The organism is Thiomonas sp. X19, assembly GCF_900089495.1.
Lineage (GTDB): Bacteria > Pseudomonadota > Gammaproteobacteria > Burkholderiales > Burkholderiaceae_C > Thiomonas_A.
Genome location: NZ_LT605203.1, coordinates 1104602 through 1332842, shown reverse-complemented (window position 1 = coordinate 1332842; position 228241 = coordinate 1104602). Strand labels below are relative to the sequence as shown.

At 65.6% G+C, this 228241-nt stretch carries 219 protein-coding genes, 1 tRNA gene and 4 pseudogenes (2 of these 224 cut by a window edge); 107 read left to right on the top strand and 117 right to left on the bottom strand.

Features of this window, described 5'->3' with window-relative positions:
- From THIX_RS06255 to THIX_RS06200, 12 genes are all read right to left on the bottom strand, one after another.
- A protein-coding gene (locus THIX_RS06255) for a FimV/HubP family polar landmark protein (protein ID WP_112485533.1) crosses the window boundary here: on the bottom strand, positions 1–727 show its 5' end (the start). 1796 nt of this gene lie to the left of the window's left edge; 727 of the gene's 2523 nt are visible here — the first part of the coding sequence; it begins with the start codon at positions 725–727; its stop codon lies beyond the left edge, outside the window.
- Between the two features lie 197 nt (positions 728–924).
- The gene (gene asd / locus THIX_RS06250; protein WP_112485532.1) at positions 925–2049 is read right to left on the bottom strand and encodes an aspartate-semialdehyde dehydrogenase; all 1125 of its coding nucleotides are present in this window, start codon (positions 2047–2049) and stop codon (positions 925–927) included.
- Positions 2050–2098: 49 nt separating this feature from the next.
- Positions 2099–3202 carry a 3-isopropylmalate dehydrogenase gene (gene leuB / locus THIX_RS06245; RefSeq protein WP_112485531.1) on the bottom strand — a complete coding sequence of 368 codons (1104 nt, stop codon included), beginning with the start codon at positions 3200–3202 and terminating at the stop codon, positions 2099–2101.
- Between the two features lie 20 nt (positions 3203–3222).
- Complete coding sequence (gene leuD / locus THIX_RS06240; RefSeq protein WP_112485530.1) at positions 3223–3870, bottom strand: 3-isopropylmalate dehydratase small subunit; 648 nt, start codon at positions 3868–3870, stop codon at positions 3223–3225.
- A gap of 15 nt (positions 3871–3885) precedes the next feature.
- A complete protein-coding gene (gene leuC, locus THIX_RS06235; RefSeq protein WP_112485529.1) occupies positions 3886–5286 on the bottom strand; it encodes a 3-isopropylmalate dehydratase large subunit in 1401 nt (466 codons plus the stop codon).
- Between the two features lie 261 nt (positions 5287–5547).
- Positions 5548–6861: a citrate synthase gene (gene gltA / locus THIX_RS06230; RefSeq protein ID WP_112485528.1), complete on the bottom strand. Its 1314-nt coding sequence runs from the start codon at positions 6859–6861 to the stop codon at positions 5548–5550.
- An 88-nt stretch (positions 6862–6949) separates the two neighbouring features.
- A complete protein-coding gene (locus THIX_RS06225) occupies positions 6950–7207 on the bottom strand; it encodes a succinate dehydrogenase assembly factor 2 (RefSeq protein ID WP_233224426.1) in 258 nt (85 codons plus the stop codon).
- Between the two features lie 32 nt (positions 7208–7239).
- Entirely contained in the window at positions 7240–7950 is a 711-nt protein-coding gene (locus THIX_RS06220) for a succinate dehydrogenase iron-sulfur subunit (protein ID WP_112485526.1), read from the bottom strand.
- A gap of 20 nt (positions 7951–7970) precedes the next feature.
- Positions 7971–9734, bottom strand: coding sequence for a succinate dehydrogenase flavoprotein subunit (gene sdhA / locus THIX_RS06215; protein WP_112485525.1), 1764 nt, complete (start codon positions 9732–9734; stop codon positions 7971–7973).
- A gap of 2 nt (positions 9735–9736) precedes the next feature.
- Entirely contained in the window at positions 9737–10102 is a 366-nt protein-coding gene (gene sdhD / locus THIX_RS06210) for a succinate dehydrogenase, hydrophobic membrane anchor protein (RefSeq protein WP_112485524.1), read from the bottom strand.
- A gap of 78 nt (positions 10103–10180) precedes the next feature.
- Positions 10181–10591, bottom strand: coding sequence for a succinate dehydrogenase, cytochrome b556 subunit (gene sdhC, locus THIX_RS06205; RefSeq protein WP_112485523.1), 411 nt, complete (start codon positions 10589–10591; stop codon positions 10181–10183).
- Positions 10592–10669: 78 nt separating this feature from the next.
- Positions 10670–11449: a GntR family transcriptional regulator gene (locus THIX_RS06200; RefSeq protein ID WP_199195242.1), complete on the bottom strand. Its 780-nt coding sequence runs from the start codon at positions 11447–11449 to the stop codon at positions 10670–10672.
- A 235-nt stretch (positions 11450–11684) separates the two neighbouring features.
- On the opposite strand from THIX_RS06200, the gene THIX_RS06195 reads away from it, so the two are divergent.
- The 6 genes from THIX_RS06195 (at position 11685) to THIX_RS06170 (ending at position 20000) form a co-directional block, all read left to right on the top strand.
- Positions 11685–12671 (top strand): malate dehydrogenase, encoded by a 987-nt coding sequence (locus THIX_RS06195; protein WP_112485521.1) that lies wholly within the window; start codon positions 11685–11687, stop codon positions 12669–12671.
- Positions 12672–12701: 30 nt separating this feature from the next.
- Positions 12702–13610, top strand: a complete 909-nt coding sequence (gene prpB / locus THIX_RS06190; protein ID WP_112485520.1) for a methylisocitrate lyase — start codon at positions 12702–12704, stop codon at positions 13608–13610.
- A 78-nt stretch (positions 13611–13688) separates the two neighbouring features.
- Positions 13689–14861: a 2-methylcitrate synthase gene (gene prpC / locus THIX_RS06185; protein WP_112485519.1), complete on the top strand. Its 1173-nt coding sequence runs from the start codon at positions 13689–13691 to the stop codon at positions 14859–14861.
- Positions 14862–14902: 41 nt separating this feature from the next.
- Positions 14903–15499: a hypothetical protein gene (locus tag THIX_RS06180; RefSeq protein WP_112485518.1), complete on the top strand. Its 597-nt coding sequence runs from the start codon at positions 14903–14905 to the stop codon at positions 15497–15499.
- Between the two features lie 24 nt (positions 15500–15523).
- Complete coding sequence (locus THIX_RS06175; protein ID WP_112485517.1) at positions 15524–16978, top strand: bifunctional 2-methylcitrate dehydratase/aconitate hydratase; 1455 nt, start codon at positions 15524–15526, stop codon at positions 16976–16978.
- Between the two features lie 124 nt (positions 16979–17102).
- Positions 17103–20000: an aconitate hydratase gene (locus THIX_RS06170; protein WP_112485516.1), complete on the top strand. Its 2898-nt coding sequence runs from the start codon at positions 17103–17105 to the stop codon at positions 19998–20000.
- A gap of 1043 nt (positions 20001–21043) precedes the next feature.
- On the opposite strand, the gene THIX_RS06160 is transcribed toward THIX_RS06170, so the two are convergent.
- Both THIX_RS06160 and THIX_RS06155 read right to left on the bottom strand, forming a co-directional pair.
- On the bottom strand, positions 21044–22399 hold the full coding sequence (locus THIX_RS06160; protein ID WP_112484377.1) for an IS1182-like element ISThsp16 family transposase: 1356 nt from the start codon (positions 22397–22399) through the stop codon (positions 21044–21046).
- A 203-nt stretch (positions 22400–22602) separates the two neighbouring features.
- Positions 22603–23535 (bottom strand): NAD(P)-dependent oxidoreductase, encoded by a 933-nt coding sequence (locus THIX_RS06155; RefSeq protein WP_112485514.1) that lies wholly within the window; start codon positions 23533–23535, stop codon positions 22603–22605.
- 171 nt (positions 23536–23706) lie between these two features.
- Between THIX_RS06155 and THIX_RS06150 the strand changes: the two are divergent.
- The 4 genes and pseudogenes from THIX_RS06150 to THIX_RS24775 form a co-directional block, all read left to right on the top strand.
- A pseudogene (locus THIX_RS06150) lies at positions 23707–24520 on the top strand (heterodisulfide reductase-related iron-sulfur binding cluster); the annotation flags it as partial.
- A 214-nt stretch (positions 24521–24734) separates the two neighbouring features.
- Positions 24735–25523 carry a peroxide stress protein YaaA gene (gene yaaA / locus THIX_RS06140; RefSeq protein ID WP_112485511.1) on the top strand — a complete coding sequence of 263 codons (789 nt, stop codon included), beginning with the start codon at positions 24735–24737 and terminating at the stop codon, positions 25521–25523.
- Between the two features lie 13 nt (positions 25524–25536).
- Positions 25537–25612: transfer RNA gene (locus THIX_RS06135), tRNA-Ala, on the top strand.
- Positions 25613–25755: 143 nt separating this feature from the next.
- A complete protein-coding gene (locus THIX_RS24775; RefSeq protein WP_112485510.1) occupies positions 25756–27042 on the top strand; it encodes a site-specific integrase in 1287 nt (428 codons plus the stop codon).
- A 195-nt stretch (positions 27043–27237) separates the two neighbouring features.
- Here THIX_RS24775 and THIX_RS24770 read toward each other — a convergent pair.
- A pseudogene (locus tag THIX_RS24770) lies at positions 27238–28113 on the bottom strand (tyrosine-type recombinase/integrase); the annotation flags it as partial.
- A gap of 753 nt (positions 28114–28866) precedes the next feature.
- Here THIX_RS24770 and THIX_RS06120 point away from each other — a divergent pair.
- Positions 28867–29130: a DUF6471 domain-containing protein gene (locus tag THIX_RS06120; RefSeq protein WP_112485509.1), complete on the top strand. Its 264-nt coding sequence runs from the start codon at positions 28867–28869 to the stop codon at positions 29128–29130.
- Positions 29131–29222: 92 nt separating this feature from the next.
- Here THIX_RS06120 and THIX_RS06115 read toward each other — a convergent pair whose 3' ends face one another.
- Positions 29223–29837: a urocanate hydratase gene (locus THIX_RS06115; protein WP_233224425.1), complete on the bottom strand. Its 615-nt coding sequence runs from the start codon at positions 29835–29837 to the stop codon at positions 29223–29225.
- A gap of 161 nt (positions 29838–29998) precedes the next feature.
- A complete protein-coding gene (locus THIX_RS06110; protein WP_112488204.1) occupies positions 29999–30592 on the bottom strand; it encodes a hypothetical protein in 594 nt (197 codons plus the stop codon).
- A 230-nt stretch (positions 30593–30822) separates the two neighbouring features.
- Here THIX_RS06110 and THIX_RS06105 point away from each other — a divergent pair, with 230 nt between their 5' ends.
- Complete coding sequence (locus tag THIX_RS06105; RefSeq protein WP_199195241.1) at positions 30823–31482, top strand: DNA-binding protein; 660 nt, start codon at positions 30823–30825, stop codon at positions 31480–31482.
- Between the two features lie 327 nt (positions 31483–31809).
- Here the strand turns inward: THIX_RS06105 and THIX_RS06100 are convergent, their stop codons facing one another.
- The 3 genes from THIX_RS06100 to THIX_RS06090 all read right to left on the bottom strand — a co-directional run bounded on the left by THIX_RS06100 (position 31810) and on the right by THIX_RS06090 (position 33279).
- A complete protein-coding gene (locus tag THIX_RS06100; protein ID WP_112485507.1) occupies positions 31810–32445 on the bottom strand; it encodes a hypothetical protein in 636 nt (211 codons plus the stop codon).
- A 230-nt stretch (positions 32446–32675) separates the two neighbouring features.
- Positions 32676–33041, bottom strand: a complete 366-nt coding sequence (locus THIX_RS06095; protein ID WP_233224424.1) for a type II toxin-antitoxin system RelE/ParE family toxin — start codon at positions 33039–33041, stop codon at positions 32676–32678.
- Positions 33028–33279, bottom strand: coding sequence for a type II toxin-antitoxin system Phd/YefM family antitoxin (locus THIX_RS06090; RefSeq protein ID WP_094161857.1), 252 nt, complete (start codon positions 33277–33279; stop codon positions 33028–33030). Before THIX_RS06090 ends, THIX_RS06095 begins: the two co-directional genes overlap by 14 nt.
- A 365-nt stretch (positions 33280–33644) precedes the next feature.
- Here THIX_RS06090 and THIX_RS23990 point away from each other — a divergent pair, with 365 nt between their 5' ends.
- On the top strand, positions 33645–33854 hold the full coding sequence (locus THIX_RS23990) for a hypothetical protein (RefSeq protein WP_112485506.1): 210 nt from the start codon (positions 33645–33647) through the stop codon (positions 33852–33854).
- A 228-nt stretch (positions 33855–34082) separates the two neighbouring features.
- Here THIX_RS23990 and THIX_RS24765 read toward each other — a convergent pair whose 3' ends face one another.
- The 6 genes and pseudogenes from THIX_RS24765 to THIX_RS06060 all read right to left on the bottom strand — a co-directional run bounded on the left by THIX_RS24765 (position 34083) and on the right by THIX_RS06060 (position 40035).
- Complete coding sequence (locus tag THIX_RS24765; protein ID WP_371412879.1) at positions 34083–34310, bottom strand: hypothetical protein; 228 nt, start codon at positions 34308–34310, stop codon at positions 34083–34085.
- A 21-nt stretch (positions 34311–34331) separates the two neighbouring features.
- Positions 34332–34493: pseudogene (locus THIX_RS24760) on the bottom strand (SAM-dependent methyltransferase); the annotation flags it as partial.
- 665 nt (positions 34494–35158) lie between these two features.
- Positions 35159–35806 carry a hypothetical protein gene (locus tag THIX_RS06075; RefSeq protein ID WP_146748463.1) on the bottom strand — a complete coding sequence of 216 codons (648 nt, stop codon included), beginning with the start codon at positions 35804–35806 and terminating at the stop codon, positions 35159–35161.
- A gap of 5 nt (positions 35807–35811) precedes the next feature.
- Positions 35812–38160, bottom strand: coding sequence for a tetratricopeptide repeat protein (locus THIX_RS06070; RefSeq protein ID WP_158540818.1), 2349 nt, complete (start codon positions 38158–38160; stop codon positions 35812–35814).
- Between the two features lie 73 nt (positions 38161–38233).
- Positions 38234–38863, bottom strand: coding sequence for a hypothetical protein (locus THIX_RS06065; RefSeq protein WP_233224423.1), 630 nt, complete (start codon positions 38861–38863; stop codon positions 38234–38236).
- 107 nt (positions 38864–38970) lie between these two features.
- Positions 38971–40035, bottom strand: a complete 1065-nt coding sequence (locus THIX_RS06060) for an SPFH domain-containing protein (protein ID WP_112485502.1) — start codon at positions 40033–40035, stop codon at positions 38971–38973.
- A 222-nt stretch (positions 40036–40257) separates the two neighbouring features.
- On the opposite strand from THIX_RS06060, the gene THIX_RS06055 reads away from it, so the two are divergent.
- A complete protein-coding gene (locus THIX_RS06055) occupies positions 40258–41220 on the top strand; it encodes an IS1595 family transposase (protein WP_112488203.1) in 963 nt (320 codons plus the stop codon).
- A 1032-nt stretch (positions 41221–42252) separates the two neighbouring features.
- Here THIX_RS06055 and THIX_RS06040 read toward each other — a convergent pair.
- Together THIX_RS06040 and THIX_RS06030 are read right to left on the bottom strand one after the other, a co-directional pair.
- The gene (locus tag THIX_RS06040) at positions 42253–42846 is read right to left on the bottom strand and encodes a thioredoxin fold domain-containing protein (protein ID WP_112485500.1); all 594 of its coding nucleotides are present in this window, start codon (positions 42844–42846) and stop codon (positions 42253–42255) included.
- A 488-nt stretch (positions 42847–43334) separates the two neighbouring features.
- Positions 43335–46973 carry a hypothetical protein gene (locus tag THIX_RS06030; RefSeq protein WP_146748460.1) on the bottom strand — a complete coding sequence of 1213 codons (3639 nt, stop codon included), beginning with the start codon at positions 46971–46973 and terminating at the stop codon, positions 43335–43337.
- 349 nt (positions 46974–47322) lie between these two features.
- Here THIX_RS06030 and THIX_RS06025 point away from each other — a divergent pair, with 349 nt between their 5' ends.
- Positions 47323–47532, top strand: a complete 210-nt coding sequence (locus tag THIX_RS06025) for a hypothetical protein (RefSeq protein ID WP_146748459.1) — start codon at positions 47323–47325, stop codon at positions 47530–47532.
- A gap of 155 nt (positions 47533–47687) precedes the next feature.
- Here the strand turns inward: THIX_RS06025 and THIX_RS06020 are convergent, their stop codons facing one another.
- Positions 47688–48290, bottom strand: a complete 603-nt coding sequence (locus THIX_RS06020) for a hypothetical protein (protein ID WP_233224717.1) — start codon at positions 48288–48290, stop codon at positions 47688–47690.
- Positions 48291–49276: 986 nt separating this feature from the next.
- Here THIX_RS06020 and THIX_RS23330 point away from each other — a divergent pair.
- The 19 genes from THIX_RS23330 (at position 49277) to THIX_RS05935 (ending at position 70217) form a co-directional block, all read left to right on the top strand.
- Positions 49277–49420, top strand: coding sequence for a hypothetical protein (locus THIX_RS23330; RefSeq protein WP_158540817.1), 144 nt, complete (start codon positions 49277–49279; stop codon positions 49418–49420).
- A gap of 160 nt (positions 49421–49580) precedes the next feature.
- Entirely contained in the window at positions 49581–50753 is a 1173-nt protein-coding gene (locus tag THIX_RS06015; protein WP_233224422.1) for a replication-relaxation family protein, read from the top strand.
- 56 nt (positions 50754–50809) lie between these two features.
- Positions 50810–51154, top strand: a complete 345-nt coding sequence (locus THIX_RS06010; protein ID WP_112485496.1) for a single-stranded DNA-binding protein — start codon at positions 50810–50812, stop codon at positions 51152–51154.
- Positions 51155–51405: 251 nt separating this feature from the next.
- Positions 51406–51615 carry an AlpA family transcriptional regulator gene (locus THIX_RS06005; RefSeq protein WP_112485495.1) on the top strand — a complete coding sequence of 70 codons (210 nt, stop codon included), beginning with the start codon at positions 51406–51408 and terminating at the stop codon, positions 51613–51615.
- A complete protein-coding gene (locus THIX_RS06000; protein ID WP_112485494.1) occupies positions 51608–52597 on the top strand; it encodes a helicase RepA family protein in 990 nt (329 codons plus the stop codon). The genes THIX_RS06005 and THIX_RS06000 overlap by 8 nt, the downstream gene beginning before the upstream one ends.
- Positions 52594–53697, top strand: a complete 1104-nt coding sequence (gene repC / locus THIX_RS05995; protein WP_112485493.1) for a replication protein C, IncQ-type — start codon at positions 52594–52596, stop codon at positions 53695–53697. The genes THIX_RS06000 and repC overlap by 4 nt, the downstream gene beginning before the upstream one ends.
- 297 nt (positions 53698–53994) lie before the next feature.
- A complete protein-coding gene (locus tag THIX_RS05990; protein ID WP_112485492.1) occupies positions 53995–55251 on the top strand; it encodes a DNA repair exonuclease in 1257 nt (418 codons plus the stop codon).
- A 5-nt stretch (positions 55252–55256) separates the two neighbouring features.
- Positions 55257–58712, top strand: coding sequence for a YhaN family protein (locus THIX_RS05985; protein WP_158540816.1), 3456 nt, complete (start codon positions 55257–55259; stop codon positions 58710–58712).
- Between the two features lie 413 nt (positions 58713–59125).
- Positions 59126–59578 (top strand): PH domain-containing protein, encoded by a 453-nt coding sequence (locus tag THIX_RS05980; protein WP_112488201.1) that lies wholly within the window; start codon positions 59126–59128, stop codon positions 59576–59578.
- Between the two features lie 108 nt (positions 59579–59686).
- Complete coding sequence (locus THIX_RS22915) at positions 59687–61093, top strand: hypothetical protein (RefSeq protein ID WP_146748458.1); 1407 nt, start codon at positions 59687–59689, stop codon at positions 61091–61093.
- Between the two features lie 59 nt (positions 61094–61152).
- Positions 61153–62718: a class I SAM-dependent DNA methyltransferase gene (locus THIX_RS05975; protein ID WP_112485490.1), complete on the top strand. Its 1566-nt coding sequence runs from the start codon at positions 61153–61155 to the stop codon at positions 62716–62718.
- Positions 62719–63130: 412 nt separating this feature from the next.
- Complete coding sequence (locus THIX_RS23745) at positions 63131–64072, top strand: restriction endonuclease subunit S (protein WP_199195239.1); 942 nt, start codon at positions 63131–63133, stop codon at positions 64070–64072.
- Positions 64069–64683, top strand: a complete 615-nt coding sequence (locus THIX_RS05965; RefSeq protein WP_112485489.1) for a hypothetical protein — start codon at positions 64069–64071, stop codon at positions 64681–64683. The genes THIX_RS23745 and THIX_RS05965 overlap by 4 nt, the downstream gene beginning before the upstream one ends.
- A gap of 149 nt (positions 64684–64832) precedes the next feature.
- Positions 64833–65093 carry a type II toxin-antitoxin system ParD family antitoxin gene (locus THIX_RS05960; protein ID WP_371412878.1) on the top strand — a complete coding sequence of 87 codons (261 nt, stop codon included), beginning with the start codon at positions 64833–64835 and terminating at the stop codon, positions 65091–65093.
- A gap of 2 nt (positions 65094–65095) precedes the next feature.
- Complete coding sequence (locus THIX_RS05955) at positions 65096–65428, top strand: type II toxin-antitoxin system RelE/ParE family toxin (RefSeq protein ID WP_112485487.1); 333 nt, start codon at positions 65096–65098, stop codon at positions 65426–65428.
- A gap of 33 nt (positions 65429–65461) precedes the next feature.
- Positions 65462–68668, top strand: a complete 3207-nt coding sequence (locus THIX_RS05950; RefSeq protein ID WP_112485486.1) for a type I restriction endonuclease subunit R — start codon at positions 65462–65464, stop codon at positions 68666–68668.
- A 38-nt stretch (positions 68669–68706) separates the two neighbouring features.
- Positions 68707–68880 (top strand): hypothetical protein, encoded by a 174-nt coding sequence (locus THIX_RS23325; RefSeq protein ID WP_158540815.1) that lies wholly within the window; start codon positions 68707–68709, stop codon positions 68878–68880.
- Between the two features lie 77 nt (positions 68881–68957).
- A complete protein-coding gene (locus THIX_RS05940; protein WP_112485484.1) occupies positions 68958–69200 on the top strand; it encodes a type II toxin-antitoxin system ParD family antitoxin in 243 nt (80 codons plus the stop codon).
- A 246-nt stretch (positions 69201–69446) separates the two neighbouring features.
- The gene (locus THIX_RS05935; RefSeq protein WP_146748457.1) at positions 69447–70217 is read left to right on the top strand and encodes a hypothetical protein; all 771 of its coding nucleotides are present in this window, start codon (positions 69447–69449) and stop codon (positions 70215–70217) included.
- Between the two features lie 380 nt (positions 70218–70597).
- Here THIX_RS05935 and THIX_RS05930 read toward each other — a convergent pair whose 3' ends face one another.
- The 5 genes from THIX_RS05930 to THIX_RS05910 form a co-directional block, all read right to left on the bottom strand.
- A complete protein-coding gene (locus THIX_RS05930; protein ID WP_112485482.1) occupies positions 70598–71197 on the bottom strand; it encodes a hypothetical protein in 600 nt (199 codons plus the stop codon).
- Positions 71198–71351: 154 nt separating this feature from the next.
- Complete coding sequence (locus THIX_RS05925) at positions 71352–71906, bottom strand: hypothetical protein (protein WP_158540814.1); 555 nt, start codon at positions 71904–71906, stop codon at positions 71352–71354.
- A gap of 212 nt (positions 71907–72118) precedes the next feature.
- Entirely contained in the window at positions 72119–72715 is a 597-nt protein-coding gene (locus tag THIX_RS05920) for a hypothetical protein (protein ID WP_112485480.1), read from the bottom strand.
- 3 nt (positions 72716–72718) lie between these two features.
- Positions 72719–73363 (bottom strand): hypothetical protein, encoded by a 645-nt coding sequence (locus THIX_RS05915; RefSeq protein ID WP_146748456.1) that lies wholly within the window; start codon positions 73361–73363, stop codon positions 72719–72721.
- Between the two features lie 842 nt (positions 73364–74205).
- Positions 74206–74490: an OB-fold nucleic acid binding domain-containing protein gene (locus THIX_RS05910; protein WP_371412877.1), complete on the bottom strand. Its 285-nt coding sequence runs from the start codon at positions 74488–74490 to the stop codon at positions 74206–74208.
- Between THIX_RS05910 and THIX_RS05905 the strand changes: the two genes are divergently transcribed.
- The 4 genes from THIX_RS05905 (at position 74446) to THIX_RS24565 (ending at position 76787) form a co-directional block, all read left to right on the top strand.
- Positions 74446–75105 carry a DUF6161 domain-containing protein gene (locus THIX_RS05905; RefSeq protein WP_371412876.1) on the top strand — a complete coding sequence of 220 codons (660 nt, stop codon included), beginning with the start codon at positions 74446–74448 and terminating at the stop codon, positions 75103–75105. The genes THIX_RS05910 and THIX_RS05905 overlap by 45 nt on opposite strands.
- Before the next feature lie 345 nt (positions 75106–75450).
- Complete coding sequence (locus THIX_RS05900; RefSeq protein ID WP_233224420.1) at positions 75451–76446, top strand: hypothetical protein; 996 nt, start codon at positions 75451–75453, stop codon at positions 76444–76446.
- A gap of 35 nt (positions 76447–76481) precedes the next feature.
- Entirely contained in the window at positions 76482–76643 is a 162-nt protein-coding gene (locus THIX_RS23320; RefSeq protein WP_158540813.1) for a hypothetical protein, read from the top strand.
- A 21-nt stretch (positions 76644–76664) separates the two neighbouring features.
- The gene (locus THIX_RS24565) at positions 76665–76787 is read left to right on the top strand and encodes a hypothetical protein (RefSeq protein ID WP_256359966.1); all 123 of its coding nucleotides are present in this window, start codon (positions 76665–76667) and stop codon (positions 76785–76787) included.
- 552 nt (positions 76788–77339) lie between these two features.
- On the opposite strand, the gene THIX_RS05895 is transcribed toward THIX_RS24565, so the two are convergent.
- Positions 77340–78695, bottom strand: coding sequence for an IS1182-like element ISThsp16 family transposase (locus tag THIX_RS05895; protein WP_112484377.1), 1356 nt, complete (start codon positions 78693–78695; stop codon positions 77340–77342).
- Between the two features lie 111 nt (positions 78696–78806).
- Between THIX_RS05895 and THIX_RS05890 the strand changes: the two genes are divergently transcribed.
- From THIX_RS05890 to THIX_RS05880, 3 genes are all read left to right on the top strand, one after another.
- Positions 78807–80030 carry an integrase arm-type DNA-binding domain-containing protein gene (locus tag THIX_RS05890; RefSeq protein WP_112485476.1) on the top strand — a complete coding sequence of 408 codons (1224 nt, stop codon included), beginning with the start codon at positions 78807–78809 and terminating at the stop codon, positions 80028–80030.
- Between the two features lie 82 nt (positions 80031–80112).
- A complete protein-coding gene (locus THIX_RS05885; protein WP_112485475.1) occupies positions 80113–80439 on the top strand; it encodes a type II toxin-antitoxin system RelE/ParE family toxin in 327 nt (108 codons plus the stop codon).
- A complete protein-coding gene (locus THIX_RS05880) occupies positions 80436–80747 on the top strand; it encodes an addiction module antidote protein (RefSeq protein ID WP_112485474.1) in 312 nt (103 codons plus the stop codon). Before THIX_RS05885 ends, THIX_RS05880 begins: the two co-directional genes overlap by 4 nt.
- Before the next feature lie 185 nt (positions 80748–80932).
- Here THIX_RS05880 and THIX_RS05875 read toward each other — a convergent pair whose 3' ends face one another.
- A complete protein-coding gene (locus THIX_RS05875) occupies positions 80933–82288 on the bottom strand; it encodes an IS1182-like element ISThsp16 family transposase (protein ID WP_112484377.1) in 1356 nt (451 codons plus the stop codon).
- Between the two features lie 169 nt (positions 82289–82457).
- Here THIX_RS05875 and THIX_RS05870 point away from each other — a divergent pair, with 169 nt between their 5' ends.
- The 17 genes from THIX_RS05870 to THIX_RS05805 all read left to right on the top strand — a co-directional run bounded on the left by THIX_RS05870 (position 82458) and on the right by THIX_RS05805 (position 95556).
- Complete coding sequence (locus THIX_RS05870; protein WP_112485473.1) at positions 82458–83084, top strand: hypothetical protein; 627 nt, start codon at positions 82458–82460, stop codon at positions 83082–83084.
- A gap of 73 nt (positions 83085–83157) precedes the next feature.
- Complete coding sequence (locus tag THIX_RS05865) at positions 83158–83406, top strand: AlpA family transcriptional regulator (RefSeq protein WP_112485472.1); 249 nt, start codon at positions 83158–83160, stop codon at positions 83404–83406.
- 79 nt (positions 83407–83485) lie between these two features.
- Positions 83486–84445, top strand: a complete 960-nt coding sequence (locus THIX_RS05860) for a toprim domain-containing protein (protein WP_112485471.1) — start codon at positions 83486–83488, stop codon at positions 84443–84445.
- Positions 84438–86282 (top strand): DUF927 domain-containing protein, encoded by a 1845-nt coding sequence (locus tag THIX_RS05855; RefSeq protein ID WP_112485470.1) that lies wholly within the window; start codon positions 84438–84440, stop codon positions 86280–86282. The genes THIX_RS05860 and THIX_RS05855 overlap by 8 nt, the downstream gene beginning before the upstream one ends.
- Positions 86272–86697 carry a hypothetical protein gene (locus THIX_RS22910; RefSeq protein WP_146748455.1) on the top strand — a complete coding sequence of 142 codons (426 nt, stop codon included), beginning with the start codon at positions 86272–86274 and terminating at the stop codon, positions 86695–86697. The genes THIX_RS05855 and THIX_RS22910 overlap by 11 nt, the downstream gene beginning before the upstream one ends.
- Positions 86694–87158 carry a hypothetical protein gene (locus THIX_RS05850; protein ID WP_112485469.1) on the top strand — a complete coding sequence of 155 codons (465 nt, stop codon included), beginning with the start codon at positions 86694–86696 and terminating at the stop codon, positions 87156–87158. The genes THIX_RS22910 and THIX_RS05850 overlap by 4 nt, the downstream gene beginning before the upstream one ends.
- Positions 87155–87439, top strand: a complete 285-nt coding sequence (locus tag THIX_RS22905) for a hypothetical protein (RefSeq protein WP_146748454.1) — start codon at positions 87155–87157, stop codon at positions 87437–87439. Before THIX_RS05850 ends, THIX_RS22905 begins: the two co-directional genes overlap by 4 nt.
- Complete coding sequence (locus THIX_RS05845; protein ID WP_112485468.1) at positions 87436–87963, top strand: hypothetical protein; 528 nt, start codon at positions 87436–87438, stop codon at positions 87961–87963. Before THIX_RS22905 ends, THIX_RS05845 begins: the two co-directional genes overlap by 4 nt.
- Before the next feature lie 46 nt (positions 87964–88009).
- Positions 88010–88315 carry a hypothetical protein gene (locus THIX_RS23985; RefSeq protein ID WP_233224419.1) on the top strand — a complete coding sequence of 102 codons (306 nt, stop codon included), beginning with the start codon at positions 88010–88012 and terminating at the stop codon, positions 88313–88315.
- Positions 88316–88508: 193 nt separating this feature from the next.
- Positions 88509–89006 carry a thiol peroxidase gene (gene tpx, locus THIX_RS05840; RefSeq protein WP_112485467.1) on the top strand — a complete coding sequence of 166 codons (498 nt, stop codon included), beginning with the start codon at positions 88509–88511 and terminating at the stop codon, positions 89004–89006.
- A gap of 312 nt (positions 89007–89318) precedes the next feature.
- The gene (locus THIX_RS05835) at positions 89319–89969 is read left to right on the top strand and encodes an HAD family phosphatase (protein WP_158540812.1); all 651 of its coding nucleotides are present in this window, start codon (positions 89319–89321) and stop codon (positions 89967–89969) included.
- On the top strand, positions 89969–90991 hold the full coding sequence (locus THIX_RS05830) for a LacI family DNA-binding transcriptional regulator (RefSeq protein WP_112485465.1): 1023 nt from the start codon (positions 89969–89971) through the stop codon (positions 90989–90991). Before THIX_RS05835 ends, THIX_RS05830 begins: the two co-directional genes overlap by 1 nt.
- Positions 90988–92004, top strand: a complete 1017-nt coding sequence (locus tag THIX_RS05825; RefSeq protein ID WP_112485464.1) for an ABC transporter substrate-binding protein — start codon at positions 90988–90990, stop codon at positions 92002–92004. The genes THIX_RS05830 and THIX_RS05825 overlap by 4 nt, the downstream gene beginning before the upstream one ends.
- A 33-nt stretch (positions 92005–92037) precedes the next feature.
- On the top strand, positions 92038–92859 hold the full coding sequence (locus tag THIX_RS05820) for an iron ABC transporter permease (RefSeq protein WP_112485463.1): 822 nt from the start codon (positions 92038–92040) through the stop codon (positions 92857–92859).
- Complete coding sequence (locus tag THIX_RS05815; protein ID WP_371412875.1) at positions 92856–93677, top strand: ABC transporter permease; 822 nt, start codon at positions 92856–92858, stop codon at positions 93675–93677. The genes THIX_RS05820 and THIX_RS05815 overlap by 4 nt, the downstream gene beginning before the upstream one ends.
- Complete coding sequence (locus THIX_RS05810) at positions 93674–94732, top strand: ABC transporter ATP-binding protein (RefSeq protein ID WP_112485461.1); 1059 nt, start codon at positions 93674–93676, stop codon at positions 94730–94732. The genes THIX_RS05815 and THIX_RS05810 overlap by 4 nt, the downstream gene beginning before the upstream one ends.
- Positions 94729–95556 (top strand): phosphodiesterase, encoded by an 828-nt coding sequence (locus tag THIX_RS05805; RefSeq protein WP_112485460.1) that lies wholly within the window; start codon positions 94729–94731, stop codon positions 95554–95556. Before THIX_RS05810 ends, THIX_RS05805 begins: the two co-directional genes overlap by 4 nt.
- Positions 95557–95559: 3 nt before the next feature.
- On the opposite strand, the gene glpK is transcribed toward THIX_RS05805, so the two are convergent.
- Positions 95560–97089: a glycerol kinase GlpK gene (glpK, locus tag THIX_RS05800; RefSeq protein WP_112485459.1), complete on the bottom strand. Its 1530-nt coding sequence runs from the start codon at positions 97087–97089 to the stop codon at positions 95560–95562.
- Between the two features lie 194 nt (positions 97090–97283).
- Between glpK and THIX_RS05795 the strand changes: the two genes are divergently transcribed.
- From THIX_RS05795 to THIX_RS05770, 5 genes are all read left to right on the top strand, one after another.
- Positions 97284–98222: a carbohydrate kinase family protein gene (locus THIX_RS05795; RefSeq protein ID WP_112485458.1), complete on the top strand. Its 939-nt coding sequence runs from the start codon at positions 97284–97286 to the stop codon at positions 98220–98222.
- Positions 98223–98379: 157 nt separating this feature from the next.
- Positions 98380–99374, top strand: a protein-coding gene (locus THIX_RS05790; protein WP_112485457.1) for an IS630 family transposase whose coding sequence is annotated in 2 segments (ribosomal slippage) — positions 98380–98845 and positions 98845–99374 — 996 coding nt in all. Because the reading frame shifts where the segments join, the coding sequence is not laid out codon by codon here.
- A gap of 58 nt (positions 99375–99432) precedes the next feature.
- Complete coding sequence (locus tag THIX_RS22900; protein WP_146748453.1) at positions 99433–99615, top strand: hypothetical protein; 183 nt, start codon at positions 99433–99435, stop codon at positions 99613–99615.
- 183 nt (positions 99616–99798) lie between these two features.
- A complete protein-coding gene (locus THIX_RS05775; protein ID WP_112485454.1) occupies positions 99799–101040 on the top strand; it encodes an MFS transporter in 1242 nt (413 codons plus the stop codon).
- Positions 101041–101052: 12 nt separating this feature from the next.
- Entirely contained in the window at positions 101053–102222 is a 1170-nt protein-coding gene (locus tag THIX_RS05770) for an FAD-binding oxidoreductase (protein WP_112485453.1), read from the top strand.
- Positions 102223–102279: 57 nt separating this feature from the next.
- Here the strand turns inward: THIX_RS05770 and THIX_RS05765 are convergent, their stop codons facing one another.
- The 9 genes from THIX_RS05765 to THIX_RS05730 all read right to left on the bottom strand — a co-directional run bounded on the left by THIX_RS05765 (position 102280) and on the right by THIX_RS05730 (position 109930).
- A complete protein-coding gene (locus tag THIX_RS05765; protein ID WP_112485452.1) occupies positions 102280–103044 on the bottom strand; it encodes an ABC transporter ATP-binding protein in 765 nt (254 codons plus the stop codon).
- Positions 103037–104239, bottom strand: coding sequence for an ABC transporter permease (locus THIX_RS05760; RefSeq protein WP_112488200.1), 1203 nt, complete (start codon positions 104237–104239; stop codon positions 103037–103039). The genes THIX_RS05765 and THIX_RS05760 overlap by 8 nt, the downstream gene beginning before the upstream one ends.
- A gap of 34 nt (positions 104240–104273) precedes the next feature.
- The gene (locus tag THIX_RS05755; protein ID WP_112485451.1) at positions 104274–105494 is read right to left on the bottom strand and encodes an efflux RND transporter periplasmic adaptor subunit; all 1221 of its coding nucleotides are present in this window, start codon (positions 105492–105494) and stop codon (positions 104274–104276) included.
- 182 nt (positions 105495–105676) lie between these two features.
- On the bottom strand, positions 105677–107002 hold the full coding sequence (locus THIX_RS05750; protein WP_086558138.1) for an IS110-like element ISCARN20 family transposase: 1326 nt from the start codon (positions 107000–107002) through the stop codon (positions 105677–105679).
- A 350-nt stretch (positions 107003–107352) separates the two neighbouring features.
- Complete coding sequence (locus THIX_RS05745) at positions 107353–108192, bottom strand: class II glutamine amidotransferase (RefSeq protein ID WP_112485450.1); 840 nt, start codon at positions 108190–108192, stop codon at positions 107353–107355.
- Positions 108193–108248: 56 nt separating this feature from the next.
- Positions 108249–109025: an SIMPL domain-containing protein gene (locus tag THIX_RS05740; RefSeq protein ID WP_158540811.1), complete on the bottom strand. Its 777-nt coding sequence runs from the start codon at positions 109023–109025 to the stop codon at positions 108249–108251.
- Positions 109026–109107: 82 nt separating this feature from the next.
- Positions 109108–109317, bottom strand: a complete 210-nt coding sequence (locus THIX_RS05735; protein WP_146748452.1) for a hypothetical protein — start codon at positions 109315–109317, stop codon at positions 109108–109110.
- A 17-nt stretch (positions 109318–109334) separates the two neighbouring features.
- Entirely contained in the window at positions 109335–109589 is a 255-nt protein-coding gene (locus tag THIX_RS22895) for a hypothetical protein (protein WP_146748451.1), read from the bottom strand.
- Positions 109586–109930, bottom strand: a complete 345-nt coding sequence (locus THIX_RS05730) for a hypothetical protein (RefSeq protein WP_233224417.1) — start codon at positions 109928–109930, stop codon at positions 109586–109588. Before THIX_RS05730 ends, THIX_RS22895 begins: the two co-directional genes overlap by 4 nt.
- A 320-nt stretch (positions 109931–110250) precedes the next feature.
- On the opposite strand from THIX_RS05730, the gene THIX_RS05725 reads away from it, so the two are divergent.
- The 4 genes from THIX_RS05725 to THIX_RS05710 all read left to right on the top strand — a co-directional run bounded on the left by THIX_RS05725 (position 110251) and on the right by THIX_RS05710 (position 114814).
- Entirely contained in the window at positions 110251–111732 is a 1482-nt protein-coding gene (locus THIX_RS05725) for a Do family serine endopeptidase (RefSeq protein WP_112485447.1), read from the top strand.
- A 393-nt stretch (positions 111733–112125) separates the two neighbouring features.
- Positions 112126–112413, top strand: coding sequence for a hypothetical protein (locus THIX_RS05720; protein ID WP_112485446.1), 288 nt, complete (start codon positions 112126–112128; stop codon positions 112411–112413).
- A gap of 211 nt (positions 112414–112624) precedes the next feature.
- Complete coding sequence (ettA, locus tag THIX_RS05715; RefSeq protein WP_112485445.1) at positions 112625–114289, top strand: energy-dependent translational throttle protein EttA; 1665 nt, start codon at positions 112625–112627, stop codon at positions 114287–114289.
- Between the two features lie 171 nt (positions 114290–114460).
- On the top strand, positions 114461–114814 hold the full coding sequence (locus THIX_RS05710; RefSeq protein ID WP_112485444.1) for a thioredoxin domain-containing protein: 354 nt from the start codon (positions 114461–114463) through the stop codon (positions 114812–114814).
- 69 nt (positions 114815–114883) lie between these two features.
- Here the strand turns inward: THIX_RS05710 and THIX_RS05705 are convergent, their stop codons facing one another.
- The gene (locus THIX_RS05705) at positions 114884–115489 is read right to left on the bottom strand and encodes a DUF3617 domain-containing protein (protein WP_112485443.1); all 606 of its coding nucleotides are present in this window, start codon (positions 115487–115489) and stop codon (positions 114884–114886) included.
- Positions 115490–115537: 48 nt separating this feature from the next.
- Positions 115538–116269 (bottom strand): YggS family pyridoxal phosphate-dependent enzyme, encoded by a 732-nt coding sequence (locus THIX_RS05700; RefSeq protein WP_112485442.1) that lies wholly within the window; start codon positions 116267–116269, stop codon positions 115538–115540.
- Positions 116270–116399: 130 nt separating this feature from the next.
- Between THIX_RS05700 and THIX_RS05695 the strand changes: the two genes are divergently transcribed.
- The 5 genes from THIX_RS05695 to THIX_RS05675 all read left to right on the top strand — a co-directional run bounded on the left by THIX_RS05695 (position 116400) and on the right by THIX_RS05675 (position 121182).
- Positions 116400–117446 (top strand): type IV pilus twitching motility protein PilT, encoded by a 1047-nt coding sequence (locus tag THIX_RS05695; RefSeq protein ID WP_112485441.1) that lies wholly within the window; start codon positions 116400–116402, stop codon positions 117444–117446.
- Positions 117447–117536: 90 nt separating this feature from the next.
- Entirely contained in the window at positions 117537–118166 is a 630-nt protein-coding gene (locus tag THIX_RS05690; protein WP_112485440.1) for a cyclic nucleotide-binding domain-containing protein, read from the top strand.
- Positions 118167–118221: 55 nt separating this feature from the next.
- Entirely contained in the window at positions 118222–119355 is a 1134-nt protein-coding gene (locus THIX_RS05685) for a PilT/PilU family type 4a pilus ATPase (protein ID WP_112485439.1), read from the top strand.
- 125 nt (positions 119356–119480) lie between these two features.
- Complete coding sequence (locus THIX_RS05680; protein ID WP_112485438.1) at positions 119481–120611, top strand: ABC transporter substrate-binding protein; 1131 nt, start codon at positions 119481–119483, stop codon at positions 120609–120611.
- Between the two features lie 31 nt (positions 120612–120642).
- Positions 120643–121182, top strand: coding sequence for a hypothetical protein (locus THIX_RS05675; RefSeq protein ID WP_112485437.1), 540 nt, complete (start codon positions 120643–120645; stop codon positions 121180–121182).
- Between the two features lie 16 nt (positions 121183–121198).
- On the opposite strand, the gene THIX_RS05670 is transcribed toward THIX_RS05675, so the two are convergent.
- On the bottom strand, positions 121199–122434 hold the full coding sequence (locus tag THIX_RS05670) for a nucleoside recognition domain-containing protein (protein WP_112485436.1): 1236 nt from the start codon (positions 122432–122434) through the stop codon (positions 121199–121201).
- 131 nt (positions 122435–122565) lie between these two features.
- Here THIX_RS05670 and THIX_RS05665 point away from each other — a divergent pair, with 131 nt between their 5' ends.
- Together THIX_RS05665 and THIX_RS05660 are read left to right on the top strand one after the other, a co-directional pair.
- Positions 122566–123417 carry an alpha/beta fold hydrolase gene (locus tag THIX_RS05665; RefSeq protein ID WP_112485435.1) on the top strand — a complete coding sequence of 284 codons (852 nt, stop codon included), beginning with the start codon at positions 122566–122568 and terminating at the stop codon, positions 123415–123417.
- A 109-nt stretch (positions 123418–123526) separates the two neighbouring features.
- Positions 123527–123811, top strand: a complete 285-nt coding sequence (locus THIX_RS05660) for a DUF427 domain-containing protein (RefSeq protein ID WP_112485434.1) — start codon at positions 123527–123529, stop codon at positions 123809–123811.
- Between the two features lie 168 nt (positions 123812–123979).
- Here THIX_RS05660 and THIX_RS05655 read toward each other — a convergent pair whose 3' ends face one another.
- Positions 123980–126025, bottom strand: a complete 2046-nt coding sequence (locus THIX_RS05655) for a DEAD/DEAH box helicase (protein WP_112485433.1) — start codon at positions 126023–126025, stop codon at positions 123980–123982.
- Positions 126026–126363: 338 nt separating this feature from the next.
- Here THIX_RS05655 and THIX_RS05650 point away from each other — a divergent pair, with 338 nt between their 5' ends.
- Positions 126364–127704: an NAD(P)/FAD-dependent oxidoreductase gene (locus tag THIX_RS05650; protein WP_112488198.1), complete on the top strand. Its 1341-nt coding sequence runs from the start codon at positions 126364–126366 to the stop codon at positions 127702–127704.
- A gap of 298 nt (positions 127705–128002) precedes the next feature.
- The gene (locus THIX_RS05645; RefSeq protein WP_158540810.1) at positions 128003–130264 is read left to right on the top strand and encodes a sensor domain-containing diguanylate cyclase; all 2262 of its coding nucleotides are present in this window, start codon (positions 128003–128005) and stop codon (positions 130262–130264) included.
- Between the two features lie 153 nt (positions 130265–130417).
- On the opposite strand, the gene THIX_RS05640 is transcribed toward THIX_RS05645, so the two are convergent.
- The 8 genes from THIX_RS05640 to THIX_RS05600 form a co-directional block, all read right to left on the bottom strand.
- Positions 130418–130657 (bottom strand): hypothetical protein, encoded by a 240-nt coding sequence (locus tag THIX_RS05640; RefSeq protein WP_112485431.1) that lies wholly within the window; start codon positions 130655–130657, stop codon positions 130418–130420.
- Between the two features lie 297 nt (positions 130658–130954).
- Positions 130955–132304 (bottom strand): sigma 54-interacting transcriptional regulator, encoded by a 1350-nt coding sequence (locus tag THIX_RS05635; RefSeq protein ID WP_112485430.1) that lies wholly within the window; start codon positions 132302–132304, stop codon positions 130955–130957.
- On the bottom strand, positions 132301–132984 hold the full coding sequence (locus tag THIX_RS05630; RefSeq protein ID WP_112485429.1) for a hypothetical protein: 684 nt from the start codon (positions 132982–132984) through the stop codon (positions 132301–132303). Before THIX_RS05630 ends, THIX_RS05635 begins: the two co-directional genes overlap by 4 nt.
- Complete coding sequence (locus THIX_RS05625; protein WP_158540809.1) at positions 132981–134618, bottom strand: HAMP domain-containing sensor histidine kinase; 1638 nt, start codon at positions 134616–134618, stop codon at positions 132981–132983. The genes THIX_RS05630 and THIX_RS05625 overlap by 4 nt, the downstream gene beginning before the upstream one ends.
- Before the next feature lie 311 nt (positions 134619–134929).
- Entirely contained in the window at positions 134930–135772 is an 843-nt protein-coding gene (locus tag THIX_RS05615; protein ID WP_112485426.1) for a 23S rRNA (adenine(2030)-N(6))-methyltransferase RlmJ, read from the bottom strand.
- Between the two features lie 89 nt (positions 135773–135861).
- Positions 135862–136044, bottom strand: coding sequence for a hypothetical protein (locus THIX_RS05610; RefSeq protein ID WP_112485425.1), 183 nt, complete (start codon positions 136042–136044; stop codon positions 135862–135864).
- A 12-nt stretch (positions 136045–136056) separates the two neighbouring features.
- Positions 136057–137223, bottom strand: coding sequence for a YeeE/YedE family protein (locus THIX_RS05605; protein ID WP_371412992.1), 1167 nt, complete (start codon positions 137221–137223; stop codon positions 136057–136059).
- A gap of 89 nt (positions 137224–137312) precedes the next feature.
- Positions 137313–138374, bottom strand: a complete 1062-nt coding sequence (locus THIX_RS05600) for a sulfurtransferase (protein ID WP_112485423.1) — start codon at positions 138372–138374, stop codon at positions 137313–137315.
- A gap of 284 nt (positions 138375–138658) precedes the next feature.
- Here THIX_RS05600 and THIX_RS22890 point away from each other — a divergent pair, with 284 nt between their 5' ends.
- A complete protein-coding gene (locus THIX_RS22890) occupies positions 138659–138853 on the top strand; it encodes a sigma factor-like helix-turn-helix DNA-binding protein (protein WP_146748450.1) in 195 nt (64 codons plus the stop codon).
- Between the two features lie 216 nt (positions 138854–139069).
- Here THIX_RS22890 and clsB read toward each other — a convergent pair whose 3' ends face one another.
- The 12 genes from clsB to THIX_RS05535 form a co-directional block, all read right to left on the bottom strand.
- Positions 139070–140566, bottom strand: coding sequence for a cardiolipin synthase ClsB (gene clsB, locus THIX_RS05590; RefSeq protein WP_233224415.1), 1497 nt, complete (start codon positions 140564–140566; stop codon positions 139070–139072).
- A gap of 65 nt (positions 140567–140631) precedes the next feature.
- Positions 140632–141690, bottom strand: coding sequence for an endonuclease/exonuclease/phosphatase family protein (locus tag THIX_RS05585; protein WP_233224414.1), 1059 nt, complete (start codon positions 141688–141690; stop codon positions 140632–140634).
- Positions 141687–142202: a dihydroneopterin triphosphate diphosphatase gene (gene nudB, locus THIX_RS05580; protein WP_112485420.1), complete on the bottom strand. Its 516-nt coding sequence runs from the start codon at positions 142200–142202 to the stop codon at positions 141687–141689. The genes THIX_RS05585 and nudB overlap by 4 nt, the downstream gene beginning before the upstream one ends.
- 220 nt (positions 142203–142422) lie before the next feature.
- Positions 142423–143898 carry a sodium:solute symporter gene (locus THIX_RS05575; protein WP_112485419.1) on the bottom strand — a complete coding sequence of 492 codons (1476 nt, stop codon included), beginning with the start codon at positions 143896–143898 and terminating at the stop codon, positions 142423–142425.
- A complete protein-coding gene (locus tag THIX_RS05570) occupies positions 143895–144107 on the bottom strand; it encodes a DUF3311 domain-containing protein (protein WP_112485418.1) in 213 nt (70 codons plus the stop codon). The genes THIX_RS05575 and THIX_RS05570 overlap by 4 nt, the downstream gene beginning before the upstream one ends.
- Positions 144108–144408: 301 nt before the next feature.
- Positions 144409–146208, bottom strand: a complete 1800-nt coding sequence (gene aspS / locus THIX_RS05565) for an aspartate--tRNA ligase (protein ID WP_112485417.1) — start codon at positions 146206–146208, stop codon at positions 144409–144411.
- A gap of 96 nt (positions 146209–146304) precedes the next feature.
- The gene (locus THIX_RS05560; RefSeq protein WP_112485416.1) at positions 146305–146988 is read right to left on the bottom strand and encodes a DUF502 domain-containing protein; all 684 of its coding nucleotides are present in this window, start codon (positions 146986–146988) and stop codon (positions 146305–146307) included.
- Positions 146989–147093: 105 nt separating this feature from the next.
- Positions 147094–147396, bottom strand: coding sequence for an FmdB family zinc ribbon protein (locus tag THIX_RS05555; protein WP_112485415.1), 303 nt, complete (start codon positions 147394–147396; stop codon positions 147094–147096).
- Positions 147397–147586: 190 nt separating this feature from the next.
- Entirely contained in the window at positions 147587–148288 is a 702-nt protein-coding gene (locus THIX_RS05550) for a hypothetical protein (RefSeq protein WP_233224413.1), read from the bottom strand.
- Positions 148289–148435: 147 nt separating this feature from the next.
- On the bottom strand, positions 148436–149377 hold the full coding sequence (gene ttcA, locus THIX_RS05545; RefSeq protein ID WP_112485414.1) for a tRNA 2-thiocytidine(32) synthetase TtcA: 942 nt from the start codon (positions 149375–149377) through the stop codon (positions 148436–148438).
- Positions 149374–149775, bottom strand: coding sequence for a dihydroneopterin aldolase (locus THIX_RS05540; RefSeq protein ID WP_112485413.1), 402 nt, complete (start codon positions 149773–149775; stop codon positions 149374–149376). The genes ttcA and THIX_RS05540 overlap by 4 nt, the downstream gene beginning before the upstream one ends.
- Positions 149776–149810: 35 nt before the next feature.
- Positions 149811–150623: an SDR family oxidoreductase gene (locus THIX_RS05535; protein WP_112485412.1), complete on the bottom strand. Its 813-nt coding sequence runs from the start codon at positions 150621–150623 to the stop codon at positions 149811–149813.
- Positions 150624–150716: 93 nt separating this feature from the next.
- Between THIX_RS05535 and THIX_RS05530 the strand changes: the two genes are divergently transcribed.
- The 4 genes from THIX_RS05530 to THIX_RS05520 are packed head-to-tail and all read left to right on the top strand — an operon-like array spanning position 150717 to position 152754.
- Positions 150717–152036, top strand: a complete 1320-nt coding sequence (locus tag THIX_RS05530) for a class I SAM-dependent methyltransferase (RefSeq protein WP_112488195.1) — start codon at positions 150717–150719, stop codon at positions 152034–152036.
- On the top strand, positions 152036–152227 hold the full coding sequence (locus tag THIX_RS05525; protein ID WP_199195360.1) for a DUF2905 domain-containing protein: 192 nt from the start codon (positions 152036–152038) through the stop codon (positions 152225–152227). The genes THIX_RS05530 and THIX_RS05525 overlap by 1 nt, the downstream gene beginning before the upstream one ends.
- A 5-nt stretch (positions 152228–152232) precedes the next feature.
- Positions 152233–152361 (top strand): hypothetical protein, encoded by a 129-nt coding sequence (locus THIX_RS24560; RefSeq protein WP_256359964.1) that lies wholly within the window; start codon positions 152233–152235, stop codon positions 152359–152361.
- Between the two features lie 39 nt (positions 152362–152400).
- Positions 152401–152754, top strand: a complete 354-nt coding sequence (locus THIX_RS05520; RefSeq protein WP_112485410.1) for a DUF488 domain-containing protein — start codon at positions 152401–152403, stop codon at positions 152752–152754.
- A gap of 61 nt (positions 152755–152815) precedes the next feature.
- Here THIX_RS05520 and THIX_RS05515 read toward each other — a convergent pair whose 3' ends face one another.
- Genes THIX_RS05515 through THIX_RS05480 form a run of 8 tightly spaced genes read right to left on the bottom strand, consistent with a single transcriptional unit; the run spans position 152816 to position 161555 of the window.
- Complete coding sequence (locus THIX_RS05515) at positions 152816–153940, bottom strand: NAD(P)/FAD-dependent oxidoreductase (protein WP_199195238.1); 1125 nt, start codon at positions 153938–153940, stop codon at positions 152816–152818.
- Positions 153941–153944: 4 nt separating this feature from the next.
- A complete protein-coding gene (locus THIX_RS05510) occupies positions 153945–154883 on the bottom strand; it encodes an SAM-dependent methyltransferase (RefSeq protein ID WP_112485409.1) in 939 nt (312 codons plus the stop codon).
- A gap of 34 nt (positions 154884–154917) precedes the next feature.
- Positions 154918–156321, bottom strand: a complete 1404-nt coding sequence (locus tag THIX_RS05505; RefSeq protein WP_112485408.1) for a sulfate adenylyltransferase subunit 1 — start codon at positions 156319–156321, stop codon at positions 154918–154920.
- Positions 156321–157280, bottom strand: a complete 960-nt coding sequence (gene cysD / locus THIX_RS05500) for a sulfate adenylyltransferase subunit CysD (protein WP_112485407.1) — start codon at positions 157278–157280, stop codon at positions 156321–156323. Before cysD ends, THIX_RS05505 begins: the two co-directional genes overlap by 1 nt.
- Entirely contained in the window at positions 157277–158137 is an 861-nt protein-coding gene (locus tag THIX_RS05495) for a phosphoadenylyl-sulfate reductase (RefSeq protein WP_112485406.1), read from the bottom strand. The genes cysD and THIX_RS05495 overlap by 4 nt, the downstream gene beginning before the upstream one ends.
- On the bottom strand, positions 158134–158901 hold the full coding sequence (locus THIX_RS05490; RefSeq protein WP_112485405.1) for a DUF934 domain-containing protein: 768 nt from the start codon (positions 158899–158901) through the stop codon (positions 158134–158136). Before THIX_RS05490 ends, THIX_RS05495 begins: the two co-directional genes overlap by 4 nt.
- A gap of 12 nt (positions 158902–158913) precedes the next feature.
- Positions 158914–160782, bottom strand: coding sequence for a nitrite/sulfite reductase (locus THIX_RS05485; protein WP_112485404.1), 1869 nt, complete (start codon positions 160780–160782; stop codon positions 158914–158916).
- A 5-nt stretch (positions 160783–160787) separates the two neighbouring features.
- Complete coding sequence (locus tag THIX_RS05480; RefSeq protein ID WP_112485403.1) at positions 160788–161555, bottom strand: sulfite exporter TauE/SafE family protein; 768 nt, start codon at positions 161553–161555, stop codon at positions 160788–160790.
- 196 nt (positions 161556–161751) lie between these two features.
- Between THIX_RS05480 and THIX_RS05475 the strand changes: the two genes are divergently transcribed.
- Positions 161752–163017 (top strand): NAD(P)/FAD-dependent oxidoreductase, encoded by a 1266-nt coding sequence (locus THIX_RS05475; protein ID WP_112485402.1) that lies wholly within the window; start codon positions 161752–161754, stop codon positions 163015–163017.
- A gap of 40 nt (positions 163018–163057) precedes the next feature.
- Here THIX_RS05475 and THIX_RS05470 read toward each other — a convergent pair whose 3' ends face one another.
- Positions 163058–164434 carry an MFS transporter gene (locus tag THIX_RS05470; protein WP_233224412.1) on the bottom strand — a complete coding sequence of 459 codons (1377 nt, stop codon included), beginning with the start codon at positions 164432–164434 and terminating at the stop codon, positions 163058–163060.
- Between the two features lie 90 nt (positions 164435–164524).
- Here THIX_RS05470 and THIX_RS05465 point away from each other — a divergent pair, with 90 nt between their 5' ends.
- Positions 164525–165445: a LysR family transcriptional regulator gene (locus THIX_RS05465; protein ID WP_112485401.1), complete on the top strand. Its 921-nt coding sequence runs from the start codon at positions 164525–164527 to the stop codon at positions 165443–165445.
- 138 nt (positions 165446–165583) lie between these two features.
- Here THIX_RS05465 and THIX_RS05460 read toward each other — a convergent pair whose 3' ends face one another.
- Positions 165584–166858 carry a multifunctional CCA addition/repair protein gene (locus THIX_RS05460; protein WP_112485400.1) on the bottom strand — a complete coding sequence of 425 codons (1275 nt, stop codon included), beginning with the start codon at positions 166856–166858 and terminating at the stop codon, positions 165584–165586.
- Positions 166859–166951: 93 nt separating this feature from the next.
- Here THIX_RS05460 and THIX_RS05455 point away from each other — a divergent pair, with 93 nt between their 5' ends.
- A complete protein-coding gene (locus THIX_RS05455) occupies positions 166952–169594 on the top strand; it encodes an EAL domain-containing protein (protein WP_112485399.1) in 2643 nt (880 codons plus the stop codon).
- Positions 169595–169664: 70 nt separating this feature from the next.
- Here the strand turns inward: THIX_RS05455 and THIX_RS05450 are convergent, their stop codons facing one another.
- Positions 169665–171398, bottom strand: coding sequence for a long-chain-fatty-acid--CoA ligase (locus tag THIX_RS05450; protein WP_199195237.1), 1734 nt, complete (start codon positions 171396–171398; stop codon positions 169665–169667).
- A 214-nt stretch (positions 171399–171612) separates the two neighbouring features.
- A complete protein-coding gene (gene apbC, locus THIX_RS05445; protein WP_112485397.1) occupies positions 171613–172698 on the bottom strand; it encodes an iron-sulfur cluster carrier protein ApbC in 1086 nt (361 codons plus the stop codon).
- A 196-nt stretch (positions 172699–172894) separates the two neighbouring features.
- On the opposite strand from apbC, the gene metG reads away from it, so the two are divergent.
- The 3 genes from metG to waaC are packed head-to-tail and all read left to right on the top strand — an operon-like array spanning position 172895 to position 176989.
- A complete protein-coding gene (gene metG / locus THIX_RS05440; protein ID WP_112485396.1) occupies positions 172895–175042 on the top strand; it encodes a methionine--tRNA ligase in 2148 nt (715 codons plus the stop codon).
- A gap of 31 nt (positions 175043–175073) precedes the next feature.
- On the top strand, positions 175074–175970 hold the full coding sequence (locus THIX_RS05435) for a Kdo hydroxylase family protein (RefSeq protein ID WP_112485395.1): 897 nt from the start codon (positions 175074–175076) through the stop codon (positions 175968–175970).
- On the top strand, positions 175967–176989 hold the full coding sequence (gene waaC, locus THIX_RS05430; protein ID WP_112485394.1) for a lipopolysaccharide heptosyltransferase I: 1023 nt from the start codon (positions 175967–175969) through the stop codon (positions 176987–176989). The genes THIX_RS05435 and waaC overlap by 4 nt, the downstream gene beginning before the upstream one ends.
- A gap of 36 nt (positions 176990–177025) precedes the next feature.
- Here waaC and THIX_RS22885 read toward each other — a convergent pair whose 3' ends face one another.
- Positions 177026–177604, bottom strand: a complete 579-nt coding sequence (locus tag THIX_RS22885) for a hypothetical protein (RefSeq protein WP_158540808.1) — start codon at positions 177602–177604, stop codon at positions 177026–177028.
- 42 nt (positions 177605–177646) lie between these two features.
- On the opposite strand from THIX_RS22885, the gene THIX_RS05415 reads away from it, so the two are divergent.
- The 4 genes from THIX_RS05415 (at position 177647) to panC (ending at position 180653) form a co-directional block, all read left to right on the top strand.
- Positions 177647–177844 (top strand): DUF3460 family protein, encoded by a 198-nt coding sequence (locus THIX_RS05415; protein WP_112485391.1) that lies wholly within the window; start codon positions 177647–177649, stop codon positions 177842–177844.
- Positions 177845–177903: 59 nt separating this feature from the next.
- Entirely contained in the window at positions 177904–178749 is an 846-nt protein-coding gene (locus THIX_RS05410) for a ScpA family protein (protein WP_112485390.1), read from the top strand.
- A gap of 136 nt (positions 178750–178885) precedes the next feature.
- A complete protein-coding gene (panB, locus tag THIX_RS05405; protein ID WP_112485389.1) occupies positions 178886–179737 on the top strand; it encodes a 3-methyl-2-oxobutanoate hydroxymethyltransferase in 852 nt (283 codons plus the stop codon).
- 70 nt (positions 179738–179807) lie between these two features.
- Positions 179808–180653 (top strand): pantoate--beta-alanine ligase, encoded by an 846-nt coding sequence (gene panC, locus THIX_RS05400; RefSeq protein WP_112485388.1) that lies wholly within the window; start codon positions 179808–179810, stop codon positions 180651–180653.
- A 28-nt stretch (positions 180654–180681) separates the two neighbouring features.
- Here the strand turns inward: panC and THIX_RS05395 are convergent, their stop codons facing one another.
- Positions 180682–181461: a class II aldolase/adducin family protein gene (locus tag THIX_RS05395; protein ID WP_112488192.1), complete on the bottom strand. Its 780-nt coding sequence runs from the start codon at positions 181459–181461 to the stop codon at positions 180682–180684.
- Between the two features lie 210 nt (positions 181462–181671).
- Between THIX_RS05395 and nadB the strand changes: the two genes are divergently transcribed.
- Positions 181672–183237, top strand: a complete 1566-nt coding sequence (gene nadB / locus THIX_RS05390) for an L-aspartate oxidase (RefSeq protein ID WP_112485387.1) — start codon at positions 181672–181674, stop codon at positions 183235–183237.
- Between the two features lie 326 nt (positions 183238–183563).
- Here the strand turns inward: nadB and THIX_RS05385 are convergent.
- A pseudogene (locus THIX_RS05385) lies at positions 183564–183683 on the bottom strand (type II toxin-antitoxin system mRNA interferase toxin, RelE/StbE family); the annotation flags it as partial.
- A gap of 423 nt (positions 183684–184106) precedes the next feature.
- Here THIX_RS05385 and THIX_RS05380 point away from each other — a divergent pair.
- Positions 184107–184934, top strand: coding sequence for an inositol monophosphatase family protein (locus THIX_RS05380; protein WP_112485385.1), 828 nt, complete (start codon positions 184107–184109; stop codon positions 184932–184934).
- A gap of 109 nt (positions 184935–185043) precedes the next feature.
- Here THIX_RS05380 and THIX_RS05375 read toward each other — a convergent pair whose 3' ends face one another.
- The 3 genes from THIX_RS05375 to nadC form a co-directional block, all read right to left on the bottom strand.
- Positions 185044–185787: a metallophosphoesterase gene (locus tag THIX_RS05375; protein WP_112485384.1), complete on the bottom strand. Its 744-nt coding sequence runs from the start codon at positions 185785–185787 to the stop codon at positions 185044–185046.
- 59 nt (positions 185788–185846) lie between these two features.
- Positions 185847–186947 (bottom strand): quinolinate synthase NadA, encoded by a 1101-nt coding sequence (gene nadA, locus THIX_RS05370; protein WP_112488191.1) that lies wholly within the window; start codon positions 186945–186947, stop codon positions 185847–185849.
- Between the two features lie 96 nt (positions 186948–187043).
- The gene (nadC, locus tag THIX_RS05365; RefSeq protein ID WP_199195236.1) at positions 187044–187904 is read right to left on the bottom strand and encodes a carboxylating nicotinate-nucleotide diphosphorylase; all 861 of its coding nucleotides are present in this window, start codon (positions 187902–187904) and stop codon (positions 187044–187046) included.
- Between the two features lie 288 nt (positions 187905–188192).
- On the opposite strand from nadC, the gene THIX_RS05360 reads away from it, so the two are divergent.
- On the top strand, positions 188193–188993 hold the full coding sequence (locus THIX_RS05360) for a Crp/Fnr family transcriptional regulator (protein ID WP_112485382.1): 801 nt from the start codon (positions 188193–188195) through the stop codon (positions 188991–188993).
- Between the two features lie 18 nt (positions 188994–189011).
- Here the strand turns inward: THIX_RS05360 and THIX_RS05355 are convergent, their stop codons facing one another.
- Both THIX_RS05355 and THIX_RS05350 read right to left on the bottom strand, forming a co-directional pair.
- Complete coding sequence (locus THIX_RS05355) at positions 189012–189632, bottom strand: ParA family protein (protein ID WP_112485381.1); 621 nt, start codon at positions 189630–189632, stop codon at positions 189012–189014.
- A gap of 193 nt (positions 189633–189825) precedes the next feature.
- Positions 189826–190416 (bottom strand): malonic semialdehyde reductase, encoded by a 591-nt coding sequence (locus THIX_RS05350; protein ID WP_112485380.1) that lies wholly within the window; start codon positions 190414–190416, stop codon positions 189826–189828.
- A gap of 86 nt (positions 190417–190502) precedes the next feature.
- Here THIX_RS05350 and THIX_RS05345 point away from each other — a divergent pair, with 86 nt between their 5' ends.
- A complete protein-coding gene (locus THIX_RS05345; RefSeq protein ID WP_112488190.1) occupies positions 190503–190931 on the top strand; it encodes a DUF1841 family protein in 429 nt (142 codons plus the stop codon).
- Between the two features lie 37 nt (positions 190932–190968).
- On the opposite strand, the gene THIX_RS05340 is transcribed toward THIX_RS05345, so the two are convergent.
- A complete protein-coding gene (locus THIX_RS05340) occupies positions 190969–192030 on the bottom strand; it encodes a BMP family ABC transporter substrate-binding protein (RefSeq protein ID WP_112485379.1) in 1062 nt (353 codons plus the stop codon).
- Between the two features lie 305 nt (positions 192031–192335).
- Positions 192336–192665, bottom strand: coding sequence for a multidrug efflux SMR transporter (locus THIX_RS05335; protein WP_112485378.1), 330 nt, complete (start codon positions 192663–192665; stop codon positions 192336–192338).
- A 233-nt stretch (positions 192666–192898) separates the two neighbouring features.
- On the opposite strand from THIX_RS05335, the gene THIX_RS05330 reads away from it, so the two are divergent.
- From THIX_RS05330 to THIX_RS05320, 3 genes are all read left to right on the top strand, one after another.
- Positions 192899–193372, top strand: a complete 474-nt coding sequence (locus THIX_RS05330; protein WP_233224411.1) for a MarR family winged helix-turn-helix transcriptional regulator — start codon at positions 192899–192901, stop codon at positions 193370–193372.
- A 35-nt stretch (positions 193373–193407) separates the two neighbouring features.
- Complete coding sequence (locus THIX_RS05325) at positions 193408–193764, top strand: hypothetical protein (protein WP_233224410.1); 357 nt, start codon at positions 193408–193410, stop codon at positions 193762–193764.
- An 81-nt stretch (positions 193765–193845) separates the two neighbouring features.
- A complete protein-coding gene (locus THIX_RS05320) occupies positions 193846–194529 on the top strand; it encodes a hypothetical protein (RefSeq protein WP_146748447.1) in 684 nt (227 codons plus the stop codon).
- Positions 194530–194698: 169 nt separating this feature from the next.
- Here THIX_RS05320 and THIX_RS05315 read toward each other — a convergent pair whose 3' ends face one another.
- The 7 genes from THIX_RS05315 to THIX_RS05285 form a co-directional block, all read right to left on the bottom strand.
- Entirely contained in the window at positions 194699–195742 is a 1044-nt protein-coding gene (locus THIX_RS05315) for an adenosine deaminase (protein ID WP_233224715.1), read from the bottom strand.
- A 64-nt stretch (positions 195743–195806) separates the two neighbouring features.
- Positions 195807–196895 carry a BMP family ABC transporter substrate-binding protein gene (locus THIX_RS05310; RefSeq protein ID WP_112485375.1) on the bottom strand — a complete coding sequence of 363 codons (1089 nt, stop codon included), beginning with the start codon at positions 196893–196895 and terminating at the stop codon, positions 195807–195809.
- A gap of 95 nt (positions 196896–196990) precedes the next feature.
- The gene (locus THIX_RS05305) at positions 196991–197911 is read right to left on the bottom strand and encodes an ABC transporter permease (RefSeq protein WP_112485374.1); all 921 of its coding nucleotides are present in this window, start codon (positions 197909–197911) and stop codon (positions 196991–196993) included.
- A complete protein-coding gene (locus tag THIX_RS05300) occupies positions 197904–198977 on the bottom strand; it encodes an ABC transporter permease (protein ID WP_112485373.1) in 1074 nt (357 codons plus the stop codon). The genes THIX_RS05305 and THIX_RS05300 overlap by 8 nt, the downstream gene beginning before the upstream one ends.
- Positions 198964–200661 carry an ABC transporter ATP-binding protein gene (locus THIX_RS05295; RefSeq protein ID WP_112485372.1) on the bottom strand — a complete coding sequence of 566 codons (1698 nt, stop codon included), beginning with the start codon at positions 200659–200661 and terminating at the stop codon, positions 198964–198966. The genes THIX_RS05300 and THIX_RS05295 overlap by 14 nt, the downstream gene beginning before the upstream one ends.
- A gap of 14 nt (positions 200662–200675) precedes the next feature.
- On the bottom strand, positions 200676–202088 hold the full coding sequence (guaD, locus tag THIX_RS05290) for a guanine deaminase (protein WP_112485371.1): 1413 nt from the start codon (positions 202086–202088) through the stop codon (positions 200676–200678).
- 145 nt (positions 202089–202233) lie between these two features.
- Positions 202234–203166, bottom strand: coding sequence for a LysR family transcriptional regulator (locus tag THIX_RS05285; RefSeq protein ID WP_112485370.1), 933 nt, complete (start codon positions 203164–203166; stop codon positions 202234–202236).
- A gap of 138 nt (positions 203167–203304) precedes the next feature.
- On the opposite strand from THIX_RS05285, the gene xdhA reads away from it, so the two are divergent.
- The 3 genes from xdhA to xdhC are packed head-to-tail and all read left to right on the top strand — an operon-like array spanning position 203305 to position 208495.
- Positions 203305–205035 (top strand): xanthine dehydrogenase small subunit, encoded by a 1731-nt coding sequence (gene xdhA, locus THIX_RS05280; RefSeq protein WP_112485369.1) that lies wholly within the window; start codon positions 203305–203307, stop codon positions 205033–205035.
- A gap of 9 nt (positions 205036–205044) precedes the next feature.
- Positions 205045–207597, top strand: a complete 2553-nt coding sequence (gene xdhB / locus THIX_RS05275; RefSeq protein ID WP_112485368.1) for a xanthine dehydrogenase molybdopterin binding subunit — start codon at positions 205045–205047, stop codon at positions 207595–207597.
- 16 nt (positions 207598–207613) lie between these two features.
- Entirely contained in the window at positions 207614–208495 is an 882-nt protein-coding gene (xdhC, locus tag THIX_RS05270; RefSeq protein WP_112485367.1) for a xanthine dehydrogenase accessory protein XdhC, read from the top strand.
- Here the strand turns inward: xdhC and THIX_RS05265 are convergent.
- Together THIX_RS05265 and THIX_RS05260 are read right to left on the bottom strand one after the other, a co-directional pair.
- Positions 208492–209487: a diguanylate cyclase gene (locus tag THIX_RS05265; RefSeq protein ID WP_158540807.1), complete on the bottom strand. Its 996-nt coding sequence runs from the start codon at positions 209485–209487 to the stop codon at positions 208492–208494. The two genes, xdhC and THIX_RS05265, sit on opposite strands and share 4 nt — an antisense overlap.
- Positions 209488–209625: 138 nt before the next feature.
- Complete coding sequence (locus THIX_RS05260) at positions 209626–210477, bottom strand: PA4780 family RIO1-like protein kinase (RefSeq protein ID WP_112485365.1); 852 nt, start codon at positions 210475–210477, stop codon at positions 209626–209628.
- 105 nt (positions 210478–210582) lie between these two features.
- Between THIX_RS05260 and THIX_RS23740 the strand changes: the two genes are divergently transcribed.
- Positions 210583–210720 (top strand): hypothetical protein, encoded by a 138-nt coding sequence (locus THIX_RS23740; protein ID WP_199195235.1) that lies wholly within the window; start codon positions 210583–210585, stop codon positions 210718–210720.
- Between the two features lie 34 nt (positions 210721–210754).
- On the opposite strand, the gene purT is transcribed toward THIX_RS23740, so the two are convergent.
- Together purT and THIX_RS05250 are read right to left on the bottom strand one after the other, a co-directional pair.
- Positions 210755–211981 (bottom strand): formate-dependent phosphoribosylglycinamide formyltransferase, encoded by a 1227-nt coding sequence (gene purT, locus THIX_RS05255; protein ID WP_112488188.1) that lies wholly within the window; start codon positions 211979–211981, stop codon positions 210755–210757.
- A 124-nt stretch (positions 211982–212105) separates the two neighbouring features.
- Entirely contained in the window at positions 212106–212309 is a 204-nt protein-coding gene (locus THIX_RS05250; protein ID WP_112485364.1) for an MOFRL family protein, read from the bottom strand.
- 221 nt (positions 212310–212530) lie between these two features.
- Here THIX_RS05250 and dapA point away from each other — a divergent pair, with 221 nt between their 5' ends.
- Positions 212531–213430: a 4-hydroxy-tetrahydrodipicolinate synthase gene (gene dapA, locus THIX_RS05245; RefSeq protein ID WP_112485363.1), complete on the top strand. Its 900-nt coding sequence runs from the start codon at positions 212531–212533 to the stop codon at positions 213428–213430.
- Positions 213431–213559: 129 nt separating this feature from the next.
- Here the strand turns inward: dapA and THIX_RS05240 are convergent, their stop codons facing one another.
- Entirely contained in the window at positions 213560–214027 is a 468-nt protein-coding gene (locus THIX_RS05240; RefSeq protein WP_112485362.1) for a nuclear transport factor 2 family protein, read from the bottom strand.
- Between the two features lie 92 nt (positions 214028–214119).
- Here THIX_RS05240 and THIX_RS05235 point away from each other — a divergent pair, with 92 nt between their 5' ends.
- Both THIX_RS05235 and THIX_RS05230 read left to right on the top strand, forming a co-directional pair.
- A complete protein-coding gene (locus tag THIX_RS05235) occupies positions 214120–214689 on the top strand; it encodes a TetR/AcrR family transcriptional regulator (RefSeq protein WP_112485361.1) in 570 nt (189 codons plus the stop codon).
- A 157-nt stretch (positions 214690–214846) separates the two neighbouring features.
- Positions 214847–216070 carry an ISAzo13-like element ISCARN37 family transposase gene (locus tag THIX_RS05230; RefSeq protein ID WP_112484360.1) on the top strand — a complete coding sequence of 408 codons (1224 nt, stop codon included), beginning with the start codon at positions 214847–214849 and terminating at the stop codon, positions 216068–216070.
- A 77-nt stretch (positions 216071–216147) separates the two neighbouring features.
- Here the strand turns inward: THIX_RS05230 and THIX_RS05225 are convergent, their stop codons facing one another.
- From THIX_RS05225 to THIX_RS05205, 5 genes are all read right to left on the bottom strand, one after another.
- Positions 216148–217455 carry a glycerate kinase gene (locus THIX_RS05225; protein ID WP_112485360.1) on the bottom strand — a complete coding sequence of 436 codons (1308 nt, stop codon included), beginning with the start codon at positions 217453–217455 and terminating at the stop codon, positions 216148–216150.
- A 12-nt stretch (positions 217456–217467) separates the two neighbouring features.
- Positions 217468–218358, bottom strand: coding sequence for a 2-hydroxy-3-oxopropionate reductase (gene glxR, locus THIX_RS05220; protein WP_112485359.1), 891 nt, complete (start codon positions 218356–218358; stop codon positions 217468–217470).
- 111 nt (positions 218359–218469) lie between these two features.
- Positions 218470–219243, bottom strand: a complete 774-nt coding sequence (gene hyi / locus THIX_RS05215; RefSeq protein ID WP_112485358.1) for a hydroxypyruvate isomerase — start codon at positions 219241–219243, stop codon at positions 218470–218472.
- Between the two features lie 4 nt (positions 219244–219247).
- Positions 219248–221002 carry a glyoxylate carboligase gene (gene gcl / locus THIX_RS05210; protein WP_112485357.1) on the bottom strand — a complete coding sequence of 585 codons (1755 nt, stop codon included), beginning with the start codon at positions 221000–221002 and terminating at the stop codon, positions 219248–219250.
- Positions 221003–221436: 434 nt separating this feature from the next.
- Positions 221437–221622, bottom strand: coding sequence for a 4-oxalocrotonate tautomerase (locus THIX_RS05205; RefSeq protein WP_112485356.1), 186 nt, complete (start codon positions 221620–221622; stop codon positions 221437–221439).
- A gap of 241 nt (positions 221623–221863) precedes the next feature.
- Between THIX_RS05205 and hflX the strand changes: the two genes are divergently transcribed.
- Positions 221864–223222 (top strand): GTPase HflX, encoded by a 1359-nt coding sequence (gene hflX / locus THIX_RS05200; protein ID WP_112485355.1) that lies wholly within the window; start codon positions 221864–221866, stop codon positions 223220–223222.
- Positions 223223–223499: 277 nt separating this feature from the next.
- On the opposite strand, the gene THIX_RS05195 is transcribed toward hflX, so the two are convergent.
- From THIX_RS05195 to THIX_RS05170, 6 genes are all read right to left on the bottom strand, one after another.
- Positions 223500–223787, bottom strand: coding sequence for an addiction module antidote protein (locus tag THIX_RS05195; protein ID WP_112485354.1), 288 nt, complete (start codon positions 223785–223787; stop codon positions 223500–223502).
- A 3-nt stretch (positions 223788–223790) separates the two neighbouring features.
- On the bottom strand, positions 223791–224090 hold the full coding sequence (locus tag THIX_RS05190; RefSeq protein ID WP_112485353.1) for a type II toxin-antitoxin system RelE/ParE family toxin: 300 nt from the start codon (positions 224088–224090) through the stop codon (positions 223791–223793).
- Positions 224091–224177: 87 nt separating this feature from the next.
- The gene (locus tag THIX_RS05185) at positions 224178–224846 is read right to left on the bottom strand and encodes a transglycosylase domain-containing protein (protein ID WP_158540806.1); all 669 of its coding nucleotides are present in this window, start codon (positions 224844–224846) and stop codon (positions 224178–224180) included.
- Complete coding sequence (locus THIX_RS05180) at positions 224831–225325, bottom strand: hypothetical protein (RefSeq protein WP_112485351.1); 495 nt, start codon at positions 225323–225325, stop codon at positions 224831–224833. Before THIX_RS05180 ends, THIX_RS05185 begins: the two co-directional genes overlap by 16 nt.
- Before the next feature lie 270 nt (positions 225326–225595).
- The gene (locus THIX_RS05175; RefSeq protein WP_112485350.1) at positions 225596–225913 is read right to left on the bottom strand and encodes a DNA-binding transcriptional regulator; all 318 of its coding nucleotides are present in this window, start codon (positions 225911–225913) and stop codon (positions 225596–225598) included.
- A 12-nt stretch (positions 225914–225925) separates the two neighbouring features.
- The gene (locus THIX_RS05170) at positions 225926–226207 is read right to left on the bottom strand and encodes a hypothetical protein (RefSeq protein WP_233224409.1); all 282 of its coding nucleotides are present in this window, start codon (positions 226205–226207) and stop codon (positions 225926–225928) included.
- Between the two features lie 64 nt (positions 226208–226271).
- Between THIX_RS05170 and THIX_RS23315 the strand changes: the two genes are divergently transcribed.
- The gene (locus tag THIX_RS23315) at positions 226272–226436 is read left to right on the top strand and encodes a hypothetical protein (RefSeq protein ID WP_158540805.1); all 165 of its coding nucleotides are present in this window, start codon (positions 226272–226274) and stop codon (positions 226434–226436) included.
- 2 nt (positions 226437–226438) lie between these two features.
- Here the strand turns inward: THIX_RS23315 and THIX_RS05165 are convergent, their stop codons facing one another.
- Together THIX_RS05165 and THIX_RS05160 are read right to left on the bottom strand one after the other, a co-directional pair.
- Positions 226439–227848, bottom strand: coding sequence for a nucleobase:cation symporter-2 family protein (locus THIX_RS05165; RefSeq protein WP_112485349.1), 1410 nt, complete (start codon positions 227846–227848; stop codon positions 226439–226441).
- A 51-nt stretch (positions 227849–227899) separates the two neighbouring features.
- On the bottom strand, positions 227900–228241 hold the 3' end of the coding sequence (locus tag THIX_RS05160; RefSeq protein ID WP_112485348.1) for a urate hydroxylase PuuD. It continues 864 nt past the right edge of the window; 342 of the gene's 1206 nt are visible here — the last part of the coding sequence; its start codon lies beyond the right edge, outside the window; the stop codon is at positions 227900–227902.

Here is a 228241-nt window from a genome sequence, read left to right as displayed (position 1 = left end):
CGATGAAGGCGCCGCTATTGGCACGGTAGAGCGCCGTGAGCATCTGGTCCAGCGAAACGGTTTCCACGCCAACCTGCCGGGCAATGCTGGAGAGCGTGTCGCCCTTGCGCACGGTGTAGGTCTGAGCCTGTGCCGTTGAGGTCGGGGCGGGGGCCGCAACGGGCTGCCGCTGCGTTGCGACAGGCTTGGCAGGGGTGGAGGAGCCATTGCCAACCGGGTTGGTCGGGGCCTGCTGTGCCATGGGTGGCTGCATGGCCATGGCTGGTGGCGCCATCTGCTGGCTGGCCTGCGGCGCAATCTGGGTCGCAGCCCGGGGCTCCTGGAAATTGGGTGGGTCGAACAACAGGGTGTAGTCGCGCGTCAGCTCGCCATTCCCCCAGTAGGCGCGAAGCAGCACATCGACAAAAGGCTCTTGCACCGGGCGGGAACTGCTCAGGCGCAAATAGGACCGCCCATCGGGACGGTGCTCCAGCGTGATGGTGACTTCCGGCAGGATGCTGCTGTAGTTCAACTTGCGCGACTGGAAGGCCGAGGCTGGCGCCACCGCCACCTTGAGCGAGGAGGCTTCGTCAGGGGTGATCTGGGTGATGTCGATGTCGGCGCGCAGGGGCTGGCCCAGCGCGGATTTGACCGTCGCATGGCCGAGGCCGAATGCATAGGCCTGCGAAATTGCGCCTGGCAATGCCGCCAGACACACCAAGCCGATTGCTTGACGCCATTTGGCCACGTTGCACCCCCTAGTTTGATTGGCTTGTTTCACAGCGCGCCGCTATTGAATGATTATCGAATCAACATAGCATCCGATAGTTAGCCTGACAAGCTCGGCCAATAGGTGAAGATGCCGCGGGCCCTGAACTGTCGCGCGCAGGCCATATTCGGGGCATCCACAGGGGTCTGCAGATGCCGCGCGCGTCCGGTTGCGTTTCAGGCGTCCAGCACGATGCGCAGCATGCGCCGCAGGGGTTCGGCCGCACCCCACAGCAGTTGGTCGCCGACCGTGAAGGCACTCAGATACTTGGGCCCCATGGCCAGCTTGCGCAGCCGGCCAACGGGAATGCCAAGCGTTCCGGTGACGGCTACGGGCGTCAGGTCGCGCATGCTGGCGTCGCGCGTATTCGGCACGACCTTCACCCAGGCGTTGTCGGCGGCGATCATGGCCTCGATCTCGGCCAACGGTACATCGCGCTTGAGTTTGAGTGTGAGGGCCTGGCTGTGGCAGCGCATGGCGCCGATGCGCACGCACAGACCGTCCACTGGAATGGCTTGACCCTCGGCGAGGCCGAGAATCTTGTTGGTCTCGGCGCCGCCTTTCCATTCCTCGCGCGACATGCCGTTGCCCAGATCCTTGTCGATCCAGGGAATGAGGCTACCGCCGAGCGGCACCTCGAAATGGCGGGTTTGCTCGGAACTCAGCGCACGCTGCTGGGCGATGACGCCACGGTCGATGTCGAGAATGGCCGAGGCCGGGTCGTCGAGCAGCGGCCGGGCCGCGGCGTTGAGCGTGCCGAACTGGGTCAGCAGCTCGCGCATATGCTGCGCGCCGCCGCCCGATGCGGCCTGGTAGGTCATGCTGGTCATCCACTCCACCAGACCCGCCTTGAACAAGGCGCCCACACCCATGAGCATGCAGCTCACGGTGCAGTTGCCGCCGATCCAGTTCCTGCCGCCGCGCTCGAGCGCGGTGTCGATCACCGTGCGATTGACCGGGTCGAGGATGATGACGCAGTCGTCGCGCATGCGCAGGGTGGAGGCAGCGTCGATCCAGTGCCCGGCCCAGCCGCTGGCACGCAATTTGTCGAACATCGCGCTGGTGTAGTCGCCGCCCTGGGCGGTGAGGATGATGTCGCAGGCGCGCAGCGCGTCCAGGTCGTGCGCGTCCAGCAGCGGGGTGCTGGTTTTCGCCCAGCCTGGCGCCTTGCCGCCGACATTGCTGGTGGAAAAGAACACCGGATCGATGTGTTCGAAATCGCCCTCGTCGCGCATGCGCTGCATCAGCACCGAACCCACCATGCCGCGCCAGCCGACCAAACCTACACGCTTGTTCGCCATCTTGAACCGCACTTTCTGATTGTGATTGCTGCCGAAAACGGCGATGGGCTCAGTCGAGTGCCGCCACCACCGCGTCGCCCATTGTCGCCGTATCCACGGTCTGCGCGCCTGGCTCGGCGATGTCCGCCGTGCGCAGGCCCTGGCGCAACACGGCCTGCACGGCATGCTCGATGCGGACCGCGGCTTCGGGTTGGCGCAGCGAGTAGCGCAGCATCATGGCCGCGCTCAGGATGGTGGCCAGCGGGTTGGCCACGCCTTTGCCGGCAATGTCGGGCGCGGAGCCGTGCGAGGGCTCGTACAGCCCCTTGCCGTTGGCGTCGAGCGAAGCCGAGGGCAGCATGCCGATGGAGCCGGTGAGCATGGCGGCTTCGTCGCTCAGAATGTCGCCAAACATATTGCCGGTGACGATGACGTCGAACTTCTTCGGCGCCTTCACCAGTTGCATCGCGGCGTTGTCCACATACATGTGTTCGAGCGCAATGTCGGGATACTGCGCGTGCACCTCGATCACCACGTCTTTCCAGAACTGGAAGGTTTCCAGCACATTGGCCTTGTCCACGCTCGTCACCTTGCCCGCATGGCCGGCCGCCTTGCGCGTGCGCGCCGCCTGGAACGCGACATGGGCGATGCGCTCGATTTCCGGGCGGCTGTAGCGCATGGTGTCGAACGCTTCCGGCGCGCCGGCAAAAACGCCGTCCGGGCTCGGGCGGCGGCCACGCGGCTGGCCGAAATAAATGTCGCCCGTGAGTTCGCGCACGATGAGAATGTCCAGCCCCGCCACCACTTCAGGCTTCAGGCTGGACGCCGCCGCGAGCTCGCCATACAGCATGGCCGGACGCAGATTGGCGAACAGGCCGAGGTTCTTGCGCAGGCCGAGAATGGCCTGCTCGGGGCGCAGATGGCGCTCCAGGGCATCGAAACGCGGGTCGCCCACGGCGCCGAACAGCACGGCGTCGGCCTGCTTCGCCAGCGCCAGCGTGGCTTCGGGCAGGGGATGGCCGTGGCTGGTGTAGGCGGTGCCGCCGACATCGGCAAACTCCAGCTCGAAACGCAAGCCAGCGGCCTGATCGGCCTCCATGCGCTGGAGAACCTTCACCGCTTCGGCGACGATTTCCGGGCCGATGCCGTCACCCGGCAGAACTGCAATCTTCATGCGTGTGTCTTGGTTTGATGTCAGAGAACGCGATGCGCCAGCCAGGGCATGCGCGCGATGCGCTCGGCCTCGAAGGCACGAATCTTGTCGGTTTTTTGCAGGGTCAGGCCGATTTCGTCCAGCCCGCCGACCAGGCAATGCTTGCGAAAGGGCGTGATGTCGAAAGGCAGCTCGGTGCCATCGGGTTTGATCACGCGCTGGCGCGGCAAATCCACGGTGAGTTGGTAGCCGACGAAGGCATAAACCTCGTCGAACAGCTTGGCCACTTCATGCTCGGGCAAGACGATGGGCAGCAGCCCGGTCTTGAAGCTGTTGTTGAAAAAAATATCGGCAAAGCTCGGGGCGATGACGACGCGCACGCCATATTGCTCGATGGCCCAGGGCGCGTGCTCGCGCGAAGAACCGCAACCGAAGTTCTGCCGCGCCAGCATGAAGCTGGCCCCCTTGTAACGCGGCTGGTTGAGGACGAAGTCCGGGTTGGGCTTGCGCGTGGCGGGGTCTTGCCCGGGTTCGCCGTGGTCGAGATAGCGCCATTCGTCGAACAGGTTGGGGCCGAAGCCGGTGCGGCGAATGGACTTGAGGAATTGCTTCGGAATGATGGCGTCGGTATCGACGTTTTCACGGTCGATGGGCACGACCAGACCCCGATGGATGGCGAAGGCTTGCATGGGAACGGTTCGGGTTCAGAGTTTGCGCACGTCGATGAAATGCCCGGCGACCGCGGCCGCCGCGGCCATGGCCGGGCTGACGAGATGGGTGCGCCCGCCCTGCCCTTGCCGGCCTTCGAAATTGCGGTTCGAGGTGGAGGCGCAGCGCTCACCGGGCTCCAGGCGGTCGGCGTTCATCGCCAGGCACATGGAGCAGCCCGGCTCGCGCCACTCGAAGCCGGCCGCCATGAACACCCTGTCCAGCCCCTCGCGCTCGGCCTGGGCCTTCACCAAGCCGGAGCCGGGCACGGCCAGCGCCAGTTTGATGTTGGCGGCGACACGCTTGCCGGCCAGCACGCGGGCCGCGTCGCGCAGGTCTTCGATGCGGGAATTGGTGCACGAGCCGATGAACACCTTGTCGACAAAAATATCCGCCAGCGGCTTGTTCGGCTCCAGACCCATGTACTTCAGGGCGCGTTCCATCGCCGCGCGCTTGACCGGGTCTTTCTCCTTGTCGGGGTCGGGCACGCGGGCGTCGATATCGGCCACCATCTCGGGCGATGTGCCCCAGGTGACCTGCGGGCGAATGTGGCTGGCGTCGAGGTCCACCGCGACGTCGAACTTCGCGTCGGCGTCGGAACGCAGCGTGCGCCAGTGCGCCTCGGCCTGCGCCCACTCCACGTCGCTGGGGGCGAAAGGGCGGCCCTTGATGTAGCGCAGCGTGGTGTCGTCCACCGCCACCAGGCCGGCGCGGGCACCGGCTTCGATGGCCATATTGCACAAGGTCATGCGCCCTTCCATGCTCAAGCGCCGTACCACCGGGCCACCGAATTCGATGGTGCAGCCGGTGCCGCCCGCAGTGCCGATGGCGCCGATCACGGCCAGCGCCACGTCCTTTGCCGTGCAGCCGCGCGGCAATTCGCCGTTCACCCGCACCAGCATGTTCTTCATCTTGCGCGCCAGCAGGGTTTGCGTGGCCAGCACATGCTCGACCTCGCTGGTGCCGATGCCGAAGGCGAGTGCGCCGAAAGCGCCATGGGTGCTGGTGTGCGAGTCGCCACACACCACCGTCATGCCCGGCAGCGTGGCGCCCTGCTCCGGGCCGATGACGTGGACGATGCCCTGGCGCCGGTCGGCCATCTTGAACTGGGTGATGCCGTTGGCGTCGCAATTCTTGTCCAGCGTGTCGATCTGCAGGCGCGAGATCGGGTCGGCGATGCCCGCAGATCGGTCGGTGGTCGGCACGTTGTGGTCGGACACGGCCAGGTTGGCGCTGATGCGCCAGACCTTGCGGTGCGCCAGTTGCAGCCCCTCGAAGGCCTGCGGGCTGGTGACTTCGTGCACCAGATGGCGATCGATGTAGAGCAGCGTGGTGCCGTCGGCCTCGACGTCCACCACATGTTCATCCCAGAGTTTGTCGTAAAGCGTGCGTGACATGCCAGATTCCTTCAAGACCTTGCCATTTTAGGTAGACCGGATTCACACCGCGCCGGGCGGCAACAAGGCTCTGCGGTGTCGGCAGGCTATGCGTCCAGGGCGCAAAAACTGCCCAGACGGGTGCGCAAGCATCGGTGTTCACACACCTTACTTCCGTCGCCATCCTGTGACAAGATGACGATTGATCCTGGTATAAAAAAGCCCAGGCAAGCGCTGCCCGGGCCACCGCCCGGGAGCGCGGGCGGAAGGTCTGCGGTGTGCTCAGCCGCGCTCGGCGAGAGGCACCACGTCGCGCTTGACGGCGCCGGTGAACAACTGGCGCGGACGGCCGATCTTGTATTCCGGGTCGGTCAGCATTTCGTTGAGCTGGGCGATCCAGCCCACCGTGCGCGCCAGGGCGAAGTTGGCGGTGAACAGCGAGACCGGCACGCCGATGGCCTTCTGCACGATGCCGGAGTAGAAGTCGACGTTGGGGTAGAGCTTGCGCTGGATGAAATAGTCGTCTTCCAGGGCGATTTTTTCCAGGGTCATGGCCAGCTTGAACAACGGGTCGTCGTGCAGGCCCAGGGCGTCGAGCACTTCGTGGCAGGTTTCGCGCATGAGCTTGGCGCGGGGGTCGTAGTTTTTGTACACGCGGTGGCCGAAGCCCATCAGCCGCACCGAGGAGTTCTTGTCTTTGACATTGGCGATGAACTCGCCGATCTTGGCCACCCCGCCTTGCGCCTGAATGTCGTCGAGCATGTTCAGGCAGGCTTCGTTGGCGCCACCATGCGCCGGGCCCCACAGGCAGGCCACGCCAGCGGCGATGGCGGCAAACGGATTGGTCCCCGACGAGGCGCACAGCCGCACCGTGGAGGTCGAGGCGTTCTGTTCGTGGTCGGCGTGGAGAATGAAAATGCGGTCGAGCGCGCGCTCGATCACCGGGTTGGGCTCGAAGTCCTCGCAGGGCGTGGCCCACATCATGCGCATGAAGTTGGCGGCGTAGCTCAACTTGTTCTGCGGGTACATATAGGGCTGGCCCATGTTGTACTTGTAGGCCATGGCCACCAGCGTCGGCATTTTGGCAATGAGGCGGATGGCCGAAATATTGCGCTGCTCGGGGTCATTGACGTTGATGGAGTCGGGGTAGAACGCCGACATCGCCCCGACCAGGCCGGTGAGCACTGCCATCGGATGGGCATCGCGACGGAAACCGCGCAGAAAGAACTGCATCTGCTCGTTGACCATGGTGTGCTGGGTGACGCGGGTCAGGAAATCCTTTTTCTGCGCGGCATCGGGCAGTTCCCCGTAAAGGATGAGGTAGCAGGTCTCCATGTAGTCGCAATGCACCGCGATCTGCTCGATGGGATAGCCGCGGTAGAGCAATTCGCCCTTATCGCCGTCGATATAGGTGATGGCCGAACTGCACGAGGCGGTGGAGAGGAAGCCGGGGTCATAGGTGAACTTGCCGGTCTGGGCGTAGAGCTTGCGGATGTCGATCACATCCGGGCCGATGGAGCCTTCGTGGATGGGCAGTTCGACACTGGGAGAGCCGTCGGAGAACGACAGGGTGGCTTTGACGTCGGATGGGATCATGGTGCAGTTCCGGATGGGGAAAGTGGGTGCTGTGTCGGGGCTTGTCGCGCCCCAATCTGGTGCATGCGGTCAAGAATACAAGCAAGTTTCAAGCTGCCCTGAGCCAGTGCAAGACATGCATTTGTGCAGGCGGCAGCTGCTCGGGGGAGGGTTCGGCATGGCCCAGCAGCAAGTCCAGCAGGTGGTTGTCGTCGAGCTCGAGCAAGGCTTGCACGGCTTGCCAGTCGGCTGGCTGCAGCGTTTTGCCGTGACGCTCGAAAAACCGGCCGAGGATGAGATCGTTTTCCAGCAAACCCCGCCGCGCACGCCAACGGATGCGACGCAAGGCGGCATCGTCGGGGGGCATGGCTTGTGGCTGCATGGGCTGTGGCTGCAAGCTCAGACGGCGCGACGCACCATCAAATCCTTGATATTGCCGATGGCGCGGGTGGGGTTGAGCTCCTTGGGGCAGACGTCCACGCAGTTCATGATGGTGTGGCAGCGGAACAGGCGGTAGGGGTCTTCCAGATTGTCTAGGCGCTCGTTCGTGGCTTCATCACGGCTGTCGGCAATGAAGCGGTAGGCCTGCAGCAGCCCGGCAGGGCCGACGAATTTGTCCGGGTTCCACCAGAAGCTGGGGCAGGAGGTGGAGCAGCTGGCGCACAAAATACATTCGTACAGCCCGTCGAGCACTTCGCGCTGCTCGGGGCTTTGCAGCCGTTCTTTTTCGGGCGGCGGCGTGTCGTTGATGAGGTAGGGCTTGATCGAGTGGTACTGGTTGAAGAACTGGGTCATGTCCACGATCAGGTCGCGAATCACCGGCAGTCCCGGCAGGGGTTTCAGCACCACCGGCTCTTTCAAGCTCAGCAGATTGGTGGTGCAGCTCAGGCCGTTCTTGCCGTTGATGTTCATGCCGTCGGAGCCGCACACGCCTTCGCGGCAGGAGCGGCGGAAGGCCACGGTCTCGTCGACGTCGGCCTTGATGCGCATGAGGGCGTCGAGCAGCATCTTGTCGTTGTGCTGCAGCCCGACCTCGTAGTCCTGCATGTAGGGCTTGGCGTCCTTGTCCGGGTCGTAGCGGTAGATGGAAAACCTCATCTTGCGGGTCATGGTGGTCTCCGGGCTGCGCGTCAGAACGTGCGCGCCTTGGGTTTGAAGGTTTCGACGCTCAGGGGTTTCATCTGCACCGCTCGGTAGCTCAGGCGGTTGCCTTCGCTGAACCAGAGGGTGTGCTTGAGCCAGTTCACGTCGTCACGCTCGGGGTGGTCGCGATGCGAATGGGCGCCACGGCTTTCCTGCCGCGCCTCGGCCGAAACGATGGTGGCCCTGGCCGTCTCGATCAGGTTTTCCACCTCCAGCGCCTCGACGCGCGCGGTGTTGAACACCTTGGATTTGTCCTTGAGGTGGATGTGCTGCGCGCGCTGCGCGATCTCGCCGATGGCGCCCACGCCCTCGCGCAACAGCTCGGAGGTGCGGAACACGCCGCAATGCTTTTGCATGCTGGCGCGAATGTCGTTGGCAACGTCCTGGATGGACTCGCCCGAGGTGGATGCGTCCAGCCTCGACAGACGCGCCAGCGACGCATCGGCCGCGTCCGCCGGAAGCGGCTTGTGGCTGCGCTTGAGCAGTTCGCTCGATGCAATGTGATTGCCCGCAGCGCGGCCGAACACGACCAGGTCGAGCAGGGAGTTGGTACCCAGGCGGTTGGCGCCGTGCACACTGACGCAGGAGCATTCGCCAATGGCGTAGAGCCCGCCGACGATGTGCTCACTGCCGTCGGCGCCCACGGTCAGAACCTGGCTGTGAAGATTGGCCGGCACCCCACCCATCTGGTAATGGATGGTGGGCACCACGGGAATGGGTTCCTTGGTGCAGTCCACATTGGCGAACTTGAGCGCGATTTCGGCAATCGACGGCAGGCGCTTGTGTATCGTCTCGGCGCCGAGGTGGTCGAGCTTGAGCAGGACGTAGTCCTTGTGCGGCCCGGCGCCACGTCCTTCCTTGATCTCCTGGTCCATCGAGCGCGAGACGAAGTCGCGCGGCGCCAGGTCTTTGTAGGTCGGGGCGTAGCGCTCCATGAAGCGCTCGCCATTGGCGTTGAGCAAAATGCCGCCTTCGCCGCGCACGCCTTCGGTGATGAGCACGCCGGCCCCGGCCACGCCAGTGGGGTGGAATTGCCAGAACTCCATGTCCTGCAACGGGATGCCGGCGCGCGCTGCCATCCCCAAGCCGTCGCCGGTGTTGATGTAGGCGTTGGTGGATGCGGCGAAGATGCGCCCGGCCCCGCCCGTGGCCAGCACCGTGGCCTTGGCTTCGAGGATGGTGACCTCGCCGGTTTCCATCTCCATCGCCACCACGCCGAGCACGTCGCCATCGGCGTCGCGGATCAGGTCCAGCGCCATCCACTCGACGAAAAAGTGGGTGCGCGCCGCGACGTTCTGCTGGTACAGGGTGTGCAGCAGGGCGTGGCCCGTGCGGTCGGCCGCGGCGCAGGCGCGCTGCACCGGCTTCTCGCCCAGGTTGGCGGTGTGGCCGCCGAAAGGGCGCTGGTAAATGGTGCCGTCGGGATTGCGGTCGAACGGCATGCCCATGTGCTCCAGCTCGTACACGGCGCTGGGCGCTTCGCGGCACATGAACTCGATGGCATCCTGGTCGCCGAGATAGTCCGACCCCTTCACGGTGTCGAACATATGCCAGTACCAGTGGTCTTCACTCATATTGCCGAGCGAGGCACTGATGCCGCCCTGCGCCGCCACGGTGTGCGAGCGCGTGGGGAACACCTTGGACAGCACCGCCACGTCGTGCCCGGCGCGCGCGAGCTGCAGCGCGCAGCGTAGCCCTGAGCCACCCGCGCCAACGATGACCACGTCGAATTTGCGTTTGTTGACCGCCATGCTCAAGTCCTCCACAACACTTGCACGGCCCAGCCGGCACAAGCCACCAGCCAGACGATGGTGAGCACCTGCAGCGACAGGCGTAGCGACACGGACTTGATGTAGTCCATCCAGATATCGCGCACGCCCACCCACACGTGGTAGGTCAAGGCGATCACGGCGACGAAGCTCAGCAGCTTCATCCACTGCGCGGCGTACAGCGCCTGCCAGCGCGCATAGTTCAACGGCCCCGGCCAGACGAAATAACCCAGCAGCACCAGGGTGTAGACCGCCAGCACCACGGCGGTTACGCGCTGCGCCAGCCAGTCGCGAAACCCATAATGCGCGCCCACCACCAGACGGTGTGCGCCATAGTTCGTTGAGCTCATTGGAACCCCCTTGGCGCAAAGCGCCTTCCCCCCAAGGGGGACGAGCCCACTTTCGGACGGCCGTGCAGTGTGCTCATTTCATGCCCCCGCAAACAGATGCGCCGCGAAAGCCGCAGTGGCCAGCAACGAGACGGCGAAGGTGGCCACGGCCAGCTTGCGCCCCTGCTCCTTGCTCACGGTCTGGAACGCGTCCATCACCAAGTGCCGTACACCAGCCGCCAGATGGTGGGCCAAGGCCCAGAACAGGACCAGCAGCAGCAGCTTGACTGGCCACAGCCCCATAACCTGGGCGAGTTGCGCATAGCTTTGCTCGGAGCGCAGGCTGGTGTCGAGCATCCAGAGCGTGAAGGGAAGCAACAAGAACATCACCGCACCGCTGGCACGGTGCAGGATGGACACCAGACCGGCCAGCGGCAGCCTGTAGCTGGCAATCTGGGAGATGTGGATATTGCGGAATTCGGGTCGTTTTCGTGTGTGAACGGTTGGCATGATTGTTTGACCTCTACCTGATGTGATACGAGTCTATTGCACCGCAATAAACTTGGATTTTTGCTCCTGTCTGTCGGCTCAATTCAGCGCGTTGCGGTAGTGATGATGCGCTGTGGAGTACAGCCCACGGCGCAATTCTGCGGGTTGATCGCCATAGCTGAACGCGAGGCGCTCGACCGAGAGCAAGGCTTGCCCCACGGGAACCTTGAGCAGCGCGGCTTCTTGCGGGCCGGCGTTCACGGCGCGAATTTTCTCCTCGGCCCGCACCATGCGCGTGCCGAACTCGGATTCGAACAAGGCGTACAGCGGCCCCTCATAACGCTCCAGACGCTCGGCGGTGAGGCCACGGAAGGGAGCCCCCTGCAAATAGATGTCTTCGTAGACCAGGGGCTCGCCGCCGATATGCAGGATGCGGCGAATTTCCAGCACCATATCCCCAGGCTTGATGGCCAGCAATCGGGCCACATCAGCTGCCGCGCGCATGCGATGGCATTCGAGAAATTGCCGTTGCATGCGCAAGGCTTGGTCGGACTCGCCATCGGGCACCATGCGCAGGAATCGGAACTTGACCTGCTCTTCGTGGTGTGTGGAGACGAAGGTGCCGCGCCCCTGGCGGCGCAGCAGCAGGTTTTCGGCAGCGAGTTCGTCAATCGCCTTGCGCACCGTGCCCTGGCTGACACCGAAGCGCAGGGCCAGCTCAGCCTCGCTCGGGATCAGTTCGCCGGGCTTCCATTCGCCACTTTGAAGGCTGCGGGTCAGCAGCGCCTTGATCTGCTGGTAGAGCGGGCTGAAGACGGGACTGACGCCAGCGGTCCCCGTTGCTGCGGGGAGATTGCCGGTATGGGTCGGGGTGGCCATGCGCTGCATTGCAGCACACGGCCACGGCCTTGTCCACCATGACCTAATAGATGTCTTATATATGACAGATGTTTGTTGACGCCTCCATACCGGGCGCCTAAACTTCTTGATGCACCGCATCATCAGCCTGTCTAATGAAAGCAGCATCAAGCACGGTCAGCGCCAGGCTTGAGTGCATCACGCTCTGCGGCCATCGACCGCAACAGTTCAGTTCCGCCCCTCACCGGAGTCCACCATGTCCAAAACCCCCATGCGCGTCGCCGTCACCGGCGCTGCCGGCCAGATCGGTTACGCCCTGTTGTTTCGCATCGCCTCGGGCGAAATGCTCGGCAAAGATCAACCCGTGATCCTGCAGCTGCTGGAAATTCCCGACGAGAAAGCACAGAAAGCGCTCAAGGGCGTGATGATGGAACTGGAGGACTGCGCCTTCCCGCTGCTCGCCGGCATGACGGCGCATGGCGACCCGAACACCGCGTTCAAGGACATCGATGCCGCCCTGCTGGTGGGCGCCCGTCCGCGCGGCCCGGGCATGGAGCGGCGCGATCTGCTCTCGGCCAATGCGCAGATCTTCACCGCGCAAGGCAAGGCGCTGAACGCCGTGGCCAAGCGCGACGTTCGCGTGCTGGTGGTGGGCAATCCGGCCAACACCAATGCCTACATCGCCATGAAGTCGGCCCCCGATCTGCCGAAGCAGAACTTCACCGCCATGCTGCGCCTGGACCATAACCGCGGCCTGTCGCAAATCGCCGCCAAGCTAGGCAAGCCGGTGGCCTCCATCGAGAAGTTCTGCGTCTGGGGCAACCACTCCCCCACCATGTATGCCGACTACCGCTTCGCCACCATCGACGGCCAATCGGTGAAGGACATGATTGCCGACGACGACTGGAACCGCAATGTGTTCCTGCCCACCGTGGGCAAGCGCGGTGGCGCCATCATCGAGGCGCGCGGCCTGAGTTCGGCGGCGTCGGCGGCGAACGCCGCCATCGACCACATGCACGACTGGTTCCTCGGCACGAATGGACGCTGGGTGACCATGGGCATTGCGTCCGACGGCTCCTACGGCATTCCCGAAGACACCATATTCGGCGTACCGGTAACCTGCACACCCGGCAGCTACACCCGCGTGGCAGGGCTGCCCATCGACGCCTTCTCGCGAACCTGCATCGACAAGACGCTGGGCGAGTTGATGGAAGAAAAAGACGGCGTGAAGCATCTGCTGTAAAGCTTGCATCCAACAGGTCGGGGAGACACCATGCCGAGCCTCAGCAGCAACCACAAGACCACCAGCCCCGGGCAGCGTCTGCGCCAGGCCGTGGGCGAAGAAAGCCCGCTGCAGGTGGTTGGCGCCACCTGCGCCCAGCATGCCTTGCTGGCGCAACGCGCCGGGTTCCGCGCCATCTATCTGTCGGGCGGCGGCGTCGCGGCGGGCTCGCTGGGCATGCCGGACCTGGGCATCAACACCCTGGACGACGTGCTCACCGACGTGCGCCGCATCACCGATGTCTGCGCGTTGCCGCTGCTGGTGGACGTGGACACGGGCTTTGGGCCCAGCGCCTTCAACATAGCCCGCACGGTGCGAAGCCTGATCAAGTTTGGCGCCGCCGGCATGCATATCGAGGACCAGGTCGGCGCCAAGCGTTGCGGCCATCGGCCGGGCAAGGAAATCGTCAGCACCTCGGAAATGGCCGATCGCGTCAAAGCCGCGGTGGACGCGCGCACCGACGACGCCTTCGTCGTCATGGCCCGCACCGATGCGCTGGCGGTGGCAGGACTGGACGCGGCGATCGAGCGCGCCGTGGCCTGTGTCGAAGCCGGCGCCGACATGATCTTCCCCGAAGCCATGACCGAACTCGCCATGTACCGCCGCTTCGCCGACGCGGTGAAGGTGCCGGTGCTGGCCAACATCACCGAGTTCGGCGCCACGCCGCTGTTCACCACCGGCGAGTTGCGCAGCGCCGGCGTCAGCCTGGCGCTCTACCCGCTGTCGGCTTTCCGGGCGATGAACAAGGCGGCCGAAACCGTCTACGGCGCCATCCGCCGCGACGGCACGCAGCGAGCCGTGGTGAGCCAGATGCAGACCCGCGCCGAGTTGTACGACGTCATCGGCTACCACGCTTATGAACACCGGCTGGATGCCTTGTTCCAGCAAAGCAAGGGCTAGGCTGAACGGGCTCGGCGCATGAACCCGGCCGGGCCGGGAGATCAAAGCCACAGCCCACCATCAACTCAGGAGACCAGCATGAGCGAAGTCCAGGCCGCATCCGCCACACCTTCCATGACACCCAAGCCGAAGAAATCGGTGGCCCTGTCCGGCGTCGTCGCCGGCAACACGGCGCTGTGCACCGTGGGGCGCACCGGCAACGACCTGCATTACCGCGGCTACGACATTCTCGACATGGCCGACGTCTGCGAATTCGAGGAGATCGCCCATCTGCTGGTGCATGGCAAGCTGCCCAACAAGGCCGAACTGACCGCTTACAAAACCAAGCTGCGCGCCTTGCGCGGCGTGCCCATGCAGGTGCGCGCGGTGCTGGAAGCGCTGCCTGCCTCCAGCCACCCGATGGACGTGATGCGCACGGGCGTGTCCGCCCTGGGTTGCGTGCTGCCGGAGAAGGACGACCACGGCATTCCCGGCGCGCGCGACATGGCCGACCGGCTGATGGCCAGCCTCGGCTCCATGCTGCTGCTCTGGTACCACTACAGCCACAACGGCCAGCGCATCGACGTGGAAACCGACGACGACTCCATCGCCGGCCATTTCCTGCACCTCTTGCACGGCAAGCCGGCGTCCGACCCCTGGGTGCGGGCGATGCACACCTCGCTCAACCTGTACGCCGAGCATGAGTTCAATGCCTCCACGTTCGCCGCACGGGTCATTGCCGGCACGGGCAGCGACTTTCATTCCTGCATCGCCGGCGCCATCGGCGCGCTGCGCGGCCCCAAGCATGGCGGCGCCAACGAAGCCGCGTTCGACACCCAGAACCGCTACGACAACCCCGACGAGGCCGAGGCCGACATCGTGCGGCGCGTGGCGGCCAAGGAAGTCATCATCGGCTTCGGCCACCCGGTCTACACCATCGCCGACCCGCGCAACGAGGTCATCAAGAACGTTGCCAAACGCCTGAGCGTGGCCGCTGGCGACATGAAGCTGTTCGCCATTGCCGAGCGTCTGGAAGCGGTGATGCGGCGCGAAAAGAACATGTTCCCCAACCTCGACTGGTTCAGCGCCGTGAGCTATTCGCTCATGGGCGTACCCACCGCGATGTTCACGCCGCTATTCGTGATTTCCCGCACCAGTGGCTGGAGCGCACATGTCATCGAGCAGCGGGTGGACAACAAAATCATCCGTCCGAGCGCGAATTACACTGGTCCCGACGACCTGTCATTCGTGCCGCTGGCGCAGCGCCCCTGAGTCTGCCGAACGCGGCTTTTCTGCGATTCGGAGACTTCATCATGCCCCACGCACTGTTCGTATCCCGCCTCACACCCTGGCTAAGCGGCATCTGCCTGGCCGGCGCATCGTGCCTGCTCACGGCCCAGGCCACCGAGCCGGCAAGCGCGATGCTGACGCCGAACGCCACGCCCGGCAAGAAGGCGGCCAAGCCGGTGTCGCGTCATGTGGTCAAAACCACCAAGCTGCACAAAGTCTCACCCAAGGCCGCTGCCGCAGAAGTGGCCGCCGCCGAAGCCAAGCCGCTGCTGGGCAGCAGCAACGCCCCTCCCACGGAGGCGCAGCAAGTCGCGGCCACCGAAGCCGCGCAGCAGGCCGTGAACCCCATCTACCAGATGAAGTGGGGCCGCATGGAATGCGGTTCGCACGAGTTCATGGACATCCAGCAGGAAGGGACGAACGACCAGTCCATCCTCGTCACCTGGAAGGGTCGACACTACCTGCTCGCGCGCAAACCCACCACCACCGGCGCCTACCACTTCGACGACGCCAGGGCCGGCCTGGTGATGATTCAGATTCCCGCCAAGAGCATGCTCTTCGATAAAAAGAACATGACCCGCCTGGCCGACGACTGCAATCCCATCGTCGCCAGCCAGTAACTTCACGTCCATCCACGCCGTTCCATGTCCGCCGCCATCTCCAACATCCGCCCCGCCCCCGATCAGGTCCTCGCCGACATTGCCGACTATGTTCTCGACCTGAGCCGCTTCGACGGCGTGGCCTTCGAAACCGCGCGGCTCTGCCTGATCGACACCCTGGGTTGCGGGCTGGAGGCGCTGGAGTACCCGGCTTGCACCAAGCTGCTCGGGCCGGTGGTGCCGGGCACCGTGGTGCCGCATGGCGCCAAGGTGCCCGGCACGCCTTACCAGCTCGACCCGATTCAGGCGGCGTTCAACATCGGCGCCATGATCCGCTGGCTGGACTTCAACGACACCTGGCTGGCAGCGGAATGGGGCCACCCGTCCGACAACCTCGGCGGCATTCTCGCCGTGGCCGACTGGCTGAGCCGCAACGCCGTGGCGCAGGGCCAGGCGCCGCTCACCATGCGCGACGTGCTCAACGGCATGATCCAGGCGCATGAAATCCAGGGCGTGATCGCGCTGGAAAACAGCTTCAACAAGGTGGGCCTCGACCACGTGGTGCTGGTCAAGGTGGCCACCACCGCCGTGGTGGCGCGCCTGCTGGGCCTCGCGCGCGACGAGATCATCAACGCCGTGTCGCTGGCCTGGGTGGACGGGCAGTCCTTGCGCACTTACCGCCATGCCCCCAACACCGGCAGCCGCAAGAGCTGGGCCGCGGGCGACGCCACCAGCCGCGGCGTGCGCCTGGCCCTCATCGCCAAGACGGGTGAGATGGGTTACCCCTCGGTCCTCAGCGCCAAGACCTGGGGCTTTTACGACGTCAGCTTCCGCGGCCAGCCGTTCAAGTTCCAGCGCCCCTATGGCAGCTATGTGATGGAAAACGTGCTGTTCAAGATCAGCTTCCCCGCCGAATTCCACAGCCAGACCGCGGTGGAAGCGGCGATGACCCTGCACCAGCAACTCAAGGCCGCGGGCAAGCGCGCCGAGGACATTGCGACCATTGCCATCCGCACCCACGAAGCCTGCATTCGCATCATCGACAAGCAAGGCCCGCTGAACAACCCGGCTGACCGCGACCATTGCATTCAGTACATGGTGGCCGTGCCGCTGCTGTTCGGCCGGCTCACCGCGTCCGATTACGAAGACGCCGTCGCCGCCGACCCCCGCATCGACGCCCTGCGCGACAAGATCCGTTGCGTCGAAGACCCGCAATACACCCGCGACTACCACGACCCCGACAAGCGCTCCATCGCCAACGCGCTGACCGTGACGATGAACGACGGCACGGTGCTGCCCGAAGTCGCGGTGGAATACCCCATCGGCCACAAGCGCCGCCGCGCCGACGGCATTCCCCTGCTCGAAGCCAAGTTCCGCACCAATCTGGCGCGCCGTTTCGCCGCGAAACAGCAGGAACGCATCGTGCACGCGTCTCTCGACACGGCCCGTCTCGCGGCCATGCCGGTGCACAGCTATGTGGACTTGTATTGCCCCGGCTGAATTGGCCTCAGTCGCATCTCGCAACTGTTGAGCGCTCATTTGTCCTGACTTGTCCTACCTCGCGCCGTACCGGCGCCGTACTGCACAGACCGCCGCTTCAAACCAAACCCCACCGGAGTTCGCCATGGCCACCGCGACCAAAACCACCAAGACCCCCAGCGCTGCAAAAGTCCCGAAGCATGCCTTCGCCGGCACGCTCAAATCCTTCAAGACCGCCAGCGGCAAGGCGGGCAAGTTCTACTCCATCCCGGCGCTGGGCAAGGAGCTGGGTGTGGACGTGTCGCGCCTGCCGGTGTCGGTCCGCATCGTGCTGGAATCGGTGCTGCGCAATTGCGATTGCAAGCGCGTCGGGCCTGAGCATGTGAAGCAACTCGCCAACTGGAAGCCCAGCGCCCAGCGCATCGATGAAATTCCCTTCGTCGTCGCCCGCGTGGTGCTGCAAGACTTCACCGGCGTGCCGCTGCTGGCCGATCTGGCCGCCATGCGCAGCGTGGCCGCAGCCATGGGCAAGAGCCCCAAGGCGATCGAGCCGCTGGTGCCGGTCGATCTCGTCGTCGACCACTCGGTCATGATCGACCATTACGGCAACAGCAAGTCGCTGGACCTGAACATGAGGCTGGAGTTCCAGCGCAACCGCGAGCGCTACCAGTTCATGAAGTGGGGCATGCAGGCGTTCGACACGTTCGGCGTCGTGCCTCCGGGCTTCGGCATCGTCCACCAGATCAACCTGGAATACCTGGCGCGCGGCGTGCACAAGGGCAAGGGCGATGTCTACTACCCCGACACCCTGGTGGGCACCGACAGCCACACCACCATGATCAACGGCGTGGGCGTGGTCGGCTGGGGCGTGGGCGGCATCGAGGCCGAGGCCGGCATGCTCGGCCAGCCGGTGTACTTCCTCACACCCGACGTGGTGGGCGTGGAGCTGAAGGGCGCTTTGCGCGGCGGCGTCACCGCCACCGACCTGGTGCTCACCGTGACCGAAATGCTGCGCAAGGCCAAGGTGGTGGGCAAATTCGTCGAGTTCTTCGGCGAAGGCACCGAGTCCTTGAGCGTTCCCGACCGCGCCACCATTGCCAATATGGCCCCGGAATACGGCGCCACCATGGGCTTTTTCCCGGTGGACGACAAGACCCTGGCCTACTTCAAGGGCACCGGCCGCAGCAAGAACGAGATCGAGGCCCTGGCCGCCTACTTCAAGGCGCAGAAGCTGTTCGGCGTGCCCAAGGCCGGGCAGATCGACTACTCCACCACGCTCTCGCTCGACCTCGCAAGCGTCGCCCCCTCGCTGGCGGGCCCGAAGCGGCCGCAAGACCGCATCGAACTCGGCGCGGTGAAATCCACCTACGCCAATCTGTTCTCCGCGCCGATGGACCAAGGCGGCTTCAGCCAGCCGGCAGACAAGCTCGGCAAGCGCTATGCGGTGCAAGCCGACGGCGAGCAAGCCCATGCTGATGCTGACGCGCCCTCGATTCAGCCCGGCGCCGCGCGCGGCCTGGTGGAAATGGTGGACAACCGCTCCACCCTGGAAACCGCGCAAGCCAAAGCTCCGTCGCGCGTGCAGGCCTCGCCGGGGTTGACCATCGGCCACGGCGACGTGCTGATCGCCGCCATCACCTCCTGCACCAACACCTCCAACCCCAGCGTGCTGCTGGCGGCGGGCCTGCTGGCGAAGAAGGCGGTGGAAAAGGGCCTGAAGGTGAAGAAACACATCAAGACCTCGCTCGCCCCAGGCTCGCGCGTGGTCACCGAATATCTGGAGCGCGCCGGCCTGCTGCCCTACCTCGAAAAGCTGGGCTTTTATCTCGCTGGCTACGGCTGCACCACCTGCATCGGCAACGCCGGGCCACTTGCCGCCGACATCGAAGCGGCCATCACCGCCAACAACCTGGTGTGCGCCGCGGTGCTGTCGGGCAACCGCAACTTCGAGGCGCGCATCCACCCGAGCATCAAGGCCAACTTCCTCGCCTCGCCGCCGCTGGTGGTGGCCTACGCCATCGCCGGCACGGTGAGCCGCGACCTGATGACCGAGCCCGTGGGCACCGGCAAGGGCGGCAAGCCGGTGTACCTGGGCGACATCTGGCCGACCACGGCCGAGGTCGACAAGCTGCTCAAGGTGGCGCTGGACCCCAAGGCCTACAAGGCCAACTACGCCCTGGTGGACGAGAAACCCGGCAAGCTGTGGAACCAGATCGCCAAGTCCGCCGGGCAGGTCTACAACTGGCCCGACAGCACCTATATCGCCGAGCCGCCGTTCTTCGAAGGCTTCGGCATGACGCCGGCCGCAGCTCCCTCCAGCGTGCAAGGCGCGCGCGCCCTGGCGCTGTTCGGCGACTCCATCACCACCGACCACATCTCCCCGGCCGGCTCGATCAAGGACACCTCGCCCGCCGGCAAATGGCTGCAGGAGCACGGCGTGATCAAGGCCGACTTCAACTCCTACGGCTCGCGCCGCGGCAACCACGAGGTGATGATGCGCGGCACCTTCGCCAATGTGCGCATCAAGAACCTGATGATTCCGCCCGCGGCCGACGGCTCGCGCGAGGAAGGCGGCGTGACCGTCTTCCAGCCCTCCGGCGAAAAAACCTTCATTTACGACGCGGCCATGCGCTACATCCGCGAAGGCACCCCCACCGTGATTCTGGCCGGCGAGGAATACGGCACCGGTTCGAGCCGCGACTGGGCCGCCAAGGGCACGCAGTTGCTGGGGGTCAAAGCCGTGGTGGCGCGCAGCTTCGAGCGCATCCACCGCTCCAACCTCATCGGCATGGGCGTGCTGCCGCTGCAGTTCCTGGGCGACGACTCCTGGCAGAGCCTGGGCATCGACGGCACCGAAACCTTCGACGTGCTGCTGGGCGACAGCATCAAGCCGCAACAGGACGCCACCCTGGTGGTGCACCGCCCCGGCCAGCCCGACCAGCAGGTGAAGGTCAAGCTGCGCATCGACACCCCCATCGAGGTGGACTACTACCACCACGGCGGCATCCTGCCGTATGTGTTGAGGCAGCTGCTGGCGGCTTGATACGAGGAGGCTGCTCCACCTGTTTTTCAGCGCAACAGATGCGAAAAGGCCCGCTACAAAGTGGGCCTTTTCATCTCAAAACCGCCGCATTACGGGAAGGTTGCGCTCCAGGTCCCGGAGATTGCTGGGCTGATCGTGGTGTTGGACCACGCGCCATTGCTCACTGAGCCGCTACCTCTGCTCAGCACGAACGTGCCTTGGTACGTCGCACCAGTGGTTGCCGTTCCTGCAAAAATGCCCTGTGAGAAATCCGTGCTGCTGGGCGTGAGCACGCCACTGAGCGTGAAAGGATTGTTCGTTTTCGTTGAGATGCAATGAGATTGCTGTACAGCCCCGTTCGATGCCACAAGAATCGAGCAAGTCCCCTGATCTTGACCCGTGTAGCTTGCCGACCATGTTCCCTGAAAGTTGGCGATTTGCGTTGCGGTGCTGGGCGATACATTGCAGGGAGTTGTTTGCCCCACATAACACGTGGTACTCGCATTGACGCTTGGTGCAGCCACCACCAAACCGCTCACATTTGCGCACTGTGGATCAGTGGTCAACTGCGTCAAAGCCATGACGTAGTCGCCACTGGAATCATTGGTCACTGCTGCAGCGCAAATTTTTCCGTTTGCTGGGTTCGTCGCAGTGATCTGTGTTCCCTGAGGTACGGGCGTAGAACCATCGCTGACGACGCCACTAAAGCTCGTGCATTGGGAACCCGTGCATGTCGCAGCGCTATTCGGCGAGGTTGATGGATTGCTTCCTCCCCCACTAGCAGTACCAGTACCGCCCCCGCCACCCCCGCATGCAGCCAGCAAACCGGCCGTCACGATGCAAGCCAAAACCAGTCGTTTGTGCATGATTTTCTCGGGTTGTTGTAGTGTCTCTCTAGGAGGCTGTCGGACTTGAACCCGAGCGAATCCGATTGATCAGTGCGACGCGTTTTTTTTGACAGCGGCGCGCTGATCGAACGCTCTCGATGGTTGGCGAGACACTGTGAGGGCACATGGGGCGGCCTGGGGACTCGGTTTTGGCGTGGTCGGGGCGCACTATTGCCCTCACGCGGCTCGCAGGACGTGCATGCGCTTGATGTTCCAAGCCATGGTCACCAAGCTCCATTCGCCTTGTGCCTTGGCCAGCCCGCGCATGCTCATCTGGCGCCAACCCATCACTTGCTTGATGATGCCGAACACCGGCTCCACTGTCTGCTTGCGCAGGCCGTACAGGGCTCGGCCTGCTTGCGTGCCCAGGCGGTGTGCCATCTGCACGAGCGGATCCGTCGTCTGGGGCTCGGGCACATCGGGTGCAAAGCGCCCCATCACCGGCGTGTGATGCGACTCCCGCTTGAGCGCCAGCAGCGGCTCGATACCCGCGTCGTTGCACGCGATCACGTTGGCTTGGCTGAAGAAGCCGTTGTCCGTGATGAGCGTGTGCACCTCGCCCAGCACCGCGGGTAACGCTTGGATCTGCTGCAGCGTAGGCACAACTTCGCGCTTGTCGTTGGATGCCTGGCTCACATGCTGGGTGATCACCATCATCGTCGCGATGTCCACGCCGGCTTGTGCGTTGTAGCTTTGCTCGAAGCCCCCACCCGACACGGGCATGATGCGCGACTCTTCATCCGTGAGGTTGACCTGATCGCTGCTCCGGGGGCCGGCCTCTGGCGGCTCAGGGTCCTTGCCGCGCGGCTTCTTGCCCGCCTCGCGCTGGGCTTGGCGCTTGGCGGTCTTGGCCTCGTACTCCTGCTGCTCGACCTGATGGCGTTCGCTGGCGCGCTGCTCGATCTTGGCCTTGGCCTGCGCGATTGCGCTCAAGCGATCTGCACGCAGGGCGATCTCCGCCGGCACATCCATGCCGTCGGGTACCGTCGCGCGGTCGCTGTTCTCTGCCAGCGCCAGCAGCGTTTGTACTTCCTGGCGCAGCTGCGCCTCGATCTTGTTGGCATGAGCCCACGACAAGGCCTTGTGCTTGCTGGCGTTGGCGTCGATCTTGGTGCCATCCAGCGCGATGTGTCCGAGCTTGAGCAGCTTCATCTCGCGCGCCAGAACCAGCACCTGCACGAACAGTGCCTCCACCTCCTTCAAGAAGCGGCGGCGGAACGTCGCCAGCGTGTCGTGATCGGGGTGGGTATTGGCCGCAACAAAGCGGAACGCCACCGAGTCGTAGGTCGCCCGCTCGATCTTGCGGCTGGAGTGCACGCCGTTGGCGTAGCCGTAGATCAGCAGGCCCAGCAGCACCGCCGGATGGTGCGCCGCCGAGCCCCGGCCTGCGTACTGTCGGGCCAGATCGCCCAGATCAAGCTGCTCGATGACTTCGACCACGAAGCGCGCCAAGTGATCAGTGGGCAGCCATTCGTCCACCGACGGTGGCAACAGATATGCGGTGTCTCGGTCAACAGGGACGAAGCGGCTCATCGGCTCGGGCTCTCGGTTGTGCAGCAGCAATTGTCTCGGATAGCGTCTTCATCCGGAAGACCGCAAAGTCCGACAGTCTCCTAGGCGGCCGTGAATCGCCTGTTCATGGTTGCCAAGCCATGATATGGCGCTTGGCTGTATTGGACGCCAATTCGATGCCCTGCAGTCCCCCTGATTTAGGTGGCGCCATGTTCGCCCATGCATCAATCCGTGACGCCACCGCGCTCCAGCAACCGCAGCAGCGAACTGGTGTCGTCCTGCCCCAGGCCCAGCGCCATCAGTTGCTCCAGTTGCTGCCGCACCACCTGCAGAGCCGGGAGATGGAGGCCTGAGTCTCGCGCGGCGTCGGCGGCCAGGCCGAAGTCCTTGGCGTGGAGCCGGGCCTGGATGCCGACGGCGAAATCGCGCGTGGCCATTTTCGGGCCCATCAAATCCAGCATGCGGCTGCCCGCCATGCCGGCGGAGATGGCGGCGAGCACGCGCTGCAGGTCGGCGCCCTCGGCCTGGGCGAAGCGCATGGCCTCGGCGATGCCTTCGATGTTGATGACCTGCACGATCTGGTTGCACAGCTTGGCCACCTGCCCACTGCCCGCCGGGCCGACATGGGTGATGGTGCGGCCGAGCAGGCGCAGCAGCGGCAAGGCGCGGGCGCAGGTGGGCGCATCGCCGCCGACCATGATCGACAGGCTGGCCTCGATCGCCCCCTTCTCGCCGCCGGACACGGGCGCGTCGAGAAAGCCGATGCCCCGCTCGGCCAGCACCGCACCGATGCGCCGCGCCCCGGCCGGGGCGATGGTGCTGTGGTCGATGCAGACGGCGCCTGGCCGGGCGCCCTGCATGGCACCCCGAGGCCCGATGAGCACCTGCTCCACGTCAGCCGTGGAGGTGACGTTGCTGAAGACGAAGGCCGCGCCTTGCGCCGCCTCGGCGGGGGAATCACACACGACCATGCCGGCCCGCGCGGCGCGCTCGCGCTTGGCCGCATCGCGCGCATACACGCGCAGCGCATGGCCGGCCCGCAGCAAATGCCCGCACATGGCCCAGCCCATGGCGCCCAGACCGATGCAGGCCAGGGTCTGCGGCGGCAGGGGTGGGGCTGAGGCGTCGGTGCCTGATTCGGCTGCGGAGGATGTCATGGCGGGTGAAGGCTGGAATGGCCGTTGATCTTATTGCTCCGCCTCTTGAAGTTTTGAATCCGGTGCCGTGAGGCCTGCACCCTGGTGAAAGTTCCAACTTCATCGGCGCGAACCAATAGAACTTGTCCTGGGGCCATTGCACGGCATGACTGCCTGCCGGCGGCACCCGTTCAGCGCTGTGCCCAGTCCTTCCCCACCCTGTTCGACCTGGTGGACGGGAGCAGCACCGGCGAGGTCGACGGCGTGGACAAGCAGAACTTCTGGAAGGTGGTGGACCAGTGCTACATCTGCGACCTGTGCTACATGACCCAATGCCCCTATGTGCCGCCGCACCCGTGGTCGTGCAAGTGTTCAATGCCGTGAACAAGCCGCCCGCGACGCGAGCCCTGCTGGAAAACGCCTTGGGGGCGGACCACAAGGCCTGGCTGCCGGAGCTGGCGAGCAAGAAATTCCGTTCGGCAGCACCCAAGGCCACGGCCTCGCAGACCACGGGCGGCGAACGCACGCCGGGCAAAGTGGCCATCTTCTCCACCTGCTCCATCAACGCCAACGAGCCCGGCATCGGCCTCGATCTGTTCAAGGGGCTGGAGCACAACGGCATTGCTTACGAGCTGGTGAACAAGGAGCAATGCCGCGGCATGCCCAAGCAGGATCTTGGCGACCTCGACGGCGTGGCCCGCGCCAAGGAAGCCAACATCCCGGTGCTGGCCAAGTACGCCCATGCCGGCTACGCCATCCTCACCGGCGTGCCGTCCTGCACGCTGATGTTCAAACAGGATCTGGGCAAGGTGTCTTACCAGATTCCCTGCCGCAGCCGGATGCAGAACGTGGGGCGCAAGACCGAGGACATGTTCAAGCTCATCGGCCAGAGCGTGGCGTGCAACTCACCACCATCGAGCGTTGCTCCGGCCACGCCGGCACCTACGGCGTGAAAATCGGCAAGCCGGTGTTCAAGTCCATCGCCGCGCCGCAGCCCGACTTCATCGTCATCGTCATCGTCATCGTCATCGGCTGCCAACATCCCCACTACGATGTGCGGCAAGTCATCGCGCCAGCCACGCGCGACGCGCTGCTGAAGGACTTTTCCGCTGCTGATGGCACGCCCGCAACGGTGCCCATCTCTGTCACATAGCTGCCCCCTGAGACCTGCGTCCTTTCCTTATCCCCCCGCTGCCTGTTCCGGCCGTTCCCCACGACCCATGCTCATCGTCCTCTCCCCCGCCAAGACGCTGGACTACACCAGCCCGGTGCCTGAGCTGCCCGTCACCCTGCCGCGTTTCATCCCGCAGTCCGCGGCGCTGATCAAGCTGCTGCGCCGCCAAAGCCCGGCCGAGCTTGCCAGCGTGATGGGCATTTCCGACAAGCTCGCCACGCTCAACGCCGACCGCTATGCGGCATGGTCCAAGACCTTCACCGCCGACAACAGCCGCCCCGCCATCCTCGCCTTCAACGGCGACGTCTACGAAGGCCTGGATGCTGCACACCTCGAGCCCGAAGACCTGCAATGGGCGCAAGACCACATCGCCCTGCTCAGCGGCCTGTACGGCGTGCTGCGCCCGCTCGACTTGATGCAGCCCTACCGTCTGGAGATGGGCGCCAAGCTGCCCAACCCCAAGGGCGCGAACCTCTACGCCTACTGGGGCAGCCGCATCGCCAAGACCCTGCGCGAGCAACTCGAAGGGCAGTCCCACATGGTGCTGATCAACCTGGCATCCGATGAATACTTCGGCGCCGTGGACATCAAGGCCCTCGCCCTGCCCGTCATCCAGCCCGTGTTCCAGGACAGCGAAGCCGGCAAGCACAAGGTCATCAGCTTCTATGCCAAGCGCGCCCGCGGCCTCATGGCCCGCTACGCCATCACCCACCGCATCGCCGACCCCGAGCACCTCAAGGCCTTCGACGCCGAAGGCTATCGCTACGCCCCCGAAGCTTCGAGCCCATCCCGCTGGGTGTTCCGCCGCCCCAAGCCCGCTGCGGCTCGGCTATGATTCCGATGTCGTTGGGGGGGTAGCTCAGCTGGGAGAGCGTCGCGTTCGCAATGCGAAGGTCGGGAGTTCGATCCTCCTCCTCTCCACCACCTACAACATAAGTCGTTGATTTAACTGATGAAAATCGGATTTCCAACGACCAATTGAGCGCGTTGTTGTACTTTTTGTTGTACAATTTGCTTGATTACAGAGGCTCTGCGACGTTGGTCCACCACGTCCCGGAGCCTTTTTCATGGTCTATTTCACGCAGCAGCGCGGCATCTATCTCTTCCAGATGCGCGTGCCGCGCAAGCATCAAGCCCAATTCGGTCAACTCATCCGCGTGCAACTGGGCACCAGCGACCTTGCGGCCGCCAAGGTGCTGAGCATGCACTTGGCCGCCCAATGGCTGGCGCGTTTCTCCGGCCTGGAGTTGCCAGTGACCTCCGCGGCGCATCCACCGAGTGTCGCCGACGCCGCACTGGCCAGCAACGGTTCGGAAAAGCCCGATGTGGGTCCTGCCCTGGAGCCGAGCATGGGCCCCGCGCCCAACGCCCCCAAAGGCCCCGTGCCGCACGCGCAAACCTTTCTCGCCATCTTCGAATATTGGCGAGACTTGAATCCGAGCCGCCCACTGCGCACCATCGTCGAGTTCGAAGCCGGCGCCGAAGCTTTCGACCGCTTCATTCAGCGCCCCATTGCACAGCTCGACCGGCGCCTCGTCGCTGCGTACCGCGACGCGCTGCTCGCCCGCTCGCTGCACCCCAAGACGGTGACCAACAAGCTCAGTCACCTCAGCGCCATGCTCCAAGCCGCAGTTGATGCTGGACTGTACCCGGCCAATCCCATCCGTGGTCTGCGTGTGCCTCAGAGCGAGGGATTGAACATCGGTCGGCGGGCATTCTCCGCTACGGAATTGCAAGCTGTTTTCACCTCGCCCGTGTACTCCGAGAGTCTTCGAACGCGAGGGTGCGGCGGCGAGGCTTGCGTCTGGCTGCCCGCGCTCGGTCTGCTCACAGGATGCCGGCTCGAGGAGTTGTGCCAGCTGCGCCTGCGAGACATTGAAAGCGATGCCCAGGCTGGGCTCTTGCTCCACATCCGCCCCGATGGAGCCGCCGTACGAGTGAAGAACACGAGCTCGATTCGGACCGTTCCGGTGCATCCAGAGCTCCTTCGCATCGGCTTTCAACATTACGTCGACGGCCAACGCCCACTCGGTCGAGAGTGGTTGTTCCCCGATTTGCGCCCCGACCGATTCGGCAAGCGCTCCGGCACTTGGTCGCAATGGTGGGGGCGTTACATGCGCGACCGAGCCGGGTGCAACCTCGAGGACCGCAGCTTGGTGTTCCATGGCTTTCGGCACACTTTCAAGACCATTTGCCGCGCGGCTCGCATCCCCGAGGATGTTCACGATGCCCTTACCGGTCACAGTAGCGGTCAGGTCGGTAGACGATATGGGAGCATGCCGCTCAATGTCTTGGTCACCGCGATGCGGAGCATCGAGCCGCCCATCTCTCTGCCCGTCATCCTGGCAGACTGAAGATGCGCGCTCCCGGTCTGCGGCGCTCACTTTGCCCCAAGGCACGAGCCGACGCGCCGTGCGGTGTGGACGGGCACGGTAAACGGTGTCAAGCGCGGGATAGTCGCGCCCAGCGAGTGCTCGAGCGACCATGTCACTCACGGCTCTGGACGCCACCTGCAAGTCTTCCGCCGCCGGCAGGTCGTAATGCCGTGCATGAACGTCAATGGGTGCATGGCCCATGAACATGCGACGCTCATCCGCATCCACCCCTGCCCTTCGCATGGCCGGCGCAGCTGTGTTGCGCAGGCTTTCCAGAACCAGACGGCGGTCATTGCCCACGACGGCGTCGATACGTCGGTTCAAGCGCATGCTCAGCGCACCACCATATATGCCGTAGCGGTTCGACGCCAGATGTCTGAACAACAGACCCTGGCCCGCCGCTCTCTTGAGCGCGGTAAGCCGCTCATGCAGGCCGTGCACGGCCGAGACTTGGACCGGCACCTTGCGAATTGAGTCAGCGCACTTGAGCTGGTCGGCCTTCACGGCCTTGGCCTTGCGCTCGGAAGTCTTGCGCACGATGTCCGGCTCAACAAAGTCAATCAGCCAGTGCACCCCGTTCCAAGCAAGTTGCGGACCACGAAGCGAGCAAATTTCTTCCAGACGCGCGCCCGCCAAGGCCTGCAGGGCCACGATGACGCGGTCATCAGGTGGAAGGGATGAGTCAGCGAAGATGGCCTGCAGGAGGGCGCCCAGTTGCTCGGACGAGAATGCGATGCGCGGCGCACTGTGTTGGCTCACCCTGGCCTTGGGGGGACGTACGTCGACGAGTGACTTGCGTGTGGCGCGTGGCAACTCGCAGTGTCCCAGCAAGGTGCTGCAAATACTCAACTTGCCATGCACCGTTTTGAGACCGTTGCCGCGTGCGGCCAGGTGGTCTGCATAAAGTTGGACGTGCTCCGGAGTGAGTGCCTCCACACTCTGGCCATCAAGAATGGCCTCCAAGTCTTGCGCGATGCCGCGGAATTTTTCATAGGTTTTCAGATTGCGCTGGCCGCCCTTGATGCGGGCCCAGTGCTCCAGGCATTGCATGGGCGAATGCCCGGTAAGCACCTGCAGGAGCAGTCCATCATCCCCGCGGGGCATCGACTCCTCCACGGTCGCCTCGCCGCTGAGAACCGCCATCCAGGCGTCGACAGCCTTGCCACGCGCGCTGTTGATGCCGTCCGCCACGCTGCGCCATTCCCGGTCCGATTGCGTTACCAGCGTGAAACCATGCCGAGCCTCCATGCTCTGCAGAATTTCCAAGGCATCAGTATCCATGCCGCGACGGGTCTGCTCGCGGATGCTCTTGCGCACGGCCAGCAGCGCGCCCGTCAGGACTTCCAGGTCATCTTCAGCAAGCGCGCGCATCTCGGCATCGGCCGCATGCAGCTCCTGAAGAGCATCGCGCACAATTGTGTGCCCCATCCGGCGAGCCACGTCACCATCAAAATGGATGACAGTGCGCCGAGGGACGGGACTGCAGTCGGGTGCCAACTTCACCGGCGCGCCGGTGCCCGAGTTGCTTTGCGGGGCGATGAAGCCCATGAGGCGCTTGTGCAGCGTCTGCGATGCTGCGTGTTCCAGGATATTCAACGTGCTCTACCTGAGCCCCGGGACCAGCCCCGGGGCTTGCTGACCTATGTGCGCTGGTCAAACGTCTAGAGCGAGGGGTTATGCAGTTCCTCATTTATGAGGAAATTGATGCTATTAACGTCTCCACGATGCCTATAATCGGTGCCCTCCATTCGTCTCAGCGAGTGCTCGCGCATGGCAAGCCCCGACCGCAATTCGTCTCAACATATGGCCGACACTTCCCAGGTCTGGGAACGGGAAGCCCGGCGCATTCTGAAGGCGCTCATGGCGCGCCAGGAATGCAGCGCCAAGCAACTCTCCCGGCTCCTCCAGGCCGAGGGCCTTGAGATAGAACCAAAGGCGTTGTCCAACCGCATCAATCGGGGAACTTTTCCTTTTGCGTTTTTCCTGCAGGCTGCCAAGGCTTTGGGGGTGGACAGCGTTGACGTCCGACGCGTCGGTCCGCGCAGGTCGAGCCTCGGCGCGAAGTAAAAAGAACGGCCCCACATCGGGGCCGCTCGTGAATCAAACAGCTACCGCACTGCGGGGCGCGCATCGCCCGCTCCCCGCGTACATCACCGCACTCAATGCAGTGCGGCACCTGCCGGCATAGGCATTCCCGTACCTGACCTGACGTCAACATCGCCGCCCACCGGAGCTGCCGGCGGCGTGATGGCGAAAACCCAGCGCTCGTCAACCGCGAAGCCGGGAATGGCGCTCTGCACGTCGGCATCGAGTCGCCGGAGAAGGTCCAAGAGTTGCGTGACAAATTTGTCACGGTCGCCATCGAAGGCGACTGCATCGAGACGCCTGCGTATCGTCTGCCACTCCTGCCCATCGGGGTGAAGGACCGGCGGACCCGAGGTCACGACGATGACCTGCTCTTTGTCCGCAATTGAGACGACGATGTTCATACGATGCAGTGACTCGACAGCCTCAAAAAGCCAGTTTTTGGCGAGGGGCCCGAGCATCGGCACGATGCACACGACTTGCGTCGACGCCGCCTGTAGCGTGACGACCGCGCACAACAGGCCGTCTTCACTCCCGCTGATGGCAAGGCTCTGACCGGTCGGCACGAGCTTGCTCTCAAAGAGCCTTGCGACGCGGTCAGGCAGTTCACACAGCAGCGCGTGACCGTCGTAGTGCGGGCGCTGTTTGAGGGTCGCCAGCTCTGCGGCGAACTGGACCGGGTCGAGCAACAGCCCTAAGCCGATAGAATTTCTCTTCGTAGGCATTTTTTCTCCTGGGTTGGATGGCCTGCTCTCGTGTAGCGACCGGCACCCAGATGAAAAAAGCGGGCCCGCAGGCCCGCCGAAGGAGGAAAGAAATCACCGAAAGGCGGAACGTTCTGTGCGACGCATCAGCTCATTCCCGGCAGCGCTCGCGCCTCGTTCTCATCGTGCTGAACCGCGGCGCGCTGGAGCCAACGCAGGATGTCCGGCAAGCGCGGCAACTCGGCCAGTTCCATCGCCCGATTCTTGCCATAGACCATCACCAAGTAATGCCTGTACTCGTCGGTCAGGTCCGCGACGGAGTCCGGCACGAGCGCGCGCAGTTTCGGGTCCGTCAGCATCCGCGCAAATTCCCGTTCAATCGTCTCGGCAGCCGGCTCGTTGCGTGTGGCAAAGTCCCCGACCCGGACGTCGCCCGCGAGTAGCCGTGCGGTAATCGGAGGAATGGCCAGGTAGCGCGCGGCCTTCGTCATGAAGGCGCGGTCCCTGACCAGCCTGGAGGCATGACCGCGTTCGCAGCGTTCAAGCTCCTCCAGGCTGATGCCGAGGACGTGGGCCAAATGGTTGGCGTCATGCCGGCGCCGAGCCGCATCGTCGAGCACCCAGCCGATGAGCGGGCCGCCTGGGTGCTGGTAAAGCCGCAACACGCGTTCGGCCGGGGTTTCCGGGGCGACGTATGCGGACGCGTCGAGCGGTGGATGGTGTGCTGCCTTGTGTTCCATGGTCATGTCCTGTGTGCACGCAAATCCGTGCACTTCCTATAGCGACCGCGGTTCAGCGGCGGTGCCGGGATGTCCGATGTGCATCACGCGGGTGCCACGGCAAGGGGACGGGCCCCCGTGGCTGGTGACGAAGCGCCTCCGCTTCTTGAACGGCGGTGACTACACCTGAAAGGCCAACCCGCTGGCCGACCGGAATCAACCGGCTCGGCCATGACTTTCAGGAGTTATCTGTGAAATCAAAGAATCCCCAGAACCCCACTCCCACCCTCACTGACGCCGGTCAATCATTCGATGCCCACGCAGCGGAGCCAGCGCCGCCCCAAACCCTGGAACCTTGGAGCGGTGAGGTCAGCGAACAGTTTGCCGTCCGACCCGGCGGACTGCTGACTGCAGCGCTGGTGCAGTGCGCCGCGGAGCGTGGCCAGTCCTTTACGGAGATGTGCTGCGAGCTCGGGTACAGCTACCCGTACCTCAATCTGCTCATGAATGGCGTGCGGCCGGTCAGCCAAATCTCGGACGACTTCGCCCGGGCGTGCGCAGCCTATCTGCGCGTGCCTCGCATGAGTATTTTGATGATGGCTGGCCGCATCACGCCAGCGGATTTGATGGAACCGGGTGTGTACGCGCCGCAGACCATCGGGCCTGCCTTTCAGGTCGTGCTGTCGGACCCCGCTTGGGGCCCGCTCGTGACCGAGGAGCTCCGCGAGGCATCAATGCCCTCCAAGTACGCGCTGGTCAAGATGTACGAGAAGGTCGTGGCCAAAAAACTTCTGCCAGAGATGGACATCGCTGCCTTGCAAGTCGAAGTCGAAGCCATGCAGACGCATATCCGCGCAATCCAGGCGGCATTGGCGGAGAAGAAGCGCATGAAACTGTCATCAACTCATTGACCTCATTCACGCCCCCGTACTGCGGGGGCTTTTTGCATCCAACCCGCGATGGCGGAGCAGGTCGGTAGGCTGTGCAGAGAGATGATGCGTGGCGAACGTCGTTACCACCGGATGTGAGACAAGCTGTGCAGAGACCGCGCATGGCGCAGCCAGGTTTTGCGGAGGTCGCGTGCCAGCACGCCGAGGGCCAGCGCGAGGGCCAGGATGGCAAGCCAATTCAACATGTAGCAATGTCCTGGTGATGGTTGTCGGAACGGGTGGGGCTCTCGATTTGTCAGAGCATAGTCAAACCAATCATCCAGCGTGAACAGCCGCTGCCCCCATGGTCTAGCGTCCACGGCGCTTGACAAAGCCCTTTGCCTGTAGCGCGCGCAGCAGACTTGCTTCCCCTTCGCCCTGCGTAGCTTCCCAGAAATCGGCCCATAGCCGGTAGGTCTTTGTCGAGCGCACCTGCTCCGCCGGGGCGTTCCCGTATCGTCCTGTCGCGACCGCCCGTGCAGCCTCCTGGACGGCCGCCAGCGCCGACCGCAAGGGGTCATCGGTCCCTTTGGCATTGGTTGGCATCTGTATTGCCGAGCCGTCAGTCTTCACGCCAGAGAGCGCATCCTGCAAAGCCCCTAACCTGGTCGCAGACACTGGCATTCCGGCACTGCGCGCAGCGGCTTCACGCACCAGCCGCTGCGCTTCCTCCAGCCGCCATCCAGGGTCGCGCTCCCTCACCTCATCTTCCACCCGCTGCCGTTCCGCCGCTTCCCGCGCGGGCCCGCAAATCTTGGCATCAATGAAGGCGCGCTCGGCGTCTGACAGCCGCTCGCGCAACGCGGCGGGAATGGCCTCGGTAGCCACCGGAAGGCTGCCAACGTAGGCCTGGCGCGAGTAGCCGTGGGTGTTGCCGGCAGAGCCCTTGGGCACCCAGACGGAGCGGTAGAGAAGGGCGCGGGCTCGGCGGTGTTTGATGTGCATGGTGACGACTCCGGTGACGAGTGATGTCCTGTGTAGCCATCACCGTTCCACACGCCACCGTCGCAGGGTGACCCGGCGTATGGACGCAGCGGTACGAAGCCTGCCAACACGTCGGCACCGGGCCAATACCTCGTGGCATCGGCGTGGGTGCACCACGGAGATACCCATGTCCCCCTGACCGGAGGTCCCCAGCGCGTGCTCCAGGCAGTGCCCGCGACGAGGCCGAGCGACTACTTCGCCGGCTTGCTCTTCAAGGCTTTGGGCAGCGCCGCAGCGGACGCGGACAGGCGGGCTGTGGCCGATGTGTACGCCACGTTGTCTTCGCGCTTGTCGACCGCAAGGACCAGGACAATCAACTGGTCGTCCTCGACGCAGTAGACAAGCCGCACGCCCTGCTTGAGGAGCTTGATTTTGTAGCATCCAGCCAGCGCGCCGTGGAGGGCGCCGCCGGGGACATGCGGACGGTCGAGCCGCTTCGCGAGGGTCTTCTTCAGGTTGACGCGTATCGAGCCGTCGAGTTGGTGCCATTCCTCGAGGGCCTCGGGCATGAAGTGCAGCCGGTATTTGGGCTGGACCTTGCCCTTAGAGGTCGTCAAGGTCGACCTCCACGGCCCGCGACTTGTCCGCAAGCCGGCTGAGCGCCTTGCGATGCAACTCCTGGTCGGCCAGCTCGTCCATCAACGCCTTGAACAGCCGCGGTTCGACCATGTAGAACGCCGCCCGATTGTGGTTGAGCACCGCAACGGGGCGGTTGTTGGCTTCGCGCAGCACGGCGGCCGGATTTTTCTTGAATTCCGACATGCTCACGGTGATGTCGGCAAGGATGGCTTCCATGGTTCGGCTCCAAATAATGAGCCCATTATAGCTACGATAAACGTTCGCATCGAACTCGGGCCATGGCTATTGCGCTGGCCGCCGAGGCCCTTGAAGGGAACGACTCGGAGGGGCGATGGCGAGGACGCAGTCCTTGCCGAAACCGCCACGACTGGCGCGCGCAGTGCCAACCTGCCACCCCATGCTCCGCGATGACATGGATGTCCGTCCGCAGCGCCATCGCCTCATCTGCGCTCAAACGGGCGCTCTGGGCATCGATAGAATTCACGGCATGAACTGACCCCACCACCGCGGGCGCAACGCCCGCCGACCTCGCTTACGGACTGCACGACAGGGGTCGTGCGTCCGCACCAAACGAGGTCACCATGTACACCAGTCAGTTCAAAGCAATCGTCCACCTGCTCGCAAGCGGCGCCTACATTGAGCAAGTCTCCGAAGTGCCCCTCAGCTACCGCATCTACCACGAGCGTGACTCGGCGCCCATTTCAGGCGGGCTGGTTCAGCAACTGCTGACAAGCAGGGTCATCAAGCGGAGTTGCAGGGTCAGTGGGCGGATGCGGTACGTCGGTCCATAGCAGCGGTGAGGCGGTGGCACGTTTTTGGAAGTGCCACTGCGTCACTGCGCGCATGCAATCCCGTTCACTGCAGCGGCCATAATTTGATTGGCTCTTTTCAGTTATGCCTGTGCGGGCGGCTTGGCTGCGCGAGATGCTGCAGTGAATCGCATCGATGTCGTGTGGCGATGCTCAAGTCCGCGTGCCGACTCTGTGAGTCACTGCCGCATCGGTGGCCGGCATTTGCGCTCAGTTAGGCTCCTTGCGGCACAGGCAGTAAATGAACTTCTGAACGGCGCCAGCCGGCGTGTAATGCTCCTCGCGTTCCTGCTTCAGCAGTGTGAACGGAGTACCGAACTCTGCCTGTAGCCCATCTGCGCTGTAGCGCATGACCGGCAAACCACTGCATTTCTCTGGCCCGTCTTCGGCAAACATTGCCACGATAACGTGGCCGCCCTGCTTGACTGCGCGCAGCACAGCCTGGACGTAGGCCTCGCGCTCCTCGCGCGTGGTGAGGAAGTGGAGGACGGCCCGGTCGTGCCAGACGGCGTAGGCGTGTCGCGGAAGTTCGACCTTCGTGATGTCGCCGACAAGCCAGGTGACCTCACTTGCTGGTGCACCAAGGCGGTCCCTGGCCGTGGATAACGCGGCTTCGGACAGGTAAGCACGGCGAGGTTTGAATAGCCATCGCTGAGCAGGTCGTCGACTAGCGTCGAGGCGCCTCCGCCAACGTCAATGATGACCGCGCCCTCGCCACAACGGTCTTGTGCATGAGTTGAACGGATTGGTGAGCATGCTCCTGGAACCAACTGACGCCGGTCGCAGCCTTGGTCGTGTAGACCTGCTCCCAGTGCTCCTTGGATTGCATATAAACCCCTTCCTCAAGTGTCGGCGCTGATATGACTTGCGAGAATATATGAGTCCTGTATCGTCCGTGGAGTCATGAAGGAATGGACGGCGCATCCGTCAATCGAGATAAAGGTCCGGGGCGCGCTGATTTCCCATGGATTTCTTGTAACGCGTAACCGCGCGAAACTGTGCACGGTGTACATGGTGATAGCGAAGAGAACCACCACGTGATACCTACGGTGGCAGCACTGCTGGCACGAGCGCCGATAGACCTGTGGGCACTCTCGCCATCGACCACCACGTCGCCAGGCATGCCCCGGTAGGCTTACAGCTGACTGCTCTGCACAGGCCGAGGTCCTTGGCCGTCGTTGCCGGGCCTCCCCGGGGCCTTATCAAGAGGTAAAACATCCCAGACCAGCATCACCTTTGAATCCATCCTGACCTGCCCGTAGTGCGGCTCCGCCACGGTCCAGCGTTCAGACGACCTGCAACTCCGAAACGGCCGTCCGGGCCATCGCGCCGTTGACGTACACAGCGCTTTGAATGGTGTACACCCCTTGCGGAACTCCTTGTGGGAGTGTGAGCGAGAAGTCCGATTGGAACGCGCCCGCGCTAGCGCTCGCAGACGGTGTCTTGCGAACACTCTTGAGCAACTTGGCGTCCGGTCCGTACAAAGCAATTATCTGTTCCACTACGGGAGGTCTATGGTCTTGCCCCTCTGCGACTTCGATGTAAGAAACAAGGTTCGTTTCCCCACCGCCTCGAACCGTCGCTGAGGGTTCTAATTTCGTCTCATACCGCGTTAGCGTGGCGTGCTCGGGAAGGGTACCGTTTTGCGCCTGCCATTCCTGGTCGACCTGTTGAGCCGTCTTAACTTGTCGTGCATGGTAATTGACCGCCATGCACGCAGCGCTTGCCAGAAGCCCTCCTGCGGCCGCTCCCGCCGCCCGGTCATGGCTGCCACCCAAGAGTGCTCCGACCAAGGCTCCACCGAGAGCTGCCGCAATTGGATTGCAAGTTTGCACATTGCCAGTGTTTTTGCCCACCTGCGTGGCCGGATTCATTGCACATGCCCCCAGTGAGAGCGCTAACGCAAGGGATACAACTTTGGCTGAGCGTTTCATGTTTGTTATTGAATTTGAATGTTATGCAATGCCTGGGCTTGAGCCGCCTCCGCCGCCTGTTTCAACTGGATGGCGACGGTATTATTGGGGCTTATGCTAAGCGCATTCTTCGCGTCGGTAATTGCACAAGAGTACTGCTTGTTGTTAAAACACATCCGACCGTCGGCCAGAATTCGCTGCACGACCACGACAATTCGGCTATTACCGATGGCGGGGCTTGGAGGCGCTGCATTCGCGACGGCCTGCGCATTATCTGTGCTAGGTGGAATGTTGTCGAATTGCGCCAGCACGGTGGACACAATAGCTCGATACCCGGGACTCATTGCCGTATCCAGGGTTTTTTGAAGCGCCCTTCTTGTGTAATCGCGATTCGAACTGAAATGTACGGCCAACTTCAGCGCTGCTATACCTTCGTTCGAGTTAATCGATGAGAGTGCCTCCGCGAGATTGGCCCAGGCCGAAGTGCGTGTAGGAACGGCCTCCAAAACTGTAGCCAGTTCACTTACCGCATCTTGCGGGCGTAGGGCCTTGATGAGGGCGTAGGCGTAGTTGTTGCGTACCTCAATATCCGAAGGGTCGGCGTGCAGGCCCTGCTCAAATGCGCTCACTGCGGCGCCTGTATTGCCTCGCTGAAGTGCTGCCAGCCCCATTCGGTTCGCTGCTCTGCTCGACGACCTATCGCCTGATGGAGCGACACGAGGATTAGCCGCCATTGCTGCAACGTCCGCGTCCACGGCCTGCCAGTTCCCCATGGCCGCCTCACTAAGCAAATGTGCGACACGGTGGTCAGCCGGGGTGGGCGATTGTTGCGATAAAGCTGCGGTTTGGGCCGGTATTGCCGCAAGGGCTGGCGTTTGTGCTTGCGATGGTGCGCTTGCTGGGGTAGCCACCTGTGCAGGAACCGAGGCGACTGCGAGTGCCTGGGCCTGCAAGGGTGTCGATGAGGAGGCGGCCTCCTGCACTGGCTGCGCAGGCACCTTCGGGACCGCCGACGCGGAAGCTCCGCTCGCCTTGTCGATAGCAGATGAACTGGCGCTGGTGGCCGAAGAAACTTCCTCCGTATCGGCAGCCGCGACTTGAGCTGATGCCGATGAACTGGCGTTGGCGGACGAGTACGCTGTACTCGCATCGGCTACTGTGTCTTGAGTTGAAGAAGCCGTCCCCAAGGACGTCATTGACCCAAGGAACGGTAGACCCCCAAGCAAAAGGGCAAGCACCGGGACGACTACCCCATCCATTGAGGTATTGGCGAGCAAGCTTTTTCCAGGGCGTCGCACCGATTCTGCGAGCTTCTGCTGCTCCTCCGTCGACATGCCGGCCGTATTTGCGGTGGTGGTCCTCTTGCTTGCCAGCAACGCCTGACGCAGCGCTCGCGAGTGCCCGAGGATGGCACTTCGTCGCATAATGCTGAACAGAAGAGCAAGCGCCAAGGAAGCTGCCGGCCACATCCACGCCGCATCTAACTTTCCGACTGCGAATGCCGATGAGATGGCAGCGACGCCCAACGGAAGGTACCCGAGTTTCAGTGAATTTTTACGTTTTTTGTCGACCGGTAGCGCATCCGCACGGATTTTCGCAACATTATTTCCGGACACCCACACATGGTAGGCCTTAGCCTCGAATTCGTAGACAGCGTGACAAATCGGAAGCAGCGCACTGATGCATTCCTTGTTGATTTCTGCCGTCCAATGCCAGTCCTTTTGCCGGTCGCCTTGCGCATGCTGCTCGACACTGTTATCAATGAGGCTGTTAATTTGCGGCCTTGCTCGATGCTTATAGATATCGGCCTCGGAGGCCGCGAAATCCTCAAGCTCAACCCCCGTTATGAAGGATGCGTCAAATTCGACGATTCCATCCTTAACGCTGCCTTCCACAAGGTCGGTCGCGGGAACCGTTGCATCAAGTAATCGCTTTCCACCGTATGCGACAACAGAAAAATTACCGCTGTCGGTTCCGCTGGCCGGCCTCCAGTCGGTTACGGTTTTTGTCTTCGTAACAGGGACGTGTGTGGTCCTTCCGTTTTCCCTCCTTTCCTCTATAATAGTGTATTGCTCTTTCCGGTCGTAGCCAAACGATGCGGTCCATTTTGCCTCAAAATCGCCCGTAAAAATGTAGGCAGGCACATAGAAGCTTTCCGTTTTTGTAAAGGTCGCGTGCTCAAGAAGATTATCCGGCGTCAGGTCCCCACTAGCCAGATGTTCATAGACCGCATCTACCAAATCGGTCCGACTGACAGATAAAGGAAGAATGGCTTTGACCTGTCCTGGAGTCTCCTTCTCTGATGATTTCGGAATTTCCGTCACAGCCCCGCAATAAGGGCATTTCAGGGAGCGCTCTCTTGCCGAGTATTCCAAGCTTGCGCCACACCCGTGGCATTTCAATTTTCCCTCAGTAGCTCCACTCATTCGTCTTTCCCTTTATCGCCCATCACCCGAAACTGCGGGCGCGCTGCAACGCTTGCTCTCGCGTCAAAAGCAACTCATCTACTTGCCCTATCAGCGCCTTCACCTCATCAGGCGCCCGCGCGGGGACTCCTCTTATCTCGTCAATCAGCGCGGTGATTCTCTTGTTCTCCGGTGGCGTTATGCCAACCTTTTCGTTCGAGGCGAACCGCACGCGTTCCGCCAGGGACTCAAGTTCCGACTCCAGTTCGGTAGACGAAAATCGCATCGCGGCAATCTTTAGGCTTCCCACCCAATTCGCACGGTCGTCCAACTCGGCCCGTCGAATCTGCCCCGCTGCTACCTCTACGATTTGAGTTGCTCCCCGCATCGACGCTGCCGCCGCCAATAAAACGCCAAGCCACACAATGCCTGCTGCCCAAGCGAAGTGAACCCGCCCGCTCAATGAAAAGAAAAGAGCGAAGGCGGCGATGACTAGCAGCAAAACCCAAAGGGCACTGATGGGCCCAATGAGCCATATGGCTAAAGCGTCACCACCCGCGGGGTTGGCGGGGCGTCTCGGGAAAAACGCTGGAGCCGCAAAGGTACAGACAACGGTACCGCTCGCAGCCACTGATGACGCATTCCAGAGCGTGCCCGGCACGAGCACCGCCAAGATTCCCCCGGCCGTCAAACTTACGACGATACTCGCCGCAGCAAACCAGCCTCCGCTACGCATATACCTCCAAACCCCACTTATCGAGCGGGCATTTTTATCAGTTGTCAATTGCCCAAAATCCGTCGCTTTTCTTCAGCAAATTCCTCCTCAGTGAGCAACCCCTCAGCACGCATCGCGGCAAATTCGCGAATCAGACGTATACGCTCCGCGGGGTCGGTGCCACCCTTTTGCACGAACCCGCCCGCAGCGTTCGCTATCGGACTTGATGTTGGAGGCTGCGGTGCCGTGTGTGGCTGAACTTGAACTGCCATCTGGCTGAAGGCTTGGCCGAGTGCTGGAGCCGCTGCAAGACCCATACCCAAGCCAACACCGGCGTTCATCAAGGTTCCGGAGTTTCCCTCGTTTCCTGCCGCTGTTTGCATGACGTCGAAGCTTCGTTCCTGTTGGTAGGTAAACCCAACAATGCCCATTTCGGCGCGTTTGGCCAATGCCGCTTTCAGGCTCCGTACGGCTGGGTCATCTTCGGGAACATTGATGGAGTGGACATTGAATTGCGCGAGCCCTACCCCATACTCACCAACCTCTGCCTCAAGGGATTTTCGCAGCCCTTTTGATAATGGCTCCAATTGGGTCGATATTTCTAGTACCGAGAGGCCATGCTTAACAATAAGAGAGGCGATTTCCGTCTTGATGCGTGTAATAAATACACCGCGAAAATATTCGGAAAGCGTATCAACATCGAAGCCAGTGACAGTACCCACCAGCTTAAGCAAGAAGCGCTTAGAGTCAACAATTCGAATGCCATACTGCCCAAATGCTCTGACCGGCACCATGACTTGAAAACGAGGGTCCTGTAGCTGTATAGGGTCAGGTGTGCCCCATTTAACATCCAAATTCGTTAACCTATTGACAAACCAGACTTCGGCAGTAAAAGGGGAGCGACCACCGAATGGCAGGCCCAGTAGGCCTCGGAGGCCGGGCAAATTTTCTGTGGTCAGCGTATGCCGACCAGCACCAAAGGGACCGTCGTAGACGCCGCCGCGAACGACGAATGCCTCCTGAGATTCATTGACAATAAGTTGCGTCCATGTCGACAATTCTTGGCTTGGGTACTTCCAAGCCAACACCTGTGGGGTCCCCTCCCATTTGACTAGGTCAATGATGGCCATCGATTACGCCGGGCTGTGATTATTGCGGCAAATGTATCATTGCTCTAGCGCTTGCGAATACCAGTCCATCAAGAGAATATTGTAAAATAATGTAATCTATGTGCAAATAGCGGATGCGTTCGTTAACCAGACATGGGCATCAAGGCCGGTCAAAAGCGCTGGCGCTGTTCGCGTTATCGGTTGATTTCGGTACCATCTCGCTCTCGACACGAGGGGGTGAGCATGCGAAGCACGGCCTTCCAGCGGTTGCTGGAGTCCATGGACAAGCTGTCCATGGCGCAGATTGAGCGCCTCAGCGATGCGCTGAAGGCCGCCCGCTCAAGGCGAGCTGGCCTGGAGGTGCTGGAGAAGGCGCGCCCCGTGGCGTGCCGCCACTGTGGCAGCGTCAAGGTGGTTCGCAACGGGCACCGCGGCGAACTGCAGCGCTACCTCTGTCGCGACTGCGGCAAGGCATCCAATGCCGCGACGGGCACTCCCTTGGCGCGACTGCGCCGACGTGAGACCTTCGAGGCCTACGCCAGATGCTTAGCCAAAGGCTTCACGGTTCGGCAGGCTGCCAAGGCGTGCTCGGTCTCCGTCAGCACGGCACACCGTTGGCGCTTGCGCTTCCTGGAGAACGTCGTCGAGCATCAGCCCAAGGCCCTGAGCGGGCTCTTGGAGGTCGACGAGACGTACTTCCGTATCTCACACAAGGGCTCAAGGAGCCTTCCGCGTCCGCCGAGGCATCGAGGAGGCGGGGAAGGCACCGGGTCAGGGCGCAAGGCCAGTGAGTGGGCGCCTGTATTGGTGGGGCGCCTGCGCGGGCAGATGTACACGACCGACAAGCTGCTGACCCGCGTGACGGCCGCAGAGGTGACGCGTGCGCTGCGCGACGTCGTGCGGCGCGGGCAGACGGTCGTGTGTACCGACGGAGGCTCAGCGTTCCTGAGCCTAGAGAAAGACCTCGGGGTGCCGGCCAAGAGCCTGGTCGTCGGCTTCGATGGCCACGTCATGGACGGCGTCTACCACGTGCAGTCGGCCAACAGCCATCACGAGCGACTCAAGACTTGGGTCAATCGCAAGCTACGCGGCGTGGCGACCAAGAACCTGCCCCTCTACTTGGCGTGGATGCGCCTGCGCACCTGGGGCGCCGAGCCTCGTGACATCCTCGCCTCGGCTCTCGGAAAGCAGGTCATCAACCTCTAACGCGAACAGCGCCAAAGCGCTTTAGAAAGGTTGGGGAGGACTAGGCGTTTTTGAGGACATGCATCTGTGGCGCCAGCAGGTCGTCCACATTGTTAGCTTGGCTAAGCCTTATCGAACCGAGTTGCCGACAATTTCATGAGTACTAGGGGTGACAATGGCATCGTCCTTGGTGGCCGCGCATGGCGTATAGGCGAATTTGGCAGGGTTTAGGTGGGGGCATCTCAGGGTCGACACCCGAGTCAGGTCTGGGACCACCGCGTAACTCCTCTAACAGCCTTCGTAGCTCTTGCGCGGTCGGCCAAACACGCGCCGACCCTGCTCGCGGCGCCTAGTGTTCGGCGTTCGCCCTGGACAGCGTCGGGTCCTCGCGACCTAAACTCCTCGACCATGAAGCCGGCAATACTCAAGCACGACCACAAGAACGAGTTGCATGCCGCGACGCAGGCAAGGTTGGCTCGCATGCTTGCCACGGCGAAGAGCCTGCACGAGCAGGGGCGCCTGCGGACGGTGCCCCGGCCTGCCGGCGTCTCATTGCCTGCGGTGGAACCCCTGCGGATGAGAACCAAAGCATGAGCGAGCCGGACTGCGACCAAGAGTACCCTGCCGTGGCCGAGACCGTCAGAGGCATGTCCGCAGACGAGCTGCGAGAACTCGTCGAGGAGGCTCGGGCGTCGGAGCTGTGTCGGCTGCTGGGGGATGCGTCCCGCGGTGGCGGCTTGGCACGAGCGTAACCTCTCCTCCGCCCTCCCGACGACCCCGACTTAGCGCTCTACTCGTGCATCGGTGAAATACCCCGGTGACACCGATGCGGGCAACGCTCGTCCATGACACTCAACAACCCGGTGTCGACTCGCCGGCGTAACCGACGGCACCCTCACCATTGACGAGCACATCACCAAGCGCGCCCAGCTCGATGGCACCACAGGCCATCACATTGACGGGCCCGCAAGCGGTCGACTCTGCGTCCACATGACCGCCTGTCGGGATGCGTGGTCTCCACGCCTACGCCGCCGCCGTCTGTCGAACGCTCCACTACTTCACACTAGCGAGGATTTCCTTGAGCTGCTGCGGGTTGGGCGGCCCCACCATCATCATCGCGTCGCCCTGCTTGTTGCGGTAGAGCAAGGTGGGCACACCCGGAGACTTGGTGGCTTCGAGCAAGGCATTGTTGGCATTGAGAATGGCGCTGCTGCTGGGCGACGCCTTGGTCGCCGGAGTGATGCCGCCACCTTTTCCGTTGGAACCCTTGCCATAGGTGTTCTCGTTCTCGTGGAACGCCGCAAGGCGGTTGGGCGCCTGCAGAATGGCCGCCCCCTTGGTCACGCTGCTAGGGGTGAGCACGGCCACCGGCACCCAGCGGAATTCCAGACCGTCCTTTCCGACTTCGGAGCGCAGCGCGGTGTACAGCTCATGGCAATACGGGCAGTTGGCGTCGAAAAAGATATACAGCACACGCGCCCCCTTGCCTTCGGTAATGACTGTGGCCTTCCCCATGTCGGCGAGCACCTCCACGGCATCGGGGTTTTGCGTTTGCTGCGCAATGGCCAGTGGAGCAATGCCGATGAGGCTGGCGCCAAGGGCAGCGGCGCATGCGGCGCGCAACAGAGTGCGTCGATAGGGATTCATCGGTGTAGTTCCTCGTTGCCAGAAAGCCATTTGCACCGCAGTATGCCGCAAGCCTTGGGGGTTTGCTCGGCGCTGGCCTCGGCCGTGCATCCCATTGACGCGGTCTTGGCCTGCGCCCGAGGCATGCCTGTCACAGCGGCAGCTTCATGCTCCTTTTTCTTCGACCTTTGTGACCTTGCCGGAGTTCGACAACAGCACCCTAGAATCGCAGCATGAACTGACCCCAAAACCGCGGGCGCAATGCCCGCAGACCTCGACTTGGAACGTACGACATGGAGCTCGTGCGTTCGCGAAAAGTTGAGGTCAACATGCACATCAAGAAGCCGGCTTCCACCCCGGTTCACAATTGGGTCGGCACGGCGGGTCAAAATTGCATCGACGCTCACACTGCAACCTTGTTTGGTGGTCCACGCACCCAGGTAATCGTCAGCTCGCCCGAGCGCCACGCGACTGTGCAGTAGGCTGGGCCATTGGAGCAATCATCGCAATCACCCGCGGCCGGGAACCCGAAGGTCTGCAATCAAGAACACCACTGCGACTTCCAGGTGGTCGGCGCGATAGGTCGACATATAGCCGCTTATTTCGCAATTAGGAGGTCCAAGAGGTTCGCAGTGGAGGAATGTGAGGCCTGAAGGAACCTCATGTTCGAGCATGTGCCTGACGTAATCGAGGAGAGGCTTGAGCTCCCTCGCATAGGAGTAGGTGACATGGAAGTAGATGTCACAGACTCCGTATGAGAACAGCTTGTCGAAGTGCTTCTTGGTTTCAGTCCGGTCGAGCCCGGAGCAGACGAGCGCCTCGTAGATGGCGATTTCCTGACCAGATACCCGAATGACAGCGTCTCGCTTCCCGGGGTTAGCGTTTGAAGTTGCTCCACCAAGTGACTGGTCAGCCACATCCCACTTGGCTACGGCAAGCCGAGCTCCCAGCACCTCTCGCACGGCGGTGTTGAGGTCGTCTTCAAATTTCGCTTCGTCCTCTGGGTTTTTCCTGTCGCGTAGCATTACCGACATGTGCTGGAGCGCGGCGACGGCACGCGAGACCTCCCGCACAAGATACCCTTGTAACCCACCACCGGGCGGGCCAAGTACGTCGCCGACTTGGGGACTTGGAAGCTCTGCCAACTTCTGCAGTGCAACCCTGATGGACGAAATCTCGTCCACAGCAACCGATGCCGAAGCGACGCTGGACGTCGCGACACCGGCTTGAAGGTCTTTCTTGACCGCAACCAGTCGGTCGTCAGGGCCGAACTCTGTGATGGCCGCGTCCAGTATCGCCATCGCCTCGCCGCGAGACCCCATTTCCTTCCTAGCAAGCGCGGCGATGAGTTCCAGGTCCGGGCTTCGCGCTTCATGACGGCGCGCAGCCAGACTCTCCAAGGCTTCAACTGGTCTTTGCAGTGCCAACAAGAGCAGCGCGCGGTTGGCGAGCAAAGTACTGATGGCTACCTTCTCGTTCGCGCCGACCGCAGCATCGATTTCAGCAAGCAAACCCTCGCCGGTCACCTTGTCCTCACCGGTTAGCGGATGCAGGGTGGGGCCTAGAAGCTGTTGGATGGCAGTCGCAAAGAGGTTCTCCTTGTACGCAGAAGCCGCGCCGGGACGCGCTGCAAGCCTTTGGAGCACGACCCGGGCGCCTGCCAAATTGCCGTTCGGGCGCAACAGTTGGGAGGTAGCCTTGTAGAAGTCAAGTTGGTCCTGCGCTTGCTGCGTCGTTAACACGTCCAGGTTCGACGGAACGGTAGCGCCATCGAGGGCGGGCCAGTTCTTCTCCTTCAGAAACAGCCGTAGCCCGAGGCTAAAAAGGCCAAGTCGGAACTGCGACGGCGCGCGCCCCAAGTCCTGCGCAGTTTCATCCAAATGCTCGCGGGCAAGCCCGTATTCGCCGGCGGCCAACAAGCACTCGATGCGGTGCTGCAGCTCGGGCCAGGTCCAAAGCGTTGAAGCCTCTCCTGGCTTCAGCTGCCACAACCTCGCTTGGATGCCAGTCTTCGCCGCAGCAGGCAAGTGCTGGCAAAGCTCGGCAAGTAGCACCGGGTCATCGGACTGGGCAAGCGCCTGCAACATCGCTTCCTGGTGAGTGCCATCTAGCCTGCGCCATGCTGCCGCTAGGTCTTGTGCCGGCGAGCCCTCCTCACGTGCAAGAAAGAGGCTTGGGCTGTACCTGTCTGTGAGAGCGCCGATGCGCCCCTTCTCAGCGTGCTCAATAGCGCTGCGCGAAACGAGCGCTTGCAATGCGTCGGCGAGTTCCGCAGGCACGGCCCCGTTGGGCCAACCGGCCATGGCGCGTGCGAGCAACCGCACGTGCTCTCTCAGAGTGCGGGCAATGGTAGAGCGCTGAGACAGCTTGTCTTCGTCCGGCACTTCTCTCAGCAGCCTTGCGCTATCAAATGGGACTAGCAGCGCGTCTCGCTCGGGCGCGGCTTGCGCGAATGCCGTTGCGACAAGTCGTGCAGCCAGTTCTGGGGACAAACTGCCTGCATCAGTCCAGTCCAAGTTCAGGTCGCGCGCAAACTTGGTATATAGAGCGACGATAGCGGAAGCGTCGGCAGCCCGCGCGCTCGGAAGGCATCCCAGTCCGTCAAGCACACCCGCAAATTGCGCGCGGGGCATGTTGTTCTCATAGGCCGCCTGCTCAACGAGGTGCTGCAGAACCACAGACTGAACTTCTTCCTTTTCCCTTGCGACCAGCCCGAGAAGCTGACGGCCGATGGGCCTCCTGGCATCGGCGACCGCCCTCCCGCGACCAGAGCCATCGGCGTAGCACCAAGTCACCAGTGACGCGCACTCCTCGAGGTCAAGCGTGCGCCCGACCAGGTGGTATGCCAGAAGCGATAGCGCGTCTTGGACTGCGAACGTCTTGGTCTGACCTTCACGGGCCAAATTGCGGTCACTATCTGGCCCACCTCCCTGGCGCCACTCAATGACCAACCTAGCGGCCAGGCAGGCGACGAGCGGGTGCAGCAGCATGTCGACCAAAAGAGATGGAACGGCTTTGACCCGGAACAGAAGCTGCTGCAATGCCATCGGATGACCGGCTGCAAACGAGAGAACCGTCCCTGCCTTGGCCGAGATACCGGGACCAATACCCGTCGTATCGAGCTCAGCACAAAGCAGACTCAATGCAAAGCTCACGGTGCTCGGGCTAATGAGCCGTTCCATCATGAGGTGCTCGACCTCAAGGCTTGCCAGCCAGTCCACCCGAGAAACCAGTGTCCGTGGTGGCGCCGTCCTTGGAATCCTGGCAAACCGCAGTCGGTCCAGCGGAATTGCGAATGTCTTTTCGAGCACGTCCGCGTAGCTCGCGGCATCGTTGTCCCAGTTACCCCACAGTGCCTGGCGTTTCAAGACTCGATGGGCGGCCTCACGGCAGTACTGCATTTGAGTGGGGCCCCAGCCGATGTCCCACCTGCCAGCGCAGCCGAGGGCGTTACACCACGCAGACCATTCGAGAAAGGCTCTGTCGGCATCTCGCGTGTCCGCTTCTATCGCCTCTGGCAAGCCATAGGCCTCACCCGTGGCGGCAGACGCTGCCTCGGTCTTGTTCCCACTGTCATCCTCGGCTCTAGCTAGAGGATGCGGGCACAATCGCTCCCAAAGTCGGCCCCCAACCCATTCGGGGTCCCTGGTGGGGATGCGCTGGGCTAGCCACTCTTCAGGCGCTATCCTGGCGGCAAGGGCCTTGGCGCTTGTGGGGGGCGGTGTGTCCTCTCTTGCGACGAGCCGTACCTTGCTGAGCCCCTCCAGAAACGACTTCGTGCTCGGACCTGGGTAAGTGATGTGCGAGGACGTGCCTAGAGGCGAACTCTGCATAATCCAGCGGCCGCCGTCGAAAAAAACCCATCCCATGCGGACGAGGTCGTTGAAAGTCGGGCCGCCTTCTGCAATGCGTTGCTCCGACTCGTCCCAGGTCTTGGCAACGTCCTCAGCGCCACCCGGATACTCCAATCGGTAGTGCTCGCACAGGTCAAGGAGGCTCAGCTCGTCGACCATGCCATCCGAACCTACGATGAGCCGTGGATGACGCGACCGCGACAACCAGCGCTCGAATAGTTGCCCCAGTTCGTGACGCACTTTCAGCGGCGCCCCCATACCTTCGAGCGGCCATACCTGCTCGTATCCCGACACGACATCCCCTCGCTGATACCGCAGCCGTGCATGCTACGCGGTACTGTGGTCGCCACGCTGTGAGTGGACCAGCGCCAACCTGTTCACGCGGCTGGCACAACCGCTCTTTTCAACAAACGGTCCTACGTCAGCCAAGGCGTAGTGGTCATCGGGGAGCTCAAATCGCCAGTCCCGCTGTTCACGACTAAGCGCGGAAGACGGCTTGAATGTCCAAGAGAAGGCTTCGCACAGTCAACCGGTCCATCTAGAATCACCCTATGAACTGACCCTACGCGGGCACCTCGCCCGCAGACCTCAACTTGAAGCGCACGACACAGGGTTCGTGCGCCTGCAAAAAGTTGAGGTCAACATGCATACCAGTCAGTTCACCGCGGTCATCCGATTGCTCGCAAGCGGCGCCTACATCGAGCAAGTCTCCGAAGCGCCACTCAGCTACAGCATCCACCACCAACGCAAGTCCGCAGCGCTGCAGGGCGGGCTGGTTCAGCAGTTGCTGACGAGCGGGGTCATCAAGCAGAGCTGCAGGGTCAGCGGCAGGATGCGGTACGTGGCAGCCTGAGCGCATCTCGGCCTCCCAGCGCATGCGCCGGAAGGTTGCGGACCCCTAGGGGGGCAGCCCTCCTGCACCATCGGCGCCCCGAGCAAGGTGCCGCGCCGAGCCCAGCCGTGCCACGCAAGCGTCGCGCAAAACGCCATAGGTGCGGGCCGTGCCCACTAGCGAGCGGCATGCTGCGCGCACGCTTGCACAAATGCCGTGGCTAGGGGCACTGGTGCACCTCTCAAAGCAGCCCGCTCAGGCTGAAAGAGCGTTGCCACGAAAAACGGATGTGCATCCAACTCAATGGCGCGAACATCCCCGTTGGCGTCCTGCGCATTGGCGCGCAGCGGACCGCTGAGCAGCGCCTCGCGGAACTGGGCATTGAGCCCATACCGGCAGCGATAGCCTTCGGTCATGCTGTCTGTGCCATAGGCGGCAGCAATGCGCGTGCCCTGGAGTAAGCGCACCGAGTCCTCGACCTCCACCAGGGCGCATTCGAGCGCAGAAATCACTGCGCGCTGTGCATCCGGGGCGGTCTCCGCATGCTCGGCATCTGTCCACCCCAGAACATGGCGCGCATACTCAATGACGGCGTGTTGGAACCCCCCGCAAGTCCCTAAGAATGGGGTGCCGGTTCGTCGCGCGTGCTCTATGGCCAGCAGGGCACCTTCCGTATTGCGGTACGGACTCGCGGGGATGCACCAAAGCCCATCGAAGTCCGCGACGCTGCTCCCGCCCGTGATGTCCTCGGTCGGGACCCACTTGGAGACCACGTCCATCTTCAAGGCAAGGCCTGCGTTGCGAAGCGCAAGGGGGATGGCTGATGGGCTGGAACATCGGCGTCATAGTCGCCGACAAGCCCAATGACCGGGACGGGTCGTTGCACGAGAAGGGCTCCTTGTTGAAGGGGCAAGTGAGTGCAGTGTGCCAAATACCCCGTCACGAAGCTGTTACGGCCGGTATCTCACGGGACAGGACTGCTCTTCGCCGTCCTCCGTCCTCGAGCGCGGGCCCATACTTACCCGGCTGAACGACGCAGGTGGTAACGCCCCTGCCCCAACTGCGGGCCACGGCACCGCGCAGATGGACCCAGGGGCACGCAATATTGGCATCACGTGACGCGGCGCGCTGCATCGCTGTCTCACCGCGCCCGGCAATCTGGTGGCACTCTCGCCTTTGTCCAGCACGTCATCCAAGCCCCACCGGCCCGGCGGTGCCATAGGTTATCCCCTGGTGTAACCAGCAGGCGGACGGCTCGGCGTCCAGCCGAGGCCTTCGTAGGGGCTGCTGCTGCGTGCAGAAGTCACAGCGCTCTCGAGGGTGCGGCACTGGAAGAAGAGTTGCTCGCGACCGGGCACGGCGAGGCGGTGCGAACCGCCGCCGTCCCAGCGCAGCCCCCTCGAAGAGACTGAACGAGCGCTGCCAGGCGCGTAGCTGCAAGCAGCTCGGGCCCCGGGCTTCCAACGCCGGAACCCCGGAGGGCTCAGCTGGCTGGGGCGGCGAGGCGACCTTTCCACGTGGAAAGGTCGCTGCCGCGCCGAAGGGGTCGGATGGACAGTTGCTTGAAAGACAGGGTCAGCTGCGGAGGCACGGCTGCTGGCAGGACAGTTGGAGCCGACGTCGACAACACAGTGGCCTTGCGAGTAGGCCTGGGACGGCGGCGGTTCGCACCGGCGAAGCCGGGCGGATGGACATGTGGCCTTGCAGGACGTCGCGACGAAAACATGAACGACGCGCGCCCTAGCGCGCGAGGCAGTCTGCGGGGATGACACCCATTGCCCCCTGCCCGCAGGCGGCCGTGCGTGAACCCTCGCCCAACCAACATCAGCACGACGGCGGCGTGGTGGGCTGGCTATTAGGCCCTGATGGCGCGGTCATCTCTACACGAGACATGCCGCTGCTGCCGTGACGAGACCAATCGATGGACAGCGGCCCCGAAAACGACACACACGGAGCCACCAGCCATGCAAGCACGAACGAAGACACGCCCAAGCGCAATACGCGATGCTGGGCCGGCCATCACAGCGACAACCCAACCGGCAACAGTTGGCACCGCAGCCAGCATCACTGTGAGCACGCATAACCGCGTAACGGCCGTAACGCGTAACGGCGTAACTGACCCTGCAGGTACGCCTGGCACGGTGGTCACGCCGTTACAAGGTTACAACGACCAACGCCCGCTCGCACCCTCTCGCGGTCTGACCACCAGGGCATCGAGCCTCCATCTGCGTGACGCCATTTACGAGCTGTCCCTTCGGCTCGCAAACAGATTCAGGGTCATCCGCACCATCGACGTCGCCGCCGCTTGCTTTCCCGAGCGCCCATTCAAAGCTTCCCTGACAGCAGCCCAGCGGGCGGTCCGCGGCATGGTCAAGCGTGGCCTTCTGCGTCGTTACAGGACCGACCGATTCCAGACGGTCTACGGACTCACGCAGCCCGGCGTGGATTGGCTCGGCGAGCACGGCCACGACGCCGCGTCTTCAGTGCGCCGGGTCAGCGATATGACGAATCCCGAGCATCGGCTCTGGGCCCAATTTCTCGTAGTTTGCAGCTGGGCGCGAGGCCTCCGTGCTGTAACCGAGGCAGAGCTCCTGCATGACCTCAATGCCAACGCCAATATCAAAGCCGGCACGGGTAGTGGGAGTAAGGCCATTCAGGGTTATCTGACTGTAAACGTTCATCGCCGCGGCGCCACTGTCCGCAAGGCCCTGCGTCCAGATGCCGTCGCGTTCGATGTGGAGGGGCGAGGTATCACCTGGTTCGAGGTCGACCGCAGCAAGCGCGGGTCGGACCGCCAGGCCGACCTCGCTGCTCTGGTCGGAGCAATTGGCAACAAGACGGCTGACGGTCGCGTTCTGCAGCGTGTTGTGGTCATGTGCAAGACCCAGCGCATCGAGCGTGACGCGCTGCGCATCGTCGAGCAGCTCGCTGCCGTTTGCAATGCGCAGGTCCTGACCGAGGGCCGCCGGCACATCCGGCGCCAGAGCGAAGGCGTCTACGAGGTGATGGCTGCAATCCCGGTCAAGCGCCAGGACGGCCGCACAGCACTGATAGATGAGCAAGTCGGGCATGTCATCGTGCAGATGCTGCCAATCTGGCTGCCGAAGGTCAGGATTGATGCCAGCAACACGTTCAGCCTCGAGGGCTGGTTCTGTGACAACTATTTGCCATACCGACGACCAGGAAACCTCAGCCTATGGCCGATGCCCGGGTCGCCGCTCGTCACGGTGGACGATGAGTGACCCGTCGCTACACGAAGGGATGGCGCCATGCCATCTCCATTCGAATAGGACAAAACATGCAAGTTTTTGGAAACGTCGCGACCGCGCCGGAGCGAAAGGTCAGCAAATCCACTGGGCGGGGATATTTTGAGTTTCGCTTGGCAGAGAGCCAGCGCGGTGTCGATACCGAACCGACCTGGTACACGGTGCGCATGATGAAAGACGTCAACCCCAAGCTGGACAAGGGCGCGTTTGTCAAAGTTACTGGGAAACTAAAAGTTGACCACTACCTCTCACGAGACGGCAAACCCACGGGCACGTTGCTCATCTTGGCATTCGAGGCGAGCAAGCTCGCCCGGCCTGCCAGCGCGCTCGCTGCAGAGCAAGCCCCAGCCACACAGGAAGCAGAAGAGACGGACTGACTTTCGTTGATTCCAGCGCCCCCGACACCGGGGGCTTTTTTCTTGGTTTTATGGAAAAACCTTCCATCCCAGACCCACCAAAGCGTCTGTTGGCGGCATAGCGCATGCCGAAGAGGGCGGAGGACGGAAGGTGGATAAAAGCGCTGACTACACATGCCAGCTGAAGCCGATTGGCGGTCTCAGCCGGCATGAATGGTCGCGGTCGGTCGACAGTTCTGCTCACGACGGAACGACCGGCATGGGAAGTAGAAATGGACGTGCAACGACTATTGGACTTGGGCGAGCTCGCCGAGGTGCTCGGCAGAAGTCCTGAGACCATTAAGAAAGACCTTAAACGCAACCCCGAAGCGGTGCCACCGCGATTGATGCTGCCGCATACGCGCCTGCTGCGGTGGCGCGCAAGCGACGTGGATGCGTGGCTTGAACAGCACGTGCAAACAGCGGGAGGCCGTCATGTCTGAGACCGCCACCCTCTCCAAGCCGAAGCCGGCGTTCTCGGACCCCCTCGATGTGCATGCGCTGCTGACGACGCCCCCGGCTCCGCTGGACCATGTCCTGCCCGGTCTGCTGGCCGGAACCGTCGGCATGCTCGCCGGCCCGGGCGGGGCTGGTAAAACCATGCTCGAGTTGCAGCTGGCCATCGCCATGGCGACCGGAACTCCAGCCTGTGCCGGCCTGTTCGCGGGGCTGCTGCCTACCAGCAAACCCGCCCCCGTGGTTCTCGTTGCGGCGGAGGAGTCCAAGGCCGTGCTGGCGCATCGTCTGCACGCCATCGCCCACACCCTCTTCGAACGACGGGAACAGTTCGGCATCAAGCTGGCGTTTGAAGACTTTCTTGCTCGGCTGCAGAACAACCTGCGCCTGTTCGCGGGGACGACCCAGTCTTACGCCCTGCTCGATGCCGACCAGCAACGCACCCGTGTGCTCAAGGACCTGGCCAAGGCCTGCGAGGGTGCGCGCCTGGTGCTCATCGACCCTTTGCGCCAGTTCCATGACTGCGACGAGAACGACTCCGCGGCGATGAACAAGCTGGTGCAGGCCCTGCGCAGTCTCGCCGAGCATGTCGGTGCCGCGGTGCTCTTTGCCCATCACGCCAGCAAGGCGGCCACCTTCTCCGGCCAGGGAGACGCGGCGGGGGCCGCACGCGGCTCGTCGGCGCTGACCGATGGGGTGCGCTGGCAGCTCAACCTCAGCCGGCTGTCGCGCGACCAAGCGCAACACGCGGGCGTCTCCGAAGAAGCACGAGGACAGGTCCTGCTGCTCGACGTCGCCAAGGCGAACTACCTGCCGCCGCAGCCAACCATCCGTTTGCAGCGCCTGGCCGGTGGTGTCTTGGCGGTCATTGAGGGCGTTGGCGGTGCGTTGACGCAGACACGCGCCAAGGTGCCCAGCGCCGCTGCGCCCCGTGCGCGGCAGCTCAAGCTTGCGGGGGCGCACGTATGAACTCGACTTCGCCATTGCGCATCGTGCGCTATGACCCGGCCACGGGTCTCAGTCAGCTGTTTCGCCCGCTGCCGAAAACCAAGACCCGTCCAACCCTCGATGTCGTCTATCGTCCGGCCCAAGGCGGGATGACGTTGCGCTTCAGTGCCCGCGAAGCGCTGGGCATGCCCGAGCAGACGCTATTGCTCGTGCTGCTGGAGCTGGCGCAAGAACAATACGCACAGGTCGCACGGGATGTGGTGGTCATCGACCGCCGTGCGACCGGCATCGGCCAGGACTTGTGGCGCGCCATGCATGACGGTCAAGCGGCCGTGGAGGGCGAAACATTGCACATCCGCACGTCCTGGTACGAGCTCGCCGGGCGCTGTGGCAGCCACGGGGGGCGCAGCCAGCAGTTACGCGAAGAGCAGTTGCGGCGCCTGTGTGAAGTGGTCGTCTGGGAGAAGGCCAACGATGCCCTGAACAGCGTCCGGCAATCTCGACTCGTGACACTCTGGCATGGCAACGATGTCCGCCTGCATCTTGCGGTGAACTGCCGCCTGGCCGGCGCGGTCATGGGTGGGCTGTATGCCCAGGTGTCGATGCGCGAGCGCCAGGACCTGGCGACCGACACGGCCCAGGCCGTGCATGCCTTCTTGTCGACCACGCTCAGGGCGGGGCGCTCGCTCAAGGTCGGGGTCGAGACCCTGATGCAGCGTCTCTGGGATGCGAGCGGCGTGATTCCGCAGGGCACACTCCGGGCTCGGCGCAAGGCGGTGCGCGACAGCCTGGTGGCGCTTGGACGGCTGCCTGGCTGGGGTGTCGCCTGGCCGCGGGTTGAGGTGGCCGAAATCACCCGACGCGCGGTACGGGCGCGGAAGCAGCCAGGGACTATCGGCAACGCCGGGCCTGAGGCCGCCGTGCTGGAGGATGCACCGCAGTCTGTCTCGACGGCCATGGTCGAGCGCTTCGATGCCACCCGATTCATGCAGCGCGTTGTCGATAGTCCATCCCCAGGGACTATCGACAACGCCGACATGGGCGATGGGCAACGGGGTGATGCCGAAAACCCATGCCAAGACAAGGCCTTGAGTCTCCTTGGAGAGCCTGGACTAACTTGAACAAGCGAAACCAGGGGGCATGACAGCGCCCCTGGTTCGCCGGATGCGCAACCTGCCTGAGCTGGCTTCGCCACCTCGTGTGCCAAAGGCCGGCGTTCCCGAGCAAGGCCGCCAGGGCCGCTGGCCAGCAGCACAGACTCTGCCGGGTAAAGGCCGCGCGCTTCACCGAAACTCCCGCCCCCCATGGCCAGCCTGCCGACCATGACCCGCCTCCAGTCCAGGCAACCAGGCTCGCCATGGCTGGGTTCCAGCGCAGTCGCGCGGCGGTAAGCTGTGGCAAACCGAATCGGAGGCCGCATGCGCTTCATTCACGCCGCTGACATCCATCTCGACAGCCCGCTCACCGGCCTGAGTGCGTACCAGGACGCCCCGGCGGAGCTGCTTCGCACCGCCACCCGCGACGCTTTCGAAAACCTGGTCAGCCTTGCCCTCGGAGAACAGGTCGATTTCATGGTCATCGCCGGCGACCTCTACGACGGCAACTGGCGCGACTTCAACACCGGCATCTTCTTCTCCGGGCAAATGGGCCGCCTCAAACAAGCCGGCATTCGGGTCTATCTCCTTTATGGCAACCATGACGCCGAAAGCGAGATGACCAAGCGGCTTGCCTTGCCGGACAACGTCCACGCCTTCTCGGCGAACAAGGCCGAGACGTTCAAGCTCGACGACCTTCAGGTGGCGCTGCACGGACGCAGCTTCAAGGTCGCGGCAACAACGGAGAACCTGGTTCACACCTACCCCGAGCCCATCCCTGGCTGGCTCAATATTGGTGTTTTGCACACCGCGCTCGAGGGCCACACAGCGCACGCCAATTACGCGCCGTGCTCGGTGGCGGAATTGCACGCCAAGGGCTACGGCTACTGGGCGCTGGGCCACGTGCATGACCACCAGCAATGGGACGGCGCGTCGACGATTGCCTATCCGGGCAACCTCCAGGGGCGCCATATCCGGGAGACGGGGCCGAAGGGGGCGTTGATGGTGACGGCCCAAGGCCCAGACATCCAGTCGGTCGAGCGCGTCATCGTGGACGTGCTTCGCTGGGCTGCACTCGATGTGGACGTCTCGCACGCCAGGACCCTCGCCGAGGTCGTCCAGTGCGTGGGTCTGGGCCTCGAAGCCTTGGTCTCCAGCACCGAGGGTTCCCTGACCTTGGCGGTGCGGGTGAGGCTGACAGGAAGCTCTCCCGCCCATGGCCACTTGTTTGGGCTTGAAAGTCAGCTGCGCGCCGAAATCCTCAACCAGGCCGCCGCCATCGCGCCAGGGCGCCTCTGGATTGAGAAAGTCAAGGTGGAGACGCAACCGATTGAGCTGCCCGCCCAGGTCGCAGCGCGCGCCGACGCCATCGCGGACTTGCAATCCATCCTCGCCGATGCGGAAGATGACCAGGAGTTCCTGCAGTCCCTGCGCGAGGATTTGATGCAAATGGTCGGCAAGCTGCACTTGGATGTCCTCCATGCCGTGCCGCAGTTGGAGGCCCTTCGAAACGGCGATGCCCGCGACCTCGTGCGAAGCGTCGTGCCATCCCTCGTGGCCCACGTGGCGCAGGCGGAGTGAGCGACATGCGAATCCAGCGCATCGACCTCATCCGCTACGGCAAATTCACCGGCCACAGCATCGAGCTGCCACGGCGGGGCCACGACATCCACGTCATCGTCGGCCCCAATGAAGCGGGCAAATCCACCGTGCGGTCGGCCATCGTGGACATGCTCTATGGATTGCCGATGCGCTCCGCCCATGCATTCCTGCATCCGCTGCCCGAGCTTCGTCTAGGCGGCCTGCTGGAGCAGGACAACAACATCCTGGAGTTCCACCGCGTCAAGGCCAATAAGCAAACCCTTCGCACGCCCCAGGACGCGCCACTGACGGACGGGGCCTTGGGCGGCTATCTCGGCAACACGGACCGGGAATTCTTCTTGCAGATGTTCAGCCTGGACCATGAACGACTGGTCAAAGGCGGCGCGGCGATTTTGTCGGCGTCGAGCGACCTCGGCCAGATTCTGTTTCAGTCCGCGGCCGGAATCGCCTCGCTCGGTGACATCCGCGAAGCGCTCGAGACGGAGGCCGACAAACTCTGGGGGCCTCGCAAAGCAGGAGACCGCGCCTATTACCAGGCACTCGAGGCCTTCGAGGCGGCCACCAAGACCCTCAAGGACGTCACGGTTCGCGCCAAGGACTGGTCCGATGCCCAGAGCAAGCTTGCCGAGCTCGACAGCGCGCTCCTGGATGGCAGGCAGCGACACGCCGCGCTCAAGCAACGGCGCGGGCAGTTGAATCGGGTTCGCGCCGTCAAGCCGTTTTTGCTGGAGCTCGACCAGCTGCGCCTGCGGCTCGATGCCCACGCGCAAACCCCGTCCCTGCCCGAGAACAGCGCGACGACCCTCGCGGATGCCGAACAGAAGGCGGCCGTTGCTGCAAGCGACGTCAAGCACCACACCGAGGCGGAGGAGGCAGCCCAGACGGCGCTTGGGGCGCTGCATGTCGAACGCAATCTTCTGGAACACGCCCCCGAAATCGTGGAGCTGAACAACCAGCGCCTGCAGTACCGCGCCCATCGGAACGATATTGCGCGGCGGCAAGCCGAGGTGGATGCACAGTGGCAGGTCGTGGCCTCACTGGCGCGGCAGATGGGCTGGGCGGAAACGGATGAGCAAGCCCTTCGGGCACGCATGCCCACCGCCATGACGCGTTCGAGCCTGGCACACCTCATCGCACGGCACGCCGTCCTCCATGAAAAGCGACAGGCCTCGCAGAAAGCATGCAAGGCCAAGGCCGGGGAGCTCGAAAGGGCGCAGGCGGAACTGGACAGACTGCCTGCAGGGCAGCCGCCCGTCAGACTGGTTGCTGCCTTGACCGCTGCCCAGAGTCTTGGCGATTTCGAGGGCGTCTTGCGGGAGCGGGAGGCGCTCGTTGCGCAGCGCAAATCGGAAGCCGAGGCGGCCCAGCTCGCCCTCCATCCCTGGCAAGGGCAGCCCGAGACCTTGCGTTCCATGGCGCCACCCTCCAGGGAGACCATCCAGGCCCTGGTCCTGGCCCAAACCCAGGATGAAGCCGAGGCCAAGGCCGCGGCCAAGCGCATCGCCGAGCTCGAAGCCGAGACAGGCGCGCTCGAGCTCGACATCAAGCAACTTCGCGACACGCGCCATCCGGTGACGCGCGACGAGGTTTTACAAGGACGCCAAACCCGGGACAGCACCTGGGCCAGCCTGAAATTGCAGCCCGGCCGTCTCGTCGATGACGCACCCCAGTTCGAGCGCGAAATCGCCGAGGCCGACGCGCTGGCCGATAGCCGGCATGACACGATTCAGGATGCGAGCACCCTTCAAGCCAAACAGGCTCACCTGGAACGAACCGCGCTCGCCATGCGCAGCGCACAGTCGGCCTTGAAGGCGCTGCATGATGGCGTTCAAGAGCGCCAAACCCAATGGGGGGTGCAGGCGCGGCGCTGTGGGCTGCCGGCGCTGCCGTTTCAATCGATGGGTAGTTGGCTGGATGCGCGAAGCCGAGCTTTGGAGTCGATGGACGCGCTGACCGCGGCCACGCAGTCGCATGGGGCGCAGCAACAGGCCATCGAGCATGCAAGAGCCGAGTTGTCCCAGGCCATGCAGTCTCTGGGCATGGCGGCGCAAGAGGGCTCACTCCACGCCCTCATGGTGCAGTCCGAGAGCCATTTGCATGCCGTCACCCAAGCCCTTGGGCAGCGCCAAACGGTCATGCGGCAAATTGGCGATGCCACCCGAGACCTCGAGTCGCTTCGCCTCGAACAAGACAGCGACCAAGTCGCTCTCGATGCGTGGACGTCGCAATGGACAGCGGCCTTGGCGCAGGCTGGATTTGCGCCATCGGACACGACGGGCGCGGTCGAGGGCGCGCTTGAAGTTCTTCAGAAAATCGACGACGGCCTGGACTTGATGCGCAAGACCCGGGTGGAGCGCATCGAGACGATGCGTGCCGACCTCGCGGCCTTTGAGGGCGCAGCCAAGACGCTTGCGGCGCGCATCGCCACCGACCTTGCCGACCGCTCCCCTGAGGAGATTGCCCAGGAGCTTGAGCGCCGGTTGCGCAGAGCCCAGGATGCCGAGAAGGAGCATCGCCGACTGCACGCCGCGTTGGAGGATGCCAAGGTCCGCAAAGCTGACGCGCAGGCGCGTGTCGAGCAGGCGAACGCTGCCATCCAGCCGATGTTCAAGCGTGCCGGCGTGGCGACACATGAGGAGCTTCGCGCGGCCATCGCCGCATCGGACGAATGCAGGCAGCTCACGATGCGGTATGCCGCGGCGGAGGAATCCATACGGAATCTTGGCGAGGGGATGCGCTTGGAGGCGCTCAGGGCCGAATCCGACTCCATGGATGGGGCTGCGGCCTCGGCAGAGTTGGATGACCTGGACCGCCAGGAGGAAGAGCTGTTGAGTCAAGAGCGCGAGTTGTCTGCTGCCAGGCAGGACGCCAGGACGCGGCTGTCAGCCATGGCGGGGAGTGCTGGAGGCGCAAAGGCCGAGGCCCAGCGGCAGGAGGCGCTGGCCGGAATGGTGGAGGCGGTCGAGCAGTATGTGCGGCTGCACACGGCAACCCGGCTGCTTCGCTGGGCCATCGAACAATACCGCGAACTCAAACAGGGCCCCATGCTTGCGACAGCCAGCCGTATCTTTGCGCAGCTGACGTTGGGCTCGTTCGAGCGGCTGTCTGTCGACTTTGAGAGCGAACCGCCGAAGCTGCTGGGGCGCAGACAGAGCGGCGAGTCGGTCGGCGTCGATGGCCTGAGCGACGGCACGCGCGACCAGCTCTATCTGGCCCTGCGCTTGGCGGCGCTGGACATGCATCTCGCGCAATCGCACGCGATGCCGTTCATCGCCGATGACCTCTTCATCAATTACGACGATGCCCGGTCCAAGGCGGGACTTGAGGCACTGGGCGAGCTCTCGACGAAGACGCAGGTGATTGTGCTGACGCACCATGACCATCTGCTGCCAGCGTTTCGTGAGGTCTTTGGACGCGACGTGAACGTGGTCGAGCTTTGAATCTTCGGGGGCAATGCTCAATGAGGCACACATTCCGGCTTCGCTGCGGCTCCGGTTGGCTGTGCATTGGCAGCGTCGTCGGCGTGCGGTACTTGAACCAGTGGCGGGGTGTGGGTTTGCAATCACAGCCCTCATCGCGTGCGGCGCGTAGCGCTGTAACCGCGTAACGGAGAGCCATCGGCAGAGGTCTGGTTACGCGGTTACAGCGCTACAACAATATGCCGGCATCGCGAACAATCTGACCTAACCCCGCACAGCATGCGAGTTGCCGTGCGGGGTCATCTGGCTCAGCACCAGGCCTACGCCCAGCGCCATCGCCTGGCGCCGCTAAGCTTATGCCACACGAAGGTGGCGGCAACAAAGCAGACCGAACTGCCAGCTGCACCAAGCGCGGCGACGACCCATGGGAGCTGATGAGCTACATCGACCGTAATCTGCTGACCAACGAGCAAATCCTGCACCGCGGCCACCTCAGCCGCATCGTGTTCGTCTCACCGTCCCTGCTTCTCCTCCTTGGGCTCGCGGTCCTCGCGCTCGACGGCGATGTCGCTGTCATTGGTGTCATCCTCCTGGTCGCCGGATTGGCGGAATTTCTCAGTGCCTTCATTCGTTACAAGACCTCAGAATTCGCCGTCACGAATAAGCGCGTCATCATGAAGGTGGGGCTCATCCGGAGGACCTCGGTGGAAATTGTGCTCAGCAAAATTGAGAGCATCACCGTCGACCAAGGGATTGCCGGGCGAATTTTCAACTTCGGCTCGATTGCGGCGGTCGGAACCGGCGGCACGCACGACCCGTTCCATCGCATTGCCGCGCCGCTGCAGTTCCGGCGGGCGGTGCAGGAGCAGTTGGCTCTTCCAAACTAAAGGGGGGATTCAGGCCCCTAAATCCCAGGTATCAATTCAGCCAAGGATTGACGCATTTTTTCTACCGTTATAAGCGGAGCGTATACAACCGCGCCATGGAGCAACTAAATGTCCCTAGACGAATATCTCCAGTTGTTGCTGGAGGACAGCTATATCATTGACGAAGCCCTCATCGTTGGGCCATACGTCACGAGCGGGTTCTTCAGACATCTTTCTGAAATTGGCGGGGAAAAAGGGAAAGCTTACCCGCGCTCAAAGCTCGCCATTCTTGCTGATGATGGGTGGGACCAGCAACAACTTGATTCGATTAAAGAACTTTATGAAACAAGTAAAAACACTAACCGTGAAATCAAGATTTTTCGAGCATCCCCGCGAAACAAATCGGGCCTAGTCCACGCAAAAATATATTTTTTGACTCTCAGAAACAAGTCTAAAACTTACACAAAAAGAATTCTTCTTCTTGGCTCCGCGAATGCGAGTGAGCAGGGTTTTGGGTTGCACGCGGAGTCTCTCATCAATATTGACATCGGGAGTCTTGACCAAAAAAGCAAATCGGGACTGCTGTCTTATCTCAATCAATTACAGGGCGGCAACGACACGCCTCAGTTAAGCGTGAAGATTGGGCGCGGTTCATGGATTGCACTCCCGGAAATCAAAGTCAGCTCCCAGGTCTCTTACAGCGGGTTCGATGCATGGTTGCGGCGCGGGAGACTTTGCCACAAGTATCAGTCAGAAACATCCTTTGGTCGCCTGTTTGTTAAGCTCGAAAAACCCTTCCCCCCGAATCAACTTGAGAAACCCTTCATTGATAACGGGCTTAGTTCTGAAACTGACACGCAAGTTTTTTCTAGACGCTATATCAACGAAAACCTAGAGGAAGTGGACGAGGAAAAATCTCCCCGTTGGCGCGGCCAATATTTCGTTGAAACGCTTTATGGCCATTGGACCAGCTCCGAATGTTTCGAGGACTTGGAAAGTCATTTCGTTGGAGTAAATCCCGAAACCCGAAAGAAGGTTGTCAATGCCATCGCAGAAGCCAGCGATGCGGACAGGAACGCCTGGCTCGAAAGATTTTCAGATGCCATAAAAAATGCCACGGAGACCATACAAAATCCTGAAGATTTGAAAATCTATTTCAAGGTTACTAAAGATGGAGACGTTAATCTTTCACACTACCGGAAAAATGCGAAGAATAAACTTCAGAGCGACATCTCGTTAGCCCAAAGCGCCAATTTTAATCAACGTTACATATCAGGCTACTCATTTCCGCGACTTCCTAGCCTCGGTGAAGAACATGAAGATTTCGCACTTGACTGGTGCGCTAGCATCCTCAACAAATTGAAGCGCCAAAGGGTTACCAACAAAATTGTTCTTAAGATTCGCGAAGCTCTTGACGGCGAGACACCTCAATCGGCCAGTGAGCTTTTGGATAAACTGCGAACTGAATGGGATGGTTCATTTCACTCGTCTTTGGTCAAATTTTACCTTGAAGACGATAATTTTTCGGATACTTAACATGTTGGCGACGTGTTGGACCAGATTCAGTGCGATGGGAGCTTTGACCTGAAATTTTTATGAACCAAGACCTCAAGAAAACCCTCTGGGCCGCCGCCGACAAGCTGCGCTCCAGCATGGACGCCGCCGAGTACAAGCACATCGTGCTCGGTCTCATCTTCATCAAGTACATCAGCGACGCCTTCGACGAGCGCCGCAGCCAGCTTCAGGCCGAGTTCAACGACCCCGCGTCCGACCTGTACCTACCTGACCAGGCCGACCACGCCGCGGCGCTCGAGGAGCGCGATTACTACACCATGGCCAATGTGTTCTGGGTGCCCGAGGTCGCGCGCTGGGAGACCCTGCGCGCCCAGGCCAAGCTGTGGGACGTCGGCATCCGCATCGACCAGGCGCTCGACGCCATCGAGGCCGACAACCCACGCCTCAAGGGCATCCTGGACAAGCGCTACGGCCGCGCCCAGTTGGAGCCCGGCAAGATGGGCGAACTGGTCGACCTGGTCTCCACCATCGGCTTCGGCACGGGCACCCAGGCCAAAGACGTCCTGGGCGAGGTGTATGAGTATTTCCTCGGCCAGTTCGCCAGCGCCGAGGGCAAGAAGGGCGGGCAGTTCTACACCCCGGCCTCGGTGGTCAAGGTGCTGGTCGAAGTGCTCGCACCGCACCAAGGCAAGGTCTACGACCCCTGCTGCGGGTCGGGTGGCATGTTCGTGCAGTCCGAGAAGTTCATCGAGAGCCACGGCGGGCGCTTTGGCGACATCTCCATCTACGGCCAGGAGGCCAACCCCACGACCTGGCGCCTGGTGGCGATGAACTTGGCCATCCGGGGCATGGACTTCAACCTCGGCAAGGAACCCGCCGACACCTTCCATCGCGACCAGCACCCCGACCTCAGGGCCGACTACGTGCTGGCCAATCCGCCGTTCAACATCTCCGACTGGGGCGGCGACCGCCTGCTGGACGACAAGCGCTGGCTCTACGGCACACCCAACCCGAGCAATGCGAACTACGCCTGGCTGCAACACATCCTCTGGCACCTGAACGCCAACGGGCAGGCTGGGGTGGTGCTGGCCAACGGCAGCATGTCGTCCAACCAGAACAACGAAGGCACCATCCGTAAGGCCATGGTCGAGGCCGACGTGGTGGAGGTGATGGTGGCGCTGCCGCCGCAACTGTTCTTCAACACCCAGATTCCCGCCTGCTTGTGGTTCCTGACCAAGAGCAAGACCGCCCATGGCCGTGACCGCAGGGGTGAGGTGCTGTTCATCGATGCCCGCAAGCTCGGGCGCATGGAGACCCGGGTCAACCGCGTGTTCGATGACGAGGACGTGGCCAGGATTGCCGGCACGGTCCATCGCTGGCAGCAGGACGGGGAGGCTGGTGCCCAAGAGCCCTATGCCGATGTGCCGGGATTCTGCCGGGCGGTGAAGCTGGCCGAGATTGCCGAACACGGCCACGTGCTGACGCCGGGGCGGTATGTGGGCGCGGAGGTGGTGGATGATGACGACGAGGCGTTCAACGAGAAGATGGAGCGGCTGACCACATTGCTTGCCGAGCAGATGGCGAAAGGCGCGGAGCTGGATGCGGTGATTCGGGAGAAGCTGGGGGGGCTGGGGTATGCCGTGTGAAGTCGGTTGCATTCGGCTTAGTGGTGTGGTGACGCTTGTACGTGGCACAACCTACAAAAGCGCACTGCTTGGCCGCGAAGGGCCCGTTCTTCTTGGATTGGCGTCCATTCAGCGGGACGGTGGTTTTCGAGGTGATTCGCTAAAAACGTATGGCGGCGACTCCCCACAAAAGCTGCTGATGTACCCCGGCGATTTGTACGTGTCACTAAAGGATGTAACCCAGTCGGGGGACCTCCTTGGTTCAGTAGCCCGGGTCCCGCGGAGTGTGCAATTAGGTCGGTTGACGCAGGACACAGTAAAGCTCGTTCCCACGTTGCTTGACTACCCGAGAGACCTCCTGTACTGGTCACTACGCGCACCACAATATCGCGCCTATTGCCGGGAGCGAGCAATTGGGACCACAAATCTGTCCTTGAGTCGAGACGATTTTCTTGCCTTCCAGTTGCCTGCGCCAGCAGAGGCGAGGCTGGAGCTTGTCCGACTTTTGGAGGGGCTAGAGCATCGCATCGACCTCCTCCGCCAGACCAACACCACCATCGAGTCCATCGCCCAGGCCCTGTTCAAGAGCTGGTTCGTCGACTTCGACCCTGTGCGCGCCAAGGCCGAGGGGCGTGAGCCCGAGGGCATGGATACAGAAACGGCAGCGCTGTTTCCAAGTGAGTTTGAGGAGTCGGAGTTGGGGACGATTCCGAAGGGGTGGTCCATGCGACCATTTGGGGCACTTCTCGCTTCCGCAATAGGTGGAGACTGGGGCAGCGACGAGCGTGACGAGGAACATGACCAACCGGTAACGGTCATCCGTGGCACGGATATGCCGGACATTCGTGCTGGCAAATACGACGGTGTGCCAAGGCGGTTCGTAGGTCACAAAAAGCTGGCCAAGCGAGCCCTCGTGGACGGCGACATCGTCATCGAAGTGTCAGGCGGAAGCAAGACTCAGCCGACAGGTCGTTCGCTGTATTTAACCAGTGAGCTGCTTACGCGATTGGGCGGTAGTGTTGTGCCAACCAGTTTCTGTCGGCTGTTTCGGGCCCCAGACGCGCATACAGGGCTATTACTTGCTCGACATCTTTCTAGCATCTATGCCGCTGGCAAGACTTGGAACTATCAAGTGCAGAGCACAGGTCTGTCAAACTTCCAAACGCAGCACTTTCTCAGCGCCGAATTGGTCACTTGTCCGCCTCCTGCCGTGCGCGCTGCCTTCTTTGAAATCGTTCGGCCGCTAGTCAACCGTAGGCATTCCGCACCCATCGAGGAACTTGAACAAGTACGGGATACCCTTCTCCCTCGTCTCATTTCTGGCAAGCTCCGCATCACCGAGGCGATGGAGCAGGTCGAGGAGGCTCTGACATGAAGGTCGACTGGACGGCGGTTTCTGCAATCGCGACCGCTACTGCGGCGTTCGCAACATTTGTAGCCGCAGGGGTGACCGCCTTGATGGCGGCGATGACCCATAGGTCCATTGAGCAGACTAAAGAGCACCATCAGGATGCCTTCCGGCCCTTGGTGGTCTTCATGCCCTACGACGGCATCGACCCTCAGGACCGCAAGAGTCTTGTCGAATTCAAGGGAGCAAGCGAAGGAAATGAAGCCCATGCACTCCGGCTGCATGGAACGCTGCAGAACATCGGCGTGGGGCCAGCACTGAATCTCCGCTTACGCCTAGCAGTCATGAAACCTGACGATGTCAGAGCAGCTCGTGAGCTCTCCCCAATGAAGGCAGGCGAGTTAAGACACGGTCCGAAACTTGACCTCGGAGGGCAATTGCCCCTGACAGTCCCGGTGCAACTATCCGCAGGGTTCAACGGCACCGATTTTCAGATGGCCCCGAATGGTCCGTGGTCCATCTATCTGGAATACGAAGACGTCTTTGGACAGTGCTTCCGGACTTGCCACGCCTCCAGCCGGCATGCCCCCTGGACGACGACCCAAATTTGCCGGGATGACAGTTGGGTGCGAGCATGAGCATCTTCAAGCGAAGACCACCTCGAACAGGCCAACCGCGCCGCGCAACAGGGGGTTACGCCTGCCGATAAGCACGGGGTTTGAGCGTGCAATGCCACCCACTCTTGCCAATTCTTGCCATCCGCGCTAAGTTCATCTCTATGAGCACCATGAACATTTCCCTGCCCGATGCGCTCAAGGCTTTTGTCGATGCGCAAGTGGCCGCTGGCGGCTATGGCACCAGCAGTGAATTCGTGCGCGCACTCATCCGCAAGGAGCAGGAGCGCGAACAGTTGCGCCGGCTGGTGCTGGCGGGCATCGAGTCCGGGCGCAGCGGCCCGGCGGACGCCGCGTATTTCGATGCCCTGCGCACCCGCATTCGCGCCACGGCGGCACAATCCGCCACCCCCGTGGTCAAGCAAGCCGGCTGAGCGTGGCTGCGACCCGACCGGTCATCGTCAGCCACCAGGCGCAACGTGACATCGACGAAGCCGCGTTGCATTACGCCACCGAAGCGGGTGAGGCCGTGGCGCTGCGCTTTGCCGACACGCTGGCCGCAGCGTTCGGCCTGATGGGACGCCAGCCCGGCATCGGCTCACCACGCTACGCGCATGAACTGCACATGCCCGGGCTGCGAAGCTGGACGCTCAAAGGCTTTCCGTATGTCCTGCTCTACATGGAGCAGCCCGACGCCATCGACGTCTGGCGCGTGCTGCACGGCAGCCGCGACATCCCCGCCTGGCTGCGGGACGCCGACTCCACTTAGCGCCTCCATCCCAGCCCGCCCGCCAGCCCCGCCATGAGCATCCTCGGCGAAGACGACCTCGAACAAGCCGCGCTGCAATGGCTCTCGGCATTGGGCTGGCAAACCGCCCACGGCCCCGACATCTCCCCGCCCGACGCGAGGACCCCCGGCACCGAGCGCCACACCTACCGCCAGGTCTGCCTGTCCCACCGGCTCGAAGCCGCCATCCGCCGCCTCAACCCCCACATTCCACCACCCACCCAGCGCGAGGCACTACGCCAAGTGCTGAGCCCGAACACCCCCGGCCTCGTCGCCGCCAACCGCCAGTTCCACCGCTGGCTGGTCGAAGGTGTCCCGGTCGAGTACCAGAGGGACGGCGAAACGCGTGGCGACCGCGTCCGGCTCATCGACTTCAGCGACGTTGGCCGAAACGACTGGCTGGCCGTCAACCAGTTCACCGTGCAAGGCCCCCAGCACACCCGCCGCCCCGACCTCGTGCTGTTCCTCAACGGCCTGCCCCTGGTGGTGCTGGAACTCAAGAACCCGGGCGACGAGAACGCCGACATCTGGGGCGCCTTCAACCAGCTCCAGGCCTACAAAGACGACATTCCCGACCTGTTCATCGACAACGAGCTGCTGGTCATCACCGACGGCATCTCCGCCCGCATGGGCTCGCTCACCGCCGACCGGGAACGCTTCATGGCCTGGCGCACCATCGACGGCCACGCCACCGACCCGCTCGGGTCCATGCGCGAACTGGAAACCCTGGTCCAAGGTGCTTTCGACCGCCAGACCCTGCTCGACTATCTGCAGCACTTCATCCTGTTCGAGGACGATGGGGGGCTGGTCAAGAAGGTCGCCGGCTACCACCAGTTCCATGCCGTGCGCGCCGTGGTCGACAGCGTGCTCAAGGCCAGCGCCCCTGGCGGCTCGCGCAAGGGCGGGGTGGTGTGGCACACCCAAGGCGCCGGCAAGAGCATCGAGATGACCTGCCTGGCCGGCATGCTCATGGGGCACCCGGAGCTCCAGAACCCCACGGTCTTGATGGTCACCGACCGCAACGACCTGGACAACCAACTGTTCGGCGTGTTCGCCGGCGCCACCGAGCTGCTGCACGAAACCCCGGTGCAGGCCGCCACCCGCCCCAAGCTGCGCGAGCTGCTGGGCAACCGTCCCAGCGGCGGCATCGTCTTCACCACCATCCAGAAGTTCGCACCTGGCGAGGACGAAGACAGCTTCCCGGTGCTGTCCGAGCGCAGCAACATCATCGTCATCTGCGACGAAGCCCACCGCAGCCAGTACGGCTTTGCCGCCAAGCTGCCCGGACAGGACGATGCCACCCGCCGCTACCGCCAGACCGCGGCCGCGCCGCTGAGCGCGCAGGATGCCGGCGCGATTGGGGCCACCACGGCCTTGCTCACAGCGGCCCCGGCCTCCAGCGTGCGTTACGGCTACGCCCAATACCTGCGCGACGCGCTGCCCAACGCCACCTTCGTCGCCTTCACCGGCACCCCGGTGTCGCTGGAGGACCGCGACACCCGCGCCGTGTTCGGCGACTACGTCCACATCTACGACGTCGAGCAGGCGGTCAAGGACGGCGCCACGGTGCCCATTTATTACGAGTCACGCCTGGCGAAGCTGGAACTCGCTGAGGAGGACACCACCTGGCTTGATGATGACGTCGACCAATTGACCGAGGACGATGAAGACGACGCCAGCAAGACCAGCAAGCTGCGCCGCTGGGCCGCGTTGGAAAAACTCGTCGGCGCGCCGCCCCGCATCCAGAAGGTGGCCGCCGATATCGTGGAACACTTCGAGAATCGTCTGGCCGCCCTGGAGGGCAAGGCCATGGTGGTGGGCATGAGCCGCGAGATTTGCGTGCATCTCTACGACGCCATCGTTGCGTTACGCCCCGAATGGCATGACCCGGACCCCGACAAGGGCGCCATCAAAGTCATCATGACCGGCTCGGCCTCGGACAAGCCGATGCTCAAGCCACACATCTACACCAAAGAGGTCAAGAAGCGCCTGGAGCGGCGCTACAAGGACCCTGCCGACCCGTTCAAGCTGGTCATCGTGCGCGACATGTGGCTCACCGGCTTCGATGCGCCCTGTCTGCACACGATGTATATCGACAAGCCCATGCGTGGCCACAACCTGATGCAGGCCATCGCCCGGGTCAACCGGGTGTTCAAGGACAAGCCCGGCGGACTGGTGGTCGACTACATCGGCATTGCCAACGAGCTCAAGGCCGCCCTGAAGGACTACACCCTGGCCCACGGCAAAGGCCGGCCGACCATCGACACCCACGAGGCCCTGCGCTTGTTGCTGGAGAAGATGGAGGTGCTCCACGGCATCCTGCACGGCTGCGACTATGCGGCCTTCCGCACCCAGGCCTGGCAGTTGCTGCCCAAGGTGGCCAACCATATCCTGGGCCAGGATGAAGGCAAGAAGCGCTTTGCCGACGCCGTCCTGTCGGCCACCAAGGCGTTCGCGCTGTGTTGCACCCTTGACGAGGCTCTTGGGTACCGGGACGAACTGGCATTCCTGCAGGCGGTCAAGGCCGCCCTGACCAAGCACACCACCCAGGACAAGAAGCTCAGCGACGAGCAGAAGGACCACGCGCTGCGGCAGATTCTGAGCAAGGCCGTGGTCAGCGCCGAGGTCGTCGACATCTTCCAGGCGGCCGGGTTGAACAAACCGGATATCGGCATTCTGTCCGAGGAGTTCCTCGACGACGTGCGGCACATGAAGGAGCGCAATCTGGCGGTGGAGCTGCTGGAGCGCCTGCTCAAGGATGACATCAAGACCCGATTCAAGACCAATGTGGTCAAGGCGGCCAAGTACAGCGAATTGCTTCAGGAAAGCCTCAAGCGCTACCGCAACCGCGCCATCGAGACGGCCCAGGTCATCGAGGAACTGATTGCGATGGCCAAGCAGTTCCAGCAGGAGGCCATCAGGGGCGCCGCGCTGGGGCTGAGTCCCGAGGAGCGGGCGTTCTACGACGCGCTGGCCGCCAACGAGTCGGCGGTGCGGGAACTCGGCGACGAGACCCTGAAAAAAATTGCGGTCGAGCTGACGCTGAAACTGCGTAACTCTGTAACCGTCGATTGGTCCGTGCGCGACGCGGTGCGGGCAAGCATTCGGGTGATGGTCAAGACGCTGTTACGCCGTTACAAGTATCCGCCGGACAAGCAGGAGGAGGCAACCGAGACGGTGCTACGGCAGGCGGAGATGCTGTCGGCGGAGTGGGTGGTATGAGACGGGGTTGGCGCAACTTCGCCGAGCCACCGCTGGCCATGGGCGACTTCAAGGACATCATGACCGACGCCATCATTGACAGCCAGGATGGGCACAACGCTATTGCAGGTCAGTTGCTCAAAGACGAGCGCGTCTTCACGGCGATGATGGGGATGCTGGCAAGGCAGGTTTATCGGGCGTTTGGGAAACAAGAAACCAGGCCCAGTCAATAGGCAGCGCCGCCATACCCACAGTCCATGGAGCCGCGAAGCATGGCACCGCAGCCGTTCCACCCTCAACCCGTCGCAAGATAAGCACCATGAACATCTCGCTGCCTGATGAGCTCAAGGATTTTGTCGAGGCACAGGTTGCCGCCGGCAGGTACGGCTCGCCCAGTGAGTTCGTGCGGGAGCTCATCCGCAAAGAGCAAGACTGCCAGCACCTGCGTGGTCTTCTGCTGGCCGGTGCCGCGTCCGGGAGGGCGGGTCGTGCCGACGACGCGTATTTCGATGCTCTGCGCGCCAAAATCAGGCAAGGCGCAGGACCTGGCTGAATCCATTCATCATCCTGAATGACCGGATTGCAGAGCATTTGGCAAGATTTCTAACCTGCAAGGCATCACGGCCCATCCGGCGGCCTGGTGCCTTACCAAGAAGGGGCTCTTGAGCGTCGGGTGTAGTTGAAGCTGGGACGTCGACGCGAAGGTCGGTGCATAAAAGGGGTTGCTATGCGTTGTGAGAACGATGGGAACGTCGTTCTCCATCACGCTCAACCCTCAACGCAAGCAATAGACAGCACCATGATGACCCATCCGATTCCGCAAGACCTTTTCGCCATCACCACTTATCCAGGCTACATCACCGTCGCCAGAGGAACCGCCACCCCACAACAGCTGGCAGCGCTTGGAACCCTTCTCGAGCAATCCTCCAGACTCTTCAGTTTTTTCGAAATTCGCCATCCTGGCGGCAGCTGGCCTGAAACGCTTCGCGTGCGGGGACCGAAATCTCGGGAATTGCCAAGTTTTGTTGCCAATTTGGAAGTCGAGTCGCTCGAAGTCGAAGTCGAGCGACTCGTGCACGGCAAGCGTCAATTCGAACTTCAGGTCGAAGCCGAGGAAGCGTTCGAAGCCCAGGTGGAAAGAAAAAGTCTCTTTGAGTTTGCCGCAATGTTCTGCGAGCGGACGAACGGAAAGCTCAAGGTCAAGCTATACCAGCCGGATTTTGTAGTCACCGCGGCTGAGTTGCTCCCGGTAACCCACTTCAAGGCGCTCGCGCGTGTGACCACCTACAACGGCGCCAGACGTGAGTTCTCGGCGAAGAGTCTGGATAAATTCGACAGACTCAAGTTGCTGAAAATAGCCGACAAAATAGGAAAATCGACAAAGAAGGTGACCAAAGAAGACATCTTGGCGCGCCGGGAACGGATTCGTGCCAAGAAGAGTGCAGATACTGGGCCGTTGGACATGGATTTCTGGGAAGCCTCAGAGGACTTTGGGAAAGCGCAAGCGCTCGTATGGATGCGCCAGGGGCGACTCACTGAGCCTGCATCCGACATCTGGAAGTATTTGTAAATTTTCCGCGACGCGCCGAGCAATATCACGCTCCAGCGGCATGTATGCTCGGCCGGCGCCGAAACGAGACCAGCCACGAGCTCTTGCACTCCCCGGCCACCATGCTCACCGACCACGTCGCTGAAACCAAATCCAGACGCGTCGTGAGGGGTGCAAACCAATGGGACTTGGCGGCGGGGCGCTCCACTTTTTCTGCCAAGCAAAAGCGAGGTGGAGGGTGGCGAGGCTGGCGCGTTACTGGCGCGGCCGACGCTGAACTATTGCAGCTGCGGTGCAAGTGCTAGAGCCGGTCGGGGCGCGTTGCCAGCCCCTGCCGCCCCGTCGTCGACGGGAGGGGCAAGCGCAGCTCAGCTCGGTCGTGCCCATTACCCAGTCGACCATCACGCTGCAACTGGCCGGGGTGAGCCCTTGTTAAGGAGGGCCAAGCCGGCACCCTGCGCCATGGTTCGAGCCAAGTTTTCAGGAAGAGGCGTCTTGTCCAACCCCGCATAGGCGATGACCCCGCCGGTGCTCAGGATGTCCTGCGCGCAGTAGTCAAAGTACGCCTCCGGCGTCATCCTGGCCGTCGTCCGCTCACCGAAAACGGGCCAGGAGTACAGGACTTTGCGTTGACACAAGAGAGTCTGTTTGGGAAGGCACCTCAAGACCGAGCGCAGGTTTTCAATCGCGCGACTCAAGTCATTGAGGGTTTTTTCCACGTCGGCCTGCGTGTGAGGGCTCGTCTGACGCAGCAGAACGTCTCCCCACTCCTTGAAGAACAGCCCGGCCTCCGTGTAAGGCAAGACAACCTCGCAGTGTGACGCATCGTCCTCGACATGGGTGGTCGACACTTGCGTGGCAAGCCATTGACCCAATTCGGACGCACAGTTCTTAGGGTCGATGGGGAACGATGCCCTCGAGACCGCGGACGTCACCTGCCGGTTCGGGAAATAGCGCAGGACGGCCTCGCGGGTTGCGGTGAGTTCGATAGTTTGGTTCATAGATTTCTCCAGATAGATTGTGATAAGGGACCCCTCGGGGAGTCTTGAGGCATTTAGCGCTCGCGTTGATGCGCGAAGCCCCTACGACGTCGCCACGAGAGCGCGCGGACGCCGGCTGCGCCGCGGCGCTGCCGGCGTCCGCTTCGGCTGACGGTCAGGAGTTCTCGAGAAGCGTGATGCCCAGCTTGGCGAAGCCCTCGCTGATGGGCAGCACCGCGTCCGTCGCGCAGTAACACACCCTGTCAATCGCATCCGCGAGCGCCAGTCGTTCAAGCGCGTTCAATGCCTGCAGCTTGTCAACGAGCGGTGCGACGGACGTGGACGCGTACGCATCGGGCTCGATACCCAGGTCATCCAGCACCACGCCGGGCAGGTTGCTGATGTCAGGGGAGGAGACCGGGCCTGCTCCCAGGCACGTTCCAAGCTGCCTGATTTCATCCGCGGTGAAGGTGTCGCTCAGGCTGGGGCGAACCGCCTTGAGTAGCCAGTTCAGACGCCCAGTCGCGACAAGCATCGCGTCGGCCTCGGTCAGCCCCATCGGCGCGGTGTGTTCATCCAAGTAGTCCAAGGCCTCGTTGACATGGTCGCTGACCGTGTCCGAGGACATGAAGTGCTTGCTGCCGTTGGGGAGCGCCGATGTGTTCAGAGCGGCTTGTGTGATAGTCACGGTAAGGCGCTCGGGAGTGTTGTTTGAAGACGTGTTGTTCATCATCTTTCCTTGAAAGGGTGAATGTTGAGATAGAAGGCCCTCTGTATGAGAGCCATGATGTGTAGCGCGCATATTTATCGCGCCACTTCGCTGGACAGTTGCAGCCCTTGGTGGCAGCAGCTGTCCTCAATGGATTGACCGCTGGCGTTGCCGTCCAGCCAGACCTACTGCAAGCGGGTCCCTGGCGCCGCAGCGCCAGGGATGATGTGAGGTCACGGCACGAAGCAGTCCGGTGAGAAGAAGTGCACGCCGTTCAGACCCCTGCCGAGATGAGGGCGGGCGAGCGCGTCGGTTAGCACCCCAGCCATGTCCTCGAGTGCCCCTACGGGCTGCGGCCGCTCATCAACCGCTCGGCGGATAGCCTCCACGAAGAGCTCGTTGTACCGGGCATCCTGTTCTCTGCTCCTCTTGTTGTCGAAGTACACGGTGGTACTCACGCCATGACTGGGACACCGCACGTTGATGGCGAAATCTCCATACTGGGCGCTCTCCTCGAGCCACCGCTTGCCGTGCTCGTCCTGCGCCGGAACCGCGACGACAATCAACCTCCGCGCCGCAACGAGTCCGAGGACCGCATACATGCGTCCCATGGGGTCGCAATAGAACGCCGTGGAATAGTCTTCGAGGCCTCCGACCTGGGTGAGCTTTGGGGCCACCGCGTCGTTGATGTTGATTTCGACACTCCGACGCGGAACCTCCCACGCAAAGTCGGGGTCGTCGGTTTGCGCAATCCAGCTCGGCCCTAACAACCTGACGCGCGCGATGCGCGGTTGCAGCGACCGCGCGCGGCGTTGTTTGTTCTTGCTCATGGCTCAGACCCCCATCGTCAACTCACGGGCATGAACTTGCGACATGCCGCAAATGAGCCGCTCCGAGTCTCCCCCGAGCGCTTCGACGCGGCTTATCGTGACCAAGCCACTTTCCTTGTGCTTCATCATGTTGACCCAGCCAGGGCCGTCCGCGCTTGAGCCTTGAGCTGGCGCCTTCTGCAGAGCGTCGCAGACGAACGCCATACGTTCGTGCTCCAGTTGCAGGACACGCAGATAGCTGTCGGCAGACTCGATGAGCGCCTGCGCATGGGTGTCTTCCGGGGGCTGCGTCGAGGTATCGAAACGCTTGGCTTTCAAGCGCTCCCCGGTGTATGCGTGCAACGGCGCAAGGGTTTCACGGGCCACATGCACATTCGGCAGTGTCTCCAACAACCACCGCAACGTGGGTTCGGTGGGTCCATCCGGGGAAAGCTGAAATTCCACCACGACCCCGGGCAGACTGACCGCAAGGCCATTCACACGAGCCTGCTCAGATTGCTGTGACCAGTGCTTCAGCCAGCGAGCCAAGACTGCGTGGATGAGCGCCGCATCCATTTGACATTCGACGCGCATTTTGTAGAAAGCGGCTCTATTATTCCCGCCATTCGCCTTAAGGCGGTTCTTTCTGTTTTTTGAACTCATTGTCATGACAATATTTCTCCGCGACCGCCAAGGTATCGACCCTGGCGGCCTAAATCAATTCTAGATATGCTGCTCGCGAAACTGAGAGGCGCGACTGGAAGGTTTTTTATATTCGCCGCAATAATGTTCGGCAAAGCTCCGCCAGAAGCAGACCTTTTTAGTCTGCGCAAAGGAACAAATGGAATGGGCAATGCCCGAGGCCACCCGCTTCGAGGCCGGGCGGTTTGACTAGGATGGAACTGTATGCATCAAATGACTCCTTTGACGGTTTCCGTCTATTGCTTTACTTACCAGGAGCGCAGCGTGGCTTGCGTTACGGATGCGCGTTTTAGCCTCTTCGGCTAAGGCCCCCTCGAGAACCAGAAGCTCTCTCTCGACCTTTCGGTGAACCTGCGTTGGACTACAAATTCGACTCTTTGCCTTGGCCAGTCTGGCTGCAAGCGGCAGGTGATTTCTTGACCTCATCCAACGAAAAGACATTCTACGCCATTCAGAGTATTGAGTCAAGAAAAATCGGCTATCTTGCGCGACGTGGTGGGTGGTGTGACGAGGCGAATTAACTGGATGTAGATAATCATTAACTGCCAGTTATTTCTCGCTTCCTGGGGGCGCCGGGGAGCGGAACCAGGGGGGCGCGTCGGGGCTGTTGAACTGTTCTTCACTGAATCCTTCCAGCCATCCAGAATTGCCTGCTCCGCGGCATGGTTCGCAAGTCGGAATGGGTTGCATGCCTGGCGGCTGCCGAGCCAGCCGTGTCATTGACCACCATGCCGACGACGATGCATCCTTGGGCGCATGTGTTGCTGACCAGTCGGAACTGTCACATCCGGACAAAGAGCGCTCACAGCTCACCGAAACTCCCGCCCGCGCGTGGCCAGCCTGCCCAGCAACGGCGTCAAATCCTCCATGTGCCCGGCGATGAGGCTGGCGGTATTGCCCTCGCGCTGCCACGTCCCGGCCACCGCCAACAGCCTCGACCGCAACAGCACCGCGCGTTGCCGCTGCCTGAGCCCCTTCCAGCAAATCACCTGCACGACACCGGTCTCGTCCTCCAGCGACACGAAGGTCGTCCCCTTGGCCGTTTCCGGTTGCTGCCGCAGGGTGAGAAGAGGGCCGCTGTCGAGCAGCTCCACCGTGATTTCACGGAGACAGCTGCAGCGGTTGCTGAGGCGAAAACCGTCCAAAAGCAGGATTTCGAAACCATGCTTGCGGAAAGTAAGAGGGCGCACGAGGAAGCGCTTGTGAAGCACGAAAGCGAAATGGAAGCGCTGCGAACGACTTTTCTCGAAGCCATGACGCTACGTGGCCCCGTCGAGTACTGGCGGACGAAGGCAACTAAACACGAGAGGAAAGCTAGTGACCTGATTTGGTGGATGTTTGGCTCGATGGCGGTTCTAGCAATCGGACTTGTGTGGCTCACGGAACATGTTTTCTCCACGCTGAGCCAGGGTAAGCCGGACACATGGAAGGTGGCTGCGCCGGTGCTAATCGGCGTCGTTGCGATTTGGGCCGTACGGATGGTCGCGCGTATGTTCCTAAGCCACTCCCACCTAGCCACAGACGCGGAGGAGCGCGTCACCATGGTCATGACCTATCTAGCGCTGCTGGAGGGCAAAAAAATGCCGTCGGACGAAGACCGAAAGCTCGTTCTTGCACCGCTGTTCCGGCCGGCTACAGACGGCATGGTGAAGGACGAGGGTCTGCCTCATCCGATGTTGGAGTTGTTCACCCGAATGGGGCAGAAATAGGCGCCTTCGGACGTAGACCACAAAGCGCAATGGACTATCAACATAACCAGTGCTAGCCTTTTTCAGCTGTGATTCCACATCGTGCCCTCAGGGCAGACCGCGGGCTGTGATGGCTGGACGCTTTGATGTCGGGCGCCCATAGGCTGATGCCTGACGTGGAACTCAGCCACAAGAATTGGGAGGTGAATCATGGCATTCCTTGCGGGTTTCTCAGCTGCTGAAGCGACTGATGCAGTCAACCTTTGCATGCAGCTCAATGGCACGGGCCTGATTGGGCAAAGTCCGCCCGATATCTCGAGCGCGTGGTCTCCGCAATTTGATTGTCGGCAATCGGACCCGGCGCGCATGGAAACCCGTGAACTCGCTGACGGCACACGGCAGCCCATCCAAGGCATGGGACCCTTCGACAACGCCTGGGCGGCTTGGAAGAGCCTCCAGGACGAGCAACTCTATGCCGTGGTCATCCGCGGTACAGTGCATTCGGCCAGCAGCATTCTGGACGACGTGCTCGCCACGTCGATACGCGCCAACAGTGCGCTGTCGGTGAACGCACCCGATGGCACATCGCGCTGCCTGCCCCTGGCAATGGTGTCCAGCGGTAATGCTGCCGACGCCGCCGTGCACTTGGGATTCATCTGGGGCACGGCCATCCTGATGTTCCACAACGACCTTGGCATCCTGAAGTACCTGCTTGGATTGCCGACTGGCAGCAAGATTTTGATTACCGGTCACAGCCAAGGCGCGGCCATCGCGACCTTGCTCCATGCCATGTTGCTGCATGCATCCACCGATGCCACAGGCCCGCTCGCCGACGCCATCAAGCCCAAGAGCTTCCAGTACAAGTCCTATGTCTTCGCGCAGCCCAAGCCGGGGAACTGGCAGTTCGGGCATGACTACGCGCAGATTGCCGGCAATCAGGGTTTGGCACTGTGCCTGAACAACAACCGCGACTGGGTGCCGCAGGTTCCACTCACGGTCGACCTGCCCGACGAAGTCACCAACAATCCCATCGACCCCTATCTTGCCGCCAAGCACCCTGTCTTGCTGGAGATGGCCAACCTGCTTGGCAAGGCCGCGCAAGCGGGACGGATTGCTATCGGCGATGTCGCCCAATTCGCCGCCGAGTGCGCGACGGATTACTTGGGTGCCCACATTGACGGACTGTTTTTGTCAGATGGAACCGCCGATGACTCAGCGGCTTACATGAACTTTGTGCAGTGCGGTCGCCTGTACTCCCTGCGTGGCTATGCGTCCCCCGAGGAGGAGACGGACCCACTGTGGCAGCACCACTGCGGCAATTATGCAAAGCTGCTGGCGCTGCAAGACTCGGGCTTCGGCTGAGCCACGATGCTCGCGGGCTTGCTGACCACCGAACCATGACCGACGAATCCCAAATCACCATCCCGCCCTCGTTCATCGCCCTCTACCTGGAGCCGGGCCGCACCAAGCCCCATGCGCCGCGCGACGTCATCACCCAGCGCTACGAATTCTGCGAGGACCTAGAGGCGATGCTCGCCCGCCACCAACCGCTCCGCTGAAATCAATAGGCCCTTGGCATCATGGACGGCTATGTCGTGGAACGCGTTCCACATGGCCTGGAGGTGGACGGTCCGGTGCTGATGCCAAGGAAAAGCGCGGTGGGTGGTGGCGAGGCCGGCGGGCTCCAAGATGAGCTGTGCTAACTAGCCTGCAAGCCGTTCCAAGATGAAGTCTGATGTCACCCGAGTGGATGGGTGGTTCGGGCGAAGGAGCTTCGGCAATTCGATTGTTTTCCTATCCCTCGAACTGACTCTTATGCTAGAGTGAAAACGTCGCGGAGTTTGTTGTACAAAGCGTTGTACTTTTGAGGTCATAGAGAAATTTCTCTAGTCTAATCAATTACTTAAAATGGCATTCTGGTCGAGCCTCCTCCTCTCCACCAACAACCAGTTCGCCAGTGTTCATAGAAGGCCGTAAAGCTCAGAGAAATCAAGGCTTTACGGCCTTTTTTCATTCCTGGCCGTGCGCAGGGGTGCGTTGACAGCCGGGGATACACGGGGCTATAAAGCGGTGGTATACCCAAAGCTAGGAGGCTGTCGGACTTGAACCCGAGCGAATCCGATTGATCAGTGCGACGCGTTTTTTTTGACAGCGGCGCGCTGATCGAACGCTCTCGATGGTTGGCGAGACACTGTGAGGGCACATGGGGCGGCCTGGGGACTCGGTTTTGGCGTGGTCGGGGCGCACTATTGCCCTCACGCGGCTCGCAGGACGTGCATGCGCTTGATGTTCCAAGCCATGGTCACCAAGCTCCATTCGCCTTGTGCCTTGGCCAGCCCGCGCATGCTCATCTGGCGCCAACCCATCACTTGCTTGATGATGCCGAACACCGGCTCCACTGTCTGCTTGCGCAGGCCGTACAGGGCTCGGCCTGCTTGCGTGCCCAGGCGGTGTGCCATCTGCACGAGCGGATCCGTCGTCTGGGGCTCGGGCACATCGGGTGCAAAGCGCCCCATCACCGGCGTGTGATGCGACTCCCGCTTGAGCGCCAGCAGCGGCTCGATACCCGCGTCGTTGCACGCGATCACGTTGGCTTGGCTGAAGAAGCCGTTGTCCGTGATGAGCGTGTGCACCTCGCCCAGCACCGCGGGTAACGCTTGGATCTGCTGCAGCGTAGGCACAACTTCGCGCTTGTCGTTGGATGCCTGGCTCACATGCTGGGTGATCACCATCATCGTCGCGATGTCCACGCCGGCTTGTGCGTTGTAGCTTTGCTCGAAGCCCCCACCCGACACGGGCATGATGCGCGACTCTTCATCCGTGAGGTTGACCTGATCGCTGCTCCGGGGGCCGGCCTCTGGCGGCTCAGGGTCCTTGCCGCGCGGCTTCTTGCCCGCCTCGCGCTGGGCTTGGCGCTTGGCGGTCTTGGCCTCGTACTCCTGCTGCTCGACCTGATGGCGTTCGCTGGCGCGCTGCTCGATCTTGGCCTTGGCCTGCGCGATTGCGCTCAAGCGATCTGCACGCAGGGCGATCTCCGCCGGCACATCCATGCCGTCGGGTACCGTCGCGCGGTCGCTGTTCTCTGCCAGCGCCAGCAGCGTTTGTACTTCCTGGCGCAGCTGCGCCTCGATCTTGTTGGCATGAGCCCACGACAAGGCCTTGTGCTTGCTGGCGTTGGCGTCGATCTTGGTGCCATCCAGCGCGATGTGTCCGAGCTTGAGCAGCTTCATCTCGCGCGCCAGAACCAGCACCTGCACGAACAGTGCCTCCACCTCCTTCAAGAAGCGGCGGCGGAACGTCGCCAGCGTGTCGTGATCGGGGTGGGTATTGGCCGCAACAAAGCGGAACGCCACCGAGTCGTAGGTCGCCCGCTCGATCTTGCGGCTGGAGTGCACGCCGTTGGCGTAGCCGTAGATCAGCAGGCCCAGCAGCACCGCCGGATGGTGCGCCGCCGAGCCCCGGCCTGCGTACTGTCGGGCCAGATCGCCCAGATCAAGCTGCTCGATGACTTCGACCACGAAGCGCGCCAAGTGATCAGTGGGCAGCCATTCGTCCACCGACGGTGGCAACAGATATGCGGTGTCTCGGTCAACAGGGACGAAGCGGCTCATCGGCTCGGGCTCTCGGTTGTGCAGCAGCAATTGTCTCGGATAGCGTCTTCATCCGGAAGACCGCAAAGTCCGACAGTCTCCTAGGGGATAGAAACCGCCTGGAAGCCCACCATGCCCCTGACAGACACCGCCATCCGCAACGCCAAGCCTGCGGAGCGCCAGTACAAGCTAGGCGACGAGAAGGGGCTGTTCCTGCTAATCCACCCGAACGGCTCGAAATACTGGCGCTTGAAGTATCGCTTCCTGGGGGCAGAAAAGGTGCTGGCGCTGGGGGTCTATCCCGAAGTCAGCTTGAAGCTCGCCCGTGATCGACGCGACGAAGCCCGCGCCCACCTTGCCGCTGGCCGTGATCCCGGAGCCGTCAAGCAAGCCGAGAAAGCACGCGCCTTTGCCCTGGCCGCCGATTCATTCGAGGTCGTCGCACGCGACTGGATCGAGCGCCACCTCTCCACCAAGGCCGCCAGCCATCGGGACAAGGTTGTCCGCCGCCTGGAGCGCGACGTGTTTCCCTACCTGGGCCGTCGCCCCGTTGCCGAAATCACCGCGCCCGACATCCTGGCCGTCCTGCGGCGCATCGATGCCCGTGGCGTGCTCGAAACCGCTCACCGCGCACAACAGAACATCGGACAGGTGATTCGCTATGCCATCCTCACGGGCCGAGCGACCCACGATCCCACCTCTGCCCTGCGCGGCGCGCTGCCCGCCTACGTTCCTCAGCACATGGCCTCACCTGCCGATGATCCCGCCGCCGTGGGCGCCATCCTGCGTTCCCTGGACGCCTTCAAGGGCGGCCCGGTCGTCGCTGCTGCCATCAAGCTGCTGCCGATGCTCTTTTGCAGGCCAGGCGAACTGCGGACGATGAAGTGGGAGCAAGTGAATCTGGAGACAGCGGAATGGCGCTACGTCGTGTCCAAGACGGGCACGGAACACCTGGTTCCCTTGTCCACTCAGGCCGTGGCGCTGCTGGCTGATCTGCATTTGCTCACCGGCCACCTGCCTGCTGGCTGGGTTTTCATCGGCGGACGCACGCCCACCCAGCCCATGAGCGATGCAGCCATCAATGCGGCGTATCGACGCCTGGGAATCGACACCAAGACGGAGCTCACCGGCCACGGCTGGCGCTCAGTGGCGCAGACGTTCCTGCATGAGCGCCTGGGCTATGAGCCTGCCGTGATCGAACACCAGCTTGCCCATGCCGTGCCGGACAGCCTGGGCACCGCGTACAACCGCACCCGGTTCATCGCCACCCGGCGCAAGATGATGCAGGACTGGAGCGACTACCTGGACAAGCTGAAAGCAGGTGCCGACATCATCCCGATTCGCGGCGCAGCGTGAGTTGACCGGCCTAGATGACGGCACATGGCCAGCGCACACGATCCAAAGTAAAACCGTAACCTATAATTCACACATACGGCCCATGCGCGTCCTGCACTATCAGACCCCGGAAGGTGCCGATCCCTTCGATCGATGGCTACGGGGGCTGGCCGATAGGCAGGCTCAGGCGCGCGTGTTGGCCCGCACCAACCGGTTGATCCTCACCGGCAATTTGGGTGATTTCAAGGGAGTTGGCGAGGGTGTGCTCGAGCTGCGCATCGACTACGGGCCTGGCTACCGCGTGTATTGCGGCCGCTCCGGTGCCGAGCTGGTGCTGCTGCTCGTCGGTGGCGACAAGCGGACACAGAAGGCTGACATCCGCACCGCGCAGGCCTACTGGCGCGACTGGCAACAAAGGAGTTCGAAATGAGCAAACCAGCACCACACCGCCCGCACGATGACGCCGTCATCGAGATGCTGCGCGACGATCCGGCTTTCATTGAGGATTACCTCGCTGCCGCGCTTGATGAAGCCGAGCAGCCAGGTGGCCGCGAAGCCCTGCTGCTTGCCCTGCGACACGTTGCCGAGGCCCAGGGCATGGCCAAGGTGGCCCGAACAGCGGGGGTGCAGCGCGAGAGCCTGTACCGCGCGCTGTCTCCGAAGGGCAACCCGACCATCAAGACGCTGCTCGCCGTCATGCAGGCCACGGGCTTGAAGCTGGGTGTGCATCGCGGCTGAACAAGTTCGCCCGGCCTAGGAGGCTGTCGGACTTGAACCCGAGCGAATCCGATTGATCAGTGCGACGCGTTTTTTTTGACAGCGGCGCGCTGATCGAACGCTCTCGATGGTTGGCGAGACACTGTGAGGGCACATGGGGCGGCCTGGGGACTCGGTTTTGGCGTGGTCGGGGCGCACTATTGCCCTCACGCGGCTCGCAGGACGTGCATGCGCTTGATGTTCCAAGCCATGGTCACCAAGCTCCATTCGCCTTGTGCCTTGGCCAGCCCGCGCATGCTCATCTGGCGCCAACCCATCACTTGCTTGATGATGCCGAACACCGGCTCCACTGTCTGCTTGCGCAGGCCGTACAGGGCTCGGCCTGCTTGCGTGCCCAGGCGGTGTGCCATCTGCACGAGCGGATCCGTCGTCTGGGGCTCGGGCACATCGGGTGCAAAGCGCCCCATCACCGGCGTGTGATGCGACTCCCGCTTGAGCGCCAGCAGCGGCTCGATACCCGCGTCGTTGCACGCGATCACGTTGGCTTGGCTGAAGAAGCCGTTGTCCGTGATGAGCGTGTGCACCTCGCCCAGCACCGCGGGTAACGCTTGGATCTGCTGCAGCGTAGGCACAACTTCGCGCTTGTCGTTGGATGCCTGGCTCACATGCTGGGTGATCACCATCATCGTCGCGATGTCCACGCCGGCTTGTGCGTTGTAGCTTTGCTCGAAGCCCCCACCCGACACGGGCATGATGCGCGACTCTTCATCCGTGAGGTTGACCTGATCGCTGCTCCGGGGGCCGGCCTCTGGCGGCTCAGGGTCCTTGCCGCGCGGCTTCTTGCCCGCCTCGCGCTGGGCTTGGCGCTTGGCGGTCTTGGCCTCGTACTCCTGCTGCTCGACCTGATGGCGTTCGCTGGCGCGCTGCTCGATCTTGGCCTTGGCCTGCGCGATTGCGCTCAAGCGATCTGCACGCAGGGCGATCTCCGCCGGCACATCCATGCCGTCGGGTACCGTCGCGCGGTCGCTGTTCTCTGCCAGCGCCAGCAGCGTTTGTACTTCCTGGCGCAGCTGCGCCTCGATCTTGTTGGCATGAGCCCACGACAAGGCCTTGTGCTTGCTGGCGTTGGCGTCGATCTTGGTGCCATCCAGCGCGATGTGTCCGAGCTTGAGCAGCTTCATCTCGCGCGCCAGAACCAGCACCTGCACGAACAGTGCCTCCACCTCCTTCAAGAAGCGGCGGCGGAACGTCGCCAGCGTGTCGTGATCGGGGTGGGTATTGGCCGCAACAAAGCGGAACGCCACCGAGTCGTAGGTCGCCCGCTCGATCTTGCGGCTGGAGTGCACGCCGTTGGCGTAGCCGTAGATCAGCAGGCCCAGCAGCACCGCCGGATGGTGCGCCGCCGAGCCCCGGCCTGCGTACTGTCGGGCCAGATCGCCCAGATCAAGCTGCTCGATGACTTCGACCACGAAGCGCGCCAAGTGATCAGTGGGCAGCCATTCGTCCACCGACGGTGGCAACAGATATGCGGTGTCTCGGTCAACAGGGACGAAGCGGCTCATCGGCTCGGGCTCTCGGTTGTGCAGCAGCAATTGTCTCGGATAGCGTCTTCATCCGGAAGACCGCAAAGTCCGACAGTCTCCTAGGTGCTGCCTGATCCGCAGTGCTGAAAACCCGTTCCTTTCACGGGCTGGCCGGGCACCCATTGAAGGACACGCGAAAGGGCATGAGATGGGAACCAACCCATATGGCGGGACGGACTTCACCCCGCTGAGTTCCGACCCCTGGGACAACCTACGCGAAATTCAATGCCAGCTTGAGGCAGACAACCCGCTGCGCCCCGGCCTTGCAAGATGGCTGGGCGACGCCATTCAAGCAGCCGATGGAGACCCCGCCAAGCTGCTGCAACAGCTTGGATTGAAGCGCGCCAAGGGCAAGCCGCACGCCTACCCGCCTGAGATGTGGCGATGGTGGGGCCAGCGCGTTCAACAAGAAATCGACAAAGGAAAGAAGCCAGAGGAATCCCTGGGCATTGTCATGGGACAACTAGCCGCCGTCATGCTTGAGCCGCCCGAACGCAGCACGCTCAAGCGATGGCACGTCAAATGGCGCGCAGCATGGGCCAAGCAGCTAGAAGAGTGGGCACGCATAGAAGATCAGTTACGGCAAGAGGCCAGCCAGCCAAGAAACGTGCAACGCGAGCGGATGGACGCTTTGCTTGACGCCTGGCGTGCGGAATCCGCCGCGATTCAAAGGGAACAGGCCGACGCGATGCTACCCCCGGAAATTCGCAAGCAGATACATAAGATGGACGCCCAGCTTGAGGCGCTGCGCAAGAAGCTAACCGGCTGTCCATAAATGCGCTGATTTACGGGCAGACTTTCGAGCGGCGCGGTTTTGAAATGCGAGGCATCCAACCACGGAGGCCCGCATGAATCCTCAAGTTACCCGCAAGCGTTCGCCCGCAACCGTTGCACCAGCAACGGCGCAGATTCACCCGGACGCCCTGATCCGCAAGGCGCAGATCATCGGCACCAACGGCACTGCTCCGTTACTCGCAGTCGGCAACACGCGGTTCTATGAACTGATTGCCGAGGGCAAACTCCCGAAGCCCCGCAAGATCGGCGCCGCGTCATTCTGGCGTGCTGGCGACATTCTGGCCGCGCTGGAGGCGCTTTGATGGCCGCCCGCGTGCTGTCCAAGTTGCGCCGCTTCGCGCATCGCCTGCTGGCCGTGGCCTTCGCTTGCGGGGTGAAGCCATGATGGCCCGCAACCACCCTGACCGAGTCACGCCAGCGCGAACCCGCGCCGCACTGCTGGCGATGGCCCCGGCAGTGAATCCCGTCATCGGGCTGTTGGAGCAGATGCGCAGCGCTGGCATCGAGCCTGCCGACCCTGGCGTGATCGTTGCCGATGGCGTCCTGCGCCGCTTTCAAGTCGCCAGCGACAAGCCCGGTTCCAAGAGCGGCTGGGCCGCGCTGCGCGAGCAGTTCGGAGTCGCTGGAAGCTGGAAGACGGGCGCGTCATGCACCTGGAGTTCTACATCCACGGCGCGCATGAGCCGAGCCGAGAAAGACGCCCACTACTCGCAAGTGCGGCAGGCCAAGGCCGAAGCCCAGCGCCAGCGGGAAGCCGAACATCAAGCCGCTGCCGAGCGTGCATCGATGCTTTGGGCCAAGGCAAAACCCGCAACGGCGGAGCATCCTTACTTGGTTCGCAAACGCATCGAACCGGGTTATGCACGGCAGTCTGGTGATCTGCTGGTGCTCAACATCATCGATGTGAACGGCGTCACCAAGTCGCTGCAATACATCGGGACGGATGGCACGAAAAAGCTCTTGAGCGGCGGCGCAAAGCGTGGGCACTTCATCCTCGTGGCCGGTTCGCTGCCTGCGCCCATTGTGGTGATTGCCGAGGGCTTTGCCACGGCCATGACCGCATCGTCACAGTTCCCCGGAGCCTGCACCCTGGCTGCAATCGACGCTGGAAATCTGGAGCCGGTGGCGCTCGCCATTCGTTGCAAATATCCAGCCGCGCAGATCGTTGTTGTAGCCGACGACGACAGGCTGACCCCTGGCAATCCGGGCATCACCAAGGCCCGTGCTGCTGCCGTTGCTGTGGGCGCAAAGCTCGCCCGTCCTGTGTGGCCGCCCGGCATTCCCATTGAGGCATCCGATATGAACGACCTTGCCGTTTACCTGGAGGCCCACCATGCCTGATTTGCTCGAAATCGAAGATGTTGCATCGGACATTGCAAAATCAGATGTTCCAGGTGTTCCGGGTGTCCAGCCCAATGAATGCGCCATTCCAGCCGGAACACCGGCAAGTGTTCCAGGTGTTCCAAGTGTTCCACCGGAAGCTGAACGGCCCTGTTATCGCGTGTTCGACGATTGGCTGGAGGATGGCGAAAAGTTCAGGCCCGGTGTCTGGCACTTCGGCATCAAGCCCGGCAAGGATGAAGCCCCGGCCACCCTCACAAAACAGTGGATTTGCTCGCCGCTGCACCTGGAAGCCGTCACAGCCGACCAGGGCGACAACAACTATGGGCGCATGCTCAGGTTCAAAAACACCGCAGGCCGGTGGCGCACCTGGGCCATGCCGATGGAACTGCTGCGCGGCGCTGGCGATGAGCTGCGCGGCGCTCTGCTGGCAATGGGCGTGATGATCGACCCAGCCGGACATCGGGAATTTGCGCGCTACCTGCAAGCCCGCATTCCTGAAAAGCGCGTGACGTGCGCTACACAAACCGGCTGGCTCGGCAAGGTGTTCGTCCTGCCCGACGCCTGCTACGGCCCCGGCGCTTCGGCAGTGACCTATCAGTCTGGCGACCACACCGATGGCGAGTACAGCACGGGCGGCACCCTCAAGGGCTGGCGCGATGGCGTTGCAGCAATGGCCGTGGGCAACCCGGTCTTGATGCTGGCGCTATCGGCTGCGTTTGCTGGCCCCGTCATGAATTTGGTTCGCGCCGAAAGCGGTGGGGTTCATCTTGTCGGCAATAGTTCGACCGGCAAGACAACCGGCGTTGAAGCTGCCCGCTCGGTCTGGGGTGGCGACAAGTTCAAGCGCAGTTGGAACAGCACGGCGAACGGCCTGGAGGGCGCTGCATCACAGTCCAACGATTGCCTGCTGGTGCTCGACGAGATCAACCAAGCCGACCCGCGAGACGTGGGAGCCATCATCTACGCGCTCGGCAATGGCGTAGGGAAGCAGCGCGCATCCCGCACAGGCGCAGCTAGAGCCGTGGCACGGTGGCGCACATTCGTCCTCTCCAGTGGTGAACGCTCGGTTGCCACCGCAATGGCCGAGGGTGGCATCAAGGCCAAGGCCGGGCATGGCGTGCGTTTGTTGGACATCCCAGTTGCGCGCAAATTTGGAGCCTGGGACGACCTGCACGACTTCACCGATGGCCCCTCGTTCTCGGATGCGCTGGCGAAGGCCGCAGCGACCCACTACGGGCATGCTGGCCGGGCTTTTCTGGAGCGGCTGACACGCGACACATCCGACATGGCCGCGCTGTGGGAGCGTGTGAAGTCACTTGAAGCGTTCCATGCATGTGGCGATGGGCAGATCAAGCGCGCCGCCGCTCGGTTCGCTCTCATAGGCATGGCTGGTGAACTCGCCACAGACTACGGGCTGACCGGATGGGAGCCGGGCGCGGCTGTTGAAGCAGCAATCGTGGCGTTCAACGCATGGCGCGACCATCGAGGTGCAACCAATGCAGAGCAGCATCAAATCGTGGAAGCCGTGAATGCGTTCATCACGCGGCATGGCGATTCTCGGTTTTCGGATGTGAACGCGACACACAACATGATGGTGCGAGACCGGGCCGGATGGTGGCGTCCAGGCACCGATGGCCGCGAGTATCTGTTCACACCAGACGGACTACGCGAGGCGCTGAAGGGTTTCGACTTCAAGGCCGCAACGCAGACGCTGGTCCAGGCAGGGATGCTTGCCAAACCCGGCGCAGACGGCAAGACGGCAGTCCTCATGCGCATTGATGGGCAGCGCACGCGGGTCTATGCCATTCAACCGGGAGGCAATGATGGCGCTTGAACTCGCATTCGCAAGGCTTTTTGGAACACCGGAACACCACGGGACACCGGCATGTGTTCCGGCCAATCCCGCAGAAACATTGGCTTGGACACCCGGAACACCTGGAACACCGCAAATCAGCAATGTCCAAACGAAAAACGATGCTATCGACGACGAGGACGCCCTGGAAGCCGACAAGCCGTCAATGGCCGTGGCCGCCGAAATCATCCGGCAAGTCCAACGTCCTGACCGGCAAGCCTTCGGCCTGGCGAATGCCCGTGAAGCTGTCCTGCATCACCGCAAGCATGCCCGCGAAGCTGAGGCCGTGGCGCGAATGCACGCCGATACAGCGCAGCGCCATATCGACCACACGCGCCGCACTGTGGACGCGGAGACTTTCGCCCGCTGGCTGGCTGACCTGGGAGATACACCATGAGCGTACTCTGCGGCATCGATCCCGGCCTGGGTGGAGCCATCGGCTTCATTGACGGCAACCAGCATTTCATTGCTGTGTACGACATGCCGGTGCTGCCCACCAGCACGGGACGCAGGCAAATCGATGCGGCTGCGCTTGCCGACATCCTGCGCCAGCACAGCCCGGCGTTCGTTCTGGTGGAGCGTGTGGGCGCACGGCCTGGAGAAGGCGCTGTCGGCGCGTTCAGCTTCGGCCACACCTTCGGCTGCATCCTTGGCGTGCTGGCCGCGCTGGGCTTGTCGCATGATCTTGTGCAGCCTGCGGTGTGGAAACGACGCGCAGGCATTCCCGCCGGTGCCGACAAGGACGTGAGCATCGCCACCTGCAAGCGCGTTCTACCCGGCTCAGTCCCTCACCTGACGCGCATCAAGGACGATGGGCGTGCTGAATCGTTGTTGCTCGCCATGCAGGGGATGCCATGACGAAATCGAAATCACCTGAACTACGCATCGTTGCTTGCGATGTGCTGCCCCCTACCCCTCCTCGAAACCGAGTCCGCCTGCACAACATCGACGACATCCGCCTGGAGATGGGCAAGGTCTACAACGACATGCGCGACGGCACCCTGGAAGCCGGAACCGGAACCAAGCTCGCCTACGTCCTGGGCCAGATGGTTCGCATCTACGAAGTGCATGAAATCGAGCGGCGCACCGAAGCCTTGGAGCGGGCCATGAAGCTGCAACTCCCGAAGGCCAAGCCATGAGCATCAACGACAAGCTGTATTCCACCCTTGGCCCGGCTGCGCGTGTCGTTGCCGTGGTCTCGGCCATGTCCCGGCGCGACGATGCGGAAACCACGCGATTGATGGACACCGCGCCAATGGCGACCTACAAAGCCCATGATCTTGAGTTCTGGCGTTTTCTGCACTGTGCCGAGCGGATGGCGCTGCACACGGCGCTGTTCATCGAGCCGGCGGTGACGCTCTACGTCAGTCGGCTGGCATCGCTGGGAATCCTCGTCCACCAGGACGGCGGCGCGTTTGATGTGGAAGCAGCGGAGAGACTGGTGGAAGCCGCGAACGAGGCCGTGGCGAACATCAAGGCGTATTGGACGGCCTACACCACCACCTGCGCGGACATCGGCCTGGAGCCGGTGGAATTGCTCGCATCGGTCGGCGCTGCGCTGTCGCCAACAGCCAAGATGCTGACGGGAAAGGATGTGGAACCGGAGCCGGAATTGTTCGCCAGCGCCAGCGCATTGATGCGCCAGCTTGCGGGCCGGGAGTAACGGCGCAAGGATTCGCGCCAAGGCGGACGCACTGGTTGACAGACGGGTGGTTGACAGCGCAGTTGACAGCAAATCGTCTGTCTCCGAACGCGTTGCCATTGCCAAGGCCATCGAGGAACGGCTGGCGGCAAGGCATGGGAGCAATCAGTACCAGCCGAAATCCGTCGAGGACAGCGACATTTGTCGCACTCCACTTGAGGGCCGCTCTGCCAACCTCGCTGCTGAGCGTGCAGGCTTTGGCTCGGGAAAAACCTATGAACGAGCGAAGCAGGCAGCATCGCTCTGCTGGGGGCATATTTGGGGGCATATTCGGAAATCTATTTTTCTTTCTCTCATTAAATCAGCGAGATAGGCGATTTGTTCGATAGCCATCCTCGCTTGGGCGCATGCCCTGGTCGGGCAAAAAACGCGGTTCCTGTCTACCATGAATGTGCTTGTTGTCCCGCTGCGCTGGCTGAAGCGGCGAGTACACGACGAGCACACATCACTGCGCCGGCTCCGTGCCGGCACCATCCCAGACACACATCACACGCTCAGGAGTAATCATGGCTCAAGTCACCCTTCACGGTTCCCACATCCAGGTCGATGGCCACCTGCCGCAGCCGGGCAGCAAGGCGCCGGCGCTCAAGCTGACCAACAAGGAACTGGCCGACGTCGGGCTGGATGCGTTTGCCGGCAAGCGCAAGGTGCTGAACATCGTGCCCTCGCTGGACACGCCCACCTGCGCGCAATCGACCCGGCATTTCAATGCCGATGCGAGCAAGCTGCACAACACCGTGGTGCTGGTGATCTCGGCCGACCTGCCGTTCGGCGCCAGCCGCTTCTGCAGCGTCGAAGGGTTGAACAACGTCGTCACCCTGTCCACCTTTCGCAACCCCGATTTCATGCAGGCCTATGGCGTGAAAATCGCCACCGGCCCGCTGGTGGGCGTCACGGCGCGCGCCGTGGTGGTGCTGGACGAGCACGACAAGGTGCTGTATTCCGAGCTGGTACCCGAAATCGGCCAGGAGCCGAACTACGCGGCGGCACTCGCCGCGCTGTAAACGCATCCCCAGCCGCAGGGCCGGGCGCTTGCCGCACCGGCCTTGCGCACCCCCGCACCACCTGCCTCTCCTGCCCGCAAGCCGGGCGCGCGCCCGGCAACCCTGCTGCGCAGCCTCCAGCCAGGGCGTGGTGGGAGGACGCCGACGCCCTGGCTGAAGCCGCCTGACTCCGGCATGCCACGACGCATGCGCTGGGTGCGCCGGAGATCGGTCCGGACTGTACATTTCCGCCGCTGAGAAGTCCGCTAGAACGTCATCAAACCGACATATCGGCCGCCTAGGATGAAAAGGTTTACATCCTGGGCATCACCGATGCGCGTCGCCTTTTTCGATCTGGATCACACCCTGCTATGCACCGATAGCAACCAGCTCTGGTTCGACTATCTGCACGCGCATGGGCTGCTGGACGAGGACGTGCTCGCGCGCCATGCGGCGTTCATCCACGACTATCACGCCGGCCGGCTCGATTTCCACGGCCTGCATGCGTTCCGCCAGGCCGTGGACGCATCCATCGAGCCGCAACGCCTGCGCTCTTGCCGCGAGGCATTCAACCGTGAACGCCTGCTCCCCGCCGTGGCGCCGCGCGCACCTGCGTTGCTGGACACGCTGCGCCGCGACGGCATGCTGACCATGGTGATCAGCGCCAGCCCCGAGGCCCTGGTGCTGCCGGTGGCGCGCCATCTCGGCTTCGAACACGTGCTGGCCGCCGACTCGGCCGCGGGCCGGCACCTTCCCGCACCGTGCTTCGGACCGGGCAAGGTGCTGCACGCCGAGGCCGCGCTGGCCGCGCTCGGCACCTCGCTGGCCGGACTGGAGCAGAGCTGGTTCTACAGCGATTCGCACAATGACCTGCCGCTGCTGGAAGCGGTGCGCCACCCGGTCACGGTCGATCCGGATCCGGTGCTGGCGCAGGTGGCGCGCCAGCGCGCGTGGCCGGTCATATCGCTGCGCGAAGCGGCGTGATGGCCAGCACCATCCACGACGTCGCCGAACTGGCCGGCACCTCCATCGCCACCGTGTCGCGCGCCCTGAACGAACCCGCCAAGGTGCGGCCATCCACGCGCGACCGCGTGCTTGCCGCCGTACAGACTCTGAGCTTCCGGCCCAATCTGCTGGGCCGCCAGTTGCGCAGCGTGCGCACGCGACTCATCGGCGTGATCCTGCCCGACGTGTTCAACCCCGTGTTCGGCGAATGCATGCAGGGCATCGAGGAATCGGCCGCGGCCAGCGGCTACCGCGTGCTACTGATGACCACCCGCTACGACGCCAGCCGCGAGGCCCATGCCATCGACACCCTGCTGTCGCAGCGGGTGGATGGGCTGATCCTCACCGTGGCCGAAGCCGCCGGCCATCCCCTGCTCGACGCCCTGGCGTGCTCGGGCGTGCCCTACCAGCTGGTCTACAACCACAGCGCCACCCACCCTTGCGTGTCGGTGGACAACCACCGCGCCGCGCGCGACGGCGTGCGACTGCTGGTGGCGCAAGGTCATCGCCGCGTGCTGATGCTCACCGGCAACCGGGCCGCGTCCGACCGCGCCGCGCAGCGCTACCTGGGCTATTGCGACGCGCTGGAGGAGGCCGGGCTGACACCGAACGCCCCGCTGGAAGTCGATTTCAACGAACACACCCTGCCGCCGCCCGTGCTGCAGCGCCTGACCGATCCGCGCAATCGCCCCACCGCCCTGTTCTGCGGCAACGACCTGCTCGCGCTGGTCGTCATGCGCGCGCTGCGCGAGGCCGGCGTGCGTGTGCCGGACGACATCTCCATCGTCGGCTTCGACGGCCTGGCCATCGGCGAACTGCTGACGCCGCCGCTGGCCACCGTGTGCCAGCCCAACCGCGACATCGGCGCCGCCGCCTGGCGCCACCTGCTCGGCGCGCTCGAAGGCGGGCCGACGTCCTCCAGCATCCTGCCCCACCGCATCCGCGCCGACGGCACGGTCGCGTCCCTTCTCCCCCACCCACCCTCGGAGTGTCTGCCATGAAACGTTTGCGCCATTGGCTGTTCGCGGTGCTCACCGCCCTCAACGTCTTTTCCATGCAAGGTTCGGCGCATGCCGCGGAAACGGCGATTTGCTACAACTGCCCGCCCGAATGGGCCGACTGGGCCAGCCAGATCCAGGCCATCAAGTCCGCCACCGGCATCACCGTGCCGTTCGACAACAAGAACTCGGGCCAGGCCATCGCCCAGCTCATCGCCGAACGCCAGAGCCCGGTGGCCGACGTGGTCTACCTCGGCATCGGCTCGGCCTTCCAGGCCCAGGCCGCCGGCGTGATCACCCCCTACAAGCCGAAGGACTGGAACGCGATTCCGGCCGACCTGAAGGACCCGCAAGGCAACTGGTTCGCCATCCACTCCGGCACCCTGGGCTTTTTCGTCAACAAGGCCGCGCTCGGCGGCAGGCCGGTCCCGCGTTCCTGGGCCGACCTGCTCAAGCCCGAATACAAGGGCATGGTGGGCTATCTCGACCCCAGCAGCGCCTTCGTCGGCTATGCCGGCGCGGTGGCGGTGAACCTGGCCATGGGCGGCACCCTGGATGATTTCAAACCGGCCATCCAGTACTTCCAGCGCCTGCAGAAGAACGATCCCATCGTGCCCAAGCAGACCGCCTATGCGCGCGTGCTGTCGGGCGAGATCCCCATCCTGATCGACTACGACTTCAACGCCTACCGCGCCGAATACAAGGACCACGCCGACGTGGCCTTCGTCATCCCCGCCGAAGGCACGATCGCCATGCCCTACGTGATGGCGCTGGTGAAAAACGGTCCGCACCCGGCGAACGGCAAGAAGGTGCTCGACTTCGTGCTGTCCAAGCAAGGGCAGGCGCTGTGGGCCAACGCTTTCCTGCGCCCCGTCATCCCGAGCGCCATGAGCCCGCAGACCGCTGCCAAGTTCCTGCCCGCGACCGACTATGCCCGAGTCAAGCCGGTGAACTACGAGCAGATGGGCAAGGTGCAACAAGGCTTCGTCAAGCTCTACCTCGCCGACGTGCGCTGAACCCGGCGCTCGTCGCAGAGCAAGGTCCAGTCCATGCAAGACATCACGTTCTCCCGGCCCTTGCGCGGCATGATGCTGGCGCCCGCCGTGGCCATCTTCGCCGCGTTCTGGCTGCTGCCGATGGCGGCGCTGGCGCGCATCAGCGCCGGCGAGGGGTTGGCTGGCTATCTCGCCATCCTCACCAACGCGCGCTATCTGCGCAGCCTGGCGACCACGCTGGCGCTGGCCGGCGGTGTGACGGTGGCGGCGCTCGCGCTGTCGCTCGCCGCCGGGCTTTTCCTCGCCCGCCGCCGCTTCCCCGGGCGCCACGCGCTCATCGCCATGCTCACGCTGCCGCTGGCCTTTCCGGGCGTGGTGGTCGGCTTCATGGTGATCATGCTGGCCGGGCGGCAGGGCCTGGTGGCCGACGCGACCAATACCCTGTTCGGCCACCGCGTGGTGTTCGCCTATTCGCTGGGCGGACTGTTCCTCGGCTATCTCTACTTCTCCATACCGCGCGTGATCCTGACCCTGATGGCCGCCGCCGAAAAACTCGACCCGGCGCTGGAAGAGGCCGCGCGCAGCCTGGGCGCTTCGTCCTGGCAGGTGCTGCGCGACGTCGTCCTGCCGGCTCTGGCGCCGGCGCTGGCGGCCGCCAGCGCGCTGTGCTTCGCCACGGCGGTGGGCGCCTTCGGCACCGCGTTCACCCTGGCCACCGACATCAACGTCCTGCCCATGGTGATCTACACCGCCTTCACCCTCAACGCCGACCTGCTCACCGCCGCCACGCTCAGCCTGGTGCTGGGCGCGGTGACCTGGCTGGTGCTGGCATGGGCCGACGGACTCGACGGCCAGACGGTCGCCACCGGCGCATGAGTGGGCTCGCCATGAAGACCGCGCTGCAACGCCTGCCCGTCGCGCTGCAGGCCACCACCACCCTGCTGCTGAGCCTGTTCCTCATCGTCCCGGTGGGCATGTCCATCCTGGCCGGGCTCACGCGCAACGATTTCGTCGGCCTGCGCAGCGGTCTGACCCTGCGCTGGGTGGCGCAGGTCTGGGCGCTTTACCAGGACGCCATCTGGCTGTCGCTGGAAATCGCCCTGGCCACGCTGCTCATCACGCTGCTGGCCGGGGTGCCCTGCGGCTACGCCCTGTCGCGCAGCCGCGGCAGGCTGTTGCGCACGCTGGAAAGCATGCTGATGCTGCCGGTGGCCATGCCAGGTCTGGCCAGCGCGCTCGGCCTGCTGGTGGTGTACGGCAGCCTGCACGCCTTTCGCGTCAGCGCCTGGTTCATCGTCGTCGGCCATGTGATTTTCACCCTGCCGTTCATGGTGCGTTCGGTCTCCGCGGTGTGTTCGAGCATCGATCTGCGCACCCTGGAGGAAGGCGCCGCCAGTCTCGGCGCGGGGTTCGTCGAGCGCTTTCGTACCGTGGTGCTGCCCAATATCCGGCCCGGCATCCTGGCCGGCGCGCTCACCGTCGTCACGCTGTCGATCGGCGAGTTCAACCTGACCTGGATGCTCAGCACGCCGATGACCAAGACCCTGCCCGTGGGCCTCGCCGACGCCTACGCCTCGCTGCGCCTGGAAGTGGGCAGCGCCTACACCCTGATCTTTTTCCTCATGATCATCCCCCTGCTCGTGCTCATGCAGCGCCTCGGCGTGAACGACCCCGACAAGCGAGTCTCCCGATGAAGCAAGCCTCCGTCGCCATCACCCTGCGCCACTGCGCCAAGACCTTCGACCACGGCCAGCTCGCGCTGCGTCCGGTCGACCTGTCCATCGCCGCCGGCGAAACCGTGGTCCTGCTCGGCCCCTCGGGCTGCGGCAAGACCACCATGCTGCGCCTCATCGCCGGTCTGGAGCGCCCCGACCCCGGCGGCGCGGTGCTGTTCGACGACGAGGACGTGACCCAGCAGCCCATCGAGTCGCGCCAGGTGGGCATGGTGTTCCAGAGCTACGCCCTGTTCCCCAACATGACGGTGCGCGGCAACGTCGGCTACGGGCTGCGCATCCGGCGCCTTCCCGCCGCCGAGATCACGCGGCACGTGGACGAACTGCTGGACCTGATGCGTCTGCGCGAATGTGCCGACCGCGCGGTGGACCGGCTCTCCGGCGGCCAGCGCCAACGAGTGGCCCTGGCCCGCGCGCTGGCGCCGCGTCCGCGCGTGCTGCTGCTGGACGAACCCCTCACCGCGCTCGACGCCCAGTTGCGCGAAACCCTGCGCGTGGAGATGAACACCCTGCTGCGCCAGCTCGGCATCACCACCGTCTACGTCACCCACGACCAGGCCGAGGCCATGGCGCTGGGCGACCGCATCGTGGTGATGAGCGCGGGCCGCATCGAGCAGACCGGCACGCCGCGCGAGATCTACCACAGCCCCGCCAGCCTGGCGGTGGCACGGTTCATCGGCACCCTCAACCGGCTGGCCGGCGAGGTGCGCGACAGGCACTTCCACTGCGCCGGCTGCGCCGCCCCCATCGCCCTGCCCCAGCGCTTGCCGCCCGGCAGCGCGATGTGGTTCCGCCCCGAGGACGCGCGCATCGTGCCGCACGCCGAGGCCGCCCTGGTCGGGCGCGTGCTGCAGGCCGTGTTTCTCGGCGACCGCACGCGCGTCACCGTGGGCGAGATCGGCGACGCCCCGGTGCTGGTCGACGTGCCCGGCCGCGCGGACCTTGCGCCGTCAGGCAGCATCGGCCTGGCCATCGCGCCGGACGCCTGGTTGTGCCTGCCCGAGGACGCCGCATGATTCTTTGCCAGATTTCCGACCTGCACATCAAGCGCAAGGGCGCGCTGGCCTATGGCCGCGTGGACACCGCGGGCTTCCTCGCGCGCTGCCTCGACCGCATCCGCGCCCTGCGCCCCCTGCCCGACGCCGTGGTCATCACCGGCGATCTGGTCGACCGGGGCGACGCCGAGGAATACGCGCATCTGCGCGAGCTGCTCGCCGCGCTGCCCATGCCCCACTACCTGCTGGTGGGCAATCACGACGGCAGGCAGGCGCTGCGCGCGGCCTTCCCCGACCATACCTACCTCGACAGTGGAGACGGCTTCGTGCACTACACCGCCGATCTCGGCCCCTGCCGCCTGATCGCGCTCGACACCCAGGACCCGCCGCACAGCGGTGGGCGCTTGTGCGAGGCGCGCCTGCGCTGGCTGGGGCAGGAGCTGGAGCACGCGGACGGGCAGCCGGTCATCCTGGCCATGCACCACCCGCCCTTCGTCACCGGCATCGGCCATATGGACGCCATCGGCCTACCCGCCGCCGACTGCGCGCGCCTGGGCGCGGTCGTCGCGCGGCATCCGAACATCGAGCGCATCCTCTGCGGCCACCTGCACAGGCCCATCCAGCACCGCTTCGCCGGCACCCTGGCCTCCACCTGCCCCAGTCCCGCGCATCAGGTCGCGTTCGACATCCGGCCGGATGCGCCGTCCGCCTACCGCATGGAGCCGCCGGCGTTCGAGATTCACGCCTGGCTGCCCGGCGCGGGCCTGGTGTCCCACCTCGTGGCGGTGGACGAATCGCCCGGCCCCTACCCCTTCTTCCACCAGGACGGCCAGCTCATCGACTGAGTTTCACGCCGCCAGCGCCTTGCGCACCGCGCGCTCCCATTCCTGCATGCGGGCCTGCGCCTGCGCCGGCGCGAGTTCAGGCTCGAAGCGGCGCTGCGCGGCCCAGAGAGACTCGATGGTGGCCAGCCCGGCATAGACGCCGCAACTCAGCCCGGCCAGATACGCGGCGCCGAGCGCGGTGGTTTCGAGCACCTGCGGACGCACCACGGGAATGCCGAGCAGGTCGGCCTGGAACTGCATCAGCAGGTCGTTGGCGCTGGCGCCGCCGTCCACCCGCAGCTCGGCCACCGGCGGCCCCCCGGCCGCCTGCACGTCGCGGTTCATGGCCTGCAACAGGGCGGCGCTCTGGAAGGCGATGCTCTCCAGCGCGGCGCGCGCCACATGCGCCATGGTGCTGCCCCGCGTCAAGCCGGTGATGGTGCCGGTGGCGTCGGCCCGCCAGTAGGGCGCACCCAGGCCGGTGAAGGCCGGCACGAACACCACCCCGCCGGCGTCGGGCACCGACTGCGCCAGCGCCTCGACCTCGCCGCTGGCGGCGATGGCGTGCAGGCCGTCGCGCAGCCACTGCACCACCGCGCCACCGACGAACACGCTGCCCTCCAGCGCGTATTGCGGCGCCTGGCCGTCGAGCCGTGCCGCCGCCGTGGTGAGCAGCCCGCTGTGGCTGGCCTGGGCCACACCGCCCGTGTGCAGCAGCAGGAAGCAGCCGGTGCCATAGGTGTTCTTCGCCAGCCCGGGGCGCACGCAGCCCTGGCCGAACAGCGCCGCCTGCTGGTCGCCGGCCAGCGCGCCGATGGGCAACACCACCGGCAGCAGGCCCGGAGCCGTATGGCCGTAGACGTGGCTGGAGGGCAGCACCTGCGGCAGCAGCTCGCGCGGAATGTCGAGCGCACGCAGCAAGGTGTCGTCCCATTGCTGGGTGTGGATATTCCACAGCAGGGTGCGGCTGGCGTTGCTGACATCGGTGGCATGCACGGCCTGGGCGCGGGTGGAGGCCGCAGCGCCGCCGGAGAGCATCCACAGCAGCCAGCTGTCGATGGTGCCGAATGCCAGCTCGCCGCGCTGCGCCCGCGCTCTTGCGCCGGGGATGCGGTCGAGCAGCCATTTGAGCTTGGTGCCGGAGAAGTAGGGATTGAGCAGCAGGCCGGTGCGCGCCCGCACCTCGGCCTCCAGCCCCTGGGCACGCAGCGCGGCGCAGGTCTCGGCGGTGCGACAGTCTTGCCAGACGATGGCCGGGTGCAGCGGCTCGCCGCTGGCGCGGTCCCACAGCACCGTGGTTTCGCGCTGGTTGGTGATGCCCAGGGCGGCCACGCGGCCAGCGCCCGCCGCGGCCAGCGCCTCGCGCGCGGTGGCGAGCTGGTCGGCCCAGATGCGGCGCGCGTCATGCTCCACCCAGCCGGGTTGCGGATAGCTTTGCGGCAACTCGCGCTGCGCCATGGCGGCGACACCCCCGGTGCGGTCGAAGACGATGGCGCGGATGCTGGAGGTGCCTTGGTCGAGGGCGAGGATGGCGGAGGACGGGGCGGTGGTCATGGCGGGGCTGGCAGCAAGCAGGTCGGGGAGCACGATGGAGGATTCAGCATACCCAGTGACGCCGCAGCCGGGCAAACCAGGAGCGGGCGAGTGCCAGGAGCAGGCGAGAACCAGGCCACGGGCACGCGTGAGCGTGCACCGCGGCACTGCAGCTAAAGTGCTGGCTTTCCAGCTCACCCAACCCGCTTCTCGCCATGTCCAGCCTCATCTGCGGTTCGCTCGCCTTCGACACCATCACGGATTTTCCCGGCCGCTTTGCCGAGCACATCCTGCCCGACAAGGTGCATATGCTCAACGTCGCGTTCCTCGTGCCAACCTTGCGGCGCGAGTTCGGCGGCTGCGCCGGCAACATCGCCTACGGCATGAAGCAGCTGGGCGGCGAGCCCGTCATCCTGGCCGCTTTGGGCGAAGACGGGGTGGACTACGAGGTGCGGCTCGACCGCCTGGGCATCTCGCGCGGGCATGTGCGCGTGGTGGCCGGCAGCCACACGGCGCAGGCCCACATCATCACCGACCGCGACAACAACCAGATCACCGCCTTCCACCCCGGCGCGATGAGCCAGGCGCATGAACAGACGGTCCCTGCCGACGCCAGCCTGCGCCTGGGCATCATCGCTCCCGATGGCCGCCAGGCCATGCTCGACCACGCCGCGCAAATGGCCGCCGCCGGCCTGCCCTTCGTCTTCGACCCCGGCCAGGGCCTGCCCATGTTCGACGGCGCCGAGCTGCGCGCCTTCATCGCCCAGGCCGCCTGGGTGGCGGTGAACGACTACGAAGCCGCCATGCTGGTCGAGCGCACGGGCTTGAGCCTGCGCGACATGGCCAGCCGCGTGCGCGGCCTGGTGGTCACCAAGGGCGCCGAAGGCTGCGAGGTGTTCGAGGACGGCGCCTGCGTGCATGTCCCGGGCCTGGAGGCCAGCGCCGTGGTCGACCCCACCGGCTGCGGCGACGCCTTTCGCAGCGGGCTGCTGTGGGCGCTGGAGCAGGGCTGGAGCCTGGCCGACGCCTGCAAGCTGGGCAATGTGATGGGGGCGAGCAAGATTGCCTGCGCCGGGCCGCAGAACTACACCATTCCGCGTGACGCGGCGCTCGAACGCCTGCGCCTGGGTTATGGCGCAATCCATGCGGGCTGAGGCGGGTGACTGCGCGGCAAAGCGTTTCAGGTGTGACGAGGCTTGTCCCTGCCTTGACCCCATGATGAACCGCAACTATTGATCTTTCCGTAAATCATGACAACCGTTGAGCTGGTCATGCGTTGTACCGATATTTGGGAAGTCGGGGACGCGAGACATGGTGACGAAACGATTGGACGAATCTGTGCGGCGGCGCTTGCGAGCCGCTCGCATGTTGTTGGCGGGCAAGACGCCCGCGCAGGCTGCACACGCGGTGGGTGTGGCGCGCCAGACGGTGTACACATGGAAGGCGTTGCTCGATGAGGGGGGCATCGAGGCGTTGCGAGCGATGCCCGGGCGAGGCCGGCCGGCGCGTCTGGATGATGAGCAGTTGCAGGCACTGGGGCGAATGCTGCTGCAAAGCCCAACCGAGCACGGCTTCGGCACCGAGTTGTGGACGCTCAAGCGCGTGGGCGCGCTCATCGAGCGCCAGCACGGCGTCAAGTTCAGCCAGACCCAGATCTGGCGCATCCTGGGCGGATTGGGGTTCTCGGTCCAAAAGCCCGATCGCCGCGCCATCGAGCGCGACGAGGACGCCGTGCAGGCCTGGAAGCGCAAGACCTGGCCTGCGCTCAAAAAAAAGCCAAGCGCCAAGGGCGACTGATCGTCTTCATCGACGAGTCGGGCCTGAGCGAGCGACCCACGCGAGTGCGTACCTGGGCACCCAAGGGCCAGACGCCGATCATCCAGTTCCACTTCAACTGGACCCACATCTCCGTGATCGCCGGCCTGACATCCACGAATTGCATGTTCCGGCTGCACGAGGGCAGTATCAAGAAGGAGCAGCACGTCGAATTCCTCAAGGCGCTGCGGGCGCACTTGAAACGGCCGTTGCTGATCATCTGGGACGGGTTGAAGGCGCACCGCAGCAAGCTTGTGCGCGAGTACCTGGACTCCACCGACGGCGCCATGCAGATGGCGTTCCTGCCGCCGTACTCGCCGGACCTGAACCCGGTCGAGTACCTGTGGGCCTGGCTCAAGCGCCACGCGCTGGCCAACTTCTGTCCGGCCAACCTCAACGAACTCAACACGACCGCCCGTGCCAAGCTCAAGAGCGCTCAGCGACGTCCGTCCATCATTGCCGCCTGCTGGGTCCAGGCGGGTCTGTGGTGATGTCGCTATTTACGGAAAGCTCAATAGCCTGAGTCAACACCCATCTCAGGCCAGCGCCATGGGCAACAAGCTCCTCATTCTCGTCCTCGTCATCGTCATCCTCACCGTCGGGCTCATCGGCCTGGGCATTTTCATCGGCTACAGCCAGGTCTTCGGCATGGCCGCACCTGCGCGTGGCCATGTTCAGACCAGCGCACAAGCCAAGGCGCAAACGACTGGCGCGAAGCCTGCCGCAGGCTGAACCCGGGTGGCGCCCGGCGTTTTGAGCGCCCCCAAGGTCGGGCTCGCCGGCCCGCCCCCCGTGGGGGTCAAGGAAACTTGGGGCGGCCCCGCGTTTCCTTGAGAGGCCCAGCAAAAAAGCACGTCCCGGCGTACAGTTTCGCTCTGCGCCGCAATCGCTGGCGCCTTGCCAACCGTTCCCGTCATGTCCACTCCATCCTCCGCGCTGGCGCCAACGGCCAGCGCCTCCGAGGGCACGCGCTACTCCGTGCTCGGCGCCATCAGCTTCTCGCATTTGCTCAACGACATGATGCAGTCGCTGATGCTGGCCATCTACCCGCTGTTCAAGGCCGGCCTGCATCTGAACTTCGCCCAGGTCGGGCTCATCACCCTCACCTACCAGATCACCGCGTCCATCCTGCAGCCGCTGGTGGGGCTGTACACCGACCGCAAGCCGCATCCCTATTCCCTGTCCATCGGCATGGGCTTCACCTTCGTCGGCCTGCTGTTGCTGTCGCGTGCCGACAGTTTTCCGCATGTGCTGATGGCGGCGGCCTGCGTCGGCATGGGCTCGTCCATCTTCCACCCGGAATCGTCGCGCGTGGCGCGCATGGCCTCGGGCGGCCAGCATGGGCTGGCGCAGTCCATCTTTCAGGTTGGCGGCAACGCCGGCACCGCCATCGGGCCGCTGCTGGCGGCGGCCTTCATCATGCCGTACGGGCAAGGCAGCATCGCCTGGTTTTCGGCCGCCGCGCTGCTGGCGATGGTCGTGCTGGCCTTCGTCGGCCGCTGGTCGGCGCACCAGATGCGCCCGGGCAAGCGCAAGCCCGCCGCCAGCCAGGCGCAAGCGCATCCGCCAGGGCTGGTGCGCAAAACCATGGCGGTGCTCATGGCGCTGGTGTTCTCCAAGTTTTTCTACCTGGCGTCGATCAACACCTACCTCATCTTCTACCTGCAGCACCGCTTCGGCATCAGCGTGCAAGACGGTCAGCTGCACCTGTTCATCTTCCTCGCCGCGGTGGCCGCCGGAACCCTGCTGGGCGGCCCGATCGGCGACCGCATCGGCCGCAAGCGCGTGATCTGGGCGTCCATCCTCGGCGTGGCGCCCTTCACCCTGGCGCTGCCCTATGCCAGCCTGGAAGTCTCGGCCTTCCTCACGGCCATCATCGGCTTCGTGCTGGCCTCGGCCTTCCCGGCCATGGTGGTGTACGCGCAGGAGCTGATGCCGGGCAAGGTCGGCGCGGTGTCGGGCCTGTTCTTCGGCCTGGCCTTCGGCCTGGGCGGCATTGGCGCGGCGGCGCTTGGCCAGCTGGCCGATGTGATCGGCATCGTCGGCGTCTACAAGGTGTGCGCCTTCCTGCCGCTGATCGGGCTGCTCGCCACCTTCCTGCCGGATTTGCAAGCGCCGCCAGCCAAGCCGAAACCCGCGGCGCCAGCGGCCGCCTGAGGGCACGGCGGCATGGAGCGCGCAACCCGCGTGCTGGTGGTGGGCGGCGGCATTGCCGGCGCCTCGCTGGCCAGCATGCTGGCCGTGCAGCCGGGCTTGACGGTCACCCTGCTGGAGCGCGAAGCGCAATGCGGCATGCACGCCACCGGCCGCTCGGCCGCGCTGTACATGCCATCCTACGGGCCACCGGGCATCCGCGCCCTCACTCTGGGCAGTGGCGCGTTCTACACCAGGCCGCCCACGGGTTTTGCCGAGCATCCACTGCTCACGCCGCGAGGCGCCTTGCATGCGGCCTGGGCATACGACGACATCAGCCTGACGGCCGCGACAAGCCGGCTGGATGCCCTGGAGCGCGACACGCATGCCAGCGGCGTGGACGTGCAGCGCCTGTCGCCCGCGCAATGCCGGCAGCGCTGCCCGGTGCTGCGCCCCGATGGGCTGGCGGGCGGCGTGTTCGAGCCGCAGGCGCTGGACTTGGATGTGGACGCCATCCTGCAGGGCTTCCTGCGCAGCGCGCGTCACGCGGGTGCCAGGATCCACACCAACGCCGAAGTGCTCGCGCTCAGCCGCGCCGACGACGCCTGGCAGGTTCGCAGCCACGCCGGCCAGTTCTCGGCTGACATCGTGGTGAACGCCGCCGGCGCCTGGGCCGACGTGGTCGGGCAGCTTGCCGGTGCGCGGCCCGTCGGCCTGCAGCCCCGGCGCCGCAGCGCGTTCATCTTCGATCCGCCCGCAGGCCTGGACTGCCACGCCTGGCCGATGGTGATCGACGCCTTCGAGCGCTTTTACTTCAAGCCCGACGCCGGCGCCCTGCTCGGTTCGCCGGCCAACTCCGACCCCATGCCGCCGCAGGACGTGCGGCCGGAGGAGTTGGACATCGCCACGGGCATCTGGGCCATCGAACAAGCCACCCTGCTCTGCATCCGTCGCCCGCGCAGCACCTGGGCGGGGCTGCGCAGCTTCGTTGCCGATGGCGAGCCCGTCTGCGGCCACGACCCGGATGTGCCCGGCCTGTTCTGGCTCGCGGGCCAGGGCGGCTACGGCATTCAGACCGCCCCTGCGCTGGCGCGCGCGGCGGCGGCCTTGTTGCTCCGCGCAGATCTGCCTGCGGATTTGCAGGCGCTGGGCTTGCGCGCCGCCATGCTCGATCCGCAACGGCTGCGCGGCAGCGCCACGGCCTGAGCCGCGGCCCCAGCCGGGACGCTGGCTCGCGTCTGTGATTCGAGTGCCGGCCGAACTTCAGTTCGGCGCGGGTTGCACCGCGAGTTCCGGCGCCACCGGCTGATCGCTCACGATCATGCCGTCCACAAGGTTGAGGATGCGGTCGCAGCGCTGCGCCAGGCGCGGGTCGTGGGTGACGACGAGCACGGCGCAGCCGAACTCGCGGTTGAAGCGGCGCAGCAACGCGAACACATCGTCGGCACTGTGGGTGTCGAGGTTGCCGGTGGGCTCGTCCGCCAGCACCAGCGGCGGGCGCGTGAGCAAGGCGCGGGCAATGGCCACGCGCTGCTGCTGCCCACCCGACAGCTCGTTCGGCCGCTTGCGCGCATGCGCCGCCAGGCCCACGGCGTCGAGCAGCGCCAGGCCTTGCGCTTCCAGTTCGCGGCTGCGGCGCGCGCCTTGCACCAGTGCTGGCATGAGCACGTTGTCCAGCACCGGAAAGGCCTGGATCAAATGGTGAAACTGGAACACGAAGCCGATCGCGCGGCCGCGCAGCGCGGTGCGTTCGGCGTCTTCCAGCATGCGGGTGGGCGTGCCCTGCAGGAACAGTTCGCCGCCGGTGGGGGCGTCGAGCAGGCCGATGAGATTGAGCAGGGTGGTCTTGCCCGAGCCCGAAGGCCCGACCAGGGCGGCAAACTCGCCACGCTGCAGCGTGAAACCGACGCCATGCAGGACCTCGGTTTCCAGCGGCGTGCCCACCTGGTAGGACTTGCGCAGCCCCTCCAAGCGCAACACCGGGATGGCGTCGCTGGGCGCCAGGCTACTTGGCGCGGGTTCAGACATAGCGGATCGCCACCACGGGATCGAGCCCGGCCGCGCGCATCGCCGGCAACGCCGCTGCGGCGATGCCGGCGAGCGTGGCCACGACCACGGCTTCGATCACCAACGAGAAGGCCACGGGCACATAGAACAAGGCCGGCCCGTAGGTGTTGAAGACCCACACCATGCCGGCACCCGCCGCGGCGCCCAGCACCGAGCCGGCGAAGCCGACCGCAGCGCCTTCGTACAGGAACACGGCCAGGATGCGCTGGCGCGTGGCGCCCATGGCGCGCAGGATGCCGATTTCACGCGTGCGCTGCACCACGCTCACCGCCAGCACGCTGGCGATACCGAAGGCCACCGAGAGCGCGACGAAAAAACGGATCAAAGCGCTGGAGAGCGACTGGGACTTCAACGCATTGAGCAACTGGCCGTTGGTCGTCATCCAGCTCTCCGACTTCAGCCCGGTGAGACGGTTGATGCGCGCGGCGATGGCCTCGGCGCTGAAGATGTCGCGCACGGTGAGGTCGATCTCGGTGACGCCGCCGGGCAGGCCCAGCAGCGCCTGCGCCGGCTTGAGCCCCATGTAGACGTAGCGCTGGTCGAGGTCGCGCACGCCGAGCGAGAACACCCCGGCGACGTCGAACACCTGCGAGCCCCCGGATGCGCCCTGCACCCGCAGCTTGTCACCCACGCGCAGGCCGAGGTCCTGCGCCAGCCGGTTGCCGATGAGAATCTGGCTGGCGCCGACGTTGAAGCGCCCCTGCACCATGTCCTGGTTCACCGGAATGACCTGCACATAGCGCTGCGGCACGATGCCGATGACGGCCACCGCACGCACCGCGGCGCCGCGCTGGGCGAACGCCGGACCGGTGACCACCGGCGAGGCCGCAGTCACGCCATCGAGCTGCTGCAGCACGTCGAGCACGCCCGGCCAGTTGTTGATCGAGCGCAGGCGCTGGGGGCGGGCATCGGTGCTGCGCAAATCGACCGTACCGGGCGGCACCGCCTGGGCCAGCGGCAGCAGGTCCGGGCTGCTGACGACGATATGCGCCTGTGTGCCGAGGGTGCGCTGCACGATATTGCCCTGCAGCCCGTCCACCAGTGCGGTGATGAACACGATGACCGCCGCCCCCACCGCCACGCCGACGATGATGAGCAGGGTCTGCGCCCGCCCGTCGCGCAGGAAGTTGTAGGCGATGCGCCAGGACAGTCCCATCGGCTGCTTGCTCTGCGTGCGCTTGACCGGGCGCTCAGCGCGGCGCGCCGGCCACTTCGCTGCCGCCGCCGGCGGAACTGCCGCCACCGGCGGCCGGCACGCCCTGCAAGACCGCGCGCACACGCTGGCCGGGCTGCACCTTGGGGTCGTCGATCACCACCTCGCCCGCGCTCAGGCCCGAGCGCACCTCGCTCGCCACCAGGCCCTGCAGGCCGAGCGTCACGTGCTGCGCCCGCGCATGGCCCGCGCGCAGCACCAGCACCTGGGCGTGCTCGCCCCGCTGGGCACGCAGCGCGTCGTTCGGCACCACCAGCGCATCGGCCCGTTGGCCGGTTGTGATGTCGCACGAAGTGGTCATGTCCTGCCGCAGCCAGATGGGCGGCTGCGCCACGGTGAGGCGCAGTTCGATGGTGCCGCTGGTGGTGTCCACCGCCGGGGCGATGAAGCTGAGCCGCGCGGCGAAACTGCGATTCGGGTAAGCGTCGGTGAGGCATCGCGCGGCCTGGCCGAGCGCCAGATGTTCGAGGTTCTGCTCATCCACCGGCAACGACACTTGCGTGCTGCCGGCGCGCGCCACGGTGAACAACACCTGGCCGGGAGTGATGGTGTCGCCCGCCTCCACACTGCGGGTGAGCACCTCGCCGGCCACCTCGGCACGGATGAAGCTGCGCGCCTGCACCGCCTCGGCGGCGGCCAGTGCAGCGCGCAGTTGCGATTCGGCCGCGCCGCCGGGGCGCACCGCGTCCCACCCAGCGCGGGCGCTGCGCACCTGGGCCGCGGCAGCGGCCTGCGCCTGCTCGGCCTGCTCCAACGCCTGCTGCGACAAGGCGCCCTGCTGCACCTGGACGCGGGCGCGCGCTTCCTCGCTGCGCGCCAGCTTCAGCGCCGACTCGGCATTCACCAGGGCCGCTTGCGCCTGCGGCCGGGTTTGCGTGAGCAGTTGCTGCAGCGCCGCCCGGGCCTGCGCGCGCTGCGCGCGGGACTGATCGCTGCGCAATTCCAGCAGCACCTGGCCGGGCTGAACGATGTCGCCACGATCGACCAGGCGCTTGATCACCACGCCGGTGATTTCGCTGGCGATGTTGATGCGTGAGGGGGTGATGATGCGTCCGGTGGCCACCACGTCCTGCAGCAGCGGCCGGCGCTCGACGCGGTAAGCTGCCACCAGCGGCCCGCGCCACCAGTCGAGTAACCAGATGCCCGCCAGTACCAGCGCGATGACGGCAAGAACGAACCAGACGAGGCGACGGGCCATGGGCAAGCGAGAAGCGGAATGGACGGGGGAGCTGTAACCCGACTGGGTCACAGGACGTGGCATTGTCCGACATGCCCGATCCAATTGACTTGCGTACGGTCAAGCCTGGTGCTGGGGCCGGTTCACGGCAAGGTCGTCAACTCAGCGACCTCTCAAGAAACAAAATGGGTTGAAGGCCGGTTTCATGCTGGCACCGGGTTTGGATGGATCTGGAAGCCAAGGGCAGCGGCGCGGCGCTTGAGGGCGACGATTGAGCGCTCGCGCTGCTGATCTTCATAGCGCTGCTGGCCTTGATCGACGAACGCCTCGCCACGCGTCAGCATGAAATACACCATGCGCGCCAGCTTGTGCGCGGTGGCGGTATTGGCACGCGGCTTGTCCATGCGGCCCGACAAGCGGCGGTAGAACGCGCCGAGGGCCGAGTCGCTGTGCGACAGGCTCATCGCGGCCATCTTCAGCGCCTGCCTGACCCGATTGGCGGATCGCCGGGTCTTGGCTGACAGCACCTTGCCGCCGCTGATCTTCGTGCCCGGACACAGCCCCAACCAAGAACAGAAGTGCTTGACGTTGGCAAAGCGACTCAGGTTGGGGCCGACCTCCGAGAGGATCTTCATCACCGCAGCCAGACCCAGGCCGTTGATGCGCGTGAGATCGACGCCGGCCCAGTTGGCCAGAATCTGGCGTGCGTCGAACTGCGCGCGCAGCTTGCTGCCTGCACGAGGCGTCTTGCCCAGATCGACCTTGGCCGCGCCAAGCTGGCTCAGCAGTCCTTGCAGCTTGGCGTCGCATTCGCCCAGGTGCCGGGCAATGTCGTCATACATCGCCAGCGCCTGGCGCAGCACGAACAGGTGCTCATCGCGCCAATTGCCCGTCAAGGCCTTGGCAATCTCCGTCTCACTGGCCTTGACACGAGCGTTGCGATACCGGGCCAGCGTCTTGGGGTCGCGCTCGCCAGCGACGATGGCGCGGATGATGGCTTGTCCCGTCAGTCCCATGACATCGGTCAGAACCTCGGTGAGCTGGATGTTCATCTGCACCAGCGCCTTTTGCATGCGCTGCACCCAACTGGCCTGCTCGGCCAAGAGCACGTCGCGCTGACGGGCCACGGCACGCACCACACAGACCTCATCGGTCGGGCGGAACGCCGCGCGCAAGAACCCCAGGCTCATCAACTTCTGCAACCACTGGCAGTCCTGCACATCGCTCTTGCGCCCAGGCACATACTTCATCTGCCGCGCATCGACCAAAAACACCGTCAAGCCGCGTTGCTCCAGCACCTCGAACACCGGGATCCAGTACACCCCGGTGGACTCCAGCGCCACGGTGTCGACCCCACACGCGAGCAGCCAGTCGGCCATGGCGTGCAGATCGTCGGTCATCGCACCGAACTCGCGCACCGGTTCGTCGCAGGCTTGCCGGGGTACCGCCACCCAGTGGCTCGACCCTCCTACGTCGATACCCGCCGCGTTGGGGAAGACCAGATCATCATCTCGCTTGCGCATCGCCATCGTTTGCTCCAAGATTGTCAACGAACGGCAGCGCCATGGGAGTCGTCGAATTCGACTCGATCTCTCAAACGGGATGCACATCGCTGTGCTCACCACTGTCGCCGACGATTCCCGGACCATGCTCACGAGCGGGCTCACCTCACGGCGTCCTACAACGCCGCAGGCTCGCACCAATGACTTGTCGGTCATCTCGGCACTGCCGTTCACCTTGTAGCCCAAAGATCGTTTCTTCGCGAACGCCGGGCGCCCCCAGGGGCTTGGGATGCTCATGAGAAAACGCACCGCCCCCCGAAGTTTTCTCATCCCCCTCGGGGGGCCTGACGCAAAGCGGCAGGTCTGGGGGCGCTCCCTCAAACCGGCGCCTCGCCCGTGCTGGCGACGACCTCGCCGGCGCGCAGGGCCACCACCTGGCCTTCGGCCAGAGGCTGCCAATGGCCCACGCCCAACGGCACGCTGGCCAGCATCGCCAAGGCGTGAACTTCGTGGTGACGGGTGTGCACTTGCAAGCCACGGGCCTCATGCAGTTGCACACCCGCCCCACGGCGACGCAGCAGATGCAAGCCCGGCGGACGGATGCTGCCATCGGCCTGATGGCGGCGGTGAGAGTGGGCGAACAGCACGTCGCCATCGCTGTAGAGAAAATTGGCCGGGCCGCTGGGGCGCAGCCGCGCAGCGAATGCCGTCACCACGTCCAGCCGAGCCGCCACGCCGGGCACGCCGCCCGCTGCATGCCACAGCGGCGCGAGCTGGCGCAGCAGCTGGCAGAACACATGCTCGGAATCGGTCTGGCCGATCGGTTGCCAACAAGCTTGCAAGCCACCCGGCTCGAGCGGCCAGCGCGACTGGATGTCGGGCAGATCGCCGTTGTGCGCGAACACATGCCGATGACCGGCCAGCTCGCGCAAGAACGGCTGGGTGTTGGCCAGTGCCACCGGCCCGCGCGAGGCGCGGCGCACATGGGTGAGCACCAGGGTGCTGTGGAAATCGTGGTCTTCCAGCACGCGCGCGAAGGCGCTTCGCACCGCAGGCAGCGGCTCGCGCAGCACATGCGCCTCGGGACCGTCGAAATACGCCGCGCCCCAGCCGTCGGGATTGCCGCCCCGCACCGGGGCACCATGGGTGGCGAACTCGGCGAAGCGCAGGCGCACGCGAGCCGGGTGGGCGCTGCTGACGGCGAACAACTCGCACATGATGGGGACCTATCCTGCGCAGCGTGTGGGGAGGTCGGCGCCGTCCATGCCCGGCCTCAGCGCTGCAACTGCACCGAACCGGACACGGTCACGCCCAGGGCCTGCACCCCGGGCTCGATCGGAACCGCCTGCTCGCCCATGGGCACCGCGGCCATGGCGCGGAACATGGGCCTCGGCGCCGGCGAGGCGCCCTGCAGGCTGCCGATGTTCACCTCGCGCAGCGTATAGCCGGCGTAGCCGAAATCATGCGCCGCGGCCTGTGCCTGGGTGCGGTATTGGGCGATGGCCATTTGAGTGAGCTTGGCCAATTCGTGCGCCTGCAGTTCGGGCGAGATTTCGGTGCCGGTGCTTTCCACCTGCAGGCTCTGCGCAAGCTGCCCGGCAAGGCGGCCGACGGCGGCGAAATCCACCGACTTGAGAATGATCTGGGCACGCACGCTCCAGCCGTCCTGCTGGCTCTGGCCGGCCACCGCCTTGTAGCGTGGCTGGGTCTGGAAGCTGCCGGTCTGCACCTGCACGCCGGGCGTGGCGCGCGCCGCTTTCACCGCGCTGTCGAGCAGCTTGGTGACTTCGGCATTGAGGGTGGCGACATCGCTGCCCTGGCGCACGGCGGCGAGCACGGCCACGGCGCGGTCGGGCGTGACGTCGGCATGCGCCGTGGCTTCGAGTTGCACCACACCGGCAGGCTGGGCGCCACAGGTGGCCGACGGCGTCTGCGCCAGCGCGAGAGGCGCTGCCGCCAGGCAAGCCGCGCACAGCGCCACGGCCGGCAAGTGTCGCCGCAGACCCGGCAGACGCCGGGCCAGGCTTGGAACGAATGAGCGTGAATTCATGCAGGGCCTCATCGCGCAATGCGGTTGGAACAGCGCCAACATAACCCACGACGCCGGCCACGAGCAAACGGCATTACGCTGATCAACGCCGTTCGTCGTCATCACCCCAACGGTGATACCAGCCGCCTTGAATCACGCCATAAGGCTGGATGTAGACGCCGGCGCGGGGCGGCACGACGATGCAGCCCGAGAGACTGGCCGCAAGCAGCGCGGCGAGCAGGATGAAACGCATGAAGGTTCCTTCGGCAGGCCGCGTGCGGCCCGCATGATGGATGGTTGATTGGAGGCGCATGGCTGTTGCCGCCAGCTTCAGCGGCACAGGCCCCAATGCCCCGGATGCCAGCCCCATGGACCCCACCAGCCAGGGTGCCAGCAGCCATGCGGGGCCGGGCGCACCACCACGGCGACGGGCGGCCCGGGAGGCGCCAGCGGCGCCACATAACAGCCGCTCAATGCCGCAGCGGCCGTGAGCCCCAGCAAACCCAGGCGCAGGCGCCGTGCCCAGGCGCGCGTCCCCTCCGAGAGGGGTTCGCCCCGCTTCGGGCGGCCGGACGCGGGGCTCATGGCCCGATCTTCCGGCTGATGGCGTTTTGCTGCTGGTTCAGGCCCGCTTGTTGCACCTTGGTGATGTAGCCGCCATTGGTCTGCGCCATCGCGCGCTGCTCCAGGCGGGTCTGCCGCACCTGCGCATGCAGGGCATGAGCCTGCGCCGCGGTCAGCTCGCCTTCGCGGCGTTCGTGCACGATGCGGCGATTGAGATGCTGGGTGCGGTCGAGGACTTGGTCGCGCCGCGGATGCGCGTGCTCCCAGTGGGTTTCCGCCTGTGCCGATGTGGCGACGAGCAGGGTGCCCAGAGCGAGTGCGCCGAGCAGGGTTTTGTGCAGCGGGGTGGTTCTGGTGTTCATGGTCTGAGTTCCGGTTGCGAGCGCCCCCAGTTGTCCGCAAGCGGACTCCCCAAAAGGGGATGAGAAAACTCGGGGCGGCCCTGCGTTTTCACATGAGATAGAAACGAACGATGCTGCATGCAGTGCCGGCGATAACGGAGTCGCCGTCCGCGATGGCGACAGTGCTGAACGCGCAAATGTCAGCAAATGTGTCGCAACCCAAGCGGCGCTTCCTGCTCCCGCGCCCACCCACCACCACTTAAGACAGACCTAAGTTCATGCATGGATCATTCACCTCAGCGCAATTTCGATTCCATCGGATTTCTTCACGGAGGTGCATCATGAAATCCAGAAAACTGTGGGCAGCCCTGGCTGCCGCCGGCATCATCGGGGGCAGCGGTTTCATGGCCTACCAGGTGAGCTATGCCGGCATTCCAGCCCATGTGGAACTCAACAACAAGACGGTGCCCCTGTTCAACAACCCGCCGGGCGCGCCGATGCAGACCGCTGCCGTGGGCGGGCCGAACTTCGCCGCCATCGTCAAGCAATTCGGCGCCACGGTGGTGCACATCAATGTGCGCGGCGAAACCAAGAGCACCGACGCACCCGACATGTCGCAGGTGCCGCCGCAACTGCGCAACTCGCCCTTTTTCCAGTTCTTCCAGCAGTTCCAGAACCAGCAGCCGCGCGAGGTGCCGACCGAAGGCTTGGGCTCGGGCTTCATCATCAGCTCCGACGGGCTCATCCTCACCAATGCCCACGTCGTGAAAGGCGCCAAGTCGGTGATGGTCACGCTCACCGACCACCGCAGCTACAAGGCCAAGGTGTTGGGCTATGACACCAAGACCGACATCGCCGTGGTGAAGATTCCCGCCACCAATCTGCCCACGATCCGCGTGGGCAACCCGGCCAACCTGGAACCTGGTGATTGGGTGCTGGCCATCGGTTCGCCCTACGGCTTCTACAACACCGTGACCTCGGGCATCGTCAGCGCCAAGAGCCGCTCGCTGCCCGACGACGACATGGTGCCCTTCATTCAAACCGACGTGGCCGTGAACCCCGGCAACTCCGGCGGCCCGCTGTTCAACACCAAGGGCGACGTGGTCGGCATCAACTCGCAGATCTTCACCCAGACCGGGGCGTTCGAGGGTCTGTCCTTCGCCATCCCGATCAACGTGGCCGTGACGGTGGCCAAGGAAATCATCCAGAGCGGCCATGTGGAACACGCCAAGCTCGGCATCGCGGTGCAAACCGTGTCGCAGCAACTGGCCAACTCCTTCGGCCTGCAAACGCCACGCGGCGCGCTGGTGGCCAATGTGGCCAAGGGCAGCCCGGCGGCCAAGGCCGGCCTGAAGGCGGGCGACATCATCCTGAGCGTCAACAACGAACCGGTGAACGACTCGGCTGATCTGCCGATGATGATCGGTCTGATGCGGCCGGGCCAGCCCGTCAAGCTCGGCGTCTGGAGCAACCATCGCGAATCCACCATCACCGCCACCCTGGGCAGCTTCAGCAGCAACACCCTGGTGGCCGATGCCGGCGGCAGCACCGAAGGCGGCCATGGCCTCGGCCTGGAAGTGCGGCCGCTCAAGCCGACCGAAGAGCAGCAGGCCGATGTGCACCACGGCCTGCTGGTGGAGAACGTCACAGGCCCGGCCGAACAAGCTGGCGTGCAATCCGGCGACATCCTGCTGGCCGTGGACGGCAAGCCGGTGGACAGCATCGACCAGGTTCGCACCATCCTGAAGAAAGCCGGCAAAACCGTGGCGCTCCTCATCCAGCGCGGCAACAACCGCATCTTCGTCCCGGTGGAAATGGGCTAAAAGCGGACCAGACGCAGTGCCTGCGCACTGCGGCGCGCCGCACGAAGGGTCTGGGGCTTGCAAGCCCGCCGCCTCCGGCCAACGACCAGCGTGCGCGCGCTGCTCAGAGCCTCGGCGCCTGCAAGCGCCGAACCTCCGAGCACAAACCCCATCTGGCCGCAGCTTTCACTCCCTGAGCTGCGACCATTTGGCGGCGGTAACGGGCCGCCGCCTTCACCTGCCCCGGGACTCACGCTCCGGGGTGTTCCTCAAGCAAGCGAGCAGCACTTCCAGCGGGCCTCGGTCCGCTTCTTTTTTCGTGCTCGACCTTGCGATGTCGGCGCGCCGTTGCGCTTATGCTTGTTCCGGCGGAAATCATCCCGGAAGCAAGCACCACGAACCAGGAGAATCCAGATGCAATCTCGATCGAAAAAAACCTATGCAGCCCAGCTTTGCGCCAGCCTCATTGCGCTCGTGGCGCTGGGCAATTTGCCAGCCCAGGCGAGCGACAGCAGCTTGACGCAAGGGGCGAAAAAAGTGGGCACGACCGTCGGCACGGTTGTGCGTGACGTTGGCAAGGAAGGCAAGAAAGTGGGGTTGGCGGTGGGCCATGAAGCCAAGCACGTCGGCCTGGCCGTGGGCCATGCGGCGGAGGCTGGCGGTGTGGCGGCCTGGCATGCGGTGAAGGGCCCAAAGCAGTGAGGCAAACGTCCGGCGCCGGGGGGGCTGAGGGCGCTGGCTGACGAGCCGGCGGGTTGGGCTGCCGATTCAACAGGCAGGTTGACAGCGCGCGATGCCGACGGCTGATTGCGAGCGGTCCGGATGCCCGCCCTCGTCCAGTCCGCTAAGCTGAATGCCGATGCCGCAGCCCATTCGGGCCCCGGCTGCAAGACAACCCCAGACCGCGAAAACCATGGCGCAATATGTGTTCACGATGAACCGCGTCGGCAAGATCGTTCCGCCGAAGCGACACATTCTCAAAGACATTTCCCTGAGTTTTTTCCCCGGCGCCAAGATTGGCGTGCTGGGGGTGAATGGCTCGGGCAAGTCCACCGTGCTGAAGATCATGGCCGGGGTGGACAAGGACATTGAAGGCGAAGCGGTCGCCATGCCCGGCATTCGCATGGGCTATCTGCCGCAGGAGCCGCAACTCGACGCCGAGCAGACCGTGCGCGAAGCGGTGGAAGCCGGGCTGGGCGGCGTGCTGGCGGCCAAGAAGCGGCTGGACGAGGTCTACGCCGCCTACGCCGAGCCGGATGCCGACTTCGACAAGCTGGCCGAAGAGCAGGCCCAGCTGGAGGCCATCATCGCCACCGGCGAGGGCAGCAACACCGACCTGCAATTGGAAATTGCCGCCGACGCACTGCGCCTGCCGCCCTGGGAGGCGCGCGTGGGCGACTTGTCCGGTGGCGAAAAGCGGCGCGTGGCGCTGTGCCGGCTGCTGCTGTCCAAGCCCGACATGCTGCTGCTCGACGAGCCCACCAACCACCTCGACGCCGAGAGCGTGGACTGGCTGGAGCAGTTCCTGCACCGCTTCCCCGGCACCGTGGTGGCCGTGACCCACGACCGCTACTTCCTCGACAACGCCGCGGAGTGGATCCTGGAACTCGATCGCGGCCACGGCATTCCATGGAAGGGCAACTACAGCACCTGGCTGGAGCAGAAGGAGGCGCGGCTGGAGCAGGAGTCGCGCGCGGTGGACGCGCACATGAGGGCCATGAAGCAGGAGTTGGAGTGGGTGCGGCAGAACCCCAAGGGGCGCCAGGCCAAGAGCAAGGCGCGCATGGCGCGCTTCGAGGAACTGTCGAGCCAGGAATACCAGAAGCGCAACGAGACCAACGAGATTTTCATTCCCTTCGCCGAGCGCCTGGGCAACCAGGTGGTGGAGTTCCACGAGGTGAGCAAGAGCTACGGCGACCGGCTGCTGATCGACAAGCTCAGCTTCTCGGTGCCGCCGGGCGCCATCGTCGGCGTCATCGGGCCGAATGGCGCCGGCAAGTCCACGCTGTTTCGCATGCTCAGCGGGCGCGAGCAGCCGGACTCGGGCACGGTCGTCATCGGCCCCACGGTGCGCCAGGCCTATGTCGACCAGAGCCGCGACGCGCTGCCCGACGACAAGACCGTGTGGGAGGCCGTGAGCGGCGGGCACGACATCATCACCGTGGGCAAGTTCGAGATGGCCAGCCGCGCCTACCTGGGCCGCTTCAACTTCAAGGGTGGCGACCAGCAGAAGCTGGTGGGGCAGCTCTCCGGCGGCGAGCGCGGGCGCCTGCACCTGGCCAAGACCCTGCTGTCAGGCGGCAATATGCTGCTGCTCGACGAGCCGAGCAACGACCTCGACGTGGAAACCCTGCGCGCGCTGGAAGACGCGCTGCTGGAGTTCGCCGGCAGCGTCATGGTCATCAGCCACGACCGCTGGTTCCTCGACCGCATCGCCACCCACATCCTTGCGGCCGAGGGCGATTCGCAATGGAATTTCTTCTCCGGCAACTACCAGGAATACGAGGCCGACAAGAAGAAGCGCCTGGGCGAGGAAGGCGCCCGCCCGCACCGGCTGCGCTTCAAACCGCTGCGCTGAGCGCCGACCAGCGAAGGTGCCTTCGCACCTTCGCGCGCGGCGCGAAGGGCCATGGCGCATACTTGCGCCATGCCTCCCGAGGCCACTATTTTCTCCGCGCGAAGAGCCTCGGTGCACACTTGCGCCGCGCCTCCATCCCTCCACACTTGTCCGTCTGCACCCGGGGCACCCATGGAATCCTTGATCGTCGCCTGTCTATGCGCGCAGTGGTGCGGGGTATGCCGGGAATGGCGGCCGGGCTTCGAGGCCCTGGCCACGCGCTATCCGCAAGCGCGCTTCGTCTGGATCGACGTGGAGGACGCAGCCGAGGCCCTGGGCGATGGCGAGGTGGACAACTTTCCGGTGCTGGCCGTGCAGCGCGGCGACCTGCTGCTGTATTGCGATGTACTGCCCCAGCAGCCTGGAACCTGGGCGCGGCTGATCGACACGCTGGCGGCGCTCGACGCCGCGAACGCTGCGCAGGCGGCAACGCGCATGCGCCAACTGGGCGGACTCGACATCGACCTGCGCAGGTTCTTGCGCTGAACGCGCTGAGAATGTGCTCGGGGCGCTGCGTGCGCCGGGCATGGGAACGGCCGGCGCGCATGGCGCGACTTACGGCACGGGCCGCAGCGGCGGCACGCTGCCACAGTCGCTGCCCACCCAATGCGCCTCGGAGGTGCTGGAGACAGTGCCTTGCGGGGTGACGGCGGTGAACTGGGTCTTGTACGCCGTCGGACTGGCGAGCGCGACGCGACCCTTGCCGCTGGAGGTGGGTTGGGTGCAGGCGTAGCTGAAATCCCAGTTGCCCTGCGTGGGCTGGCTCCAGTGCACCTTGCATTGCCCGCCCAGGTGCAGCGGCGGGCGCTTGGCCGCGACGAACTCGGGGCTCAGGCACAGACGCAGGGTCTGCTTGCCCAGATCCATCGCCATGCCACGCGCCTTCATCTGCGCTTCGATCTCGGCCTTGATCGCCGGGGAGACGTTTTGCATCATTTGCGACAGATCGACCGGCGGAGCGCCGTTGGTCGAGCTTTGCACGCTGTAGTCCCACAGTCCGGGCTTGAGGCTGAACGCTTGGGCATGGGACGACCACAGGGCGGCAACGATCAGGGGTAGCCCCGCGATCCAGCGCCGGAACGGGGTTTGGAAGCGACGTGACATGGCAAGATCCTGCAAGTTCTCGGGCTGTTCAGCGTAGACCACGATGCTGGGGTGCATGGTTTCAAGTTGTGAACTTGAGCCGCGCCGCTGGGGCAGGTCGAGGGTTCAGACCTGCGCCGTTTGCCGCGCAACGCGCGCCCCGAACAAGGCCGTGCCCACGCGCACCAGGGTTGCGCCTTCGAGCACGGCGGCTTCGAGGTCGGCGCTCATGCCCATGGAGAGCGTGTCGAGCGCGAGACCTTGCCGGTTGAGTTCAGCCAGCAGCCGTCGCAACCGGGCGAAAGGCGCACGTTGCGCCTGCAGCCCCTCGGCTGGGGCCGGAATGCACATCAACCCGCGCAGGCGCAAATTGGGCAGCACCGCCACGGCATGGGCCAGTTCGGCCACGGCTTCGGGCGCAATGCCGCTCTTGCTGCCCTCGCCGCTGATGTTGACCTGGATGCACAGCTGCAGCGGCGAAAGCGGGCTGCCGTTGCGCGCGGCCGGGCGCTGGGCCGACAGGCGCTGGGCGATGTGCAGGCGGTCCACGGCGTGCACCCAGTCGAACTGTGCCGCCACCTCGCGCGTCTTGTTGCTCTGCAGCGGTCCGATGAAATGCCAGCCGAGCTGCGGATGGGTGGCGCGCAGGGCCGCCATCTTGCCCAGGCCTTCCTGCACGTAGTTCTCGCCAAAGTCGGCCTGGCCGCAGGCGGCAAGCTCGGCAACGGCTTCGGCCGGGAAGGTTTTGGACACGGCCAGCAAGCGCACCGAGGCCGGGTCGCGTCCTGCCTCGGTGGCTGCTGCGGCGATGCGCTCGCGCACTTGGCGCAGGCGTGCGGCAGGGCTGGAAGGCGTCATGGGGTATGAGGTGCAGGCGAAAGCCGCGTTCCGCGGAAACAACAGCGCCCGGCCGCATGGGCTGGTTTCGGCCGTGCGGCGCCGGACTGACCCTTACTATAAGAGCCTTGCCAAATTAGGGGGGATCGCAGTGGACATCACGCAATTGCTGGCGTTCAGTGTGAAGAACAATGCGTCGGACCTGCATCTGTCGGCTGGCCTGCCGCCGATGATCCGGGTGCATGGCGATGTGCGCCGCATCAATGTCGAGCCGCTGGGTCACAAGTCCGTGCATGCCATGGTGTACGACATCATGAGCGATGTGCAGCGCAAGCATTTCGAGGAGTACTTCGAGGTCGACTTCTCCTTCGAGATTCCGGGTCTGGCGCGCTTTCGCGTCAACGCCTTCAACCAGAACCGTGGCGCCGGCGCGGTGTTCCGCACCATTCCGAGCAAAATCCTCACGCTGGATGACCTGAACGCGCCCAAGATTTTCGGCGAACTGGCGCTCAAGCCCCGCGGCCTGGTGCTGGTGACGGGGCCCACCGGCTCGGGCAAGTCCACCACGCTGGCCGCCATGGTCAACCACCTGAACGAAAACGAGTACGGCCACATCCTCACCATCGAGGACCCGATCGAGTTCGTGCACGAGTCGAAAAAGTCGCTGATCAGCCAGCGCGAAGTCGGCCCGCACACGCTGAGCTTCTCCAACGCGCTGCGCGCGGCGCTGCGCGAAGACCCGGACTCCATCCTGGTGGGCGAAATGCGCGACCTGGAAACCATCCGCCTGGCGCTCACCGCCTCCGAAACCGGGCATCTGGTGTTCGGCACGCTGCACACCTCGTCGGCACCGAAAACCATCGACCGCATCATCGACGTCTTCCCCTCGGCCGAGAAGGACATGGTGCGCGCCATGCTGTCGGAGGCGCTGGTGGCCGTCATCTCGCAGACCCTGTGCAAGGTCAAGGACGGTGCCGGCCGCGTCGCCGCGCACGAGATCATGCTGGGCACCCCGGCCATTCGCAACCTGATCCGCGAGAACAAGGTGGCGCAGATGTATTCCATGATCCAGACCAGCCAGGCCCACGGCATGCAGACCCTGGACCAATGCCTGACCGATCTGGTGCGCCGCAATGCCATCTCCGCCAGCGAGGCGCGCTCCAAGGCCAAAATACCCGAGAATTTCCCGGGCGCCTGAACCCATGCACGCTGAGCAGACATGGCTGCGCCTCCGACAACACCCGAGCGGCCCCATCGAGCCCGCACTGCTCGTTTGCACCCAACCATCATGAAAAAAGTCTTCGAGATGCTGCGCCGGGGCAAACCCGTGACGGAAAGCCGGGACGACGGCCCGGAATCCCAGTTTTTCACCACCGGCTTCCAGGACGTGGACGACGCCACCGTGCCCATCGTCCATTGGGCCGAGCGCGCCAAGGCCATCGGGGCGCGCAAGCTCGCAAGACCGGCGCCGGCCAAGCGCCTGAAGGAATTGTGGAGCCGCGATCGCTTCATGGCGGGGCTTTCCCCCGACGACCTGGAGAAATGCGCACGGCATTTCGAGTTCTACGCCGCCGATGCGAACAAGGACCTCATCGCCCAGAACGAATACGGCGGCTTCATGCTGGTGGTGCTGCACGGCGTGGTGGCCGTCGACCGGCAGCAGCCCTGGGGCGAGCGCCTGCGACTCACGGAAGTGCGCGCCGGCAATGTGCTGGGCGAGATGTCGCTGCTCGACGCCGGGCCGCGCTGGTCCTACTGCACCTCGCTCAACCCCTGCGAGATCGCCGTGCTCGAAGCCGGGGCGCTTGATAGCATGATCGAGCAAGATCCGGGTTCGGCCGCACGCCTCATCGGCTCGCTGGCACGCCGCCTTTCGTTGCGCCTGCGCAAGCTGGGCGCTCCGGCGCAGCCGGCATGAAGTCGGCTCTGCTGCGCGCCCTGCCCCGATCCACACCTGACCACGGAGACTCCTGATGGAACGCGACCAAGCCTCCAAATTCGTCCACGACCTGTTGCGCCTGATGGTCAGCCGCGGCGGTTCCGACCTGTTCCTCACGGCAGACTTCCCCCCCGCCATCAAGGTCGACGGGCAAGTCAGCAAGATGTCGGCGCAGCCGCTCACCGCCCAGCACACCCAGGCACTGGCGCGCGCCATCATGAACGATCGGCAGTCCTCGGATTTCGAGAAGAACAAGGAATGCAACTTCGCCATCGCCCCATCGGGCATCGGCCGCTTTCGCTGCAACGCCTTCATGCAGCAGGGCAATATCGGCCTGGTGCTGCGGCTCATTCCGCAAACCGTGCCGACCATCGACAGCATGGGCCTGCCCAAGGTGCTGGAAGAACTGGCGATGGCCAAGCGCGGACTCATCATCTTCGTCGGCGCCACCGGCAGCGGCAAGAGCACGTCCTTGGCCGCCATGCTCGACTGGCGCAACGAGTACTCCTACGGCCACATCGTCACGGTTGAAGATCCGATCGAGTTCGTCCACGCGCACAAGAACTGCATCATCACCCAGCGCGAAGTCGGCATCGACACCGACAGTTGGGAAGCCGCGCTGAAGAACAGCATGCGCCAGGCGCCGGACGTCATTCTGATGGGCGAAATCCGCGACCGGGAAACCATGGACCATGCCGTGGCGTTCGCCGAAACCGGCCACCTCGTGCTGGCCACGCTGCACGCCAACAACGCCAACCAGGCGCTCGACCGTATCGTCAACTTCTTCCCCGAGGAACGTCGCAGCCAGTTGCTAATGGACTTGTCGCTCAACCTCAAGGCGCTGATTTCGCAACGCCTGCTGCCCAGGCAGGACGGGCGCGGACGGGTTGCCGCGGTGGAAATCATGATCAACTCACCGCTCATTGCCGACCACATCTTCAAGGGCGAGGTGGGCGAAATCAAGGACGTGATGAAGCGCTCACGCGAGCTGGGCATGCAGACTTTCGACCAGGCCTTGTTCGACCTGTTCGAAGCCAACCAGATCAGCTACGAAGACGCCCTGCGCAACGCCGATTCGGTCAACGATCTGCGCCTGCGCATCAAGCTCGACGGCAAGCGCGGCCAGCAAGACCCGTCCAGCGGCACTGAACACCTGGCCATCGTTTGAAGCCGCTTCCACATGGCCTGCAAAGACCCATGTTCCGACCTGTTGCCGAACCAGCTCACGCCGGCCGAAATCCTGTTTTCCAAGTAACGCCCTTCCCTGGCTCATTCATTTGATTCGAGGTCTTCATGAAATTCTTCTGGGCGTTGCTGCTCTCTCTGGGTTTGTCCGTTTCAGCGCTGGCTGCCGACCCCGGCGTGACGGAATCGCAAATCCTCATTGGCCAATCGGCACCCCTCACCGGCCCCGCGGCCCAGCTCGGCATCCGCCTGCGCCTGGGCATCGAGGCCTATCTGAAGGCCGTCAACGCCGAAGGCGGGGTGGATGGGCGCAGCATCAAACTCGTCAGCCTGGATGACGGCTACGAGCCCGCACGCACCGTGGCCAACACCAAGCGACTCATCAACGACGACAAGGTCTTCGCCCTGCTCGGCTACGTCGGCACGCCCACCACGCTGGCCGCCAAGCTGCTCATCGACGAGGCGAAAATTCCGCTCGTTGGGCCATTCACGGGTGCCATGGCCTTGCGTGAGCCGGTGGACCGCTACATCTTCAACATCCGTGCCAGCTACAACGACGAAACCCGCCGGATGGTCGATAACTTTCTGTTCCTCGGGCTGAAGAAAGTCGCCGTGTTCTACCAGGACGACGCCTTCGGCAAGGCCGGCTTGTCGGGCGTGGTCAAGGCCCTGGCAGCGCATGGCCTCAAGCCCGTGGCCACCGGCACGGTTCAGCGCAACACGGTGGATGTGGCTGCGGCGCTGAAATCCATCCTGTCGGCCAAGCCCGATCTCATCGTCGAGGTCGGCACCTACACCGAAGCCGCGGCCTTCATCAAGGCTGCACGCGCCCAGGGCTACGCCGGCCAGTTCGCCAACGTCAGCTTCGTGGGCTCGGAGGCCCTGGCGAAAGCCCTTGGAAAAGAAGGCGACGGCGTCATGATCACCCAGGTGGTGCCCTTCCCCTACTCGGGCGCGATCGCCATCGTGCGCGAGTACCAGGCGCGCATGGCGGCCAGCGGCCACAAGGACGACTACGACTTCACCAGCCTGGAAGGCTATATCGACGCCAAAGTCCTGGTTCAAGGTTTGCGCAAGGCTGGCAAGACGCCCACGCGCACCGGCCTGATCGATGCACTCAACGCCATGAATGCGGACGACCTCGGCGGTTTCATGGTGCGCTTCTCGCCGACCGACCATTCCGGCTCCAGCCTGGTCGACGTCACCAGCATCACCAAAGATGGGAAGTTCCGGCATTGAGTGGCGCGGTTTCAGGCCTGAATCACGCACCATGCAAACCCCGCTCATCTACGCCAAAACCGCTGCCGGCCAGGGTGAAATTCGCAGCCGCAGCGACCGCCTCACGCGCCCCATGCGCAATCTGCTGCTGTGCGTCGACGGTAAACGCACTCTGGCGGAATTGGAAGCGCTGGTCCAGGCCAGTGGCGCGCCCAGCGATAGCCTGCAGCAGCTCCTGCAACTTGGGTTGATCGTCGCCACGACTCCCCTTCCCCCCGCCGTATCGCCTGTGCCAGGGGTTGAGGCTGCAGCGGATCGGGCGCGCGATATGGCCGGGCCCGACACCCTGGAGCCGCTGGACGCTGCGTTCGAGTCGGCCGCAGCGCCCACTGGGGACTACGCCGAGCTCTACGCCCGCATGAATGCGCTGGTGAGCGAACATCTCAGCCTGCTCAAGGCTTATGGCCTGCAGCTCAAGATCGAACAATGCAACTCGGTCGAGCAGCTGCGCAGCTTGATCCCCGAGCTGGAAGCAGCCTTGGACAAGGCGGTCGGACGCGAGCGCGCCCGGGAGTATCTCGCCGGGCTGTAGCGTCCGTTCCGGGTCATCAGCGCCCGCCGAAAAACCAGTAACACACCGCGATCGAGGCGATCACCCCGGCCAGGTCCGCCAGCAGCGCGCAGCCAACGGTGTGGCGCACGCGGCGGATGCCGACCGCGCCGTAGTACACCGCGACCACGTAGAACGTAGTCTCGGTGCTGCCCTGCATGGTCGCGGCGGTCAGTGCCGGAAAGCTGTCCACGCCGTAGTGGCGCATGGTCTCGATCAGCATGGCGCGCGCGGCGCTGCCGGAAAAAGGCTTCACCAGCGCGGTCGGCAGGGCGGGCACGAAGGCATCGTTGAAGCCCAGTCCGTGCACCGCCCAGCGGATGCCGTCCAGCGCATAGCCCAGCGCGCCGGAGGCGCGCAGCACACCGACGGCGCAGAGCATCGCGACCAGATACGGCAGCAGGTCGCGCGCGACCTCGAAGCCCTGCTTGGCGCCCTCGATGAAGGCCTCGTAAACCGGCACGCGCCTGACGGCACCGGCGACCAGAAAGGCGACGATCACGCCGAACAGCGCGAGGTTGCCGACCAGCGACGACACGCTGGCCAGCGCCGCCGCCGACAGCGTGGCCAGCAAGGCCAGCAGTCCGCCCAGCAGCAGCGCGCCGCCGCCCAGCCACGCCAGCGCCACCGGGTCCCACAGCTTCAGCCGCTGCATGAAGGCCACGCTGAGCAAGCCGGTGAGGGTGGACGCGCTGGTGGCCAGCAGGATGGGCAGGAACACCAGGGTCGGGTCGGGGGCGCCCTGCTGCGCGCGGTACATGAAGATGCTCACCGGCAGCAGGGTCAGCGAGGAGGCGTTGAGCACCAGGAACAGGATCTGCGCGTTGCTGGCGGTGTCGCTGCTGGGGTTGAGCGTCTGCAGCTCGCGCATTGCGCGCAGGCCGATCGGCGTGGCGGCGTTGTCCAGCCCCAGCACGTTGGCGGCGAAGTTGAGCGTGATCAGGCCGATCGCCGGATGACCTTCCGGCACCCCGGGCATCAGGCGCCGGAACAGCGGGCCCAGCAGCCGCGCCAGCGCATCGACCAGGCCGGCGCGCTCGGCGATGCGCAGCAGCCCCAGCCACAGCGTGAGCGTGCCGAACAGCAGCACCATCACCTCGACCGAGAGCTTGGCCATCGCGAACAGGCTGTCGACGATGGCCCCGAACACCGCCGCATCGCCGGCCAGGGTCCAGCGCGCCAGCGCGGCCACAGCGGCGGTGAGGAAGAATCCGAGCCAGAGACGATTCAGCATGGGCAGCGTGGACGATGATCAGGAGCGTCGATCGGCGGGCAAGCAGATGGCGTCGATGGTAGAGGCTGGGCCTGTGGGCGGAACTGCCGCGACAATGCAGTGTCGCCACTTCGCGCCGCCCGACCCATTCCATGCCCCAGGCCGATTCATCCCTCGGTACCGAGTTCATCACCCTGCAGGCGCTGCCGGAGTCGCCATGCATCGAGTTCCGCCGGGTTCGCACCCAGCGCGCTGCCGACGCCACCGAGACGCCCTGCATCGTCTTCCTGCACGAGGGGCTGGGCTCGGTCGCCGCCTGGCGCGACTTCCCCGACCAGCTTTGCGCTGCCAGCGGCCTGGACGGCCTGGTGTACTCGCGTCCCGGCTATGGCCGCTCCACCCCGCGCGCACCTGGCGAGCATTGGGATGCGCGCTATCTCCACCGGCAGGCGCTGGAGGTCTTGCCAGCCCTGCTCGCGGCCCTCGGCATCCACCGGCCCTGGCTGTTCGGCCACAGCGACGGCGCCACCATCGCCCTGCTCCACGCCGCGGCTTTTCCCGAAGCAGTGGCCGGCTGCGTGGTGCTGGCGCCGCATGTGTTCGTCGAGCAAAAAGCTCTGCACGGGATCAGGCGAATCCGCCAGGCCTATGAAGCCGGCCTGCTGCGCGAGCGCCTGCAACCCGTGCAAGGCGATGCCGACTCGGCCTTCTACGGCTGGTGCGACGCCTGGCTGGATGCGGGGTTTCGCCACTGGACGATCGAGGCCGACATCGCCACCCTGCGCTGCCCGCTGCTCGTCGTGCAGGGCGAGGACGATGCCTACGGCACGCTGGAACAGGTCGACCGCATCGTTCGCATCCTGCCCCACACGCGCACCCTGGTGCTGCCCAACTGCGGCCATATGCTGCAGCGCGACGCGCCGGAAGAGGTCATTCGCGCCACGCTGAATGTCGTCGCAACGCATACGGGCCGGATCCCAGCGACATCCAGCCCGCAGGGTTGAACGCCGCAGCCGTGGCAGTCACCGCGCAACTGCGGCATAGTCTGCCGAACACATCTGCCGCACATCTCTGCCAGGCAGATCTGCCAATCCAATCACAACGGAGGTCACGATGCAAGCTGTCTGGAACGGTGTCGTCATCGCTGAAAGCGACGACACGGTGGTGGTCGAAGGCAACCACTATTTCCCGCGCGAGTCGGTCAAACCCGGGCTGCTCGAACCCAGCAACACCCACAGCGTCTGCCCCTGGAAGGGCACCGCCAGCTACTACACCCTGGTGGCCGACGGCCAGCGCAACGCCGACGCGGTGTGGTTCTACCCCGAACCCAAACCCGCAGCGAAGGAAATGACCGGGCGCGTGGCGTTCTGGAAGGGTGTGGTCGTCAAGCCCGGTTAGGGCCAACTCAGCTTCGGCCGACTCAAGCAAACGCCCGGCCGCCAGCGTCAGAGCCGGCTGGCCTTCGCGCCGTCCAAGGCTGCACTCACTGGCAGACTTGGAGCCGCGCCCCTCAACTCCCTTGACCCCCTCGGGGGCGGGGCGGCGTAGCGCCCCTGGGGGCCGTTTTCAACGTCGGATCGGCTTGCGCTTGGGCGAATCGGCGCCCGGGCCTTTGCGGCTGGGCGCGCGCTCGGTGGCGCGCAGGGTTGGCCGCGTGGTGCCGGCTGCGGCCCTGGGTTTGGCTGGAGCCGGCGGCTTGAACGCCGCACCGCCGCCCGCTCCGGCCAGGCTCAAGTTGAGCTGGTGGCCCAGGACCCAGACTTTTTGCAGGGTGCGAAACACATCCTTGGGCATGCCTGCGGGCAGGTCCACCAGGCTATGGTCGCCGCGAATGTCGATGCTGCCGATGTGCTTGTTTTCCAGCCCGGCTTCATTGGCGATGGCGCCGACCAGATTGCGCACCTCCACCCCATGGTCGCGGCCGACCTCGACGCGATACGTCTCGAAAGCCATGTCGCCCGCGGCGGCCTTCTTGCGGCGCGGCGCGGCGCTGCCGTGGTCGTCCGGCTCGAAGCCGGGATGCGACTTCTCGAAGCGCGCCGACTGCACCCGTGCTTCCAGTTCGCCGATGGCGGCGTCGGCGATGTCGGTCAGGCCGCGTGGCTTGGCGCTGGCGGGCTTGGGCTCGCGCGGAGGCAACGATGGCGAAGGCTTGCGCACCTCGCGCTCGAAGGGCTTGGCGGGTTTTCCGCGCGGACCGAAGGTGGGCTCGGCGCGCTGCGCAGCGCGCCCGCGTGCGCCCAGGCTGTCGCTGCGCATCGCATGGCCGCCCTCGGTACCCGGCCCCAGCAGCAGGGGTTTGTCGCCCTGCACCATGCGCGCCAGGGCAGCGGCAATTTCAATGGCCGGCACGTTCTGTTCCTGCTCGTAGCGTTCGATCAGGCTCTGGAACTGCTCCAGGCCTTCCTGCTCGCGCGCCTCGGTGATGCGCTCCAGGAAGCGGGAAATGCGCTTGTCGTTCACGTCCTGCGGGCTGGGCAATTGCATCGGTGTGATGGGCTGGCGCGTGGCGCGCTCGATGGCGGCCAGCAGATGGCGCTCGCGCGGCGTGACGAACAAAATGGCCTGGCCGCTGCGCCCGGCGCGTCCGGTGCGGCCAATGCGGTGGACATAGCTTTCGGTATCGGTCGGGATGTCGTAGTTCACCACATGGCTGATGCGGTCCACATCCAGTCCGCGCGCGGCCACGTCGGTGGCCACCAGGATGTCGATCTGCCCGTCTTTCAGCCGCTGCACGGTGCGCTCGCGCTGCGCCTGCAGGATGTCGCCGTTCAGCGCGGCGGTGGAGAAACCGCGCGCCGCCAGCTTCTCGGCCAGCTCTTCGGTGGCCATTTTGGTGCGGGCGAAAACGATCATGCCATCGAAGCTCTCCACCTCCAGAATGCGGGTCAGCGCGTCGAGCTTGTGCAGGCCGCTGACCATCCAGTAGCGCTGCTGCACTTGCGTGGCGGTGCTGGTCTTGGCCTTGATGGTGACCTCCGCCGGCGTGCGCAAATGGTTGCTGGCAATGCGGCGAATGGCCTGCGGCATGGTGGCCGAGAACAGCGCGACCTGGCGTGTGGGCGGGGTTTTCTGCAGGATGGATTCGACATCGTCGATGAAGCCCATGCGCAGCATTTCGTCGGCTTCATCCAGCACCATATGGGCCAGGCCGTCGAGCTTCAGCGTGCCGCGTTCCAGATGGTCGATGATGCGCCCGGGCGTACCCACCACGACATGCGCGCCGCGCTTGAGCGAGGCCAGCTGCGGCACATAACTTTGGCCGCCGTAAATGGGCAGCACGTTGAAGCCCGGCAGGTGCATGGCGTAGGTGGCAAAGGCCTCGGCCACCTGGATGGCGAGTTCGCGCGTGGGCGCCAGCACCAGCGCCTGCGGCTCCTTGCGCGCCACGTCGATGCGGGCGAGGATGGGCAGGGCGAAGGCCGCCGTCTTGCCGGTGCCGGTTTGCGCCTGGCCAACCAGGTCGCGGCCTTCGAGCAGAATGGGGATGGTGGCCGCCTGAATCGGCGACGGGCTTTCGTAACCCACGTCGCGCAGCGCTGCGAGGATGGGCTCCGGCAGACCGAGATCGGCGAAGGTGACGGCGGGAGACTCGGGGGCGGTGCTGGACATGGATGGATGAACCTGATGACGGTGAATGAAAGGGGCGCCAAGGCGACGCTGAGTCAGTTCTCGTGATGCAGCGCGCCGCGCATCGGGATGGGATGCAAGGCGCAAACCACAGCCATAGCCCAAGCTATGGCGCGGATTTGCAACGCCGCAGACCGCCCGAGGCGCGGATGCGATGCGCACGAGGGGCTTGTTCAGCGTCGCCCTAAAGTGCCCAAGCCGAGATTGTGCGCCAGCCAGCGCCCCGGCAACATCGCCGGGCGAGCCTGTGTTTCCTTGCAGGCCCCATTTTTCGCACAATGCGCAGTACGCTTGCAAAGACCAACAACAATCCAGAAACCATGGACTCACAAACCGACGCATCCCCGGCATCCTCCTTGCCACGCATCGTCATCGTCGGCGGCGGTGCCGGCGGGCTGGAACTGGCCACCCGCCTGGGCAACACCCTGGGCCGGCGCGGACACGCCGACATCACCCTGGTCGAGCGCGGTCGCAGTCATTTGTGGAAACCGCTGCTGCACCAGGCCGCTGCTGGCACCCTCGACATCGACGACAACGAGCTGAACTACCTGGCGCAGTCCACCTGGCATCACTTCAAGTACCGCCTGGGCGCGATGGACGGGCTGGACCGCGCCCGCAAACAGGTGCTGGTGGCGCCGACGCTGGACGAGGACGGGCGCGAAATCGTGCCGCGCCGCAGCTTCGGCTACGACATCCTGGTGCTGGCGCTGGGCAGCCAGAACAACGACTTCGGCACCCCCGGCGCAGCGGAGTACGCGATCGCCCTCGACAGCCCTGAAGACGCGCGGCGCTTCCACAAGCGCCTGGTCAACGCCTGCATTGCCGCCAACACGCAAACCGGCCCGCTGCGGCCGGAGCAACTCAAGGTGGTGGCCATCGGCGCCGGCGCCACCGGGGTGGAACTGGTGGCCGAGCTGCACAACTCCACCCGCACGCTGGCCGCCTACGGGCTGGATCGCATCGACCCCGAACGCGATATGCGCCTGAGCCTGGTGGAGGCCGCTCCGCGCATCCTGCCCGCGTTGTCAGAGCGCGTGTCGACGGCGGCAGCGGCCGAACTCGCCAAGCTGGGCGTGCAGATTCACACCGGCAAACGCGTCACCGCCGTCACCGCGACCGGGGTGCAAACGGCCGATGGCGACTTTCTGCCGGCAGAACTCGTGGTGTGGGCCGCAGGTGTGAAAGCCCCCGACGTGCTGCGCGATCTCGATGGATTGGAAAGCAACCGCATCAACCAGTTGGTGGTCCGCCCCACTTTGCAGACCACGCGCGACGACGCCATTTTTGCCCTGGGCGATTGCGCCGCCTGCCCCTGGGAAGGCCACCCCGGCGGTGTGCCGCCACGCGCCCAGGCCGCCCACCAGCAGGCCAGTTTTCTGGCGCGGCAAATTCAACGTCGGTGCACCAGCAAGCCGCTGCGCGCCTTCCACTACCGCGATTTCGGCTCCCTCGTTTCCCTGGGCGAGCACAGCACCGTGGGCAGCTTGATGGGCGGCTTGGCCAAGGGCAGCCTGTTCATCGAAGGCCATTTCGCCAGGTTCATCTACTGGCTGCTCTATCGCAAGCATCTGCATGCCTTGCATGGCTTCTGGAAAACCGCCTTCCTCACGCTGGCACGTCTGATCTCGCGCACGACCGAACCGCGCATCAAGTTGCATTGAGAGAAGCCTAGCGGGTGCTGTTGCATCGAGCACACGGGTGATCGGTGACGAGTGCTTCGCCCTGATTGTCAGGTTTTTCTGCGCGAACTGTTCGGTATGCTGTAGAAAAATCCAGACAAGAACGATAACGTGCAAATTGGGAACATCCGCCCAACTTCGGGCACTCGCCAGGCATCGCAGCTGGCTGCTGCCCGCCGCCAGCTGTGGACCGCGTGCGCGTCCCCCTTGCAGGGCAAGCCGGCGCTCATGGCTCGGCGCCATGCTTTCCCGCAGTTTGTCGTGCCGGGACACGGCTGATATGCAGGCACCCGCCAGAGCCGCACTGCAGCGCCTGTCCAAGCTGCTGCTGTTCAACGCTGCGCTGGCGGGCGTCTACGTGCTGCTGGCGTGGTTGGTGATGCGCAGTGGCGCAGCAGGCGCGTTGCTCTGGCCCTCCAGTGCCGTGGCCGTTTTCGGCGTCATGGTTGGCGGTTGGGCCGCCGCTCCAGGCATTGCGCTGGGCGCTTACCTGGCCAATGCATTCAGTGTCGGCTGGTCGCCGCTGGCAGCCCTGTGCATCGCGACGGGCAACACGGTTGGTGTGCTCATCGCCTGGTGGCTGTTGCAACGCCTGCGCCGGCCATGGACAGGCTTGCAAGGCACAGGCAATACGCTGGCCTTCATCGTCACGCTCGGTCTGCTGGCTCCTGCGTTCAGTGCCGGTGGCGGCATGCTCGCAACGCTGCTGCCACCCTTGCCGCCGATGCACAACCTCGGCGGCTTGTGGCTGAGCTGGCTGGTCGGCGATATTTGCAGCGTGCTGATCTTCGCCCCACCCCTGGTGCTGTGGTGGGAGCGTCGCAACGATGCATTGCCGGCGCCAACCCCCGAACTGCTCGGCGTCCCGGTGCTTGCCCTGCTGGGCACGGTGCTCATCTACTTTGCCCCGCCCACGACGCAGGCCTTGCCGCTGGGTCTTGGAACCCTGGTGTTGTTGCCCCTGCTTTGGGCCGCAACCCGCCTGCCCATGCGTCTTTCCAGCCTGCTCATGGCCGCGCTGTTCGCATTGGAGTTGGCGGGCACCACCATGGGCCTGGGGCCGATGACGGCGCTGCCGCCGATGGATCGCATCACCGCGCTGCAGGTCATGGGCATCAGTCTGGCCTGCACGGTTCTGCTCGCCAGCAGCCTGGCGCAGGATCGCGGTGCGGCGTTGCGCCAATTGCGCGAAGCCAACGCCAGACTGGAACGCGCCGTCGAACGGCGCACCGCGGCCCTGGTGGAGAGCCAGACGCGGCTGCAACGACAACTGCGCTTCCAGGACTCCTTGCTCAGCGCCCTGCCCAACCCCACGGCCTACACCGCGAACGACGGGCGCCTTGCGCTCATCAACAAAGCCTTCACCCAGCTGCTGGGGCGCACCCACGATGCCATGCTGGGACGCCCGCCTGAAGACGTGTTCGAAGACAGCCTGTTGCACACCTGGACCGCCATGGACCGCAAGCTGCTGGCTGAAGGACGGCCGCTGTCGCAGGAATGCCGCCAACTGCCGGAGGACGGCGAGGAATCGGTCTGGATCCTGAACAAGGCCCAGGTGGCTGACTCGAGCGGCAAGCCGCTGGGCATCGTCACCAGTCTGCAGGACATCTCCGAGCTCAAGCGGCTGCAAGACCAGTTGCAGCGCGACGAGCAGCGTTTTCGCTTTTTGGTCGATGCGTCGCCCGTGCCCCTGGTCATCATCCGCCTGCGCGACTCGGGCTTGATGTTCTCCAACCGGGCCTCGGACGAACTCTTTCGCGCCAGCCATGCCGAGCACCACGGCAAACCCATGCGCAGCCTCTGGGCCGAGCCGGGCCAGCGCGAAGCCATCATTGCGCGCGTGCTGCGCGAGGGCACCGTGAGTGGGCAGGAGGTCAAATTCCGTCGCTTCGACGGCAGCTTGCTCTGGCTGCTGCTGTCCATCACCCACACGCATTACCAGGATGAAGAGGCGCTGATCTTCGCCTTCAAGGACATCACCCCCACCAAGCAGCGTGAGTTGAGCCTGCAGGAACTGGCCTACACCGACTCGCTCACCGGCGTGTCCAATCGTCGCCATTTCCTGGCCCAGGCCTCAGCCGCGTTTCACGAGGCGCGGCGACTGAGCCACGACCTGGCGCTGCTGGCCATCGACGTCGATCACTTCAAGCAACTCAACGATGTTTACGGCCACCCGGCGGGCGATCGCGCGCTGCGCAGTTTCTCCACGGTCTGCAAGTCCCAGCTCCGCAGCGTCGATCTCTTCGGGCGTCTCGGTGGCGACGAGTTCGCCATCGTCCTGCCCCATTGCGACGGACTGCGCGCTTACGACTTCGCACAGCGCCTGCGCCTGGCCGTTCAGGAATCGGCGGGGATGGACCACGCGCCCCTGCGCCAGCAGCTCACCGTCAGTATCGGCATTGCCGATGCCGCCGACTCGGAAGCCGCCGACCGCGGCATCGAGGACCTGCTCGCACGCGCCGACAAGGCGCTCTACCAAGCCAAGCAACGCGGGCGCAACCGCGTCGAGATCTGGTCATTCCACGATCTGACGCTGCCCTGACCATTGGGCCGCCGCAGCGCCTCGCGCCCAAGCCGCCAAACCCAGGTCCTGTTCACGCCATTTCTGCGCGCGCGACGCGCAAAAAAATGCCAAGCATGCGCTTGGCCAAGGGGGGAGGAGACAACAACCGGGGTCAGGCAGCGCCTGACGAATTCATTCTTTCTTTTCGCCTTCTTTTTTCATCTTGTCGGCTTTTCCACCCGCATTGTCAGGGGCGGAGGCGCCGCTCTTCGCGGCGTTGTAGGTTGTTGGTTGCATGGTGGCTGCCTGTGCCGTGGTTTCGGCAGGCATGCCGGCAGCGTGGGCTTGCCCGGACATCAGCGCGGCCAGCAAGATGGCAGCAGCAAAACCCAAGGCGGGAATCCAGGGTTTGCTCAGAATGTTGGGGTTCATCGGATCGCTCCTGATTCAGGTTTGAAGACAATGTGCTGAGGACAGATTCAACACAACCATGCCCTCTACTTGCAGTTTGCGTGCCAGGCTGTTTTCATGTTTTGAATCAATAGCTTGTGCTTACCGAGCCGAGCTTGCGGAGTGCGCCGCCACAAACCCTGTCCATGAATACTGAAAATTGTCGCCGCAGCCCGACACCTATAGCCAGATCCGTGCAAACACCTGATTTCCATTGTTTTTTTTGTCGCTCCTGAGCGACGCCCGGAAGAACCCCGGTGACAGCCTGCGGCCGAGGCCCTATTCAGTCGACTTGAACAGCGCAGGCGACAGCGCATGTTTTTGCAGCAGACGGTAGAACTCGGTGCGGTTGCGCTGCGCCAGACGGGAAGCTTCGGTCACCTGGCCGCCGGTGAGCTTCATCAGGTTCACGAGGTAGTCGCGCTCGAAGCGGTCCTTGGCCTCGGCGTAGCTGAGAATTTCCGTCGGTTTGTTGCGCAGCGCGCGCGTCACCAGCGCCGCCGGAATCCGCACGGTGGTGCATAGCGCGCAGCATTGCTCCACCACGTTCATGAGTTGGCGGATATTGCCGGGCCACTCGGCGCGCATCAGCAGGTCCAAGGCATCGGCGGCAAAGCCGACGATGCGGCGACCATGCTTTTTCGCCAGTTTGTCGACGAAGTGCTGGGCCAGCGGGGCGATGTCCTCGCGACGCTCGCGCAGCGGTGGAATGTGCAGGTTGACCACATTGAGGCGGTAGAACAAATCTTCGCGGAACTGCTGCTCGGCAATCGCCGCTTCCAGGTCGCGGTGGGTGGCCGAGACGATGCGCACGTCCACCGGCAGCGACTGGCTGGCGCCCACCGGGCGCACCTCGCGCTCCTGCAACACGCGGAGCAGCTTGGCCTGCAGCGCCAGGGGCATGTCGCCGATCTCGTCGAGAAACACCGTGCCGCCCTGCGCCGTCTGGAACAAGCCCTTGCGGGCGCTGTCGGCGCCGGTGAAGGCGCCTTTGGCATGGCCGAACAATTCGGATTCGAGCAGCGCCTCGGGAATGGCGGCGCAGTTGATGGCGACGAAGGGTGCACGCTTGCGCGCGCTGGCCTGGTGCACGGCGCGCGCCAGCATCTCCTTGCCGGTGCCGGATTCGCCCTGGATGAGCACCCCGGCCTCGCTCGTCGCCACCAGCACCACTTCGTCGAGCAGCGCATTCATCAAGGGGCTGGCGGTGACGATTTCTGGAAAGCGCGGCCGCGCCGCCTGGCCGCTCTCCAGGCTGCCGCTGCCCACGGCGCGCGCCAGCAGGGCCAGCAATTCCGGCGCTTCGAACGGTTTGGTGAGGTAGCCGAAGACACCGCTCTGCGCCGCCGAAACCGCGTCGGGAATGGTGCCGTGGGCGGTGAGAATGATGACCGGCAGCGAGGGGTCGACGGCGTGGATGCGCTCGAACAGCGCCATGCCATCCATGCCCGGCATGCGCAGGTCGGTGATGACCGCGCGCGGACGCGACACCGCCAGCCGCGCCAGCGCCTCTTCGCCGCTGCTGGCCGCCACCGGTTTGTAGCCGGCCGACTGCAGGCGCATGCCGAGCAGGCGCAGCAGGTCGGCGTCGTCGTCGACCACCAGGACGTTGGGTGCCGCCAGGCTCATTTCGCCGGCCCCGGCCGGCTTTGGGCACGATCTTGCAATTCGACCTCCAGGTTCTTGATCTGGCCGATCTTGTCCTGCAGATCGGCCACTTGTTTGTTGCTGCGGGCCAGCTCGGCGCGCAGTTGCGCCAGGTCCAGGGTCTGGCGCGTCAGGCGCTGCATGACGCGGATGAACTGCTTGGACGCCGGGTCGTCGGTCTGGTTATCCAGTCCTCTGAGCAAGTCCTGTGCCTGATTGGCTTCCTCCGTCGTGGGCGCGGCGCGCGCCACCAGCAAATACGCCAGCTTGAGCTTGTCGGCCGGCGTGCGCTGCGCCCCCAGGGCCTGCAGCCGCTGCTGCTCGGCGTTGGCCGCCGCCTGCGTGTCGAGCGCGATTTGGCGCAATGTGTCGCCAATCCAGCTCATGCTCAGTGGCTCGGGCTTGAACAGCGAGGCGACGGCGGCGGACGTTGCCGCCGGTTTGGGGGGTGCGGCCTGCCCCCGGGGGGGCTGGGCCGATTGCAATTCGCCGTGCGGCGCGGTTCCAGGCGCGGGGTGCATCGGCAGCGGCGCGCAGCCGGACAGCAGGGCCAGCGTGCCGAAGCTGGCGGCAGCGGCGCATCGGGCAGCAAGCGCTGCGCCTGAGCGCCTGGGGCTGCGGCTGCGCGTTGAAATCCGTGTTGCAGAAAACGGTCGGTTCATGAGGGTGTGTCGTTGGAGGGTTGGGTCGGTTGCCATTCCGCTTCCGGGTCCGTGCTGGAGTCCGCAAGCTCGTTGCGCTGCGGTGCGGCGTCCGGCAGACGGCGGCTGGCCGGGGCCAAGGCCGAGGGGGGGGCGGTGGTTGAAGCGTTGGTCGAGGCGGTGGTCATGGTCGTGGTCCAGGCGGATGCGCCCACGGCTGGCAGCTCGGGTTGCAGCGGCAGGTGGACGCAAAAGCTGGCACCGGGGCGATCGGGGGTGTCGCACAGCTGGATTTCGCCACCATGCAGTTGCGCATATTCCTGGGCGATGGCCAGCCCCAGGCCGCTTCCAGGGGCCGCCGCCGGGGGTTGGCGGCTGCCCTGGAAGAAGGGCTTGAACAAATGGGCGCGGTCGTTCTCGGCCACGCCCGGACCCTCGTCGGCCACGGTGGCGTGCACCACGCCGTCGGCACTGCGCAGGTCGATGCGAATGCTCCCGCCTTCAGGGCTGAAGCGCATGGCGTTGATCAGCAGGTTCTCGAACAGGGTGTCGAGCTTGCCGCGATCGGCTTTGAGCAAGGGCGCATGGCCGCTGCGCACGACCTGCAGATGTTTGGCGCGCAGCGCCAGGTCGTTGCGGCGCACCACCTGGTCGAGCAGGGCGGCGAGGTCCGCACCGCTGGAAACCAGCGGGTCGAGCTGGCGCTGGGCGCGGCTGTAGCCGATGAGGTTCTCGATGCGCGCCTGCAGGTCGCGCGCATTGCCACGCATGATCTGCGTGATCTCGCGCTGCTGCGCCGTGAGCTTGCCACCCACGCCGTCGGCCAGCAGTTCCACACCTTCGCGCAGCGAGGCCAGCGGGGTTTTCAGCTCGTGCGAAACATGCCGCAGGAAACGCAGTTTCTGCTCGTCCAGCTCGCGCAGGCGCTGGCGCAGCCAGTCGAGCTGCTGGCCGAGGAACACCAGGTCGATGGGGCCTTGCACCCGGGGCTGGGGCTGCAGGTCGCCAGCCCCGAGACGGCGGATGGCCTGGTCGATCTGGTGCACCGGCCGGCCCAGCAACCAGGAAAACAGACCAGCGATGAGCAGCGACAACAGCACTGCCGCCGCAGCCTGACTCAGCAGCACGATGCGCAGGGTGTGGGCGCGGCGTATGAGCGAAGCCGCCTGATCCTCCACCATGGCATTGCCCGCCACCGCCACCTGATCGGCCAGCCGGCCGAGGGTGTTGAACTCGGTGGCGAACGAGTCGAAGCGCCGCAATCCGACATTGGCCGGATCGTTCAACTGGGCATACAGCACGCCTTCGCGCAGGCCGATTTGCCGGATGCGTTCGGTGTTCGACGGGCCGAAGGGCATGGCCCGCAGGTTTTGCAGCGCCTGTCGAATGGACTCGTGCGCCTCGCCCATGCCGGAGCGCAGCTGCGGGTCCTGCAGCACATAGAACTGCCCCGCGGCACGCTGCAGGCTGGAGATGTCTTCCGCCAACTGCCGCGTGGTGCGCGTGACCTTGACCGTGAGCGTGATCGACTGCCGGGTCTGCACCGCGAGGCGCTCCTGCACCACGGCGGTGTAGGCCATCCCGGCCAGCAGCGGCAGCGTCACCAGCGCGAAGCCCGCCAGCAAGAGGCTGGAGAAGGAACGGGGATAGGGCATGCGCATGGTCGGGCGAGGAAAAGCAGGTGATGGGCGGGCGCTGCAGGGCAAGGGGCGGGGCGACGGCCGATCATCATTATCCCGCTGCGCTCAGGCTGCAACCCGGCGCACCCGCCAACGCCAGGTCATGTCGCGGCCCATCCATCTCGAGCATGGCCAGCGCCTGCGGCACCTCACCATGGGGGGCAGGTTGGAGGCCGGCGGCTCAATCTCTCAAGGAAACGCAGGGCCGCCCCAAGTTTCCTTGACCCCCACGGGGGGCTGGCCGGCGAGCCGACCCTGGGGGCGCTCAAGAAACGCCAGGGCGCTCCCTATGGCGTATGTCCTTCCAGCACATGCCTGCCCGCCCCGTCCTGCCCCAGGGTGCGGGCCAGCCAGGGCAACGTGGCTTTCAGACCTTCCTGCAGGCCGAAAGGCGGATTGATGACGAACATGCCGCTGCCCATGAGGCCGAAGCCATCGGGGCGAGGCGCAGCGGTGGAGAGTTGGGCGTGCATCCATCCGGCGGGTGACAGCGCCTTGAGGCGCTTGGGCAGGCGGATGGATTCGAGGCTTTGCAACTGCGGATACCAAACGCAGTAGACGCCGGTGGCGAAGCGGGTGATGGCGTCGCGCAGGGCGGCGACGAGCTGGCCGTAATCGCTGTCGAGTTCGTAGGACGGATCGATCAGCACCACGCCGCGACGCGTGGGCGGCGGCAGCATGGCCTTGAGCCCGGCAAAGCCGTCGCTGTTGCGCACTTCCACATGCGGCTGCTGGCCCCATGTGGCGTCGAGCAGACGAAAGTCGGTGGTGTGCAGCTCGAACAGGCGCATGCGGTCTTGCGGCCGCAGCACCGAACCGGCCAGCGCGGGCGAGCCGGGGTAGGTGCGCAGCTCGCCGCCGGCGTTGAAGGTGCGGATGTGTTTCACATAGGCCGCCACCGGCGACGGCATGTCCTTGCGCCCCCACAGCAGGCCGATGCCGGTCTGGTACTCGGCCAGGCGCTGGGCCATGCGGTCGGCCAACTGGTAGCTGCCGGCGCCGGCGTGGGTGTCGATATACCAATACGCCTTGTCCTTCGCGGCCATGCGTTCGAGCACACCGAGCAGCACGATGTGTTTGAGCACATCGGCAGGATTGCCGACGTGAAAGGCATGGCGGTAGGCGAGCATCGCGGGCTTCCGGAGGAGGAAGCCGAACTGTAGCGCCTGGGATGGCGGGCGTATTCGGCGTGGCCAGCGCCTCGACCGCGGTCAGGGAGCTATTTCTGGGGCGCCAGTGAACAGTGCCCGGCGTCGGCTGCAGGGCCGTTGCCCAGGGCCAGCGGGGGCGGTTCGGCGAAGCGCTGGTGCGGGGTGCTGCCGCGCCAGTCGAGCACGAGCAGGGCCAGCAACGCGGCCCATAGCAGCCAGGCAGGCCAGGATTTTTTGAAGGGAAATGGCATGCGTGCGCCCGCTCAACCCGCGATGCCCAAGCGGCCGCGCAAGCGCACGCCCAGCACGCTGCCCAGGAAGGCGCAGGCAAACCAGATCCAGCCATGCAGGCTGCCGGTGGCAATGCCGGAGAAATAGGCCCCCACATTGCAGCCGAAGGCGAGGCGCGAGCTGTAGCCCAGCACCCACCCGGCCAGCACCGAGGCCACCCAGGCGCGCCACGGCAACTTCACCCGTGGGCAGGCGTTGCCCTTCCAACTGGCGGCGATGAGGGCGCCAAGCAAAAGCCCGATGTCGGTGACACTGGTGTTGTCGGCCAGCACGCTGGCGTGCAATTGCGCCTGTTGCACGGGCAGGCCCCAGAAGGCGTTGTGGCTGAGATCGAACCCCAGCGCCTGCACGATTTTCGCGCCCCACAAACCCAGGCCGTAGACGATGCCCCAGGGCTGGCCGGCCACCACCAGATTGGCAGCGGCCAACAGCCCGAGGGCGATGGCGGCGATCCACACCGCCTTGCCCTGCCAGCGCGACTGCGGTGGCCCCTGCAGCGGCACGGCTGAATCACGCTCGCTGGGATCCGCCGCGGCCACCGCCGCGCCAGTGGCTGCGCGGCGCAAGCGGTAGGCGCGCATCGCACTGAAGCGCCAGAGCAGGGCGGCCAGCAGCGCCAGGGCGCCGAGTTGCAGCACCAGCGTCCATTTCGCGCCCAGCACCTGCACCAGATTCACCGGCGGCAACGCGCCGAGCGCCAGCCAGGCCGGCAGTTGCGCTGCGCCGAAAAAGCTGCCGAAGACGAAAGCCGGCAGCACCGCCAAACTCACCGGATGGCCCAGGCCGGCCTTGTACAGCGTGCCCGAACCGCAGCCGTCCGCCACCTGCATGGCGGCGCCAAAAACGAAAGCGCCGACCAGCAGGCTGATGGACAAGGGACCGTCGGCCCCCTCCAGCTCGGGGTGGGTGGCCAGCAACGGCACACTGATGAGCATGGCGACCGCGATGCCGACGAACTGCGCCCACAGGCCCTTGGGGTCGCGCTGGGTGATCCACACCCGCCAGCCGGTGGTGAAGCCGAAGGCCGCCGCCGACAGCGCCACGCCATAGCCCACGCCGATGCACCACAGCAGCCCCTGGCGCCAGCCCACCAGCCAGGTGACGGCCAGAAAGCCGGCCAGCGCCGCGCCGATCAGCAGGACGGGCCGGCTGGTTCGTACGCCGGGATGCGCCTGCGACCGACTTGTCGCTGCCACCGTGATGCCGCCAGTGATCGCCCCCGGGTCGTTCAATGCGCCCGCCACGTTTGTTGGAGCTGCGCCCATAGCTGCTGGATGCGGGAGGGAACGTTGGTCATGGGTTCGCCAGCACGCGACCAGTCCACCATCGAGCCGGGGTAGAGCTTCACATCGGGCTGGTGCAGCAGCTCGGACAGGACGAACCAGTTGGTCGCGGCCCAGTGGCCGGTGTTGCAGAACGAGACCGTTTGCTGCGCCCCCGCGGCATGCGGCATGGACTGGGCGATGCGCTCCAGCTCGGCCTTGTCGGGCAGCGTGCCGGAACCGCCCGGGAACCAGCGCGCGTTGTCGAAGTCCAGCGCGCCCGGCAGGGTGCCGGGCTGGGCAGCGGCTGGCGCCTTGACCTGGCCGAGGTAGAAGGCGCGGGGTCTTGCATCCAGCAGCAAGGTGGACTGCGACTGGCGCAAGTCCTGCGCCACCTGGGTGCGGCTGGCGAGGATGGCGGTGTCGAGATGCGGCGTGAAGTCGGAGGGCTGCGCCTGCACCGACTGGCGCGTCACGGGAAGCCCGGCGCGGGCCCACGCCGTCATGCCGCCGTTGAGAATGGCCAGATGCCCCAGGCCCAACCACTTGAGGGTCCAGTAGACACGGGCCGGGGCGCCGAAATCGCTCGGGTCGGAACCGTCGGCCACCAGCACCACGGGGGTCGGCGCGTTCAGCCCCAGGCTGCGCACCAGCGCAGTGTAGTCGGCTACGGAGCGCAGCTTGCCGGGGTTGTCGGCCGCGCCGCGCCAGCTGGAATACGGTGCCCACACGGCGCCGGGAATATGGCCAGCGGCGTAGGGTGACGAGGAGGCGGCGCCCTCGCGGATGTCAATCACCCGCACCTGTGGCAACTGCGCCAGCAGCGCGGCCGGGGTGAGCAAAGGACTCGGTGCAGCACTTGCGCTCTGGCTCAAGGACCAGGCCGCGAGCAGCCAGAACAGCACGCAGCCGCGTTTGAACCGAAGCCACAGACCGCCTTGGCTGGACGATAGCCCGGGCGCTGCGCCGCCTGATGGGCCGGGTGCGGCGCTGGCCGGCTTATGCACTTGGGTTGGCTTGATGGTCATGCCCGGCATTCTCGGCAAGGCCAAGCAGCCTGAGAAATACTGTTTTCACATACTCATAGAACCAGGCGCTATATGCCAAGGAGCCAGCCGAACATGCTCGGTCGTGGCTTGGTTTGCATGCGGATTCACGCGACAAACTGAGCTGCTCCGTCTCGTTGCCCATGACCGCAGGAACGGCAGACTCCCCAAAGGCCGAAGCATTGCAAGGCGCAACCTGGCCGCACCTGGCTGCGGCTTCGGCTGTTTCAGCCGGATCGGCTCTGATCCGACAGGAGCGACAAGGCATGGTTCATCAGGCGCCGGGGACTTTGCCCGACGCATTCCGCGAGGTCTGGTCTTGCGGTGAGCTCGAAGACTTGTCGTGCAAGGAGATCGCGCTGGTCGTCGGCATCCCCATCGGCACCGTCATGCCGCGTTTGTCGCGTGCGCGGGGCTTGCTGGCGCAGGCCATTTTGCGCAGAGGCCAGAAGGCAACTTGAGGAAACACAGCTCCGCTCGTTGTGCCCCCTCACCCTCCGGGCACTCCCGCAAGGCAGCAGTTCGGGGGCATGTTCGGACTTGGGCAGGACTGCAACCACCACGCCATGGCAGCGGCTCGGCGCGGCATTCCTGCGTCCCTCTCAAGGGAGCGCAGGGCCGCCCCAAATTTCCTTGACCCCCACGGGGGCGGGCCGGCGAGCCGACCCTGGGGGCGCTCAGTAATTGCGCGCACCGCCGGCCATGGCGATGAACAGCCGCGCGGCCAAGGCCACCAGCGGACGGGTCCACCAGGACACGCGTTTTTGCAACCGGGCGTGGTCGATGGGCAGGGCGTGGATGAGTTCGGCGCGGATATGCGCCGCCAGATCGCGGGCGAAGCGCGCATCGCGCACGAGGATATTGGCCTCGCGGTTGACCAGCAGCGACAGCGGGTCGATGTTGGAGCTGCCCACCGTGGCCCAGGACTCGTCCACCACGGCCACCTTGCCGTGCAGATAGGCGCGCTGGTATTCGCAAATATGCACGCCGGCCTGCAGCAGCTCACGGTACAGGGTGTGCGCGGCCCAGGCGGCGGCGCGGTAGTCGATGCGGCCTTGCAGCAGCAAGGTGACCTGCACCCCGCGTGCGGCAGCGCGTTTCAGACTGGTGCGAAATGCCTGGCCCGGATAGAAATAGGGCGACACCAACAGCACCTGGCTGCGCGCCTGGTCGATGGCCTGGATATAGCTGTGCTCGATGGCACGGCGCTGCAGCAGGTTGTCGCGCACCACCAGCGCGGCGCGCATGCCGGGCTGGCCGTCGGGGCAGACCGGATGCGTCGGCCGCTCCTCGGCCAGCAGGCGGCTCTGGCGCTCGCGGGTTTCCTGCTGCACGTCCTCGCGTGGCGGCAGTTCGCCACCCCAGGTGCGCAATTCATCCAGATAGCGTTGGCGCGCCTGGCGCGACTTCAGCACCTCAGGCCCCGGCATGCTGCGCAACTGCCGTTGCAAGCTGCCGGTGGCCACGGTGCGCAGCCACAAGCGCCGCATGCTCCACAGCACCTGCTGCGCCACCAGGCCCTGCACCCGCACGGCATAGTCCAGCCGTGGCTGGGCGCTCCAGCCATGGCGAATGTCGAGCCGGTCGTCGATCAGGTTGATGCCGCCGATGAACGCGATGGCGCCGTCCACCACGCACAGCTTGCGGTGCAGCCGGCGCCAATGGCCGCGCTGCACCAGGTCGAGCCAAAGGCGCCAGGGGCGGTAGACCATGAACTCCACGCCACTGCCGGCGAACAGTGCCGCCAGCGTGGGAATGCTGCGGCCGGAGCCGAGGCCGTCCACCATCACGCGCACGTGCACGCCGCGCCGCGCCGCGTCGGCCAGCACCGTGGCGAGATGCAGGCCGATGGGGTCGTCGTGGAAGATGTAGGTTTCCAGCCAGATGCTGGTGCGCGCCGCTGTCCACGCCTGCTCCAGCGCCGGGAACAGCGTTTCGCCCAGGGGCAGCAGCTCGACGCAATTGCCGCGCGACCAGGCCGGGTCGGGCGACGTGTCGTCACCGGCGACCAGCGGGTTGCCGCTGGTCGCGCCCGCAGCACCTCCCCCGCCAGCGCCGCGCGGCACCATGCGCGACCAGCGTGCTGCTTGCCAGCCCGCACGCAGCCAGACACGCGCCCGGCCCAGGCGGGAGCTGCGTCGGTGTCGGCTTTTGGGGGTTGCGGGTTCGGGCATGCGGGTGATGGGTCGGCTTGTGTCGGTGCTGGCCTGCGGTCGCTCGCCGCATTGTGCCGCCTGCGTCAACCCCGCACGCCAACTCCAAGCCCTGAGCTGGCCAGCGGCGCAGCACCTGCCACGGCCGTGGTCGCGGGTTCCAGATCCACCAGGAGCGGAGCATGATCCGACAAGCGCGCCCAACCAGCGCCCCAGCCCAGGCCCAGCGAGCGCGCGGCGTAGCCCCGCGCGTAAATGCGGTCCAGCGGCATGAGCGGCAGGCGCGCCGGGAAGGTGCGCACGCGGTGGCGCCAGCGCGGCTTGCGCCCGTCGGCATGGGGCGATTGGCGCGCGGAGACATCGATCAGGCCCACCGCGGCAAGCTCAGTGCCGAGCTGGCCGCGCCAGTCGTTGAAGTCGCCGGCGACGATGACAGACTCGTCGCCCGGCACCTGGGCGGCGATGTAATGCACCAGCCGCGCGATCTGGCGCTTGCGCCCGGCACTGAACAGACCGAAGTGCACGACGATGGCGTGCAGCACCGCAGAGCCGCCGCCGACAGCGCTGCTGCCCCCGTGCCACGCGCCCAGGCCCGCGCATTGCAGGCGCACATGCAGCAGGCCGCGCTGCTCGAAGCGGTGGTCCGACACATCGTGGTGGGCCACGCTGAGAATGGGCAGGCGCGTCAACAGCGCATTGCCATGCTCGCCATGCCGTGTGGTGGCATTGGTGTGATAAGCCGTGTGCATGCCCAGACCCCGCCCCAGCACCTCGTGCTGCGGCAGTTCGGGCCAGTGGGAAAAGCGGCGCGCATGGCGCAGGTGGGTGAACTGCACCTCTTGCAGGAAGACGAGGTCGGCGTCGAGTTCGCGCAAGCCTTCCTGCAGCTCGTGAATGCTCAGGCGCTTGGTCGGCCCCAGGCCCACCACGCCTTTGTGAATGTTGTACGACGCCACCCGCAGCACGCCCGCAACCGTGGGCGCTGCCACCGCAGCCGATGGCTCCACGAGTGTTTCGCTTGCGTCGCCCGGACCGCGAGCCGATGCGGCGGCGTGGCTGGCGAGGGCCGCTGCCGGCCCGCCGGCGGCACTCAGGGCGGCACGCAGACGCGCTGCCTTTTGTTGCCGACGGTCCGGCATCTTCATGCCTGCCGACCCAGTCGACGTGGCAGTTGCCGAATGGCCTCGGCATTGGACGCGGAGAAACACCGCGCCGCCGCCTCGCGCCAGGGCAGCCACTGTTGCGCGCGATGCTCGCGCGGCGCCAGGGCCACGGGCGTGCCGCGTGGCACTTCCAGGCTGAACACATGCTCGGTGTTGGTCCACACGCCGGGGGCGTAGCGGTGGCGCCAAACGGGGTAGATGTCGTACACATTCGCCAAGTGCCAATCGCGCAGCGCCGTAGCCGGAACCGCTGCCGCACCGACGCGGATGCCGGTTTCCTCGGCCACCTCGCGCATGGCGGCGGCGGCCAGTGGCTCATCCAGCGCGTCCAGGCTGCCGGTGACGCTCTGCCAGAATCCGGGCTGCTTGGCGCGCTCGATCAGCAGCACATCCAGCTCCGGGCTGTGAATCACCACCAGCACCGAAACCGGCAACTTGTGGACCGCGGTCTGGGCCTGGGTTTGGACGGGAGATGCGGGGCTGAGGGAGGACATGCGGCAGTGGCTCCGATGCGCTCGAACACCATGCCGGGCGCAGCATGCATGTTAGGCGCCGACCATCCCACCTGTTGGCGTATCGGCGGGTTGCCGACTCGGGTTCGGGGCCTTGCGCTCAGAGCGTGGAAACGGGGTCGCGGTCCTGCCGCCGCCCCCGCCAAAACGCAGGGCCAAGGCGGGGCACAACCGGCAGCCGGGCTGCCGACCGCGCCGCACCTCAACCAGCCAGTTGCGCGCCAGCTTGCAAAGGCAGCTGCTTGCGCGTCCATGCGCTGACCACGAGCATGACCACGATGTTCAGCACCAGGGCGACGATGCCCACGTTCAAGTCGGCCACGGCTGGCGGCAGCGCGGGAACCAGCTTGCCGAGCGACAGGTGCTCCAGGCTGAACAGCGCCACCGTGGCCACGCCGACGGCGATGCCGGCGAAGGCACCCGGCGCCGTCACCCGGTTGCGGCTCGACAAACTCAGCAGCAGCGAGGGGAACAGCTGCGTGACGAAGCTGTAGCCCATCAGCAGCAGGGCGACGATGGTGGAACCGCCGTGCAGGGTGAAGCCCACGGCCACCAGCGCCACCACCGGCACCAGGCCCTTGGCCATGCGGGTCACCTGCGCATCGTCGCAGCCCTTGTGCGCCAGCCGGTAAAGGTTGTGCGCCAGCAGCGTGGCGGCGTTCATCATGATGAGCGAGCCGGGCACCAGGGCGGTGAGCACGCCGATGGCGCCGATGATGCCCACCACGGCCGGCGAGAACGTGGCGGTGGCGATGTGGAACAGCGCCAGATCGATGTCCGGCCCCTTAAGCCCCGGCACCTTCAGCAGCGCGGCGAAGCCGACGAAATAGACGAACAGCAGCACCAGTTGGTAGAGCGGCAGCACCACCGCGTTCTTGCGCAGGGTGCGCTCGCTGCGCGCGGTGTAGGTGGCGGCGAAGGAATGCGGCCACATGAAAAAACCCAAAGCGCTCAGGCCCACGGTGGAGACGAACCATGACACGCTTTGCCCATGCGCCGGCAGCGCCAGGAAGCCGGGCTTGGCGACGTCGATGGCATGGAACATGGCCTCGATGCCGCCGAAATAGTGGGTCGGCAGGAACACCCCGAGGAAGATGACCACGGCAAGGATGCCGATGTCCTTGACCACCGAGATCCAGGCCGAGCCGCGCACACCGGAGACCATCACATAGATGGTGACCACGGCAGCGCCGATCCAGATCGCCAGCGCGTTGTCGATGCTGCCGTAGCTCGCCGCGTGCACGATGATGCCCAGCCCCTTGAACTGCAGCACCAGATAGGGAATGAGGGCGACGATCCCGACCAACGCCACCAGCACCCCCAGCGCCGGACTGGCATAGCGGGTGCGGAAATAGTCCGGCTGGCTGATGAGCTTGTGCTCCCGCGCGTAACGCCACACCGGCGGCATGACGTAGTAGGACAGGACATAAGCCAACGAACCGTAAGCGATGATGTAGAACGCAGGTCCCCCGAGGCCATAGGCGAAGCCCGAGGCGCCGAGGAAGGTGAAGGTGGTGTAGATCTCGCCGGCCAGCAGCAGGAACACGAACACCGGGCCGAAGCCGCGCCCGGCCACCGTCCACTGCTCCAGGTGCATGGTGTGGCCGCTGCGCGCGCGGATGCCCAGCCACAGCGCGAGGGCCGTCATCAGGGCGATCAGAATGAGGGCGATATTCATGGCCGGCCTCCCGCGTCGCCGCTGCTGCGGTTGGAGGGGTCGAGCCAGTACACCAGCGCCATGATGGGCGTGGTGAGCAGGAGCCAAACCACGATCCAGCCCAGGATGAAGGGCATGCCGAGGATGAAGGGCTGCACGTCGTTGTGCACCAGCGGCCCGATCAGCGTGCCAATCGGCGGAATCCAACCCAGATAGCGGATGTTGCGCATCGAGGCCTCCAGAAGGTCAGGGGACAATCCACGCTCTGCAGGCTAGACGCACCCCTCGGCAGCGTCAAGCCTTTATTGCACGCAATAGACCCAACTATTTGTATGCAATTCTTGTCGCGCATGGCCATACGCATGAGCCGCTCGTCCGAGCGGCATCACCCAACATGCATGCATCGAGGCCGGGCAAGTCCTGGCGAACGAAATTGAAACAATTTGTACGCGCTTGGCCGCCGCTTGCAGGCGCAAAAAAGGGCGCGGGCGCGCCCTTTTGCCGGATTCGCTCGACACGGATCCGAGTCGTTCAAACCCCCGGCTGCGTCTGCCGCAGGCGGATGTGCAACTCCTTCAACTGCTTCTCGTCCACCGGGCTCGGGGCGTTGGTCAGCAGGCATTGGGCGCGCTGGGTCTTGGGGAAGGCGATGACGTCGCGGATGCTCTGGGCGCCGGTCATCATCGTCACGATGCGGTCCAGGCCGAAGGCGATGCCGCCGTGGGGCGGGGCGCCGTATTGCAGCGCGTCGAGCAGGAAGCCGAACTTGGCGCGGGCTTCCTCCGGGCCGATGCCCAACGCGGCGAACACCTTGCTCTGCATGTCGGCACGGTGAATGCGCACCGAGCCGCCGCCGATTTCCCAGCCGTTGAGCACCATGTCGTAGGCCTTGGCGATGCAGCGGCCGGGATCGGTGGCGAGGTAGTCCACATGCTCGTCTTTCGGCGCGGTGAAAGGGTGGTGGCAGGCCACGAAGCGCTGTTTGTCGTCGTCGAACTCGAACATGGGGAAGTCCACCACCCACAAGGGTTTCCAGGCGTCTTCGAACAGGCCGTGGGCGCGGGCCCAGTCGCCATGGCCGATTTTCTGGCGCAGCGCGCCGATGGCGGCGTTGACGACCTTGGCGCGGTCGGCGCCGAAGAACAGGATGTCGCCGTTCTGCGCGCCGCTGCGCCGCAGGATGGCGGCTATGGCCGCGTCGTGCAGGTTCTTGACGACGGGGGACTGCAAACCGTCGCGGCCCTTGGCCACGTCGTTGACCTTGATCCACGCCAGGCCCTTGGCACCGTAGATCTTGACGAATTCGGTATAGGCGTCGATCTCGCTACGGCTGATGTCGCCGCCACCCGGCACGCGCAGCGCCACGACGCGGCCGTCGGGCAATTCGGCGGCGCCGGAAAACACCTTGAAGTCCACGTCCTTCATCACATCGGTGAGTTCGATGAACTCCAGCTTCACCCGCAGGTCGGGCTTGTCGGAGCCGAAGCGGGCCATGCCTTCGGCATAGGACATGACCGGGAAGGGGTCGGCCAGTTGCACGCCCAGCGCGTCCTTGAACACGGTGCGGATCATGGCCTCGAACAGCGGGCGGATTTCGTCTTCGCCGAGGAAGGAGGTTTCGCAGTCGATCTGTGTGAACTCGGGCTGGCGGTCGGCGCGCAGGTCTTCGTCGCGGAAGCATTTGGTGATCTGGTAGTAGCGGTCGAAACCGGCCACCATGAGCATCTGCTTGAACAACTGCGGCGACTGCGGCAGGGCGAAGAACTGGCCGGCGTTGACACGGCTGGGCACGAGGTAGTCGCGCGCGCCCTCGGGGGTGCTCTTGGTCAGCATGGGGGTTTCGATGTCGATGAAACCCTGCGCGTCCAGGTACTGGCGCACGGCCATGCTGACGCGGTAGCGCAGCTTGAGGTTGTGCTGCATCTGCGGGCGGCGCAGGTCGAGCACGCGGTGGGTCAGGCGGGTGGTTTCCGACAGGTTGTCGTCGTCGAGCTGGAAGGGCAGCGCGGCCGAGGCATTCAGCACTTGCAGCGCGTGGCACAGCACCTCCACCTTGCCCGAGGCGAGGTTGGCGTTTTCGGTGCCGGCCGGGCGGCTGCGCACCAGGCCCTGCACCTGCACGCAGAACTCGTTGCGCAGGGTTTCAGCGGTGGCGAACATGGCGGCGCGGTCGGGGTCGCACACCACCTGCACCAGGCCCTCGCGGTCGCGCAGGTCGATGAAGATGACGCCGCCGTGGTCACGCCGACGCTGCACCCAGCCGCACAGGCGGATGGTTTGTCCGAGCAGGGATTCGGTGACGGCGCCGAGGGTATGGCTGCGAAGGCTCATGGTGTGATGGAGGTCAGGAAAAATGGAAATCGAAAAAGACCGGAGCGAAGAGGATGGCCCACCCCGGGACAAGCGCCCAGGTCCGGCGGGGCCGGCTCAATGCCCGTTGTTCGACTGCGGGGCAGCGTGGGGCAGAGGGCGTGTTTCCGCGTGTGCTGGGGCGTGCGCTTGCGGCGCCACCACGCCCATGGAAATGACGTATTTGAGCGCTTCGTCCACACTCATCGCCAACTCCATCACTTCGGCGCGAGGCACCATCAGGAAAAAACCCGAGGTGGGGTTGGGGGTGGTGGGAACGTAAACGCTGATGTGCTCGCCTTGCAAGTGCTCGGCCACCTCGCCGGCGGGCGTTCCGGTGACGAAGGCAATGGTCCAGGAGCCGGCGCGCGGATACTGCACCATCACCGCCTGGCGGAAGGCCTGGCCGCTGCTGGAGAACAAGGTGTCCGACACCTGCTTGACGCTGCTGTAGATGCTCTTGACGATGGGGATGCGCGCCAGCAGTCCATCCCAGCGCGCCAGCCACCATTGGCCGACGATATTGGCCACCAGCACGCCGGTGAGCAGGATGGCCGCGAGCACCAGCACCACGCCCACGCCGGGAATGTCCATCAGCCGGTCGAGCGCCGGCGCCAGGCCTGGGGCCACCGCGCTCAGGGCGCCGACCATGGCGCGGAAAATGCCGTCGAACACCGACAGCAATTGCCACAGCACCCAGATGGTGATGGTGAGCGGCAGCCAGACCAGCAGGCCGGCCATGAAGAAATTTTTCAGACGCATGAGCGAAACCCGTTTCCCCGTGCGAACAAGACGGGCGTTGACCGCAGAAAATCAAAACCGCCCGGCCATGACAGCGCGGGCGGGACGGTGCAGCGAATCCGCAGGTCAGTGGCAGGCACAGGAGCCGCCGCACGCGGCGGCCGCAGGCGCTGCTTCGGTCTTGGGTTCGGCCTTGGGTTCGGTTTTGGATTCAGGCTTGGCCGCGGCTGCGGCGGCCGCAGCCCCGCCGCCCTTGAAATCGGTGGCGTACCAGCCGGACCCCTTGAGCTGGAATCCAGCGGCCGTGACCTGCTTGCTCAATGCTGCCCGGCCGCAAGCCGGGCAGACCGAGAGAGGTGCGTCGGATAGTTTTCGCAGCGCGTCCATGCTGTGTCCGCAGGAAGCGCATTTGTAGGCGTAAATCGGCATGGCTGACTCCGCAGGGAGAGACGATTGGACAGGGAACAGATGAGGACGCGGCGCCGGTCTTCAAGACCGGCGCCGCGTGGAGAGGGGCAAAGCAAAATTGGTGCCGATTATAAAAGCAGCGCCCGCAGACAGCGCGCAGCCACCCACCGCTGCGCGAAGCCGGGGCGCAGCGGTGGCACGGGTGCAGCACTCACCCGCCCGGGATCGTCACCCGGTGCATGCCGCTTCGCAGCGGGAAACCGGCCAGCGCGGAATCCGCCAGCTTTTGCGCCACCGGTCCGAGACGCTGCTCGTAGGAGCCGGTGACGGCGCTGGTGCGGTAGACCAGGGCGCCCGTCGCCGTGTCGCGAATTTCCAGGTCGAATACGCGGTCGTACCACGGTGGCGGCCAGGAGAACCCGCTCCACCACAAGGGGTAGCCGCTGTAGATCCAGGCGCCGTTGGGCAACAGAATGGGCGCGCCGGGCGGTGGCCATGCGCTGGGGAAACTGGCCTCGAAGTCCAGATAACTGTGGAAGCTGTAGCGCGCGGTGTAGGGGGCGGGCTGACCCAGCAGGGGCACCATGCCGGCGCGGGTCATGGCCTGCACCACGGCGGACTGGAACACGCCGGCGTCGGGCGCGGCGGCAATGGAAGGAGCGGCCTGCAGTTGAACCTTGGCGCCAACCAGGGCCTGGGGCGCGGGCTTGGGCGTGGCCACGTCCGCCCGCATGGCGGTGAGTGTGGCGCAGCCTCCCAAAAGCAACACCGCCGAGATGGCAACGAGGCCGGCGAGACGGTGGCCAAGGCGGCGCTGCGGGTGCGCTGAAGGCGCCGGACCGTGCAGGCCGGCCTGAGACTGCGCCGTGGCCAGGGCGGACCCGGCCTGGGAGGAACTCGCAAGTGGACGCATGATCACCTCGATGGTTCCGGCTCTGTCTGGAGGCGGCAGCACTCTATCGCCAGCCAGCAAAGCCGCATGAGAAAACGCCCGGCCACCCGAAGTGTTCCCATTCCCCTCCGGGGGCGACTGCCGCAAGGCGGCGGTCTGAGGGCTCTGTCATCCATTGGACGACAGCAGCGCCATCCCGTTCCCCGACAGGGTCTTGCTGGGTGGTATGCAAGGTTCATCGTCGAAGGCGATGTCGCCGTTCGCATCCGGCTGGCCGCTGGCCTGCAGGGTGGCGAAGGGGTAGGCGTTGCGGTCCAGCAGATGCGAGGGCGTCACCTTGCCGAGCGCGGAAAACATGGTCTCCAGCCGACCGGGGAAGCGTTTGTCCCACTCGCGCAGCATGGCCGCCGCCTGCTTGCGCTGCAGGTTTTCCTGGCTGCCGCACAGGGTGCAGGGAATGATGGGGAACTGGCGGTGCGCGGCCCAGCGAACGAGGTCGGCCTCTTCCACATAGGCCAGCGGACGAATGACGATGTGGCGGCCATCGTCGCTCACCAGCTTCGGGGGCATGGCCTTGAGCTGGCCGCCGTGGAAGAGGTTGAGGAAAAAGGTCTGCAGGATGTCATCGCGGTGGTGGCCGAGGGCGATTCTGGTGGCGCCGAGTTCGTCGGCCACGCGGTAGAGAATGCCGCGGCGCAGGCGCGAGCACAGGCTGCACAGCGTCTTGCCTTCGGGAATGAGGCGCTTGACGATGGCGTAAGTGTCCTGCTGCTCGATGTGGAAGGCCACGCCCTGGCGCTGCAGATACTCCGGCAGCACATGCTCGGGAAAGCCGGGCTGCTTCTGGTCGAGATTGACGGCGACGATGTCGAAGTCCATCGGGGCGCGCTCGCGCAGGCTCAGGAGGATGTCGAGCATGGCGTAGCTGTCCTTGCCGCCCGACATGCAGACCATCACCCGGTCGCCGGCCTCGATCATGGCGAAGTCGGCAATCGCCTGGCCCACCAGCCGGTGCAGGCGCTTGGACAACTTGTTGGTTTCGCGCGCGGCGCGCAGGGTCTGGGCATGGCCGTCACTCACGCCAAGATCGGCCGGCAACGGTGCGTTCATGGCGCCAATTCCTTGATGCGGAAGACCTCCACGCCCACCGCGTCGCAATCGGGGTAGACGTCGGGCTTTTCGGTGGACACCAGCACGGCGCGCACGCTGGGGTGCTGCAGCATGAGCGCGGCGACGTCGTCGCACAGGGTTTCCTGCAGATGAATGTGACCGCGCGCCAGGCGCTGGGCGATGGTGCGGCGGATGAAGTCGTAATCCACCACCTCGTCGAGCTTGTCCCGTGTCGGTGTGGAGTCGGCGTAGGGCACGTAAAGGTCCACATTGATGACCACGCGCTGCTCGCCGCGCTTCTCGAAATCGTGCACGCCGATGTTGATCCACACCTCGTAATTCTTCAGGAACAGCCGGCGGCAAGCGCCGAGGGCGGGGTGGTTCAGGGCACTCGTCATGGATAGTTTTCGTGGAAGGTTTCTGGGCGTGCGGCTCAACCGGCTTGCGCACGCGCCAGGTACAAGACGTCGCGCGTCTGCGCCGTGAGGTGCTGGCCGCCGTCCACCAGCAAGGTGGTGCCGGTGATGGCTTGGGCCGCGAGCACATAACGCACCGCCTCGGCCACGTCTTGCGGCGTGGACGAACGGCCCAGCGGCGTGAGCCCATGGGCAGCGGCGAATTCGGCTGCACTCATCGGCCCCGACGGCAGGGTCACGCCCGGCGCCACGCCGACCACGCGCAAGGTGGGCGCCAGTGCCTGCGCCAGCAGCGTGGTGGCCTCGCGCAGCGCCGCTTTGCTCAAGGTGTAGGACAAATAATCGGGGTTGGGATTCCACAATTTCTGGTCGAGCAGATTCACCACGCAACCCTGCGCGCCGCGGGCCTGCACATGCGCGTGCAGCGCCTGCGCCAGCAGCACCGGCGCCACGGCGTTGACCTGGTAATGCTGCCCTGCCGCTTCGGCGCTGAAGCTGGCGGCGTCGTCATGCTCGAACAGCGAGGCGTTGTTCACCAGGGCGTCCAAGCGGCCGAAGGCGGCTGCCACTTGCGGCACGAGGTTGCGTACCGCTGCAGCGTCGGCCAGATCGGCGGCGAAGGCCTGAGCGCGGGCTCCAGCGGCAGCCAGATCGGCGCAGGTTTGCCGCGCTTCGTCGGCGGAGTCGCGATGGTGCGCGGCCACGTCCCAGCCGGCAGCGGCCAGTTCCAGCGCGATCACCCGGCCCACGCGCCGCGCGGCGCCCGTGACCAGCACCACGGGCCGAGCGGCGGCGTGAGTGCTTTGTGTGGGAGGGTTGGCAGGAGGCATGAAACCTAGGCAGGGGGTGTGAAACCTAGAATCGCGGCGATGAAAAGCATGCAGAGTCTACCGTCAGGCGCCCCGCGACCCGAGGGCGGGGGCATGCCCGAAGCCGCGCGGCCAGGCTCGGACGGTGGCCCGGTCGAGCCCGCCTGGAACCATCTGCCCACCTTGCTCGCATGCATCAAGCAAGCCATTGCCGAAGCCGGCGGCTGGCTGCCTTTCGACCGCTACATGGAACTGGCCTTGTATGCCCCGGGCCTGGGCTATTACGCCGCCGCGCCCGGGGTGCTGGGCGCCTGGGGCGGCAGCAGCGACTTCGTCACCGCCCCCGAACTCACGCCGCTGTTCGCCGCGACACTCGCCCGACAGGTGGCGGCGGCGGCGCAGGTCGAGGGGCTCGCCACCGTGGTGGAATTCGGCGCCGGCAGCGGCCGCCTGGCCTGCGACCTGCTGGCTGCACTCCACGCCGAGGGCTGGCTGCCGGCGCAGTACGCCATCGTCGAAGTCTCCGCCGCCATGCGTGCGCGCCAGCAGGAAGCCGTGGCCACGCTGCCCGCGACCTTGCGCGAGCGCGTCGTCTGGTGGGACGCCCTGCCCGCATGCTTCGACGCCGTGGTCATCGGCAACGAGGTGCTGGACGCCATGCCGGTGAAACTCGCGCTGCGCACGCAGCAGGGTTGGATCGAGCGTGGCGTCGTTGTGACCGCCCCCGAACCTGCCGCTTCGCGTCAGGCCCCCCGAGGGGGTCAAGGAAACTCGGGAGCGGCCCAGCGTTTCCTTGAGAACAACGATACGGAACAACCCCTCGCCTGGGCCGAGCGCGCGACCGGCGTCGCGCCGCGTCCGAGCATGCGGGCGCTGCCGCTGGGGGCCGTCACCGAAATCCACCAGGCCGCCGAAGCCTTCATCAGCACGCTGGCCGAACACCTCGGCCGTGGCCTGCTGCTGTTCATCGACTACGGTTTTCCCGCCCACGAGTACGACCACCCGCAGCGCAGTGGCGGCACCCTGCGCTGCCACCGCGCCCACCGCGCCCACGACGATCCGCTGTGGCAGCCGGGCGCCTCCGACATCACCGCGCATGTGAACTTCAGCGGCATCGCCCAAATCGCCGCGCAAGCGGGGCTGGAGCTGCTGGGCTACACCTCGCAGGCGCGCTTCCTGCTCAACTGCGGCCTGCTGGACCTGCTCGGCGCCGCCGTTGCCGCCGGGCAGCAAGGCGAGAGCGGGGCGCCCCGCAGCCGCGCCGGCCTGGCCCAGACCGCGGCAGTGCAAAAGCTGCTGTCGGAGGCCGAAATGGGCGAGTTGTTCAAGGTCATCGCCCTCGGGCGCGGCCTGCACGCACCGCTCATGGGCTTTGATCAAGGAGACCGCCGCGCCGCGCTCGCCCTGCACGACGCAGCCGAGGGGCCACCTTGATGTGGCTGTTCGTCTTCATCCTCGCGTCCATCGTGGTCTCGGCGCTGCTGCCTTACCTGGAACGTTTCGGCTTCGGCCGCCTGCCGCTGGACCTGCGCTTTCAGGCCTTCGGCCGCGAATGGCTGTTCCCCCTCGGCTCCGCCCTGCTGCTGTCCATCTTCGCCTGGGTGATGGCGCGCTTGCTGCGCTGAAACGCATGGACGCTCCAGCCGAGGGCCACGACACGCTGCAGCGCCTGGAGGAAGAACTCGTGCCGGAAGCCGACCCTGATCCGCGCACGGCCATCGCCGCACCGACCCAACACGGCGATCCGATGGCGTCTTAGCATGCGGACATCGAACACTCCAAGCATGGGAGAGGGACGATGACACGAATCGACATCAAGCGGGTCTACGAGCCCGCGACGGCAGCCGACGGCCTGCGCCTTTTGGTCGACCGGCTGTGGCCGCGAGGACTGGGCAAGGACGAGGCCGCGGCGGACCGCTGGGTGCGCGAGATCGCGCCGAGCCCGGCGTTGCGACAGTGGTTCGGCCACGACGCCGCGAGGTGGGACGAATTCCGGCGCCGCTACGTCGCCGAGCTGGACGCCATGCCCGAAACCGTGGGACTGATGCGCCGCCTGCTCCAGGAGCACAAGCAGGTCACGCTGCTGTACGCCGCCAAGGACGAGGCCCACAATCACGCCATCGTCCTGGCCGACTACCTGCGCAAGCCTTGACGAGGCGCGCGCCAGGAGCGGCCAAGCTTGCCGCTGCCCTGCGCTTCCTTCGGAGCACGACCTAGTCGAAGACCGGCGACTCGACCCCCAGCACCTGATGCAGCTTGGGGCTGGTGGTGGTGTACTGCAGATGGATCTTCTTCTCCGGGAAGATGGTGTGCGCGGCGCCGAACGCCGCCAGCGCCGCCTCGTGAAAGCCCGAGAGGATGAGCTTTTTCTTGCCCGGATAGGTGTTGATGTCGCCCACGGCGAAGATGCCCGGCACATTGGTCTCGAACTTCTCCGTGTCCACCTTCAGCTGCTTGCGCTCCAGCTCCAGCCCCCAGTGGGCAATGGGGCCGAGCTTGGGGGACAGGCCGAAGAACACCAGCAGCACATCCAGCGGCAGGCGCCGGGTGATGCCGTCGTTGCCCGTGAGCTTGATCTCGGTGAGCCGCCCCTGGCGCTGCTCGAAGCCGCTGATCTGGCCGACGACGCATTGCATGGCATGCTGCTCGCACAGCGCGTGCATCTTCGCCACCGAGGCCGGGGCGGCGCGAAAGCCGTCGCGGCGATGGATCAGCACCACGCTCTGGGCGCGGTGCTCCTCGCTCTGGGCGAAGTGCAGGGCCCAGTCCAGCGCCGAGTCGCCGCCGCCCACCACCACCAGATGCTGGCCGGCGAAGGCGCCCGGGCTCTTCACCCGGTAGAACAGCTGCGTGCCCTCGAAGGGCTCGATCCCCTCGACCTTCAGGGGGCGGGGCTGGAACGAGCCGACGCCGGCGGCGATGAACACGGTCTTGGTGCGCAAGGTGGTGTCCTTGGAGGTGCGCACCAGGAAGCGGCCGTCGTGCTGGCGCTGCAGCTCGGTGACGTCCTGGCCGAGATGAAACGTGGGGTGAAAGGGGGCGATCTGCTGCAGCAGGCTGTCGGTGAGCTGCTGGCCGGTGCACATGGGCACGGCGGGGATGTCGTAGATGGGCTTGTCGGGGTAGAGCTCGACGCACTGGCCGCCCAGGTGCGGCAGGCTGTCGATGACATGGGCCTTGATCTCCAGCAGCCCCAGCTCGAACACCTGGAACAGGCCCACCGGGCCGGCTCCAATGATGACGGCGTCGGTCTCGATGGGAGGGGTGCGGTGGTTGGCGTCGTGGTTGGCGTGCTGTTGGCTGAGATGCGCAATGGCTGGGTCGACATGCATGTCCATGGTGTCAGTCGTTTTGAAGTGGGTTGGTGTGGGGTTGGTGGGGTTCTGTTTGAGCTGCAGGCCGCGCCGCGCCGCATGGGCCCAGCGGGTCCGGATGGCCGGCGCCGGCGCCGACGATGACCACCGTGGGGCGGCCCTGGTGCAGCATCGCCGCCTGTCCGAGTTCGGCCAGCAGGTGGGCGCTGTGCAGGCTGTCGGCGCAGCCCGCGCGCGACACGACGCTGGCTGGCGTCGCGGCCGGCCAGCCGGCCGCCATGAGCTGGCGCGCCAAGGTGGCGAGTTGCCGCCCGGCCATGTAGAACACTTCGGTGTCGGCGCTGCGGCTGGCGGGTGCCGCGCCGTCATGAGAACACGCCGGGCCGCCCCAAGTTTTCTCGGGAGGCTCGGCGCAGAGCATGCGTCGAGGCCATTCGCCTGGCGCGCGAACGGGCACACGCCTGTTCGCTGGTCCATGCTCATTCCCCTCGGGGGACGGCCGCGGCACAGCGGCGGCCTGGGGGCGCTCAGCGGTCATGGCCGTGCTCAGGCTGATGCTGCGTCCATGCCCGCGCCGCGTGAGCGGCAGCCGCGTATCTGCGGCCGCGGCCAGCGCGGCGGTGACTCCGGGCACGACCTCGGCCTGTAGGCCGGCGGCGGCAACGGCCTGCAACTCCTCTTCCAGCCGGCCGAAGATGCTGGGGTCGCCGCCTTTGAGCCGCACCACCAGGGCCTGCGCCCGACCATGGCGCAGCAGCAGGGCGTTGATCATGGCTTGCGTCGCGCCACCGCGAAAGCCGCGCTTGCCAACGTCGATCCACCTCGCCTGCGGCGCCAGGTCGCGCAGGGCCGGATCGACCAGGGCGTCGCTCAAGACCACGTCGGCCTGGCCCAGCAGGCGGGCACCGCGCAGGGTGATCAGATCGGCAGCGCCCGGGCCGGCACCGATGAAGGCGATGCGACCCATCAGTGCGCTCCGCGTGCTCGCGGCGTGGCGCGCGTCATGCCAGCGCCTCGACCATCAGCGCGCCGCTGGTGCGGTGGGTGGCGGGGTCGACGACGATCATCGCCCCGGCCACGCGGTTGTCGGCGTAGATCTCCAGCGGCAGCGGCGACTGCACCTGCAGGCGCACGCAGCCGATGTCGTTGACCGCGAGCGTCTGCGCGTCGACGTCCGCCAGGGTGTGGATGTCCAGGCGGCTGGAGATGGCCGTGATGCGCCCCGCCACCCAACGGTGGCCGTGGCGCAGCCAGTACTTGCGGCCGATGGCCGCAGGCTCGGTATCCAGCCACGCCAGGGTGGCGCCGAACTCCTGCGTGCCCCCGGAAGTCCGCGATGGGGCCGAGGAAACTTCGGCCTGGGGAGTCGCGGCCGACTCTGGCGGCTGGTGGCGCTGCGCGTCCCCGGGTTTGACGGCCGCTTCACCAGCCTGCACCGGCTCCAAGCCCGTGACCCAGTCACCGCGCGAGACATCAACCTGGCGGTCGAGCACCAGTCCGGCCGACTGGCCGGCGGCGCAGCCATCGACGGCGACTCCCGCACGCCGCACCGCGACGACCTCGGCGCTCTCGCCGCTGGGGTGGATGCGGATCTTGTCGCCGGACTGGACCCGGCCCCTGGCGATGCGGCCCCAGACCGTGCGCGGCTGGTGGCCCAGGCCGTCGCCCTCGCGCGCCACGTATTGCACCGGCAGCAACAGGGCGCCGGTCTGCGGCTCCTCGGCGGCGGGCAGGGCTTCGAGCCATTGCAACAGGGTCGGCCCGGCATACCAAGGCCAGGACGTCGAGGCGATGGCGATGTTGTCGCCACGCAGCGCCGACACCGGCACGATGCCGGCGGGCGCGATGCCGGCCTCGGCGGCGAAGTCCAGCAGCGCATCGCGCACCGCCGCGAACGCGGCCTCGGCATCGTCCACGGCGTCGAGCTTGTTCACGGCGAAAACGATGGACGGCAAGCGCAGCAAGCGCGCCAGCAAGGTGTGGCGCCGGGTTTGCGGCAGCAGGCGCAGGGGAGCGGCGCGCCAGTCGAGCTTGGTGATGTCGATCAGCACCACCGCGGCATCGCTGCCGGCGGCGGCCGTCACCATATTGCGCGTGTACTGCTCGTGCCCCGGGGCATCGGCGATGATGAACTTGCGCCGCGGCGTGGCGAAGTAGCGGTAGGCCACGTCGATGGTAATGCCCTGCTCGCGTTCGGCCTCCAGCCCGTCGGTGAGTTGGGACAGGTCGATGCTGCCGCCCGCGGCCCGGCGTTGCAGGGCGTCGAGCTGGTCGGCCAGGATGGCGCGGCTGTCGAGCAGCAGGCGGCCGATCAGCGTGCTCTTGCCGTCGTCCACGCTGCCGGCGGTGAGAAAGCGCAGCGCTTTGTGGCGGTGTTCGCTGCTGGCGTCGTTGGGCGTGTTCATCAGAAATAGCCTTCCTTCTTGCGCCGCTCCATCGAAGCGTCTGAGGTGCGGTCGTCCATGCGCGTGGCGCCGCGCTCGCTCAGGGTCGCGGTCAGGGTCTCGGCGACGACTTCCGTCGCGCTGGCCGCCGCGCTTTCCACCGGGCAGGTGCAGGTCATGTCGCCCACGGTGCGAAACCGCACCTGGACCGTCTCCACCGCCTCGCCAGGCTGCGGCGGCGTCACGGCGGTCAGCGGCACCAGCAGACCCTTGCGGCGCAGCACCCGGCGCGGATGGCTGTAGTACAGCTTGGGCAGCGCGATGTTCTCGCGCGCGATGTACAGCCACACGTCCAGCTCGGTCCAGTTGCTGATGGGGAAGGCGCGGAAATGCTCGCCCGGGCGCAAGCGGGTGTTGAACAGCGACCACAGCTCGGGGCGCTGCTCCTTGGGCTGCCACTGGCCGAAGTGGTCGCGGTGGCTGAAGATGCGTTCCTTGGCGCGCGCTTTCTCCTCGTCGCGCCGCGCGCCGCCGATGAGGCAGTCGAAGCGGTGCTGCTCGATGGCTTCGAGCAGGGCCACGCTCTGGTGCGGGTTGCGGGATTCCAGCGCATGGCCCAGGCGCACCGTGCCGCGGCGGATGGATTCGTCCAGGTGCGCGACGATCAGCGCGTCGCCCGAGGCCTCGGCGAGGGCGTCGCGGAAGGCGATGACCTCGGGAAAGTTGTGCCCGGTATCGACATGCAGCAAGGCAAACGGCAGCCGGCCGGCGTAAGCCCCGCTGGCCTGGCGCTGCTTGAACGCCTTCTCCGCCAGGCGCAGCACGACGCAGGAGTCCTTGCCGCCCGAGAACAGCAAGGCCGGGCGCTCGAAGCCACCGGCCACTTCGCGCAGGATGTAGATGGCCTCCTCTTCGAGGGCGTCGAGATGACGGTGGTCGATCTGCGGCAACAGGCGTTCGAGATCCAGGGGTGCGTTCATGCGTGGACTCCGGCCGGTCCCGTGGCGATGGTTGGTTTGGCGATCGGTTCTTTCGCGACGGCGTCTGCAGCGACTCCATGCGGCTCGCCGCGTGCATCGCGGGCAACGGGGCGTTGCTCGACATGCAAGCCGCATTCCTTCGCCCCCTCCCGCTCCCACCACCAGCGCCCGGCGCGGATGTCCTCGCCCAGCGCGACGGCGCGGGTGCATGGGGCGCAGCCGATGCTGGGAAAGAATTGGTCGTGCAGCGGGTTGTAGGGAACGGCGTGCAGCGCGATGTAGTGCCACACGTCGCCCTGCGTCCAGTCGAGCAGCGGGCTGAGCTTGGCGTGGCCTTGCGCGTCACTCTCGCGCCGTGCGGTCTGGCCGCGCGCGGGCGACTGTTCGTGGCGCAGCCCCGTCACCCAGGCCGCACGGCCTTGCAGCATGCGGGACAGGGGTTCGAGCTTGCGCAAGGCGCAGCAGGCATGGCGCAAATCGACGCTGGCAACCATGGCCCGCGGACCATGGCGGGCGACGAAGCCGCGCGCCGCAACCGCGTCGGGACGCCAGGTTTCGATCTCCAGACCGTAGTGCCGCTGCGCGCGGCCGAGCAGTTCCAGCGTCTCGCCGTGCAGCATGCCGGTGTCCAGCGTGGCGATGGCGATGGGCAGCGCATGCCGCGCGATCAGGTCGGTCAGGACCATGTCCTCCGCCCCCAGACTGGTCGCCTGCACGATGCGGCCGGCGAATTCCCGTGCTGCCGCGCGCAGCGTGGCGAGCGCGTCTTGCACGCGCTGGTCGAAGCCGGCACTGGGTTTGGCGTACAGGGCAGGCGCCGAGCCGGGCGGCGCAGCGATGGGGATGGCGCGGTTCATGCGGCGGCTTCCAGGACAACGCCAGGCCACCCCGGGTTTGCTTCACCCTTGCGCGGGACAGGCCGGCTGGCCGCTCCCGGGGGCCGTTTCAGAAACAGCGGATGCGGATCGAGCACGTCGCCCTGGTAGTAGGCGGGCTGCGGATGCGGGCTCGGTTGCCTCGGAGCGCCCCCATCAGTCCGCAAGCGGACTCCCCCCGAGGGGGTCGAGGAAACTGGGGAGCGGCCCTGCGCTTCCTCATGAGCGCCCCAGGGGCGGCGCGCCGCCCCGCCCCCCGTGGGGGTCGAGTCAACTTGGGGACGGCCCTGCGCTTGCGCTTCCTTGAGAGCGCCGTCGAACTCCGGCAACAGCCCCTCGAAAAACCGCAGTGCCCGCTGCGCGGCCTGCAGGCTCTGGCCGGGGCGCAGCACCGCGGTGTCGAACCCGGTGCGCGCCAGCGGCAGCGCCATGTCCACCAGCACATCGCCGGTGGCGCGCAGCTCGCCGCGGTAGCCCAGGCGCACTCGCAACAACCGGGCCTGGGAATAGGCGCGGCCATCGGTCCATTTCGGGAACTGCAGGTCGACGCTGGCGAAGCGCGACAGATCGATGGCGAGTGCGCGCACGTCGAGGTCGTTGGGAAGCACCAGTCCGGCGGGCTCATGCGTCGGCCAGGTCGTGGCGGCCGTTTGCCACTGCCCGGGCGTGAACACGTGATGCCCGCCTGCGCCCGGCGCCGGGTCTGTGGCGGCGCGGGCGCCGTCTTCGGAAGTGATGAATTTCATGCGCGGAACTCCTCAAGGAAAGGCGGGGCCGCCCCAAGTTGACTCGACCCCCACGGGGGGCGGGTCGGCGAGCCGACCTTGGGGGCGCTCATGCGAAACCGAGCCGCCGCCCGCAACCTTCGCATCATCTTCGGCGGCGGTTAACTGCGAGGCAGCGGCCTGGGGGTGTTCCGGTGTCGCGGTCGCGCGGCGCACGGCATCGGCCGCAGCCTTGAACGGCTGCGCACCGACGCGGCGGGCGAAGGCCACGAACAGCTCGCCGGGCTGGCGCTGCCGCAGATACAGGGCGATCAGCGCCTCGACCACATCCGGCACTTCCTCGGCCGCGAACGAGGGGCCGATGATCTTGCCGGGCGAGGCTGCGCCACCAACCTCCGAGCCATCGCCGCCGCCGACGGTGATCTGGTACCACTCGGCGCCGTCCTTGTCGACACCGAGGATGCCGATGTGGCCGCTGTGGTGATGGCCGCAGGAATTGATGCAGCCGCTGATGTTGAGGTCGATGTCGCCGATGTCGAACAGCTCGTCGAGGTCGGTGTAGCGCTCGGTGATGGCGGCCGCGATGGGAATGGAGCGGGCATTCGCCAGGGAGCAGAAATCGCCGCCGGGGCAGGCGATCATGTCGGTCAGCAGGCCGATGTTGGGCGTGGCGAAGCCGGCTTCCCGCGCATCCCGCCACAGCGCATGCAGGGCGGCAGCGCTGACCCAGGGCAGCACCAGGTTCTGCTCGTGGCTCACGCGCAGTTCGCCGTGGCTGTAGCGCTCGGCGAGGTCGGCGGCGGCGCGCATCTGCTGCGCCGTGACGTCGCCGGGCGCCTGGCCCGCGCGCTTGAGCGACAGGGTCGCGGCGCGCAAGCCGGGGACACGGTGCGTGTGCACGTTGCGCTGCAGCCAACGCAGGTACGCCGGCTCGTGCGCGGGCCCGGTGGCAAGGGCAGCGGACGCGTCCGGAGCATCCGACGCATCCGGCCCCACACCGTGCGGCGGCGCAAACTGCGAAGCCACGCGGTTGAATTCATGCAGGGTGATGAGGTGCGCGGCGCCGCCCGGATCGCGCTGCAGAATGTCGGCGAACTCGCGCTCGACGGCCTCGGTGAAGCGCGCGCCTTCGGCCTTCACCAGCATCTTGATGCGCGCCTTCCAGATGTTGTCGCGCCGCCCATAGCCGTTGTAGACGCGCAGGATGGCCTCGACGTACACCAGCAACTGCTGCCAGGGCAGAAAGTCGCGAATGACGGCGCCGATCATCGGCGTGCGCCCCATGCCGCCGCCCACCTGCACGCGAAAGCCGATCTGGCCGTCGTCGTCGCTCAGCGCCTGCAGGCCGATGTCGTACCAGCCGGCGGCGACGCGGTCTTCGCGCGCGCCGCTCACGGCGATCTTGAACTTGCGCGGCAGGTAGGCGAACTCGGGGTGCAGGGTGCTCCACTGGCGCAGGATCTCGCAGAACGGCCGCGGATCGACGATTTCATCCGGCGCGATGCCGGCGAACACATCGCTGCTGATGTTGCGCACGCAGTTGCCGCTGGTCTGGATGCCGTGCATGTCCACCGCGGCGAGGCGGTCCATGACGTCGGCGCTGTCGGCCAGGGCGATCCAGTTGTACTGCAGGTTCTGGCGCGTGGTGAAGTGGCCGTAGCCACGGTCGAACTCCTCGGCGATGTCGGCCAGGGCGCGCAGTTGCTGGCTCGCCAGCGCACCGTAGGGAATGGCCACGCGCAGCATGGGCGCATGGCGCTGGATGTACCAGCCGTTTTGCAGGCGCAGCGGTTTGAACTCCTCGCCGCCCAGGCTGCCGGCGAGATGGCGTTCGAGCTGGTCGCGGTATTGGGCGGCGCGGGCGCGGATGAAGCGGCGGTCGAAATCGGTGTACTGGTACATGGCGCTCAGGCGATGATCTTGAAGCCGGCGAACGCCAGCGTGGCCGAGAGCAGCACACGGGTCATGCGCTCGGGAAGGAAACGGGTGAGTTGGGCGCCGAGCCAGATGCCTGGAACCGAGCCCAGCAGCAGCGCCAGCACCAGCGGCCAATCGACATGGCCCAGCGCCGCATGGCCGATGCCCGCCACCAGGGTCAGCGGCACCGCATGGGCGATGTCGGTGCCGACCAGTTGCCGCGTCGTCAAACGCGGATAGAGCAGGAGGATGCAGAGCGAGCCGATGGCCCCGGAGCCGACCGAACTCAGCGTGACCAGCACCCCCAGCAACGCACCGAGGGCGATGGTCACGCCCGGCTTGCGCGACGGCGGCAAGCGCGCTTCGAGCCGCAGCGCCAGCCGCTGCCAGAACCCGCGTGACATCACCGCGGCGGCGGTGAGCAGCAAGGCGGCGCCGAGGGCCAGGCTGAGCACGCCGAACCAGGCCTTGTCCGCGCCCGCGGCGTGCATCGCCACGAGGGTGGCGAGCGCCGCGGGCAGGCTGCCGGCGAGCATCAGCCCGGCAATGACGCGATCGACATGCCCATGGCGGTGGTGCGCCACGGCCCCGGAAAGCTTGGTGAGCGCGGCGAACCACAGATCGGTGCCGATCGCCACGGGCAGGTCGAGCCGGAACACGCCGAGCAGCAACGGCGTCATCAACGACCCCGCGCCAACCCCCGTGGCGCCGATCAGGGCGCCCGCGGCGAGGCCGAAGAAGGTGGCTTGGATCTGCATGGCAACGTTGTGGCAAAGGTTGCAAACATCCTAGGGATGGATCACGCCAAACCGAAGTACAGTCTTCTCATACCGTTAGATGCCAGACGATATAAGGCCGCGGCGCCGAGCGTCGGTTCCTGCCCTCCAGGCGGGCCCGGCGGCGCAGGGTTGGGCTTGAAGTCGACCGGATGCGCCGATTCCCGCCCCACTGGCATTGCGCAAGCAAGGAGACGAGCATGAGCGGCGACCACGAACTGACCGGCCCCGATTTGTCGCAAGGTGTGGAACTCTCCGCCTTGCGCGATGGCGAGCCCCTGCTCGGCCGGATGGATGGGCAGGCGGCGATGCTGGTGCGGCGGGCGAAGCGGCGGCCAGCGGCCTGCGCGAGTTCGGCTACACCGGGCCCGTCACCCTGTTGGGCGCCGAGGCCAGCACGCCGCTGGACCGGCCCAATTTGTCGAAGGACTACCTCGCCGGCCATGCGCCGGACGACTGGCTGCCGCTGCGCCCTGAGGACTATTGGCGCGAGCGCGACATCGCCCTGCTCACCGGCCGTCGCGCCGTCGCGCTCGACACCGCCGCTCACCGCCTGGGCTGCGCCGACAGCCGCAGCCTGGGCTACGGCGCGCTGCTGCTGGCCACCGGCGCGCAGCCGGTGCAACCCGCCCTGCCCGGCGCCGGCCGAACTCATGTGCACACCCTGCGCACCCTGGCCGATGTGCGCGCCATCATTGCCGGCATCGATGCCGGGGCGCGGCGCGCGGTGGTGGTGGGCGCCAGCTTCATCGGCCTGGAAGCCGCCGCCTCGCTGCGCGCACGCGGCGTGGAGGCGCATGTCGTCGCCCCCGAGGCGCAGCCGCTGGCGCGCGTGTTCGGCCCGCGTCTGGCGGACCATGTGCGCAGTGTGCACGACGCCATGGGCACGGTGTTTCACCTCGGGCGCAAACCGGTGGCCATCCATGCCGCCTCGGTGGAACTGGACGACGGCACGCAGGTGGGCGCCGATCTGGTGGTGTTCGGCATCGGCGTGCGGCCGGATGTGACGCTGGCGCAGCAGGCCGGCTTGCGGCCGGACAACGGCATCGTGGTCGATGCATTTCTCGCCACCAGCGCGCCCGATGTGTACGCCGCCGGCGACGTCGCCAACTGGCCCGACGCGGCTGGCGGCGGGCGCCTGCGCATCGAGCACTGGGCCGTGGCGCAGGCCCAGGGGCGGCAGGCCGCGCGCAATATCCTGGGCTACGCCAAACCCTTCCGCAGCGTGCCGTTTTTCTGGAGCCAGCACGGCGAGGCGGCGCTCAACTACGTTGGCCACGCGCAGCAGTGGGACCGCGTCGAGGAGGAAGGCGATCCGGCCTCCGGCAGCTACCTCTGCCGCTACTTCCAGGGCGGGCGCTTGCTGGCCGTCGCCAGCCTGGGCCGCGACCTCGACAGCTTGCGCGTCGAAGCCGCGATGCAGGCCGTGGTGCAGACGGCCTGAGCCGGCGCGGAGTTCACAGGCAGCGGCAAGGCCGCAGGCGTCACGAACCGCCGGACGCTCGCACCGTTGCGCTGCGCCCGGCATCTCCCGCCGCTGGGCGCCACACCGTCCACGCGGCCAGGGCAATGAGCCCTTGCATCACCAGCACCACGGCGACGCAACCCGCCCAGCCCGCATGCTCCCAGACCAGGCTGGGGGCGAAGGCGCCGATGCTGCCGCCCAGGTAGTAGCACATGACATACAGCCCCACCGCCGATGAACGCGCCTGGCGCGCCAGCGCGGGCACCTGCGAGGTGGCCATGGCCTGGGCGACGAACACGCCGGCCGAACTCATGGTCAAGCCGAGCACGATGTCGGGCAGCGTCGGCAGCAAGGTGAGCAGCATGCCCGTGCTGGACATCGCCATGGCGGCGACGAACACCCGGCGCTGGCCGAAACGCCAGGCCAGCCGCCCGGCCAGCGGCGTGACCAGCATGCCCACCAGATACACCGTGAACAGCAGGCTCAGTTGCCGCAGGTCCAGGCGGTACGGGGCAGCCGCGAGGTGGAAGCTCACATACGTGAAGGTGCACACCTGCGAGAACAGGATGCCGAAGCCGATGGCATACGTGCCCAGCAATTTCGGGTTGCGCACATGCGGCCGCAGTCCGGCGAGCGAGGCGCGCAGGTTGGCACTGGGGCGAAAGCGGCGCGACGGCGGCAAGCCGCGGGCGATGAGCAGCAGGAAGATGGTGTTGATCGCCCCCAGCACGACAAAGGCCGCCTGCCAGTCCCAGTGCGCCGTGACCATGCCGGCAATGAAGCGCCCGAGAAAGCCGCCGGCCACCGAGCCCGAGATGTACAGCGCCGTCACCGCCGGCACCGCACGCGCCGGCCATTCCTCACCGATGTAGGCCACGGTGGCGGTGAACACGCCGGGAATGAACAAGCCTTCGAGCAGGCGCCAGGCGAGCAAGGCATGCAGGCTGCCGGCGGTGGCGGCGAGGGCCGTGGTCAAGCTCAGCCCGGCCAGCGAGAACAGCAGCACCGGCTTGCGCCCGTAGCGGTCCGACAGGCTGCCGGAAAACGGCGCGGCCAGCGCCACCGCCAGGGTGGTGAAGGTGATGGTGAGGCTGAGTTCGGCCACGCTGGCATGGAACACGCCCTGCAACGTCGGCAGCAGGCCCTGCGTGACATACATGGTGAAAAACGCGCACATGCCGGCCGCCACCACCGCGACGCGGGCGCGCCAGCCCGGCGTGGGCGCGGCCGAAGCGTCGGCGCCGGACGTTGCGGCATGCCGCGGCGCGCCAGCGCCGATGCGGTCGATCACCGGCCGCGCATCGAGGCTTGGCGGGGTCGTCGTGCCGATGGCGGGCTCGGGGGCACCGATCGACAGGGGCTCGACAACGGTCGTCGCAAGGCTTGTTGAGTTCATGTTTTTGTCGTGAAGCCAGAGTCTGCAAGACTAGCCCTTGCCATTCAATCTGTGAAATTGAATATTCGTTGTTTTTGATATGATTTTCGAATGGAAATCCGGCATCTGCGCGCCTTCATCGCCGTGGCTGAAGAGCGCCATTTCACCCGCGCTGCACAGCGCCTGCATCTCTCCCAGCCGCCGCTGTCGCAGCAGATTCAGGCGCTCGAGGCCGAACTCGGCGTGCGCCTGTTCGAGCGCGGGCGCAGCGGCGTCAGCCTCACCGCCGCCGGGCAGGCGCTGCTGCCCCAGGCCCTGGGCATCCTCGATCAGTTGCAACGCGCCGCGGAGCAGGCGCGCCGCGCCGGCCAGGGCGAGAGCGGCAGCCTGGCGGTGGGCTTTGCCGGCTCCATGCCGTTTTCGGCCGTGATGCCACAGTTGTTGCACGCCTTCCACGCCGCCTGGCCCGGGGTGGAATTGCAATTGCGCGAGCAGCCCTCGCGCGACCAACTCGACGATTTGGTGGCACGGCGCCTGGACGTCGGCCTGATTCGCCCGACACAGCACGCCGAGCTGGCCGCGCTGGACACCCGGCTGCTGCTGCGCGAGCCCTTGCTGGCGGCGCTGCACACCAGCCATCCGCTGGCCGGAAACGCCAGCCTGAGGCTGCGCCAGTTGCGCGACGAACCCTTCATTCTCTACAGCTCCACGCTGGGCTCGGGCCTGCGCGAGCAGACCCTGGCGCTCTGCCTCAAGGCCGGCTTCAGCCCGCGCATCGCCCAGGAAGTGCATGAGATGCCCACCCTCATCAGCCTGGTGGCGGCCGGCATGGGCGTGGGGCTGGTGGCGGAGTCGATGCAACGGGCGCAGATGCCCTATGTGCGCCATGTCGCCCTGGACGACGCCGGTGCGCACAGCGACATTCTGCTGGCGTGGAAACGCGACAACCCCTCGGTCACACTGCGCAATTTTCTGCAGCTCGCCGCGGCGCACGGCAACGCCCTCGGCGCTGGCCTGAAGCCTGAGGCCTGAAGCGCCCCCAGCCTCCCCCACAGGGCGAGGGAGGCTCCGGCCCCCTCCCCATGCGTGGGAAGGGTTGGGGTGGGGAGGGAGCCGGACGGCCACGGGTTGGGGAAACATCCATCGCGTTTCTCACGCCGCGGCCAGCGTTCAAACACCGAGGTGCCGGGCGATGGCCGCTTCCCGCGCCGCCTGCAGCGCCTGGGCGATGGCCGTGGCCTTGCCGCCAGCTTGCTGCACGCGCCGGGCAATGGCCCCGGCGTCCACCGCCAGCGCCGCGTCCAGCGCGGCTTGCAGGCGCATGCGCTGGGGATAGGGCTGGTGCGCAAACTCGCCGCCACGGCCACGGTGGTCGGCCTCGCAGGCGAGCAGCGCCTGGGCGAAACGCGCCGGCCGGCGCACGGCGTCGCAGCGGCCCAGCAGCCGCAGCAGCGCTTCGGCGCCGAACTCCATGCATCTGTGGATATTGCCGTGCTCGGCCGCGACCATGGCGGCAAGCTCGGCGCAGTCGGCAGGGACCCGCAGGCGCTGCGCCACCGCGCGCCCCAGCGCCACGCTGCGCGCCTCGTGGCCGATATGCCGGGGCAGCACCTCGGCCGGGGTGGTGGCCTTGCCCAGGTCGTGCATCAGGCAGGCCCAGCGCGTGGCCAGGTCGGCACGCAGCGCTGCTGCGGCCTGCAGCACCAGCATCTGGTGTTCGCCGCAGTCCACCTCGGGGTGGTCGTCGGCGCGCTGCGGCACGCCCCACAGGGCATCGACCTCGGGCAGGATGCGCGCCAGGGCGCCGCAGTCGCGCAGCACCTCGAACATGCGGCGGGGATGGTTTTCCATCAGCCCGCGCGCCAGTTCCTGCCAGACGCGTTCGGGCACCAGCGCGTCCACCTCGCCGGCAGCCACCATGCCGCGCATCAGCGCCAGGGTTTCGGGCGCCACCGTGAAACTGCCGAAGCGCGCGGCGAAACGCGCCAGACGCAGGATGCGCACCGGGTCTTCGGCGAATGCCGGGGAAACATGGCGCAGCACCTGGTCGCGCAAGTCGCGCTGCCCACCGCAGGGGTCGATGACGGCGCCGGCGGCGTCCTGCGCCATGGCGTTGATGGTGAGGTCGCGGCGCAGCAGATCGTCTTCCAGCGTGACGCCCGGTTCGGCCTGCACGGAAAAGCCGCGGTAACCCGGCGCGGTCTTGCGCTCGGTGCGCGCCAGGGCATATTCGTCATGCGTGCGCGGATGCAGGAACACCGGAAAATCGCGCCCCACCGGCAGGAAGCCGGCGTCCAGCATTTGCTGCGGCGTGGCACCGACCACCACCCAGTCGCGGTCTCCGGCCGGCAGGCCGAGCAGGGCGTCGCGCACGGCGCCGCCGACGACATAGGCCGTGCCCGGAATGGGGGGAGTCTCGGTCAGCGTTGCGGGTGTGTTCTGCATGCCGCGAGCATAGGGCAAGAAGGCTTGAAAAACCCCCCGGATCGAGGCGTTGCGGCGGTAGGCGCAGGGGCGGCGCTGGGCTATAGTCCCGGCATGCCCATCGACCCCTCCCGACCCGACCAGCCCGCATCCGGCGTGGCCGAGGCAGGAGGCCGTTACAGCGGTCCATCCGTGGGGCCCGAGTTCACGCCGCAGTGGCTGGATGCGCTGCCCGCGCTGTTCTCCTATTTCGACACCGACTGCCGGCTGCGCCAATGCAACGCCGCCTACGCCAACTGGCTGGGCCGGCCGGTGCTGGACATTCTCGGCATGCCGCTCGACACGCTGATGGACGCCGACGCCATGGCCGTCATCAGCCCCCATGTTCAGGAAGCCCTGGCTGGCAGAACCGTGCTGTATGCCCGCGAGCAAAGGCAGGAGCGCGAAGCGCGCTGGATGGAAGTGCGTCTGCAGCCCGCCTGGGAATCGCGCGAACCGGACCTGCCGCCGCAGGTGGTGGGCTTTTACTGCCTGGAACTCGACCGCTCCGCCAACAAGCTGCAACAGGATCGCGCCAGCCTGCTGCGCCACGCCTCCGGCGCGACCTTCTGGACCCTGGACCTGCAGCAGGGTGTTTTGCACAGCGAACAAAATTGGACCAACCCCAGCTTGCGCGAGGAGCCGGTCCATCTCACCCTGGCCGAACTGCTGGCACTGGTGCCCGAGACCGACCGCGATGGCGTGCTCAAAGGCCTGCAGGCCGTGATGCAATCCGGCCCGGTCAGCCCCAGCGTGGAAGCCCGGATCTGCCGCACCGACGGCAGCACCATCTGGACCCGCAGCCAGGGCCTGGTGAGCCGCAGATCGGCAAGCGGCGAGCCGCTGGAACTCATGGGCATCAGTGTGGACATCAGCGCCACCAAAAAGGCGCTGGACGATCTGCGCGACAGCGAGCTGCGTTTTCGCACCTTCGCCGAGCTGTCGTCCGACTGGTTCTGGGAGCTCGATGCCGCAGGCCGCTTCACCAACCTGAGCGCCAGCGCGCTGCGCAACCGCCATGTGCAGCAGGTGCGCGAGGCCGTGCTCGGGCGCCAGTGGCAAAGCCTCAACCCCGCGCTGGCCGCGCTGCCGCAATGGAAAGCGCTCGCCGCGCTGATGCAGCGCCAGCTTCCATTCCACGACCTGGTGCTGCCCTTTCGCAGCGCGGGCACCAACACCCGCTGGTGGCGCCTGAACGGCGCGCCGGTGTGGGATGCGCAAAGCCTGTTGAGCGGCTGGCGTGGCGTGGCCAGCGACATCACCGAGCAGCGCGAAGCCGAAGACAAGCTCTATTCCACCGCCTACACCGATGCGCTCACCGGCCTGTCGAATCGCACCGGCTTCGAGCGCCTGCTGGAAGCCGCGCTGCAGGAGGTCCGGGGTCGCCCGCAGGCCGCCACAAGCACCATAAGCACCGCGCGCAGCGGGCCGCAGCGAGACGGCGCCGCCGAAGCCGCGTCCGGTCCTCCGTCGGTCGTCGGTGGTGCCTTGCTGTTCATCGATCTGGACCAGTTCAAGCAGATCAACGACAGCCTGGGCCACAGCATGGGCGACCGCGTGCTGGCCGAGGCGGCGCAACGCATCTACGCCACGCGCCGCACGGGCGACTTGATCGGCCGCTTCGGCGGCGACGAGTTCCTGGTGTATTCCCGCCACGTCGATGCTGCCGCGAACGAACCCGCGAGCGAGGCCCTCGCCGAGCGCCTGCGCGCCGACCTGGCGCGGCCCTACGACCTCGACGGCCGCATCCTGCACACCACGGTGAGCGTCGGCGTGGCGCAGTTCCCGCGCGATGGCCGCACCATCGCCGAATTGCTCAGCCATGCCGATACCGCCCTGCACGAGGCCAAGACCCAGGGGCGCAACCGCGTGCAGGCCTTCACGCCGCAACTCCTGGCCAAGCTGCAGCGGCGCACCCAACTGGAAACCGAACTGCACGCGGCGCTCGAGCAGCAGAGCTTTCGTATCGCGCTGCAGCCCATCGCCCGGCTGCAGCGGCACGCACCCGAACACCTGCCGGCGCAGCGGCGCTACGGCGTCGTCGGCTTCGAGGCCCTGGCGCGCTGGACGCGGCCCAATGGCGAGGAAATCGGTCCGACGGAATTCATTCCCATGATCCAGGATCTGGGGCTGATCTCCGCCTTCGGCTTTCTGATCATCCGCCTGAGCCTGCAAGCCCTGCGGCGCCTGCGCGACGACTGCGGCTACACCGGGCACATGTCGGTGAATGTCTCGCCCGCCCAGCTGAAAAGCGGCTGCGTCGAATGCCTGCGTGACGAACTCGCCGCAGCCGGCATCGAACCCGCCGCGCTCACCATCGAAATCACCGAGAACCAGCAGGTCATGTCCTGCCCCGACTGCCTGCTCACGCTCGACACCATACGCGCCATGGGCGTGCGCGTTTCGCTGGACGATTTCGGCGTCGGCTTCTCCAACCTGGAATACATCACCCGCCTGCCGGCGACGCAACTCAAGATCGACCGCACCTTCACCCACGGCGTGGCGCAAGACCGCTACAAGGCGGCGGTCGTCACCGCGACCCTGGCGATGGCGGCGTCTCTCGGCATGGACGCAGTCGCCGAAGGCGTGCAAGATGCCGCCGATCTGCGCTGGATCGAGCAGGCCGGCTGCAGCCAGGTGCAGGGGTTGGCTCTGTGGCCGGCGATGGACCTGGACGCCGCCTGCGCCTTGTTGCAGGCCACGCGCAGCGGGCCGTAAGCGCCGGCCCGGTCGGCTCAGCGAAAGTGTCCCTGCGCTGACGCAACCCCCTGGAGGGCTGGCCGTGGTTTCAGTGCACCGGGGACGATGCCTGGGCTGGCGCAGGCGCCACCGCGGAGGCCGTCGGAACCGCCTCGTCGCGCAAGGCGCGTCGCAGAATTTTCCCCACCGGGGTCTTGGGCAATTCGTCGCGGAACACGATGGTCTTGGGCCGCTTGTAGCCGGTGAGGCGCTCGGCCATGAACGCCTTGAGTGCATCTTCGGTCAGGCCCGGATCTTTGCGGACGATGAACAGCCGCACCGCTTCACCGGAGTTCTCATCCGGCATGCCGACCGCGGCGGCTTCGAGCACGCCGGGATGCATCACCGCCACGTCTTCCACCTCGTTGGGGTAGACGTTGAAGCCGGAGACCAGGATCATGTCTTTCTTGCGGTCGACGATCTTGATGAAGCCCTCGTCATTCATGATGCCGATATCGCCCGTCTTGAAAAAACTGTCGGCGGTGAAGGCCTTGGCGGTTTCGTCGTCGCGCCCCCAGTAGCCGCGCATGACCTGAGGCCCGCGCACCGCGATCTCGCCCGGCTGGCCGGAGGGCTGCGGCCTGCCGTCGTCGTCGAGGATGATGATTTCCGTGGATGGAATCGGCATGCCGATGGTGCCGGTGAAGCGATCGGTGTCGGTCGGGTTGCAGGACACCGAAGGCGAGGTTTCGGACAAGCCGTAGCCCTCGCAGATGGCGCAGCCGGTGCGCTCCAGCCACTTGCGCGCCACCGCTTCCTGCACCGCCATGCCGCCGCCCAGCGAGGTGACCAGGTGCTTCCAGTTCACCTTGTCGAAGTCCGGGTGATGGACCAGGGCGTTGAACAGGGTGTTGACCGCCGGGAAGGAATGAATGTCGTAGCGCGCCAGCTCCTTCAGCGTGCCGGGGAGATCGCGCGGGTTGGGAATGAGGATCATCATGCCGCCCTGCTCCACCGAGAGGAGCATCACCACCGTGAAGGCGAAGATGTGATAGAGCGGCAGCGCACAGACCGTGTTGATCTGGGTCAGGCCCGGGTGCTTGCGCAGCGCCGGCTGGTTCCAGGCGACCGACTGCAACACATTGGCGATGAGATTGCGATGCGTGAGCGCGGCCCCCTTGGACACCCCGGTGGTGCCGCCGGTGTACTGCAGCACGGCCACGTCTTCGGCCTGAATCGCCGGCGCCGCAAAGTGCAGCCTGCCTCCTGCCGCCAGGGCCTTGCTGAACTTCACATGGCCGGGCAGGCTCCAACGCGGCACCAGCTTCTTCTTGTGCCGCACCACATAGTTGACGACGAGCCCAAGCGCAAAGCCCAGCATCTCGCCCATGTTGGCCACGACCACCAGACGCAAGGCGCCACGGTCGCCGACCTGCTCCAGCGTGTGCGCGAAATTCTCCAGAATCACCATGGCCACCGCGCCGCTGTCGCGCAACTGGTGTTCCAGTTCGCGCGGGGTGTAGAGCGGATTGACGTTGACCACCACCAGGCCGGCGCGCAGGATGGCGGCCACGGCCACCGGGTATTGCGGCACATTGGGCATCATCACCGCGACGCGGTCGCCCGGCTTCAGCCCCTGGGTCTGCAGCCAGGCGGCAAAGGCGGTGGAATACGCCTCCCACTGCGCATAGCTGGTGCGCTTGCCCATGAAGGCGAATGCGGGCCGGTCGGCGTTTGCGGCAAAGCTGTGTTCCAGCAGCTTCGCCAGCGAGCCGTAGGCGCCGGGGTCGATGTCGGCGGGCACACCCGCGGGGTAATGCGCAAGCCAGGGGCGATCCATCATGCTGTCTCCTTTTGTGCGTGCGGGCGCTCGGTTCGGGTCGGCGGGAGACCCCACGAAAAAACGAACGACCGTTCTAAATTTCCCGCAAGAGAATAGCGCGAGGCTGGATTTTTGACCAGTCCGAGTCAGTCCGCCAACGCGCCGCAGATCGGCGCAGGTGGCCGAAACGCCGAACCCGTGGAGAGCCGCCGCGCCAGCGGCCCCCTGCCGCCGCTCAGGTCTCGGAAATGGTGATGGTGGGGAACATGGTGGAGTAGTCCTTCGCCCGTTGCGCCACTTTCACCGCCACCTTGCGGGCGATGGCCTTGTATTCCAGTGCCGCCGCGCCTTCGGGGTCGGCCACCACGCTGGGGCGGCCGCTGTCGGCCTGCTCGCGGATGCGCAGGTCCAGCGGCAGGCTGCCGAGCAGGTCCACGTCGTAATCGCCCGCCATTTTCGCGCCGCCGCCTTCGCCAAAGATGTGCGAGCTGTGGCCGCAGTTCGGGCAGACGTACACCGCCATGTTCTCGACGATGCCGAGCACCGGCACCTGCACCTTCTCGAACATCTTCAGGCCCTTGCGCGCGTCGAGCAGGGCGATGTCCTGCGGCGTGGTGACGATGACCGCGCCGGTCAGCGGCACGCGCTGGCTCAGGGTGAGCTGGATGTCGCCGGTGCCGGGCGGCATGTCGACGATGAGGTAGTCGAGGTCCTGCCAATGGGTCTGGCGCAGCAGTTGCTCCAGCGCCTGCGTGGCCATCGGGCCGCGCCAGATCATCGGGCTGTCGGCATCCATCAGCAGACCGATGGACATGACCTGCAGGCCGTAGTTTTCCAGCGGCTCCATGGTCTGGCCGTCGCTGCTTTCCGGGCGGCCCGACAAGCCCATCATCATCTGCTGCGAAGGGCCGTAAATGTCGGCGTCGAGCAGGCCGACGCGGGCACCCTCGGCGGCCAGCGCCAGCGCCAGATTGGCGGCCGTGGTGCTCTTGCCCACGCCACCCTTGCCCGACGCCACGGCGATGATGTTCTTCACCCCCGGCAGGGTTTTCACGCCGCGCTGCACCGCATGGGCGGCGACCTTCATGCCCACCTGCACCGAGACGTTGGCCACGCCGGCCACGCTGCGCACGGCGGCAATCACCTGGCGCCGCAGCTCGGCATGCTGGCTTTGCGCCGGGTAGCCGAGCTGGACCTCCAGGGACACCTCGCCGCCATCGACGCGCAGATTTTTGATGGCCTTGGCCGCCACCAGACTCTGCGCGGTGTTGGGGTCGGGAATGTTGGCGAGGGCGTCGAGAATCTGCTGTTCCGTGGGCATGGTGGGGGGTGGAGATCGAAACGAGGAATGAGCGCAGTCTAGTTCTCCCTGCAAGCGCCTACACACGGCGCGGCCGACGGCTGCCTACAATTCCAGCCTGCCTGCCAAGCGGCCGGCAGCCGCCGCCCGCCGCGAATCCAGCGCCCGAATTTCACCCCGCGCCGCCATCCAGAGCGCCCCACCGCCACACCGCCGCATGAATTCCAGCCCCAAGCGCCGCCTGTTCGTCACCACCGCGCTGCCCTACGCCAACGGGCCGTTCCACATCGGCCACATCATGGAATACATCCAGGCCGACACCTGGGTGCGCTTTCAGCGCATGGGCGGCAACGAGGTGCACTTCGTCGGCGCCGACGACGCCCACGGCGCGCCCATCATGATCGCCGCCGAAAAAGCGGGCAAGACGCCGCAGCAGTTCGTCGCCGACATCGCCGCCGGGCGCCAGCAATATCTCGACGGCTTTCACATCCGCTTCGACAACTGGCACAACACCGATGGTGCCGAGAACCACCAGCTGGCGCAGGACGTTTATCGCGCGCTGCGCAAGAGCGGGCTGATCGCGATGCGCGACATCGAGCAGTTCTACGACCCGGTCAAGGGCATGTTCCTGCCCGACCGCTACATCAAGGGGCAGTGCCCCAAATGCGGCGCCGCCGACCAGTACGGCGACGCCTGCGAGGTGTGCGGCGCGGTGTATGCCCCCACCGAACTCAAGAACCCGTATTCCACGTTGTCGGGCGCCACGCCCGAGCTGCGCAAGAGCGAGCATTACTTCTTCCAGCTCTCGTCCGACCGCTGCGCCGACTTTCTGCGCGAGTGGGCGCAAGCCAGCAACGCCCACGGCCAGCCGCATTTGCAGACCGAGGTGCTGAACAAGGTGCGCGAATGGTTCGCGGTCGATGAGAACGGCCACGGCGGCCTGGCCGACTGGGACATTTCGCGCGACGCGCCCTACTTCGGCATCGAGATTCCCGACGCGCCGGGCAAGTATTTCTATGTCTGGCTCGATGCCCCCGTCGGCTACCTCGCCAGCCTGAAGAACCACTTCGACAAGGGCCAGGCCGCCGCCCACTGGCACGCGGCTTCGCGCACGACGCAGGATTTCGACACCTTCATGGCCGATCCGGCGGTGGAGCAGGTGCACTTCATCGGCAAGGACATCGTCTACTTCCACACCCTGTTCTGGCCGGCCATGCTCAAGTTCTCGGGCCGCAAAACACCGAGCCAGATCAACGTGCACGGCTTCGTCACCGTGGGCGGCGAGAAGATGAGCAAGAGCCGCGGCACCGGCATTTCGCCGCTGAAGTATCTCGACATCGGCCTCAACCCCGAATGGCTGCGCTACTACCTGGCGGCCAAGCTGTCGTCGCGGGTGGAAGACGTGGACTTCACGCCGGAGGATTTCGTCGCCCGGGTGAACAGCGACCTCATCGGCAAGTACGTCAACATCGCCAGCCGCGCCGCCAAATTCATCAGCCAGTCTTTCGACGGCCGGTTGGGCTACCACGGGGCAACGGGCGAGATGGTCGATGCAGCCCGCGCTCTGGCCGACGACGTGGCCGCCGCCTACGAGGCGCGCGAATACGCCCGCGCCCTGCGCGAAGTCATGGCTTACGCCGACCGCATCAACACCGCCTTCGACGCCGCCCAGCCCTGGCTGCTGGCCAAGAACGAGGCCCGCCGCGCCGAACTGCAGGACGCCTGCTCGTGGGCGCTGGCGGGGTTCTGGTTGCTGTCGGTGATGCTGAGCCCGGTGCTGCCGGCGCTCACCGCCCGCGTGGCGCGCGAACTCTTCGGCCTGGAACGCGACTTCCTCTGGGCCGACGCCGCCACCTTGCCCGAGCACGCCGCGCCCTACCAGCACCTGATGCAGCGCATCGACCCCAAGCTGCTCGACAAGCTGTTCGAAGTCAACGCGCCCGCAACGGCAGCCGCCCCTGCCACCAACGGCAAGACCATGCGCGCTGCCGCCATCGCGCAAGACGACGTCATCACCATCGACGACTTCGCCAGGATCGACCTGCGCATCGCTCGCATCGTCCATGCCGAGGCCGTGGAAGGCTCGACCAAGCTGCTACGCCTCACGCTAGACGTGGGCGAAACCGGCGACGACGGGCTGCCCCGCACGCGCAACGTGTTCTCCGGCATCCAGAGCGCCTACAAGCCCGAGGACCTCATCGGTAAACTCACTGTGATGGTGGCCAATCTGGCGCCGCGCAAGATGAAGTTCGGCCTCAGCGAAGGCATGGTGCTGGCCGCCAGCGGCGCCGACGAAAAAAACCAGCCCGGTCTCTACCTGCTCGACCCCCACCCCGGCGCCCAGCCCGGCATGCGCGTGCGCTGAGCCGGGCCCAACCGCCGCAAGGAGACTCGCCATGACCACCCCGGCCCCCGCCGATGCGCTGCGCACCCTGCCCGACTCCGCCTGGGATGACACCGGACCCACGCGCCACGTCGAGCATCTGGTCGAGGGCGGACATGTGCTGCACTTCCCGCATCTCGCCTTCGCCCTGCTGCCCGGCGAGGCGCGTTTCCTCGACCCGGCCTGGAGCGACGGCAGATCCAAGAACATCAGCCTGCGCGGGCAGAACGAGCTGCGCGGCGCGCAAGGGTCGGCCGATGATCTGGCGGCGCTGCAGGCCATGATCCGGCGCTTCGCGGCGCAGGCGCAGCAGCTCGTCGACCGGCTGTTCCCGCACTACCGCGGCAAGCTGCGCGCCGGCAACGCCTCGCTGCGCCCCTTCGCCGTCGAAGGGCGCGAAAGCTCCTGGCGCAAAGACGACACCCGGCTGCATGTCGACGCCTTTCCCTCCAATCCCACGCAAGGGGTGCGCCTGCTGCGCGTGTTCACCAACCTCAACCGCGACGGCAAGCCGCGCGTCTGGCGCGTGGGCGAGCCCTTCGCCGATCTGGCCGACCGCTACGCCCGGCGCCTGCGTGCGGCCCTGCCCGGCTCGGCCTGGCTGCTGCAGGCGCTGCATGTCACCAAGTCGCGCCGCACACCCTACGACCACGCCATGCTGCAGCTGCACGACCTGGCCAAGGCCGATGCGTCATTCCAAAGCCAGTCCCCGCAGCAAACCGTGGACTTCGCGCCGGGCGCCACCTGGGTGGTGTTCTCCGACCAGGTGCTGCACGCCGTGATGGCCGGCCAGCACATGATGGAGCAGACCTTCTATCTGGACGTGGACGACCAGCTCGTGCCCGACACCGCGCCGCTGCGCGTGCTCGAACGCAAACTGGGCCGGCCTCTGGCACCGCGCGCGGCATGACGCGCGCGCAGCTGCCCCTGCGCTGGGGCGAAGCCAGCCTGCCGCAGGCGCCGCGCAGCCTGCTGCTGGTGCAGATTTCCGCGATGGGCGATCAGGTGCAGACCCTGCCGGCCGTGTCCGACATCGCCGCGCGCTGGCCCGGCATCGCCATCGACTGGGCGGTGGACGCCCGCTTCGCCGACATCCCCCGCCTGCACCCCGCCGTGCGCCGGGTGTTCGCGCTGCCCCTCAAAGCCGTGCAGAACGCCCCCGCCAGCGCCGCCGCATGGCGCCGCCTGCTGGCGCAGCTCCGCGCCCTGCGCGCACAGACCTACGACCTGGTGTGGGACCCGCACAGCGTGCTCAAGAGCGCCATCGTCGCCCGCCTGGCCAAGAGCCCGCTGCGCGTGGGCTACCGCGCGCAAGACTGCGGCGGCGAACCGCTGGCCGCGCTCGCTTATCGCCTGCACTTCGCTCGGCCGCTCAGCATGCATGGCACGGAAGGACGGCGCGTGTTCGCGCAGGCCGTGCTCGACACCGATTTGGCGCGGCCCATCGATTACGCCATCGACCAACGCTTTCCGTATCAACACGACCCTGCCGCGCCACCCACCGTGTTCCTGGCCCATGGCGCCTCCAAACCAGAAAAGCTCTGGCCGCTGGGCCATTGGCAGCAACTGGCGGCGCGGCTGGTGGAACAGGGATTGCGTCTGCAAGTGGCCTGGGGCAATGCCGCCGAACGGGAACGTGCGCAGCGCATCATCGAGGGCCTTCCCACCGGCGCGGCACAAATTCTCGACCGCCGCGGCCTGCTCGACATGCTGCACATCATCGCGCAATGCCGTCTGGTCATCGGCGTGGACACCGGCTTCACCCACATGGCCGCCGCGCTGCGCCGGCCGGTGGTCGGGCTATTCGTCAGCACCGGGCCGGAGCTGTTCACCCCCACGTCCCCTGCCATCGCCCGCGCCCTGGGCGGGAACAGCGTCACGCCCAGCGTCGACGCCGCGTGGAATGCCGCGCACGAACTGCTGGTTTAACCTCCTCGCTTTGGGTCCCAGCGGCGTCGCGCAAGATCAGGCCAGCAGCCCCGGATTGCGCGTCGTGTGGTCGCCGACCTGTGGCACCACCAGCGGCATTTCGCTGTCGGCCACGCCCATCCAACTGGCCAGGGTGGCGGCGAGTTGATCGACGCTGGTGGTCGGCAGCAGGCGGGTCGGACTTGTTAGGGCCTGTTCACGCCGCCGGTGATGGTCGCCAGCGTGTCGGCATCCAAGCGTCCGCCCGCGAGCAGCAGGTTGTAGCGCGCCACCAACGCCGCGGCGGCGTCGGCCTGGGGCAACTCGGGGAGGGTAGTCGGGCTTGAGCTTGCCGATGCCGCTTTGAATCACGCCCTGCATGAAGTCGAGATAGCCCGCCACCATGGTCTCGTTGCAAAGCTTGGCCAAGAAAGCGCGCCGCCTGGGCCTGGGAGGGTGGCGGCAGTTTCGCCGTGGTGTGCTGCCGGCAGGCGCGCTGCCGCAGGCGGCGAGCAAGGCGTTGGAGGCGAGCGTGGCGGCTACGACGGCGGCGGATGGCAGGTGCGGGGATGCTGCGGCGTCGTGGAGTGACGCATCCTCAAGCGCAATCAAGGCGGCGTGGGCGATGCGCAACACGCCCCCCTAAAATCATGCTTCTCCATCCAGCAGGATTGCGCCATGCCCTTCGTCGTCAAACCTTATGTGTCCGAAGCCACCCGCTTCATTCAGAGCCTGAAGGTGCAGAACCCTGAACTCGAAGCCCAACAGAAGCAGGGCCGCGCCTTGCTGTGGGACAAGCCGCAAGACCCCCAACTGCGTGAAGCTTTCGACGCCGCGGAGGTGCCGCAAAAGCCTTACGTCTACGGCAGCGAGTGAGCCCAGCGGCGGCGCCGCCGCTGCCCGCTCACCCCCGACGCATTCCCCACGCCCAGCCCATGTCGCGCCTGGACGCAGCCGAACTGGCCACCCCGATCGCCGATTCCACGCCCGCCACGGTGGACGGCCTGGCGGTGGCGCGGCTGTACGGCCAACCCTTGTTCGAGCTGCCGCAAGACCTCTACATCCCGCCCGATGCGCTGGAGGTGTTTCTCGAAGCCTTCGAGGGGCCGCTGGATCTGTTGCTCTACATGATCCGGCGCCAGAACTTCAACATCCTCGACATCCCGATGGCGCAAGTCACGCGCCAGTATCTCGACTACGTCGAGCAGATCCGCCAGCACAACCTGGAACTGGCCGCCGAGTACCTGTTGATGGCGGCCATGCTGATCGAGATCAAGTCGCGCATGCTGCTGCCGCGCCCGCCCGCGGCCGAGGGCCAGGAGGCGGAAGACCCGCGCGCCGAGCTGGTGCGCCGGCTGCTGGAGTACGAGCGCATGAAGCTGGCCGCGCAGCAGATCGAAACCCTGCCCCAGGCTGGGCGCGACTTCTGGCGCGTGCAGGTGGTGGTGGAAAAATCGGCCCGGCTGCTGCTGCCCGAAGTCAGCGTCGACGAGTTGCGCGCCGCCTGGGCCGAGGTGCTCAAGCGCGCCCGGCTCAACGCGCATCACACCATCAGCCGCGAGCAGATTTCGGTGCGCGAGGTCATGAGCCACGTGTTGCGCCGGCTGCAGGACCGCCGCTTTCTCGAATTTCAGGACCTGTTCGAGCCCGCGCGCGGCCTGGCCTACGCCGTGGTCAGCTTCATCGCCCTGCTGGAACTCGCGCGTGAAGGTCTGGTGCAGATGACCCAGGCGGAGGCCTATGCGCCGCTCTATGTGCGCCTGGCCTACACGCCCAGTTGAGGACGCGTCGTGCCCCGCAGCTCCGGCCCGAAGGCCCAGACCTTGTGCGTCGCGCCCTCCTGCGGTGCGCCAAAATCGGCATAATGGCCGCCCCGGCCCGCCGCCACGCGGCGGGCAGTCCAGAGAACCACATTCCATGACCGCTGACACGCCCGCCTATGGCGGCAGCCCCGCCCCTGCGGCCGGGCGCAAAGCCATCACCCTGCACCGCTTGCGCGCCATGCGCGAAACCGGTGAGAAAGTGTCCATGCTCACCGCTTACGACGCCGCCAGCGCCAGCCTGCTCGACGCCGCAGGCGTCGACTGCCTGCTGGTGGGCGACTCGCTCGGCATGGTGATGCAGGGCCACGCCTCCACCCTGCCGGTGACGCTGGAGCAACTGGCCTATCACACCGCCTGTGTGGCGCGCGGCAACCGCACCGCCTGGCTCATTGCCGACCTGCCCTTCGGCAGCTACCAGGGCAGTGTCGAACAGGCCGTGGCCAGCAGCGTGACGCTGATGCAGGCCGGCGCGCAGATGATCAAGCTCGAAGGCGGCGGCTGGACCACGCCCGTGGTCACCGCGCTGGTGACGCGCGGCATTCCGGTGTGCGCGCATCTGGGCCTCACGCCGCAAAGCGTGCACGCGCTCGGCGGCTACCGCATTCAGGGCCGCGGCGCGCAAGCCGCCGACACCTTGCGCCAGCACGCCGCGGAACTCGGCGCTGCGGGCGCTGCCATGCTGGTGCTCGAACTCGTGCCCTCCGACCTGGCCGCGCAAATCAGCGCCGATTACCCGGGCATCACCATCGGCATCGGCGCCGGCGCCCGCACCCACGGCCAGGTGCTGGTGCTGCACGACATGCTCGACATCACCGCCGGCCTCAAGCCCCGTTTCGTGCGCAACTTCATGCCGGGCGCCGGCAGCATTTCCGACGCCATTCGCAGCTATGTGCGCGAGGTCAAAGCCGGCCACTTTCCCGATGAAGCGCAGCACGGCTACGCCTGATCCCCTGATCCGCTTTCCCGCGCGCCCCCGTCCCTCCCTCGCCGGCGTGAGCGCGACAACGCTTCATTCCATGCAAACCGTCCACACCCTCGCTGAACTGCGCACCGCCCTGCGCGATCTGCCCGACCGTGCCCTGGTGCCCACCATGGGCAATCTGCACGCCGGGCATCTCGCCCTGGTGGCGCGGGCGCGTGAATTGCGTGTGCCCGTGGTGGCCAGCATCTTCGTCAACCGCCTGCAGTTCGCGCCGCACGAGGACTTCGACCGCTACCCGCGCACCCTGCAGCGCGACGCGCAATTGCTGGCCGAGGCCGGCTGCGACCTGCTGTTCGCGCCCCTTGAGGCCACGATGTACCCGCAGCCGCAAACCTTCCGCGTGCGGCCCGACCCGGCCCTGGCCGACATCCTCGATGGCGCCTCTCGCCTCGGTCATTTCGAAGGCGTGGCCACGGTGGTGATGAAGCTGTTCCAGATGGTGCAGCCAGCCCACGCCGTGTTCGGCAAGAAGGACTACCAGCAACTGCTCGTCATCCGCCGCATGGTGGAACAGTTCGCCCTGCCCATCGCCATCATCGGGCTCGACACCGTGCGCGACACCGACGGCCTCGCGCTGTCCTCGCGCAACGGCTATCTCACGCCCGAGCAGCGCGCCCGGGCGCCACAACTGCAGGCCGCCTTGCGCCAGTTGGCCGAGCAACTGCGCGCCATCACGACGCCTGCCGGACTGCACGCCCACGAAGCCCAGGCCATGCAGGCGCTGGCCGCGCAAGGCTGGGCGCCCGACTACCTCACCATCCGCCGCCGCAGCGATCTGTCAGCACCAAGCACGGGCGATGTGCAAAGCCACGCCCCACTGGTTGTTCTCGGTGCCGCACGTCTGGGGGGCACGCGTTTGATCGACAACCTGGAAGCTTGAGGCGCAGCCCCGCCCCGCGCGGCGAAGCTCAAACCTTGTAGCCCGGGTCGGTGCGCTCCAGCTTGCGCAGCAGCGCCGGCCAGACGAAGGCGCCGCCCATTCCACCCGTTTGCACGCGCATGGCTTCGGCCACGCCGGCGACGATTTGTGGGTGCACGGCTGTCAAGCCCTCGGCGCCGTTCTGCCCGGCAAGCGCCGCGACCTGAATCTGGCAGGTGCTTTCCAGCACGTACATGCTGAGGAAGGCGTCGGCGATGGTCGGGCCCACGGTGAGCAGGCCGTGGTTGCGCAGCACGAGGAAATTCGCCTTGCCCAGGTCGGCCTGCAGGCGCGGCTTTTCGTCCGGGCGGAAGGCCACGCCTTCGTAGTCGTGATAAGCCAGCGAGGCCAGCACGAACGTGCTTTGCTGGCTGATGGCCAGCACGCCCTGCTTTTGCGCGCTGACCGCCACGCCCGCGCGGGTGTGGGTGTGCAGCACGCAACCGGCCTCGGGGCGCACCTCGTGCACCGCGCTGTGAATGACGAACCCGGCCGGGTTGACCGGGAAGGGGCTGTCGTGCAGTTTGTTGCATTGCATGTCCACCTTCACCAGGCTGGAGGCGGTGATCTCCTCGAACATCAGGCCGTAGGGGTTGATGAGGAAATGGTGCTCGCCGCCGGTGGCGGACGCCGGCAGCTTGGCGCTGATGTGGGTGAAGACGAGGTCGCTCCAGCCATGCAGCGCCGCCAGGCGGTAGCAGGCGGCGAGGTCGCAGCGCAGCGCCCATTCTTCGGCGCTCACGACTTGTTGCAGCGATGGGATGTTCATGGCTTGTCTCCCGATGGTTGTGTTGTGCCGCCTATTTTCCACGCCTTGCGGGGCTTTGTCAGTCGGGTGGCGATTGTTGCTCGACCCCGCCAGGGCCACCCCATCGCGCGGCGGGTCTCGTGCCGTGGATGCCAGCGCGTTGGCGTTCCCGTGGACAATCGTGGCTTGGTCGTCACCCGCGCGGCCTTCTTCCATGCGACTCCTATTTCCATGCAACATTGCGACGTTCTCATTTTGGGCGGCGGCCTCGCCGGCCTGAGCACCGCCCTGCACCTGGCCGAGCGTTTCCAGGTCACGGTTCTGGCCAAACGCGAGCTGGAGGTTTCGTCCAGCCAATGGGCGCAAGGCGGCATTGCCGCGGTGCTGGCCGATGGCGACAGCTTCGACGCCCATGTGCACGACACCCTGGTGGCCGGCGCCTTGCTGAACGACCTGCCGGCCACGCGCTTCGTGGTGGAACACGGCCCGGCCGCCATCGCCTGGCTGCGCGAGCAAGGCGTGCCCTTCGACACCGAGCACGGCGATCTGCACCTCACGCGCGAGGGCGGCCACAGCCAGCGCCGCATTGCCCACGTGGCCGACGCCACCGGCGCCGCCATCCAGCGCACCCTGCTGGCGCGGGCACGGGCGCATCCGCGCATCACCCTGCTGGAAAACCACGTGGCGGTGGACCTCATCACCGACCGCCACATGGACATGGTCGGCCCGCGCCGCTGCTGGGGCGCCTACGCCCTCAACACCAGCAGCAACCGCGTGGAAACCTACCCCGCCGCGCATACCGTGCTGGCCACGGGCGGCGCGGGCAAGGTGTACCGCTACACCACCAACCCCGACACCGCCAGCGGCGACGGCCTTGCCATGGCCTGGCGCGCCGGCTGCCGCGTGGCGAACATGGAGTTCATCCAGTTCCACCCCACCTGCCTGTACCACCCCAAGGCCAAGAGCTTCCTCATCTCCGAGGCGCTGCGCGGCGAAGGCGGGCTGCTCAAGCTGCCCGACGGCACCCGCTTCATGCCGGCGCACGACGCACGCGCCGAACTCGCGCCACGCGACGTGGTGGCCCGCGCCATCGACTTCGAGATGAAAAAGCATGGGCTCGACTGCGTCTATCTCGACATCACCCACAAGGGGGAAGCCTTCATTCGCCAGCACTTCCCCACCATCCATCAACGCTGCCTGGACCTCGGCATCGACATCGCGCGCGAGCCCATTCCCGTGGTGCCGGCGGTGCACTTCACCTGTGGCGGCGTGCTCACCGACCTGGCTGGCCGCACCGACCTGCCCGGCCTCTACGCCGTCGGCGAAGTGGCCTACACCGGCCTGCATGGCGCCAACCGTCTGGCCAGCAACTCGCTGCTGGAATGCGTGGTGTTCGGCACCGCGGCGGCGCAGGCCATCGGCGAGGCCGAGCAGCCCCCCATGCTTGCCCCGCGGCCGTGGGACGAAAGCCGCGTGAGCGACGCCGACGAGCTGGTCGTCATCGCCCACAACTGGGACGAACTGCGCCGCCTCATGTGGAACTACGTCGGCATCGTCCGCACCGACAAGCGGCTGGAGCGCGCCGCCCACCGCATCGACCTGCTGCAGTCGGAGGTGGACGAGTTCTACGCCAACTTCCGCGTCACGCGCGACCTGCTGGAGCTGCGCAACCTGCTGCAGGTGGCCGAACTCATTGTTCGCTCCGCCCAGCTGCGCCACGAAAGCCGCGGCCTGCATTACAGCCTCGACTGGCCACAAACCGCCGCCCCGGCCGCGCCCACCATCCTCGTGCCCTGAACCCGGTTTTTTCGGCTCACGCGGGCGATCGCGTGCATGGGGCGAGGCTACAGCTTCGACGCGCTGCGGGTGAAGCTGCTCCTGGCGCCGAAGAAGCAAGGCATCATCACCAGCTACCGCGCAATCCGGCGCAAGATGGCCAGCGTCCGTCCCGGAAGCGGCTACATGGAGTTCGCGATGCCAAGCGGACTGCCGCAACGCGATGTTGTCGAGAAGGCGTCCGAGCGCCGCACCATGACTGGGGCATTGACCTCGAGAAGCTCGCGGATTGATTGGCCAACCAGGAGGCCGGGCGGGTCAAGTGATCTGCAGCGATGCGGCGCTCGTCACGAGCCGAAAAGCTCGCTGCGCGAGCCAAGCCTGGCCAACCGCAGGGTGTCGCCATCGGCCTTTCGATAGATCGGGAGCAGATCGGGTTTGACGTGACAATCGCGATAGCCTGCATAGGTATCTGCGGTGCTCATGGCTGTCCTCCTGCGTCTGTCGACGCCATAGCGAATTGGCGTCACAACGAGACCACACCACAAGATTGAACATTGTGGCGGCTTCCGCCGCAGCGTCGGCAAGAAGGCGGCCTGCCGCCCGCAGGAGATTGTCCGCGGACTCCCACACACGAATCCGAGCGGTCCCACACCAGAGGGATAGCGGTAGGATCAGTCACCGATCTAGGGCCTGTTCACGCCATTTCTCCACCTGCGTTGCCCCCAGACGGGGATGGCTGCAAGGCGGAGGGCGCCGGCAAGGGTGAACCCTTGCCAAGACCGACAACGCCGCAATGCGCTGCCCAGTCCCCCGTCGCAGGTGAAGAAATAGCGTGAACAGGCCCTAATCCCCATAAGGTTCCCAGAAAAACCGTTTTTTGCATCCCGATGCCCACACCAGCCCCCACCCCGGACATCGCCACCGTCGCCGCACTGGTGCGCACTGCAGCGCGCAGCGAAATTTTGCCCCGTGCCCAAAACCCCGCCGCCCGCCTCAAGGCCGATGGCACCTGGATCACCGACGCCGACCTCGCCATGCAGCACCGCCTGCAGCGCGAACTGGCCGCGCTCTGGCCGCACATCCCCCTGCTGGGCGAGGAAATGTCCGCCGAGGAACAGCAGCGCCTCATGTCTGAGGAGGCTGCATCACCGAACGGCCCCGGTCTCTGGGTGCTCGACCCGCTGGACGGCACCAGCAACTTCGCCGCCGGCCTGCCCTGTTTCGGTCCCTCGCTCGCCTGGGTGCAGGGCGGCCGCGTGCGCCTGGGCGTGGTGGTGGACGTGATGCGCGACGAAACTTTCAGCGCCACCGAAGGCCAAGGCGCCCAACTCAACGGCCAGCCCCTGCCCGGCCCCACCACACAAATTCCCCTGGCCAAGACCATCGCCTGCGTCGACTTCAAACGCCTGCCCACCGCGCTCGCCACCCGCCTGGCCAGCCACCCGCCCTACAGCTCGCAACGCTCCATCGGCTCCGTCGCACTCGACTGGTGCTGGGTCGCCGCCGGCCGCTTCCACCTCTACCTCCACGGCAGCCAAGGCCTGTGGGACTACGCCGCCGGCAGCCTCATCCTGTCCGAGGCCGGCGGCCATGGCCAGACGCTGGCGGGCGAACCGGTGTTCAACAACACTCTGGACAAACGCTCGGCGCTGTGCGCGGGGGATGCGGGGCTGTTCGAGCAATGGGCGGCTTGGGTAGCGCAGGGCGCGGCCTGAATCGCACGACCATGCGCATCGAACTCGCCTGGCGAATGGGGCTTGTATCCGAGCTGCCGGAGCTCTTCACCGAGCACGCTCGATCGACCGATGCAGGCTACGAGTCTGCTCAGCGTCTTGGCATCAACCCGGTAGCAAGAGCATGCGCCCAATCCGCCATTTGGCGGGATTGGGCCAGCTCGGCCATGGCCCGGTGGGCGTAAGGCACGCTCATCAGACCGGCAATCCATCCGTTTGGCCGCCGCTCGACAATCGCGTAGCGCGCGTCAGGCGAGCCCGTTTCAACGAGATGCGCGAAGGGATGCGTGTCGTCATAAGCCGGCAAGCCGACGCTTCCGGGATTGACGATGAGTTGCCCGCTTGAAGCTCGCACGGCCCTTGGAAGGTGGGTGTGTCCGCACAAAATCAGTTCCGCTTGCACCCGTCCCAAACGCGCATCGATTTCGGCTGACGTCGCAGCGCGCAGTCCGGTAGCTTCGACGGTTTCGAGAAAGTACTCCGTATCGCTCCGCGGTGTGCCATGACACAAAAAGATTTCAGGGGTGTACTGCAGGCTTGGCTTCAGGCCCGCGATCCATTCGAGCTCTTTCGCGCCGAGCTGCGCGTGTGCAAACTCGTCCTCTGCACTCCTTGGGATCGAGTCCTGCGCGAGGATCTGCCGTTCATGGTTTCCAGCGAGATGAACCCAGTGCTGTGCCATGAGAAACTGCGCCGTCTCCAGCGGTAGCAGCGGACCGGACAGACTGTCCCCGAGGTTGATGACCGCATCGACTCCGCGGCGCTCGATGTCGTCGACGACGGCTTCGAGTGCAGGCAGATTTCCATGAATATCGGTGACGATGGCGAGGCGCATGACCGTGCTGCGGCAAGGCAAACGTTATCAGTCCCGGCTGGCTGTAGTCTTGTCCGACTTCAGGCGGCGCCGATTCCGGGCACCAGCGCGCCTTGCGCAGCACTGGCGCGTTTCTGTTCCGCCGTGAAATCCAGCATTCTTGCGACGCTGCGACGCGCCCGCGCGGCCAGGCCGGCATCCAAAGTGATCTCGCCGCTGCCCGTTTTCAAGGCATGGGCCAGACCTTCGAGGCCGTTCATGGCCATCCAGGGGCAGTGGGCGCAGCTTTTGCAGGTGGCGCTGTTGCCGGCGGTGGGGGCTTCGAGGAAGATTGTCCCGGGGTTTTGCTGGCGCAGGGCGTGGAACATGCCGTTGTCGGTGGCCACGATGTAAGTAGGCGCTTGCATCTCGCGCGCGGCTTTGAGAATCTGGGATGTCGAGCCCACGGCGTCGGCCAGGGCGATGACGGCGGCGGGGGATTCGGGGTGCACCAGCACCCTGGCCTCGGGATGATCGCGTTTGAGCAGTTCCAGTTCCAACGCCTTGAATTCGTCGTGCACGATGCAGGAGCCCTGCCATAGCAGCATGTCGGCACCGGTTTCGCGCTGGATGTAGCTGCCCAGGTGGCGGTCGGGCGCCCAGAGGATTTTTTCGCCACGCTCGTTCAAGTGCCGCACGATGTCGACGGCGCAACTGGAGGTGACGACCCAGTCGGCCCGTGCTTTCACGGCGGCGCTGGTGTTGGCATAGACCACGGCGGTGTGGCCGGGGTGGGCGTCGCACCAGGCGGTGAAGGCGTCGGCCGGGCAGCCGATGTCGAGCGAGCAGGTGGCGTCGAGCTCGGGCATGAGTACGCGCTTGTCCATCGACAGCATCTTGGCAGTCTCGCCCATGAAGCGCACGCCGGCGACGATGAGCGTTTTTGCCGGATGATCACGGCCGAAGCGCGCCATTTCAAGGGAGTCAGAGACGCAGCCGCCGGTATCCAGCGCCAAGTCCTGCAGGTCGGGGTGGACGTAGTAGTGCGCCACGAGCATGGCGTTTTCACGTGCGAGCAGTTCGCGGCACCGCTCTTGCAGCTTGGAGCGGCGTTCCTGGCTTGGCTCTTGCGGCACCCGCGCCCAGGCGGACTGGGTGCCGCACACGGGGCTTTCAACGGCAATGGGGAAGATGGCTGACATGGAGAATCGGGTCGTTTGGATGCCAAAGGCGAGAAATGGCTGACTGAACAATGCTGCAAAAGCAAATCCACGCGGCGAGGCTGAAGCCCATGCCGTTCACACCCCGGCAAAGCGCATGGAAAAATCCACCGCCAAGACGTCTTTGGTCAGCTTGCCGATGGAGATGCGGTCCACCCCGGTTTCTGCAAGTGCTCGCACGGTTGAAAGTTCGACCCCGCCGGACACTTCCAGTTCGGCACGGCCGGTGTTGATGGCCACGGCCTCGCGCAGTTGCTCCAGGTTCATGTTGTCGAGCAGCACCATGCGCGCATCGGCGGCCAGGGCTTCGCGCAGTTGGGCCAAGGTTTCCACCTCCACCTGCACGAACACGCCGGGCGGCGCCAGCTTGTGCGCCTGCTGCAGCGCGGGTGTGACGCCGCCGACTGCGGCGATGTGGTTTTCCTTGATGAGGATGCCGTCGTACAGCCCCATGCGGTGGTTGTGGCCGCCGCCCACGCGCACCGCGTATTTCTGCGCCTCACGCAGACCGGGCAGGGTTTTGCGGGTGTCCACGATTTTCGCCCGCGTGCCGGCGACTGCGCGCACGTATTCGGCGGTGTGGCTGGCCACGCCCGAGAGCAATTGCAGGAAGTTGAGCAGGGTGCGCTCGGCGGTGAGCAAGGCGCGGGCTGGCCCCTGCAGTTCGAGAACGGTCTGGCCGGGCTCCATCGTGCCGCCTTCGGCCACCAGCCAGCGCAGCTGAATCGAGGCGTCCACCTGGCGCGCGGCGGCCTCGGCCCAGGGTTGACCGCAGAGCACGGCGCGCTCGCGCGCGATGACGCGGGCGGCGGCCTGGACACGCGGGTCGATCAGCGCGGCGGTGAGATCGCCCGTGCCCACGTCCTCACTCAAGGCGCGCTGCGCGTCACGCCCCGCCAGTTGCTGGAGATTCATACCCGAGGCAGGCAAAACGTTCATGGGTTGTGAACTTGGTGAGAAAAGGGGCAGTGTAGGGCGAGGGGCCGACGCATGCGCGATGCTGGCATGGCCCCGAACATGGCATGGGAGATGCGCTGCAGTTGCGACATTTTGTGACATTGTTAAGGACCAACGACATGCAATTTGATCTCAATTCAGACGGTATTTCGACAATGCACCGAGTCCGGCCACAAATATTCGGGTTTATACGGATCATTTCCACGAAAACCCCGTATTGACAACTATATATCAGCGAACGCTAATATTGCGCATCCTCAAGGAAATGCCATGGATACAGCTGTCGACTTCGCCCGAATTTCCGTTGATGCCTTGCGCAAGGGCAACCCGGCCATGCCGCCAGGCAAGCGCGTTGCGCATAGCGAAGTGGTGAGCGCCTGGCGCGGTGCCGCCGACTGCCGCAATTGCGGAGTGCGGCGCATTGCCCTGTTCGGCGCCCTGGGGATGGAGGATTTCGACGAAATTCACCAGGTCATCGACGATATGCAGTTCTCCGCCGGCCAGTTGCTGTTCAGCGAAGGCACGCGCGGCGAGTGGCTCTACACCATCAAGACCGGCTTCGTGAAACTGGAGCGCGTGCTGCCCGACGGCACCCGCCGCATCACCCGCGTGGCCAAGCGCGGCGACCTGGTGGGCCTGGAATGCTTCATCCAGCAGCCCTATATGCACCACGCTTCGGCCATTGGCGCCGTGCGCGTTTGCCGCATTCCGGTGGACGTGATTCGCAGGCTGGAAGAGCATGTGCCCAATCTGCGCCAGGAGTTCTTGGAGCGCTGGCACCATGCGCTGCGCGAAACCGACGAATGGGCGCTGCTGCTGGGCTCGGGCACCATCCCTTCGCGCATGGCGCGGCTGCTGCTCAAACTGGCGGAGCCGGAACTGAACGACACCATCACCTTACCGAAACGCAGCGACCTGGGCGCCATGCTCGGCGTGGCGCTGGAAACGGCCAGCCGCGTGATTGCGCAGTTCGAGCGCGACGGCATGGTGGAGCATGTCGGCCCCCGCCTGTTCCGCATCAACCGCTCGGCCTTGTTGGGCCTGATCAGGCCGAGCAAAGTGACGGCTTGAGGAACCCGAAAGGGTGGTTCAGCGTGCGTCCACCCAGCGGACGATGCCGGCCCACTGGTTCAGATCTTTCTCCACCTGATGGGGATTCACGTCCCATAGCGTGAGGCCGTGGGCGGCCATATGGGCGTAGGTCGTGGTGGACCGAAGCATGCCCAGCAAGGGATAGGGCAAACGTGAAAAAAACTCGCGCAGCTGCTCGGCCGCACGGGTGCGCTCATCCACCCGCACGCCCACCAGGCCCACGTCCAAATCCTTCAACTTGCGGTCTTCCTGCAGCTTGGCGAGAAAGTCCTGCGCGGCGTAGATGTCGAAAATGGACGCCAGCACCGGCACGATGAGCTTGTTGGCCATGCGCAGCACGTCGTTGGAACGCCAGCCATGCAGGCCTGCCGGGGTGTCGATCACCACATGGCTGGTGCCTTCGGGCGGGCGGGCGATGCAGTCCGGCCCCAGCTTCCAGGTGCCAATCGGCGCAGCCTGCTGCGGCCGCAGCGACAGCCACAGCCTGGACGACTGCTGCCGGTCGGCATCGCCCAGCATGGTCTTGTGGCCCTGGGTGGCCCAATACCCCGCGAGCTGGGTCGATAGCGTGGATTTGCCCACGCCCCCCTTGGGATTGGCAATGACGACGACCGGCATGGTTTCTTCCCCCCAAAAGCTGCGGACTGCATTCAGCCAGCAGCTTAAGCCATGCCCATGCAGGGGAACAAGCCGAGCCCCCCGGTTGCAGGCCCCAAGCGCACTTCAAGCGCCAGGTTTCTGGGCAACACACGGCCGCCCGAAGATCGCGCATCCGCCGCGCAGAGCATGCGCGGCCCGTGGGCGCGGGCAATCAGGCGATGCGGCAAGCCTGCTCGAAGGCCAGGCGCGGGCTGCGCGGGAACAGGCCGGCCGGGTCGCCGTGGCCGAGGTTGCAGATGAAGTTGGCCTTCACTGCGGCGCCGGCGAAAAAGGCGGCGTTGACCGCGTCGGCATCGAACCCGCTCATCGGCCCGCAGTCCAGCCCGAGGGCGCGCGCGGCGAGGATGAGGTAGCCGCCCTGCAGGCTGGAGTTGCGCAGGGCCGTGGCGGCGATGAATTCGGGCTTGCCCTCGAACCAGCTCTTGGCCGTGAGGTTGTGCGGAAACAGCTCGGGCAGCTTGTCGTAGAACGCCATGTCCATGCCGACGATGACGTTGACCGGCGCCTGCAAGGTTTTGTCGCGGTTGCCTTCGCTCATGCAGGGCGCGAGCCTGGCCTTGGCCTGCGGCGACTTGACGAACACGATGCGCGCGGGACTGCAGTTGGCCGAGGTCGGACCCCATTTCATCAGGTCGTAGAGCTGGCGCAACAAGGCGTCTGGAACCGGCTCGGCGGTGAAGCGGTTGTGGGTGCGCGCCTCGGTGAACAGCAGGCGCTGGGCTTCATCATTCAGGGTACGCATGGGTTTTTCTCGTTGGCTTGGAACACGCTGCTATGTTGCAACAACAGCCGCATTTTCGCAGCGCACCCCTTCAGCCACACCCTGCCATGTTCAACCCCAGCAAGGACGAGGTCCGCCTGTTTTTCACCGATGCCTGGCGCCGCCACCGCGAGGGCAGCGTGCTCACGCCGCTGGAACTCATCGCCGCGCAATGGATGGGGCAGCACCCCGAATACCACGACGATCTGGCCGCGCCCGACGCGCAGGAACGCGACTACGCGGTGGAGCAGGGTCGAACCAACCCCTTCCTGCATTTGTCGATGCATCTGTCGATCACCGAGCAGGTGTCCATCGACCAGCCGCCTGGCATCAAGCAGGCCTTTCAGCTGCTTGCCGTCAAGCTGGGCGAACACGAGGCCCAGCATGCGGTGATGGAATGCCTGGGCGAAATGCTGTGGACGGCGCAGCGCAGCGGCCTGCCGCCCGATGGCGAGGCCTATGTGGACTGCGTGCGCCGCCGCGCCACGCGCGGCTAGGGCCTGCCCGCGCTTTCAGCGCCCCAAGGTTGCAACCTCAGGCGCGCGGAAGCTCGCCGTCCACGCCCATCACGTAGCGGTTCATCGCCTGGATCTGCGCATCGCTCATGGCTCCGCCGTCGAGCATCACGCCGCCGCGGTTGTCCAGGATGCGGCCCGAGAAGGGCTGGAAGCGGCCCTGGGCGATGTCGCGCTGGCGTGCCAGCACCTGCCGCCGCACGGCCTCGGGCACTGCCGGAAGGAACGGCGCCAGGCGCACGAAGCCCTGGCCCATCCCGCCCCAGACGTTGTCCGGCTTCCAGCGCCCCGCCAGCGCCTCGCGCACCGTGCCCACGTAGAAGTCGCCCCAGTGCAGGGTGACGGCGGTGAGCTGGGCGCGCGGGCCGAACTGCGCCTCGTCGCTGCAATAGCCCACCGCCCAGCGGCCCTCCTCCTGCGCCACCTGCACGGCGGCCGGGGAGTTGGTGTGGTGGGTCAGCACCTCCGCGCCCTGGGCGATCAGCGCGCGCGCCGCGTCGGCCTCGCGGCCGGGGTCGTACCAGGTGTTCGCCCACACCACCTTCATGCGCGCCTCGGGGTTGACGGCGCGCATGCCCAGCGTGAAGGCGTTGATGCCCTGGATGACTTCGGGAATGGGAAACGACGCCACCATGCCGGCCACGCCGCGCCTGCTGGACTCGACTCCCTGGGCGCTGCGCGCCGTCCCTCCTGGAGGGAATTCGCCTTTGGGGCGGCCCTGCAGGACGGACTCGACTCCCTGGGCGCTGCGCGCCGTCCCTCCTGGAGGGAATTCGCCTTTGGGGCGGCCCTGCAGGCTCATGTGCCCGGCCACCATGCCTGCCAGGTAGCGGCCCTGGTAGAAGCGGCCGTTGTAGGCGCCGACGTTGGCGGCGAGCTTGTAGCCTGAGCATTGCTCGAAGCGGGTGCCAGGGTAGTCGCGCGCGACGCGCAGCACGGACTCCATATAGCCGAAGCTGGTGGTGAAGATAAGCTGCTCGCCCTGGCGCGCCAGCTCGCGCACCACGCGCTCGGCGTCCGGCCCCTCGGGCACGTTGGCCACGTGGCGGCTGCGCACGGCATCGCCCAGCGCCCGCTGCATGTGCAGCCGGCCCTTTTCGTGCTGCGCCGTCCAGCCCGTGGCGCCGATCGGCTGACGTAGACGAAGGCCACGCGCAGCGGCTCGCGAATCGCTGCCGGCGAACCGGGTGGGTGGTTTTGCGCCCGGGCGAGGGGCGCCGCGGCGCCGGCAGACGCGAGGCCGGCGAGCAGCCGCCTGCGACTGAGGTTTTGTGACATGGTTGGCCTCGACATGGCTCCCGACATGAACACCGCTGCGGCCGGGAGCAGCTCCGCCGCGGTGGAACGCGTGGGATTGTAGGAAGCGCGCGTGTCGGAGGCTCGCGCTCAGTGCGGCATGGAACGCGAGAACAGGTTGATCACCAGCACGCCGGCGACGATCAGCGCGATGCCGGCGATGGCCGCCGCATCCAGGGTCTGGCGGTACACCACGAAGCCGATCAGGGAAATCAGCACCATGCCCACGCCCGACCAGATGGCATAGGTGAGACCCACGGGAATGGTGCGCAGGACCAGCGCCAGGAAGTAGAACGACACGCCATAGCCCAACGCCACGACGATGGCGGGGGCGAAGCGGGTGAAGCCGGCGGTGGCCTTGAGCGCCGAGGTGGCGATGACCTCGGTGACGATGGCGATGGCGAGATAGGTCCAGTGCATGGGCGAATGATGCAACAGCTGCGTGGCGCGCCTCACGGACAGGCGGATAACGCTCACCGCCGCTGCAGTCCGCGCCCGGCCTGCCGGAGGCCCGAGAACCGCCGCTGGCCTCCGATGCTGCTTTGCAGTATTGACAACCAGTTTCCGATGATGGAAACTGGTTGTCGCTATGTGAGCCGGGCGGTCATCAAACGGACGGCCGTGAAATCCAACAGGTGATCAAGGAGTCCACTGTGACAACCCAGCCCAACCCCGCCGCCATCCTGACCGACATCATGCTCGCGGTCTTCCGCGTGAATGGCCGCCTGCTGGAGAAAGGCGACCAGCTGGTCGAGCCCCTCAATCTCACCAGCGCCCGCTGGCAAGTGCTGGGGGCCGTGGCACTCGCCGGCAAGCCCCTCTCTGCGCCGCAGATCGCCGAAGCGATGGGCATCACCCGGCAGGGGGTGCAGAAGCAGCTCAACAAGCTGGAGAAGGACGGCTTCTTCGAGCAGCGCCACAACCCGCGCCATGAACGCTCGCCTCTCTACGCCCTGACCGGACTGGGCAGCCGCGCCTTTGCCAAGGCGATGGCCCTGGAAGCGGCCTGGGCTAACGGTCTCGTTGCCGGTCTTCCTCTGCAAGACCTCAAGAAGACACTGCAAACCCTGAACGCCATCCATGAACGGCTCGATTCCCCCGTTCCGAAGAAAGGAGCCCGACCATGAAACCCGTCGTCCATGCCATCGCCGGCAGCACAGCGATGCTCATCATCGCCGGCTTCTGGACTTCCACCCTGGTCTCGGAGGTGTTTCTGGACCATGCGGCTGTGGCCGCAGTCAAGCACGCCATTGTTGACGGCCTCTTCCTGCTGGTGCCGTTCATGGCCGCCGCCGGCGGCTCCGGCTTCGCGCTCGGCAAAACGCGCAAAGGATGGCTACTCGACCGGAAGAAAAAGCGCATGGCGATCATCGGCGCCAACGGCTTGCTCGTGATGATTCCAGCGGCGATTTTTCTCAACGGCAAGGCCGCAGCCGGCGAGTTCGACGCGGCGTTCTATGCCGTACAGATTGTGGAACTGACCGTCGGCGTCGTGCAACTCTCATCCTCCTGGGCATGAACTTCCGCGACGGGCTCAAGCTGGCCGGCAGGCTACGCCCGCGAGCCAACTGATAGCTGCGCTTCAAATCAGGAGAGGCTTGTGAAAAAGACCGCAAAATTGCTGCACCTCATTGGCCTCGCCATGTTTTTGGGAGGCATCCTACCGTCGATCGTCATGAACTCAGAGGGTGTGAATGAATCCGGCGTGGCGGAGCAGGGCGCCCAAACGGTTCCAATCAAGGCGCCAAGCACGGCCGTGCCTGACGGCACGGCGCGCATTGGCAACGCCGAGTGGGGCCGTTTGGGCGGGATGAGCGGGCATGGCGGATTTGTTCACACCCTCTCAGAGGTTGGGACGAGCACCGACGTGGTGCTTATCGATCATCAGCGGCTGTTTGTGTCGGCGATCACTCGGGCGCTGACGATTCCCGGCATGTGGGTTCTGATCATCGCAGGTGGCCTGACAGCGCTCGCAGGAAAGTACCGTCTTGTTGAACATCGATGGCTCATCGCCAAGCTCGTGCTGGCCACTTTGATCCTCATAAACGGCACCTTCATCCTCGCTCCGTTGGTCAGTCAAGTGACCAGCATTGCCGGGCAAAGCGCAGCGCAGGGTCAGCTTCTGCCGACTTACATGCCGCTCAAGACCCAAGAAGACCTGTATGGAATAGCCAACTTTCTCATGCTTGCGGTCGCTTTTCTTCTCGCTATTTATAAGCCGAGTTTCAGGCGCACCCAACAAGGCGCTCAGGCGGACCGGCAAGCGACGCCCGCGAATCCATGAATCGTTGCAGAACAGCATGGGGACAGCCCACGGTTTTCTGCGGCGGCCTCCAACATCGAGCGCAACGACTTGCCTGAACTGCGCGCAGTCAGGGCAGCCCGGATGGCCGATGCATCGCGCGGCATCCGCCGATTGCGCTGCGCTGCATCCGGCTACGCAATCGACGCCATCACCCCGCGTCGAGTCCCTGCGCACGCCAATGGGCGTCAAGCTTCCCGACCCAGGCTGCAATCCGGCCGGCCGGCGCGAAGCTCGCCTCCAGGCTGTTGCGCAGCAGGCGGTAGGCGTCGGCGCTGTCCAGCTCGGGATGCGCGGCGAGCAGGGCCTGGTAGTTGGCGTTGACGTAGCCGCCGAAATAGGCCGGGTCGTCGGAATTCACCATGACCTTCACCCCCGCGTGCAACAGTGCGGGCAGGTTGTGCGCCGCCATGTCGGGGAACACGCACAGCTTCACGTTCGACAGCGGGCAGACGGTGAGCGCAATGCCTTGGCCGGCCAGCCGCCGCACCAGCGCGGGGTCGTCGGCCGCATGCACGCCGTGGTCGATGCGCTCGGCGCCGAGCAGGTCGAGCGCGTCGCGCACATAGGCCGCCGGCCCCTCCTCGCCGGCGTGCGCCACCAGCCGCAGGCCCTGCGCGCGGGCCTGGGCGTAGAGCCGCGCGAATTTTTCCGGCGGATTGCCGCGCTCGGACGAGTCGAGCCCGAGGCCGATGAAGTGCTGCGCCCAGGGTTGCGCCGCCTGCAGCGTGGCGATGCCATCGTCCTCGCTCAGATGCCGCAGCAGGCAGAGGATGTAGGCCGCGCTCAGACCCAGCTGCTGCTGCGCGCGTGCGACGGCGCGCAGCAGGCCGGGCATGAACACGTCGAAGCCGACGCCGCGCGCGGTGTGGCTCTGCGGGTCGAAGAACACCTCGGCCCGCACCACGCGGTCGCTGGCTGCGCGCTGGAAGTAGGCCCAGGCCAGGTCGAAGAAATCCTGCTCGGTGCGCAGCACGTCGCAGCCGGCGTAGTACAGGTCGAGGAAGGACTGCAGGCTGTCGAAGGCGTAGGCGGCGCGCAGCTCCGCGCTGCTGCGCCAACGCAGCGTCACGCCGTTGCGCCGCGCCAGCGCGAAGGCCAGCTCGGGTTCGAGCGTGCCTTCGATGTGCACATGCAATTCGGCCTTGGGCGCGGCGCACACGGCGTCCAGCAGCGCCAGCCGCTGGCTCGCCATATCCACGTCTGCAGCTCCCATATTGGCCCCTGAACCGCGCCTCGTCCGACCCTGGCCCCGCCGCTTACTTGCCCGGCACGTGGCCTTCCACGCCCTTGACGTAGAAGTCGATGCCATGCAGGAACTTGTCGTCGGCCTTGGCTCCGGCGGCCAGGACGGTGGCGCCGTTCTGGCCGAGGATGGGGCCGCTCCAGATGCTGAAGCTGCCGTCCTTCAACCCGGCCTTGACCTGCGCGACGCGGCTGCGAATTTTTTCCGGCACCACGCTGGAGACGGACACCAGGTCGATGGCGCCATGCTCCACGCCCCACCAGATTTGCGCCGGCTTCCAACTGTTGTCGAGCACCTTGCCGGTCTCGAAAATATAGATGGGAGTCCAGTCGATGATGGCCGAGGCCAGATGCGCCTTGGGGCCGAACTTGGCCATGTCGCTGTCCCAGCCGAAGGCGTACTTGCCCAGCTTCTCGGCGGTCTGCAGCACGGCGGGGGAATCGGTGTTCTGGAACAGCACGTCGGCGCCCTGGTTGACCAGCGAGGTGGCGGCCTCGGTCTCCTTGGGCGGATCGAACCACTTGTTCACCCACACCACCTTGACCTTCACCCTGGGGTTGACCGACTGCGCTCCCAGGGTGAAGGAATCGATGTTGCGGATCACCTCGGGAATGGGCACCGAGCCGACCACGCCGAGGGTGCCGGTCCTGGTCATGCCGCCGGCGATGATGCCGGCCATGTAGGCGCCCTCGTAGGTGCGGGCGTCGTAGGTGCCGACGTTGGCCGCCGTCTTGTAGCCGGTGGCGTGCTCGAACTTGACCTTGGGGAAGTCGCGCGCCACGCGCAGCACCGATTCCATGAAGCCGAAACTGGTGGCGTAAACAAGGCCGTCGCCCTGCTGGCACAGGTCGCGCAGCACGCGCGCGGCGTCCGGGCCTTCGGGCACGTTTTCCACGAACTGGGTGCTGATGCGCGCACCAAAGTGCGCCTGCAGCGCCTGGCGCGCCTGGTCGTGGGCATAGCTCCAGCCGGCGTCGCCCACCGGGCCGACGTAGATGAAGCCCACCTTCAGCGGCGCTGCGGCCTGCGCCAGCCGCGGCAGGCCCGCAGCGCCCAGCGCCAGCGAGGCGCCCAATAAACGAATCCGATCCCTGTTCTGCATCTGCGCTCTCCGAGTGATGGTGTGACATGAACTGTATACAATTTTCGTGCCAAGGTGTGACAGGACCATGCGCCCAAAGCACTACCCGGCCCGGCTCACCCCATCGGCCGGAACACCTTGCCCAGCGACGCCGGCATGTTGATGCGGATCCAGGCGGGGTTGCGCGACATCAGCGCCAGCACCACGATGGTGGCGACATAGGGCAGCATCGACAGCAACTGCGACGGCACCTGCACGCCCGCGCCCTGGAAGTAGAACTGCAGCATGGTCACGCCGCCGAACAGGTAGGCGCCGAGCAGCACGCGGCCTGGCCGCCAGGTGGCGAAGGTGGTCAGCGCCAGCGCGATCCAGCCGCGCCCCGCCGTCATGCCCTGCACCCACATGGGCGTGTAGATCACCGACAGGTAGGCGCCTGCCACGCCGCACAGCGCGCCGCCGAACATCAGCGCCAGCAGGCGGATGCGCCGCACCGGATAGCCCAGCGCATGCGCCGATTGCGGCGATTCGCCCACCGCGCGCAGCACCAGCCCGGCGCGGGTGCGGTGCAGGAACAGGTGGATGCCCAGCGCCAGCAGCACGGTGAGATAGACCATGAGGTGGTGCGAGAACAGCGCCGGTCCGACGAAAGGCAGGTCCGACAGCAGCGGAATATGCACATGGCCGAACGGCGGCAGGTTGCGGCCCACGTAATCCAGCCCGACGAAGGCCGACAGCCCGGCGCCGAACAGGCTCAGCGCCAGCCCGGTGGCGTACTGGTTGGTGCCCAGCCACAGCACCAGCAGGCCGACCAGCGCCGCCAGCAGGCTGCCCACCACCGCGCCGGCGCCGAACGCCAGCCACTGGTTGCCGGTGGTCACGGCCACGGCGAAACCGGCGATCGCGGCCATCAGCATCATGCCCTCGGCGCCGAGGTTGACCACGCCCGACTTCTCGTTGACCAGCAGGCCCAGCGAGGCCAGTGCGAGGGGCGTGCCGGCGGACAGCGCCGAGGCCAGCAGCAGGGCGAATTCATGCATGGCGCACTCCGCTGCGCGCCAGGCGTACGCGATGGGTCACCAGGGTGTCGGCGGCCAGCAGGCAGAACAGCAGCAGGCCCTGGAACACCCCGGTCATGGCGTTGGGCAGGCCCAGGCGCGACTGCGCCAGTTCGCCGCCGATGTAGAACATGGCCATGAGCAGGCCCGAGAACACGATACCCACCGCATTGAGCCGGCCGACGAAGGCCACGATGATGGCGGCGAAACCATAGCCCTGCGACACGTGCGGCGTGAGCTGGCCGAGCGGCCCCACGGCCTCGAGCGCGCCGGCCAGGCCGCTCATGCCGCCCGACAGCAGCAGCACCGTCCACAACGATTTGCGCGCCGAGAACCCGGCGTAACGCGCCGCATCCGGCGCCTGCCCGCCGACGATGAGGCGAAAGCCCTGCAGGCTGCGGCGCATGAACAGGCTCATCGCCACCACCGCGACCATGGCGATGGCGAAGCCGATGTTCAGCCGCGTATCGGAGATGAGCTTGGGCAGCGTGGTGGACGCGGCGAACAGCGCGGTCTGCGGAAAGTTGTAGCCGTTGGGGTCCTTCCAGGGACCGTAGACCAGGTCGTCCAGCAGGTACTGGGCCACGTACACCAGCATCAGGCTGGTGAGGATTTCGTTGGCGTTGAAGCGGTCGCGCAGCACGGCGACGATGGCCGCCCACGCCATGCCGCCGAGCACGCCGGCGAGCAGGATCGGCAGCAGGATCCAGCGCGTGGTGTCGTCGCCCGCCTGCAGCGCCACCCCGCCGGCGGCAATGGCACCGAGCACGAATTGCCCCTCGGCACCGATGTTCCAGACATTGGCGCGGTAGCAGGCCGCCAGGCCCAGGCCGCAGAGAATCAGCGGCGTGGCCTTCATCCCCAGCTCGGCCAGGCCGTAGAGGTTTTTCACCGGCTCGACGAAAAACAGCGCCAGGCCAGCCAGCGGGTTTTTGCCGAGCACGGCGAACATCGCCGCGCCGAACAACACCGTGACGGCCAAAGCGACGAGCGGCGACAGCAACAACATGGCGCGCGAGGGCGCGGCGCGGGGTTCAAGCCTGAGCATGCCGGCTCCTCTGACTCGCCGCTTCGCGCTCCTCACCACGGTCCTCCCGGTCCGCAGGCAGGGGGCCAGGCGTGGCGGCGGCAACAGGCATGGCGACCGATGCGGCGTCCGCACTTCCGATTTGAGACCGCCCGGTTTCCTCCTCCCCCACCCCGTGGGGGAGGTCGGGAGGGGGAGCCGCCGCGTCCCACAGCCCGCTCATCCACTGACCGATGCGCTCGACCGTGGCCTCGGCGATGGGCAGCGCGGGCGACAGGCGCCCGCGCGCGATGACCGCGATGCGGTCCGCAATCTCGAACAATTCGTCCAGCTCCTCGGAAATCACCAGCAGCGCGCAGCCGCGGTCGCGCAGCGCCAGCAGCTCGCCGCGGATCTGCGCCGCGGCGCCCACGTCCACGCCCCAGGTCGGTTGCGCCGCCACCAGCACCTTGGGGTCGCCGGAAATCTCGCGCCCCATGATGAACTTCTGCAGATTGCCGCCTGACAGGCTCTGCGCCAGGGCCTGCGGCCCCGCCGCGCGCACGCCGAAGCGGGCGATGATGGCGCGCGCCTCGGCCGCCACCGCGGGCCAACGGATCCAGCCCGCGCGCACGCTTTGCGCGTCGGCATGGGTGAGCAGGGTATTGGCGGCGAGATCCATCGCCGGCACCGCGCCGCGTCCCAGGCGCTCCTCGGGCACCACGCGCAGGCCGGCGCGGCGGCGCTGGCCTGGCGGCATGCCGCCCACGTCCCGGCCGAACAGGCGCAGGGCATCGGCCGGGACCGGCCGGCGCGCGTCCTCGCCGGACAGCACGGCGAGCAGCTCCTGCTGGCCGTTGCCCGACACGCCGGCAATGCCCAGGATCTCGCCCGCGCGCAGTTGCAGATTCACGTTCTGCAAAGCCACGCCGTAGGGGTCGGCGGCGGGCTGGTTCACGCTCCTGAGTTCCAGCGCCACCGCGCCGGGTTGGGCCGGCTTGCGCGATGGCGGCGCGATGTCGGCGCCGATCATCAGGCGCGACAGGCTGGCGTTGCTCTCCTGCGCCGGGTCCACCTCGGCCACCACCTTGCCCGCGCGCATCACCGTGCAGTGGTGGCACAGGGCGCGAATTTCGTCGAGCTTGTGGCTGATGTAGAGAATGCTGCAGCCGGTGGCCGCCAGCTTGCGCAGGGTGTCGAACAGGCGCTGCACGGCCTGCGGCGCCAGCACCGAGGTCGGCTCGTCGAGGATGAGCAGTTGCGGCTGGGTCAGCAGGGCGCGGATGATTTCCGCGCGCTGGCGCTCGCCGACCGACAGCGTGTGCACCGGCCGCGCGGGGTCGATGTCCAGGCCGTAGCCGGCGGCCACCTCGCCGATGCGCTGCGTCACCTGCGCCAGGGTGCTGCCGGGGTCGAGCCCGAGCCAGACGTTCTCGGCCACGCTCAGGGTGTCGAACAGCGAGAAATGCTGGAACACCATGGCCACGCCCAGCGCGCGGGCCATGTGCGGGTTGCGCATGTGCACGACGTCGCCGTTGAAGCGGATGGTGCCGGCGTCGGGCTGCGCCGCGCCGAAGATGATTTTCATCAGCGTCGATTTGCCGGCGCCGTTCTCGCCCAGCACGGCATGGATCCGGCCCGGAGCCACGCGCAGGCTCACGCCGTCGTTGGCCACGACGCCAGGGTAGCGCTTGGTGATGCCTTCGAGTTCGAGTCGCCTGTCCATGGTGGGTGTCGTGTTCAGGGCGCGATAGGCTGCGGCCCGAGATGGCCGGGCGCCGCGCCGGCATGCCGGTGCGCGACCGCAGCCGAGATTCTGCATCCGCGCAGATAGACCGCCGCCACGTTGCGCTCGTCGGCCAGGCTCATCCACGCGAACAAGCGTTCATGCAAGCTGCGTGCCATGTCCTGCCGGCGCTGCTGCACGGGGCCGTCGGCCCAGCGCCAGACCACGACGTCGGCCAGCGTGCCCGCTGCGAAATGCCCAATCTCGTGCGCCAGGCCCAGGGCTTGGGCCGCACCGAGCGTGACGGCGTACAGCGCTTGCCAGGCCGGCAGGCGCTGGCCCTGCAGCGCGAGCACCTTGTAGCCGTCGGCCAGGGTGCGCAGGGCGCACAGGCTGGTGCCGCCGCCCACGTCGCTGGCCGGCGTCACGCGCACCCCTGCGGCGCGCGCCCGGCCCCAGTCGAACAGGCCGCTGCCGAGGAACAGGTTGGACGAGGGGCAGAAGGCGATCTGTGCCCCGGTTTGCGCCAGCAGCGCGCGGTCGGCGTCGTCCAGCCAGATGCCGTGGGCCAGCACGCTGCGCGCGCCGAGCAGGCCATGCGCGGCATAGACGTCGAGATAGCTGCGGCTTTCGGGAAACAGCTCGGCGACCCAGCGCACCTCGTCGCGGTTCTCGGCCACGTGGGTCTGCATGTACAGCCCGCCGTCCCGGTCGCGATAGGCGTCGAGCAGGCGCCCGGCCATGGCCAGCTGCGCCGGGCTGCTGGTGGCGGCGAAGCGCGGGGTGACGGCGTAGGCCAGGCGGTCCACGCCGTGCCAGCGCTCGATGAGGTCGACGCAGTCGCGCTCGGCCTGCTCCACGTCGTCGCGCAGGTCGTCGGGACAGTTGCGGTCCATCAGCACCTTGCCGGTGATGAGTCGCATGCCGAGGCGCTGGCCGACCTCGAACAGCGCTTCGGCACTGGTCTTGTGCACGGTGGCGTAGACCAGCGCCGAGGTGGTGCCATGCGCCAGCAGGGCATGCAGGAAGCGCTCGGCGCCGAGGCGGCTTTGCTCGGGGTCGGCGTAGCGCGCTTCGGCCGGGAAGGTGTAGCGCTCCAGCCAGTCGAGCAGGGCCGCGCCGAAGGAGGCGATGACGTCGAGCTGCGGCGCGTGCACATGCGGGTCGATGAAGCCGGGCATGATGAGACGGCCGCGCCAGTCCTGCCGCGCCCAGCTCGCGTCCGGTGGGTCGTCGGCCGGGTGCACGGCGTGCACCCGGCCGTGTTCGATCAGCAGCCAGCCGTCGGGCTCGAACTGCACCGCGTCCGCGGCATCCTCGCTCCAGCCGGGGTCGCGCAGGAAGTGCAGGATGTCGCCGCACAGCGCGAGGCGCGGGTTCGACGCATGGGGCTGGTTCGGGCGAGGAGTTGCTGCGGGAGACGACATGGCGATGGAATTCGGTGGAAGGGAATTGGGGTTATGGCACTTGTACTTCGGTGCTTCGCACGTGTGGAACGAAGTCGATCGGGGTCGCGGCAGTTCGGTTGTTGCGATGGGGTTGTCAGGGTTGAAGCCGGGGCTGGGGGCGGGCTCAGGTGGCCGTGGGCGAGCGGCTGGCCGCCTCGCGCACCTGCTCGCGCAGCCAGCGGTGCGCGGTGTCGTGATGGGCGCGGGCATGCCACAGCAGGTAGTAGGTCAGTGGCGGAAAGGGCACCGGACAAGGCAGGATGCGCACCGCCAGCCCCGCTTCGACATAGCGCTGGCAAAAGCGCCGGCCCGTGGTCAGCACCAGCAGGCTGCGCGCCACCAGACCGGGAATGAGGTTGAAAAAGGCGCAATGCACCGCGATGCGGCGTTGCAGTCCAAGATGGTGCAGATGCTGGTCGATCACGCCCTCGCCTGCGGCGCGCAGCGGCGACGGCGCCACATGCTCGGCCTGCAGGTACTGCTGCAGGTCGAGACCGCGGCGCAGCGCCGGATGCTCGGCCGCGACCAGGCAGACGATCTCATCCTCCAGCAGCGGCGCGAGATGCAGGTCTTGCGGCGGCTCCAGCCAGTTGCCCAGCACCACGTCCACCTCGCCCTCGGCCATGGCGTGGCGGTAGTCGAGCGCGGCGGAGAGCGGCAGCACGTCCACGCCGCACTGCGGGGCTTCGCGCTTGAGCGTGGCGATGAGCTGCGGCAGGAAGGCCGGGTCCATATAGTCGGCTGCGGCCAGGCGGAACAACCGCGTGCTGCGCGCCGCATCGAAGCGGCCGGCGCCTTCCACCAGGCGCTGGGCTTCGCGCAGGATGCAGGCGGTGGGCTCGATCAGGCTGGCGCCGAAAGCGGTGGGCACCATCGCGTTGCCGCTGCGCACCAGCAGCTCGTCGCCGGTGATGGCGCGCAGGCGGCGCAAGGCGCTGCTGACGGCGGGTTGGGTCGATCCCAGGCGCATGGCGGCGCGGGACACGCCGGATTCGGCAAGCACGGTATGCAGCACGCGGATGAGACGCAGGTCGACGGAGTCCAGCGGATTGTTCATGGTGCAGCCCTTTGCGGCATCAGCCGAAACGTATGTTTTGTATACAGTTCAGCATATGTCAACCCTGTCGGATCGTGGCCCAATACTTGCGGCACCCCACTTGCAACATCACCTGCGCCTTGTTGCACTGAAACGTCGATGAACACCCAACCCATCCGCTTCGTCCACCGCGGCAGCCTGGCCCAGGTGGACGGCCTGCCCGTCACCACCACCGTGCTGCAATGGCTGCGCGAACATGCCCACTGCTCCGGCACCAAGGAAGGCTGCGCCGAAGGCGATTGCGGCGCCTGCACCGTGGTGGTGGCCGAGCTGGCGCACGCGAGCTCCAAGCCGGGCAACGGCACGTCCGGCGAGACCTGCGCCAACGCCGATGCCAGGGTCGACAGCCGCGCCGTTCAGCTCGGCCCGCTGCGCCTGCGCCCGGTCAACGCCTGCATCCGCTACCTGCCCACGCTGCACGGCAAGGCCCTGCTCACGGTGGAAGACCTGCAGGCGCTGGCACCCGGCCGCGCGCTGCACCCGGTGCAGCAGGCCATGGTCGATTGTCACGGTTCGCAATGCGGCTTCTGCACGCCCGGTTTCGTCATGGCGCTCTACGCAAGCTACGAACGCCACCAGCAAACCGGCACCCGGCCCAGCCGCCAGCAACTTGCCGACGACCTCTCCGGCAACCTCTGCCGCTGCACCGGCTACCGCCCCATCCTGGATGCAGGCCTTGCCATGTTCGCGCTGCCCGCCGCCCGCCTCGACCCCGAGCCCATCGCCGCGCTGCTGCGAGGCATCGCCGCCGACACGCCCGACCCCTACATCTACGCCGCGCCACATCCAGCCTTCCCGGACTCGGAGGGCCGGCCGCGCATCGACCGCTTCATCGCCCCGCGCAGCTTGCGCGCCTTTGCCTCGCTGCGGGCGAATGCGCGTGGTGATTCGGCGCCAGCCACGGCGTCGGCGCCGAGCCGCCTCAAGGCGACGCCGCAGCCCCCTCGGCGGGCGGACGCTGCAAGCGGCCGGAGGCTCACCGTCCTTGCGGGCGCCACCGATATCGGCCTGTGGACCAACAAGCAGTTCCGCGACGTCGGCGATCTGCTCTTCATCGGCGGCGTCGCCGAACTCGCGACCATCGAGCGCGCCGGCGACACCCTGCGCATCGGCGCTGCCGTGCCGCTGGAAGATGCCTGGGCCGCGCTGGTGCGAACCTGGCCGGAGCTGCGCGAAATGGCGCTGCGCTTCGCAGGCCCCCCGGTGCGCCATGCCGGCACCCTGGGCGGCAACGTGGCGAACGGCTCGCCCATCGGCGACGGCGCCCCGGTGCTGCTGGCGCTGGACGCGGTGCTGTTGCTGCAACATGGCAACGCCACCCGCCGCCTGCCGCTGGCCGCGTTTTATCTCGACTACATGAAAAACGCGCTGCAGCCGGGCGAGTTCCTGCGCGCCATCGAGCTGCCACTGCCGACAAACGCGGATGAAGCTCAACCGCTGCAGCTTCGTGCCTACAAGCTGTCCAAACGCTACGACTGCGACATCTCCGCGCTGAGTTGCGGCGTGGCGCTACGGCTGGATGCGCAACAGCAAGTGGCCCATGTGCGCCTGGCTTTCGGCGGGATGGCGGCAGTGGTCAAACGCGCCGCCAGCGCCGAAGCCGCGCTGCTCGGCCAGCCCTGGAACGAGGCCAGCGTGCGCGCCGCGATGCAGGCGCTGGACGCCGACTTCCAACCCATCAGCGATCTGCGCGCCAGCAGCGCCCACCGCCAGCGCGTGGCGCGCAACCTGCTGTGGCGCTTCTGGCTGGAGACCCGGGCCGACGCGCCTTTGAGCCCAGCGCAAACCAGCGTCTGGGCCGGCCTGGCGCCAGCCCTGCGCGCGGTTTGAGGAGGACAGATGAACAAACCCCGCGACCCCCTGCCGGCCCCTCCCGCCACCCCGGGCTTTGCCCGCCACGGCACCCCCGCCTGGGCCGAGGCCGAGTGGCCGGCGCTGCGCGAGGGCGCCCGCGTGGGTGTGAGCCCGCCGCACGAATCGGCCCATCTGCATGTGAGCGGCCAGGCCACCTACACCGATGACACGCCCGAACTCGCCGGCACGCTGCATGCGGCGCTGGGGCTTTCGCCGCTGGCGCACGGCAGGTTGCTGGGGGTGGATGTGGACCGCATTCGCGCCCTGCCCGGCGTGGTGGCGGTGTACACGGCGAACGATGTTCCGGGCACGAACGATTGCGGCCCGGTGATGCACGACGACCCCATCCTGGCCGAAGGCGACTTGCGCTATTTCGGCCAGCCGGTGTTCCTGGTGGTGGCTGCATCGCAGGAGCTGGCGCGGCGTGCCGCGGCCCAAGCACGCGAGGTGATTCGCGCCGAGCCCCTGCCCGCCGTGCTGACGGCCCGCGAGGCGCACGCGCAAGGCCATTACGTGCTTCCTTCCATGCACTTGCGCCGCGAGGCCCGGCGCGGCGCGCTGCAACAGGCCATGACTGCAGCGCCGCACCGCCTGCGCGGCAGCTTCAGCGTGGGCGGGCAGGAACAGTTCTATCTGGAGGGCCAGGTGGCCTACGCCATGCCCACCGAGAACGCCGGCATGCGCGTGCTGTGCTCCACCCAGCACCCGAGCGAAATGCAGCATGTGGTGGCGCATATGCTGGGCTGGATGCAGCATCAGGTGCAGGTGGAATGCCGCCGCATGGGCGGGGGCTTCGGCGGCAAGGAGTCGCAGTCGGCGCAGTTCGCCTGCTGCGCGGCGCTGGCGGCGCACAAGCTGCAGCGCCCGGTGAAGCTGCGCCTGGACCGCGACGACGACTTTCTCATCACCGGCCGGCGCCACGGCTTCGACTATGACCATGAGGTGGCCTTCGACGACGCCGGGCGCATCCTCGCCTACGACGTGACCCTGATCGCCAACGCCGGGCACTCGGCCGACCTCTCGGGCGCCGTCGTCACCCGCGCCATCTGCCACGTGGACAACGCCTACTGGCTGCCCAACGTCGCCATTCACGGCCATGCGGCCAAGACCAACACCCAGAGCAACACCGCGTTTCGCGGCTTCGGCGGCCCGCAGGGCGCGCTGGTCACCGAGTTCGTGCTCGACTCCATCGCCCGCAAGCTGGGGCGCGACCCGCTGGAGGTGCGCCGCGCCAACTTCTACGGCGTCGGCCAGCGCCATGTCACGCCTTACGGCCAGGGCGTGACCGACAACGTCATCGGGCCGCTGGTGGACCAACTTGCCGCAAGCGCGAACTACGCCGCCCGCCGCGCCGCAGTGGCCACCTTCAACAGCCGCAGCCCGGTGCTGAAAAAAGGGCTGGCGCTGACGCCGGTGAAATTCGGCATTTCCTTCAACGTGCCGCATCTGAACCAGGCGGGCGCCTTGGTGCATGTCTACGCCGACGGCAGCGTGCTGGTGAACCACGGCGGCACCGAAATGGGCCAGGGCCTGAACACCAAGGTGGCGCAGGTCGTGGCGCAGGAACTGGGGGTGGACTTCGCCGCCGTGCGTTGCAGCGCGACCGACACCCACAAGGTGGCCAATACCTCGGCCACCGCTGCGTCCACCGGGGCCGACCTCAACGGCATGGCGGCGCTGGACGCCGCATCCACGCTGCGTCAGCGCCTCGCCGCGTTCGCCGCCGACCGCTACGGCGGCCGTGCCGAGCAGGTGCGCTTCAGCGGCGGCCAGGTGCATGCGGGCGCCACGACGCTGCCCTTCGCCACGCTGGTGCAACAGGCCTACCTGGCCCGCGTGCAGCTGTGGAGTGACGGCTTCTACACCACGCCCGATCTGCACTGGAATGCGCAAACCCTGACCGGCCACCCGTTCTACTACTTCGCCTACGGCGCGGCCGTGAGCGAAGTGCTGGTGGACACGCTCACCGGCGAATGGCGCCTGCTGCGCGCCGACATCCTGCACGACGCCGGCAAGTCGCTGAACCCGGCGATCGACATCGGCCAGATCGAAGGCGCCTTCATCCAGGGCATGGGGTGGTTGACGATGGAAGAACTCGTCTGGCGGCAGGAATGTGCCCCCAAACCTGCCGCTGAGGCGTCAGGCCCCACGCGGGGGTCAGGAGAACTTGGGGCGGCCCGGCGTTTTCCTGAGACTGGCTTGCTGCTCACCCACGCCCCCAGCACCTACAAGATTCCCACCGCCAACGACTGCCCGCCGCTGCTGCACACCGCGCTGTTCGACAACCCCAACGCCCAGCCCACCATCCACCGCTCCAAGGCCGTGGGTGAGCCGCCGCTGCTGCTGTCGTTTTCGGTGCTGCTGGCGATCCGCGATGCCGTCTCCGCCGTGGGCGACCACCGCGTCGACCCGCCGCTGCGCGCTCCGGCCACGCCCGAAGCCATCCTCGACGCCATCGAGGCGGTGCGCGCCGGAGTGTCGGCGACGCAGCCTTTCGAGCCGGTCGCCGGCGCCAGCACCAGCACGGCCGCCGTCTGAAGCCCGGAGCGCCCGCATGACGACGAATCCGCATGTTCCGCCGCTAGCCGTCTGCGTCGAAGTCGCGCAGGTGCGGGGTTCGGCGCCGCGCGAAGCCGGCGCGCGCCTGCTGGTGCGGGCGCACGACGCGCAAGGCAGCGTCGGCGGCGGACACCTGGAATGGCTGGCGCTGCAGCGCGCCCGCAAACTTTTGGCGCAGTGGCGGGGCGATCCGGCGCTGGCTGGCGAGCAGCAAGAAACCCACGCCCTCGGCCCCAGCCTGGGCCAGTGCTGCGGCGGCGTGGTGACGCTGCGCTACCTGCCTTGGCATGCTCCAGAGCTGCCTCGGCCGGAACCGCTGTTCCACCTGCAATTGCATGGCGCCGGGCATGTCGGCCGGGCGCTCATCAAACTGCTCGCCACCCTGCCCTGCGCGGTGCAGTGGGTGGACCTGCGCGACGCCGCATTTCCTGCGCCCGACCCCGCCGGGCACGACGGCCCGGCGCGCATCACCCGCCTCGCCGTGGACAGCCCGGAAGCCGAAGTGGCGCAAGCCCCGCCCGGCGCCTTCTACCTGGTGATGACCCACAGCCACGCGCTGGACCAGCAGATCTGCGAAGCCGTGCTGCGGCGCGGCGATGCCGGCTGGCTCGGGCTGATCGGCTCCAAAAGCAAACACGAGCGCTTCGCGCACCGCTTGCAGGCACGCGGCCTGTCGGAGGCATCCATCGCCCGCCTGGTCTGCCCCATCGGCATTGGCGGCATCAGCGGCAAGCAACCCGAAATCATCGCCCTGGCCGCGGCGGCGCAGTTGCTGCAGCTCGCGACCAGACCGCCTTCCCCAACAAGCCCCCGGGTCCCGCTGCCGGCGCACCCCACGGTCCGGGCCAATGAGGCGAGCACTCCTGCAAAGCTCTAGGCCGGCGGGGTGTACACCGCCCAGAACTGCTCGCGCTGGCTCTTGTTGTCCTTCATTGCCTGCATGGTCTGCGTGGCGTGGCGAAGCAGGCCAGCAGAATCCTGGTTGTCGTCGGGGTACAGCGTGATGCCCATGCTCAAGGGGCATTGCCACAGCAGGGTGTCGGACAGGGTGTAGGGCACGTCGAGGTCGAGCTGCAGGCGCTCGAGCAATGGGGCGATGTTGGCGATGCGCTGGATGTCCTCCAGCACGAGGGCGAAGGTGTCGGCCTCGAGCCGCACCACCAGATCGGTCTTGCGCAGGGCGCGGCGCAAGCGGCTGGCCAGCTGTTCGAGCACCAGATCGCCCAGCGCCGTGCCGTGCACCTGGTTCAGGGTGCGGAAATCATCCAGGTCGAGCACCGCGACGACGACTTTGGTGCCGTGGCGCCGGGCACGCGCCAGGGCGTTGGGCAGCAACTCGTCCAGCGCGGCGCGGTTGAGCAGCCCGGTGAGCGGGTCGCGCAGGGGACGCTGCTCCAGCTGGCGGCGCACGCTTTCCCCAGCCTGGCGATAGCCCTCCATCTGCCAGGCTTCGTCGCGACGCAGCCGCTTGTACAGGGCGGCCATCAGCGGACGGCGTTGCTGCAGCGCCAGATCGGCAGCGTAGGCCTCGAAATCGGCGGCGAAGAGCGCTGAAGCCGACATGATCCAGATGGGCTGCAGCCCCCACTGGTAATACAGGCTGCCCACCTCAACCATGCGGTGCTGCAACTCCAGGGTGTATTGCGCCTCCAGCAGCTCACGGTAATGCCGCGCCTGCATGGACACGAGCTGGCGGCATTGCTCATCGCTGAGGGAACTCAGCATGGCGTCGCGGGTCGATGGGGTCTGGATGGATGACTGAAACGATCTGGCGAAGGCTTCGGCACGCAAGGCAAGTTCCGGCGCGCAATCCGCCAGGGCCTGGGCTTCGGGCTCCGAAAGCTGCAAAAACTCCATCAGCATCTGCATGCGGTGATCTCCTTGAAGTTGGCGCCGCGCCCCGTAGCGGCTACCACTTGGCATTGTCGGCGCTGTCGGGATGTGCGCAACACCTCGTGTCTGCCCCCAGCCACATCCTCGGGCCAGGGCATGACGCCCCGGCCGCGCTCAGCCACCGGCGGTTTGCAGCCGCAGCCGGCGGGCGGATTCCTCGGCGCGGGCATCGTCGATTTCACGCAGCACCCCGGTCATATCCACGACCCCATTGACACGCTCGAAACGCCCCGTGAGCGCGGCATCGCCGTGCAGTGCGCCGCGCTCGTACAGGTCCCAGATCTCGTGGCCGTAGTCGGTATGCAGCAGCTCCGGCGCGAAGCGGCCGAAGAAATGGCGCAGGTTCTCCACGTCGCGCAGCAGCATGCGTTGGGCGTGGTTGTTGCCGGCGGCATCCACCGCCTGCGGCAGGTCGATGATGACCGGGCCGTCGGCGCTCAGCAGGATGTTGAATTCCGACAAATCGCCATGCACCACGCCCGCGTTCAGCATGCGCACCACCTCGGCCAGTAGTGTGGCGTGATGCGTGCGCGCCTCTTCGGGCGTGAACTGCACGTCGTTGAGCCGCGGTGCGGCATCGCCTTGCGCGTCGACCACCAGGTCCATCAGCAGCACGCCGTCGTGGAAGTTGTAGGGCTTGGGCACGCGCACGCCGGCAGCCGCCAGACGGTAGAGCGCGTCCACCTCGGCACTCTGCCACGCCGCTTCCTGCGCCTGGCGACCAAAACGGGTGCCCTTGGCCATGGCGCGCGCCTGGCGCGTGTTCTTCACTTTGCGGTTTTCGGTGTAGTCCACCGCCTGGCGGAAGCTGCGTTGCGTGGCCTCTTTGTAGACCTTGGCGCAGCGCGTTTCATCGCCACAGCGCACCACGTAAACCGTGGCTTCCTTGCCGCTCATCAACTGCCGCGCCACGGTGTCGATCAGGCCTTCTTCAATGAGTGCTTGCAGTCTTGCGGGTGGTTTCATCGACGCCATTTTGCGCTCTCGCCCGTCAGGGCATCGCCATGCGCTGCGGTCCCCTTACACTTTCCGCATGCGCCCGCACGCTGCGGGTCGGCAACGGAGAAGATCATGGTCAAAGGTCAGCAACGCAGCAACAAGGAAGCGAAAAAACCCAAGCAGGACAAATCGCCATCCAAGCCGATTTCGCCCCAGGCGGTGAAGCCTGCCGTGACCACCGTGGTGGCGGACCGGCACAAGAAGAAATGATGCACGCCGGGTTTGTGCGGCGTGCAGCGCGCACTCACGCCGCCGCGGCCCCAGGGACCGGCCGCACGAGGCTGGCAGACTGTTTGGCGCGGCTGCGCGCTTCGTGAATGTCGGCCCCGCTGGCCACCGCCACGCCCATGCGGCGACGCGTGTAGCTCTCGGGCTTGCCGAACAGGCGCAGGTCGGCGCGCGGCACGGCCAGGGCTTCGGCCACGCCCTCGAAGGCGATGGCTTTGGCGTCCACGCCGCCATAGATGACGGCCGAGGCTCCCGGCTCGCGCAGCGTGGTGTCCACCGGCAGGCCGAGGATGGCGCGGGCGTGCAGTTCGAACTCGGACTGGCGCTGCGTGCACAGCGTCACCAGCCCGGTGTCGTGTGGACGCGGGCTCACCTCCGAGAACCACACTTCGTCGCCGCGCACGAACAGCTCCACGCCGAAAATGCCGCGCCCGCCCAGTGCCGTGGTGACGCGCTCGGCGATGGTGCGCGAGCGCTCCAGCGCCAGCGGCGCCATGGGCTGCGGCTGCCAGGATTCGACATAGTCGCCGTTCACCTGCAGATGGCCGATGGGCTCGCAGAACGCGGTGGCAACCTGGCCCGTGGCCGGGTTCACCGCACGCACGGTGAGCAGGGTGATCTCGTAATCGAAGTCAATGAACCCCTCGACGATGACCCGCGCCTGTTGCACCCGGCTGCCGGTCATGGCGTAGTCCCAGGCACGCTGCACATCGGCCGGCCCGCGCAGCACTGACTGCCCCTTGCCGGAGGACGACATCACGGGCTTGACCATGCAGGGGTAGCCGATGCCGGCGTCGATCGCCGCCTGCAGTTGCTGCACCGTGTCGGCGAAGGCGTAGGGCGAAGTCGCCAGCCCCAGTTCCTCGGCCGCCAGGCGGCGGATGCCTTCGCGGTTCATCGTGAGCTGCGCCGCGCGCGCCGTGGGAATCACCTCGGCCAGCCCTTCGGCCTCGATCTCCAACAACGCCGCCGTGGCGATGGCCTCGATCTCCGGCACGATCAGATGCGGCCGCTCGGCCAGCACCAGCGCCCGCAGCGCCGCCGGGTCGGTCATGTCGATGACATGCGCCCGATGCGCCACCTGCTGCCCCGGAGCGTTGGCATAGCGGTCCACCGCGATCACCTCCACCCCCAGGCGCTGCAAGGCGATGATCACCTCCTTGCCCAGTTCACCCGCGCCGAGCAGCATGACGCGAAGCGCGGAGGGAGAAAGGGGGGTTCCGAGACGGGGTGACGAGGTCATGCTTGGCTCCATGCAGGCAGGCACACGCTCTTGCGCGTGCAAAACGCACAAGCATATCGAACGCCAGGCCGACGCGTAGAGGCTCGCCCCCGGCCGGCGACATCACGACCTAAACGCGTGCAGGTCAAACCACCAGCACCGCCCGGAAATCGTTGACGTTGGTGTAGGTCGGGCCGGTGACCAGCAGGTCGCCGGTGCCCTGGAAGAAGCCGTAGGCGTCGTGCGCGTCGAGCAGGGCCAAATGAATGACGTCGGAGTGAAGAGCATCAGAACGAAACCGGAAACCAGACGCCAAGACGTTGCCCGCCGCATGTGATTGCGCCGATATACTGGGCCCATGCCTGTCTACCGTTCAGCAGTCCTTTTTGCGCCAGTCGCCACGCACGGCGACCCCGACGTAACGCGCGCCGCAAACCTCAAATCCAAAAAACAGCCGCTCATCTGACCGGAGCGCTGTTCCGTCAGAACGACGGGGCGGCGACAAGGCAACACCCACATCTCCTTCCCGAGAACTGATCGGTTCCAAACGGTCTGTACTTGGAGAACTGCATGTCTGCTTTCACTGGAATCTGGGTGCCGCTCGTCACCCCATTCACCACGGACGGTACTGCGGTGGACCACGCCGCGCTGCACCGCTTGGTGCAACACTTGAGCGCTGCAGGCGTGTCAGGTCTCGTGGCCCTGGGCACCACAGGTGAGCCCTCGGCGCTGGACGACGCCGAGAAGGACGCCGTGCTCGACACCGTGCTGGCCGCCGCGGGCAAAACTCCGGTCGCCGCCGGCCTTGCCGGAAACAACGCGGCTCATCTGCGCGCCAGCATGCCCCGCATGAATGCCCGGCAGCTGGCTGGTCTGCTCGTCCCCGCACCCTATTACGTTCGCCCCGGACAGGATGGGATACGCCGGCATTTCCTCGATCTAGCGGACCTCAGTGACCACCCTTTGATCGTCTACGACATTCCCTACCGCACGGGCGTGCAGATCGACACCGCGACCATGCTGGCCTTGGCCGCGCACCCGCGCATCCGGGCGGTGAAGGACTGCGGCGGCTCGACCGACAAAACCCTGGCGCTCATCCTCGACGGTCGGCTGCAGATCCTCGCCGGGGAGGATCTGCAAATCTTCTCCACGCTGTGCCTGGGCGGCAGCGGCGCCATCGCTGCCAGCGCGCACCTGCACACCGGGCGCTTCGTCGCCTTGCACCAAGCCGTCAGCGCAGGCCGGTTGGCTGAAGCGCGCGAACATTTTCATGGCTTGGCTCCCTTCATACGCGCCCTGTTTTCCGAACCGAACCCCGGTCCGGTGAAGGCGGCGCTGGCGGCACAAGGCCTGATGCATGACACCGTGCGAGCACCGATGAGCTGTGCCAGCAAAGACTTTCGTACGCATTGGTCCAGGTTGCTCCAAGTGTTGCCGGAGCACGAGGTCGATCGGGACGCAAAGGCATGAACGTGTATGGAGGACTCACCAGATTCTGATGGTGATAAATAGCCTCCAACGAGGCTCCGGCTGAGGTGCGCTGCCTCGGTTTGTGCTCGACTTGCCATGCTCTTCAACAGAGTCATTACGTTCCTTCTGTTAAAGCCCCAGATTGCTCAGCCCCGGGTGATCGTCCGGGCGACGTCCCAGCGGCCAGAAGAATTTGCGGTCAGCCTCCCGGATTGGCAGGTCGTTGATGCTCGCGTAACGGCGCATCATGAATCCTTGCTCGTTGAATTCCCAGTTCTCGTTGCCATACGAGCGGTACCACTGGCCCGAATCGTCGTGCCACTCGTAGGCGAAGCGCACGGCGATGCGGTTGCCGGTAAAGCCCCACAATTCCTTAACCAGCCGGTAGTCGAGTTCGCGCGCCCACTTGCGTTCGAGGAAGCGGCGCACTTCCTCGCGCCCGACCGGGAATTCAGCGCGGTTACGCCAGCTTGTGTCCTCCGTATAGACCAGCACGACGCGCGCGGGTTCGCGCGTGTTCCAGGCATCCTCGGCCATGCGCACTTTCCGACGGGCGGTGTCTTCGGTAAAGGGGGGAAGCGGCGGTTTGGTTTCCATGTCGACTCCTTATCGTGCTGGGTAATGTAGACAGACCTGTCTACATTAGGCGCAGTCTAGTCTGCATAGACAGACCTGTCTACAATGGCCATGTGAACACCCGAAACGACTCAGGCGATGGGCAGCCCGCCGCATGTGACCGCATCCTGCGCGCCGCACACGATCTCTTCTACAGCGACGGCGTGCGCGCAACTGGCATCGACCGCGTCATAGCCGAATCGGGCGTGGCCAAGCTCACCTTCTATCGCCATTATCCGAGCAAGAACCATCTGGTCTGCGCCTATCTGAACGACCGGCACCAACGCTGGATGGCCTGGTTCGTCGAGGCGCTGGCGCGCCACGGCGGCAGGCCGGAGGCTATCTCACTGGCGGTGGGCGAGTGGTTGCACGATCCGGGTTACCGCGGCTGCGCCTTCATCAACAGCGTTGGGGAACTAGGCAGCGCGCTGCCAGAGGTCGCCGAGATCGCACGCAGCCATAAGGCAGACATGACCGCGGCAATCGCCGCTGTGCTGCCAACTTCGCGGCAACGCGCGAAGTTGGCACAGGCTGTGGCGCTGGCCATTGACGGCGCCATCGTGCGGGCGCAGTTCGACGGCTCGCCCGACGCGGCGCTGGCAGCGCTGGACCGCATCGTCAAGGCATTGTTGAAGACGTCGTAAGGGCAGGAGCCATATAGCAGACGACAACTGATGGGTTATGCAGAAATCTACCGCTAAGGCGGCGTTAGGAAATAACTTGTTCAGTTTCCTCGAGTCNCTAAGGCGTCGTTAGGAAATAACTTGTTCAGTTTCCTCGAGTCGGTTAGGCTTGCGGTCCATGCAAGCCGATTCGCCGATTGGGCAGCGCTGGGCACTGATGCGAGATCGCCTCGACGAGCGGCAGCGCCGGGCGCTGGCCGCCGCCGAAGCCAAGGTGATTGGGCGCGGAGGCACTTCGCAGGTTGCGGCGGCCACCGGCCTGGCTCGCGGCACGATCGCCGCGGGCATGCTGGAGTTGGAGGGCACGGACAACGAGTTCATGGCTGGCGCGCAGTTGGCGCCCCCTTCGGCGACGCGGCGCCCCGGCGGCGGGCGCAAGCCGCTGACGCACAAGGATCCGACGCTCGTGGCGGACCTGCTCGCACTTGTCGAGCCGACCACGCGCGGCGATCCCGAGTCGCCATTGCGCTGGAGCTGCAAGAGCCTTCGCGTGTTGGCCGAGCAACTCCAGCAGCAGGGTCACGCTGTCAGTCATGTGGTGGTGGGCCAACTGCTGAAGGCCCAGGGCTTCAGCCTGCAGGGCAACGCCAAGGTGATCGAGGGCAACCAGAGCCCCGACCGCAATGCACAGTTCGAGCACATCAACGCGACTGTCAGCGCCGCGCTTGCGCGCGGGCAGCCCGTCATCTCGGTGGACACCAAGAAGAAGGAACTGGTCGGCCAGTTCAGGAACGGCGGCAAGGAGTGGAGCCCCGTGGGCGAGCCGGCGCAGGTGAAGGTGCACGACTTCGTGGACCCGGAACTCGGCCGAGCCAGCCCCTACGGGGTCTACGACATCGGAGCCGACCAAGGCTGGGTGAGCGTTGGAACGGATCACGACACCGCCACGTTTGCGGTGCAAACTATCCGGCGCTGGTGGTACGCGATGGGCAAGCCGCGCTACCCCAAGGCGCGCGAGCTCACGATCACCGCCGACGGCGGCGGCAGCAACGGCCACCGGGTGCGGCTGTGGAAACTCGAACTGGGCCGCTTCGCCCAAGAGGCTGGGCTGAACATCCGCGTGTGCCACTTCCCGCCTGGCACGAGCAAGTGGAACAAGATCGAGCACCGCATGTTCTCCTTCATCACGATGAACTGGCGGGCGCAGCCCTTGGTCAGCCACGAAGTGATCGTCAATCTCATTGCCGGCACCAAGACCAGAAGCGGGCTCACCGTGCATGCCGAACTGGACACCAACTCGTATCCGAAGGGTGTCGTCGTCACCGATGCAGCCTTGGCCACCATTCGCATCGAACCGAACAAGTTCCACGGCGATTGGAACTACTGCATCCGCTCAGGGTAGATCAATCAAGTTATTTCTGAACGACGCCTAAGTTGCTTTATCACTGATGTTGCGTTAAGGACAGCAGCCTGCTGTGATCACATTACCAGCACGGCGCGAAAGTCATTGACATTGGTGTAGGTCGGGCCGGTGACCAGCAGGTCGCCGGTGCCCTGGAAGAAGCCGTAGGCGTCGTGCGCGTCGAGCAGGGCGCGTGGCTTGAGGCCAAGGCTGGCGGCGCGGGCCAGGGTGTCGGGGGTGATCCAGGCGCCAGCGTTGTCTTCGCTGCCGTCGATGCCGTCAGTGTCTCCCGCCAGCGCCCACACGCCCGGTTCGCCTTGCAGCGCGATGGCCAGCGCCAGCAGGAACTCGGTGCCGCGGCCGCCCTTGCCTGCGGTGCCGCCTTTCGCCACGGTGACGGTGGTTTCGCCGCCCGACAGAATGACGCAGGGCTTGCTGAAAGGCTGGCCGTGGCGCGCCGCCTGGCGGGCGATGGCGGCATGCGCCAGCGCGATGTCGCGCGATTCGCCCTCCATGTCGTCGGCCAGGATGTGCGCGGCAATGCCGGCCTGGGCGCAGGCGTCGGCAGCGGCGCGCAGCATGTGCTGCGGCGTGGCGATGAGCTCCACGCGGTTGCGGGCGAAGACGGCGTCGCCCGGCTTGGGGGTTTCGAGCGCACCGCTTTCCAGCCCGGCGCGCGCCGCAGCGGGAATGCCGATGCCGTAACGCTCGATGATGGCCAGTGCATCCAGGCAGGTGGTCGGGTCGGGCACGGTGGGGCCGCTGGCGATGGTCGCGGGATCATCGCCCGGCACGTCGGAAATCAGCAGCGTGAGCACCTGCGCCGGGGCGCAAGCGGCCGCCAAACGCCCGCCCTTGATGGCCGAGAGGTGCTTGCGCACGCAGTTCATTTCGCCAATGGTGGCGCCACTCATCAGCAGCTCGCGGTTGATGCGCTGCTTGTCGGCAAGCGTGAGCCCGGCAGCGGGCATGGGCAGCAGCGCCGAGCCGCCGCCGGAGATCAGGCAGATGACCAGATCGTCTGCGGTGAGGCCCCGCGTCAATTGCAGCATGCGGCGCGCGGCTTGCTCGCCGGCGGCGTCGGGCACCGGGTGGGCGGTCTCGACCACCTCGATGCGTCCCGGCCTGGCGCGCAAGCCAGGGGGAGCATAGCCGTAGCGCGTGGCCACGAGGCCGGAAACGGGTGCATCCTTGGGCCACAGCGCATCCAGCGCCTCGACCATCGCCCCACTCGCCTTGCCCGCGCCCAGGACCAGGGTGCGGCCCTTCGGCGGCGGCGGCAGGAAAGCGGCCATCACCTCGCGCGGCTGGGCGCGCGCCACGGCCACGTCGAACAAGGCGCGCAGGAAGCCGACCGGATCGGCGGCGGGGCTGGGGAGGTTCATCGCAAGAGTCGCTCAGGCATCCGGCGCGATGGTGTGGTTGCTCATGATTTCCACGGCGCGGCACAGCGCGGAATGGTCGAGCGCAGCCATGCCGTTGGCGGCGCAGGCGGAGAACAGCTGCTGCGCGGTGGCGGTGTTGGGCAGCGACAGCCCAAGCTGCTTGGCCCCCGACAGCGCGAGGTTCAAATCCTTCTGGTGCAGATTGATGCGAAAGCCCGGCTGGAAGGTGCGCTTGACCATGCGCTCGCCGTGCACCTCCAGAATGCGCGAGGCCGCGAAGCCGCCCATCAGCGCCTGGCGCACGCGGGCCGGATCGGCGCCGGCCTTGCTGGCGAACAGGAGCGCTTCGGCCACGGCCTGGATGTTGAGCGCGACGATGATCTGATTCGCCACCTTGCAGGTCTGGCCGTCGCCGTTGCCGCCCACCAGGGTGATGTTCTTGCCCATGAGCTTGAACAGCGGTTCGACGGCGTCGAACGTGGCCTGCTTGCCGCCGACCATGATGGTGAGACTGGCCGCCTTGGCGCCGACTTCGCCGCCCGACACGGGTGCGTCGAGATACTCGCAACCCAGCGCGTTGATCTGCCTGGCGAACTCTTTCGTCTCCATCGGCGCGATCGAACTCATGTCCACCACGATCTTGCCGGCGCTCAGGCCCTTGGCGACGCCGTCATCGGCGAACAGCACCTTCTGCACATCGGGCGTGTCGGGCACCATGATGAAGACGATGTCGGCCTGCTGCGCCACTTCGGTGTTGTTGGCGCAGGGCTTGGCACCCGCGTCCAGCAAAGCTTGCGGCACTTTGCCATGGGTGTTGACGACAAGCGTGTGGCCCGCGGCGAGCAGATGCCCCGCCATGGGCGCGCCCATGATGCCGAGGCCGATGAATCCGAGTTTTGCCATGTCGATCTCCGTTGTGTGGTGTTCGGTGTTTCCCCCTCCCAGCCTCCCCACGGGGTGGGGGAGGTGTTGGCTCCCTCCCCACTCGTGGGGAGGGCTTGGGTGGGGCGTTTTTTACAGTGCGCTGATCCAGCCAAGCCCCGCCGTGGTGGTGGTCTTGGGCTTGTATTCGCAGCCGATCCAGCCGGCGTAGCCGATGCGGTCGAGATGCTGGAACAGGAAGCGGTAGTTGATCTCGCCGGTGCCGGGCTCATTGCGGCCTGGGTTGTCGGCCAGTTGGATGTGGGCGATGCGCGGCAGTTGCTTTTCCATCGTCGCCGCCAGTTCGCCTTCCATGCGCTGCATGTGATAGATGTCGTACTGCAAATACAGATTGGGGCTGCCGACTTCGTCCATGATGGCCAGCGCCTGCGCCGAGCGGCTCAGGAAAAAACCGGGGATGTCGTAGGTGTTGATCGGCTCGATCAGGAGCTTGATGCCATGCGCGGCAAGCTCCCGCGCCGCATATTGCAGATTGCTCACGAACGTGTCGTGCAAGCGCTGCGGCGCCGCGCCGGCGGGGACCTTGCCTGCCAGGCAGTTGAGTTGCATCACCCCCAGCGCTTTCGCATAGTCGATCGCACGGCCCACGCCTTCGCGGAACTCGCTCACGCGCTCGGGCAGGCAGGCGATGCCGCGCTCGCCGGCATCCCAGTCGCCGGCCGGCAGGTTGTGCAGCACGATCTGCACCCCGGCCTGCAGCGCCTTGTCGCGGATGACCTCCGCGCCGTGCGCATAGGGAAACAAAAACTCCACGCCCTTGAAGCCGCTCTTCGCCGCCGCCTCGAAGCGGTCGAGGAAGGGCAGTTCGTTGTAGAGCATGCTGAGGTTGGCGGCGAACTTGGGCATGGCTTCAGGCCTCCACGGGTGACAGGTCGAGAATAGGCTCGAACTCGGTGACGTTGTCGATCTCGGTGCCCATCGAAATATTGGTGACGCGCTCGAGGATGATCTCGACCACCACCGGCACGGCGAACTCGGCCATCCAGGCCCGCGCCTGGGCGATGGCCTCCTGGATCTTCGACGGATCGCGCACGCGGATGGCCTTGCAGCCCAGGCCCTCGGCCACTTTCACATGATCCACGCCGTAGCCGTCGAGCTCGGGCGCGTTGATGTTCTCGAACGAAAGCTGCACGCAGTAGTCCATGTCGAAATTGCGCTGGCTCTGGCGGATGAGGCCAAGGTAGGCATTGTTGACCACGATGTGAATGTAGGGCAGCTTGAACTGCGCGCCCACCGCCAGTTCCTCGATCAGGAACTGGAAATCGTAGTCCCCGGAGAGTGCGACGATTTCGCTTTTCGGGTCGGCGGCGCGCACGCCCAGGGCCGCGGGCAGCGTCCAGCCCAAGGGACCTGCCTGGCCCGCGTTGATCCAGTTGCGCGGCTTGCCGACCTTGAGGAACTGGGCCGCGGCGATTTGCGACAGGCCGATGGTGGTGACGTAGCGCACGTTGTCGCCGAAGGCCTCCACCATCTCCTGATACACCCGCTGCGGCTTGATCGGAATGTTGTCGAAATCGCTCTTGCGCAGCAGCGTCTGCTTGCGCTGCAGGCAGTCTGCGGCCCAGGCGCTGCGGTCCTTCAAGCGCCGCGCCGCCTTGCGCTCGCGCGCCACCTGCACGAACAGCTCCAGCGCCACCTTGGCATCGGAGGCGATGCCGAGGTCGGGCATGAACACGCGCCCGATCTGCGTCGGCTCGATGTCCACGTGCACGAACTTGCGCCCCTTGGTGTAGACCTCGACCGAGCCGGTGTGGCGGTTGGCCCAGCGGTTGCCGATGCCGAGCACGAAGTCCGACGCCAGCATGGTGGCGTTGCCGTAGCGGTGGCTGGTCTGCAGCCCCACCATGCCGGCCATCAGCGGGTGGTCGTCGGCAATCGCGCCCCAGGCCATCAGCGTCGGCACCACCGGCACGCCAGTCAGTTCGGCGAACTCCACCAGCAGTTCGGCGGCGTCGGCGTTGATGACGCCACCACCGGCGACGATCAGTGGCTTGTCGGCGGCCTCCAGCATGTCGAGCGCGCGCTCGATCTGCGCCCGCGTGGCACGGGGCTTGTGCACCGGCAGGGGCTCGTACAGGTCAGGGTCGAACTCGATTTGCGCCACTTGCACGTCGAACGGCAGGTCGATCAGCACCGGGCCGGGGCGGCCCGAGCGCATCAGGTGGAAAGCCTGCTGGAACACGCCGGGCACCTGCGCCGGCTCGCGCACGGTCACGGCCATCTTGGTCACCGGCTTGGCGATGGACTCGATGTCCACCGCCTGGAAGTCCTCCTTGTACAGCCGCGCGCGCGGTGCCTGGCCGGTCACGCACAAAATGGGAATGGAGTCGGCACTGGCCGAATACAGGCCGGTGATCATGTCGGTACCCGCCGGCCCCGAGGTGCCGATGCACAGGCCGATATTGCCGGGAGCGGCGCGGGTGTAGCCCTCGGCCATGTGCGAGGCAGCCTCCACATGCCGCGCCAGCACATGGGCGATGGAGCCGCGCTTGCGCAGCGCGTTGTAGAACGGGTTGATGGCGGCGCCGGGCACGCCGAAGGCTTGGTGAATCCCCTCTTTTTCGAGGATGCAGACGGCGGCTTCCGCAGCGGACATTTTGGGCATGAATCGTCTCCTGAATCTGCACTCCGCACGACGGCGCGGAAGACGCGAGACCGAAGTGGCTCGCGGAATTTACTGAGCGCCCCCAGGGTCGGCTCGCCGGCCCGCCCCCCGTGGGGGTCAAGGAAACTTGGGGCGCCCCTGCGTTTCCTTGAGAGACTTTAGGCAGAAACGCCGCGCAGAAAAAGAGGACGGAAGGCGAAAGATTGCAAACCTGCGCAGGGGTAATGCGGCACAGGTTTGCGGTTCCACGGCATCTCAAGGCTACGCTCGATGGCTTGGGCGCAGGCTTCGTCGGTATTGCCCAATGGCGCACCGCTCAAGCCGATGCGCCTTGGATTACGCCTTGGATTGCGCCTTGCAGATCGCGGCTGTTGGAGGCTTGCGCTTGCGTGCGCACCATCCGCGGCAGCAGCCTCACGCGCCTGCGGGCTGGCTCAACGCTCGCTCCAGAGCTTGCCGCCCGTGGCCCAGTGCGCTTTGGACACTTCGTTCAGGATGATGTCCACCGCCTCGGGCGAACACTTGAGGGTGTCCACCACGGCTTGGGTGATGTTCTCGACGAGCTGCTTTTTCACCTCGGGGCTGCGGCCCTCGAACAGGTCGATGCGGATGGCGGGCATGGTTGAATCTCCTTTGGGTTGTCGTGTGCGCCCCCGAGGGGGATGAAACACCGTGCATTCTGGCTGAAGACCGAATGGCTCGCATTCGAAGCTGGCTCGGAGCTGACCCGGGCTCGTCTCCAGGGCCTTCGGATCGCTGCGCCAACGATGGCCACTACGATTCGACCTCCCCATCGAGCCCCCCGAGGGGCAAGAAAACTCGGGGGCGGGCCTTCGTTTCCTTGAGAGAAGTCAGCGCAGCATGCAACCAGAAAACCAAGACAAACCCTTTGACGCCATCGTTGCCGCGGTTCAGTTGCCCAATGTCAGCGATTCCGAGTTCGAATCCTCGCTGGCCGAACTGCGCGATCTGGCCAAGACCCTGGGGTACAAGGTCGTGCACACGTTCGTGCAAAGGCGCGCCAGCTTCGACACCACCGCCTATCTCGGCGCGGGCAAGCGCGATGAGATTCGCGACTACGTCGAGCGCCACGCCGGCGACGCGCGCGACGACGCGCCGGGCCACGCCACCGACCCGCAGGCCGACGGCATCGAGATGCTGTTGATCGATCACGAAATCTCCCCTTCCCAGGCGCGCAATCTGGAAAAAGCCGTGGGTTGCGATGTGATGGATCGGACCATGGTCATCCTCGAAATCTTTCATCGCAACGCCCGCTCCCGTGCCGCCCGCGCGCAGGTGGAAATCGCCCGCCTCGGCTATATGGCGCCACGCCTGCGCGAGGCGGCAAAGCTGGCCGGGCCGCAGGGCCGTCAGCGCAGCGGCACCGGCGGGCGCGGTGCCGGCGAGTCGCATACCGAACTCGACCGGCGCAAGATTCGCGATCGCATCGCCGAGCTGCAACTCGACATCGACGCCATGATTGTGGAGCGCCAGACCCAGCGGGCGCGCCGTCAGCAGGGCCAGGGCCTGGCAAGCGTGGCCCTGGTGGGCTACACCAACGCCGGCAAGTCCACCTTGATGCGGGCGCTGACCGGCAGCGAAGTGCTCGTCGCCAACAAGCTGTTCGCCACCCTCGACACCACCGTGCGCGCCCTCCACCCCGAGAGCGTGCCGCGCGTGCTGGTCAGCGACACCGTGGGGTTCATCAAGAACCTGCCGCACGGCCTGGTGACGTCGTTCAAGTCCACGCTGGACGAGGCCTTGGACGCGTCCTTGCTGCTGCATGTGATCGACGCCAGCGACCCCGGGTTCGAGCGCCAGCTCCAGGTCACCGACGAGGTGCTGGCCGAAATCGGCGCCCGCGACGTGCCGCGCATTCGGGTGTTCAACAAGATCGACCATGTCGGCGACGCCGAGGCACAGCTCCAATGCGAAACCGAACTGCGCGCCAAGTACCCCGCCTGCGTCGTCATGAGCGCGCGCCGCGCCGACGACGTGGCCAAGCTGCACCACCTCATCGTGACGTTTTTTCAGAAGGATCTGGTCGAGGCCGAGCTGCACCTGCCCTGGTCGGCACAGCAACTGCGCCGCGACATCTACGCGCAGTGCGAAGTGCTGAGCGAACGCGCCGACGAAACCGGCGCCATCTTCAAGGTGCGCGGCGAGCCATCCACCATCCAGAGCCTGCGCGAGCGCTTCGAGTCGGGGCGGGCGGCGTAGCCAAAGGCGACAACCGTCAAGAGCAATGAGGCCAGTCATCGACCGGCCACCCCGTTTCTCGAAACTCGTTCGGTATTGCACCGAACGGGCACGTTCAATCGAACAACACAAGCGAGAACGCCAAGTCCTTGATTCCTAAAACCGGCGCTTCTCGATTCAATTCGTCTCAAAAAAGGTGGTTTGTGTAACGTTCAAGTTCAGGGGTGCTGCGCGGCTTTATTGCGCAGCGTCCCCCGGAACGTAGGGTTGAGCCCCACGATGTGGAACCGGGACAAACTCATGAGCGGACGGGCGAAGCCGAAAGTTTTACTCCCAGGGCGTGAAGCAGCTTAAGCATAGTGTCATAGCGTGGCTTGGCGCCTGGCGTAAGTGCTTTGTAAAGGCTCTCGCGCCCTACTCCTGCGTCTTCGGCGAGTTGGGTCATACCTCGGGCGCGGGCCACATCACGCACGGCGGTTAGAAACACATCGGGGTTGGGATCTTCCAGTGCGGCAGTTATATATTCCGCAATGGTTTCCTCATTATCAAGGTAGTCGGCAGCATCGAAGGGGGCAAATTTGGTCATGGTTCACTCCTTGTCCAAAGTCCGCGCCATCTCGATGGCGCGTTTGATGTCGCGCTTCTGCGAGGACTTGTCGCCGCCCAAGAGAAGCAGATAGACCACCTCGCCGCGCCGGATGAAATAAGCCCGGTAACCGGGTCCGACGTGGGTACGCATTTCGAAGACCCCTTCGCCAACTGGCTCGCAGTCGCCGAAATTGCCCTGTTCGGCAGACCGGATACGATGGGCGATCCGGGCGCGTCCTACTCTGTCTTTCAAGTCGGAAAGCCAAGCATCAAACTCCTCGGAGCGCAGAAAGGTGTTCATATGTCACAGCGTATCCGATCGGATACCGATATGCAATCCTACACGCGAGGTCGAGTGTCCACGGTGTGAGAGGCCGAACGTCTGAATTCACCGGAGCTGCGCGGCTTTATCGCGCAGCGTCCGGTGGAATGATGGGTTAGCCGATCTTTTTAGACGAACGAAGATGTATTGCACCCTGCTGTTAACTCTCTGATGCCATTCAGTCGTTGGAGACAATGGCTCTGGATACTTGAGCCTCGCCACCATGTACGAAATGCTGTCTTGTGACGTTGTTTCCAAGTTTGGTTTGCAAGCACAAGTCAATGCGGACAGACCACATCGACCTGAGCCATAAAACGCGTTGCCCAGGTAGGCCTTGGCGATCTGTGCTTTTGATCGTTTGCTGGAAAGAGCGATGGCAACCAACTGTTCACGTAACTTACGACGCAAAGTTTTTTCGTAACACTCAAGAACGACCCGCACCAGTTGCTGCTCTATTGTGCTGGCCCCTTGAACTCGACCAGTTCGCACCCAAAGCAGTAGAACGCGAAGCACCGCAATGGGATCGACGCCTGGATGAATCGAACTCCGATGGTCCTCCGCTGTCACCAGAGTAACTACGAAGCGATTTGGAATTGATGGTGCTGTATCGACAGCAGCCAGACACCGGTGTAGGTCATCATTCAGCCCGCACAGCCTGAGCCTGATCATCACGCGCGAAACAAGGATCAATGGTGATACCAGTATGTGTATGGCCACTCTCAGAATGGCTTGCATTGCCATTTTACCGTCCCATTCTGATCCGCGACCATTGATGAAAATTTGCCGTGAAAGGTATCTGCACCGTCCGCAGTTATTTCGTAAAAGGTTGTTGATTCGCGCCCATGACCATCCTCAATCACATGGAGATAAATCCTGTCCTTCCCGAAATACTTCTTTTCTACGTAGCCAGTAACCGTTGCGCGCGTGCGATTTTCTCCGGAGAACGTGCGCTCACCAGTTGAAGAGTTTTCGTATATTTTTTCTGCCGTGCCCTCAATTCTATTGCCTTCACGCCAGAGCATCACCACGTACCTCAGTATCATCCCAGCATAGGGTGTGTATGCAGTGGTCTGAGTTGTCTGCTCTAAGTACCAACGACCGGTTAACTTCGGAAGTGGAAACAATCTTTCCTTAGCGAGGAAGAAGAGAACGGCCAATACGACGCCACCCGCTACGGTAGCAAGAAGGTCTGCCCAGAAACTTGCAAAGCTCATATGGAGTGTCCTATGGGCAGGCTAACGTAATGTAGATCGTCGGATAAACCGGGCATCCCAGGATATCCGACGCGATAAGCACAACGGCCAGTGGGGCGTGCAAGCATGCTGCAGGTCTGCAACCCGCATGACAACTGGCTTTCCAAAGCAATGACTCTGCAGATTCACGGTCATCGGTGGCACACGAATCCTGTCATCTATATCTCCCCCATCCATGCACCCGCTGGCGCCGAGCCCAAAAGCGAAACACCTTGCGCCATGCAATCCCATCTATCCATTTTCAGCCACGGCGAGGAGAGCTTTCGGGTTCATGCGCGCAATCGTCAGCAAGGTGCGCGCCGCTCCGCTGGGTTGCTTGCGGCCTTGTTCCCAACCCTGCAAGGTACGCACTGAGACGCCGAGCAGCGCGGCGAATTGGGATTGCGACAAACCCGTGCGTCGGCGCGCCTCGGCGGCGGGCGAGTACGCGACCTGCGTTTTCCCGGCCTTCATCTGGCGCACTGATTCCAGCAGTTCGGCAGCCAGGTCACGGGTGGCCTCATGGGCTGCGAGTTGCGCGTCCAAGAGCGGTTTAGCTTTCGAGGGCATGGCCAATCCCCTTCAATTTGGCGCCGGTGATGTTGTCGGTCTTGCTCTTCGCATAGAGAGTCGGAAGCACCACTTCCTCCTCGGCCGTGCGTGTGAAATCGATGACGCGCACACCGCCAGATTTTCCTGAACCTGCACGAGCCAGCGGATCTTGCGGATCCCGCCGGATTCGGGCGCCACGTCACCAGCGTTCGGATGCTGGGGAAGGTGAGCAGCAAACTCGCCGCGCTCTTCCTCGCTCCGGTACAACGGCCATTGTTCCTGGAACAAAAGGGTCTCGATCACCGTGAACATGGGCGAACTATACGCCTAAGACGCATACTCATTGAACCCATGCACAGCGATCAGGCGCACGAGCATGCGCGTCACCGGAGAGCCGGCATCAGGAGCCGAACTCAAGCTCAAATTCCAATTTTCGGACGCCGATGCTGCGCTCATCGTCGAGTGCGATTTCAACACTGCGTTCCACGTGGCATCAAAAAGCCCCGCATCGAGCGGGGCAAGCCTGCAATTTTTTGGCTAGGGTCAGTGCGGCCCGGCGGCGTCCTCGGCGGCGTGTTCAAGCTCGCGCAGGCCATCGGCGTTCAGCCGGCCCAGGCCATTGAAGAAGAGGTTGAGCGCGAAAGCCACCACGGCGGTGAGCACGATGCCGCTATGCAGCATGGGCTCCAGCACCTTGGGAAAGTGGATGAAGAACTGGGGCGCCACCAGCGGAATCATGCCAAAGCCGATGCCCAGTGCAACGATGAGCAGGTTGTTGCGGTTGGTCTTGTAGTCCACCTCGCTCAGGATGCGAATGCCGGTGGCGGCGACCATGCCGAACATGGCGATGCCGGTGCCCCCCAGCACCGGTTGCGGAATGGCCGCGACCAGCGCGCCGAGCTTGGGGATGAGCCCAAGCAAAACCATGATGACGCCGCCAGTGACCGTGACCCAGCGGCTGCGCACCCCGGTCATGCCGACCAGGCCGATATTCTGCGAAAACGAGGTGGTCGGGAAGGTGTTGAACATGCCCGCGAGGATGGTTCCCAGCGCGTCCACCCGCAAGCCGCGGCCAAGCTCCGCGCGGCCCACCTTGCGGCCGACGATGTCGCCCAGCGCGAAGAACATGCCGGCCGATTCGACGAACACGACCAGTTCCACCACGCACAGGGTGACGATGGGGCCGATGGCGAACTTGGGCGCGCCGAACTGGAAGGGTATGACGAGGTGGAACATATCGGCCTTGGCCACTTGGCTGAAGTGCATCAGCCCGAGTGCCGCCGCCAGGGCGCTTCCAACCACCAGCCCGACGAGCACCGAAATGTTCTGCAGAAAGTTGCGCCCGTACTTGCTGATGAACAGGATGACGACCAGCACGAACAGCGCAATGCCGAGGTTTTCCATCGAGGCGTAAGCCGGGTTGGGCACCATGGGCTTGAGCCAGGCTCCGCCGACGGCCCATTGGATGCCCACCTGCATCAGTGAGATGCCGATGATGGTGATGACCGAGCCCGTGACCACCGGCGGGAACAAGCTGATGAGCCGGCAGGCGAAGGGCACGATCAGCATGCCGAACAGGCCGGCGGCGATGATGGCGCCGAAGATGTCCTGCAAACCCATGCCGGGTGCGGAGGCGATGGCGATCATCGGCGTCACCGCAGCGAAGGTCATGCCCATCATCACCGGCATGCGGATGCCGAACCAGGGCGTGAGGCCGAGGGACTGGATGATGCTGGTGATGCCGCAAATGAACAGATCGGCCGTGATCAGCAGCGCGATCTGCTCCGCCGGCAGCTTCAGCGCCGAACCGATGATGAGCGGCACGGCCACCGCGCCGGCGTACATCACCAGCACATGCTGGATGCCCAGCGCGACGAGCTTGCCCGCAGGCAGCACCGCATCGACCGGATGCGGCTCGCTTGGGGCCTGATACTGAATGGATGCTTCAGCCATCGTTGTCTCCTTGGAATCGTTGTCGGACGGACTGTGTGAAATCCGGCGCGGTCAGGGCTTGGCGCCATCCTTCACCCATTGCCCGATCTCGGCGCGCTCCAGATCGGTGATCTGCGTGGCGTTGTTCAGCGGCATGGCGCGGGTGACGACCACCTGCTGGTAGATGTCCTGCGCGTGGCTGACGATGCCCCGTGCCGAGTCCAGCCGCACGCCTTTGCTGGCGGCGGCACCGGCGTGGCAAAGCAGGCAGCGCTGCTGCACGATGTGCCGCACCATGGCGAAACTCACCGGCCTGGCTTGTGCCAGGGCGGGTTGCGGCTTGGGCGCGAGCGCCACGGCCACCCCCAGGATGATGACCACCGCCACGCCCCAGTACCGCCATTTCCACGCGCC

Coding starts and splice junctions, on each gene's coding strand:
- THIX_RS06090 (WP_094161857.1), bottom strand. CDS start 33,279: ATGGAAGCCATCCTTGCCGACATCACCGTGAGCATGTCGGAATTCAAG.
- THIX_RS05755 (WP_112485451.1), bottom strand. CDS start 105,494: ATGGCCCGTCGCCTCGTCTGGTTCGTTCTTGCCGTCATCGCGCTGGTA.
- THIX_RS05855 (WP_112485470.1), top strand. CDS start 84,438: ATGCCTGATTTGCTCGAAATCGAAGATGTTGCATCGGACATTGCAAAA.
- THIX_RS05745 (WP_112485450.1), bottom strand. CDS start 108,192: ATGTGCGAGTTGTTCGCCGTCAGCAGCGCCCACCCGGCTCGCGTGCGC.
- THIX_RS06200 (WP_199195242.1), bottom strand. CDS start 11,449: ATGGCCACCCCGACCCATACCGGCAATCTCCCCGCAGCAACGGGGACC.
- THIX_RS05775 (WP_112485454.1), top strand. CDS start 99,799: ATGTCCACTCCATCCTCCGCGCTGGCGCCAACGGCCAGCGCCTCCGAG.
- nadC (WP_199195236.1), bottom strand. CDS start 187,904: ATGAACGTTTTGCCTGCCTCGGGTATGAATCTCCAGCAACTGGCGGGG.
- THIX_RS05340 (WP_112485379.1), bottom strand. CDS start 192,030: ATGCAGCGGGCGCTGGGCGATGCCGTGCGCAGCCGCCACGTGGCCAAC.
- metG (WP_112485396.1), top strand. CDS start 172,895: ATGAATTCCAGCCCCAAGCGCCGCCTGTTCGTCACCACCGCGCTGCCC.
- THIX_RS05900 (WP_233224420.1), top strand. CDS start 75,451: ATGGAAACCCGTGAACTCGCTGACGGCACACGGCAGCCCATCCAAGGC.
- THIX_RS05410 (WP_112485390.1), top strand. CDS start 177,904: ATGTCGCGCCTGGACGCAGCCGAACTGGCCACCCCGATCGCCGATTCC.
- nadB (WP_112485387.1), top strand. CDS start 181,672: ATGCAACATTGCGACGTTCTCATTTTGGGCGGCGGCCTCGCCGGCCTG.
- panC (WP_112485388.1), top strand. CDS start 179,808: ATGCAAACCGTCCACACCCTCGCTGAACTGCGCACCGCCCTGCGCGAT.
- THIX_RS05865 (WP_112485472.1), top strand. CDS start 83,158: ATGAATCCTCAAGTTACCCGCAAGCGTTCGCCCGCAACCGTTGCACCA.
- THIX_RS05655 (WP_112485433.1), bottom strand. CDS start 126,025: ATGTCCAGCACCGCCCCCGAGTCTCCCGCCGTCACCTTCGCCGATCTC.
- THIX_RS05585 (WP_233224414.1), bottom strand. CDS start 141,690: ATGAAGATGCCGGACCGTCGGCAACAAAAGGCAGCGCGTCTGCGTGCC.
- sdhD (WP_112485524.1), bottom strand. CDS start 10,102: ATGAGCTCAACGAACTATGGCGCACACCGTCTGGTGGTGGGCGCGCAT.
- THIX_RS05165 (WP_112485349.1), bottom strand. CDS start 227,848: ATGGCTGAAGCATCCATTCAGTATCAGGCCCCAAGCGAGCCGCATCCG.
- asd (WP_112485532.1), bottom strand. CDS start 2,049: ATGGCGAACAAGCGTGTAGGTTTGGTCGGCTGGCGCGGCATGGTGGGT.
- THIX_RS05350 (WP_112485380.1), bottom strand. CDS start 190,416: ATGCGTACCCTGAATGATGAAGCCCAGCGCCTGCTGTTCACCGAGGCG.
- THIX_RS05185 (WP_158540806.1), bottom strand. CDS start 224,846: ATGCAAGCCATTCTGAGAGTGGCCATACACATACTGGTATCACCATTG.
- THIX_RS05690 (WP_112485440.1), top strand. CDS start 117,537: ATGAAAAAAGTCTTCGAGATGCTGCGCCGGGGCAAACCCGTGACGGAA.
- THIX_RS05965 (WP_112485489.1), top strand. CDS start 64,069: ATGAAGGTCGACTGGACGGCGGTTTCTGCAATCGCGACCGCTACTGCG.
- hyi (WP_112485358.1), bottom strand. CDS start 219,243: ATGCCCAAGTTCGCCGCCAACCTCAGCATGCTCTACAACGAACTGCCC.
- THIX_RS05170 (WP_233224409.1), bottom strand. CDS start 226,207: ATGTTCACGGTGATCGAGACCCTTTTGTTCCAGGAACAATGGCCGTTG.
- THIX_RS05625 (WP_158540809.1), bottom strand. CDS start 134,618: ATGCCCTATCCCCGTTCCTTCTCCAGCCTCTTGCTGGCGGGCTTCGCG.
- THIX_RS05830 (WP_112485465.1), top strand. CDS start 89,969: ATGGCCAGCACCATCCACGACGTCGCCGAACTGGCCGGCACCTCCATC.
- THIX_RS22895 (WP_146748451.1), bottom strand. CDS start 109,589: ATGAGCCCCGCGTCCGGCCGCCCGAAGCGGGGCGAACCCCTCTCGGAG.
- THIX_RS05375 (WP_112485384.1), bottom strand. CDS start 185,787: ATGCGCCTCGCCATCGTCACCGATATTCATGGAAATCTGCCTGCACTC.
- repC (WP_112485493.1), top strand. CDS start 52,594: ATGAACTCGACTTCGCCATTGCGCATCGTGCGCTATGACCCGGCCACG.
- THIX_RS06025 (WP_146748459.1), top strand. CDS start 47,323: ATGCATACCAGTCAGTTCACCGCGGTCATCCGATTGCTCGCAAGCGGC.
- THIX_RS05515 (WP_199195238.1), bottom strand. CDS start 153,940: ATGGACATGCATGTCGACCCAGCCATTGCGCATCTCAGCCAACAGCAC.
- THIX_RS06055 (WP_112488203.1), top strand. CDS start 40,258: ATGCGAAGCACGGCCTTCCAGCGGTTGCTGGAGTCCATGGACAAGCTG.
- THIX_RS05510 (WP_112485409.1), bottom strand. CDS start 154,883: ATGGGTCGCATCGCCTTCATCGGTGCCGGCCCGGGCGCTGCCGATCTG.
- tpx (WP_112485467.1), top strand. CDS start 88,509: ATGGCTCAAGTCACCCTTCACGGTTCCCACATCCAGGTCGATGGCCAC.
- panB (WP_112485389.1), top strand. CDS start 178,886: ATGACCGCTGACACGCCCGCCTATGGCGGCAGCCCCGCCCCTGCGGCC.
- THIX_RS05630 (WP_112485429.1), bottom strand. CDS start 132,984: ATGAACCGACCGTTTTCTGCAACACGGATTTCAACGCGCAGCCGCAGC.
- THIX_RS05600 (WP_112485423.1), bottom strand. CDS start 138,374: ATGACCATCAAGCCAACCCAAGTGCATAAGCCGGCCAGCGCCGCACCC.
- THIX_RS05285 (WP_112485370.1), bottom strand. CDS start 203,166: ATGAACAATCCGCTGGACTCCGTCGACCTGCGTCTCATCCGCGTGCTG.
- THIX_RS05845 (WP_112485468.1), top strand. CDS start 87,436: ATGAGCATCAACGACAAGCTGTATTCCACCCTTGGCCCGGCTGCGCGT.
- THIX_RS05890 (WP_112485476.1), top strand. CDS start 78,807: ATGCCCCTGACAGACACCGCCATCCGCAACGCCAAGCCTGCGGAGCGC.
- THIX_RS05980 (WP_112488201.1), top strand. CDS start 59,126: ATGAGCTACATCGACCGTAATCTGCTGACCAACGAGCAAATCCTGCAC.
- THIX_RS05265 (WP_158540807.1), bottom strand. CDS start 209,487: ATGCAGATGCTGATGGAGTTTTTGCAGCTTTCGGAGCCCGAAGCCCAG.
- THIX_RS06160 (WP_112484377.1), bottom strand. CDS start 22,399: ATGAGCCGCTTCGTCCCTGTTGACCGAGACACCGCATATCTGTTGCCA.
- THIX_RS05850 (WP_112485469.1), top strand. CDS start 86,694: ATGAGCGTACTCTGCGGCATCGATCCCGGCCTGGGTGGAGCCATCGGC.
- THIX_RS05770 (WP_112485453.1), top strand. CDS start 101,053: ATGGAGCGCGCAACCCGCGTGCTGGTGGTGGGCGGCGGCATTGCCGGC.
- leuC (WP_112485529.1), bottom strand. CDS start 5,286: ATGTCACGCACGCTTTACGACAAACTCTGGGATGAACATGTGGTGGAC.
- THIX_RS05645 (WP_158540810.1), top strand. CDS start 128,003: ATGCAGGCACCCGCCAGAGCCGCACTGCAGCGCCTGTCCAAGCTGCTG.
- THIX_RS05480 (WP_112485403.1), bottom strand. CDS start 161,555: ATGCAGATCCAAGCCACCTTCTTCGGCCTCGCCGCGGGCGCCCTGATC.
- THIX_RS06195 (WP_112485521.1), top strand. CDS start 11,685: ATGTCCAAAACCCCCATGCGCGTCGCCGTCACCGGCGCTGCCGGCCAG.
- THIX_RS05975 (WP_112485490.1), top strand. CDS start 61,153: ATGAACCAAGACCTCAAGAAAACCCTCTGGGCCGCCGCCGACAAGCTG.
- glxR (WP_112485359.1), bottom strand. CDS start 218,358: ATGGCAAAACTCGGATTCATCGGCCTCGGCATCATGGGCGCGCCCATG.
- THIX_RS05870 (WP_112485473.1), top strand. CDS start 82,458: ATGGGAACCAACCCATATGGCGGGACGGACTTCACCCCGCTGAGTTCC.
- THIX_RS05540 (WP_112485413.1), bottom strand. CDS start 149,775: ATGACGAGTGCCCTGAACCACCCCGCCCTCGGCGCTTGCCGCCGGCTG.
- THIX_RS06010 (WP_112485496.1), top strand. CDS start 50,810: ATGCAAGTTTTTGGAAACGTCGCGACCGCGCCGGAGCGAAAGGTCAGC.
- THIX_RS05460 (WP_112485400.1), bottom strand. CDS start 166,858: ATGCAGAACACACCCGCAACGCTGACCGAGACTCCCCCCATTCCGGGC.
- THIX_RS05610 (WP_112485425.1), bottom strand. CDS start 136,044: ATGCCATTTCCCTTCAAAAAATCCTGGCCTGCCTGGCTGCTATGGGCC.
- THIX_RS05685 (WP_112485439.1), top strand. CDS start 118,222: ATGGAACGCGACCAAGCCTCCAAATTCGTCCACGACCTGTTGCGCCTG.
- THIX_RS06000 (WP_112485494.1), top strand. CDS start 51,608: ATGTCTGAGACCGCCACCCTCTCCAAGCCGAAGCCGGCGTTCTCGGAC.
- prpC (WP_112485519.1), top strand. CDS start 13,689: ATGAGCGAAGTCCAGGCCGCATCCGCCACACCTTCCATGACACCCAAG.
- THIX_RS06120 (WP_112485509.1), top strand. CDS start 28,867: ATGGCCGACACTTCCCAGGTCTGGGAACGGGAAGCCCGGCGCATTCTG.
- THIX_RS05485 (WP_112485404.1), bottom strand. CDS start 160,782: ATGTACCAGTACACCGATTTCGACCGCCGCTTCATCCGCGCCCGCGCC.
- dapA (WP_112485363.1), top strand. CDS start 212,531: ATGTCTGCTTTCACTGGAATCTGGGTGCCGCTCGTCACCCCATTCACC.
- nadA (WP_112488191.1), bottom strand. CDS start 186,947: ATGTCAGCCATCTTCCCCATTGCCGTTGAAAGCCCCGTGTGCGGCACC.
- clsB (WP_233224415.1), bottom strand. CDS start 140,566: ATGCCCGAACCCGCAACCCCCAAAAGCCGACACCGACGCAGCTCCCGC.
- THIX_RS05730 (WP_233224417.1), bottom strand. CDS start 109,930: ATGAACACCAGAACCACCCCGCTGCACAAAACCCTGCTCGGCGCACTC.
- THIX_RS05560 (WP_112485416.1), bottom strand. CDS start 146,988: ATGCGTCTGAAAAATTTCTTCATGGCCGGCCTGCTGGTCTGGCTGCCG.
- THIX_RS05895 (WP_112484377.1), bottom strand. CDS start 78,695: ATGAGCCGCTTCGTCCCTGTTGACCGAGACACCGCATATCTGTTGCCA.
- THIX_RS05180 (WP_112485351.1), bottom strand. CDS start 225,325: ATGAGCTTTGCAAGTTTCTGGGCAGACCTTCTTGCTACCGTAGCGGGT.
- THIX_RS05915 (WP_146748456.1), bottom strand. CDS start 73,363: ATGACAATGAGTTCAAAAAACAGAAAGAACCGCCTTAAGGCGAATGGC.
- guaD (WP_112485371.1), bottom strand. CDS start 202,088: ATGTCGTCTCCCGCAGCAACTCCTCGCCCGAACCAGCCCCATGCGTCG.
- THIX_RS05305 (WP_112485374.1), bottom strand. CDS start 197,911: ATGCATGAATTCGCCCTGCTGCTGGCCTCGGCGCTGTCCGCCGGCACG.
- THIX_RS05190 (WP_112485353.1), bottom strand. CDS start 224,090: ATGAACACCTTTCTGCGCTCCGAGGAGTTTGATGCTTGGCTTTCCGAC.
- THIX_RS05505 (WP_112485408.1), bottom strand. CDS start 156,321: ATGAACACGCCCAACGACGCCAGCAGCGAACACCGCCACAAAGCGCTG.
- THIX_RS05825 (WP_112485464.1), top strand. CDS start 90,988: ATGAAACGTTTGCGCCATTGGCTGTTCGCGGTGCTCACCGCCCTCAAC.
- THIX_RS05225 (WP_112485360.1), bottom strand. CDS start 217,455: ATGAACCTCCCCAGCCCCGCCGCCGATCCGGTCGGCTTCCTGCGCGCC.
- leuB (WP_112485531.1), bottom strand. CDS start 3,202: ATGAAGATTGCAGTTCTGCCGGGTGACGGCATCGGCCCGGAAATCGTC.
- THIX_RS05680 (WP_112485438.1), top strand. CDS start 119,481: ATGAAATTCTTCTGGGCGTTGCTGCTCTCTCTGGGTTTGTCCGTTTCA.
- THIX_RS05820 (WP_112485463.1), top strand. CDS start 92,038: ATGCAAGACATCACGTTCTCCCGGCCCTTGCGCGGCATGATGCTGGCG.
- waaC (WP_112485394.1), top strand. CDS start 175,967: ATGACGCGCGCGCAGCTGCCCCTGCGCTGGGGCGAAGCCAGCCTGCCG.
- THIX_RS05810 (WP_112485461.1), top strand. CDS start 93,674: ATGAAGCAAGCCTCCGTCGCCATCACCCTGCGCCACTGCGCCAAGACC.
- THIX_RS05875 (WP_112484377.1), bottom strand. CDS start 82,288: ATGAGCCGCTTCGTCCCTGTTGACCGAGACACCGCATATCTGTTGCCA.
- THIX_RS05990 (WP_112485492.1), top strand. CDS start 53,995: ATGCGCTTCATTCACGCCGCTGACATCCATCTCGACAGCCCGCTCACC.
- THIX_RS05660 (WP_112485434.1), top strand. CDS start 123,527: ATGCAAGCTGTCTGGAACGGTGTCGTCATCGCTGAAAGCGACGACACG.
- xdhA (WP_112485369.1), top strand. CDS start 203,305: ATGAACACCCAACCCATCCGCTTCGTCCACCGCGGCAGCCTGGCCCAG.
- THIX_RS05575 (WP_112485419.1), bottom strand. CDS start 143,898: ATGAATATCGCCCTCATTCTGATCGCCCTGATGACGGCCCTCGCGCTG.
- THIX_RS05640 (WP_112485431.1), bottom strand. CDS start 130,657: ATGAACCCCAACATTCTGAGCAAACCCTGGATTCCCGCCTTGGGTTTT.
- THIX_RS05885 (WP_112485475.1), top strand. CDS start 80,113: ATGCGCGTCCTGCACTATCAGACCCCGGAAGGTGCCGATCCCTTCGAT.
- THIX_RS05395 (WP_112488192.1), bottom strand. CDS start 181,461: ATGAACATCCCATCGCTGCAACAAGTCGTGAGCGCCGAAGAATGGGCG.
- THIX_RS05750 (WP_086558138.1), bottom strand. CDS start 107,002: ATGGCGATGCGCAAGCGAGATGATGATCTGGTCTTCCCCAACGCGGCG.
- aspS (WP_112485417.1), bottom strand. CDS start 146,208: ATGAGCCTTCGCAGCCATACCCTCGGCGCCGTCACCGAATCCCTGCTC.
- THIX_RS05415 (WP_112485391.1), top strand. CDS start 177,647: ATGCCCTTCGTCGTCAAACCTTATGTGTCCGAAGCCACCCGCTTCATT.
- nudB (WP_112485420.1), bottom strand. CDS start 142,202: ATGTCCTCCCTCAGCCCCGCATCTCCCGTCCAAACCCAGGCCCAGACC.
- THIX_RS05725 (WP_112485447.1), top strand. CDS start 110,251: ATGAAATCCAGAAAACTGTGGGCAGCCCTGGCTGCCGCCGGCATCATC.
- xdhC (WP_112485367.1), top strand. CDS start 207,614: ATGACGACGAATCCGCATGTTCCGCCGCTAGCCGTCTGCGTCGAAGTC.
- THIX_RS23330 (WP_158540817.1), top strand. CDS start 49,277: ATGACACCCATTGCCCCCTGCCCGCAGGCGGCCGTGCGTGAACCCTCG.
- THIX_RS23320 (WP_158540813.1), top strand. CDS start 76,482: ATGACCGACGAATCCCAAATCACCATCCCGCCCTCGTTCATCGCCCTC.
- THIX_RS06020 (WP_233224717.1), bottom strand. CDS start 48,290: ATGGACGTGGTCTCCAAGTGGGTCCCGACCGAGGACATCACGGGCGGG.
- THIX_RS24560 (WP_256359964.1), top strand. CDS start 152,233: ATGGACGCTCCAGCCGAGGGCCACGACACGCTGCAGCGCCTGGAGGAA.
- THIX_RS23990 (WP_112485506.1), top strand. CDS start 33,645: ATGTACACCAGTCAGTTCAAAGCAATCGTCCACCTGCTCGCAAGCGGC.
- THIX_RS05665 (WP_112485435.1), top strand. CDS start 122,566: ATGCCCCAGGCCGATTCATCCCTCGGTACCGAGTTCATCACCCTGCAG.
- THIX_RS05300 (WP_112485373.1), bottom strand. CDS start 198,977: ATGCTCAGGCTTGAACCCCGCGCCGCGCCCTCGCGCGCCATGTTGTTG.
- purT (WP_112488188.1), bottom strand. CDS start 211,981: ATGACCTCGTCACCCCGTCTCGGAACCCCCCTTTCTCCCTCCGCGCTT.
- THIX_RS05670 (WP_112485436.1), bottom strand. CDS start 122,434: ATGCTGAATCGTCTCTGGCTCGGATTCTTCCTCACCGCCGCTGTGGCC.
- THIX_RS05295 (WP_112485372.1), bottom strand. CDS start 200,661: ATGGACAGGCGACTCGAACTCGAAGGCATCACCAAGCGCTACCCTGGC.
- THIX_RS05345 (WP_112488190.1), top strand. CDS start 190,503: ATGTTCAACCCCAGCAAGGACGAGGTCCGCCTGTTTTTCACCGATGCC.
- THIX_RS06060 (WP_112485502.1), bottom strand. CDS start 40,035: ATGGCCATCATTGACCTAGTCAAATGGGAGGGGACCCCACAGGTGTTG.
- THIX_RS06005 (WP_112485495.1), top strand. CDS start 51,406: ATGGACGTGCAACGACTATTGGACTTGGGCGAGCTCGCCGAGGTGCTC.
- THIX_RS05675 (WP_112485437.1), top strand. CDS start 120,643: ATGCAAACCCCGCTCATCTACGCCAAAACCGCTGCCGGCCAGGGTGAA.
- THIX_RS05360 (WP_112485382.1), top strand. CDS start 188,193: ATGGATACAGCTGTCGACTTCGCCCGAATTTCCGTTGATGCCTTGCGC.
- THIX_RS05960 (WP_371412878.1), top strand. CDS start 64,833: ATGAACATTTCCCTGCCCGATGCGCTCAAGGCTTTTGTCGATGCGCAA.
- yaaA (WP_112485511.1), top strand. CDS start 24,735: ATGCTCATCGTCCTCTCCCCCGCCAAGACGCTGGACTACACCAGCCCG.
- THIX_RS23325 (WP_158540815.1), top strand. CDS start 68,707: ATGGGCGACTTCAAGGACATCATGACCGACGCCATCATTGACAGCCAG.
- THIX_RS05175 (WP_112485350.1), bottom strand. CDS start 225,913: ATGCCCTCGAAAGCTAAACCGCTCTTGGACGCGCAACTCGCAGCCCAT.
- THIX_RS05230 (WP_112484360.1), top strand. CDS start 214,847: ATGCAAGCCGATTCGCCGATTGGGCAGCGCTGGGCACTGATGCGAGAT.
- THIX_RS05815 (WP_371412875.1), top strand. CDS start 92,856: ATGAGTGGGCTCGCCATGAAGACCGCGCTGCAACGCCTGCCCGTCGCG.
- xdhB (WP_112485368.1), top strand. CDS start 205,045: ATGAACAAACCCCGCGACCCCCTGCCGGCCCCTCCCGCCACCCCGGGC.
- THIX_RS05805 (WP_112485460.1), top strand. CDS start 94,729: ATGATTCTTTGCCAGATTTCCGACCTGCACATCAAGCGCAAGGGCGCG.
- THIX_RS05525 (WP_199195360.1), top strand. CDS start 152,036: ATGTGGCTGTTCGTCTTCATCCTCGCGTCCATCGTGGTCTCGGCGCTG.
- THIX_RS05325 (WP_233224410.1), top strand. CDS start 193,408: ATGCTCATCATCGCCGGCTTCTGGACTTCCACCCTGGTCTCGGAGGTG.
- THIX_RS05570 (WP_112485418.1), bottom strand. CDS start 144,107: ATGCGCAACATCCGCTATCTGGGTTGGATTCCGCCGATTGGCACGCTG.
- THIX_RS23740 (WP_199195235.1), top strand. CDS start 210,583: ATGGTCAAAGGTCAGCAACGCAGCAACAAGGAAGCGAAAAAACCCAAG.
- THIX_RS05535 (WP_112485412.1), bottom strand. CDS start 150,623: ATGCCTCCTGCCAACCCTCCCACACAAAGCACTCACGCCGCCGCTCGG.
- THIX_RS06170 (WP_112485516.1), top strand. CDS start 17,103: ATGGCCACCGCGACCAAAACCACCAAGACCCCCAGCGCTGCAAAAGTC.
- THIX_RS22900 (WP_146748453.1), top strand. CDS start 99,433: ATGGGCAACAAGCTCCTCATTCTCGTCCTCGTCATCGTCATCCTCACC.
- THIX_RS05435 (WP_112485395.1), top strand. CDS start 175,074: ATGACCACCCCGGCCCCCGCCGATGCGCTGCGCACCCTGCCCGACTCC.
- THIX_RS05615 (WP_112485426.1), bottom strand. CDS start 135,772: ATGCTCGCCTACCGCCATGCCTTTCACGTCGGCAATCCTGCCGATGTG.
- THIX_RS05765 (WP_112485452.1), bottom strand. CDS start 103,044: ATGTCTGAACCCGCGCCAAGTAGCCTGGCGCCCAGCGACGCCATCCCG.
- THIX_RS05795 (WP_112485458.1), top strand. CDS start 97,284: ATGTCCAGCCTCATCTGCGGTTCGCTCGCCTTCGACACCATCACGGAT.
- THIX_RS05455 (WP_112485399.1), top strand. CDS start 166,952: ATGCCCATCGACCCCTCCCGACCCGACCAGCCCGCATCCGGCGTGGCC.
- THIX_RS05930 (WP_112485482.1), bottom strand. CDS start 71,197: ATGAACCAAACTATCGAACTCACCGCAACCCGCGAGGCCGTCCTGCGC.
- THIX_RS05925 (WP_158540814.1), bottom strand. CDS start 71,906: ATGAACAACACGTCTTCAAACAACACTCCCGAGCGCCTTACCGTGACT.
- THIX_RS06175 (WP_112485517.1), top strand. CDS start 15,524: ATGTCCGCCGCCATCTCCAACATCCGCCCCGCCCCCGATCAGGTCCTC.
- THIX_RS05705 (WP_112485443.1), bottom strand. CDS start 115,489: ATGCACCCCAGCATCGTGGTCTACGCTGAACAGCCCGAGAACTTGCAG.
- THIX_RS05520 (WP_112485410.1), top strand. CDS start 152,401: ATGACACGAATCGACATCAAGCGGGTCTACGAGCCCGCGACGGCAGCC.
- THIX_RS05205 (WP_112485356.1), bottom strand. CDS start 221,622: ATGCCCGCCATCCGCATCGACCTGTTCGAGGGCCGCAGCCCCGAGGTG.
- sdhA (WP_112485525.1), bottom strand. CDS start 9,734: ATGGCGGTCAACAAACGCAAATTCGACGTGGTCATCGTTGGCGCGGGT.
- THIX_RS05465 (WP_112485401.1), top strand. CDS start 164,525: ATGGAAATCCGGCATCTGCGCGCCTTCATCGCCGTGGCTGAAGAGCGC.
- THIX_RS05550 (WP_233224413.1), bottom strand. CDS start 148,288: ATGCGTCCACTTGCGAGTTCCTCCCAGGCCGGGTCCGCCCTGGCCACG.
- THIX_RS05635 (WP_112485430.1), bottom strand. CDS start 132,304: ATGAGCCTGGCGGCACCCAACGTCCTGGTGGTCGACGACGACGCCGAC.
- leuD (WP_112485530.1), bottom strand. CDS start 3,870: ATGCAAGCCTTCGCCATCCATCGGGGTCTGGTCGTGCCCATCGACCGT.
- THIX_RS05380 (WP_112485385.1), top strand. CDS start 184,107: ATGCCCACACCAGCCCCCACCCCGGACATCGCCACCGTCGCCGCACTG.
- ettA (WP_112485445.1), top strand. CDS start 112,625: ATGGCGCAATATGTGTTCACGATGAACCGCGTCGGCAAGATCGTTCCG.
- THIX_RS05335 (WP_112485378.1), bottom strand. CDS start 192,665: ATGCACTGGACCTATCTCGCCATCGCCATCGTCACCGAGGTCATCGCC.
- THIX_RS22905 (WP_146748454.1), top strand. CDS start 87,155: ATGACGAAATCGAAATCACCTGAACTACGCATCGTTGCTTGCGATGTG.
- THIX_RS05735 (WP_146748452.1), bottom strand. CDS start 109,317: ATGCGCCTCCAATCAACCATCCATCATGCGGGCCGCACGCGGCCTGCC.
- THIX_RS05740 (WP_158540811.1), bottom strand. CDS start 109,025: ATGAATTCACGCTCATTCGTTCCAAGCCTGGCCCGGCGTCTGCCGGGT.
- THIX_RS05880 (WP_112485474.1), top strand. CDS start 80,436: ATGAGCAAACCAGCACCACACCGCCCGCACGATGACGCCGTCATCGAG.
- THIX_RS05195 (WP_112485354.1), bottom strand. CDS start 223,787: ATGACCAAATTTGCCCCCTTCGATGCTGCCGACTACCTTGATAATGAG.
- gltA (WP_112485528.1), bottom strand. CDS start 6,861: ATGATCCCATCCGACGTCAAAGCCACCCTGTCGTTCTCCGACGGCTCT.
- ttcA (WP_112485414.1), bottom strand. CDS start 149,377: ATGAACGCACCGTTGCCGGCCGATCTTGGCGTGAGTGACGGCCATGCC.
- THIX_RS06225 (WP_233224426.1), bottom strand. CDS start 7,207: ATGCCCCCCGACGATGCCGCCTTGCGTCGCATCCGTTGGCGTGCGCGG.
- THIX_RS05935 (WP_146748457.1), top strand. CDS start 69,447: ATGATGACCCATCCGATTCCGCAAGACCTTTTCGCCATCACCACTTAT.
- THIX_RS24565 (WP_256359966.1), top strand. CDS start 76,665: ATGGACGGCTATGTCGTGGAACGCGTTCCACATGGCCTGGAGGTGGAC.
- THIX_RS06100 (WP_112485507.1), bottom strand. CDS start 32,445: ATGCACATCAAACACCGCCGAGCCCGCGCCCTTCTCTACCGCTCCGTC.
- THIX_RS05720 (WP_112485446.1), top strand. CDS start 112,126: ATGCAATCTCGATCGAAAAAAACCTATGCAGCCCAGCTTTGCGCCAGC.
- THIX_RS05555 (WP_112485415.1), bottom strand. CDS start 147,396: ATGCCGATTTACGCCTACAAATGCGCTTCCTGCGGACACAGCATGGAC.
- hflX (WP_112485355.1), top strand. CDS start 221,864: ATGCAACCAGAAAACCAAGACAAACCCTTTGACGCCATCGTTGCCGCG.
- THIX_RS05835 (WP_158540812.1), top strand. CDS start 89,319: ATGCGCGTCGCCTTTTTCGATCTGGATCACACCCTGCTATGCACCGAT.
- THIX_RS23315 (WP_158540805.1), top strand. CDS start 226,272: ATGCGCGTCACCGGAGAGCCGGCATCAGGAGCCGAACTCAAGCTCAAA.
- THIX_RS05950 (WP_112485486.1), top strand. CDS start 65,462: ATGAGCATCCTCGGCGAAGACGACCTCGAACAAGCCGCGCTGCAATGG.
- THIX_RS05260 (WP_112485365.1), bottom strand. CDS start 210,477: ATGAAACCACCCGCAAGACTGCAAGCACTCATTGAAGAAGGCCTGATC.
- THIX_RS06180 (WP_112485518.1), top strand. CDS start 14,903: ATGCCCCACGCACTGTTCGTATCCCGCCTCACACCCTGGCTAAGCGGC.
- cysD (WP_112485407.1), bottom strand. CDS start 157,280: ATGAACGCACCCCTGGATCTCGAACGCCTGTTGCCGCAGATCGACCAC.
- THIX_RS05470 (WP_233224412.1), bottom strand. CDS start 164,434: ATGAACTCAACAAGCCTTGCGACGACCGTTGTCGAGCCCCTGTCGATC.
- THIX_RS05710 (WP_112485444.1), top strand. CDS start 114,461: ATGGAATCCTTGATCGTCGCCTGTCTATGCGCGCAGTGGTGCGGGGTA.
- THIX_RS05315 (WP_233224715.1), bottom strand. CDS start 195,742: ATGGCGAGCCAGCGGCTGGCGCTGCTGGACGCCGTGTGCGCCGCGCCC.
- gcl (WP_112485357.1), bottom strand. CDS start 221,002: ATGCCCAAAATGTCCGCTGCGGAAGCCGCCGTCTGCATCCTCGAAAAA.
- THIX_RS05760 (WP_112488200.1), bottom strand. CDS start 104,239: ATGGGACTGTCCTGGCGCATCGCCTACAACTTCCTGCGCGACGGGCGG.
- THIX_RS22910 (WP_146748455.1), top strand. CDS start 86,272: ATGGCGCTTGAACTCGCATTCGCAAGGCTTTTTGGAACACCGGAACAC.
- THIX_RS05860 (WP_112485471.1), top strand. CDS start 83,486: ATGATGGCCCGCAACCACCCTGACCGAGTCACGCCAGCGCGAACCCGC.
- THIX_RS06075 (WP_146748463.1), bottom strand. CDS start 35,806: ATGAAACGCTCAGCCAAAGTTGTATCCCTTGCGTTAGCGCTCTCACTG.
- THIX_RS05530 (WP_112488195.1), top strand. CDS start 150,717: ATGCCCGAAGCCGCGCGGCCAGGCTCGGACGGTGGCCCGGTCGAGCCC.
- apbC (WP_112485397.1), bottom strand. CDS start 172,698: ATGCCCACGGAACAGCAGATTCTCGACGCCCTCGCCAACATTCCCGAC.
- THIX_RS05310 (WP_112485375.1), bottom strand. CDS start 196,895: ATGCAGAACAGGGATCGGATTCGTTTATTGGGCGCCTCGCTGGCGCTG.
- THIX_RS05490 (WP_112485405.1), bottom strand. CDS start 158,901: ATGAAATTCATCACTTCCGAAGACGGCGCCCGCGCCGCCACAGACCCG.
- THIX_RS06220 (WP_112485526.1), bottom strand. CDS start 7,950: ATGACCCGCAAGATGAGGTTTTCCATCTACCGCTACGACCCGGACAAG.
- THIX_RS05985 (WP_158540816.1), top strand. CDS start 55,257: ATGCGAATCCAGCGCATCGACCTCATCCGCTACGGCAAATTCACCGGC.
- sdhC (WP_112485523.1), bottom strand. CDS start 10,591: ATGCCAACCGTTCACACACGAAAACGACCCGAATTCCGCAATATCCAC.
- THIX_RS06110 (WP_112488204.1), bottom strand. CDS start 30,592: ATGGAACACAAGGCAGCACACCATCCACCGCTCGACGCGTCCGCATAC.
- THIX_RS05450 (WP_199195237.1), bottom strand. CDS start 171,398: ATGATGGATCGCCCCTGGCTTGCGCATTACCCCGCGGGTGTGCCCGCC.
- THIX_RS05355 (WP_112485381.1), bottom strand. CDS start 189,632: ATGCCGGTCGTCGTCATTGCCAATCCCAAGGGGGGCGTGGGCAAATCC.
- THIX_RS05920 (WP_112485480.1), bottom strand. CDS start 72,715: ATGAGCAAGAACAAACAACGCCGCGCGCGGTCGCTGCAACCGCGCATC.
- THIX_RS22915 (WP_146748458.1), top strand. CDS start 59,687: ATGTCCCTAGACGAATATCTCCAGTTGTTGCTGGAGGACAGCTATATC.
- THIX_RS06040 (WP_112485500.1), bottom strand. CDS start 42,846: ATGAATCCCTATCGACGCACTCTGTTGCGCGCCGCATGCGCCGCTGCC.
- prpB (WP_112485520.1), top strand. CDS start 12,702: ATGCCGAGCCTCAGCAGCAACCACAAGACCACCAGCCCCGGGCAGCGT.
- THIX_RS22890 (WP_146748450.1), top strand. CDS start 138,659: ATGGTTCATCAGGCGCCGGGGACTTTGCCCGACGCATTCCGCGAGGTC.
- THIX_RS24775 (WP_112485510.1), top strand. CDS start 25,756: ATGGTCTATTTCACGCAGCAGCGCGGCATCTATCTCTTCCAGATGCGC.
- glpK (WP_112485459.1), bottom strand. CDS start 97,089: ATGACCACCGCCCCGTCCTCCGCCATCCTCGCCCTCGACCAAGGCACC.
- THIX_RS05650 (WP_112488198.1), top strand. CDS start 126,364: ATGGACTCACAAACCGACGCATCCCCGGCATCCTCCTTGCCACGCATC.
- THIX_RS05495 (WP_112485406.1), bottom strand. CDS start 158,137: ATGAACCGCGCCATCCCCATCGCTGCGCCGCCCGGCTCGGCGCCTGCC.
- THIX_RS05700 (WP_112485442.1), bottom strand. CDS start 116,269: ATGACGCCTTCCAGCCCTGCCGCACGCCTGCGCCAAGTGCGCGAGCGC.
- THIX_RS05240 (WP_112485362.1), bottom strand. CDS start 214,027: ATGGAAACCAAACCGCCGCTTCCCCCCTTTACCGAAGACACCGCCCGT.
- THIX_RS06155 (WP_112485514.1), bottom strand. CDS start 23,535: ATGACATCCTCCGCAGCCGAATCAGGCACCGACGCCTCAGCCCCACCC.